The organism is Collimonas sp. GW821-FHT07E08, assembly GCF_059418905.1.
The window spans coordinates 56,682-279,572 of the sequence record NZ_JBWKQR010000005.1 but is presented as its reverse complement, the minus strand read 5'-3'; the positions used below and the strand labels follow the sequence as shown (position 1 = coordinate 279,572).

The 222,891-nt window shown below is 61.3% G+C and carries 222 protein-coding genes and 2 riboswitches (2 of these 224 running past the window's edge); of the genes, 124 read left to right on the top strand and 98 right to left on the bottom strand.

Annotation, left to right across the window (positions count from 1 at the left end; translation table 11 throughout):
- The 5 genes from AC07RZ_RS08970 to AC07RZ_RS08950 all read left to right on the top strand — a co-directional run.
- Positions 1-985: the end of an acetyl/propionyl/methylcrotonyl-CoA carboxylase subunit alpha gene (locus AC07RZ_RS08970; protein ID WP_494667693.1), read on the top strand. 1,034 nt of this gene lie to the left of the window's left edge; 985 of the gene's 2,019 nt are visible here — the last part of the coding sequence; its start codon lies off the left edge, out of view; its stop codon occupies positions 983-985.
- A gap of 147 nt (positions 986-1,132) precedes the next feature.
- Complete coding sequence (locus AC07RZ_RS08965) at positions 1,133-2,074, top strand: 2-hydroxyacid dehydrogenase (RefSeq protein WP_494667692.1); 942 nt, start codon at positions 1,133-1,135, stop codon at positions 2,072-2,074.
- An 11-nt stretch (positions 2,075-2,085) separates the two neighbouring features.
- Positions 2,086-2,994, top strand: coding sequence for a hydroxymethylglutaryl-CoA lyase (locus tag AC07RZ_RS08960; RefSeq protein ID WP_494667691.1), 909 nt, complete (start codon positions 2,086-2,088; stop codon positions 2,992-2,994).
- 38 nt (positions 2,995-3,032) lie between these two features.
- A complete protein-coding gene (locus tag AC07RZ_RS08955) occupies positions 3,033-3,830 on the top strand; it encodes a basic amino acid ABC transporter substrate-binding protein (RefSeq protein WP_144738183.1) in 798 nt (265 codons plus the stop codon).
- Between the two features lie 55 nt (positions 3,831-3,885).
- The gene (locus tag AC07RZ_RS08950) at positions 3,886-4,368 is read left to right on the top strand and encodes a YbaK/EbsC family protein (RefSeq protein WP_092395651.1); all 483 of its coding nucleotides are present in this window, start codon (positions 3,886-3,888) and stop codon (positions 4,366-4,368) included.
- 20 nt (positions 4,369-4,388) lie between these two features.
- Here AC07RZ_RS08950 and creD read toward each other — a convergent pair whose 3' ends face one another.
- The 3 genes from creD to creB form a co-directional block, all read right to left on the bottom strand.
- Entirely contained in the window at positions 4,389-5,720 is a 1,332-nt protein-coding gene (creD, locus tag AC07RZ_RS08945; protein ID WP_494667690.1) for a cell envelope integrity protein CreD, read from the bottom strand.
- 129 nt (positions 5,721-5,849) lie between these two features.
- On the bottom strand, positions 5,850-7,289 hold the full coding sequence (gene creC, locus AC07RZ_RS08940) for a two-component system sensor histidine kinase CreC (RefSeq protein WP_494667689.1): 1,440 nt from the start codon (positions 7,287-7,289) through the stop codon (positions 5,850-5,852).
- Positions 7,286-8,002 carry a two-component system response regulator CreB gene (gene creB, locus AC07RZ_RS08935; protein ID WP_494667688.1) on the bottom strand — a complete coding sequence of 239 codons (717 nt, stop codon included), beginning with the start codon at positions 8,000-8,002 and terminating at the stop codon, positions 7,286-7,288. The genes creC and creB overlap by 4 nt, the downstream gene beginning before the upstream one ends.
- Positions 8,003-8,084: 82 nt before the next feature.
- Here creB and AC07RZ_RS08930 point away from each other — a divergent pair, with 82 nt between their 5' ends.
- From AC07RZ_RS08930 to AC07RZ_RS08920, 3 genes are all read left to right on the top strand, one after another.
- The gene (locus AC07RZ_RS08930; protein ID WP_494667687.1) at positions 8,085-8,297 is read left to right on the top strand and encodes a DUF1289 domain-containing protein; all 213 of its coding nucleotides are present in this window, start codon (positions 8,085-8,087) and stop codon (positions 8,295-8,297) included.
- On the top strand, positions 8,294-9,211 hold the full coding sequence (locus tag AC07RZ_RS08925) for an MBL fold metallo-hydrolase (RefSeq protein WP_494667686.1): 918 nt from the start codon (positions 8,294-8,296) through the stop codon (positions 9,209-9,211). Before AC07RZ_RS08930 ends, AC07RZ_RS08925 begins: the two co-directional genes overlap by 4 nt.
- Before the next feature lie 132 nt (positions 9,212-9,343).
- Positions 9,344-10,303: an NAD(P)H-dependent flavin oxidoreductase gene (locus AC07RZ_RS08920; protein ID WP_494667685.1), complete on the top strand. Its 960-nt coding sequence runs from the start codon at positions 9,344-9,346 to the stop codon at positions 10,301-10,303.
- On the opposite strand, the gene AC07RZ_RS08915 is transcribed toward AC07RZ_RS08920, so the two are convergent.
- The 7 genes from AC07RZ_RS08915 to hisC all read right to left on the bottom strand — a co-directional run bounded on the left by AC07RZ_RS08915 (position 10,304) and on the right by hisC (position 17,803).
- Positions 10,304-10,681, bottom strand: a complete 378-nt coding sequence (locus AC07RZ_RS08915) for a DUF1850 domain-containing protein (RefSeq protein ID WP_494667684.1) — start codon at positions 10,679-10,681, stop codon at positions 10,304-10,306.
- A gap of 3 nt (positions 10,682-10,684) precedes the next feature.
- Positions 10,685-12,712: a TRAP transporter permease gene (locus AC07RZ_RS08910; protein ID WP_494667683.1), complete on the bottom strand. Its 2,028-nt coding sequence runs from the start codon at positions 12,710-12,712 to the stop codon at positions 10,685-10,687.
- Positions 12,713-12,829: 117 nt separating this feature from the next.
- Positions 12,830-13,780 carry a TAXI family TRAP transporter solute-binding subunit gene (locus AC07RZ_RS08905; RefSeq protein ID WP_494667682.1) on the bottom strand — a complete coding sequence of 317 codons (951 nt, stop codon included), beginning with the start codon at positions 13,778-13,780 and terminating at the stop codon, positions 12,830-12,832.
- 172 nt (positions 13,781-13,952) lie between these two features.
- Positions 13,953-14,681, bottom strand: a complete 729-nt coding sequence (locus tag AC07RZ_RS08900) for an alpha/beta fold hydrolase (protein WP_494667681.1) — start codon at positions 14,679-14,681, stop codon at positions 13,953-13,955.
- Positions 14,681-15,421: a DUF4377 domain-containing protein gene (locus tag AC07RZ_RS08895; RefSeq protein WP_494667680.1), complete on the bottom strand. Its 741-nt coding sequence runs from the start codon at positions 15,419-15,421 to the stop codon at positions 14,681-14,683. The genes AC07RZ_RS08900 and AC07RZ_RS08895 overlap by 1 nt, the downstream gene beginning before the upstream one ends.
- A 59-nt stretch (positions 15,422-15,480) precedes the next feature.
- Positions 15,481-16,629 carry an MFS transporter gene (locus tag AC07RZ_RS08890; RefSeq protein WP_494667679.1) on the bottom strand — a complete coding sequence of 383 codons (1,149 nt, stop codon included), beginning with the start codon at positions 16,627-16,629 and terminating at the stop codon, positions 15,481-15,483.
- Positions 16,630-16,714: 85 nt separating this feature from the next.
- The gene (gene hisC / locus AC07RZ_RS08885) at positions 16,715-17,803 is read right to left on the bottom strand and encodes a histidinol-phosphate transaminase (protein WP_494667678.1); all 1,089 of its coding nucleotides are present in this window, start codon (positions 17,801-17,803) and stop codon (positions 16,715-16,717) included.
- Between the two features lie 199 nt (positions 17,804-18,002).
- Here hisC and AC07RZ_RS08880 point away from each other — a divergent pair, with 199 nt between their 5' ends.
- From AC07RZ_RS08880 to AC07RZ_RS08850, 7 genes are all read left to right on the top strand, one after another.
- Entirely contained in the window at positions 18,003-18,854 is an 852-nt protein-coding gene (locus tag AC07RZ_RS08880; RefSeq protein ID WP_494667677.1) for a mechanosensitive ion channel family protein, read from the top strand.
- Between the two features lie 298 nt (positions 18,855-19,152).
- Positions 19,153-20,205 carry a type II asparaginase gene (locus tag AC07RZ_RS08875; RefSeq protein WP_144738392.1) on the top strand — a complete coding sequence of 351 codons (1,053 nt, stop codon included), beginning with the start codon at positions 19,153-19,155 and terminating at the stop codon, positions 20,203-20,205.
- Positions 20,206-20,416: 211 nt separating this feature from the next.
- Complete coding sequence (locus AC07RZ_RS08870; protein ID WP_494667712.1) at positions 20,417-21,388, top strand: glycosyltransferase family 2 protein; 972 nt, start codon at positions 20,417-20,419, stop codon at positions 21,386-21,388.
- A gap of 13 nt (positions 21,389-21,401) precedes the next feature.
- The gene (locus tag AC07RZ_RS08865) at positions 21,402-21,827 is read left to right on the top strand and encodes a GtrA family protein (protein ID WP_494667676.1); all 426 of its coding nucleotides are present in this window, start codon (positions 21,402-21,404) and stop codon (positions 21,825-21,827) included.
- Positions 21,817-23,976, top strand: coding sequence for a DUF6311 domain-containing protein (locus tag AC07RZ_RS08860; RefSeq protein WP_494667675.1), 2,160 nt, complete (start codon positions 21,817-21,819; stop codon positions 23,974-23,976). Before AC07RZ_RS08865 ends, AC07RZ_RS08860 begins: the two co-directional genes overlap by 11 nt.
- Before the next feature lie 66 nt (positions 23,977-24,042).
- Positions 24,043-24,621, top strand: a complete 579-nt coding sequence (locus AC07RZ_RS08855) for a DUF4337 domain-containing protein (RefSeq protein ID WP_092395701.1) — start codon at positions 24,043-24,045, stop codon at positions 24,619-24,621.
- Positions 24,622-24,648: 27 nt separating this feature from the next.
- Positions 24,649-24,867 carry a DUF6500 family protein gene (locus AC07RZ_RS08850; protein WP_092395613.1) on the top strand — a complete coding sequence of 73 codons (219 nt, stop codon included), beginning with the start codon at positions 24,649-24,651 and terminating at the stop codon, positions 24,865-24,867.
- A 61-nt stretch (positions 24,868-24,928) separates the two neighbouring features.
- On the opposite strand, the gene ettA is transcribed toward AC07RZ_RS08850, so the two are convergent.
- The 6 genes from ettA to AC07RZ_RS08820 form a co-directional block, all read right to left on the bottom strand.
- Entirely contained in the window at positions 24,929-26,596 is a 1,668-nt protein-coding gene (gene ettA / locus AC07RZ_RS08845) for an energy-dependent translational throttle protein EttA (protein WP_092395611.1), read from the bottom strand.
- 77 nt (positions 26,597-26,673) lie between these two features.
- The gene (rarD, locus tag AC07RZ_RS08840; RefSeq protein WP_144738198.1) at positions 26,674-27,564 is read right to left on the bottom strand and encodes an EamA family transporter RarD; all 891 of its coding nucleotides are present in this window, start codon (positions 27,562-27,564) and stop codon (positions 26,674-26,676) included.
- Positions 27,565-27,751: 187 nt separating this feature from the next.
- Positions 27,752-28,990 carry a Bcr/CflA family multidrug efflux MFS transporter gene (locus tag AC07RZ_RS08835; RefSeq protein ID WP_494667674.1) on the bottom strand — a complete coding sequence of 413 codons (1,239 nt, stop codon included), beginning with the start codon at positions 28,988-28,990 and terminating at the stop codon, positions 27,752-27,754.
- A gap of 184 nt (positions 28,991-29,174) precedes the next feature.
- Positions 29,175-30,413 (bottom strand): ArgE/DapE family deacylase, encoded by a 1,239-nt coding sequence (locus AC07RZ_RS08830; RefSeq protein WP_494667673.1) that lies wholly within the window; start codon positions 30,411-30,413, stop codon positions 29,175-29,177.
- A gap of 44 nt (positions 30,414-30,457) precedes the next feature.
- On the bottom strand, positions 30,458-31,564 hold the full coding sequence (gene alr, locus AC07RZ_RS08825) for an alanine racemase (protein WP_494667672.1): 1,107 nt from the start codon (positions 31,562-31,564) through the stop codon (positions 30,458-30,460).
- Positions 31,565-31,622: 58 nt separating this feature from the next.
- Entirely contained in the window at positions 31,623-32,909 is a 1,287-nt protein-coding gene (locus tag AC07RZ_RS08820; protein ID WP_494667671.1) for a D-amino acid dehydrogenase, read from the bottom strand.
- 137 nt (positions 32,910-33,046) lie between these two features.
- Between AC07RZ_RS08820 and AC07RZ_RS08815 the strand changes: the two genes are divergently transcribed.
- Both AC07RZ_RS08815 and AC07RZ_RS08810 read left to right on the top strand, forming a co-directional pair.
- Positions 33,047-33,538 (top strand): Lrp/AsnC ligand binding domain-containing protein, encoded by a 492-nt coding sequence (locus AC07RZ_RS08815; protein ID WP_092395599.1) that lies wholly within the window; start codon positions 33,047-33,049, stop codon positions 33,536-33,538.
- A 63-nt stretch (positions 33,539-33,601) separates the two neighbouring features.
- On the top strand, positions 33,602-34,987 hold the full coding sequence (locus AC07RZ_RS08810) for an amidohydrolase family protein (protein ID WP_494667670.1): 1,386 nt from the start codon (positions 33,602-33,604) through the stop codon (positions 34,985-34,987).
- Position 34,988: 1 nt separating this feature from the next.
- On the opposite strand, the gene AC07RZ_RS08805 is transcribed toward AC07RZ_RS08810, so the two are convergent.
- The 3 genes from AC07RZ_RS08805 to AC07RZ_RS08795 all read right to left on the bottom strand — a co-directional run bounded on the left by AC07RZ_RS08805 (position 34,989) and on the right by AC07RZ_RS08795 (position 36,982).
- Positions 34,989-35,639 (bottom strand): alanyl-tRNA editing protein, encoded by a 651-nt coding sequence (locus AC07RZ_RS08805; protein ID WP_494667669.1) that lies wholly within the window; start codon positions 35,637-35,639, stop codon positions 34,989-34,991.
- An 81-nt stretch (positions 35,640-35,720) separates the two neighbouring features.
- A complete protein-coding gene (locus AC07RZ_RS08800) occupies positions 35,721-36,575 on the bottom strand; it encodes a pirin family protein (RefSeq protein WP_144738204.1) in 855 nt (284 codons plus the stop codon).
- 23 nt (positions 36,576-36,598) lie between these two features.
- On the bottom strand, positions 36,599-36,982 hold the full coding sequence (locus AC07RZ_RS08795) for a DoxX family protein (protein WP_494667668.1): 384 nt from the start codon (positions 36,980-36,982) through the stop codon (positions 36,599-36,601).
- Positions 36,983-37,169: 187 nt separating this feature from the next.
- Here AC07RZ_RS08795 and AC07RZ_RS08790 point away from each other — a divergent pair, with 187 nt between their 5' ends.
- Together AC07RZ_RS08790 and AC07RZ_RS08785 are read left to right on the top strand one after the other, a co-directional pair.
- Positions 37,170-38,081 (top strand): LysR family transcriptional regulator, encoded by a 912-nt coding sequence (locus AC07RZ_RS08790; protein ID WP_494667667.1) that lies wholly within the window; start codon positions 37,170-37,172, stop codon positions 38,079-38,081.
- 39 nt (positions 38,082-38,120) lie between these two features.
- A riboswitch (Fluoride riboswitch) is annotated at positions 38,121-38,218 on the top strand.
- Between the two features lie 75 nt (positions 38,219-38,293).
- Positions 38,294-39,607 (top strand): voltage-gated chloride channel family protein, encoded by a 1,314-nt coding sequence (locus tag AC07RZ_RS08785; RefSeq protein ID WP_494667666.1) that lies wholly within the window; start codon positions 38,294-38,296, stop codon positions 39,605-39,607.
- A gap of 35 nt (positions 39,608-39,642) precedes the next feature.
- On the opposite strand, the gene AC07RZ_RS08780 is transcribed toward AC07RZ_RS08785, so the two are convergent.
- Both AC07RZ_RS08780 and AC07RZ_RS08775 read right to left on the bottom strand, forming a co-directional pair.
- The gene (locus AC07RZ_RS08780; protein ID WP_494667665.1) at positions 39,643-40,893 is read right to left on the bottom strand and encodes an Hsp70 family protein; all 1,251 of its coding nucleotides are present in this window, start codon (positions 40,891-40,893) and stop codon (positions 39,643-39,645) included.
- 118 nt (positions 40,894-41,011) lie between these two features.
- Positions 41,012-42,028 carry a DUF2804 domain-containing protein gene (locus tag AC07RZ_RS08775; RefSeq protein WP_494667664.1) on the bottom strand — a complete coding sequence of 339 codons (1,017 nt, stop codon included), beginning with the start codon at positions 42,026-42,028 and terminating at the stop codon, positions 41,012-41,014.
- 381 nt (positions 42,029-42,409) lie between these two features.
- Here AC07RZ_RS08775 and AC07RZ_RS08770 point away from each other — a divergent pair, with 381 nt between their 5' ends.
- The 5 genes from AC07RZ_RS08770 to AC07RZ_RS08750 all read left to right on the top strand — a co-directional run bounded on the left by AC07RZ_RS08770 (position 42,410) and on the right by AC07RZ_RS08750 (position 49,893).
- On the top strand, positions 42,410-43,855 hold the full coding sequence (locus AC07RZ_RS08770) for a Wadjet anti-phage system protein JetA family protein (protein ID WP_494667663.1): 1,446 nt from the start codon (positions 42,410-42,412) through the stop codon (positions 43,853-43,855).
- Positions 43,842-44,582, top strand: coding sequence for a DUF4194 domain-containing protein (locus tag AC07RZ_RS08765; RefSeq protein ID WP_494667662.1), 741 nt, complete (start codon positions 43,842-43,844; stop codon positions 44,580-44,582). The genes AC07RZ_RS08770 and AC07RZ_RS08765 overlap by 14 nt, the downstream gene beginning before the upstream one ends.
- Positions 44,579-48,199, top strand: coding sequence for an ATP-binding protein (locus AC07RZ_RS08760; RefSeq protein ID WP_494667661.1), 3,621 nt, complete (start codon positions 44,579-44,581; stop codon positions 48,197-48,199). The genes AC07RZ_RS08765 and AC07RZ_RS08760 overlap by 4 nt, the downstream gene beginning before the upstream one ends.
- A gap of 68 nt (positions 48,200-48,267) precedes the next feature.
- A complete protein-coding gene (locus AC07RZ_RS08755; protein ID WP_494667660.1) occupies positions 48,268-48,816 on the top strand; it encodes a CcdC protein domain-containing protein in 549 nt (182 codons plus the stop codon).
- Positions 48,817-48,852: 36 nt separating this feature from the next.
- A complete protein-coding gene (locus tag AC07RZ_RS08750) occupies positions 48,853-49,893 on the top strand; it encodes a 5'-methylthioadenosine/S-adenosylhomocysteine nucleosidase (RefSeq protein WP_494667659.1) in 1,041 nt (346 codons plus the stop codon).
- A 39-nt stretch (positions 49,894-49,932) separates the two neighbouring features.
- Here AC07RZ_RS08750 and AC07RZ_RS08745 read toward each other — a convergent pair whose 3' ends face one another.
- The 11 genes from AC07RZ_RS08745 to AC07RZ_RS08695 form a co-directional block, all read right to left on the bottom strand.
- Positions 49,933-50,646, bottom strand: a complete 714-nt coding sequence (locus AC07RZ_RS08745) for a DsbC family protein (RefSeq protein WP_494667658.1) — start codon at positions 50,644-50,646, stop codon at positions 49,933-49,935.
- 37 nt (positions 50,647-50,683) lie between these two features.
- Positions 50,684-51,211 carry a nuclear transport factor 2 family protein gene (locus AC07RZ_RS08740; RefSeq protein WP_494667657.1) on the bottom strand — a complete coding sequence of 176 codons (528 nt, stop codon included), beginning with the start codon at positions 51,209-51,211 and terminating at the stop codon, positions 50,684-50,686.
- 101 nt (positions 51,212-51,312) lie between these two features.
- On the bottom strand, positions 51,313-52,242 hold the full coding sequence (locus tag AC07RZ_RS08735; RefSeq protein ID WP_494667656.1) for a hypothetical protein: 930 nt from the start codon (positions 52,240-52,242) through the stop codon (positions 51,313-51,315).
- A 595-nt stretch (positions 52,243-52,837) separates the two neighbouring features.
- Positions 52,838-53,983 (bottom strand): D-alanyl-D-alanine carboxypeptidase family protein, encoded by a 1,146-nt coding sequence (locus AC07RZ_RS08730; RefSeq protein WP_494667655.1) that lies wholly within the window; start codon positions 53,981-53,983, stop codon positions 52,838-52,840.
- Between the two features lie 223 nt (positions 53,984-54,206).
- Complete coding sequence (locus tag AC07RZ_RS08725) at positions 54,207-54,842, bottom strand: alpha/beta fold hydrolase (RefSeq protein WP_144738217.1); 636 nt, start codon at positions 54,840-54,842, stop codon at positions 54,207-54,209.
- A gap of 42 nt (positions 54,843-54,884) precedes the next feature.
- Positions 54,885-55,205: a (2Fe-2S) ferredoxin domain-containing protein gene (locus tag AC07RZ_RS08720; RefSeq protein ID WP_041742684.1), complete on the bottom strand. Its 321-nt coding sequence runs from the start codon at positions 55,203-55,205 to the stop codon at positions 54,885-54,887.
- A gap of 62 nt (positions 55,206-55,267) precedes the next feature.
- Positions 55,268-56,437, bottom strand: coding sequence for a VanZ family protein (locus AC07RZ_RS08715; RefSeq protein ID WP_494667654.1), 1,170 nt, complete (start codon positions 56,435-56,437; stop codon positions 55,268-55,270).
- Positions 56,437-57,048 carry an ABC-type transport auxiliary lipoprotein family protein gene (locus tag AC07RZ_RS08710; protein WP_494667653.1) on the bottom strand — a complete coding sequence of 204 codons (612 nt, stop codon included), beginning with the start codon at positions 57,046-57,048 and terminating at the stop codon, positions 56,437-56,439. The genes AC07RZ_RS08715 and AC07RZ_RS08710 overlap by 1 nt, the downstream gene beginning before the upstream one ends.
- Before the next feature lie 52 nt (positions 57,049-57,100).
- Positions 57,101-58,048, bottom strand: coding sequence for an MlaD family protein (locus AC07RZ_RS08705; protein WP_494667652.1), 948 nt, complete (start codon positions 58,046-58,048; stop codon positions 57,101-57,103).
- Between the two features lie 27 nt (positions 58,049-58,075).
- Positions 58,076-58,846, bottom strand: a complete 771-nt coding sequence (locus AC07RZ_RS08700; protein ID WP_494667651.1) for an ABC transporter ATP-binding protein — start codon at positions 58,844-58,846, stop codon at positions 58,076-58,078.
- On the bottom strand, positions 58,846-59,970 hold the full coding sequence (locus tag AC07RZ_RS08695; RefSeq protein WP_092395555.1) for an MlaE family ABC transporter permease: 1,125 nt from the start codon (positions 59,968-59,970) through the stop codon (positions 58,846-58,848). Before AC07RZ_RS08695 ends, AC07RZ_RS08700 begins: the two co-directional genes overlap by 1 nt.
- 207 nt (positions 59,971-60,177) lie before the next feature.
- Between AC07RZ_RS08695 and AC07RZ_RS08690 the strand changes: the two genes are divergently transcribed.
- From AC07RZ_RS08690 to AC07RZ_RS08680, 3 genes are read left to right on the top strand one after another with little or no spacing between them, the layout of a single operon-like run.
- Entirely contained in the window at positions 60,178-61,020 is an 843-nt protein-coding gene (locus tag AC07RZ_RS08690; RefSeq protein WP_494667650.1) for a biotin--[acetyl-CoA-carboxylase] ligase, read from the top strand.
- Positions 61,021-61,023: 3 nt separating this feature from the next.
- The gene (locus AC07RZ_RS08685) at positions 61,024-61,791 is read left to right on the top strand and encodes a type III pantothenate kinase (RefSeq protein ID WP_494667649.1); all 768 of its coding nucleotides are present in this window, start codon (positions 61,024-61,026) and stop codon (positions 61,789-61,791) included.
- A gap of 3 nt (positions 61,792-61,794) precedes the next feature.
- Entirely contained in the window at positions 61,795-62,487 is a 693-nt protein-coding gene (locus AC07RZ_RS08680; protein ID WP_494667648.1) for an SPOR domain-containing protein, read from the top strand.
- A gap of 3 nt (positions 62,488-62,490) precedes the next feature.
- On the opposite strand, the gene AC07RZ_RS08675 is transcribed toward AC07RZ_RS08680, so the two are convergent.
- Positions 62,491-62,697, bottom strand: coding sequence for a cysteine-rich CWC family protein (locus tag AC07RZ_RS08675; RefSeq protein ID WP_494667647.1), 207 nt, complete (start codon positions 62,695-62,697; stop codon positions 62,491-62,493).
- 319 nt (positions 62,698-63,016) lie between these two features.
- Between AC07RZ_RS08675 and argB the strand changes: the two genes are divergently transcribed.
- On the top strand, positions 63,017-63,919 hold the full coding sequence (gene argB, locus AC07RZ_RS08670) for an acetylglutamate kinase (protein WP_014008176.1): 903 nt from the start codon (positions 63,017-63,019) through the stop codon (positions 63,917-63,919).
- A gap of 60 nt (positions 63,920-63,979) precedes the next feature.
- On the opposite strand, the gene AC07RZ_RS08665 is transcribed toward argB, so the two are convergent.
- Positions 63,980-64,696 carry a pseudouridine synthase gene (locus tag AC07RZ_RS08665; protein WP_092395695.1) on the bottom strand — a complete coding sequence of 239 codons (717 nt, stop codon included), beginning with the start codon at positions 64,694-64,696 and terminating at the stop codon, positions 63,980-63,982.
- A gap of 99 nt (positions 64,697-64,795) precedes the next feature.
- Between AC07RZ_RS08665 and AC07RZ_RS08660 the strand changes: the two genes are divergently transcribed.
- Positions 64,796-65,143 (top strand): low molecular weight phosphatase family protein, encoded by a 348-nt coding sequence (locus tag AC07RZ_RS08660; RefSeq protein ID WP_144738228.1) that lies wholly within the window; start codon positions 64,796-64,798, stop codon positions 65,141-65,143.
- A 51-nt stretch (positions 65,144-65,194) separates the two neighbouring features.
- Here the strand turns inward: AC07RZ_RS08660 and AC07RZ_RS08655 are convergent, their stop codons facing one another.
- Complete coding sequence (locus tag AC07RZ_RS08655; RefSeq protein ID WP_144738229.1) at positions 65,195-65,779, bottom strand: DNA-3-methyladenine glycosylase I; 585 nt, start codon at positions 65,777-65,779, stop codon at positions 65,195-65,197.
- A 203-nt stretch (positions 65,780-65,982) separates the two neighbouring features.
- On the opposite strand from AC07RZ_RS08655, the gene AC07RZ_RS08650 reads away from it, so the two are divergent.
- Complete coding sequence (locus AC07RZ_RS08650; RefSeq protein ID WP_342829394.1) at positions 65,983-66,834, top strand: D-amino acid aminotransferase; 852 nt, start codon at positions 65,983-65,985, stop codon at positions 66,832-66,834.
- A 315-nt stretch (positions 66,835-67,149) separates the two neighbouring features.
- Positions 67,150-67,437: a DUF493 family protein gene (locus AC07RZ_RS08645; protein WP_092395541.1), complete on the top strand. Its 288-nt coding sequence runs from the start codon at positions 67,150-67,152 to the stop codon at positions 67,435-67,437.
- A gap of 6 nt (positions 67,438-67,443) precedes the next feature.
- Here AC07RZ_RS08645 and gcvA read toward each other — a convergent pair whose 3' ends face one another.
- On the bottom strand, positions 67,444-68,370 hold the full coding sequence (gene gcvA / locus AC07RZ_RS08640; RefSeq protein WP_144738231.1) for a transcriptional regulator GcvA: 927 nt from the start codon (positions 68,368-68,370) through the stop codon (positions 67,444-67,446).
- Positions 68,371-68,529: 159 nt separating this feature from the next.
- Between gcvA and AC07RZ_RS08635 the strand changes: the two genes are divergently transcribed.
- The 8 genes from AC07RZ_RS08635 (at position 68,530) to AC07RZ_RS08600 (ending at position 73,942) form a co-directional block, all read left to right on the top strand.
- The gene (locus AC07RZ_RS08635; RefSeq protein WP_186450491.1) at positions 68,530-68,838 is read left to right on the top strand and encodes a DUF2917 domain-containing protein; all 309 of its coding nucleotides are present in this window, start codon (positions 68,530-68,532) and stop codon (positions 68,836-68,838) included.
- Positions 68,839-68,842: 4 nt separating this feature from the next.
- On the top strand, positions 68,843-69,481 hold the full coding sequence (locus AC07RZ_RS08630; RefSeq protein ID WP_494667646.1) for a glutathione S-transferase family protein: 639 nt from the start codon (positions 68,843-68,845) through the stop codon (positions 69,479-69,481).
- Between the two features lie 77 nt (positions 69,482-69,558).
- Positions 69,559-70,233 carry a lipoyl(octanoyl) transferase LipB gene (gene lipB / locus AC07RZ_RS08625; RefSeq protein WP_494667645.1) on the top strand — a complete coding sequence of 225 codons (675 nt, stop codon included), beginning with the start codon at positions 69,559-69,561 and terminating at the stop codon, positions 70,231-70,233.
- Positions 70,234-70,271: 38 nt separating this feature from the next.
- The gene (gene lipA / locus AC07RZ_RS08620) at positions 70,272-71,279 is read left to right on the top strand and encodes a lipoyl synthase (RefSeq protein ID WP_494667644.1); all 1,008 of its coding nucleotides are present in this window, start codon (positions 70,272-70,274) and stop codon (positions 71,277-71,279) included.
- 70 nt (positions 71,280-71,349) lie between these two features.
- A complete protein-coding gene (locus AC07RZ_RS08615) occupies positions 71,350-71,793 on the top strand; it encodes a hypothetical protein (RefSeq protein WP_494667643.1) in 444 nt (147 codons plus the stop codon).
- A 32-nt stretch (positions 71,794-71,825) separates the two neighbouring features.
- Positions 71,826-72,251, top strand: coding sequence for a MarR family winged helix-turn-helix transcriptional regulator (locus tag AC07RZ_RS08610; protein WP_494667642.1), 426 nt, complete (start codon positions 71,826-71,828; stop codon positions 72,249-72,251).
- Between the two features lie 93 nt (positions 72,252-72,344).
- Complete coding sequence (locus AC07RZ_RS08605) at positions 72,345-72,896, top strand: nuclear transport factor 2 family protein (RefSeq protein ID WP_494667641.1); 552 nt, start codon at positions 72,345-72,347, stop codon at positions 72,894-72,896.
- Entirely contained in the window at positions 72,896-73,942 is a 1,047-nt protein-coding gene (locus AC07RZ_RS08600) for an aldo/keto reductase (RefSeq protein WP_494667640.1), read from the top strand. The genes AC07RZ_RS08605 and AC07RZ_RS08600 overlap by 1 nt, the downstream gene beginning before the upstream one ends.
- A gap of 141 nt (positions 73,943-74,083) precedes the next feature.
- Here the strand turns inward: AC07RZ_RS08600 and AC07RZ_RS08595 are convergent, their stop codons facing one another.
- Entirely contained in the window at positions 74,084-74,653 is a 570-nt protein-coding gene (locus AC07RZ_RS08595) for a TetR/AcrR family transcriptional regulator (protein ID WP_494667639.1), read from the bottom strand.
- A gap of 93 nt (positions 74,654-74,746) precedes the next feature.
- Between AC07RZ_RS08595 and AC07RZ_RS08590 the strand changes: the two genes are divergently transcribed.
- From AC07RZ_RS08590 to AC07RZ_RS08570, 5 genes are all read left to right on the top strand, one after another.
- A complete protein-coding gene (locus AC07RZ_RS08590; RefSeq protein ID WP_494667638.1) occupies positions 74,747-75,433 on the top strand; it encodes a glutathione S-transferase family protein in 687 nt (228 codons plus the stop codon).
- A gap of 82 nt (positions 75,434-75,515) precedes the next feature.
- Positions 75,516-76,475 carry an alpha/beta fold hydrolase gene (locus AC07RZ_RS08585; protein ID WP_494667637.1) on the top strand — a complete coding sequence of 320 codons (960 nt, stop codon included), beginning with the start codon at positions 75,516-75,518 and terminating at the stop codon, positions 76,473-76,475.
- A 31-nt stretch (positions 76,476-76,506) separates the two neighbouring features.
- Complete coding sequence (locus tag AC07RZ_RS08580; protein WP_494667636.1) at positions 76,507-76,791, top strand: hypothetical protein; 285 nt, start codon at positions 76,507-76,509, stop codon at positions 76,789-76,791.
- Positions 76,792-76,934: 143 nt separating this feature from the next.
- Complete coding sequence (locus AC07RZ_RS08575) at positions 76,935-77,711, top strand: SDR family NAD(P)-dependent oxidoreductase (protein ID WP_494667635.1); 777 nt, start codon at positions 76,935-76,937, stop codon at positions 77,709-77,711.
- 61 nt (positions 77,712-77,772) lie between these two features.
- Positions 77,773-78,708 carry an alpha/beta fold hydrolase gene (locus AC07RZ_RS08570; RefSeq protein WP_494667634.1) on the top strand — a complete coding sequence of 312 codons (936 nt, stop codon included), beginning with the start codon at positions 77,773-77,775 and terminating at the stop codon, positions 78,706-78,708.
- Positions 78,709-79,312: 604 nt separating this feature from the next.
- On the opposite strand, the gene AC07RZ_RS08565 is transcribed toward AC07RZ_RS08570, so the two are convergent.
- Positions 79,313-80,311 (bottom strand): aldo/keto reductase, encoded by a 999-nt coding sequence (locus AC07RZ_RS08565; RefSeq protein ID WP_494667633.1) that lies wholly within the window; start codon positions 80,309-80,311, stop codon positions 79,313-79,315.
- Positions 80,312-80,411: 100 nt separating this feature from the next.
- Here AC07RZ_RS08565 and AC07RZ_RS08560 point away from each other — a divergent pair, with 100 nt between their 5' ends.
- Positions 80,412-81,308 (top strand): LysR family transcriptional regulator, encoded by an 897-nt coding sequence (locus tag AC07RZ_RS08560; RefSeq protein WP_494667632.1) that lies wholly within the window; start codon positions 80,412-80,414, stop codon positions 81,306-81,308.
- Between the two features lie 79 nt (positions 81,309-81,387).
- Positions 81,388-81,981 carry an SH3 domain-containing protein gene (locus tag AC07RZ_RS08555; protein ID WP_494667631.1) on the top strand — a complete coding sequence of 198 codons (594 nt, stop codon included), beginning with the start codon at positions 81,388-81,390 and terminating at the stop codon, positions 81,979-81,981.
- Between the two features lie 66 nt (positions 81,982-82,047).
- Here the strand turns inward: AC07RZ_RS08555 and AC07RZ_RS08550 are convergent, their stop codons facing one another.
- The 8 genes from AC07RZ_RS08550 to pxpB all read right to left on the bottom strand — a co-directional run bounded on the left by AC07RZ_RS08550 (position 82,048) and on the right by pxpB (position 88,466).
- Complete coding sequence (locus AC07RZ_RS08550; protein ID WP_092395525.1) at positions 82,048-82,464, bottom strand: F0F1 ATP synthase subunit epsilon; 417 nt, start codon at positions 82,462-82,464, stop codon at positions 82,048-82,050.
- Positions 82,465-82,560: 96 nt separating this feature from the next.
- Positions 82,561-83,214 (bottom strand): pyroglutamyl-peptidase I, encoded by a 654-nt coding sequence (gene pcp, locus AC07RZ_RS08545; protein WP_494667630.1) that lies wholly within the window; start codon positions 83,212-83,214, stop codon positions 82,561-82,563.
- A gap of 13 nt (positions 83,215-83,227) precedes the next feature.
- Positions 83,228-84,238, bottom strand: coding sequence for a DUF2891 domain-containing protein (locus AC07RZ_RS08540; RefSeq protein ID WP_494667629.1), 1,011 nt, complete (start codon positions 84,236-84,238; stop codon positions 83,228-83,230).
- Between the two features lie 9 nt (positions 84,239-84,247).
- The gene (locus tag AC07RZ_RS08535) at positions 84,248-85,234 is read right to left on the bottom strand and encodes a DUF979 domain-containing protein (protein WP_092395519.1); all 987 of its coding nucleotides are present in this window, start codon (positions 85,232-85,234) and stop codon (positions 84,248-84,250) included.
- Entirely contained in the window at positions 85,231-85,950 is a 720-nt protein-coding gene (locus tag AC07RZ_RS08530; RefSeq protein WP_144738241.1) for a DUF969 domain-containing protein, read from the bottom strand. The genes AC07RZ_RS08535 and AC07RZ_RS08530 overlap by 4 nt, the downstream gene beginning before the upstream one ends.
- Positions 85,951-86,031: 81 nt before the next feature.
- Positions 86,032-86,829: a 5-oxoprolinase subunit PxpA gene (gene pxpA / locus AC07RZ_RS08525; protein WP_494667628.1), complete on the bottom strand. Its 798-nt coding sequence runs from the start codon at positions 86,827-86,829 to the stop codon at positions 86,032-86,034.
- 9 nt (positions 86,830-86,838) lie between these two features.
- A complete protein-coding gene (locus AC07RZ_RS08520; RefSeq protein ID WP_494667627.1) occupies positions 86,839-87,816 on the bottom strand; it encodes a 5-oxoprolinase subunit C family protein in 978 nt (325 codons plus the stop codon).
- Positions 87,813-88,466, bottom strand: coding sequence for a 5-oxoprolinase subunit PxpB (gene pxpB / locus AC07RZ_RS08515; RefSeq protein ID WP_494667626.1), 654 nt, complete (start codon positions 88,464-88,466; stop codon positions 87,813-87,815). The genes AC07RZ_RS08520 and pxpB overlap by 4 nt, the downstream gene beginning before the upstream one ends.
- A gap of 353 nt (positions 88,467-88,819) precedes the next feature.
- Here pxpB and AC07RZ_RS08510 point away from each other — a divergent pair, with 353 nt between their 5' ends.
- Entirely contained in the window at positions 88,820-89,332 is a 513-nt protein-coding gene (locus tag AC07RZ_RS08510) for a winged helix DNA-binding protein (RefSeq protein ID WP_092395509.1), read from the top strand.
- 48 nt (positions 89,333-89,380) lie between these two features.
- Here AC07RZ_RS08510 and AC07RZ_RS08505 read toward each other — a convergent pair whose 3' ends face one another.
- From AC07RZ_RS08505 to AC07RZ_RS08475, 7 genes are all read right to left on the bottom strand, one after another.
- Entirely contained in the window at positions 89,381-89,911 is a 531-nt protein-coding gene (locus tag AC07RZ_RS08505; protein WP_494667625.1) for a TlpA disulfide reductase family protein, read from the bottom strand.
- A gap of 84 nt (positions 89,912-89,995) precedes the next feature.
- Positions 89,996-91,969 carry a M48 family metallopeptidase gene (locus tag AC07RZ_RS08500; protein ID WP_494667624.1) on the bottom strand — a complete coding sequence of 658 codons (1,974 nt, stop codon included), beginning with the start codon at positions 91,967-91,969 and terminating at the stop codon, positions 89,996-89,998.
- A gap of 33 nt (positions 91,970-92,002) precedes the next feature.
- Positions 92,003-92,593, bottom strand: coding sequence for a LemA family protein (locus AC07RZ_RS08495; protein WP_092395691.1), 591 nt, complete (start codon positions 92,591-92,593; stop codon positions 92,003-92,005).
- Between the two features lie 107 nt (positions 92,594-92,700).
- The gene (locus AC07RZ_RS08490; protein ID WP_144738248.1) at positions 92,701-93,366 is read right to left on the bottom strand and encodes a BON domain-containing protein; all 666 of its coding nucleotides are present in this window, start codon (positions 93,364-93,366) and stop codon (positions 92,701-92,703) included.
- A complete protein-coding gene (locus AC07RZ_RS08485) occupies positions 93,359-93,955 on the bottom strand; it encodes a phosphoheptose isomerase (protein ID WP_144738249.1) in 597 nt (198 codons plus the stop codon). Before AC07RZ_RS08485 ends, AC07RZ_RS08490 begins: the two co-directional genes overlap by 8 nt.
- A 136-nt stretch (positions 93,956-94,091) precedes the next feature.
- Positions 94,092-94,460, bottom strand: coding sequence for a YraN family protein (locus tag AC07RZ_RS08480; protein ID WP_494667623.1), 369 nt, complete (start codon positions 94,458-94,460; stop codon positions 94,092-94,094).
- Between the two features lie 16 nt (positions 94,461-94,476).
- On the bottom strand, positions 94,477-95,610 hold the full coding sequence (locus tag AC07RZ_RS08475; protein WP_494667622.1) for a penicillin-binding protein activator: 1,134 nt from the start codon (positions 95,608-95,610) through the stop codon (positions 94,477-94,479).
- Positions 95,611-95,622: 12 nt separating this feature from the next.
- Between AC07RZ_RS08475 and rsmI the strand changes: the two genes are divergently transcribed.
- Positions 95,623-96,528, top strand: a complete 906-nt coding sequence (rsmI, locus tag AC07RZ_RS08470) for a 16S rRNA (cytidine(1402)-2'-O)-methyltransferase (RefSeq protein WP_494667621.1) — start codon at positions 95,623-95,625, stop codon at positions 96,526-96,528.
- Between the two features lie 250 nt (positions 96,529-96,778).
- On the top strand, positions 96,779-98,680 hold the full coding sequence (locus AC07RZ_RS08465; protein WP_494667620.1) for a potassium transporter Kup: 1,902 nt from the start codon (positions 96,779-96,781) through the stop codon (positions 98,678-98,680).
- A gap of 41 nt (positions 98,681-98,721) precedes the next feature.
- Here the strand turns inward: AC07RZ_RS08465 and trmB are convergent, their stop codons facing one another.
- From trmB to AC07RZ_RS08445, 4 genes are all read right to left on the bottom strand, one after another.
- Positions 98,722-99,402, bottom strand: a complete 681-nt coding sequence (gene trmB / locus AC07RZ_RS08460; protein ID WP_494667619.1) for a tRNA (guanine(46)-N(7))-methyltransferase TrmB — start codon at positions 99,400-99,402, stop codon at positions 98,722-98,724.
- Between the two features lie 125 nt (positions 99,403-99,527).
- Entirely contained in the window at positions 99,528-99,785 is a 258-nt protein-coding gene (locus AC07RZ_RS08455; protein ID WP_014008142.1) for a BTH_I0359 family protein, read from the bottom strand.
- Between the two features lie 302 nt (positions 99,786-100,087).
- Positions 100,088-100,510, bottom strand: coding sequence for a carboxypeptidase-like regulatory domain-containing protein (locus AC07RZ_RS08450; protein WP_494667618.1), 423 nt, complete (start codon positions 100,508-100,510; stop codon positions 100,088-100,090).
- 157 nt (positions 100,511-100,667) lie between these two features.
- Positions 100,668-100,880 (bottom strand): DUF3460 family protein, encoded by a 213-nt coding sequence (locus AC07RZ_RS08445; RefSeq protein ID WP_494667617.1) that lies wholly within the window; start codon positions 100,878-100,880, stop codon positions 100,668-100,670.
- 337 nt (positions 100,881-101,217) lie between these two features.
- Between AC07RZ_RS08445 and AC07RZ_RS08440 the strand changes: the two genes are divergently transcribed.
- On the top strand, positions 101,218-101,796 hold the full coding sequence (locus tag AC07RZ_RS08440) for a TetR/AcrR family transcriptional regulator (protein ID WP_494667711.1): 579 nt from the start codon (positions 101,218-101,220) through the stop codon (positions 101,794-101,796).
- A 148-nt stretch (positions 101,797-101,944) separates the two neighbouring features.
- On the opposite strand, the gene AC07RZ_RS08435 is transcribed toward AC07RZ_RS08440, so the two are convergent.
- From AC07RZ_RS08435 to AC07RZ_RS08425, 3 genes are all read right to left on the bottom strand, one after another.
- Entirely contained in the window at positions 101,945-103,459 is a 1,515-nt protein-coding gene (locus AC07RZ_RS08435; RefSeq protein WP_494667616.1) for a YifB family Mg chelatase-like AAA ATPase, read from the bottom strand.
- Between the two features lie 10 nt (positions 103,460-103,469).
- A complete protein-coding gene (locus AC07RZ_RS08430; RefSeq protein WP_061542544.1) occupies positions 103,470-103,712 on the bottom strand; it encodes an accessory factor UbiK family protein in 243 nt (80 codons plus the stop codon).
- A gap of 111 nt (positions 103,713-103,823) precedes the next feature.
- Positions 103,824-104,285, bottom strand: a complete 462-nt coding sequence (locus AC07RZ_RS08425; RefSeq protein WP_494667615.1) for a GNAT family N-acetyltransferase — start codon at positions 104,283-104,285, stop codon at positions 103,824-103,826.
- 147 nt (positions 104,286-104,432) lie between these two features.
- On the opposite strand from AC07RZ_RS08425, the gene pdxR reads away from it, so the two are divergent.
- The 16 genes from pdxR to AC07RZ_RS08345 all read left to right on the top strand — a co-directional run bounded on the left by pdxR (position 104,433) and on the right by AC07RZ_RS08345 (position 123,313).
- On the top strand, positions 104,433-105,893 hold the full coding sequence (pdxR, locus tag AC07RZ_RS08420; RefSeq protein WP_494667614.1) for a MocR-like pyridoxine biosynthesis transcription factor PdxR: 1,461 nt from the start codon (positions 104,433-104,435) through the stop codon (positions 105,891-105,893).
- Between the two features lie 285 nt (positions 105,894-106,178).
- Complete coding sequence (locus tag AC07RZ_RS08415; RefSeq protein ID WP_144738260.1) at positions 106,179-106,952, top strand: TorF family putative porin; 774 nt, start codon at positions 106,179-106,181, stop codon at positions 106,950-106,952.
- A 146-nt stretch (positions 106,953-107,098) separates the two neighbouring features.
- Positions 107,099-107,437, top strand: coding sequence for a P-II family nitrogen regulator (locus tag AC07RZ_RS08410; RefSeq protein WP_014008135.1), 339 nt, complete (start codon positions 107,099-107,101; stop codon positions 107,435-107,437).
- A gap of 19 nt (positions 107,438-107,456) precedes the next feature.
- Entirely contained in the window at positions 107,457-109,004 is a 1,548-nt protein-coding gene (locus AC07RZ_RS08405) for an ammonium transporter (RefSeq protein WP_494667710.1), read from the top strand.
- A 119-nt stretch (positions 109,005-109,123) separates the two neighbouring features.
- The gene (locus AC07RZ_RS08400; protein ID WP_494667613.1) at positions 109,124-109,672 is read left to right on the top strand and encodes a GNAT family N-acetyltransferase; all 549 of its coding nucleotides are present in this window, start codon (positions 109,124-109,126) and stop codon (positions 109,670-109,672) included.
- Positions 109,673-109,976: 304 nt separating this feature from the next.
- On the top strand, positions 109,977-111,275 hold the full coding sequence (gene gshA / locus AC07RZ_RS08395; protein WP_494667612.1) for a glutamate--cysteine ligase: 1,299 nt from the start codon (positions 109,977-109,979) through the stop codon (positions 111,273-111,275).
- Between the two features lie 33 nt (positions 111,276-111,308).
- The gene (gene gshB, locus AC07RZ_RS08390; RefSeq protein WP_494667611.1) at positions 111,309-112,247 is read left to right on the top strand and encodes a glutathione synthase; all 939 of its coding nucleotides are present in this window, start codon (positions 111,309-111,311) and stop codon (positions 112,245-112,247) included.
- A gap of 112 nt (positions 112,248-112,359) precedes the next feature.
- Positions 112,360-112,764, top strand: coding sequence for a PTS sugar transporter subunit IIA domain-containing protein (locus AC07RZ_RS08385; RefSeq protein ID WP_144738264.1), 405 nt, complete (start codon positions 112,360-112,362; stop codon positions 112,762-112,764).
- Positions 112,765-112,813: 49 nt separating this feature from the next.
- Positions 112,814-113,083: an HPr family phosphocarrier protein gene (locus AC07RZ_RS08380; protein WP_092395471.1), complete on the top strand. Its 270-nt coding sequence runs from the start codon at positions 112,814-112,816 to the stop codon at positions 113,081-113,083.
- Between the two features lie 183 nt (positions 113,084-113,266).
- A complete protein-coding gene (ptsP, locus tag AC07RZ_RS08375; RefSeq protein WP_144738265.1) occupies positions 113,267-115,021 on the top strand; it encodes a phosphoenolpyruvate--protein phosphotransferase in 1,755 nt (584 codons plus the stop codon).
- Between the two features lie 253 nt (positions 115,022-115,274).
- Entirely contained in the window at positions 115,275-116,453 is a 1,179-nt protein-coding gene (metX, locus tag AC07RZ_RS08370; protein ID WP_494667610.1) for a homoserine O-succinyltransferase MetX, read from the top strand.
- On the top strand, positions 116,443-117,045 hold the full coding sequence (gene metW / locus AC07RZ_RS08365; RefSeq protein WP_092395467.1) for a methionine biosynthesis protein MetW: 603 nt from the start codon (positions 116,443-116,445) through the stop codon (positions 117,043-117,045). Before metX ends, metW begins: the two co-directional genes overlap by 11 nt.
- 88 nt (positions 117,046-117,133) lie before the next feature.
- Positions 117,134-118,390 carry an AmpG family muropeptide MFS transporter gene (locus tag AC07RZ_RS08360; RefSeq protein ID WP_494667609.1) on the top strand — a complete coding sequence of 419 codons (1,257 nt, stop codon included), beginning with the start codon at positions 117,134-117,136 and terminating at the stop codon, positions 118,388-118,390.
- Between the two features lie 151 nt (positions 118,391-118,541).
- A complete protein-coding gene (locus tag AC07RZ_RS08355) occupies positions 118,542-120,464 on the top strand; it encodes a PrkA family serine protein kinase (protein ID WP_494667608.1) in 1,923 nt (640 codons plus the stop codon).
- 57 nt (positions 120,465-120,521) lie between these two features.
- Positions 120,522-121,787: a YeaH/YhbH family protein gene (locus AC07RZ_RS08350; RefSeq protein ID WP_494667607.1), complete on the top strand. Its 1,266-nt coding sequence runs from the start codon at positions 120,522-120,524 to the stop codon at positions 121,785-121,787.
- Complete coding sequence (locus AC07RZ_RS08345) at positions 121,784-123,313, top strand: SpoVR family protein (protein ID WP_494667606.1); 1,530 nt, start codon at positions 121,784-121,786, stop codon at positions 123,311-123,313. The genes AC07RZ_RS08350 and AC07RZ_RS08345 overlap by 4 nt, the downstream gene beginning before the upstream one ends.
- A 59-nt stretch (positions 123,314-123,372) precedes the next feature.
- Here AC07RZ_RS08345 and guaD read toward each other — a convergent pair whose 3' ends face one another.
- Genes guaD through xdhA form a run of 4 tightly spaced genes read right to left on the bottom strand, consistent with a single transcriptional unit; the run spans position 123,373 to position 129,790 of the window.
- Positions 123,373-124,725, bottom strand: coding sequence for a guanine deaminase (gene guaD, locus AC07RZ_RS08340; RefSeq protein ID WP_494667605.1), 1,353 nt, complete (start codon positions 124,723-124,725; stop codon positions 123,373-123,375).
- A 56-nt stretch (positions 124,726-124,781) separates the two neighbouring features.
- Positions 124,782-125,870, bottom strand: a complete 1,089-nt coding sequence (gene xdhC / locus AC07RZ_RS08335; protein ID WP_494667604.1) for a xanthine dehydrogenase accessory protein XdhC — start codon at positions 125,868-125,870, stop codon at positions 124,782-124,784.
- Between the two features lie 14 nt (positions 125,871-125,884).
- Positions 125,885-128,248 (bottom strand): xanthine dehydrogenase molybdopterin binding subunit, encoded by a 2,364-nt coding sequence (gene xdhB / locus AC07RZ_RS08330; protein ID WP_494667603.1) that lies wholly within the window; start codon positions 128,246-128,248, stop codon positions 125,885-125,887.
- A gap of 9 nt (positions 128,249-128,257) precedes the next feature.
- Positions 128,258-129,790 (bottom strand): xanthine dehydrogenase small subunit, encoded by a 1,533-nt coding sequence (xdhA, locus tag AC07RZ_RS08325; protein WP_494667602.1) that lies wholly within the window; start codon positions 129,788-129,790, stop codon positions 128,258-128,260.
- Positions 129,791-130,287: 497 nt separating this feature from the next.
- Between xdhA and AC07RZ_RS08320 the strand changes: the two genes are divergently transcribed.
- Positions 130,288-131,589, top strand: a complete 1,302-nt coding sequence (locus AC07RZ_RS08320; protein WP_494667601.1) for an NCS2 family permease — start codon at positions 130,288-130,290, stop codon at positions 131,587-131,589.
- A gap of 81 nt (positions 131,590-131,670) precedes the next feature.
- On the opposite strand, the gene metH is transcribed toward AC07RZ_RS08320, so the two are convergent.
- The 3 genes from metH to rocD form a co-directional block, all read right to left on the bottom strand.
- Positions 131,671-135,432 carry a methionine synthase gene (metH, locus tag AC07RZ_RS08315; protein WP_494667600.1) on the bottom strand — a complete coding sequence of 1,254 codons (3,762 nt, stop codon included), beginning with the start codon at positions 135,430-135,432 and terminating at the stop codon, positions 131,671-131,673.
- Between the two features lie 119 nt (positions 135,433-135,551).
- Complete coding sequence (locus tag AC07RZ_RS08310; RefSeq protein ID WP_144738277.1) at positions 135,552-136,430, bottom strand: arginine deiminase-related protein; 879 nt, start codon at positions 136,428-136,430, stop codon at positions 135,552-135,554.
- Positions 136,427-137,665, bottom strand: coding sequence for an ornithine--oxo-acid transaminase (rocD, locus tag AC07RZ_RS08305; protein WP_494667599.1), 1,239 nt, complete (start codon positions 137,663-137,665; stop codon positions 136,427-136,429). The genes AC07RZ_RS08310 and rocD overlap by 4 nt, the downstream gene beginning before the upstream one ends.
- Before the next feature lie 238 nt (positions 137,666-137,903).
- Between rocD and AC07RZ_RS08300 the strand changes: the two genes are divergently transcribed.
- Positions 137,904-138,371, top strand: coding sequence for an Lrp/AsnC family transcriptional regulator (locus tag AC07RZ_RS08300; RefSeq protein WP_014008110.1), 468 nt, complete (start codon positions 137,904-137,906; stop codon positions 138,369-138,371).
- A 6-nt stretch (positions 138,372-138,377) separates the two neighbouring features.
- Here AC07RZ_RS08300 and AC07RZ_RS08295 read toward each other — a convergent pair whose 3' ends face one another.
- Together AC07RZ_RS08295 and AC07RZ_RS08290 are read right to left on the bottom strand one after the other, a co-directional pair.
- Complete coding sequence (locus tag AC07RZ_RS08295; protein ID WP_494667598.1) at positions 138,378-138,704, bottom strand: type II toxin-antitoxin system RelE/ParE family toxin; 327 nt, start codon at positions 138,702-138,704, stop codon at positions 138,378-138,380.
- Complete coding sequence (locus AC07RZ_RS08290; protein WP_144738280.1) at positions 138,701-138,973, bottom strand: type II toxin-antitoxin system Phd/YefM family antitoxin; 273 nt, start codon at positions 138,971-138,973, stop codon at positions 138,701-138,703. Before AC07RZ_RS08290 ends, AC07RZ_RS08295 begins: the two co-directional genes overlap by 4 nt.
- Positions 138,974-139,183: 210 nt before the next feature.
- Here AC07RZ_RS08290 and AC07RZ_RS08285 point away from each other — a divergent pair, with 210 nt between their 5' ends.
- Entirely contained in the window at positions 139,184-139,816 is a 633-nt protein-coding gene (locus AC07RZ_RS08285; protein WP_494667597.1) for a cysteine hydrolase family protein, read from the top strand.
- 42 nt (positions 139,817-139,858) lie between these two features.
- The gene (locus tag AC07RZ_RS08280; protein ID WP_144738282.1) at positions 139,859-140,260 is read left to right on the top strand and encodes a tautomerase family protein; all 402 of its coding nucleotides are present in this window, start codon (positions 139,859-139,861) and stop codon (positions 140,258-140,260) included.
- Here AC07RZ_RS08280 and AC07RZ_RS08275 read toward each other — a convergent pair.
- Positions 140,252-140,560: a 2Fe-2S iron-sulfur cluster-binding protein gene (locus AC07RZ_RS08275; protein ID WP_494667709.1), complete on the bottom strand. Its 309-nt coding sequence runs from the start codon at positions 140,558-140,560 to the stop codon at positions 140,252-140,254. The genes AC07RZ_RS08280 and AC07RZ_RS08275 overlap by 9 nt on opposite strands.
- A 104-nt stretch (positions 140,561-140,664) precedes the next feature.
- Here AC07RZ_RS08275 and AC07RZ_RS08270 point away from each other — a divergent pair, with 104 nt between their 5' ends.
- Positions 140,665-140,823 (top strand): DUF3096 domain-containing protein, encoded by a 159-nt coding sequence (locus AC07RZ_RS08270; RefSeq protein WP_092395435.1) that lies wholly within the window; start codon positions 140,665-140,667, stop codon positions 140,821-140,823.
- Between the two features lie 9 nt (positions 140,824-140,832).
- Here AC07RZ_RS08270 and AC07RZ_RS08265 read toward each other — a convergent pair whose 3' ends face one another.
- Together AC07RZ_RS08265 and AC07RZ_RS08260 are read right to left on the bottom strand one after the other, a co-directional pair.
- Positions 140,833-141,735, bottom strand: a complete 903-nt coding sequence (locus AC07RZ_RS08265) for a LysR family transcriptional regulator (RefSeq protein ID WP_494667596.1) — start codon at positions 141,733-141,735, stop codon at positions 140,833-140,835.
- 56 nt (positions 141,736-141,791) lie between these two features.
- Entirely contained in the window at positions 141,792-142,871 is a 1,080-nt protein-coding gene (locus AC07RZ_RS08260) for a BMP family ABC transporter substrate-binding protein (protein ID WP_494667595.1), read from the bottom strand.
- Positions 142,872-143,095: 224 nt separating this feature from the next.
- Between AC07RZ_RS08260 and AC07RZ_RS08255 the strand changes: the two genes are divergently transcribed.
- Positions 143,096-143,866 (top strand): class II glutamine amidotransferase, encoded by a 771-nt coding sequence (locus tag AC07RZ_RS08255; RefSeq protein ID WP_494667594.1) that lies wholly within the window; start codon positions 143,096-143,098, stop codon positions 143,864-143,866.
- A gap of 1 nt (position 143,867) precedes the next feature.
- Here the strand turns inward: AC07RZ_RS08255 and AC07RZ_RS08250 are convergent, their stop codons facing one another.
- Positions 143,868-144,635 (bottom strand): exodeoxyribonuclease III, encoded by a 768-nt coding sequence (locus AC07RZ_RS08250; RefSeq protein ID WP_494667593.1) that lies wholly within the window; start codon positions 144,633-144,635, stop codon positions 143,868-143,870.
- 221 nt (positions 144,636-144,856) lie between these two features.
- On the opposite strand from AC07RZ_RS08250, the gene pyrE reads away from it, so the two are divergent.
- Positions 144,857-145,522, top strand: coding sequence for an orotate phosphoribosyltransferase (pyrE, locus tag AC07RZ_RS08245; RefSeq protein WP_092395425.1), 666 nt, complete (start codon positions 144,857-144,859; stop codon positions 145,520-145,522).
- A gap of 94 nt (positions 145,523-145,616) precedes the next feature.
- Positions 145,617-146,228: a DUF4124 domain-containing protein gene (locus tag AC07RZ_RS08240; RefSeq protein ID WP_494667592.1), complete on the top strand. Its 612-nt coding sequence runs from the start codon at positions 145,617-145,619 to the stop codon at positions 146,226-146,228.
- A gap of 60 nt (positions 146,229-146,288) precedes the next feature.
- Here the strand turns inward: AC07RZ_RS08240 and gatB are convergent, their stop codons facing one another.
- From gatB to gatC, 4 genes are all read right to left on the bottom strand, one after another.
- Positions 146,289-147,749 carry an Asp-tRNA(Asn)/Glu-tRNA(Gln) amidotransferase subunit GatB gene (gene gatB / locus AC07RZ_RS08235; RefSeq protein ID WP_494667591.1) on the bottom strand — a complete coding sequence of 487 codons (1,461 nt, stop codon included), beginning with the start codon at positions 147,747-147,749 and terminating at the stop codon, positions 146,289-146,291.
- A gap of 10 nt (positions 147,750-147,759) precedes the next feature.
- Positions 147,760-148,293 (bottom strand): hypothetical protein, encoded by a 534-nt coding sequence (locus AC07RZ_RS08230; protein ID WP_144738289.1) that lies wholly within the window; start codon positions 148,291-148,293, stop codon positions 147,760-147,762.
- Positions 148,294-148,310: 17 nt separating this feature from the next.
- Positions 148,311-149,777 carry an Asp-tRNA(Asn)/Glu-tRNA(Gln) amidotransferase subunit GatA gene (gene gatA / locus AC07RZ_RS08225; RefSeq protein ID WP_494667590.1) on the bottom strand — a complete coding sequence of 489 codons (1,467 nt, stop codon included), beginning with the start codon at positions 149,775-149,777 and terminating at the stop codon, positions 148,311-148,313.
- 62 nt (positions 149,778-149,839) lie between these two features.
- Entirely contained in the window at positions 149,840-150,142 is a 303-nt protein-coding gene (gene gatC / locus AC07RZ_RS08220) for an Asp-tRNA(Asn)/Glu-tRNA(Gln) amidotransferase subunit GatC (RefSeq protein ID WP_061541870.1), read from the bottom strand.
- Between the two features lie 246 nt (positions 150,143-150,388).
- Between gatC and AC07RZ_RS08215 the strand changes: the two genes are divergently transcribed.
- The 11 genes from AC07RZ_RS08215 to AC07RZ_RS08165 all read left to right on the top strand — a co-directional run bounded on the left by AC07RZ_RS08215 (position 150,389) and on the right by AC07RZ_RS08165 (position 161,810).
- Positions 150,389-151,432: a rod shape-determining protein gene (locus tag AC07RZ_RS08215; RefSeq protein ID WP_041742639.1), complete on the top strand. Its 1,044-nt coding sequence runs from the start codon at positions 150,389-150,391 to the stop codon at positions 151,430-151,432.
- A gap of 173 nt (positions 151,433-151,605) precedes the next feature.
- Positions 151,606-152,604 carry a rod shape-determining protein MreC gene (mreC, locus tag AC07RZ_RS08210; protein ID WP_494667589.1) on the top strand — a complete coding sequence of 333 codons (999 nt, stop codon included), beginning with the start codon at positions 151,606-151,608 and terminating at the stop codon, positions 152,602-152,604.
- Positions 152,601-153,113, top strand: a complete 513-nt coding sequence (gene mreD, locus AC07RZ_RS08205; protein ID WP_014008092.1) for a rod shape-determining protein MreD — start codon at positions 152,601-152,603, stop codon at positions 153,111-153,113. Before mreC ends, mreD begins: the two co-directional genes overlap by 4 nt.
- Before the next feature lie 8 nt (positions 153,114-153,121).
- A complete protein-coding gene (mrdA, locus tag AC07RZ_RS08200) occupies positions 153,122-155,098 on the top strand; it encodes a penicillin-binding protein 2 (RefSeq protein ID WP_494667588.1) in 1,977 nt (658 codons plus the stop codon).
- A gap of 23 nt (positions 155,099-155,121) precedes the next feature.
- Positions 155,122-156,234, top strand: coding sequence for a rod shape-determining protein RodA (gene rodA, locus AC07RZ_RS08195; protein ID WP_092395411.1), 1,113 nt, complete (start codon positions 155,122-155,124; stop codon positions 156,232-156,234).
- A 78-nt stretch (positions 156,235-156,312) separates the two neighbouring features.
- Positions 156,313-157,398 carry a septal ring lytic transglycosylase RlpA family protein gene (locus tag AC07RZ_RS08190; protein WP_494667587.1) on the top strand — a complete coding sequence of 362 codons (1,086 nt, stop codon included), beginning with the start codon at positions 156,313-156,315 and terminating at the stop codon, positions 157,396-157,398.
- A 206-nt stretch (positions 157,399-157,604) separates the two neighbouring features.
- Positions 157,605-158,450: a phosphonate ABC transporter ATP-binding protein gene (phnC, locus tag AC07RZ_RS08185; RefSeq protein WP_144738295.1), complete on the top strand. Its 846-nt coding sequence runs from the start codon at positions 157,605-157,607 to the stop codon at positions 158,448-158,450.
- Positions 158,451-158,501: 51 nt separating this feature from the next.
- Positions 158,502-159,476, top strand: coding sequence for a phosphonate ABC transporter substrate-binding protein (phnD, locus tag AC07RZ_RS08180; protein WP_494667586.1), 975 nt, complete (start codon positions 158,502-158,504; stop codon positions 159,474-159,476).
- 27 nt (positions 159,477-159,503) lie between these two features.
- Positions 159,504-160,283 carry a phosphonate ABC transporter, permease protein PhnE gene (gene phnE / locus AC07RZ_RS08175; protein WP_371326566.1) on the top strand — a complete coding sequence of 260 codons (780 nt, stop codon included), beginning with the start codon at positions 159,504-159,506 and terminating at the stop codon, positions 160,281-160,283.
- 140 nt (positions 160,284-160,423) lie between these two features.
- Positions 160,424-160,930: a GNAT family N-acetyltransferase gene (locus tag AC07RZ_RS08170; protein ID WP_494667585.1), complete on the top strand. Its 507-nt coding sequence runs from the start codon at positions 160,424-160,426 to the stop codon at positions 160,928-160,930.
- 28 nt (positions 160,931-160,958) lie between these two features.
- Positions 160,959-161,810 (top strand): D-hexose-6-phosphate mutarotase, encoded by an 852-nt coding sequence (locus AC07RZ_RS08165; protein ID WP_494667584.1) that lies wholly within the window; start codon positions 160,959-160,961, stop codon positions 161,808-161,810.
- Here the strand turns inward: AC07RZ_RS08165 and fmt are convergent.
- Positions 161,807-162,760 (bottom strand): methionyl-tRNA formyltransferase, encoded by a 954-nt coding sequence (fmt, locus tag AC07RZ_RS08160; protein WP_494667583.1) that lies wholly within the window; start codon positions 162,758-162,760, stop codon positions 161,807-161,809. The genes AC07RZ_RS08165 and fmt overlap by 4 nt on opposite strands.
- Positions 162,761-162,853: 93 nt before the next feature.
- Entirely contained in the window at positions 162,854-163,384 is a 531-nt protein-coding gene (gene def, locus AC07RZ_RS08155; protein WP_144738301.1) for a peptide deformylase, read from the bottom strand.
- Positions 163,385-163,556: 172 nt separating this feature from the next.
- Between def and AC07RZ_RS08150 the strand changes: the two genes are divergently transcribed.
- The 12 genes from AC07RZ_RS08150 (at position 163,557) to AC07RZ_RS08095 (ending at position 177,241) form a co-directional block, all read left to right on the top strand.
- Positions 163,557-164,621, top strand: coding sequence for a LysM peptidoglycan-binding domain-containing protein (locus AC07RZ_RS08150; protein ID WP_494667582.1), 1,065 nt, complete (start codon positions 163,557-163,559; stop codon positions 164,619-164,621).
- A 108-nt stretch (positions 164,622-164,729) separates the two neighbouring features.
- Entirely contained in the window at positions 164,730-165,842 is a 1,113-nt protein-coding gene (dprA, locus tag AC07RZ_RS08145; RefSeq protein WP_494667708.1) for a DNA-processing protein DprA, read from the top strand.
- Between the two features lie 171 nt (positions 165,843-166,013).
- Positions 166,014-166,493 (top strand): Smg family protein, encoded by a 480-nt coding sequence (locus tag AC07RZ_RS08140; RefSeq protein ID WP_014008079.1) that lies wholly within the window; start codon positions 166,014-166,016, stop codon positions 166,491-166,493.
- A gap of 258 nt (positions 166,494-166,751) precedes the next feature.
- Positions 166,752-169,379 carry a DNA topoisomerase III gene (locus AC07RZ_RS08135; RefSeq protein ID WP_144738303.1) on the top strand — a complete coding sequence of 876 codons (2,628 nt, stop codon included), beginning with the start codon at positions 166,752-166,754 and terminating at the stop codon, positions 169,377-169,379.
- A 151-nt stretch (positions 169,380-169,530) separates the two neighbouring features.
- The gene (locus AC07RZ_RS08130) at positions 169,531-170,709 is read left to right on the top strand and encodes a pyridoxal phosphate-dependent aminotransferase (RefSeq protein WP_494667581.1); all 1,179 of its coding nucleotides are present in this window, start codon (positions 169,531-169,533) and stop codon (positions 170,707-170,709) included.
- Positions 170,710-170,905: 196 nt separating this feature from the next.
- Positions 170,906-171,862 carry a sugar ABC transporter substrate-binding protein gene (locus AC07RZ_RS08125; RefSeq protein ID WP_144738305.1) on the top strand — a complete coding sequence of 319 codons (957 nt, stop codon included), beginning with the start codon at positions 170,906-170,908 and terminating at the stop codon, positions 171,860-171,862.
- 93 nt (positions 171,863-171,955) lie between these two features.
- Entirely contained in the window at positions 171,956-173,551 is a 1,596-nt protein-coding gene (locus AC07RZ_RS08120) for a sugar ABC transporter ATP-binding protein (protein WP_494667580.1), read from the top strand.
- Positions 173,552-173,574: 23 nt separating this feature from the next.
- Positions 173,575-174,540, top strand: coding sequence for an ABC transporter permease (locus AC07RZ_RS08115; RefSeq protein WP_494667579.1), 966 nt, complete (start codon positions 173,575-173,577; stop codon positions 174,538-174,540).
- A 34-nt stretch (positions 174,541-174,574) separates the two neighbouring features.
- Entirely contained in the window at positions 174,575-175,582 is a 1,008-nt protein-coding gene (locus AC07RZ_RS08110) for a LacI family DNA-binding transcriptional regulator (protein WP_494667578.1), read from the top strand.
- Between the two features lie 51 nt (positions 175,583-175,633).
- Positions 175,634-176,548, top strand: coding sequence for a ribokinase (gene rbsK / locus AC07RZ_RS08105; RefSeq protein ID WP_494667577.1), 915 nt, complete (start codon positions 175,634-175,636; stop codon positions 176,546-176,548).
- A 1-nt stretch (position 176,549) separates the two neighbouring features.
- Positions 176,550-176,942, top strand: coding sequence for a D-ribose pyranase (rbsD, locus tag AC07RZ_RS08100; RefSeq protein WP_494667576.1), 393 nt, complete (start codon positions 176,550-176,552; stop codon positions 176,940-176,942).
- Positions 176,943-176,995: 53 nt separating this feature from the next.
- A complete protein-coding gene (locus AC07RZ_RS08095) occupies positions 176,996-177,241 on the top strand; it encodes a DUF3717 domain-containing protein (protein ID WP_092395366.1) in 246 nt (81 codons plus the stop codon).
- On the opposite strand, the gene AC07RZ_RS08090 is transcribed toward AC07RZ_RS08095, so the two are convergent.
- On the bottom strand, positions 177,230-178,741 hold the full coding sequence (locus AC07RZ_RS08090; RefSeq protein WP_494667575.1) for a B12-binding domain-containing radical SAM protein: 1,512 nt from the start codon (positions 178,739-178,741) through the stop codon (positions 177,230-177,232). The genes AC07RZ_RS08095 and AC07RZ_RS08090 overlap by 12 nt on opposite strands.
- A 211-nt stretch (positions 178,742-178,952) precedes the next feature.
- On the opposite strand from AC07RZ_RS08090, the gene AC07RZ_RS08085 reads away from it, so the two are divergent.
- Together AC07RZ_RS08085 and AC07RZ_RS08080 are read left to right on the top strand one after the other, a co-directional pair.
- Complete coding sequence (locus AC07RZ_RS08085) at positions 178,953-179,243, top strand: type II toxin-antitoxin system HicA family toxin (protein WP_494667574.1); 291 nt, start codon at positions 178,953-178,955, stop codon at positions 179,241-179,243.
- Positions 179,218-179,637 carry a type II toxin-antitoxin system HicB family antitoxin gene (locus AC07RZ_RS08080; protein WP_494667573.1) on the top strand — a complete coding sequence of 140 codons (420 nt, stop codon included), beginning with the start codon at positions 179,218-179,220 and terminating at the stop codon, positions 179,635-179,637. Before AC07RZ_RS08085 ends, AC07RZ_RS08080 begins: the two co-directional genes overlap by 26 nt.
- A 9-nt stretch (positions 179,638-179,646) precedes the next feature.
- Here AC07RZ_RS08080 and AC07RZ_RS08075 read toward each other — a convergent pair whose 3' ends face one another.
- The gene (locus tag AC07RZ_RS08075) at positions 179,647-181,275 is read right to left on the bottom strand and encodes an ABC transporter permease (RefSeq protein ID WP_494667572.1); all 1,629 of its coding nucleotides are present in this window, start codon (positions 181,273-181,275) and stop codon (positions 179,647-179,649) included.
- 135 nt (positions 181,276-181,410) lie between these two features.
- On the opposite strand from AC07RZ_RS08075, the gene AC07RZ_RS08070 reads away from it, so the two are divergent.
- On the top strand, positions 181,411-182,487 hold the full coding sequence (locus AC07RZ_RS08070) for an ABC transporter ATP-binding protein (RefSeq protein ID WP_494667571.1): 1,077 nt from the start codon (positions 181,411-181,413) through the stop codon (positions 182,485-182,487).
- Between the two features lie 170 nt (positions 182,488-182,657).
- Here the strand turns inward: AC07RZ_RS08070 and AC07RZ_RS08065 are convergent, their stop codons facing one another.
- Positions 182,658-183,692, bottom strand: coding sequence for an extracellular solute-binding protein (locus AC07RZ_RS08065; protein WP_494667570.1), 1,035 nt, complete (start codon positions 183,690-183,692; stop codon positions 182,658-182,660).
- A gap of 193 nt (positions 183,693-183,885) precedes the next feature.
- Between AC07RZ_RS08065 and AC07RZ_RS08060 the strand changes: the two genes are divergently transcribed.
- The 3 genes from AC07RZ_RS08060 (at position 183,886) to phaP (ending at position 186,522) form a co-directional block, all read left to right on the top strand.
- Complete coding sequence (locus AC07RZ_RS08060; RefSeq protein WP_494667569.1) at positions 183,886-185,070, top strand: patatin-like phospholipase family protein; 1,185 nt, start codon at positions 183,886-183,888, stop codon at positions 185,068-185,070.
- Positions 185,070-185,864, top strand: coding sequence for a M15 family metallopeptidase (locus AC07RZ_RS08055; RefSeq protein ID WP_494667568.1), 795 nt, complete (start codon positions 185,070-185,072; stop codon positions 185,862-185,864). Before AC07RZ_RS08060 ends, AC07RZ_RS08055 begins: the two co-directional genes overlap by 1 nt.
- Positions 185,865-185,967: 103 nt before the next feature.
- Positions 185,968-186,522 (top strand): TIGR01841 family phasin, encoded by a 555-nt coding sequence (gene phaP / locus AC07RZ_RS08050; RefSeq protein WP_494667567.1) that lies wholly within the window; start codon positions 185,968-185,970, stop codon positions 186,520-186,522.
- A gap of 47 nt (positions 186,523-186,569) precedes the next feature.
- Here phaP and AC07RZ_RS08045 read toward each other — a convergent pair whose 3' ends face one another.
- The gene (locus AC07RZ_RS08045) at positions 186,570-187,484 is read right to left on the bottom strand and encodes a LysR family transcriptional regulator (protein WP_494667566.1); all 915 of its coding nucleotides are present in this window, start codon (positions 187,482-187,484) and stop codon (positions 186,570-186,572) included.
- A gap of 137 nt (positions 187,485-187,621) precedes the next feature.
- Between AC07RZ_RS08045 and AC07RZ_RS08040 the strand changes: the two genes are divergently transcribed.
- On the top strand, positions 187,622-188,020 hold the full coding sequence (locus AC07RZ_RS08040; protein WP_144738319.1) for a DoxX family protein: 399 nt from the start codon (positions 187,622-187,624) through the stop codon (positions 188,018-188,020).
- A gap of 17 nt (positions 188,021-188,037) precedes the next feature.
- Positions 188,038-188,838 carry a 4,5-DOPA-extradiol-dioxygenase gene (ygiD, locus tag AC07RZ_RS08035; protein ID WP_494667565.1) on the top strand — a complete coding sequence of 267 codons (801 nt, stop codon included), beginning with the start codon at positions 188,038-188,040 and terminating at the stop codon, positions 188,836-188,838.
- Between the two features lie 21 nt (positions 188,839-188,859).
- On the opposite strand, the gene AC07RZ_RS08030 is transcribed toward ygiD, so the two are convergent.
- From AC07RZ_RS08030 to AC07RZ_RS08000, 7 genes are all read right to left on the bottom strand, one after another.
- Positions 188,860-190,077, bottom strand: a complete 1,218-nt coding sequence (locus AC07RZ_RS08030; RefSeq protein WP_494667564.1) for a phospholipase D-like domain-containing protein — start codon at positions 190,075-190,077, stop codon at positions 188,860-188,862.
- Between the two features lie 28 nt (positions 190,078-190,105).
- On the bottom strand, positions 190,106-191,827 hold the full coding sequence (locus AC07RZ_RS08025; protein WP_494667563.1) for a bifunctional metallophosphatase/5'-nucleotidase: 1,722 nt from the start codon (positions 191,825-191,827) through the stop codon (positions 190,106-190,108).
- A 31-nt stretch (positions 191,828-191,858) separates the two neighbouring features.
- Positions 191,859-192,509 carry a MotA/TolQ/ExbB proton channel family protein gene (locus AC07RZ_RS08020; protein ID WP_092395671.1) on the bottom strand — a complete coding sequence of 217 codons (651 nt, stop codon included), beginning with the start codon at positions 192,507-192,509 and terminating at the stop codon, positions 191,859-191,861.
- A gap of 99 nt (positions 192,510-192,608) precedes the next feature.
- Positions 192,609-195,002, bottom strand: coding sequence for a TonB-dependent receptor (locus AC07RZ_RS08015; RefSeq protein ID WP_494667562.1), 2,394 nt, complete (start codon positions 195,000-195,002; stop codon positions 192,609-192,611).
- An 88-nt stretch (positions 195,003-195,090) separates the two neighbouring features.
- Positions 195,091-195,819 (bottom strand): TonB family protein, encoded by a 729-nt coding sequence (locus AC07RZ_RS08010; protein ID WP_494667561.1) that lies wholly within the window; start codon positions 195,817-195,819, stop codon positions 195,091-195,093.
- The gene (locus AC07RZ_RS08005) at positions 195,819-196,226 is read right to left on the bottom strand and encodes an ExbD/TolR family protein (protein ID WP_092395328.1); all 408 of its coding nucleotides are present in this window, start codon (positions 196,224-196,226) and stop codon (positions 195,819-195,821) included. Before AC07RZ_RS08005 ends, AC07RZ_RS08010 begins: the two co-directional genes overlap by 1 nt.
- A 140-nt stretch (positions 196,227-196,366) precedes the next feature.
- The gene (locus AC07RZ_RS08000) at positions 196,367-196,936 is read right to left on the bottom strand and encodes a hypothetical protein (RefSeq protein WP_092395325.1); all 570 of its coding nucleotides are present in this window, start codon (positions 196,934-196,936) and stop codon (positions 196,367-196,369) included.
- Between the two features lie 135 nt (positions 196,937-197,071).
- Between AC07RZ_RS08000 and AC07RZ_RS07995 the strand changes: the two genes are divergently transcribed.
- From AC07RZ_RS07995 to AC07RZ_RS07975, 5 genes are all read left to right on the top strand, one after another.
- Positions 197,072-197,434, top strand: coding sequence for a hypothetical protein (locus AC07RZ_RS07995; protein ID WP_061542535.1), 363 nt, complete (start codon positions 197,072-197,074; stop codon positions 197,432-197,434).
- Positions 197,435-197,647: 213 nt separating this feature from the next.
- Complete coding sequence (locus AC07RZ_RS07990; RefSeq protein ID WP_494667560.1) at positions 197,648-199,021, top strand: metallophosphoesterase; 1,374 nt, start codon at positions 197,648-197,650, stop codon at positions 199,019-199,021.
- Positions 199,021-200,253, top strand: a complete 1,233-nt coding sequence (locus AC07RZ_RS07985; protein WP_494667559.1) for a cytochrome-c peroxidase — start codon at positions 199,021-199,023, stop codon at positions 200,251-200,253. Before AC07RZ_RS07990 ends, AC07RZ_RS07985 begins: the two co-directional genes overlap by 1 nt.
- Positions 200,254-200,446: 193 nt before the next feature.
- On the top strand, positions 200,447-200,695 hold the full coding sequence (locus tag AC07RZ_RS07980) for a type II toxin-antitoxin system Phd/YefM family antitoxin (protein ID WP_494667707.1): 249 nt from the start codon (positions 200,447-200,449) through the stop codon (positions 200,693-200,695).
- A complete protein-coding gene (locus AC07RZ_RS07975; RefSeq protein ID WP_494667558.1) occupies positions 200,685-200,966 on the top strand; it encodes a type II toxin-antitoxin system RelE family toxin in 282 nt (93 codons plus the stop codon). Before AC07RZ_RS07980 ends, AC07RZ_RS07975 begins: the two co-directional genes overlap by 11 nt.
- A 23-nt stretch (positions 200,967-200,989) precedes the next feature.
- Here AC07RZ_RS07975 and AC07RZ_RS07970 read toward each other — a convergent pair whose 3' ends face one another.
- Entirely contained in the window at positions 200,990-202,621 is a 1,632-nt protein-coding gene (locus tag AC07RZ_RS07970; RefSeq protein WP_494667557.1) for an NAD(P)/FAD-dependent oxidoreductase, read from the bottom strand.
- Positions 202,622-202,886: 265 nt separating this feature from the next.
- Between AC07RZ_RS07970 and AC07RZ_RS07965 the strand changes: the two genes are divergently transcribed.
- Positions 202,887-203,204 carry a YXWGXW repeat-containing protein gene (locus AC07RZ_RS07965; RefSeq protein WP_144738326.1) on the top strand — a complete coding sequence of 106 codons (318 nt, stop codon included), beginning with the start codon at positions 202,887-202,889 and terminating at the stop codon, positions 203,202-203,204.
- A gap of 34 nt (positions 203,205-203,238) precedes the next feature.
- Here the strand turns inward: AC07RZ_RS07965 and mnmC1 are convergent, their stop codons facing one another.
- Both mnmC1 and AC07RZ_RS07955 read right to left on the bottom strand, forming a co-directional pair.
- Positions 203,239-205,038 carry an FAD-dependent 5-carboxymethylaminomethyl-2-thiouridine(34) oxidoreductase MnmC1 gene (gene mnmC1 / locus AC07RZ_RS07960; RefSeq protein WP_494667556.1) on the bottom strand — a complete coding sequence of 600 codons (1,800 nt, stop codon included), beginning with the start codon at positions 205,036-205,038 and terminating at the stop codon, positions 203,239-203,241.
- A 9-nt stretch (positions 205,039-205,047) separates the two neighbouring features.
- On the bottom strand, positions 205,048-205,974 hold the full coding sequence (locus tag AC07RZ_RS07955) for a TraB/GumN family protein (RefSeq protein WP_186450495.1): 927 nt from the start codon (positions 205,972-205,974) through the stop codon (positions 205,048-205,050).
- Positions 205,975-206,007: 33 nt separating this feature from the next.
- Between AC07RZ_RS07955 and AC07RZ_RS07950 the strand changes: the two genes are divergently transcribed.
- The 7 genes from AC07RZ_RS07950 to AC07RZ_RS07920 all read left to right on the top strand — a co-directional run bounded on the left by AC07RZ_RS07950 (position 206,008) and on the right by AC07RZ_RS07920 (position 213,130).
- Positions 206,008-206,706, top strand: coding sequence for an HAD-IA family hydrolase (locus AC07RZ_RS07950; RefSeq protein WP_494667555.1), 699 nt, complete (start codon positions 206,008-206,010; stop codon positions 206,704-206,706).
- A gap of 73 nt (positions 206,707-206,779) precedes the next feature.
- Positions 206,780-207,355 (top strand): nucleoid occlusion factor SlmA, encoded by a 576-nt coding sequence (gene slmA, locus AC07RZ_RS07945; protein WP_144738330.1) that lies wholly within the window; start codon positions 206,780-206,782, stop codon positions 207,353-207,355.
- 82 nt (positions 207,356-207,437) lie between these two features.
- Positions 207,438-208,610, top strand: coding sequence for an ABC transporter substrate-binding protein (locus AC07RZ_RS07940; protein ID WP_144738331.1), 1,173 nt, complete (start codon positions 207,438-207,440; stop codon positions 208,608-208,610).
- Position 208,611: 1 nt separating this feature from the next.
- A complete protein-coding gene (locus AC07RZ_RS07935; protein ID WP_494667554.1) occupies positions 208,612-209,667 on the top strand; it encodes a branched-chain amino acid ABC transporter permease in 1,056 nt (351 codons plus the stop codon).
- Complete coding sequence (locus AC07RZ_RS07930; protein WP_494667553.1) at positions 209,667-211,469, top strand: branched-chain amino acid ABC transporter ATP-binding protein/permease; 1,803 nt, start codon at positions 209,667-209,669, stop codon at positions 211,467-211,469. Before AC07RZ_RS07935 ends, AC07RZ_RS07930 begins: the two co-directional genes overlap by 1 nt.
- Positions 211,462-212,220 carry an ABC transporter ATP-binding protein gene (locus AC07RZ_RS07925; protein WP_494667552.1) on the top strand — a complete coding sequence of 253 codons (759 nt, stop codon included), beginning with the start codon at positions 211,462-211,464 and terminating at the stop codon, positions 212,218-212,220. The genes AC07RZ_RS07930 and AC07RZ_RS07925 overlap by 8 nt, the downstream gene beginning before the upstream one ends.
- Before the next feature lie 74 nt (positions 212,221-212,294).
- Positions 212,295-212,448: riboswitch (FMN riboswitch) on the top strand.
- 154 nt (positions 212,449-212,602) lie between these two features.
- Positions 212,603-213,130 carry a 6,7-dimethyl-8-ribityllumazine synthase gene (locus tag AC07RZ_RS07920; RefSeq protein WP_144738335.1) on the top strand — a complete coding sequence of 176 codons (528 nt, stop codon included), beginning with the start codon at positions 212,603-212,605 and terminating at the stop codon, positions 213,128-213,130.
- 65 nt (positions 213,131-213,195) lie between these two features.
- Here AC07RZ_RS07920 and AC07RZ_RS07915 read toward each other — a convergent pair whose 3' ends face one another.
- From AC07RZ_RS07915 to AC07RZ_RS07900, 4 genes are all read right to left on the bottom strand, one after another.
- Positions 213,196-214,998, bottom strand: coding sequence for an alkaline phosphatase D family protein (locus tag AC07RZ_RS07915; protein WP_494667551.1), 1,803 nt, complete (start codon positions 214,996-214,998; stop codon positions 213,196-213,198).
- Between the two features lie 149 nt (positions 214,999-215,147).
- On the bottom strand, positions 215,148-215,906 hold the full coding sequence (locus AC07RZ_RS07910; protein WP_144738337.1) for a molybdopterin-synthase adenylyltransferase MoeB: 759 nt from the start codon (positions 215,904-215,906) through the stop codon (positions 215,148-215,150).
- A gap of 97 nt (positions 215,907-216,003) precedes the next feature.
- The gene (locus tag AC07RZ_RS07905) at positions 216,004-217,515 is read right to left on the bottom strand and encodes a S41 family peptidase (RefSeq protein ID WP_494667550.1); all 1,512 of its coding nucleotides are present in this window, start codon (positions 217,513-217,515) and stop codon (positions 216,004-216,006) included.
- A gap of 3 nt (positions 217,516-217,518) precedes the next feature.
- The gene (locus AC07RZ_RS07900; protein WP_494667549.1) at positions 217,519-218,739 is read right to left on the bottom strand and encodes a murein hydrolase activator EnvC family protein; all 1,221 of its coding nucleotides are present in this window, start codon (positions 218,737-218,739) and stop codon (positions 217,519-217,521) included.
- On the opposite strand from AC07RZ_RS07900, the gene AC07RZ_RS07895 reads away from it, so the two are divergent.
- Positions 218,674-219,117: a hypothetical protein gene (locus tag AC07RZ_RS07895; RefSeq protein ID WP_494667548.1), complete on the top strand. Its 444-nt coding sequence runs from the start codon at positions 218,674-218,676 to the stop codon at positions 219,115-219,117. The genes AC07RZ_RS07900 and AC07RZ_RS07895 overlap by 66 nt on opposite strands.
- Here the strand turns inward: AC07RZ_RS07895 and gpmA are convergent.
- Positions 219,048-219,794, bottom strand: a complete 747-nt coding sequence (gene gpmA / locus AC07RZ_RS07890; protein WP_092395273.1) for a 2,3-diphosphoglycerate-dependent phosphoglycerate mutase — start codon at positions 219,792-219,794, stop codon at positions 219,048-219,050. The genes AC07RZ_RS07895 and gpmA overlap by 70 nt on opposite strands.
- Positions 219,795-219,983: 189 nt before the next feature.
- On the opposite strand from gpmA, the gene AC07RZ_RS07885 reads away from it, so the two are divergent.
- The 5 genes from AC07RZ_RS07885 to AC07RZ_RS07865 form a co-directional block, all read left to right on the top strand.
- On the top strand, positions 219,984-220,385 hold the full coding sequence (locus AC07RZ_RS07885; protein WP_494667547.1) for a rhodanese-like domain-containing protein: 402 nt from the start codon (positions 219,984-219,986) through the stop codon (positions 220,383-220,385).
- 48 nt (positions 220,386-220,433) lie between these two features.
- Entirely contained in the window at positions 220,434-220,697 is a 264-nt protein-coding gene (grxC, locus tag AC07RZ_RS07880) for a glutaredoxin 3 (protein ID WP_494667546.1), read from the top strand.
- A gap of 123 nt (positions 220,698-220,820) precedes the next feature.
- A complete protein-coding gene (secB, locus tag AC07RZ_RS07875) occupies positions 220,821-221,324 on the top strand; it encodes a protein-export chaperone SecB (protein ID WP_092395263.1) in 504 nt (167 codons plus the stop codon).
- Positions 221,325-221,441: 117 nt separating this feature from the next.
- A complete protein-coding gene (locus tag AC07RZ_RS07870) occupies positions 221,442-221,900 on the top strand; it encodes an SH3 domain-containing protein (protein ID WP_494667545.1) in 459 nt (152 codons plus the stop codon).
- Between the two features lie 71 nt (positions 221,901-221,971).
- Positions 221,972-222,891, top strand: partial view of an NAD(P)H-dependent glycerol-3-phosphate dehydrogenase gene (locus AC07RZ_RS07865; RefSeq protein WP_494667544.1) — the 5' portion only. It continues 97 nt past the right edge of the window; 920 of the gene's 1,017 nt are visible here — the first part of the coding sequence; it begins with the start codon at positions 221,972-221,974; its stop codon lies off the right edge, out of view.

The window sequence follows — 222,891 nt, the reverse complement described above, 5'->3', positions numbered from 1 at the left end:
CAAGGGTTTCCTGCCGTCGATAGGCACTTTGCGCCACCTGCGCACGCCTGCGGCGACCGAATTTGAAGTCAGCCAATCCAGCGCCAGCATCGTGCGCATCGATTCCGGCGTGCGCCAGGGCGACGCCATTTCGCCGTTCTACGATCCGATGATCGCCAAGCTGATTGTCTGGGGCCAGGACCGCCGGCAGGCATTGGCCGCGATGTCGGCGGCGCTGGCGCAATACCAGATCGTCGGCCTCGCCAGCAACGTCAAGTTCCTGCAGCGCCTGGTCGCCGGCCAGGCGTTCTCGGAAGCGGACCTGGATACCGGCCTGATCGAACGCCATCACGCTACCTTGTTTCCCGCCGCCGTCCCGGCGGCAATCGAGGTCCTGGCGCTGGCGACGGCATCGCTGCTGCTGTCGGAGCGCAACGCCGCCAACAATGCCGGCAGCGATCCGTGGACCAGCACCGACGGCTGGCGCCTGAACGGCAGCCTGCAGCGCCGGCTCGCCTTCGTCGACGACGGCCAGCCCAGCCCGCTCGATGTTACCTACGAAACAGGACGCTGGCTGCTGCGCCATGAGCAGTTCGAGGCGCAGACCTTCAAGCAGATGAAGGTGCTGCAGGAGGACGGCAACGCGATTGAAATCAGCCTGGGCGACAGGACCGTAGCCGGCACCGTGGTGCGCGAAGGCGAACAGTTCCACGTGTTTTACGCAGGCAGCCAATACACGCTGGCTTACGTCGATCCGCTGCTGCACGCCGGCGACAGCGAAGCCGAAGGCGGCCGCCTGACCGCGCCGATGCCGGGCAAGATCGTGGCTCTGCTGGTGACGCAAGGCGAACAGGTAAAAAAAGGCGCACCATTGCTGATCATGGAAGCCATGAAAATGGAACACACCATCGCCGCCCCGGCCGACGGCCTGGTGGAAGAATTGCTGTACGCGGTAGGCGACCAGGTAAGCGAATCCGCCCAGCTGCTGGTCTTTAAGGCAGCTTAAATATTCGCAAGCAGAGTTAAATGGGGTCAGAGTTTTTTTACGACAGCCTCATCGTCGTAAATTACTCTGACCCCAATTAACGGCCTGCGGAGCACAAACCGTCGCATTCGTTTTGCACAAGCATCAAGATAGTTTGAGGACCACATAGTGAAACTCCTGTTCTACGTCCCCCCCGGCAGCGGCCTGGAAAGCTGGATGGCCGACTTCAGCACAGCCCTGCCGCAAGCCGAAATCCGTTTCTGGAAGGAAGGCGACGCCGCCCCGGCCGACTACGCCCTGGTCTGGCGCCCGCCGGCAGCCATGCTGCGCGGCCGCGACGACCTGAAAGCCATCTTCAACCTCGGCGCCGGCGTGGACGCCATCCTGCAGCTAGGCGACGCCATCCCGGCCAGCGTGCCGCTGATCCGTATCGACGACGGCGGCATGGCGATCCAGATGGCCGAATACGTGACGCACGCAGTCCTGGGTTATTTCCGCCGCTTCGACCGATACCGGGAACAAGCCGCACGCGGCGAATGGAAGCAGCTGCCGGCTCCCGACAAGCGCGATTTCAGCGTCGGCATCCTCGGCCTGGGCGTGCTCGGCTCGCGCATTGCAGAATCGCTGGCGCATTTCGGTTTTCCGCTGAACGGCTGGAGCCGCAGTCCAAAAGATTTGCCGGGAATTTCTTGCTACGCCGGCGATGACGGCCTTGATGCTTTCCTGCGTGCATCGCGGGTGCTGGTATGCATCTTGCCTCTGACGGAATCAACGCGCGGCATCGTCAATCGCCAGAATCTGCAGAAACTGCAAAAGGGCAACGACGGCGCTTACCTGGTCAACGTCGCCCGCGGCGGCCACGTGGTCGAAGCCGACCTGCTGGCGGCGGTACGGGAAGGGCAGGTCGCGGCAGCAACGCTGGATGTGTTCGACCATGAGCCGCTGGCGCCGGACCATCCGTTCTGGCAAGAACCGCGCATCAGCATCACGCCGCATATCTCGGCATTGTCGCTGCACCAGGACACCATCCTGCAGGTCCGCGACAAGATCCATGCACTGGAACAGGGCAAAAGCGTGAACGGCGTGGTTGACCGCAGCAAAGGTTATTGAGAGGTGATGACATGACATTCCCCAGCAAGGTAAAGATCGTTGAAGTCGGCCCGCGCGACGGCCTGCAGAACGAAAAAGAAACCATCCCGGCCGACGTCAAGATCGCGCTGGTCGACCGGCTCACCAAGGCCGGTTTCGTCAACATCGAAGCCGCGTCCTTCGTCTCGCCGAAATGGGTGCCGCAAATGGCGACATCGAGCGAAGTGATGGCCGCCATCCAGCGCAAGCCAGGCGTCATCTATTCGGCCCTGGTGCCGAACATGAAGGGCCTGGAAGCCGCACTGGCGGCCGGCGCCGACGAGATGGTGATCTTCGGCGCGGCTTCGGAAGCGTTCTCGCAAAAGAACATCAATTGCTCCATCGCCGAATCGATAGAGCGCTTCCGCGAAGTGGCGCAAGTCGCCAAGCAGGAAGGCAAGCGCCTGCGCGGCAGCATCAGTTGCGCTTTCGGCTGTCCGTACCAGGGAGAAGTCGGCATCGATTCGGTGGTCGACGTGCTGCATCGCCTGCGCGACCTCGGTTGCGACGAGATAGATATTGCCGACACCATCGGCGTCGCGACCCCGAACAAGGTCCATGCGGTGATGCAAAGGCTGGTGCAGGAATTTCCGATCGAACGCCTGTCCGGCCATTTCCACGATACCTACGGCCAGGCGCTGGCGAATATCTACGCCGGCCTGGAAGTCGGCATTTCGATTTACCACTCGTCGGTCGCCGGCCTGGGCGGCTGCCCGTATGCCAAGGGTGCGACCGGCAACGTGTCGTCGGAAGACGTGCTGTACATGATGCAGGGACTCGGCATCGAGACCGGCATCGATCTCGATGCGGTAGTCGACGCCGGCCAGTTCATTTCGGCGCACCTGGGCCGCAAGGCGGTCAGCCGCGCCGGCAACGCCATCGCTGCCAAGCGCATTGCTTAAAAAATATCGTCGACTCATCAACAGGAAATGGAAATTTTATGAAACGCACCGTAATCAAGACAGCCTCCCTCATGCTCGCCGTACTGGCCCTGAGCGGACTAAGCGCATGCGGCAAGCATGAAGACAAGCCGGCGGCCGGCGCGGCGGTGAGGGAATATGTGGTCGGCACCGGCGCTACTTACGCGCCTTTCGAATACGAGAACGAAAACAAGGAGCTGGTCGGTTTCGATATCGACGTCATGAAGGCGCTGGCGGCAAAAGAAGGCATGAAGGTCAAGTTCGTCAATACACCGTTCGACGGCATTTTCACCGCGCTGGCGCAGGGCGACCGCGACATCATCATGTCCGGCCTGACGATTACCGAGAAGCGCAAGCTGACGGTCGATTTTTCAGATCCGTATTTTGAAGCGGGCCAGGTCATCGTCGTGCCGCTCGATTCGAAAATCCAGAAGATCACCGATCTCAAGCCGCTGACGGTCGGCGTCCTGCAAGGTTCGACCGGCGACGAAATGATGCAGAAGCTGTCGGGCGACAACAATGCCAATATCAAGCGTTTTGAATCGAGCCCGCTGGCCTTGAAAGAACTTGAAACCGGCGGCGTCAGCGCCGTCATCGCCGACAAGGGCGCGGTGGTGCATTACCTGGCCAACAACCAGGTAAAGGGTATCCGCATGGTGATGGATGATAATTTCCCGAAAGAGTTTTTCGGCATCGCGGTGAAAAAGGGCGACGCAGCGTTGCTGGCGAAAATCAACCAGGGCCTGGCCGCAATCAAGGCTGACGGCACCTACGACAAGCTGCACGCGCAATATTTCGACACCGCCAAATCCAAATAAGCTGGCCGCGGCGGCGATTTATCAGCCTGAAAATTTTCAATGAAATGAAAAGCGAATGACTACACTTCCCGACAGCGCGCAACGCGTAGCCGACCTGCTGGCGGCAATCGGACATGACAAGCAAGTCGTGATGCTGCCGGAAACCGGCAAGACTTCAGCCGAGGCCGCCGCGGGATTGGGCTGCAGCGTCGCCGAAATCGCCAAGTCGATCGTGTTCCGCCGTTTGACCGACGACGCTGCCGTGATGGTGGTGGCCAGCGGCAGCAACCGCGTCGATGAAGCCAAGGTGGCGGCGCTGGTCGGCCCGCTGGGAAAGGCCGATGCGCGTTTCGTCAAGGAGCGTATCGGCTACGCCATCGGCGGCGTCTGTCCTATCGGCCATGTCGGCAAGACGGTGATGCTGATCGATCAGGACTTGCTGGAATTGAATAGCGTCTGGGCGGCGGCGGGGCATCCGCACGCGGTGTTCAACCTGACGCCGCAGCAGCTGGTGACGATGACTGCGGCGCCGGTGGCGGATGTGGCGTTGCGGGCCTGATCGGACAGGCCCGGGCGTACTTAGCTGCCTTGCGCGATTTTCAGCGCGGATGTCTGATACCAGTCGATCTTGCGCGTCACGATCATGATGATCGCCAGGATTGCGAACAGCATCAGGCTGCCCAGCAACAGCGCATTGTCTTCCGAGATCAGCAGGCCATACAGCGTGCCGTATAGCAGCGTCAGCATGGCGCCGAAACCGAGGCCGCGGCGGAAGCTGCGCAGGACCTGGGCCAGATAAAATCCCAGCAGGCCGATACAGGCGGCGCTGGCGACCAGGTAAGCGATCCAAAAGGCAATGTGCTCGGACAGGCTGACCAGCAGCAGGAAGAATATCGCCAGTCCCAAGCCGACCAGCAGGTACTGGATCGGATGGATCGGCAGTTGCTTTATCGTTTCAAAAATGTAGAAACCGACAAAGGTCAGCAGCACGAACAGCAGCCCGTATTTGGTCGCCCGATCCGCCTGGGAATAGATGTTCACCGGTTCGGCCAGCTGGATCTGCAGGCTTTCTATCGCGGTTTTGCCGTCGCGGCCGGTACGCAGCTCACGTTGTGCGTTGGAGGCTAGCGATGAGACTTCCCAGATAGCATGAAATCCCTTTTCAGAGATATTGCGGGCACGTGGCAAAAAGCTGCCGCCGAATTGTGGATGCGGCCAGCTGGATGTCAGTTCGATGCGGTTGTTATCGCCAATTGGCGTGACCGCCAGGCTTTCGGTGCCGGCCAGGGTCAGGTCGAGTGAAAAATCCAGGCCGTCGCTCCCGGCAAGGCTGGTTGGCGACAAAGCCGCATGCATGCCCTTGCCGAAGCTGCCGGCCCCCTGTTCCAGCGCCAGCTGCTGCGTTCCCATTTTTATTGACGGCGAACCGATCAGCCCGCGCACATCGCTGATGCCGATTGCCAGGTAGGGCTGCAACAGGGTTATCTTGTCGGAAACCAGCTGTTCGGCGGACGGCAACTGGTAGTCGATGCGGCCGCCGAAATGGCCTTGCAATTCGTACACAAGCACCTTGTGCAAGCCGCGATAGCGTTCGGTCGGCAGCAGCTTGCCTTGCATCTGCAGATCTTTCGGGAAAAACAGATATTCCCGATCCTCGATACGACTGCTATAGGTTTTTTTCCCATTGCCATCCTGGCCGGTCAGTTCGTCGATCTTGATTTTGTATGGCACCACCAGGACCGGTCCGGTGACCGTCTGGTTGCCGGCATAGCTGGCGGCAATTGACGCCACCGCTTCCTGGCGATAGCGCAGCCGGTCCTGCACGGTATCGTGGATCAGGCCGAGCGGGATCAGGATCAGCAAGGTCAGGAAAGCAATGGCCAGCAGTTTGAATGTCAGGGGTCGGTTCATGGTCTCTCTCGGTCTGGGCAAAGTGACAGGGTGTCACGGTAAATCCGAGTGTAAGCAGAGCGTGTGAATCGATGACGGCGGCTGTGCGGCGTCAATCGGAGGGTATTGTGAAGCGAGCGTGAAGTTGGTCTAGGCTGCCTGGAGCGGCAACGTCAGCCGCGCCTCGGCACCGCCCGTAGCGCGGTTGCACAAGGTGATCCGGCCGTGATGCAGCTGCGCCACCTGCTGCACGAAGCAGAGCCCGAGGCCGGTGCTTTTTTCATTGCTGGCGGGGCGTGGCAGAGAATAAAAACGTTCGAATACGCGCTCTAGCGCATAGTCCGGGATGCCGGGACCGCTGTCCATTACGGCCAGCGTGACCATGCCGGCAACGCCGGTGTCGGCTTGTACGGTGATGACGCTGCCTGGCGGTGAAAAATCGATGGCGTTCTCAAGCAGATTGAGCAGAGCCTGGCGCAGCAGGAATAGTTCGCCGCGGATTTGCGGAAGTCCGGCTGCATTGGCGACCTGCACCGTCACTTTGGCCTGCTGCAGGCGCGGCTCCAGCAGCGCAATGACATCTGCCAGCAATTGCCCGAGATTGACGGCGACGATGTTTTCCAGCGCCTGCCGGTGTTCGATCGCTGCCAATGCCAGCATCTTTTCGATCAGCTCCGACAGCCGTTGCGACTGGCCGCGGATGTTGTGGGCAAAGCGCCGCTGTTCAGCAGCGGGCAGGTCTTCATCCAGCAGTTCCGCCGCGCCGCGGATCGCCGCCAGCGGGCTTTTCATTTCATGCGTCAGGCTGTGGATATAGTGTTCGACGTATTGCTTGCCTTCCAGCCTTTGCCGCATCGACTCCAGCGCCCGTCCCAGTTCGACGATTTCGCTGGCGCCCCTGGCCGGCGGCTGCGCCCGTTCGCCGGCAGTGACGGCGCGGGCGTAGCGCTGCAAGGCGCCCAGCGAGCGGCTGATCCACAAGGTGACCGCCAATCCCACCGCCAGCGACAGCACCAGCAGCAGGGCGCCCCAGCGCAGGATGGTCCGTTCGCTTTGCGAGATCGCCGGCTGCAAGGTGTTGTTCGGCTTGGCGACGGTGAGCACGCCGATCATCTTGCCCTGGTCGATGATGGGCGCGGCCACGTGCATGACGGTGCTGCTGTCGTCGTTGTCGACATCGCGCGTGGAGCGCACGCCGTAATTGCCGCGCAGGGTCAGGTAGACGTCGTTGCGGCGCGAGTAGTCCTGGCCGAGGGCGCGTCCGGTCGAATCGAACTGCACGATCCCTTTCAGGTCGGTGACGTAGATGCGGTAATCCAGCGTGGTTTTGCGGAAGCTCCAGATCTTGGCGTTGATGTCGCGATGGGCGTATTCGCGCACCCGGCTGGCGAAGTTGCCGTCGGCGATGCGGTTCTGTTTCATGTCGTCGGCGGCCAGCTCGGCCAGGATGTTGGCAGTGTCGACCAGCGTGTCTTCCATCGCCTGCCGCACCGCCGGCTTGACTTCGGCCAGGAACACGCGCTGGATGAAAACGCCGGCCAGCCCGACGATCAGGAAATAGCCGAGCAGGATGCGGATGCCGAGTTTCACGTGCTGGCCTGCTTGCCGTTCGGCGCCAGTTCTATCGAATAACCGAGGCCGCGATGGGTGTGGATAGGATCTGCGGCCGGCGCCACGGCTTTCAGTTTGATGCGCAAGGTCTTGACGTGGGTGTCGACGGTGCGGTCGGTGCTGTCGGGGGCATCGCGCCAGATCGAGTCCATCAGCTGCTGGCGGGTAAAGATGCCGCCCGGCCGGCTCAGCAGCATGTTCAGCAGCAGGTATTCATAGCGCGTCAGCTGCAAGGCGTGGCCGGCGTAGCGGATGCGCATGCCGGCCTGGTCAAGCTCGAATTCGCCCAGCACGGCTGGCGGCGATGCGTTTGCATCCGCGGCCGGCGCGGGATTCAGGCGGCGCAGCACGACCCGGATGCGGGCCGCCAGTTCGCGCGGCGAGAATGGCTTGACCATGTAATCGTCGGCGCCGATTTCGAGGCCGATCAGGCGGTCGATTTCGCTGCCGCGCGCGGTCAGGAAAATCACCGGCAGCGAAGAAAACTTGCGCAGCTCGCGGCAGACGTCGAAGCCGCTCATGTCGGGCAGGCCGACGTCCAGCACCGCCAGGTCGAAGCGGCCGCTGCGCGCCTGTTGCAGGGCGGCGCTGCCGAGCAGGCAGTGCTGCACCTGGAAGCCTTCGCTGCTGAGGGCATAGATCACCGTATCGGCAATCGCGCTTTCGTCTTCAGCCAGTAGAATATTGAGCATGCAGGTGGTCGCCATGGAGAGCTGTGGTGTCGCGTATTATAGGAATAAGCAACGGACAACCATCAGGATATTTCGAGACAGCGTGGAAAACAAGCAAATCAAGCCGGCCGGCAGCGAACTCAGCCCGGATTACAATGCATCGCCCTGCATCAACGTGTGCGTGATGAACGCAGCCAGCGGCCTGTGCGACGGCTGCCTGCGCACCCTGGATGAAATTGCCGCGTGGAGTTGCGCCAGCGACGAACAGAAACGCGACATCTGGCTGCAGATCAGCCAGCGGCGGGCGGCGGCATGACGGCGCTACAATTGCCGCCGACCATGCGCGTGCTGGAGCGCGGCTGGCTGTCCTCCAACAATATCCTGTTCCTGGGATACGAACAGACGGCGCTGGTCGACAGCGGTTACCTGAGCCATGCAGCGCAAACCGTGGCGCTGGTGGCGCACGGCTTGCAGGGGCGGCCGCTGGACCGGTTGCTGAACACCCATCTGCATTCCGACCATTGCGGCGGCAATGCCGCCTTGCAACAGGCCTACGGCTGCCACACCGCGATTCCGGCCGCGCAAGCCGAGCAGGTGCGCAGCTGGGACCAGGATGCGCTGAGCTACAGCGGCACCGGCCAGCAATGCGCGCGTTTCGGTTTCGACGCCACCCTGCAAGCGGGCGACCTGCTGACGCTGGGCGATTTGCAATGGCAGGTGCTGGCGGCAGCCGGGCATGATCCGCATTCGCTGATTTTTTATTGCCAGGAGCATGGCATCCTGATTTCCGCCGACGCCTTGTGGGAAAACGGTTTCGGCGTGATCTTTCCGGAACTGGATGGTGAGTCGGGTTTTGCCGAAGAGCGGGCGACGCTGGAATTGATCGCCACCCTGGATGTGAAGCTGGTGATTCCCGGCCATGGCGGCCCGTTCAGCGGCGTTGCCGCCGCCCTCGATACGGCGTTTTCGCGCCTGGACTACCTGGCCGCCGATCCGCAGCGCAATGCGCAGAACGCCATCAAGGTCTTGCTGAAATTCCTGCTGCTGGAGCGGCAGCAGATCAAATTGGCCGACATCCAGCCGATGCTGGCGGGCTTGCCGCTGGTGGCGGCCGCCAACCGGCGTTACCTGCAGCTCAGTGCAGCCGACCTGGGCGCCTGGACCGTGGCGCAGCTGGTGCGCGCCGGCGCGGCTGAAATACGCGACGGTTTTTTGTGCAATCGACATTGACCGTTTTGCAGCGGTAACCGGGAGGGCAGGCCGGGCCTGGGTTTTAGAGGACAAAATCTAGCACGATCGTACTTTTTCCCCGCGTTTTCTCCCTATAATCAAAACTCTTGATATCTACTACCCGAGGTCGTCATGGCACTGCCAGTTGCGTTGCAAAACCTGAGCTTACCCGTCATCGGCTCACCGATGTTCATCGCCAGCGGCCCGGCCCTGGTGGCCGCGCAGTGCAAGGCGGGCATCGTCGGCTCGTTCCCGGCGCTGAACGCCCGGCCGGCGGAGCTGCTCGATACCTGGCTGACCGACCTGCAGGCTGAACTGGCGGCCTACCAGGCTGAGCATCCGAATGCAAAAGTGGGGCCGATCGCGGTCAACCAGATCGTCCATCAATCGAACGACCGCCTGGCGCATGACGTCGCCGTCTGCGTCAAGCACCGGGTGCCGATCATCATCTCCAGCCTGCGCGCGCCGCCGCCGGAAATGATGGATGCGATCCACGGCTACGGCGGCATCGTGCTGCATGACGTGATTTCGATCCGCCATGCGCAAAAGGCGCTGGAAGCCGGCGTCGACGGCCTGATCCTGGTGGCGGCCGGCGCCGGCGGCCATGCCGGGCCGTTGTCGCCGTTTGCGCTGGTGGGCGAAGTGCGTAAATTCTTCAAGGGACCGATCGCCTTGTCGGGCGCCATCGCTACCGGCGATGCAATACTGGCAGCGCAGGCGATGGGCGCCGATTTCGCCTATATCGGCTCGCGCTGGCTGGCGACCAAGGAAGCCCATGTCGACGACGCCTATCGCCAGGCGATCGTGGAATCGACAGCAGCCGACGTGGTGTACACCAACCTGTTCACCGGCGTCCACGGCAACTACCTGAAAAAGTCGATCGTCAACGCCGGCCTCGATCCTGACAACCTGCCGGAAGCGGATAAATCGAAGATGAATTTCGGCTCGGGCGGCACCGGCGCCAAAGCCTGGCGCGATATCTGGGGCGCCGGCCAGGGCGTGGGCCTGATGGACGATGTGCCCAGCGTGGCGCAGATGGTGGATCGTTTGCAGACCGAATACCAGGCTGCGCGCCAGCGCTTGGCGCTGTAATCAGTTCGCCTGCATGTTTTTATCGCAGGCCCATAATCTCGTAACTGCCGCCGCCGGCGGCACGATCCCAGCCAACGGCTGGCAGCGGTCCTGGATGCAGAATTGATAGTCAGGCGTGAATTCTGAGCGCGTCAGCAGCAATTCCGGCATGGCTTGCCGGGGTTGCCAGCGCCAGAACCCGTCTTTCAATATGCTCGCAAGCGGCGGCTCCATGCCTGCACCGCTGCCTTGCACACGGGCTTCGTCTAACACCAGTGTGCCGGCTTCCACGCGATAACTCTCTTCCCAGCGGATTTTTTCCACCGAGTGCTGCCAAGCCAGCGTAAAGCCGGCAATGGCGAGCACGGCTTTAGCGCTGCCGCTGGCCAGGCAGAGCATGATTCATGACCGGCTTTGCGCAGGCATGGGGACAGCGGCAGCATTGCGCCAACGCCACCAATGCTGCACCAATAAAACCAGGGCGACGGCAAAACCCGATTCATCGCTAAACGGCAGCTTCACCACCAGCACGCAGGCGGCGGCAATCATTGCGATGCGTTCCCACCAGGCCAGGCGGCCGCGCCAAAAACCAATCGTTCCCATGCCCCATAAAGTCACTGCCAGCAAGGCCTTGACGCTGATGTAAGCAATCGCGCCCCAGGTCGGATCGCCTTGCAGCATCAACGCCGGGTCGTATACGGCCATGAAAGGCACGAGGAACCCGGCAATCGCAATTTGCAACGCCTTCATGCCGATCGCCATGCCGGAAGCGCGTGCGATGGGCGATGCGGCAAAAGCGGCGAGCGCGACCGGCGGCGTCAGGTCCGCCATGATGCCGAAGTAAAAGACAAACATGTGGGACACGATCAAAGGCACACCCAAATCCAGCAATGCAGGTGCGGCAATGGAGCTGGTGATGATGTAGTTGGGAATGGTGGGGATCCCCATGCCCAGCACCAGGCATGTCAGCATCGTCAGCAGCAGCGACAGCATCAAGCTATGCTCGCCGAGGTCGATGATGTGGCCGGCAACCGTGGTGGCGACGCCGGTCAGGGAAATGACGCCGATGATCACGCCGACCAGGGCGCAAGCGATGCCGACAGGCAAAGCATGCAAAGCGCCGTGATACAAGGCATCTACCGCGGTTTTGAGGACGCCGCGGTCGCGTCCCAGGAAAATCAGCACGGCCAGCACGGTCACCACGGCAAAAATCGCTGTAACCCCGTATTGGTTGAACGTCGCGCAAGCCACGCCCAAAGCGAGCCAGAACATCACGCGCCACAGCGTTGCGCTGATCCGCGACGCCAGGCCGCTGCCGAGGATCAGCACCACTGTCAAAGCCAGGCCCACCATGCCGGAAAACAGCGGCGTGAAGCCTGAGAACAGGAGCGCGACCAAGACTGCAAGCGGCAGCAATAAATACCAGCGTGCGCGCAATGCGGCCAGGGGATTGGGGCAATCATCTTTTGCCAGTCCCTTCAAGCCTGCGCGGCCGGCTTCCAGGTGCACCATCCAGAATACAGTGAAGAAATACAGCAAGGCAGGGATCAGGGCTGCCTTGGTGATATCCAGGTAGGGGACATTGATCGTTTCCGCCATGATGAAAGCCACCGCTCCCATGACTGGCGGCATGATCTGCCCGCCCATCGAACTGGTGGCTTCCACTGCGCCGGCAAACTCGCTGCGATAGCCGAAGCGTTTCATCAGCGGAATCGTGAACTGGCCGGTGCTGACCACGTTTGCAACGCCGGAGCCGTTGATGGTGCCCATCAAGCCGGAGGAAATCACCGACACTTTTCCCGGCCCGCCGCGCGAGCTGCCGACCAGGCCAAGCGCCAGATCGTTGAACAATTTCAGCATGCCTGCCTGTTCCAGGAAAGCGCCGAATAAAATGAACAAGAAGATATAGCCTGACGACACATAGGTCGGCGTGCCATACAAACCTTCTGTACCAAAGGCCAGCTGCGAAATCACTTGTTCCAGGCTGTAGCCGCGATGCTGGAAGCTGCCGGGCAGATATTCGCCAAACAAGGCATAGGCTAGAAATGCCAGGCAGATGCCCGGCAATGCCCAGCCCATCATGCGGCGCGAAGCATCGAATACCAGTATCAGCGTGGCGATGCCGATGATCCAGTCCCATTGATTGAGCTCGCCGGCCCGCAAAATCAACTCGCCTTCGTATATCCAGTGGTAAAACGCCAGGCCCAGGCCGCACAGGCCAAGCGCGATGCCCAGCCAGCCGGGGCGTTCCTGTTTCACGCCGCGCAAATCGTATTGGCAGTAAATCAGCAGAAATAAAAAGCCGACATGCAGTGCGCGCACCACGGTTGTGGAAACGGGGCTGAACGCTGCCGTGACAAGCTGAAATGCGGAAAACGCCAAAGCGCCGTAAAACAGCAGCCAGAATAGGCGTGACGGGGATTGTTCCATGCGAGACTCCTGAATTGTTTTCGCGCCGGGCGTAAGGGAAAAGCAGATCGCATGCGCCCGGCAGGCTCCGCTCTGGCAGCCTTGGCTTGCGGCTTTGTCGTGCAGCCGCGAATTGTTTTAATCGATCAAGCCTTTTTCACGGAAATAGCGTTCCGCGCCAGGATGAAAAGGAATCGGCAAGCCGCTCGCTGCATTGGCCAAGGCGATTGCTTTCGCTGCGTTATGCGCATTGCCCAACTGATCGATATTGTCGTAAAGCTGCCTGGTCATTTCATACGCCGTAGCTGCCGTCACCTTGTCATGCGTTACCAGAATATTGTTGATCGCCACGGTTGGCACGGCCGCATCCTGGCCGGTGTAGGTTTTTGCCGGCAGGCTGGATGCCTGGTAGGCCGGATTGCCGATCTTGGCGACGACATCTGCCGGCACGGGGATGAAGACCACGGGAATTGTGGTCGACAGGTCGCGGAAAGCAGCCATGCCCAGGCCGGATGATTGCAGCGTGGCGTCCAGTTGGCGATTCTTCATCAGCTCGACCGATTCGGAATACGGCAGGAATTCAGTCTTTGCAAAATCTGCGTATTTCAGGCCGGCAGCGGCGAACACCGCGCGGGCATTGAGTTCGGTGCCCGATTTCGGCGCTCCGACGGAAATGCGTTTGCCTTTCAAGTCGGCCAAGGTGCGGATGCCGCTGTCGGCGCGGGCAACGATGTGGATGTAGTTGGGATAAATTGCGCCAATCGCGCGGATTTTCTTCAATGGCTTGGGAAAGCCGGCTTCGGCCACGCCGGTCCAGGCATCGTTGACGCTGTCGGCCAAGGCAAAGCCGATTTCACCGCGGCCGCGTTCGAGCAAATTCAGATTTTCCACCGATGCCTTGGTGGCTTGCACCTGGATTTTGGCCTCGGGCAGGGCTTTGCCATATAGCTGCGACATGGCGACGCCGAGCGGGTAATAGACACCGCTGGAACCGCCGGTCAAAACATTGACGAATTGCTGCTGCGCATGGGCTGCCGTGGCAGGAACGCCGAGGCATGCGGCAAAAATGAGAGTGTGGGCCAACTTCATGACGGTCTCCTTGGTTATTAAAAAAACAAGGTTGATACCCTACCATCAAAAAGTGGTCTTTTTACTATATTAGGACATTTATATTATCGAAAGATCATCTTTTTTAAAATCCAATATTGTGTCATGGCAACTTATGGCGACAGCATGATCTGACCGGTCCTGTAGCGGGATATCAGCGATTGACTGACTGCGATAGCCAGCCGGACAGGATCTGCAGCAATTCCCCGGGTTTCTCCAGCGGCGTCATATGGCCGCAGTCCTCGATCACTACCATGCTGGCGGCGGGAATCCGGGCCGCCATCAGCTCTGCTTCGGCGATGCTGCTGAGCTGGTCGTTGCTGCTGGCGACAACCAGCGTCGGGCAGCGGATGTTCTCCAGTTCGGCGTAACCATCGCTGCGCAGCGCCGACAACTGGCGGATGAAGACTTCCTTGCCGTTGCGCAGGGCCATCGCCTGCAGGCGGTCCAGCAATACCCGGTCATGCGCCCGCTCCGGGTGCAGCGACGACGCCAGCGCGCGGCTGGTCAAGCCCTTGAACGGCACTTGCCTGGCCAGTTCCAGCTGCATCCGGTTGCCGGCGATTTCACGCGGATCCTGCTGGCGCGCCGAAGTATTCAGCAAGGCCAGCGCGATCACCCGTTGCGGCGCCTGCTGCATGATGGCCTGCGCCACGTAGCCGCCCATCGAAAAACCGACCAGCACGAAACGCGGCGGCGCATTTTGCAAGACGCGCGCCGCCATGGCGCTGATCGAATCATCCTGGCCGAGATCGCCGAAATGCAGCCGGCCCAGCTGCGCCAGGCCGTCGCGCATATCGTCCCACAGGGTCTGGTCCAGCATGAAGCCGGGCAGCAGCAACAGCTGCGGCAGGCCGTGGTCGTGGTTGACAGGCTGCGTCATTATTTCTTGACCACTTCCTGTTCGACCACCATGTCGAGGGTCCATTTGACGGAGCTGGCGTCGGCCGGCGGATTGGCGACCTGTTCTTCCAGGACGCGCAGGCGGTAAGCGATGCCGGGTTCAAAATTGAAGCCCTGGATATTGCCGTACCAGAGCTGCCAAGGGTCTTCCTTGCGTTCGCGGATCTGCAGGCAGGTGGTGCGCATGACGCCGGCGCTGCAAGGGACCTTCTGCGATGCGACGTAAACGAACTTGATCTTGGCCGCGGCGCCCGGTTTTTCGCGCGCATGGAAACGCATGACCTGGCCATCCAGGGTTTTCATTTCCATCTGCTGGCCGGTTATCGCGTATTGATTGACTGCCTGCAGCTTGTCGAGGAAATCGGCCTCGAACTGCATCGCCGGTTCAGGGCAAGCCATGCGGGTGGTGACTGCCTCGACGATCGTCAGCTGGCCTGGGCCGCGCACCGAGTAGGGCGCTGAGAACTGGTTGCAGCCGGCGCGGCCGCTGACGCGTCCCTTGCCGTTTTCCTGGCTGAAATTCAGGATCACCGGCTCGCCGTTGTCGCCGTGCGGCACGGCATGCCCGGTCCAGTTGGTCAGTTCCCAGCGCGACGCTGCCAGCGCTGCATCGCTGGCGGCCGTGGACTGGGTGCTGGCGCAGGCCGCCAGGGCAAGGCCGGCAGCGGCGCCAAGCGCCAGGCAGCGGACCAGGGAACGGGGAAACGAGGCAAGCGTCATGTGGACTCCATGCAGTAGGTTGGCGTACAAACGCGAGCGGATATTTTAGCGTAACGACATCATTCGAGCCATCTGGCGCGGCCGGCCGCCAGCGCCACCGCAATGCAGAGCACGCCTACCAGCGACAAGGCCGCGGGCAGGCCGAAGCCATGCGCCAGGAAGCCGATGATCGGCGGCCCGATCAGGCCGCCGGTATAGCCCATGGTGGTGACGCCGGCCAGCGCGGTCGGGCCGTGGCGGCCGGCGGCGCTGAAGATGAAAGGGAAGATGGTGGCAACGCCGGCGCCGGTCAGGGCAAAACCGGCGATGGCGAGCGGCGCCTGGCTGGCGAGCAGGGCGACCAGCATGCCGAGGCCCGCGGTCAAGGCGCCGCCGGCGACCACGCGGCGGGCGCCGAACGATTCCTTCAGCTTGTCGCCGACCATGCGCGTCAGCAGCATCATGGCGGCGAAGCAGGCAAACGCCAGCGGCGCCACGCCGTCGCTGGCAGACAGGCGGTCTTTCATGTAGACCCCGCTCCAGTCGGCCACCGAACCTTCGACGATCGCGCCGCCGAAGGCGACCACGCCGAGCGCAATCAGCGGGCCGTGCGGCAGGGCGAAGTGTTTTTTGCCGGCGATGAACTGCGGCCGGTCATTCGGCAAGGCGCGATAGCACAGGCGCAGAGGAACCAGCACACACAGGGCGACCAGGCCGAAGTGCAGCAGGGGCCCGATTTCCATGCCGGCGATGGCGCTGCCGAGCAGGGCGCCGGACAGCGTGCCGACGCAAAACCAGGCATGCAGCTGCGACATGATCGAGCGTCCGGCAAGCCTTTCCGCTTCGGCGCCGAGCGCATTGATCGCCACATTGAAGCAGCTGGAACAGACGCCCAGGCACAGCATCGCCAGCATCAGCAATGGCAGCGACGGCGCCAGCGCCAGGCAAGGGATGGCCGCCAGCAGCGCCAGGCCGGCGTACCAGCAGGCGCGGCGCGCGCCGTAATGGCCTACCAGCCAGGCCGCCAGCGGAAAAGAGCCGACTGCGCCGATGCCGCCGCCCAGCAGGAACAGGCTGAGGCTGGCGGGATCGAGCTGCAGGTTGTCGCGCAGCGCCGGGATGCGCGACACCCAGCTGGCGTAGATCACGCCCAGCAACAGGAACAGCAGCGGCAAGGCGGCCTGGCGCATGCGGGTGTCGACGGCGGGCGGCGCTATTGGGATGGACATTGCGGAAGAGTTGGAAGCCGGTGGAAACAGCGAAATAACAGCGAAATGGCGATGGATGGCGGCGTACCGCCACCCATGGCGAGGATCAGAAATCGGCCGGCATGTCTTTCAGGTGCGCCTGCAAGGCGTCCAGCAACGCCTGGCAGGCTTCATCCGTGCCCACGGTGATGCGCAGGAACTGCGCGATGCGGGCGCTGCCGAAATGACGCACGATGATGCCGTCGGCGCGCAGGCGGGCGGCAAGCTTGGCGCCGTCGTGGCGCGGATGGCGGGCGAACACGAAGTTGGCGGCCGACGGCAGCACGTCGAAGCCGAGCGCGGCCAGGCCGCCGACCAGCTGCTCGCGGCTGGCGATGACGGCCTGCCGGGTTTTGTCGAAATGCGCCTGGTCCTTGATCGCCGCCGTGGCGCCGACGATCGCCATGCGGTCCAGCGGATAGGAGTTGAAACTGTTCTTGACCCGTTCCAGCGCCGTGATCAGGTCCGGGTGGCCGATTGCAAAGCCGACCCGCAAGCCGGCCAGCGAACGCGACTTGGACAAGGTCTGGACCACCAGCAGGTTGGGATAGCGCGCCACCAGCGGGATAGCGCTGTCGCCGCCGAAATCGACATAGGCTTCATCCACGATCACCACGCAGTCGGGCTGGCCGGCGACCAGCCTTTCCACTTCGGCCAGCGGCAGCAGGCAGCCGGTAGGGGCGTTCGGATTCGGGAAAATGATACCGCCGGCGGGCGTGTTCAGATAATCGTCGACCCGCAACGTAAAGTCCTCGGCTAGCGGCACCATCCGATGGGCGATCTGGTACAAGCCACAATAGGTCGGATAAAAACTGTAGCTGATGTCCGGGAACAGGATCGCCTGTTCATGCTGCAGCAAGGCCTGGAAGGCATGCGCCAGCACTTCGTCGGAACCGTTGCCGACGAATACATGGGCCGGCGTGATGCCGTGCGCGGCGTTCTGCTCGGCCAGCGCCAGCTTGAGCGGCTCGGCGTCCGGGTTCGGATACAGCCGCAGGTTGTCGCCCAGTTCGGCGCGCATGGCTTCCAGCGCCAGCGGCGACGGGCCATACGGGTTTTCATTGGTGTTGAGCTTGACCAGCTTGCTCAGCTTCGGTTGTTCGCCGGGGGTGTAAGGCGTCAGGCGGCTGACGATGGGACTCCAGAATTTGCTCATTGTGTCGCTAAAGAAGGTGAGGGCTGCTGCTGCGCGGGTTGGCGAATCAGCCATATGGTAGCAAACCCGGCGCGGTCTGGCTGGGATTCGCGGGTTGTGCCGGGAGCAACTGGTAACATACAGGGCTCGATACGCGGATCTAGTGGGCTGCAACAGCCCACTGGCCTGCGCTATTTCATACAAGCAATAGGAGCTGCCCTTGAACATATTAGCCGTCAACCAACTCTCTTCGATCTGGAATTTCCTGCTCGAATCGTCCTTGCACTACGGCCTCAATGCGGTGCTGGCAATCTTCACGCTGGCAGTCGGCTGGTGGCTGTCGTCGCGTTTCGCCAATGCGCTCGACCGGGTCATGCTGCGCGCCAGCCTGGACGCGACCCTGCGTCCGGTGCTGCGCAGCGTGCTGCTGTGGCTGGTGCGCCTGGTCACGCTGGTTGCCGTGCTCGGCCAGTTCGGCGTGCAGACGGCCAGCATCGTCGCCGTCCTGGGCGCCGCCAGCTTGGCGATCGGCCTGGCCTTGCAGGGGACTTTGCAAAACATCGCGGCCGGCATGATGCTGCTGTTGCTGCGGCCGTTCCAGGTCGGCGAATACATCTCCAACGGCAGCATCGAAGGCACCGTCGATGAAATCGGCCTGTTTGCCACCAAGCTGACCAAGGCCGACGGCATCTGCCTGTTCGCGCCGAACAACCAGCTGTGGAACAGCGCGCTGACCAACTTCAGCCGCAACAACACGCGCCGCATCGACATGCCGGTCGGCATCAGCTACAAGGACAATCCGGCGGTCGCGATCCAGGCCCTGAAGGAACTGCTGCTGGCGGACGAACGCATCCTGGCGGCGCCGGCGCCGTTCGTGGTGGTCACCGACCACGCCGACAGCGCGGTCATGCTCAATCTGCGCGCCTGGACCACGACTTCCCAATACTGGGATGTGCGCTGGTCGATCGCCCAAAAAGTCCAGGCCGCGCTGGCGGCGGTGAACTGCACGATCCCGTTCCCGATGCGTGAACTGCATATCACGCGTGAAGCGGAAGCCAAGCTTGCCGCGTGACGGGCGTGCTTCTTGCTAGTTGATTGCTAGTTGATTTTTTGGCAGGAAATCGATCCGGTTAAGCCTTTTCTTATTGAAGTGATTGCATATAATAATTATGCATAATCCTATGCATAAATGGCATTAGATCGCTTTGCCGACTTTAGCTACAGTTCCGCGGCGCGGCAGCGCGTTGCAGAACGCTGAAATGCCGCGTGACCGCCTTCCGGCTCAGCCGGCGGTCCACAACAATCAACAGATCAGGAGATTTATGTCTACCCGCAAACTTACACTGCGTACTCTCAATTCCTACGCATTGATGATGTTCGGCGCCTTGTTGCTGTCCACTTCCGTGGCGCACGCGCAGGACAGCCAGGCCAAACTGCCTAACGTGATGATCCTGGCCACCGGCGGCACCATTGCCGGCACCGGCGCGGACAGCACCACCACGGTCGGCTATACCTCGGCCACCGTCGGCGTCGAAAAACTGATCGCAGCGGTTCCCGAGCTGAAGAAAGTCGCCAATGTCAAAGGCGAACAGGTATTCCAGATCGCCAGCGAAAGCATGACCAACGACCACTGGCTGAAACTGGCCAAGCGCGTCAACGCCTTGCTGGCGCAACCGGACGTGGACGGCATCGTCATCACCCACGGCACTGACACGATCGAAGAAACCGCTTATTTCCTCGACCTGACCGTCAAGAGCCGCAAGCCGGTAGTGGTGGTGGGCGCCATGCGTCCATCGACCGCGATTTCCGCCGACGGCCCGATCAACCTGTACAACGCCGTGCTGCTGGCCGGCAGCAAGGATGCGATCGGCAAGGGCGTGCTGGTTTCGCTCAACGACCAGATCAACTCCGCGCGCGAAGTGAGCAAGACCAACACTTCGACCACCGACACGTTCAAGTCGACCGAACTCGGCATGCTGGGTTATATCCAAGGCAACAAGGCGTATTTCTACCGGCAATCGACCCGCAAGAACACGGTCGACACCGAGTTCGACGTCAGCAAGCTGGACGTGCTGCCGCAAGTTGACATCATCTACGGCTACGCCAACATGACCCGCGCCGCGCTCGACGCCCAGGTCGCCTCCGGCGCCAAGGGCATCATCCAGGCCGGCGTCGGCGACGGCAGCATTGCCGCGCAAATGAAAACGCCGCTGGTTGAAGCACGCAAGAAGGGTGTGATCATTGTCCGCGCCAGCCGCGTCGGCCAGGGCATCGTGGCGCGCAACGGCGAAGCCAACGATGATGAACTCGATTTTGTGGTGGCTGACACGCTGAATGCGCAAAAAGCACGCATCCTGCTGATGCTGGCGCTGACCAAGACCAGCAACACCAAAGAAATCCAGCGCATGTTCTACACTTACTGATTGTCGTGTTGCAAGCCGGGACGGCGCTGGCCGCCCCGGCTGCAGGCGCAGGCAGGCAAAAGCCGGTTGAATCGCATCGACGATTTGGCCGGCTTTTGCGTTTACCGCGCCACTCGCCTGCAACAGCGCTTGCAGCAAGGGTTTTGCGCTGTTTCCGGGCAGAATGATGCTAATATGAGCAGACGTACAAGTGATAATCCCAGACCAGGCAATGCACGTTAACTCCCCAGATCAAGCGCCACACAAGCCACTGCTATCGCTGGTGGTCCCCTTTTACAACGAGAGCGCTGCCGTTGCCTGTTTCTTCCAGCGGATAACGCCCATACTGGCCGCTCTCGACACGCTCGATTACGAGATCGTCTGCATCAACGACGGCAGCGCCGACGACACCCTGGCGCAGCTGATCGCCATCGCCGGCCGCGACCGCCGGGTAAGGGTGATCGACCTGTCGCGCAATTTCGGCAAGGAAGCGGCCCTGACCGCGGGCTTGAACGAAGCATTGGGCGACGCCGTGATTCCCATCGATGCCGACCTGCAGGATCCGCCCGAGGTGATTCCGCTGCTGGTCGAACAATGGCGCAACGGCTACGAAGTGGTGCTGGCCAAACGCGCCAACCGCGATAGCGATTCCTACATGAAGCGCAAGACTGCCGGCATGTTTTACCGTTTGTACAATGCGGTCTCGGACATCAAGCTGCCGGAGAACGTGGGCGATTTCCGCCTGGTCGACCGGCAAGTGCTGGATGCGCTCAAGCAGCTGCCGGAAAACCGGCGCTTCATGAAAGGGCTGTTTGCCTGGGTCGGCTTCAAGACCGTCACGGTGGAATACGCGCGCGAAGCGCGCAGCGCGGGAGAGTCGAAATTTTCCGGCTGGCGCCTGTGGAATTTTGCGCTGGAAGGCATCACCAGTTTCAGTACCGTGCCTTTGCGCTGGTGGACTTATTTCGGTTCGGCGATTTCACTGTTTGCCTTTATCTACGGCCTGGTGATCATTTTCAAGACGCTGATCCACGGCATCGACATGCCGGGTTATGCATCCATCCTGACGGTGGTGCTGTTCCTCGGCGGGATCCAGCTGATCGGCATCGGCGTCCTCGGTGAATATATGGGCAGGACCTACCTGGAATCAAAAGGCCGCCCGATTTACCTGATTCGCCGCCGCTACCAGAAAACCGAAGACTAGCAGCAGGATGGTTATGCATCGCTTCAGGCGGTTCCTGATCTATGCCGCCGCCGGCGGCGTGGGCACGGCATGCCAGTACGCCGTCCTGATCCTGCTGGTGCAGGGCGGCCTGTCGGGGCCGGTGCCGGCTTCGGCGGCGGGTGCCCTGGCCGGCGCGATCGTCAACTACGGACTCAATTACTGGATCACCTTCAAGAGCCAGGCCGGCCATCTGCAGACAGCCAGCCGCTTCGGCCTGATCGCCGCCGCCGGCATCGCCCTGAATACCGGCCTGATGCACCTGCTGACCGTGCAGCTGGCGCTCAATTACCTGCTGGCGCAGATATTCTCTTCAGCGGCGGTGCTGGTGCTGACTTATTCCGCCAATACGCTTTGGACCTTCGGATCGAAACGTCCGCGCGACAAGGACGTCTCCCATCGTTCCCGACATGATGACTAGAAAATTTCCTCCCGTACTGCTTGCGGCGCTGATCGGCCTTGCCGCTTTTGTGTTCTATACCGGCGGCGCCATCGTCTGGCCGACTTCCACCGAGTGGCTGATGCGCGGCGATTTCGGCCAGCATTTCCTCGGCTGGAATTTCTTCCGCAACACGCCGATGCTGCAATTTCCCCTTGGCGCCAACCTGGCCTACGGCGAACTGCTCGGCAGTTCGATCGTGTTTACGGATTCGACGCCGTTGTTCGCATTCCTTTTCAAGCCCTTCGCGGCGCTCCTGCCGCAACCGTTCCAATATATCGGCATCTGGCTTGCCCTGACCGTCGTGCTGCAAGCGGTGTTTGCCTACAAGCTGCTGTCCCTGTTTTCCGCCGAGCGCCTGACGCTGTTTCTGGCGACTGCGTTTTTCGTCATCGCACCGCCATTGTGGTGGCGCATTTACCTCGAAGCGGAATCCTTGTCGGCGCACTGGCTTATCCTGGCCGGCCTGTACCTGTATTTCGGCGAAAGATTTCGCTGGCGCGGCTGGCTGCTCCTGCTCTGCGCGGCATCGCTGGCGCACGCCTACCTGCTGGCCATGGTGCTGGCGATCTGGATCGCCGACCTCCTGCAGCGCTGGCTGAAAAAGCAGGTTTCGCCATGGACGCTGGCAGGCCTTGGCCTGTCGACCGCCGTTTGCCTGGGATTGCTCATGTGGAGCACCGGCTACTTCATGCTGCGCGATGGCCTGAGCCAGCCGGTCGGCTTGAGTTATTACCGCATGAGCTTGCTGGGGCTGATCGACCCCATCGCCTGGTGGTCGACAGTGTTGCCGGACCAGCCTCGCGGCGGCGGCGAGTTCGACGGCTTCAGTTTCCTGGGAGTGGGGATGCTGGCCTTGCTGGCCGTTGTGGTCGTTTTATCGGTGTCGCGGTCGGTGTGCAGCAATGCCGCCCAGCGTCCGGCGCCGGCCTGGCGCTGGGCGACATTGCTGCCGTTGCTCATCGTCGCCTCGGGGTTGACCTTGCAGGCGCTGAGTTCTTATATCGGCTGGGCCAACCATGATGTGCTGGTATACCCGCTGCCGGCTTTCCTGCAAAAGATCCTGGGCATATTCAGGGCGTCGGGACGCATGTTCTGGCCGGTGTTTTACATGATCTACGCTGGCGTGTTTTACGCCGCCTTCAAGCTGGTCGACAAACGCTGGCTGCCATACCTGCTGGGCGCGCTGCTGGTGCTGCAGCTGGCCGACAGCAATGACGCCGCGTTGAATATCCGCAAAAGCATGCGCGAATACCGATGGACTTCCCCTCTGCAGTCCGCTTTCTGGAAACAGCTTCCGCCAGGCTATCGCCGGATCGCAATCACCATGCCGGCGGTGTATTCACCGGATTATTTTCCGATCGCCCTGTTTGCTTCGGAGCAGCGCCTGACCATCAACCACGGCTATTTCGCCCGGATCGACCAGAGCCGGCTGGTGACAGAGCAGCGCAAGGCTACCGAGGCCGTATTTACCGGCCGCTACGATCCGCAAACCTTGTATGTGTTCCTCGGCGATGCGCTTTCTCTCTCGCTCTGGGAGCAGGCGAAAATCACCGCCGGCCCGGATGACCTGGTTGCCGAACTTGACGGCTACCGGATACTGGCGCCAGGCTGGAAACACTGCAGCGAGTGCCAGCGTTCGAATCCGGCCTATGCCGCGGCGGCGCCAGCGCCGCCGGCTGACTACACGCTCGGTACGGCCATCGATTTCCGTACCGGCGGCAATGCCGGCCCCTATCTCACCGGCGGCTGGTCGGCAGCGGAAACCTGGGGCACCTGGACCAACAGCAATGCGGCAGCGGTGTGGCTGAACGTACCTGGCGTGCCAGGGCAAGCGATTGCCGCCGACCTGACGCTGGAAGTGCTCGGCCAAGCCTACGTCATGGCCAAACACCCGCAGCAGACCATCCAGGTTTCCGCCAACGGCCAGGCCCTGGGCGAGCTGCATTACACTACAAAAATCAACCGCGGCAAGCAAAGCCTGCGGATTCCGGCGGGGCTGCTTGAGAAAAACCATGGCAGGCTGCTGCTCTTGTTCACCGTGGCGGAAACGGTTTCGCCGTTGCAGGTGATGGAAAACAAGGACATGCGGGGCCTCGGCCTGGGCGCCATATCGATGGTGGTCCGCTGATTTCGGCTCCGGCCACGATCATTGCATTTACAATTGCCGTTTAACCTGTTTGCCGAGACCACAGCCATGTCCGAAGAATTCGAAGTTCCCAGTCCGCATGAACACCATATCGAGCACGTCACCGAGCACGCCCACGGCAGCGGCGACAATTTCGCCGGCAAGATCGCGGTGATGACGGCAATCATGGCGACCGTCGGCGCCTTGTTCAGCTACCAGGCCGGTTCCACCGAGAGTGCGGCGGCGATGAACAAGAACAACGCCGCCATCAAGAAAACCGAAGCGGCCAACCAGTGGAATTACTACCAGGCCAAGTCCAGCCGCCAGAACCTGGCTGAGCTGGCGACCCATATTCCGGGCGTCGACGCCGCGCACTACAGCGCTGAAGCAGCGCGCTACAAGAGCGAAAAAGAAGTCGTGCAGAAAAAAGCGGAAGCGCTCGAAGCCGAGGCCAGCGAGTGGGATGAAAAATCGGAGCTGGCGCTGCACCAGCATCACCGCTGGGCGCAGGCGATGACGGCGATCCAGATTGCGATTTCACTGGCGGCGATTACTTTGCTGACGCGCAAGGAGTGGCTGAAAAAGATGGCGTACGGCGCCGGAGCGCTCAGCGTGGTGCTGGGCACGCTGGCCTGGCTGCATATTTAACTGCGGTTGGGTAAAGAAGGAAATCCGATGAGGGCAAGCTTAAAAGAGAAAATAATTGATATATGCAACAAGAAAATCAATGACAAGGGCTTGGATGTAGGATTGTCGTTTTATGCATTCTTCGCGAACAAGAATGATAATCCAGCGTTACTCATGGAAGCTGCCGAATGGTGGATCATGACACATCAGCTGGACCATTTTGAAAAAGCGGTAAAGATCAAAAAAATGGTCGAGGAAATGGCTTAAGCCATCCACGTCAGAAAAACAGAAAGCGCAGTGCGCCTTCTGTCCCGCCACATCAAGTCAATCAGCGCGTCACCGGCTTGTAGCGGATCCGCTTAGGCTTGGCGCCTTCTTCGCCCAGGCGCTTGCGCTTGTCGGCTTCGTATTCCTGGTAATTGCCGTCGAAGAACGATACCTGCGACTCGCCTTCGAAGGCCAGGATGTGGGTGGCGATGCGGTCCAGGAACCAGCGGTCATGGCTGATCACCATCACGCTGCCGGCGAATTCCAGCAAGGCGTCTTCCAGCGCGCGCAAGGTTTCGACGTCGAGGTCGTTGGACGGTTCATCCAGCAGCAGCACGTTGCCGCCTTGCAGCAGGGTCTTGGCCAGGTGCAGGCGGCCGCGTTCGCCGCCGGACAGGTTGCCGACGATCTTTTGCTGGTCGCCGCCCTTGAAGTTGAAGCGGCCCAGGTAAGCGCGCGAAGGCATTTCAAAACGGCCGACGGTGAGGATGTCGGCGCCGCCCGAGACGTCTTCAAATACGGTCTTCTGGTCCGACAGGGAATCGCGCGACTGGTCGACGATCGATACCCGGGCGGTAGTGCCGATCACCACTTCGCCGCTGTCCGGCTGTTCCTTGCCGGTGATCATCTTGAACAGGGTCGACTTACCGGCGCCGTTGGGGCCGATGATGCCGACGATGGCGCCAGCCGGGATACGGAAGCTGAGATTGTCGATCAGCATGCGGTCGCCGAACGATTTCGACACGTTCTTGAATTCGATCACTTCATTGCCCAGGCGCTCGGCTACCGGGATGAAGATTTCCTGGGTCTCGTTGCGCTTCTGGTATTCGTGTTCGCTCAGTTCATTGAAGCGCGCCAGGCGGGCCTTGCTCTTGGCCTGGCGGCCTTTCGGGTTTTGCCGGACCCATTCCAGTTCCTTGGCGATGGTTTTCTGGCGCGACGATTCGGTCGCTTCTTCCTGCTTCAGGCGGTTGCCCTTCTGCTCCAGCCACGAACTGTAGTTGCCCTTCCACGGGATGCCGTGGCCGCGGTCCAGCTCCAGGATCCATTCGGCGGCGTTGTCGAGGAAGTAGCGGTCATGGGTGATGCCGACCACGGTGCCGGGGAAGCGCTGCAGGAACTGCTCCAGCCAGTCCACCGATTCGGCGTCCAGATGGTTGGTCGGTTCGTCCAGCAGCAGCATGTCGGGTTTCGACAGCAGCAGGCGGCACAGCGCCACGCGGCGCTTTTCACCGCCGGACAGGACGCCGATCTTGGCGTCCCAGGGCGGCAGGCGCAAGGCGTCGGCGGCCATTTCCAGCTGCAGGTCGAGGTTGCCGTCGCCGGCGGTGGCCAGGATATCTTCCAGCCGCGCCTGTTCCGCCGCCAGCGCGTCGAAATCGGCGCCTTCTTCGGCATAGGCGGCGTACACCGCATCCAGCTTGGCTTGCGCTTCAAACGCTTCGCCCAGCCCGCCTTCGACGGCCTGGCGTACGGTCTGTTCCGGGTCGAGCTGCGGTTCCTGCGGCAGGTAGCCGATGTTCAAGCCCGGCATGGGCACCGCTTCGCCCTGGATATCCTTGTCGATGCCGGCCATGATTTTCAGCAGGGTCGACTTGCCGGAACCGTTCAGGCCGAGCACGCCGATCTTGGCGCCGGGGAAAAACGACAGCGAGATATCTTTCAGGATTTGACGTTTGGGCGGCACGATCTTGCCGACCTTGTTCATTGTGTAGACGTATTGGGCCATGGGGAGCAATGATGATTAAGTGAATAGACAAGCAGTAAAGAGCTACCTGGACTGCCAAGAATAACCGATGTGGATGCTTAAGTCGAAGCGGCGGGGCGCGCTGCAAATGTCCGCCACAGGCCTTCGACCGAATACAGGGCCAAAGCCACCCAGATGACGATGAACCCTGTCAGCCTGGCGCCGTCCAGTTCCTCGTTATACAGCCACACGCCCAGCAGCAGCTGCAGCGACGGCGTGATGTATTGCAGCACGCCGACCAGCGACAGCGGGATGCGGCGGGCGCCGGCGGCGAACATCAGCAGCGGGATCGAGGTGATCGGGCCGGCGGCGACCAGCAGCCACTTGGTCGATGCCGAGGCGCTGGCGAAGGTATTGTGGTCCTGCACCGTAGTATACGCCAGGTAGGCCAGCGCCAGAGGCAGCGCCAGCGCCGTCTCCAGCGCCAGGCCGGGCAGCGCGCCGAGGCTGGCGGTCTTGCGCAGCAGGCCGTAGCTGCCGAACGTCACGGCCAGGGTCAGCGCGATCCATGGCGGATGGCCGGCCTGCCAGGTCAGCCACAGCACGGCGGCGGCGGCCAGGGCGATCGCCAGCCACTGCAGCAGGCGCGGCCGTTCGCGCAGGAAGATGAAACCGAGCGCCACGCTGACCATCGGGTTGATGAAATAGCCGAGGCTGGCTTCGACGATGTGGTTGTTGTTGACGGCCCAGATGTAGGTGGTCCAGTTGGCGGTCAGCAGCAGCGCGCTGGCGACGAAGCCGCCGATGACGCGCGGCTGGCGCAGCACCGGGCCGACCCAGGCCCACTGCTTGCGCACGGTCAGCACGATCGCCAGGAACAGGAACGACCACAGCATCCGGTGCATGACGATGTCGACCGGCGGAATCTCGGCTTCCAGCGCCTTGAAGTAAATCGGAAACAAGCCCCACAGGATGTAGGAGGCGATCGCATAGAACATTCCTGCTTGCATGGTGTGGGTCTGTAAAAAGGTGAGGGAGCGGCGCCGGGTTTCAGTTATGTTTCTGCCACTTGTTCCAGGCGCATTTAAACAACATCCAGCATTTTACGCATAAGCGGCGCGCCTGACGTTGAAGATGCGCATATGGCCGCCTGGCCAGACAGCCTTAACTCCTGGAAAGCGCCCGCCGTCTGCGCGCTCACGGCCGCGCTGCGGCCTGCAGCAGGCGGCGGTGTTCAGGCCGCGCCGCCAAACGATGCAGCAGCAGGCCGCCGACGCCGCAGCTCGCCATCACCACCATCAGCGGCAATGCCGTGCCGTCATGCCACAAGCTCATGCTGACGCCGGAGGTGATGCCGAGCGTGAACTGCAGGGTGCCCATCAGCGCCGACGCGGTGCCGGCCTGCTTGCCTTGCTGCGACAAGGCGATCGCCGATGCGTTCGGGCTGATGAAACCGTAGCAGGCCAGGTAGCCGAAGAAACCGGCCAGCAGCACCGGCAGGCTGTTGACGCCGCAAGCCACCAGCAATGCTATCGACAGGCTCAGCAGGGCCGGCAGCCACAGGGCGCGGCCGAGGATGGTGTCGAGCGAATATCTGCCGACCAGCCGGGCGTTGACCTGCGAGGCGGCGATCAGGCCGAAGGCATTGGCGCCGAACACGAAGCCGAAATGCTCAGGCTTGATGCCATGCAGTTCGATCAGCACAAAGGAGGAGCCGGTAATGTAGGCAAACATGCCGCCCTGGAGCAGGCCGCCGACCAGGCTGTAGGCGACGAACTGGCGGTCCAGCAGCAGCCGGCCGTATTGTTTCAGGGTGCGGCCCAGGTGCAACGGCGCGGCCTGGCGGCGGTCCAGCGTTTCCTGCATGGTGTAGTGGATCGCCACCAGGCAAAACAGGCCGAAGGCGGCCAGGCCGCCGAAAATCACGCGCCAGCCCCAGAACTTGAGCACGCTGCCGCCGATCAGCGGCGCCAGGATAGGCGCCAGGCCCATCACCAGCATCATCAGCGAAAACGCCCTGGCGGCGCCGGTGGTGCCGAGCCGGTCGCGGACCACGGCGCGCGCGATCACCATGCCGGCGCAGCCGCCCAGGCCTTGCAGGAAGCGGAACACGATCAGCGCAATGACGTCTTGCGACACCATGCAGGCCAGCGAACCCAGCAGGTACAGCGCCATGCCGACATACAGCGGCGGCTTGCGGCCGAAACGGTCGCTCAGCGGCCCGTAGAACATCTGGCCGACCGCGAGCCCGACCAGGAAGCTGGCCAGGGTCAGCTGCACCAGGTTGCTGCCGACCCCGAACTGCTGCGCGATGGTCGGGAAGCTCGGCAGGTACATGTCGATCGACAGCGAGCCGATGGCGGTCAGCGCGCCAAGTAAAAGAAGCCAGCCCGGGAGCAGTTTCTCCGGGGCTGAAGTTGCAGTAGTGTTTGTCATGGGATGCTTGGAGTAGCGCCAGTTGCTGGCGCTGGGTTAAATATGTACAGCAGGCGGAAAGCGCTGGCAGGAACTGCCGGGATGCGGCACAGATATACGATCCGTGCGCTCAAGCGATGGCTAATGTTACACCAACATCGGCATGTCTGCCGGGAGGCGCTTGGGCCCGCCCGGCAATCGCGGTTTATTGTGCGAGGAAATCGAGCAAAGTCAGCGCCACCACTTTGGTGGCTTTGCGCAGGTCGTCCAGCGCGAGATTTTCATCGGCCTGCTTGGCGTTCGATTCCATCAGCGTGCGCGGACCGGCGCCGTACAGCACCACTGGAATGCCGTGTTCGCCGTACAAGCGGGCATCGGTGTAGAGCGCCGAGCCGTTGGCCGGAATCGCTTCGCCTAAAACGGCTTGCGCATTCTTCTGCACGCTGGCCAGCAGTTTTTCGTGGCCCGGCAAGGGCCGCAGCGCGCGCGCCAGCAGCAGGCGCTTGATGTCGACGCGGATGCCCGGCAGGTCGGCGACAGCGGCAGCGATCATGGCCCGCACGTCGGCTTCGACAGCCGCCGGGTCTTCTTCCGGAATCATGCGGCGGTCCATCTTCAGCACCACCTTGCCCGGCACGACATTGGTGTTGGTGCCGCCGTCGATGCGGCCGACGATCATGGTCGGATGGGTGATGCCGGGAATGGCCGAACTGATTTTTTTCAGGTCGGGCAGCTTGGCGTAGATCGCCTGCAGGACCTTGGCCGCGGCCTGCAATGCATCGTGGCCGGTTTCCGGCATCGAGCCGTGGGTCGCCTTGCCGTGCACCGTCACTTCGAACTGCAGGCAGGCGTTGTGCGCGGTGAGGACGTTGTAGCTGAAGCCGGGGCCGATCACCAGGTCCGGTTTGGTCAGCTGGTTTTCCAGCAGCCAGGCCGGCCCCAGCAAGCCGCCGAATTCTTCGTCATAAGTGAAGTGCAGTTCGAGCGTACCCTTGAGCGGCACGCCGAGCGCTTCCAGCGCGCGCACGGCAAAAATGTAGGTGGCGAAATCGCCTTTGGACACCGTGGTGGCGCGGCCGTAGATGCGGCCGTTTTCGATCTCGCCGCCATACGGCTGTTTGGTCCAGCCTTCGCCTGGCGGCACCACGTCGCCGTGGGCGTTCAGCGCCAGCACCGGGCCGGCGCCGGCATACTGGCGGCGGATGATCAGGTTGGTGATGCTCTCCATGCCGTAGTCTTTGACGGCGGCGGCCGGCACCGGGTGCTTCTCGGCTTGCCAGCCCCAGGCGGCGACCAGCTCGGCCACGGCGTCGGCGTGCGGCGCGTTGTTGCCGGGCGGGGTGTCGGTGGGAATGCGGACGATCTTTTGCAGGAATCCGACTTCTTCGTCAAAGTGGCCGTCGATCCAGGTGAGCAGCTGGTCGGATAAGGTTGTATTGGACATGGCGTGAAATTAAATGATTGCAGGACCGGGTTCGAGAGCTGGCATCACTGCCCGACATACTCCCGATAGTAGCGCATTCCCAAGCCGGTCAGGATTTCATAGCCGATGGTCCCGGCCAGCCGCGCGACGTCGTCGACCGGGCGGCTGGGACCGATCAGTTCGACCAGCGCGCCCGCCTGCAGCCGTTCGGCGGCGATGCCGGTGACATCGATAGTGATCGAATCCATGGAGACGGTGCCGACCATCGGCGCGGCCTTGCCGTCGATGAACGCGACGCCGCGGTTGCTCATGGCGCGCAGCCAGCCGTCGGCATAACCGACGCCGACGGTAGCGATCTGCCGCTGTTCTGTGGCGCTATAACTGATGCCGTAGCCGACATGGTCGCCGCGCTCGATGGTGCGGGTTTGCAGGATGCGGCCATGCAGGGCGGCTACCGGCTGCAGCGGATTGGCGGCGCCGGCCACCGGCGCGATGCCGTACAGCGCGGCGCCGGGGCGGACCAGGTCGAACTGGTAGCCGGTCCCCAGGAAAATCCCGGAAGAATTGGCCAGGCTGGCCGGCACCTGCGGCAGGCGCTGCCGCAGTGCCTTGAAACGCGCCAGCTGGCTGGCGTTCATCGGATGGTCCTGGTGTTCGGCGCAAGCCAGGTGGCTCATCAGGAACAGCGGCGGGATGGTTTGCCGGTACAGGGGGTGCGCCAGCCAGGCTTCGGCTTCGGCCGCCGGCAAGCCCATCCGCGACATGCCGCTGTCGACCTGGACGATGGCCGGCAGCGGCCGCTGCAGCGCTTGCGCCAGCGCATGCCAGTCCTGGATCTGCTGCAGGCTGTTGAGCACCGGCGTCAGGCCGTGCCTGATGAATTCCTGCCCGGTGCCGGGCGGCGGCCCATGCAGCACGAACACTTGCGCGGTTGCCGGCAAATGCGGGCGCAGCGCAATGCCCTCGTCGAGGTGGGCGACAAAGAAGTGGCGGCAGCCTTCCGCCGCCAGCGCCGGCCCGACCCGTTCCGCGCCCAGGCCATAGGCATCGGCCTTGACGGCGGCGCCGCAGGCAGCCGATCCGGCTTGCTTGCGGAGCAGGCGATAGTTACTGCGCAGGGCGTCGAGATCGACGGTCAGGATTGCGCCTGCATGTGCCGCTTGTGGATGCATGATGTGTATCGTTCAGAAAACGGTGATGACGATGATATCTGCCGCGGCAGGAGCCGCGTCAGGCGTAAGCGGGGTGCTCGCTTTGCGCGCCATGCCTGCTGTAGCGGCCGACCGCCAGGTCGTCCGCGGCAATCGCCGGCCGCTTGCCGGAGATCAGGTCCGACAGCAGCTGCGCCGAACCGCAAGACATGGTCCAGCCGAGCGTGCCGTGGCCGGTGTTGAGGAACAGGTTGCGGATATGGGTGGCGCCGACGATCGGCGTGCCGTCCGGCGTCATCGGCCGTAAGCCGGTCCAGAAACTGGCGGCGGCGGTGTTGCCGGCGCCCGGGAACAGGTCGTTGACCACCATCTCCAGGGTGGCGCGCCGTTTCGGCTTGAGGGTCTTGTTGAAGCCGACGATCTCGGCCATGCCGCCGACCCGGATGCGGTTGTCGAAACGGGTGATGGCGATCTTGTAGGTTTCGTCGAGGATGGTCGAGACCGGCGCCGCTTCGGCGTCGACGATCGGCACCGTGATCGAATAACCTTTCAGCGGATACACCGGGATATCCAGCAGCGAGCCGAGGAAGCCGGTCGAATAGGCGCCCAGCGCCACCACGTAGCTGTCTGCCTGCAGGTGTTCGGGGCCGCACTGGACGCCGGCGATCTCGCCGTTGGCCAGGGTCAGCGCATCGATCTGCAGGTTGTAGCGGAAGCGCACGCCCAGTTCTTCGGCCATCCTGGCCAGCCGGGTGGTGAACATCTGGCAGTCGCCGGTTTCATCGTTCGGCAGGCGCAGGGCGCCGCTCAGCTTGTGCTTGACCGCTTCCAGCGCCGGTTCCGCCAGCGCCAGCTGGTCCGGCGTGAGCAACTCGAACGGCACGCCGGTGTCTTGCAGGACCTGGATATCCTTGGCGGCGTCGTCCAGCTGCTGCTGGCTGCGGAATACCTGCATGGTGCCGAGCTGGCGGCCTTCGTAAGCGATGCCGGTATCGGCGCGCAACACCTTGAAGCAGTCGCGGCTGTATTCAGCCAGGCGCACCATGCGTTCCTTGTTGACGGCGTAGCGGGCCGCGCTGCAGTTGCGCAGCATCTGCCACATCCAGCGCAGCTGGAACAGGGTGCCGTCGGGGGTGATCGAGAGCGGTGCGTGCTCTTGCAGCATCCACTTCAATGCTTTCAGCGGGATGCCGGGCGCAGCCCAGGGCGAGGCGTAGCCGGGGGATATCTGGCCGGCGTTGGCAAAACTGGTGTCTTGCGCCGGACCCGGCAGGCGGTCGATGACCGTCACTTCGTGGCCGGCACGGGCCAGGTAATAGGCGCTGGTGACGCCGACCACACCGCTGCCAAGAATGAGCACCCGCATCTTGATTCTCCCTAACGCCTGAATTGGTTTTTATTTGCAGTAATAAGCGCTATGCTAATAGCTAATTTACAGCATTTGTTACTGTATAAATCGATATATTCAGGATTTAACACTAAAAATACCAGCAAATTCGAGACATGAGAATCTACAAGGAATCAAGCCGCACCCTGGACAAGCTGGACCGCCATATCTTGCGTTTGCTGCAGCAGGACGGCCGCATGTCGATGAAGGACCTGGGCGAGCAGGTCGGCTTGTCGATCACGCCATGCATCGAGCGCGTCAAGCGGATGGAACGCGACGGCGTCATCGACGGTTATTACGCCCGCGTCAACCCGGCCGCGGTCGGCGCCAAGCTGCTGGTTTTTGTCGAGATTACGCTGAATCAGAAATCGGCGCATGCCTTCGAACAGTTCCGGCGCGAAGTGCTGCGCATCCCGGAGGTGCTGGAATGCCACCTGGTGTCCGGCGATTTCGATTACTTGATCAAGGCCCGCATCCGCGAAATGGCGGAGTACCGCAAACTGCTGGGCGACATGCTGCTGCAGTTGCCGGGCGCGGCGCAGTCCAAGAGCTATGTTGTAATGGAGGAAATCAAGGAAACGCTGGCATTGTCGATGGAAAGCAAGTAGCGGCGTCTTCCTCGGTTTCATCTCGTGGACTCATTCAAATAACAACGCCAACGGAGACCGTAATTGAAACTATTCGCCTTGATCGCGGCGGCTGCGCCGTTCCTTTTCCCGCCTGCCCTCGCGCAAACGCCGCAACCGCAACCCCCTGCAATTACCGCATTCGTCGCGGTCAACCTGCTGCCTATGGATACCGACCGTATCGTGCGCAACCAGACCGTGCTGGTCGAGAACGGCAAGATTGCCGCGATCGGGCCGGCGGTTCCGATTCCAAAGGGCGCGCGCATCGTCGACGGCCACGGCAGCGCGTTCCTCTCGCCCGGGCTGGCCGACATGCACGTCCATTCGGACACTGCCGACGACATGCTGGTCTACCTTGCCAATGGCGTCACCACAGTGCTGAACATGGGCGAGGCGTCTAACGGTTTCATGGCGGAAGTGCGGCCTGAGATCAATCGCGGCAAGCTCGCCGGACCGCATGTCTATGCCGGTTTCCTGGTTGACGGGACGCCGCAGTACGGCCACTTCGTGGTGGCGACGCCGGAGCAGGCGCACGCCATCGTCGGCCTCGCCAAAACCAATGGCTACGAATTCATCAAGGTCTACAACAACCTGTCGCCGGCCGTGTTCCAGGCGCTCATCGAGGAAGGCAAGGACCAGCACATTGCGCTCATCGGCCACGGCGTCACCCGGGTCGGCCTGGAACGCCAGCTCGACGCGGGACAGGTCCTGGTGGCCCATGCCGAAGAGTTTTTCTATACGACGTTTTCCCATCCTGAGAAAAAAAACGCGGGCCCATCGGGGCAAATGAACAGCGCGCCTGATCCTGCCGAGATTCCGGCGGCGATCGCTTTCATCAAGCGCAACAAGGCTTTTGTCACGGCCGACCTCATCACCTACGCAACGATCGCGCAGCAGTGGGGCAAGCCGGAAGTCGTCGAGGGTTATCTGCGCGCGCCCGAAACCCGGTATGTGTCGCCGGCCCGGCGGATTCGCTGGCGGGAGGACGATTATGCGGAACGCCAAGGCAGTCTTGACGCCCGGGTCGCATTCCTGAAACGTTTCATCAAAGAGATGGCGCAGGCCGGCGTGCCTCTGGTGACAGGCACCGATGCGCCGGCCATTCCCGGCCTGGCGCCCGGTTTTTCCTTGCACGATGACCTGCGCGCCCTGGAGCAGGCCGGCCTCAGCCGGTACCAGGTCCTTTCCGCCGCTACCCGCACGCCGGGTGAACTGATCCGCCGTTCCGTGCCCAACGCCGAGTCGTTTGGCACGATCGCAGTGGGCAACCGCGCCGACTTGATGCTTTCCGCGAAAAATCCGCTGGACGATCTCTCGACCTTGCGGGCTCCGCTCGGCGTCATGGCCAACGGCAACTGGCATCCCGAACCCGAACTGCGCGCGCTGCTGGAGCAGGTCGCGGGCAAGTACGAGCGCGCCTTCAAGCCCTGATTCAGGCGGCGCTCTCCAGCAAGCTGATTTCGATGCGCTCCTTGCCCTTGCCGATATTCTTGCGTTTCAGCCTGAGCGCGCCGACCTCGGCGGTCGAGCGTGGATGGGTGCCGCCGCAAGCCATCCTGGCGAATCCGGCGACTTCCCAGTAGCGCCGCTGCGCCGCTTCATCGGTGAAGGCGGTGACGATAGGCAGGTCGGCCTGGAGCAGGGCGGCCACCTCGCTTTCGATCTGCGGTAGCAGCACGGCAATGCTGCCTTCGTGGGCAAAATCGATGCGCCCTTTGTCGGCTGAGATATGGGCGCCGATGCGTTCGATGCCGGGCCGCAGCTTGTACACCAGCTGCAGCACCATTTCGGCGGCGAAGTGCAGCCGCATCAGGCGATAGCGGCGGTCCCAGTCGATCGCCACTTCGACCGCGCTGCCTGCCTGCAGGCCATGCCCCGGGGCCAGCGTGTAGAGAATGTCCAGGCCGTCTTTTTCCGCGGACAGCACGGGATGGCCGGCCACGGTGCCGTGGTCGCTTTCCTGGCCGCCGGAAAAGGCGAAGAAAATGGTTTCCGCGAGGCGGATGCGGTCGTTGTCGACGGCCACGACCTGGGTGTCAAGCGTGGTGCGGTAGGGATCTTGCCAGAAGAGCTTGCGTGTCATGGCCGGCTGGAATGATGAGATGTCCGTCAAGCATACCAAAAGGGGCGAGCTGGTTGCTCGCCCCTTTCTCTTTTTCCGCTCTCAGATCTTGCCGTCGCGGAAATCCTGGATCGCCTGCTCTACCTGTTCGCGGGTGTTCATCACGAACGGTCCCCACTGCGCAATCGGCTCGTTGAGCGGCTTGCCGGCAATCAGCAGGAAGCGGCTGTTGCCTTGGGCCTGCAGGCTGACGCCGGCGGCATCGGCGCTGTTGCTCAGGATCGCCATGCGGCCGGCTGGTGCGCTGCGGCCGTCTTCGCCGATGCGCAGCGCGCCCTCGAACACGTACAGGAAGGCGTTGTGCCTGGCCGGGATCGGCAATTCCAGCTGCTGGCCGCCCTCCAGCTGCACGTCCAGGTACAGCGGCTCGGTGTGCGGCCTTTGCACCGCGCCGGCGGTGCCGAAAGCGGAGCCGGCAATCACCTTCACCTTGACGCCGGGCTGCGGCGAAACTTGCGGAATCTGGTCGGCCTGCAGGTCGCGGTAGCTGGGGGCGACCATCTTGTCGCCGGATGCCAGGTTGAGCCATAGCTGGAATCCGCTCATCAGGCCGTCTTCCTGTTCCGGCAGTTCCGAGTGCACCAGCCCGCTGCCGGCCGTCATCCACTGCACGCCGCCCGCCTGCAGCAAACCTTCGTTGCCGGCATTGTCGCGATGGCGCATGCGGCCGGCCAGCATGTAGGTGACGGTTTCAAAGCCGCGGTGCGGATGGTCGGGGAAACCGGCAAGATAGTCTTCCGGTTTGTCCGAATGGAAATTGTCGAGCATCAGGAACGGGTCGAGCCGGCGCTGCAGGTCGTTGGTGAGGACCCGCACCAGGCTGACGCCGGCGCCGTCCTGGGTGTTGATGCCGGTGACCAGGCGTTCGAGCTGGCGGTTGAAAAGGGGTTTGTTCATAAAATCCTCCGGGCAGGTCGCGTTTATTTTTTTGCATCCGTATCGACCGCCGCCAGCATGAGCAGGGCGCCGATGATCGAGATGTTTTTCAGGAAATGATTCAGCTGGTTTTGCACGCTGGCGGGATCTGCCTGCCAGAAACGATGCGCCGCCAGGGTGGCGCCGACCGTGAACAGCGCTACCACGAGTGCTGCGGGGCGCGCGTTCCAGCCGGTCATGATCGCCAGGCCGCCGCCGACCTCGACCAGGATGGTGACAAGCACGGCGAAAGTCGCGAATGGGATGCCGAGGCTGCTCATGTAGCCGACCACGCCGGAAAACGCGGTGATTTTCAAGAGGCCCGAAATGACGAACAGGGAGGCCAGCAGGACCCGGCCGATACGATACAGTGTTGGTGAAGTTTGCATGATGGTTCCAGTCTATAAAAGAGTTTTAAAGGGTTTCGATGTAAGTAAGCGTTTGCAAGCCGCTGTATCGATGGATGATTGCGTATCTGGTGCAGCGGACGAAACCATCTTATGCTTCCCGCTCCTCGCCGGATATTGATAATCTTGAGATAATCAGTATCTAATTATTGGATATTGTTGGATCGCCATGAATATCGAACGGTTATCGCTGGATCAATTGCGGGTGTTCGCCCAGGTGGCCGACAGCGGCAGTTTCCTGGCCGCGGCGAAGGCGCTGCAGCGCGCCCAGTCAGCGGTCAGCTATGCCATCGGCACGCTGGAAAACCAGCTTGGATTGCCATTGTTCGACCGCAGCAGCTACCGGCCGCAGCTGACGGCTGCCGGCATCGAGCTGCTGCGCGATGCGCGCCAGGTGCTGGACCAGGTCGATGCCCTGCAGGCGCGTGCGGCCGCTTATGCGCATGGCCAGGAACTGGAAATCACGCTGGCGCTGGACGTGTTTTTCCCGACTGCGGCGCTGGTGGCGTTGCTGGGCGACTTCCGGCAGGCGTTTCCCGGCGTTACGGTGCGGCTGGAGATCGAAGCGCTGGGTTCGGTTGCCGAGCGCGTGCTGGACGGCGTGGCGATGCTGGGCGTGCTGGGCACCTTGCCTATCGTTCCCCCCAATTTGCTGCGCATCAGCTTGCCGACGGTGCTGCTGGCCGGCGTCGTGGCGCCGATTCATGCGCTGGCGCAGTTCCGCGGCCGCATCCCCGGCCATGTGCTGGAACAGCAGGTGCAGCTGGTGCTGAGCGACCGCAGCGCGCTCACCGCCAACCAGGATTTTTCGGTGCATTCCTCGCTGTCCTGGCGCATGAGCGATCTTGGCACCAAGCACGCCTTGCTGCGGGCCGGCATGGGCTGGGGCTATATGCCGCAGCATGTGGTGGCGGACGACCTGGCGAGCGGCCGGCTGGTGCGTATCCAGACCGCCGGCCATCCGCCGGAGGGAGCGGCGCTACCGATGCAGTGCGTGTACCGGCCCGACCGCGAAGTCGGGCCTGCGCTTGCCTGGTGGCTGGACGCGCTGGCGAAGCTGACCAGTTTCGATCAGGGCTGAGGCTTGCGCCGGACATCGGTGTCCGGCACAATGCTGGCGTAGTGTTTCGGAGATGGCATTCCTCCCTGAACCGCCGCTTTTGACTTGAGCCTTCGCAATCTCTCCAGCCAAACGCAGCTGATGATGCCTGCAAGTTCCTGGACGGGATCTGCAGGCGTGCGCGCTTTCCTTGCCATCCAGGTTTGAGTCCTTCAAATCTCGCACCTTTATCCATGAAAAACACACATTACCCTGAACAGCTGCTGATGCTGGCGTATCTCGCGCGCTGGCTGATACTGGCGTCGGTGGTCGGCGCGCTGGTCGGCCTGGCGTCGGCAGCGCTGCTGCTGTCGCTGGAGTGGGCCACGGATACCCGCAACGCTCATCGCTGGCTGCTGTGGCTGTTGCCGCTGGCGGGGTTTGCGGTCGGCCTGGCGTATCACTTGCTGGGCAAGTCGGTGGAAGGCGGCAACAACCTGCTGATCGACGAAATCCACGATCCCCGGCGCATCGTGCCGAAACGCATGGCGCCGCTGATCTTGCTGGGCACCGTGGCCACCCACCTGTTCGGCGGCTCGGCCGGCCGCGAGGGAACGGCGGTGCAGATGGGCGGCGCCCTGGCCGACATGGTGACCCGCATCGGCCGGCTAGGGCCGGACGAGCGCCGCATCCTGCTGATGGCCGGCATCAGCGCCGGTTTCGCTTCGGTGTTCGGCACGCCGCTGGCGGGCGCGGTGTTCGGGCTGGAAGTGCTGGCCATCGGCCGCTTGCGCTACGACGCCATCCTGCCTTGTTTCATCGCCGCCATCGTCAGCGACCAGGTGCCGGCATTGCTCGGGGTGCACCACACCCACTATGCGATTCCCTTCGTGCCGCATTTCAGCATCGCGATCTTCGCCGCCACGCTGGCCGCCGGCATCGTGTTCGGCCTGGTCGGCATGGTGTTCGCGCAAGCCACCCACGGCTTGTCGCGCCTGGTCAAGCGCCTCATCAAGTTCCCGCCGCTGCGGCCGTTCGCCGGCGGCGTGGCCGTGCTGCTGCTGGCTTTGCTGCCGGGCACCGACAAATACCTGGGGCTGGGGATTCCGACCATCGTCGAGGCATTCGAGAAACCGCTGCCGCTGTACGACTTCGCCGGCAAGATCGTGTTTACGGTGACGACCCTGGCGTCAGGCTTCAAAGGCGGCGAGGTGACGCCGCTGTTCTATATCGGCGCGACGCTGGGCAACGCCCTGGCCCAGCTGCTGTCCATGCCGGTTCCGGTGCTGGCCGGTCTGGGATTCGTGGCGGTCTTCGCCGGCGCCGCCAATACGCCGATTGCGTCGACCATCATGGCGATCGAATTGTTCGGACCGGAGATCGGCGTGCTGGCCGGCATTGCCTGCGTCGTCAGCTATCTGTTTTCCGGCCATACCGGGATTTACCACGCGCAGCGGATCGGCCACGGCAAACGCCTGGCGATCCCGGAAGGCATGCGCCTGTCGGAGCTTGCCGGCTTGCGCAAGCGCGGCGGCAAGGCGGATAAAACCGACGACAGCGCCGGCTAGCAGCCGATCATCCTAAGTCCGACAGGCTGCCAGGTTCAGCCGAACTTGCGCACCGCATCCAGCGCCAGGCCGGCGCCGATGCTGCCGAACAGGTCGCCTTCGACCGCTTTTGCCGCCGGCGCCAGGGCCGCGATCTTGTGGCGCAGCAGCTGTACGCCGCTGGAGCCGCCGGTAAAAAATACCGTATCGACTTGCGCCGGCGTCACGCCGGCGTCGCGCAGCAGGTTGCCCACGGTGTCTTCCACCGTGCCCACCAGGTGCGCGATGCTGTCGTTGAACTGCTGGCGCGTCAGGCTCAGGGCCTGGCCGGGAGCGATGCGGTCCAGGCTGAGCTGCACCGTTTCGGCGTCGGACAAGCCGATCTTGCCTTGCTCCACTTGCAGCGCCAGCCAGTGCCCGGCGCGTTGTTCCACCAGGTCCAGCAGCCGGCTGAATTTCTCGCGTTCGACCGTTTCGCGCTGCACGTCCTTCAGCTGCAGCCACGCCTTGCGGGTATAGATCTGGTTGATGGTGTGCCAGGTCGCCAGGTTGAAGTAATAGCTGGACGGCACTTCACTGTTGTTCACCAGGCGGCTGCCCAGTCCCAGCATCGGCATCACGCTGGACAGGCTTAGGTATTTATCGAAATCGGTGCCGCCGATGTGCACGCCGCCGGTGGCCAGGATGTCGTCGCGCCGTTCGCTGTTGCCGGCGCGCTGCGGCGACAGGCGCACCAGCGAAAAGTCGGAGGTGCCGCCGCCGATGTCGGCGATCAGCACCAGCTCCTCGCGCTCTATGCTGGATTCATAGTCGAAGGCGGCGGCGATAGGTTCGTACTGGAAGGCGATGTGCCGGAAACCGACGGCGCGGGCGATTTCCGCCAGCGTATCTTCGGCGCGCTGGTCGGCGGCCGGGTTGTCGTCGACAAAAAACACCGGGCGGCCCAGCACCACGCTCTGGAAATCCTTGCCGGCAGCCTGTTCGGCGCGGGTTTTCAGTTCCGCGATGAAATGGCTCAGCAGGGCGCGGAACGGCAGCGCGCGGCCGCCGACCTCGGTCTGGGCGTCGATCAGGCTGGAGCCGAGCAGGCTCTTCAGGGAACGCATCAAACGCCCCTCGTAGCCGGCCAGGTAAGCGCTCAGCGCGGCGCGGCCGAAACTGAAGGCGTCATCTTCGGCGTTGAAGAAAACCACCGAAGGCAAGGTGACCTTGCCGTCTTCCAGCGGCAGCAAGGCGCTTTGTCCGGGCCTGCTCCAGCCGACGGTGGAATTAGACGTGCCGAAATCCACGCCGCAAGCATTTGACATCGCCATGCCTCACAAATGAAAAATTGGCCGGCAATGGTATACCAAACATATTGGCGGTGCAGGGGAAATGCGGCAGGTGTTGGAAAATTGCGAATCGCTATGTTGGTGCACAGCAACGTCACCAGCGCGAGAAGTGTTCCTCGGTCACGCCCACCAGGTGCTCCACCGGACGCGGCGCGGCGTTGCGCTCCGGCTTGACCCAGCCGCTGAAACTCCCTATCGGCTGGATATAGCGGGTGGCGGCGACCAGCAGGTTCTTGTTTTCGTGGCGCGCGCCTTCCGGCATGAACTGCAGGTCGAGCAGGCCGTCGTCGGTATAGATATGCCACGGCGCCAGCGGCGCCGCCAGGTCGTACTCGAACCGCACGTGGCCGAGCGCATGCAGCTGGCCGTCCAGCCACAGCACGTTCTCCTGCTTGCCGAAATAGCCTGCCTGCAGGTTGAAGCCGATATCCAGGCCGTGGGCGGAGGCCCAGCGCCACTCTGTATTGCGCGCCAGCAAGCCGTTCGAATAATCGAAGCTGGCGACGCCGCCGTCCAGTGCATAGCGCTCGTCGCCAGCGCGCACTTCGCCGGTCAGCGGCATGCCCGGCGATTTCTGGGTGGCGTGCACCGAGCCGTGCACGATCGGGCCCACTGCCAGGAACAGGGGAGCGGCCCGGCTGGCGTCGAATTCGGCCTCGAGCTCGAACTGCTCGCATTGCACGCTGAGCTGGTATTTGCCGCCAACCTCGGCGCCGGCGAGCGGCGGCCGGTAATCGATGCGGTTGCCGAAACAGTGGAAACGGCTGGGGCCGTCCGGCCGGTCGCTGACTCTGGCGCTCAGGCCGGGTATGCCGTCCTGCGAGAAACCGGCGATCTGCTTGCCCAGCTGGCGGTCGAAGACATAGGCGAAAGCGGTATTGGTCCAGCCGACGTCGACAATCGCGATCCCGCACAGCAGCCGCGGCGTCGACAGCGCCACGTATTGCCAGCGTTTGTGATGGAAGCGCCGCCACAGCTTGCCGCGCGCATACGGCGGAGCCAGGGCCGACCAGTCGATGGTCCCGGTCTGGCCGGCATAGCGCCCCATGCATGGCTGGCCGTCGGCAGCGATGACATTGGCCGGAGCCGCGGGCAGGGACAAGGGGGTCATGGGAAGCGGCGGCGCATCAGTGCGCGCCAAGCGGTGTTGCCAAGGCTGCCAGGCCGCTGGCGCCCGGTTTGCGCTGGATCGTCATGCTGGGATGGCTGGTGGGGCGGCTCGATGGCACGGTGTCTCCTGGCGGATAGGCGGGGAATGTCTGGCGGCATTCTAGCAATGGATGTTACGGATGGCCCGGCTTTCTGTCCACTGTATAAAATACCGGCTCGATATAGCCGGTGCGCGCCGGCGCGACCCTTTACAATGGCGGGTTAGGCTTTAATTTACACAATTACGCCGCCGGCAATATCGCCAGGCGCCAATACCCGATATATTTTCGTTTTTGCAACGTATTTTTGTAACGCATTTCCGTAGCTAAGGCAGGCAACCCGATTGTTTTTTGAACCAGACCGACTCAATTTTTTCAGGCCGCTGGCCGGCAAGCACCGCGGCGTAGTGGTGGCTTGCGTGCGTGCGCTGTATGAGCGGCTGCACGGCCCCAGCGCCGACTATGGCCAGAACCTGACGCGCGACGGCTTGCGCGACCTGCTGCTGCCGGTGGTGCAGGAGTCGCGCCAGGTCATGCTGGCGCAGGAAGAGGCAGCGGCGGACGCAGGGCTGGCCGACGACGACCTGATTCCCGCCGGCGCCGACGACCAGCAAAGCAGCAGTGCATTGCTGAGCACCCTGCTCAGGGACGGCTGGCTGGAGACCTTCGGCGACCGCGCCGGCCTGGTCACCGCCTACCGCTTCACGCGCGCCGGCAAGCTGTTTGCCGAAGCGTTCTGGGCCATAGACCGGCGCAGCGCGCGCACCCGCCAGCGCAACGTGCGCAGCTGCCGCAATGCGCTCAACGCCGCGCTGCGCAATGTCGACGCCTACGACCTGATCGACGCCTACGACTACGCCGAAAAAGTGATCAGCGATTTGTCGGAAGGCGTCGATTATTTCCAGGAGCTGGTGCGGCGCCTGATGCTGGAAGCGTCGCAAACGCCGTGGGACGGTTTCATGGAATTCCTCGACCGCTTCGAAAAGGAATTCAAGAAGCAGCTCACGGCCGACAGCATCGAACGCCACCGGCAGGCGATCCGCGACGTGATTGCCCGTTTGCACAGCCTGGAGCATGACAAGTCGCAGGCGCTGGAAGACCAGCTCAACGATATCGCCCGCTGGGCCAGCCAGGAACGGCAAGGGCCGTCAACGCTGGAGTGGATGCTGGACCGCATCGAAGAAATGGTGGAAGCGGCTTGCACCACCAAACATCCTGAACTGATCAAGGCCATGAGCGTCTACATGCAGCGCGCCGCCAGCATCGTGCAGCAGGCGCTGATGCTGCGCGGCGGCCAGACCCGGCAAGCCTACAGCGTGGCGATCAGCAAGACCGCCAAGCTCAGCGGCGCGGCGCAGGACGCCTTGCTGGAACGGATCGGCGCCGCCATCGCGCCGGCCGAAATCCGCCTGCTCGATCCGGCCGGCTTCAAGCTGCGCAGCGCTTCGCAGCGGCGCAAGGCGCTGACCGTGACGGCACAGCCGAAAGTGACGCGCGACGCCCGGCTGGCGGCCGCCATGTACCGCGCCGAGGCCGACGCCTTCGCCCTGTCCAACGACGACATCGTGCACCGCATCCGCGCCGAGCTGCGCTTGCGCGACCGGCCGATCCGGCTGTCGACCTTGCCGGTGGCGACCACCACCGACGTCCTCAACAACATGCAGGTGGTGGAAGCCGTGCGCGGCGCGCGCGACGACCGGCTCACCGTGCAGAAACTGCCGGGCAAGCTCTGGAACGAGTTCTATGCCGGCGACGATTACCAGATCGAGATGAAACATGACCCTGAATGAAACACTGAACCAGCAGCTGGCGCTGCACAACCTGCCGCTGGAGCGTTTCCGCGAAATCGTCGGACGCCTGTTCGCCGCCGGCATCGTGCTGCGCGAGGAAGACGGCGTCGAGCAGCGCCTGTACGACGATGCGCGCCGCATCGAAACCTGCCTGGGCGATTATTTCCAGCTCGGCGGCTTCCGCCTTGAGCACAACCTGAAAGGCGAATTCTTTCGCCTGTATGCGCCCGGCGCCGAAGTGCCGGGTTTGCCGGAAGACGGGCTGGAACCGGTGCCGGGTTTGCGCGCCAGGCTGTCGCCCGATTTTGTCGCGGCGGCGCTGGCGCTGCGCTTCCAGTACCAGCAGGGCTTGTCGGAAGGCGGCAACCGCTTGACGGATTCCGGCGAGGTGCTGACGCGCTTCGAGGAGTTGTCGGCGACCCTGCAGACGCAGTTGAAGCGCGCACTGCCGCCCACCAGCATCGAGCGCCAACGCCTGCTCAACGATCTCAAGCGCCATCGGCTGATCCGGCTGGCGCCGAATTTTTCGATGGACGATGAGGACGCCCTGCTGGCGATCCGGCCGACCATCCTCGGCATCATCAGCGACGACATGCTGGAAGCCGCGCTGGAATCGGAGCCGCTGCCGGCCGGCGCCGGCAGCGAGCCAGAACCTGCCAGCCGGCAAGCCGGCGTCGAAGCGGAAGACGAATTTACAGCGCAAGGCATTGAAGGAAACGTGGAATGAAGCTGGATAAACTGATCCTGGTTAACTGGGGCGCCCTGCGCTCGCAGGAATACCCGATGGGCAACATGACTTTGCTGACCGGCCCTACCGGCTCCGGCAAATCGACCATGCTGGACGCCTTGCAAACCGTGATGACGGCTGTCTACCAGAATATTTTCAGCTACAACCCGGGCCAGGACGAGACCACCCAGGGCGCGCGCAACGGCAAGACCAAACGCACCCTGTGGTCTTACATCGTCGGCGCCGAAGATAACCTGTTCGCCCGTCCCAACGGCGCGCACGGCTACATCGCCGCGGTGTTCAAGCCGAGCGAGGGCGAGGAGGGACGCGAATTCACCGCGCTGGTGGCGGCTTCCGCCCGCGTCGACGGCGCCGGCGAGCGTCGCCAGGCGGTGTCGGAACGGCTGGCGCTGCTGATCATCGACGGCGTCGCGCTGCAGCTGGGCGACCTGACGTCGACCGAGATCGACGGCGGCATGGCGGTGGTGGCGGTGGAAAAGATCGAGCATCACCTGGCCGGGAAATACCGCGGCATCACCAATTTCCGCGACAGCAAACGCGAGTACCTGTGCCAGCTGTACGGCCGTTTCCGCGGCCAGAAAACCGTTTCCTTCGCCGAAGCGGAAAGCGCGGCGCGGGCCTGGAGCCAGTCGATTGCGCACAAGCCGATCGGCAGCGTCGACGACCTGGTCAAGCACCAGATCCTGGAACTCGACACCAGCCAGCTGTCGCAGCGCATCGGCCAGATCAGCAAGCTGATGCGCCAGGTCAACGAGCTGCGCAAGGAAGGTGAACGCCTGAGCGACAACGTCAAGCGCCTGGAGCTGCTCGGCAAGGCTGTCGGCGACACGGCGCGCGCGCATCAATCCGCCAGCCAGTCGCAGCTGCTGGTGTCGTCGCTGACCCTGCGCGAAGACCAGCGCCAGCTGGAAGCCGCTGCCTCGGCCATCGAGGGATTGCAGGCGCTGATAGCCGACGAAACCGAGAACGCCGACAAGCTGGAGCAGGACCGCGGCGCCAAGAACCGCAGCCTGACGCAGGTCCATGCGCAGATGATGGGCATTCCTGCGGCCGAACAGAAGAGCCGGATCCAGAATCTGATCGAGCAGAACGACGGCAAGATCAAGGCGGTGTTCAGCGCGTTGCAGCACAACGCCCTGGCCGCCCAGCAGCTGGAAACCGCGGCGCGCAGCGTGGCCGGCATGCAGATCCCGCCGGAACAGAAGGAAATCGCCAACGCCGCGCGCCAGGTAGTGCTGGCGCTGTCGGCAGCCGGCACGCTGGACCTCGCGGCGCACCTGCGCAGCATCGCCGAGCTGGCCAAGGCGGACGAAGTGGATGTGCTGAAATCGCTGATGCTGGTCAGCGGCTTTGAAGGCGTCGATGCCGCCTTGGGGAAACTGCACGCTGCGCTGGCCGGCACGGAGCATAGTTTCGTTTCAGCCTTGCACACGCAGATTGCCCAATTGCGGACGGCCGAGCACGACGCCTTGCGCCACGAAAAAGACGCCGCCTCGCGCAAAGCCAACCTGGCCGAAGGCGGCGCCGACTACCCGCAGCATATCCGCCATGCGCTCAAGGAATTCCGCTCCGAGCTGGGCGCGGCGCGGGCGCAGGTATTGTGCGACCTGGTGGAGCCTCTGTCGACAGAGTGGCAGGCAGCGATCGAAGGGTATCTCGGCGGCGCCCGTTTCAACCTGGTGGTGGACCAGGCGTGGGAGAGCAAGGCGATCGATTTCGTGCGGCAGAAGAAACTGCGCGCCAATGTGATCCAGGGCAGCTTCTGCCTGAAAAACCTGAAAATCGAAAGAACCCCGAGCGACTCGATCGTGCACGAACTGAGCACTGAGCATCCGATTGCCCATGCCTATCTGCACGACCAGTTCGGCCAGGTGGTCAAGGTGGCCGATACCGAAGCCCTGCGCCATACTTCGCGCGGCCTGACCCGGGACGGCAAGGGCAGCGGCTCGCGCACCATGTTCACCGCCGATACCGACCTGCTGGTGTTCGGCCAGGAAGCCAAGCGCCTTGCCAAGCAGCGCGCCGAACAAGAGCATGCGCACGCAGAGCAGGAGCTGATCCGGATACGCGCCCAGCTACGCGAGCTGCAGGGCGCGCTGGCCTTGATGGGGCAGCTCCAATGCCCGTCGTTTGCCGCGATCGACGAACTGGAAAACCTGGTGCGCGAGCTCGACGCCGCACGCCAGGACCTGGGCCGGCTTGACCTGACCCAGGTCAGCAAGCTGGAAGACGAAGCGGAAGCCCTGGGCATTGAAATCGCCGCCCTGGAAGCGCGCAAGACCGCTTGCAGCAAGAATATCGGCGGCCATGAAAAGGCCATACAGGGCCACCAGGCCGCGCTGACGCGCCTGCATTTCGGCCTCGGGGCCAAGCAGGCGCGGGTCGACAGCGATGCCGAAAAACTGCGCGACCTGTGCATCGTCAACGGCAGCCTGTCTTTCACCGCGCTGACGGACGAAGTGGCGGCGTGGGTAAACGAAGGCAGCCATTCGCAATCGCAGGCCGCCGCCAGCGTCGCCAAACAGACCGCCCTCAGCTGGCAGCTGTACGGCGACGCCCGCAACGCCCTGGGCGAATACCACGCCCATGCGCGCATCGACGAACGGTTTGAAACGGCCCAGGGCGACGATCTGCGCGATGGCGATTTCACGCCGCTGTACGCGCTGATGGTGACCTTGCAGGAACGCACCCGGGCCCAGCTGACGCGGCAGAAAGATATCGGCCTGATCAAGAACCTGGAGCAGCTGCGCACGGCCGAAGCGTCGTTCAACGATGTATTCACCAAGCAGTTCTGCTACGAAATCCGCAACGCGGTCGATACCGGCGTGCGCACCTTGAAGACGCTCAACACCGAACTCGACAAGCTCAAGTTCGGCACCGATAAGTTCCGCATCGACTGGTCGGAATGGATCCCGGAATTCAAGGCTTACTACGATTTCTTTTGCGCCACCTCGGAAATGTCGGATACGCAGGAAGCCGGCAACCTGTTTGCCGATCCCGTCCTGAGCCCGGAAAACTGCCAGGTGCGCGATCGCCTGGTGCAATTGCTGCTGTCGGACGACGAAGACAAGGCGGTCAAGGAACTGCAGCGGGTTGCCGACTATCGCAACTACCGGCGCTATGAAATCTACAAGGAATCCGATACCGGTTCGCATGTGCGTTTGTCGGAGTGGGGCACCGGTTCCGGCGGCCAGCTGGAAACGCCGGCTTACATCATCCATGCGGCCGTCGTCACCAACCGTTTGAAGCGTTTCGAGAAGGGCGCCAGCCTGCATCTGCTGGTCAATGACGAATCGTTCGCCAAGATGGATGAAGGGCGCGCGCGCGACGTCTTGAAATTCCTGCGCGATAACCTTGGCATGCAACTGATCTGCGCCATGCCGACCAAACACGCCGGCGCGATCAAGCCGGAGTTCTCGCGCGAATGGAGCTTCAGCCGCACCGTGGCGGACGGCAACGGCGAAGTCGGGTTTGTCTCGGAGTCGGACGAACGCGAACTGCGCTCGGACAAGCTGCGCGAACTGTGGGAACTGCGGCGGGCCCAGGTGCGGGAGCAGGCGCAGATCAATTTCGAGGCAGCCGAGCAGGCTGCGTAAACAGGGGTAATTACCCTGGCATTAAACTGGGTTAGACTGGCGCGATCGGCCGCATTGGGGAGAAATCCATGGCAATTCCCGTTCATCCATCCTTGTATGTATCGCTCGGCATCGCCACGCTGGTGGTCTGGCGTTTGTATTCGCGGATCCGGCGCATGGTCGGCAGGCAGAAACTGTCGGCCGTGAGGCCGTGGATCACCATTTGCCTGTTTACCTGGCTGATGGGCATGCTGTCGCTGGCCTCCCTGGCGCATCCAGGCCATCTGGCGGCGGTCGCCGGCGGCATTGCCCTGGGCATCGGACTAGGCGTTTATGGCCACCGCCTCACCAAATTCGAACAAACGCCGGCCGGCTTGTTCTATACGCCCAGCGCCCACCTGGGCATTGCGCTGTCGCTGCTGTTCGCCGGCCGCATCGTCTATCGCCTGGCCCAGTTCTACCTGGCGCCGGGACCGCAGGTCTGGACCCCGAGCCAGTTTTCCGGCAGTCCGCTGACCTTGCTGATTTTCGGCATCCTGGCGGCTTACTATGTCACCTATGCGATCGGCCTGCTGCTCTGGCGCCATGGCCTCAAGCCGGGCGCTGGCGCGCCGCTTTCTGGGCCGGAAAATACCTGAACCACCAACCCTTTTTACCCTATGAAAGGAAAGCCCTTGCCTGCCCATGTCCCCGTATTGAAAATGCTGCGCCAGGCAGCTTGCGCCTTGCTGGCCGGCGCAGCCTTGACGGCCGCCGCCGGCGCGGCGCCGCCGGCAAAGAGCCATTGCCTGAGCGAATGCAAGCCGCGCATCGGTATCGTTTCGGCGTTCGGCGCCGAAGCCGATATCCTGCTGGAACAGACGCAGAAGAAGCGTGACTGGAAGATCAACGGCAACCGCTTCACCACCGGCGAACTGCGCGGCAACCAGGTGGTGATCGTGCTGAGCGGCGTCAGCGTGGTGAACGCTACCATGGTGACGCAGCTGATGATGGATCATTTCCATATCGAGCGCTTGCTGATGAGCGGCATTGCCGGCGGCGTCAACCCGGCCAGCCACGTCGGCGACGTTACCGTGCCGGAGAGCTGGGCGATGCCGATGGAAGTTTACTGGAACGGCGACGGCAGCTTGCCTTCGCCTTGCGGCGCGGCGGGCGATGTCAGCTGCCTGGGCGTCAAGCTGGCGGCCGACAACGGCAAGCCGCGCCCGGATTTCAAGTTCGATACGCCGAATGGACCGGTCAGCAGCGGCCTGTTCATGCGCGACAATTTCGTCATGAATGCAAGCAATGCGCCGCAAGGAGAATTCCGCTTCGAGTTCCAGGCCGATCCCGAGATGCTGGCGCTGGCCCGTACCTTGAAGCCAGGGCTGGCGAAATGCGGGCCGAAGAATCCATCCCTGTGCGTCAGCGTCCAGCCTGAGTTGCGGGTTGGCGGGCGCGGTGTTTCCGGCAGCGCTTTCCTGGCCAATCCCGGCTACCGGGCCTATCTGTTCGATAACCTGCAGGCGCAGGTGGTGGATATGGAAACCGGCGCTTTTGCCCAGGTGGCGTATGCCAACCGTGTGCCATTCATTGCGTTCCGCAGCTTGTCGGACCTGGCGGGCGGCAATGATTTCAAGGATGTCGGCGCCTTCTTCGGCAGCGGCCTGGCGGAGACCAACGAGGCTAATGTCACGCTGGCCTTCCTGGAAGCCTGGAGCCGCCGCCGGCGCTGACCGGCGCCAGCCGGCGGCGTTTGCGGCAGGCTGTCCGGGCTACTTCATGGAAGCCAGTTTCTGTTCCAGGGCCTTGGCGTCAAGCGCGCTGCCGGTGCGGCTGCCATCCGAAAAATACACCGTGGGCGTGCCGACGATACGCAGCTTCTTGCCCAGCGCCAGCACTTTGTCGTTTGGCGTCGGGCAGGCGGCCGCTGCTGCGGCTTTGCCGTTTGCCATCCAGTCGTTCCACGCCTTGCTGCGGTCTGCCGAGCACCAGATATCGCGCGACTTCACCACCGAATCGTCGGACAGGATATTGAGCAGGAAAGTATAGATCGTCACATTGTCGATTCCCTGCAGGGTCTTGTGCAGGTTCTTGCAGTAAGGGCAGTTCGGATCCTCGAATATCGCCAGCACCCGTTTGCCGTTGCCTTTGACAGTCTTGACCGCGGCGTCGAGCGGCAGGTCGGCGAAATTGATCGCTGCGAGCTGGTCCACCCTTTCTTTGGTCAGGTCCTTGTAGGTGCGGGTATCGATGACTTTGCCGACCACGATGTAGTCGGCGTTTTCATCGGTGTAGAAGATATCGCCGTTGGTGCGCACTTCATACAAGCCGGCATAAGGCGTCTTTGTGATCGAATCGACCTTGATGCCGACGCCCATGCGCGGCTCGATCAGTTGTTTGATGCGGGCTTCCTGCGCGGTTTCGGCGGCGGCGCCGGCGGCCGCCAGGGCGAGCAGCAAGGGCAAGGTATTCTTGAAGCAGGTCATGGCGTTTCCATTGCTAAGAAAGAGACAGGGTTCAGCGTCAGATTTTTTTCTTGGCGTCGATGGCGGACGGGTCTGCCCCCGGCACTTTCTTGTGCTGCGCGTCGGCCGGCGCCGCGTAGCGGGCTGCCAGTTTCCAGTCGCCGTCGACCTGTTTCCAGGTATCGACGACAAATATGTTCTTTGCCAGCGGGCTGGCGGCGGGAACATCCAGCGACCACAAGAAGCTGACGACCATCAGATTGCCGTATTCATGGACTGCCATCTGTTGCACCTGCGATGCAAACGGCGCCTGCTTCAAGGCGCTGGCGATCCATTCCGCGCGCGGCGTCGGCCGGGCGGGAGCGGCGGCGGTGCGCAGTTCATAATCGTCGGCAAGGCGTTTATCGATGACACCGCTGTTGCGCTGCTGGACAGCGTCATTCAATTCGTTTTCCAGCGTGCTGAAAATCTGCACCGTGCGGGTGACGGTCGGTATGGTTCTCTGGAGCGGAGCGGCGGCTTGCTGTGCGAAGCCGGATAGCGGATTTGCCAGCAGCAGCGCCAGCAGGAGAGGAAATTTTTTCATGGCATGGACTCGGGCGGTTGAATCGGAAAGAGCATCAGCTGAAGCTCCGCCGCAGAGCGCTCCGCGGCGGAATTCCATGTTACATCACGGCCGTCTTGCCATCACGGATAGTGCTGGGCGCAAGCCTGGCTTGGCAGCAGCGTCCAGTTCTGCTGGATCAGATACTTCATGGTGCCGAAGGTCTGGTTGTAGGCAGAACCGTTGGCAGCGGTCGACGTGGCGCCGAAATTCCATGCGCATTTGTCGCCGTTTTCCATGCCGTTGGATAACGCGTACCAGGCATTGCCGTCCGGATCGGTAGTCGTTTCTTCAAGTTCATGCGCAATGATGCTGGCCATCGCATCCGCGCCCGGCGTGTTGTTCGGGCTTGGCGTATTGGCGCCGCACGAGCTTGCGCACTGGGTTTCAGGATTGCCGATGAAGGCGTACTTGATATCCTGGCCGTTGATCGTGGCGTTGGTATGCCAGCCGCAATACTGGGTGCAGAAACCCGAGGTGGCGGTGGTGTTCTTGTCGGTCAGCACGAAGTAGACGCCGTTCACATCCAGCGGCAGCGCGCCGGAATTGATCTTGTTGGCGACGATGGTTTCGATGTTGGCGTCGGACAGCTTGGTGCCGAGCGAGCCGCTGTCGGTAGTGGTGCCGGCATAGTTGACGACGTTTTGCACATGCGTGCCGGCCTTATTGGTGTACGTGGTGTTGATGTTGAAGTATGGAGAACCGCCGATGTGGTTGCCGAGGTTGGTCAATACATTCTGCGAGGCGCTATCCCAGGTGCCGTACCAGATGTAGTAAACGTTCTTTGGCCCGGTCATCACCGGACCGCCCTGGTTGGTCAGGTTGGCGGTGCGCTGAGCCCTCAGGGTCGCCATCTTTTGCGCATGGGTCTGCACGTCCAGGTCGAGTTCGCCCCAGCCCTTGCCGGTCGGCTTGTAGACCGAGTCGCCGGATCCCTTGACTGCGCCTGCAAGTGCGACGCTGGCGTAAGCACAAGACAAAGCCAGCACGACTAATTTGCGATTCAATTTCATTGCATCTCTCCATAGTTGATGTGAATTGACATAGCCGGACGTCCGATCGGGAGCGTCCGGTTACCGCATCTGCAGCGAGATTGCGTCCCGCTGCAGCTCGACGCACAGGCGTGCCGCCACCTGCCATGGCGGAACGACGGCTGCGTCTAAGACAACCCGGGCGTGCAGAGCGCCAGGATTGAAATTCGGTATAGCGAAAAATTGGAAGCTAGAAGCTAGAAGCTAGAAGCTAGAAGCGAAGAGGCGGAGCGAGCGGCCTTGACGTGGCGTGATAGGCGTACGGCTGGAAACCAATGAAGCTGAGCATCATGTCATTCCTCCTGTTGTACAGCCATGTGCTGGCGCCGCATTGTGGTGGGCGCCGCATCATTTTGTCGTGGCCAGGGTTGGTCACGGGACTGCAGTGTATCCCCACATTTTGCTCTCGGACAATCTATTTAATTGTTACGCGGAAACAAAATTGTAACCAGATGATACAGAGTGATACAGTTGTCCAGCCATTGCATGCGAATGATTATTGGTAAAAAAAATGACAGCCGCGGCTGTCATTTTTTTGATGGGACCGGCAGGGCGGCAAGCCCTGGGTGCGCTGCCTTTATTTGAACAGCAGACGGATCGAATCCCAGGCGCGGCCGAAGATGGTGGCCTGGGCCACGTCTTCCAGCGCCACCACCGGAAACTCGGCAATGGTCTTGCCGTCGGCGTTTATCTTGACCGTGCCGACCTTGGCGTTCTGCTGGATCGGCGCGATCAGCGGATCGGTGCGTTCCAGCACTGGCTTGATCTTCTCTGCGACGCCTTTCGGCACGGTGACGTAGACGTCATGCGTGAAGCCGATCTTGATCTGGTTCTTGGCGCCTTTCCAGACTTGCGGCGTATCGATTGCCTGGCCCTTGGCGTACAGCTTGACGGCATCGAAGTTCTGGAAACCCCAGTTCAGCATTTTTTGCGCTTCCTGGGTACGGGTACCGTCGGAATTGGTGCCGATCACGACCGCCAGCAGGCGGCGGTCGCCGCCGGCGTTCGGACGCTTGGCGCTGGCGATGATGGAATAGCCGGCGCTGCTGGTGTGGCCGGTCTTCATGCCGTCGACGGTCGGGTCCAGCCACAGCAGGCGGTTGCGGTTAGGCTGGGTGATCTTGTTGTAGGTGTATTTCTTGGTCGAATCGATCTTGTAGAACTCGGGGAAATCGACGATCACGTGGGCCGCCAATGTCGCCAGGTCGCGCGCGGTGGAGTAGGTGTCGGCGCTCGGCAAGCCGTGCGGATTGCCGAAATGCGTGTTCTTCATGCCCATGCGTTCGGCTTCGTGGTTCATCAGCGCGACGAAGGAATCTTCAGTGCCCGCGACCGCTTCCGCCAACGCCACCGCGGCGTCGTTGCCCGACACCACCATCAAGCCGTACAGCAGGTCGTTGATCGACACCGGCGTCGCCGGATCGATGAACATTTTCGAGCTGCTCGGATCGACCTTCCAGGCGCGCACCGAAACATTGACCATCTGGTCGAGGCTGATTTTCTTGGCCTTGAGCGCATCGAAAACCACATAGGCGGTCATGATCTTGGCCAGCGAGGCCGGTTCGATGCGCATGTCGGGATCTTGCGATGCCACTACCTGGTTGCTGGTGGTATCGAGCAGCAGCCACGATTTGGCGGCTACTGTCGGCGGCGGCAATGTCTGGGCAAAGGCAACGGATATGGAAAGGACAGTGGCAGCGAGCGCCGCGAGTATTTTTTTCATGGAGTATCGAGTAATGAAATCAGTAGCGATAGAGCCGCATCATGTGAACAACGGGTGTGGACGATGAGCAACTTTATCTGCTTAAGGGGTTGAAAAATGCGTAAGCGGAGGCGGCAAGCAAACAACCGCATACAACCATGCCGACAGAATTATAGCCCCACTGCCTCCCCGGACGGCTTAAACACAATGCCGGCATGCTTGCATCGTCCTTAAGCCGCGTCTTTTAGCGACGCCACATTTCGACCATGAGATTCTTGATATGTTGCAGCCGGCGATGAAAAAAATGATCGGCGCCGGGAATCACGATTACCGGGATGTCTTGCGGACGCGCCCATTCGAATACAGCCGTGAGCGGAATCGTATCGTCCAGCTCGCCGTGGATCAGGATGCTGTCGGCCGGCACGGTCGGCATCGGCCATTTGCCGGCGGCGGTGCCGACCAGCACCAGCCGCTCGGCCGGCGTCCCGGCCTGGTTCAGGCGCTGCTGCAATTGCGCCTGGACGAAAGTGCCGAACGAGAATCCGCCGAGCACCAGCGGCAGGTCGGGATACTGCTGGCGCATGTGGGCCAGCAGCAGCGCCATGTCGTCGGTTTCGCCGCGGCCTTCGTCATGCACGCCTTCGGATTTGCCGACGCCGCGGAAGTTCATGCGCACCGTGGCATAACCCAGCGCCAGGAAACCGCGCGCCAGCGTATGCACCACCTTGTTGTCCATGGTGCCGCCGAACAGCGGATGGGGATGCGCCACCAGCGCCAGGCCGCGTGGGACGGCGAAGGTTGCGGGGTCGGGCAGGTCTAGTGCGCATTCGAGCCGGCCGGCTGCGCCGGCGATGAAAAAGGGAAGCGTTTGGGCGTTCATTGCGTTGATGATTCTGAGTGATGGTGACGGAATGCGTGCTGCCTAGATTTTCAAGCGTTCGACAATCTTGCCGCCGACGATATGGACATCGATGATTTCGTCGATGTCTTCATTGTCGACGTAGGTGTACCAGACGCCTTCCGGATAAATCACCAGCGCCGGCCCTTCTTCGCAGCGTTCGAGGCAGCCGGCCTTGTTGATCCGCACCTTGCCTTCGCCGGCCAGGCCGAGCTGCTTGACGCGGCGCTTGGCATGTTCCTGCGCGGCCTGGGCGCCGGCGTTGGCGCAGCAGACGCGCTCGCCGGGTTCGCGCTGGTTCAGGCAAAAAAATACGTGGTGTTCGTAAAACGGCTTATCGCTCATGGCAGGATTCTGGAATAGTTGACCAATACAGACGGGAATCATACACCGCCGCCATTTTGATTTCAGGAGCGGGGCTGCCGCGAGTCGTGCTGCGCCAGCTCGCGGCGCCGCTTGTGCATCGGATGGAACAGGAACCACAGCGTGCAGAACGGCCACAGCAAGGCCAGGAACTGGGCGACGCCGTTGAAGTTCAGGAATTTCCCCTGCGACCAGGTTTGCACGGTTTCGGTGTAATACGGATTGTCCGGCATGATATTGACCAGCAGCAGCGATATGGCCAGGGTCAGCCCGGCCAGGCGCCGCTGCGCCAGCTGCGGCGCATAGGCCAGGCCGCTCAGCATGAGGCCGCCGATCAGCAGGCCGCCGAATGAGCCGGGGGTCAGCCAGACGAAGGCGTTGTCGGGCGCGAACAGCAGCGCCGTCGCCAGGATCTTGGCCATCAGCGTGAGAAACACCAGCAGCAAGGTCAGCGGCAGTTTCGGCGCCTGCTGGCGCAGCAGGATCAGGAAGGTCAGGGCGGCCCCGGTCAGGCCGCAGGCGGTGATGATGGTCTCGGTCAGCCAGTACTGGTCGGCGCTGAACTGGATATCGTTGGTCAGCCAGGCTTGCAGGTCGATCGGCTGTTCCAGCAGGTCGGACAGCCAGGTCGACAGCATGGAGGTGAACTGGCCGAAGCCGAACAGGTGGCTGAGCGGATAAATCTGCGCCAGCGGCCACAGCGCGACCACCACCATGCCCTGGCTGGCTTCCCGGTTGAACCAGTGCTCGCGCAGCTGCAGCAAGCGGCTGTCGGGGCCGAAGCGCGGCCGCAGGATGACGCCCAGCACGGCGCCGAGCAGGGCGCCGGCGCTGTTGGTCATCAGGTCCAGGTTGGAGGCGACGCGGGTCGGCAGGAAGGTCTGCACGGCCTCCATGGCGCCCGAGACCAGGATGCCGGCCAAGGTCGCCAGCAATACCGACCAATACGGCGACCAGCGGCGCGAGCGCGGCAGCGACAGCACCATCAGCATGCCCAGCGGCAGGTAGCCGGCGATATTGGTCCAGACATCGAACACGGTCCAGTAATGCGGCAGCGGCGCGCCCAGGTAGGCGAAGGCGGTCAGGCCGAGGTCGCGCCAGCCGGCAAACGGATACCAGCTGGCGTAGATGATCAGCAGCAGGTAGATCAGCAGGCTGACGCGGGCAAACGACGGCGCGGCTGAAGAATTTGAGGCGGTTGCTTGTTGCGTCATTATTTTTTCGGCGCCACTGTCGCCAGCCAGCTCATCAGGTCATCGATCACGCCGTCATTGGCCGCCACGAAAGCGCTGGCGGCGCCGGCAGCGTCGGCGCTGGGAGTCGCGGCCTGGCGGCTGAAGCTCTTTTGCGCCAGCAGCGTGCGGCCGTTGAACAGCGAAGCCCGGACCTGCAGCGTCGCCAGGCTGTGCGAGGGAGTATCGAAGGTTTGCGTGAAATCATCCATGTCGATGCGCAGCAAAGGAATATTCAGCGCGGCGTCCGACATCGCCAGCACCGTGCCGCCAGCCTGGGCCAGGCGCGATTTCAGGCGCTGCTGGAACAGCTGCGCCGGCGGCATGGTCCAGCGGCTGGCGGCGTACGGCCGGGGCTGCAGCTGGTTGGCGTAGGCCAGGCGGAAATACATCATGTTGTTGTCCAGCCAGGCCGGCGCATTGACGTCGGCCACGCTGACGGCGGGCAAGGCTGGCGCGGCTGGCGCGGCGGTCGCGGCTGCGGGGGGCAGCAGGCCGAGGTCGTATTGGGTCGGCGCGTCGGCCTTGCTGGCGCAGCCCGCGACCAGGGCAAGCGCAAGGAACGACGACAGGGTTTTCAGGATAGCGGTCATGGCATGCCTTTAATCGGTTGGCGGCAGGGTGCGATCCCTGCCGCGCGTATGTTTATTTGCCTGGAGCGACAAAACCCGCTTCGCCGGGTCCGGGAGGCAGCGGCTTGCTGCCGAACAGGATGCTTTGCGGCTGCTGGTTGAGATGGTCCAGGGTCTGGTTCAGGCTGCGCATCGACGAGCGCGCTTCCGTGGTCAGCACATTGAAACGCGGCAGCGTATCGTATTCGACGCCATTGGCGACCGAGCCGATATTCTGCACCGCCCCGGCCAGGTTGGCGACAGCGCCGTCCGGTCCCTGCAGGCTGGCGGTCAAGGTGTTGAGGTTCTTGCTGAGCACCATCATGTTGTTGGACAGCGCCGTGACCGAGGCCAGCGCCTGGTTCAGCTGGCCGGTCAGGGCCGGCAGCTGGTTCAGGGTCGGCTGCAGCTGCTGCGGGATGCCCTGGTATTCATTGACGGTCTTGCTGACGTCGCTGAACGCTTTCACCATGGTTTTCTGGTTCTCGGGATCGAGCAGGCTGTTCAGTCTTTCCACCGTATCGTTGGCGCGCGACAGAATCACCGCGCCCTTGCTCTGCAGGTTGTCGAACAGGCTCGGCCGCAGTTCTATGCGTGCCAGGTGCTGCTTGCTGCTGTCGAGCTTGAGCGGCTTGCTGCCGTCGTCGTCCAGCTGGATATAGGCGATCCCCGTCACGCCCTGGTAGCCCAGGGTGGCGAAGGTGGATTGCGTCATCGGCGTATCCGGATTGACCTTGATCTTGATCAGGATCTGCCCCGGCGATTTCGGATCGAAGGTGATGGTGTCGACCTTGCCGGCATCCAGGCCGCGGTAACGCACGTCGGCTTGCGGATTGAGGCCCGGCACCGACAGCTTGGTGGCGATTTGGTAAGGGATCCGTTCCACCCGGTCGCTGTTGAACCACATGACGCCAAACAGCGCCGCGATCAGCAAGGCCACCGTGAACAGTCCGGCGATCAGGGCATGCGCTTTATTTTCCATAAGACTTCCTATTTACGCTTTCTGCATTTATCCGCACGTTTCGTGCTCAAAACGGTTAGCAGTAAGAAAAAATGTTTCGATGAACGGATGCCGCACTTTCATCACGCGCTCCGGCGTGTCGTAGGCGATCACATGCTTGTCCGCCAGCACCGCGATCTTGGTCGACAACGCCAGCAGCGGCTCCAGGTCGTGGGTGATCATCACTACCGTCAGGCGCATGTCCTTGTGCAGCGAACGGATCAGCTCGATAAAAGCGGCCGACGATGCCGGATCGAGCCCGGCTGTCGGTTCGTCGAGAAACAGCAGTTCCGGTTCCAGCGCCAGCGCACGCGCCAGGGCCACCCGCTTGACCATGCCGCCGGACAGGTCGGACGGCATTTTCAGCGCATGTTCAGGGCCGATGCCGGCCATCTGCAGCTTGAGCAGGGCGGCGTCCCGGATCAGCCGGTCCGGCAAGGCGCGCAACTCGCGCATCGGCAACGCCACGTTGTCGAGCACGGTCAGCGCCGAAAACAGGGCGCCCTGCTGGAACAGCATGCCCCAGCGGTTTTGCAGCGCGTACATCTGGTCGACATCGGCCTGGCTGATATCGGTGCCGAACACCATCACCTTGCCCTTGGTCGGCCGGTTCAGCCCGAGTATCTGGCGCACCAGCGTGGTCTTGCCGGAACCGGAACCGCCCACCAGGCCGACGATTTCGCCGGCTTCTATGCGCAGGTCCAGGTCCTGGTGGATCACCGCCTGGCCGAACTGGGTCCAGAGCTTGTCGATCTCGATGATGGTTACATGTTCGGCCATCAGAATCCCACGCCGCTGAAAATGATCGCAAATACCGCGTCGGCCACGATCACGATGGTGATGGCGGTCACCACCGAGGTGGTGGTGCCGTGCCCCAGGCTCTCCGTATTCGGCTCGATGCGCAGGCCGAAATAACAGGCCACCATCGCAATCAGGCCGCCGAACACCGCGCCTTTGCCGAGGCCGATCAGGTAGTTGGGCAGCGGCACCGCGTTCGGCAGCTGCTGCAGGAAATAAGTCGGCGACAAACCCAGCTGCAACTGCGCGGCGACCATCCCGCCCAGCAGCGCGATGGCGTCGGTCCAGATTACCAGCAAGGGCATCGCCACCAGCAAGGCCAGCACGCGCGGCAAGATCAGCCGGAAGCCGTGCGGCAAGCCCATCACCAGCATCGCGTCGAGTTCTTCGGTCACGCGCATCACGCCCAGCTGCGCGGTGATCGCCGAACCGGAGCGGCCGGCCACCAGGATCGCCGCCAGCAACGGCCCCAGTTCGCGGATGATGCTCATGCCGAGGATGTTCACCAGGTAGATATCGCCGCCAAAGGTGTGCAATTGCTGCGCCGACAGGAACGACAGCACCACGCCGATCAGGAAGCCGACCAGCGCCGTAATGCCCAGCGCCTGGTAGCCGACGTGGTAGACGTTGGCGGAAATCTCTTTCCACGGCGCCCGCTGCGGCGCGCGCACCATGCGCAGGAAATCCAGCACCAGTTGTCCCAGCAGGGTGATAAAGCCGGACACATGTTCCAGCATCTCGGCGCCGATGTCGTAGATCACGTTGAACAGGCGGCGGCGCGGCGGCTTGGGCGGCAATGCCAGGGTGCCGGCGCTGGCCAGGCGCTGGAAAAAATCGCGGTGCTGCGGCGCCAGGGTCAGTTGCCTGGGCCGGGTTTTGCCCCATGCGTTCCACAAGAATTGCGCGCCGATATGGTCCAGCGTGCCGATCCCCGACAAATCCCAGCGCAATGCGTCGTTTTTCCCGCCCAGTTTTCTCAGCTTGGCCTGCAATTCCCAGATCACTCCCGGCTGCGTCAAGGCATGCACCTGCCAGTTGCCGCGGGCGGCTACCAGGCTGCCATCTTTAAGATCGAGAACAGGAGTAGTGGAATCTGGGTTCGGCATCGTGTCAGTTTAAGGGAGAATTGCTTTCCAGACTATTACAGCAGTGATAAAACCGGGCCGGCAACGCCGTTCGGACAAGCGATTTAACGATTCCCAGAGAAATATGCCATACGGATTAGCGGCGCCGTTGTTTTTTATTGTGTTTTCATGGGGAATCCCGCGCATGGCGAGCCGCATTCCGGCATAACTCCCGCTACAATGCGCGGCATGACTGTCCAATTTATTGCACCAATTTCGCCCGCGAGCCATTTGTCGGCCGCCCGCATCACCGCATTTGCCGGCTACCACGCTGAACAGTGCCAGATCGAGGTAGTGGCCGAGACCGGCTCCACCAATGCCGACCTACTGGCGCGCGTCGCCAGCGGCCACCGCTCCAGCGCGCTCGGCGCGCCGACCTTGCTGGCGGCGCAGACGCAGACCACCGGCCGCGGCCGCGCCGGCCGCGCGTGGCTGACGGCGCCGTCGTCGGCGCTGACGTTTTCGCTGGCCTGGCCGTTTGCCGCGCCGCTGCAAACGCTGGTCGGCCTGCCGCTGGCGGTGGGCGTGGCGATTGCCGAGACCCTGGCCGATTTCGGCGTCGAGGTCCAGCTGAAATGGCCGAACGATGTCTTGCAAGGCGGCCGCAAGCTGGCCGGCATCCTGATCGAAACCGCGACCGCGCCGGACCAGCAGCTTTGGGCGGTGGTCGGCATCGGCATCAATCTCGCCATGCCGGAACAGTTGCAGGAACAGATCGGGCACCGCACCGCCAGCCTGCCGGCGACGGCGGCGCAGGACCGCGACCTGCTGCTCGGATCGCTGCTGAGTGCGCTGGCGCAGACCATGCGGCAATTCGAAAACGCCGGCCTGGCGGCTTTCGTCGAGCGCTGGAACCGGCTGCATGCGTTTGCCGGCCAGCAGGTGCTGATCCTGGACCAGGGCAAGACGCTGCACGAAGGCCGCGCGCTGGGCATCGACCAGATCGGACGCCTGTTGCTGCAAACCGATGGCGGCAGCAGTCCGATTGCGATCATGGCCGGCGACATTTCATTGCGGCCGAAGGAAGACTGAACCATGGGCATGCTGTTGATCGATGTCGGCAATACCCGCATCAAATGGGCGCTTACGGCCATGCCGCAGCCAGGCGACCTGGCAGGCGCGTGGCTCGACAGCGGTTCGGCGGCGCTGGGCGAACTGGTGGCGCTGAGCGAACGCTGGCGCAAGCTGGCGGTGACGCGCATACTGGTTTCGAACGTTGCCGGCGAGCATGTGCAAGAGCGCCTGCAGACGCTGCTGGAGACGGTTTTCGGCGCCGCCGTGCGGCCCCACTGGTTTGTTTCGCTGCCGCAGCTGGCCGGCCTGCGCAACGCTTACCGCGATCCGGCGCAGCTCGGATGCGACCGCTTTGCCGCGGCGCTCGGCGCGCAACGCCTGTTTCCGCAGCAGACCCTGCTGGTCGCCACCTGCGGCACGGCGACCACCATCGATGCGGTCAGCGCCGACGGCGTGTTCAGCGGCGGCATGATACTGCCGGGGCTGGGCTTGATGGCGACCTCGCTGGCGCGCAGCACCGCGCGATTGCCGCATGTGACGGACCATGTGCAAGTCAACACGCTGTTTGCCGACAACACCGACGACGCCATCATCAGCGGCTGCATCAACGCCCAGGTCGGCGCCATCGAACGGGCCTTTGCGTTGCTCGGCCGGCAATCTGGCGCGCATATACTTTGTGTCGTGGCCGGCGGTTCGGCGGCGCTGGTGGCGCCCTACCTGTCCATCGCCCACGAAACAGTTGATAATCTGGTATTGATCGGTTTACAAACTGCCGCGGCAACTCTTTAAGCTATGTTGAAAATAATTTTCTGGCTGTTGTTATTGGCGAATGCCGCCTTGTTTGCCATGCAAAAAGGCTATCTCGGCGCGCTCTACAGCGACGGCAGGGAGCCGGCGCGCATCGGCAGGCAGCTGCAGCCGGACAAGATCAGGATGACCGCAGCCGAGAACGTTATGGCCCCGGCTGCGGTTGCCTCGCTCGCCAGCGCCGCGCTGGCGCCGGCGCCCACGGCCGCCGACCTGGCGCCGGTGGCCTGCACCGAAGTCGGCAATTTCACCGCGGCCGAAGCGCGGCGTTTTTCGAGCCAGCTGGCGGAGCGCGTGCCGGCCGTCAAATTTGTCCGCCGTGAAACCCAGGAAGTGGCCAGCCACATGGTCTACCTGCCGTCGCTGGGCAGCAAGGAAGCGGCCGACGCCAAGGCCGACGAGGTGCGCCGGCTAGGGATCAGCGACTTTTTCGTGATCCAGGATTCGAGTCCGCTGCGCTATGGCATTTCGCTAGGCATTTTCAAGACCGACGAAGCGGCGCAAAAGCAGGTCGCCAGCCTGGCCAAGCGCGGCTTGAGCGGCGCCAAGGTCGGCACGCGCAGCGTCAGCTCCAGCAAGGTGGCGTTCCAGCTGCGCGACCTGGGCGGCGACGCCAAGCTTGCCTTCGACAAGATCAAGCTGGATTTCCCTGCCCAGGAAGTGCGCAGCTGCCCTTAACCCTTAGGGCGAGGTTTTTCCGGCGGCCGGTTCGTGCTCCCGTTTTTGTTCGTGCCGCAGCAGGCGCTGCAGGCAATCCGGGCAATAACATCCTGCCACCGTGAGGCTGGCGCCGGCCAGCGGCGGCAGGCGGCTGCACCAGCAGGGCTGGCTCGCATGCTGGCTGGCGCCGCAGGAGAACTGTTGCCGGCAGGCGGGGCATTGCGCCATTCCGTTTATCCTTTGAAGGCTTGTGGGCGTAGTGAGGGAAACCGCTGTCAGGATAACCATCTTCCCGGCATTGATATATCTACGCAACATCGCATGATTATTGGCGTGTCAGCCGTACCTAAGCAAGCGCATTTCCATGTAAAATCGCGCTGATCCATCGCGCAGCGATTTTTAACTCCCCCAGAGTTGCAGTCTTTGCACCCTTTTACTTTCTTCTGACAAACTGTTTCAGGTCGACGGGTCGTTAGCCACCGGTATTGAACCGCGCCGCGACCACGCAGCACCCCCAGCTTTTCGGAACTCTCTCGTAGGACTGTTCATGGCCGATTTGACCAACGATCTTGCCAACGTTGCACCAGGAATCAAAGCGGAAATTCTGGCCGAGGCGTTACCTTACATCCGTCAATTCCACGGTAAAACCATTGTCGTCAAATACGGCGGCAACGCCATGACCGAAGAACGCCTGAAGCACGGCTTCGCGCGCGACGTGATCCTGCTGAAGCTGGTCGGCATGAACCCGGTGGTGGTGCACGGCGGCGGCCCGCAGATCGACAATGCGCTGAAGAAAATCGGCAAGCAGGGCACTTTCGTGCAAGGCATGCGCATCACCGACGAAGAAACCATGGAAGTGGTGGAGTGGGTGCTGGGCGGCGAAGTGCAGCAGGATATCGTGATGCTGATCAACCACTACGGCGGCCAGGCGGTTGGCCTGACCGGCAAGGACGGCGGCCTGATCCGCGCCCGCAAATATCGCATGCCGGACCGGGAAAAGCCGGGCGAATTCCTCGACATCGGGTTTGTCGGCGAAATCGAAGCCATCAATCCGGCCGTGGTCAAAGCCTTGCAGGACGACGCCTTCATCCCGATCATTTCGCCGATCGGCTTTGGCGCCGACGGCCAGGCTTACAACATCAACGCCGACGTCGTGGCCGGCAAGATCGCCGAGATCCTGCATGCGGAAAAGCTGATCATGATGACCAATATTGCTGGCGTGCAAGACAAGCAAGGCAACCTGGTGACTGACCTGTCGGCCCGCGAAATCGATGAAATGTTCAAGGACGGCACCATCTCCGGCGGCATGCTGCCGAAGATTTCATCGGCGCTGGATGCGGCCAAGTCGGGCGTCAATACGGTGCACATCATCGATGGCCGGATCGAGCATTCGCTGTTGCTGGAAGTGCTGACCGAGCAGGCGTTCGGCACCATGATCCGTTCACACTGATTTCCAGGGATTCCCGGAAGCAAAAAGCGCAGGACTCAGGTCCCGCGCTTTTTTTTTGCGCTATGCAGGCACCAGCAGGGCCAGGTGCTCCGGCTCCAGGTAGCACCATTCTCCCAATTCCAGTTCCAGCGCTTCCAGCGTCAGGCCGCCGATGGCGGTGCGGCGCAAGGCCGAGCAATGGTTGCCGGCGGCGACCAGCATGCGCTTGACCTGATGGTATTTGCCCTGTTCCAGCACGATTTCGATTTCATGCGTGCCCAGCACACGGCAGCTGACGGCCGCCAGCGTTTGCGGCTCGTCATGCAGCTTGACGCCGGCCAGCAGGCTTTGCACCAGCTCTTCGGTGACAGGATCGTGGGTGGTGGCGACGTATAGCTTCGGCACATGCCGCTTGGGCGACGACTGGGCATGGATGAAACTGCCGTCGTCCGACATCAGCAGCAGGCCGGTGGTGTCGTGGTCGAGCCGGCCGACCGGCTGCACGTCGCGCCAGCTGAATTGTTCCGGCAGGATGCTCAGCACCCCGGGATGGTGGCTGGGCTTGCGCGAGCATTCGATATCGGCCGGCTTGTTGAGCACGATATAGACGTGTTCGCGGTAAGTCCATTCTTCCTCGAACAGGGTGAACACCAGGCCGTCGGTGTCGGGCGTGGACTTGTAGTCGGTGACGGCGGCGCCGTTGATGACGACTTCGCCGTCTTCAATCAGCTCGCGGCAATATTTTCGGCTGCCGAAACCCTGCGATTGCAGGATCCGGTCTAAGGTCAGTTTAGGCATGGCGGCAATGTAGCAGAACGCTGTAAAGACGGAAAGGGGCAGCGCGCGATGTACCATGTTGCCAGAATAAATAAATCGCCGTCACCGGCAAACCGGTACATGACCAAATTACTCTTTGTCTGCAGCCGCAACCAATGGCGCAGCCCCACAGGCGAACAGGTATGGCGGCGCCAGCCCGGGATGCAGGCGCGCTCGGCCGGAACCAGCCCGAATGCGCGCAGGAAAATCAGCGCTGCCGATATCAGCTGGGCCGACGTGATCTTTGTAATGGAGAAAAAGCACAAGAACCGCATCGTCGCCGAGTTCGGGCGCCTGCTGGAGCACAAGACCATCCACGTGCTGGATATTCCGGACGAATACCAGTACATGGATCCGGAACTGGTCGAGCAGCTGACCGAGGTTGTCGCCCACCTGCTGGCGGCTGCAGACGACCGGCAGGCGGACTAAGCCGCTTTAAGCCGGCTGAGCCAGTTTCGCGGCGTTCAATGACTCTCGGTATTACTCTGCCACCGCCTGGTGCCGGAAGCATTCGACGCAATGGTCGTTGACCATGCCGATCGCCTGCATGTAGGCGTAGATGATGGTGGAGCCGACGAATTTGAAGCCGCGCTTGGCCAGGTCCTTGGAAATGCGGTCGGACAAGGGCGTCGTGGCTGGATTGCCGCCCAGCAGCGTCCATTCGTTCTGGATCGGCTTGCCGTCCACATAGGCCCACAGGAAAGGCGCCAGGCCGCCGGCTTCGGTGCGCAGCTTGAGATAAGCCTGGGCGTTGCTGATGGCGGCGGCAATCTTCAGGCGGTTGCGGACGATGCCGGCGTCGGCCAGCAGGGCGGCGACCTTGTCCTGGTCGTAGCGGGCGATTTTCCTGGCGTCCCAGTTGTCGAAGGCGCGCCGGTAGTTGTCGCGCTTGTTGAGGATGGTTTCCCAGCTGAGGCCGGCTTGCGCGCCTTCCAGGTTCAGCATTTCGAACAGCCGCACCTCATCGTGGCAGGGCTTGCCCCATTCTTCGTCGTGGTAGGCCAGGTAGCGCGGATTGGCGGGATTGGCCCAGGCGCAGCGGGTGAGGACGGGGGTGGTGGTCATGGTCGGGGTAAGAGAAGAAGGCGGGAGGAGCGCTTCCTCGAAGTTGAAGTATGCACATGCTACCGCATCGCACCGGAATCATCCTGCCGTGCCGGAAAAGGGGGAGGCGGCGCATCCGCCCGTCTTCCACATACTTTTTTTGCATACCCTGCAGGCTGGCGCTGTGCCAGAATTGAATCCTCTACTTTTTCAGGAATCCGATCATGCAAGACCCGCTGGTCTATCTTAATGGCAGCATGACGCCGCTGTCCGAAGCGCGCATCCCGGTACTCGACCGCGGCTTCATTTTTGGCGACGGCGTGTATGAGGTGATTCCTATCTACGGCCGCAGGCTGTTCCGTTCCGAGCACCACCTGGCGCGCCTGTTCCGCAGCCTGGCGAAAATCAGTATTACAAATCCGCATGACAGGGAGCAGTGGCTGGCGCTGATCCAGGGCGTGATCGACGCCCATCCGGCGCATGACCAGATGGTCTACATCCACGTCACGCGCGGCGTCGCCAAGCGCGGCCACGCGTTTCCGAAAGAAGCGCTGGCGCCGACCGTGTTCATCATGACCAATCCGCTGGTATTGCCGAGCGACGCGCTGCGCGCCAGCGGCGTGCCTTGCGTTTCGATGGAAGACCAGCGCTGGCTGCATTGCGAAATCAAGTCGATCTCCCTGCTGGGCAATGTGCTGGCGGCGCAAAATGCCGCCGAGCACGGCGTGGTGGAAGCGATCCAGTTCCGCGACGGCTGGCTGACCGAAGCGTCGTCGTCGAATGTCTGGATCGTCAAGCACGGCAAGCTGATGGCGCCGCCCAAGGACAACCTGATCCTGGAAGGCATCCGCTACCGCCTGATCGAGGAGTTGTGCGCCGCCGGCGGCATTCCGTTCGAAGCGCGCCGGATTGCGCGCGAAGAGGTGTTCGCTGCCGATGAAGTGCTGCTGTCGTCGGCCACCAAGGAAGTGCTGCCGGTGGTGTCGATTGACGGCAAGGCTATTGGAAACGGCGCTCCCGGCCCCATATACAAGCAGTTATACGAGGCTTATCAGCAAGCCAAGGCTGCTGCCTGAAACGAACCGGTTTCTTTCGGATAGCCGGACGGATGGTTGCAGGGTGGAAATTTCCACCCTGTTTTCATTTGAACAAGCCGTTCCTGCAGAATTGCATGCCGCCGATGAGCTGGTGCAGCGTTTCGTATGTAATGAAACTTCATAAACGGTGTTTTTTCGCGCCATGCGTCGTTGCAAATCCTCGCGATAGCACCACTATCGCTCCGGTTTGCGCCTAGCCTGGCACGAAAATCCACCATTTCTGGAGCTCCATTACATACGAAACGCTACACGGAGTAAACTACCTGCCAGTAACATCACTAAAGAGTAAAGACCATGACCGACCTGACCAAGCCAATCGATCCAGCCGACAGCCTGATCGAATATCCAAGCGTGTTCCCCATCAAGATCATGGGGCCGACGCACGATGCTTTCGCAGAGACCATCATCGGCGTGGTGGTGCAGCACGATCCTACTTTTCATATCGACAAGCTGGAAGTGCGGCCGTCGTCCAAGGGCAATTACACCGGCCTGACGGCCAATGTGTATGCCGTCAACCGCGAGCAGCTGGATAACCTGTACCGGGCGCTGTCGTCGCATCCGATGGTGAAGATGGTCCTGTAAAGCGAATCATGGCTCGGGCGCCCCGGGCCATTCGCTTTGCGCCTTGAAAGCCCTCACCTCGTCCAGCAGCCAGCGATGGAAAGCCTGCACCTGCGGTTTGCTCATCGCTTCCTTGGTGCAGGCGAAATAATAGGATAGCGGGCAGCGCGCGACGACGTCGAACAAGCGCACCAGCTCTCCCGAAGCAATCTCCTGCAGCGCAATCGCGTGCCGCGTCAATGCAATCCCCAGGCCGTCCGAAGCCGAACGCAGCAGCATCGAGGCGTCCTCGATCAGCAAGCCGCCGGTCGGCTCCACCAGGTCGATGCCGGCCGCCTCGAACCACGGCAGCCAGGACGATTCGGTATCCATCCGCAACAGGCTGCACTGTTCCAGTTCCTGCGGCGTTTTCGGCAACTTGCCGCCGCGGTAGTTCGGGCTGGCCACCGGATAGTAAAAATCATCCATCAGTTTTTCCACCACCAGCCCCGGGTAATGCCCCAGGCCGTAGCGCAGGCCGACGTCGATAGGTTCACGTTCCAAGTCGTTGAGGTGGTTGCTCGACTGCAGCACCACCTCGGTATCGGGATGCAGGTCGATGAATTTCCACAGCCGCGGCGCCAGCCAGCGCGCGGCAAACGAGGGCAGGGCGGAAATCGTCAGGCGCTTCTGCTTGGCGTCCATCTTCAAGGCTTCGGCGGCAAATGCGATTTCATTCAGGGATTTGCGGATGACGGCGGCAAAACGCTGCCCCTGCTCGGTGATCGTGATCCGCTTGCCGTGGCGGCTGAACAGCATGATGCCCAGCTCCTGCTCCAGGGCCCGGATCTGATGGCTGATCGCACCTGGCGTCACATAGATTTCCTCGGCCGCGCGCGAAAAGCTGTCGTTGCGGGCGGCGGCCTCGAAGGCGCGCAGGGCGGAGAGGTTCGGCAGTTTTCTGAGATCAGCCATGTTATGTGAGGAAAATTAATAAGGGGAAGGAAAATTACTCGTTTTGCAAGCGCCTACCGCACGGCTAGAATGACTCTGTAGAAACAAGGAATGTCTATATCAAGCGGTTCAGCGGCTGATGTGGCATCCAATATACCAGCAGTTTCAAGGAGTGACATCATGAGAAAATTATTAGCTAACGAATCGTTGTCCATAGGCGCCGGCCAAGCCATGTCGGTCACCGCTCCGGTGGCCCAGACCCTGCAGATCATGCAAGGCCGCGTTTGGGTGACGGTGGCAGGACAAGGCGACGACTACTGGCTGCATGCCGGGCAGTTCCTCAACGTTGCCGCCGACAGCCATATCGTCATCGAAGCCGTCAAGGGCAACAGCGTGGTGCAGATCCAGCGGCAATCGACCCGCCTGCCGGCTTCCAGCGCACGCGCCGGCCTCGGCAAGCCGTTGGGCGCCCGTCCTGTAGCCTGCTGACCTGATGTCCGGCATGCAAGACGAGATCACGCTCTACGGCAACGCAAATTCGGGACACGCCTACAAGGTCGCCTTGATGCTGGCGGTCAGCGGCGTGGTCCACGATTACCAGGCAATCGATATCGACCAGCCGCACGGCCAGCGGCCGGAGCCGTTCCGCAGCCTGGCCAGGTTCGGCCAGGTACCGTTGCTGGTGCACAACGGCGAGCCGTATGCGCAATCCGACGCCATCCTTTGCCACCTGGCGCAGCACACGGGCGGTTTCGGCGCCGAATCGGCGCGCCGCATGGCGCGCGTGCAGGAATGGCTGTTCTGGGAAGCCAACCGGCTCGGCATGTGTTTGCCGCAGCTGCGCTGGGCGCGCAGCTTTGCGCCGCAGGAATACCCTGCCGGCGCCGTCGACTGGCTGCAGGGCCGGTATGACGTGGATATCGCCAGGCTGGAAGCGGAGCTGGCCGATGGCCGCGCGTTCATCATCGATGAGCTGCCGACCGCCGCCGATTTTTCCCTGTGCGGCTACCTGTTCTGGGCCGACGCCGCCAAAGTCGCGCTGCCGCCGCATGTGGCCGCCTGGCTGCAACGCATCCGCGCATTGCCGAACTGGCAATCTCCCGAGAGTTTACTTGGCCCCCTGAGGACCTGACCGCGCGCCGGCGTGCCAGCCGCGGTGTATCAGCCGTTTCTGCACGCCGGCCGCTTTTTTTCGTTACACTTGCGCTTATGTCCAGCGTGCAGCAGCTCCGTTCCCCCGATCATCCGCCCAGCCCCCAGATCATCCAGCGCGGCGTCGAGCCTTACGCCGTCAGTTTTGACGCGATGCGCGCGTTCACCGATTCCCGTTCCGCAGATATCCCGGACCAGCTCTGGATCGTCGAGCACCCGCCGGTGTTTACGCTGGGTTTGGGCGCCGATCCGGGCCATGTGCTGGCGCCGCACGATATCCCGGTGATACAGACCGACCGCGGCGGCGAAGTGACCTACCACGGACCAGGCCAAGTAGTGATCTACCTGCTGCTGGACTTGCGCCGCCGGCGTCCCGCCGCCCGCCTGTTCGTGCGGGAATTCGTGCAGGGCATCGAGCAGGCGGTGATCGACACGCTGGCAGCGTATAATCTGGCCGGTGAACGCAAGGCCGGCGCGCCCGGGATTTATATTGCCGACGGCGCCTGGCAAGGTGCGAAGATCGCCGCCCTCGGCTTGAAAGTCAGGGGCAGCGGCTGCACTTACCACGGTGTGTCGCTCAATGTCAGCATGGACCTGGAGCCTTTTTCCTGGATCAACCCGTGCGGCTACGAAGGCCTCGCCACCGTCGATATGAAAACACTGGGCGTTGATATAGCTCTCTCTGAGATGCAGTTAGCGCTTGCTCACAAACTGATTGACCGTTTTAACTGAGTCCCTTCCCGGGACTCCCGCAAGGAAACGCCTAGACCATGACCACAGAAACCACGCCGTCGCTGCCTGCCGAAGCCAGCGTTGCCGCCGCCAGCTACAATCCATCCGAAAAGCAGAAGGGCGCCAGCAAGACTGCACGCATCCCGATCAAGATCATCCCGATCGAGCGTTTGCAAAAGCCGGACTGGATCCGCGTCAAGGCGGCCTCGCCATCGTCGCGTTTCTACGAAATCAAGGACATCCTGCGCGCCAACAGCCTGGTCACGGTATGCGAAGAAGCCAGCTGCCCGAACATCGGCGAATGTTTCGGCAAGGGCACCGCCACTTTCATGATCATGGGCGACAAGTGCACCCGCCGCTGCCCGTTCTGCGACGTCGGCCACGGCCGTCCCGATCCGCTTGACGTCAATGAGCCGGAAAACCTGGCCAAGACCATCGCTGCGCTGAAACTGAATTACGTCGTGATCACCAGCGTCGACCGCGACGACCTGCGCGACGGCGGCGCCGGCCACTTTGCCGAGTGCATCCGCCACGTGCGCGCGCTGTCGCCGAACACCCGCATCGAAATCCTGGTGCCGGACTTCCGCGGCCGCATGGACCGCGCGCTGGAAATCCTCAACCTGGCGCCGCCCGACGTCATGAACCACAACCTGGAAACCGCGCCGCGCCTGTACAAGGAAGCGCGGCCAGGTTCCGACTACGAATATTCGCTGAACCTGCTGAAACGCTTCAAGGCCCTGCATCCGAACACGCCGACCAAATCCGGCATCATGGTCGGCCTCGGCGAAACCGATGAAGAAGTCTTGCAAGTCATGCGCGACATGCGCGCCCACGATGTCGACATGCTGACCATCGGCCAGTACCTGATGCCGAGCGGGAATCACTTGCCGGTGCGGCGCTATGTGCATCCTGACGTATTCAAGATGTATGAAGAGGAAGCTTACAAGATGGGCTTCGCGCACGCCGCGGTGGGCGCCATGGTGCGCAGTTCCTACCATGCCGACCAGCAGGCGCATGATGCCGGCATGGCGGTGAAAAATCAGTAGTTAATGAGACAAATTAGAAGTTAGCGAGACAAATTCAGATGTTGTGAGACAATTTTGAAACAATAAATCGTTGAATAACAATGACTTACCTCCAATTTATGCTTTTCCCAAGGGTGAAAGCTCTTGGCGGATTGATTGGTTCGGCGATTTAGCATTCCCAAACCGATTAATTCGCCGAAAGCAGCCCTCCCTGCTTCTGCACCTGTCGCGCGTTCTTGATAGCAATTACCGCGACAATCCCTCTGTATTGCTGTCACCAGCTTCAACTACGCCAGCGAAATTTCAGCGCAAGATATGGGTTTCGATAGGCACATTGCCCCGTCTACGTATCGGCGATAACGGAATCTATACACTGCGCCCATGGGGCAGCGCGCGTTTCAGCTTGAGCCGTTCTCATGTCTTGCTGCTCAACCGACTTTACCGGTACAAATTGCATGGTCGGCCCACTGGTATTGGTGCGTATCGCAACTTGGTGAAAGGCTCGGAGATTTCATTTTTTTGGAAATTTAATTGACATGATGTGCAGTTGCACAGCATAATTGCTGGATGAAACACTTGAGTGGGCCGGATTTGTGCCATTGCCTTGCTGCGCGCCGCAGTGCACGGTATCTGACGCGTCTTTACGATCGTCACCTATCGGCATCTGGCTTGTCCATTTCGCAATTTTCCGTGCTTGCGCTTGTCGATCAGCATCCGGCAATTTCTATCGCAACGCTTGCTGAATTCATGGTGATGGAGCGCACAACCTTGTTGCGAGCCCTAAAGCCGCTGCGCGATGGAGGCTTATTGCTCTGCGAGGCACATGGCCCCAAGTCGACGCTGGAATTCTCCTTGTCTGCCGAAGGTAGGAGCAAGCATTTTGAAGCTGAGCCGTATTGGCGCGCCGCGCAAAAGGAATTTGAAGAATACGCTGGGAAAGAACGTGCGGCAGATTTGCGCGGCACTATCCTCGATGTTGTTTTTTCGGAGTAGCAAGTCAATTTTTTTTGATGCTTGATGTGTAATTACACATCAAATTCCATCACTGTTTGTTTTTATCTGATGTAATGAAAAGGAGTTCTGACAATGACAGCGTTTCCCCGTATTGCTCGCACAAGCGAGCTTGATCCCGCTGATCGCGCAAGCGCAGTGGATTTTGTAAACAGAGTCAACTGGTTCTTTGAAACCTGGGATGTGGAGGCGATGATCGATTCTTTCTTTCCCGACGCCGTGGCGTATCACTTCCACGGTACGATCAGCGGCCACGCCGGAATCAGGCATTTCTTCGAGCATGACTATCCGTACCTGATTCCGGGAGTGAGCAGGCATGCGACCAATCACATCGTCGACCCGGATGAGGACGGCGTGGTCGTGCGTTACCAGAATCTGCTGGTTCGCCACGCCAGCCCTGAAGACGCTGCTGTCTTAGGCGCAGGCCAGGTGATGCACAGTGACAGTGGCTTGCCGGCGATCTGGCTGTACTCGCCCATGCGCGACCGTCTGCGCCGCAGCGGCAACAACTGGAAAATCATCGAACGTTACATCGGCGGCTCCACAACGAATAACGCCTTGACTCCGAAGGACACGGCGGCGAGCGCTTTTGCTGCGTTCATGCCGATATTGAAGGAGGAAAAATAATGCGACTTCGCTTATTTGGAACACATACCGGCCTACGGGTCTCCGAGCAGGTGCTCGGCACCGCAAATTTCGGACAACGCTGGGGGCATGGCGCCGATCTGGCAACGTCGACGAAGATTCTCAACAAGTATGCCGAGGCGGGTGGCAACTTCCTCGATTGCGCTGATGTGTATCAATTCGGAGAGTCGGAAGAATTCCTCGGACAGATATTGGCAGGGCGACGGGACCAGTTTGTGATTGCCACCAAATACACGCAGGCGTCGTCGCCCAATGCCGGCGTCCTAGCGACAGGCAACAGCCGGCTTACGATGCGGTTGTCGGTGGAGGGCAGCCTCAAGCGTTTGCGCACCGATCGTATCGATCTGTACTGGGTGCACTTTGCCGACGGTATGACGCCGATTGAAGAAATCATGATCGGTCTTGAAGATCTCGTGCGCAGCGGGAAGATTCTTTACGCGGGCCTGTCGAATTTCCCAGCCTGGCGCGCAGCGCGCGGCGCAACGATTGCGGAAGTGCGTGGCTGGTCCCGGCTGGCCGGCTTGCAGTTCGAGCATAGCCTAGTGCAGCGCTCCAGCGAACATGAACTGCTGCTAGCAGGCCAGGCGCTGGGACTGGGGATGGCGAGCTGGTCGCCGCTGGGCGGCGGGCTGTTGTCGGGAAAATATCGTCGAGGCGAAAAGGGGCGCCTGGAAGCACTGGGCGGCGCGGTATTCCAGAAGGAAGACTCCGCCCAACGCACGGCCATTGTGGACGCAACGCTGGCAATTGCGGCCGAGCTTGGCGTGTCGCCCGCCGAAGTCGCTGTTGCCTGGGTGGTGTCGAAGGATACCTTGCCGATCATCGGACCGCGTACTGTAGACCAGCTGGATTCTTATCTGGCGGCTTCCAGGGTGGTGCTGTCGGCGGATCATCTCAAGCGTCTCGATGCGGTAAGCGCGATTGCACCCGTCTTTCCGTACTCGATGATCGATACGCAGGAGATGCAGCAAGTCGCCGCAGGCGGCCAGTTGTCGCGCGTGGTGCTTCCGGCAAAGGTGATTGCCTAGGCAGGGACGCCGTTCAGGCGCGCTGTGAGGTGCGAAGGAAAAAAACAAGTTAAAGGGGGAGGCACGCTGCTCTGGGCAAAAGATATTGTCCGGAGCAGCATTTTTCATACGAGAAGCTCTGGCGGACGGCGCAGTCCGGCGTTACGGAATGAGCCCGGCCGCACGGTAGCTCTCGATGACATCGTCATACACCGTGACATCGTTTTGTCCGCGCGCAATCAGCTGGGCTCCCCCCACCGCCGCAAAGATGCCGAGTGCTCGGCGCCGGACGGCCTTTTTCTGTTTCGGATCAGACACCTCCAAGGAGAGCAGTTCAGTGAGCCAGTCGATATTGACTTCATTGAAGCGATTTACTTCGGCGCGCACTTCCGGCGGCAGGTCGTCGTGCTCCGCCGTCATGATGCCACACAGACACATGCGGTTGTCGTCGATCAACGCCGAGCGAAAGATGTCGGTGTATTTTTTCATGTAGGAACGCAGATCGTTATTGCCGGATATCACATCGCTCAGGTAGGCGCGGCCGTCTTCCGTATAGCGGCGCGCCAGTTCGGCGCCCAGATCTCCCTTGGTCGGGAAATGGTAGTGAACGCTCGCGCTCTTGATGCCGACTTCCGCCGCCAGGTCTCTGAAACTGAGTGCGTTGTAGCCATGCGCCTGCACCGTTCTGCGGGCGACGCTCATGATCTTCTCTCTGGTATCTGTTGCATTCATGCGAAAAACCTCTCTATCGATAGATAGTTGTTGACGAGCGCATTATACCCCTTTATTGTTTACCTACCGATAGATATATAAGGAGTTTTAAAAATGAAAATTTATGACCGCCCAGGCTTTCCCAATCCGGCTCGCATACGCATCGTCCTGGCCCAGAAGGGGCTCGACGCGCAGGTGACTTTCGAATCCGTTGATCTGATCGGCGCAGAGCACAAGCAGGCGCCGTTTCTGGCGAAAAACCCTTCAGGCGTCCTGCCGCTTCTGGAGCTGGACGACGGCACGCTGATTGCGGAAAGCACGGCCATCACCGAGTACCTCGACAATCTGGATGGAAATCCGGTATTGACAGGCCGCACGCCGAAGGAAAAAGCGCTGATCCACATGATGCAGCGCCGTGCGGAAAGCGGCTTGTTGGACGCCGTGGGCATCTATTTCCACTATGCCACCCAAGGACTGGGCAGCGACCTGCAAAAATACAAGAGTCCGGAATGGGCGCACCGCAAGGAATGGGGTGAGCGCGAACGCGACAAGGCGTTACAAGCCATGGCCTATTTCGATAAGGTGCTGCGCGACAGCAGCTTCATCGCTGGTCAGCAATTCTCGATGGCTGACATTACTGTCTTCGCCGGTCTTGCATTCGCTGATGCCGCAGGCATTCCGATTGCGCCGGAACTGACCGCGCTGTTGGCATGGCGCATGAAGGTGTCCGAGCTTCCGGCAGTCAAGAATCGCAGTGGACAAATGTTCGTTGCGGAAGATTTGCGCCGCCTGGGTTTCTGAGCCAGCTGTTGCAGTTTTTTTAAATACTGCTTCCGCGCGTCGGAAGCAGCGTTTCACAATCGCTTCCTTTTTACTTACTGACATGCATACTTCTTTCAGCAAAAAAGCGCTGCTTAGCGCCTCAGTGTTCGCCGCCGCATTCGCGCTTTCCTCTTTTGTTTTCACTCCAGTTGCCGTTGCGGCGGATACATCGGCAAAAACAGCATATACGCATCAAACTGCGCCGACGCAATTCATAGACGCCAACGGTACCAAACTCGCCTACCGGCGTTTTGGAAAAGCCAAGGGTGTGCCTCTGATCATGCTGCAGCATTTTGTCGGCAACATGGACAGCTGGGATCCCAAGGTCGTCGACGGCCTCGCTCGTGATCGCCAGGTTGTCCTATTCGACAACGCCGGCGTAGCAAGCTCGGACGGAGAAGTACCGAAAACCATCGAAGGCATGGCAGCGCACGCCATCAATCTCATGACTGCGTTGGGCATTAAAAAGGCCGACTTACTCGGTTTCTCGTTGGGTAGCTTGGTTGCGCAGGAAGTAGCACTGGAACGCCCGGAACTGGTTCGTCGTCTTATCATCGTTGGCAGCGGTCCGCGCGGCGGCGTCGGCATGGCGACGCTGACACCTGAATTCCAGGCGGCCCTCGCCAAAAAGCACGAGGTGCCTGACGAGCTGTTGCTAGATGTGTTCTTCACACCAACGCCAAAAAGCCAAGCCGCCGGCCGCGAATTCTTGAAGCGTTTGCGCGCGCGCACCGTCAATCGCGATGGTGATATCAACGACAAGGTCGCGCCGGCGCAGGTCGCCGCATTTGCTGCTTGGGGCGCTCCGTCCGCCAATGCGGGCGACTATCTGAAGAAAATCTCGCAACCGACGCTGGTGATCAGCGGCAGCAACGACATCGTTCACTACACCATCAATTCATTCAACCTCCAGCAATCATTGCCGAACGCCCAGTTGATTGTCTATCCAGACACGAATCACGGGTCGTTGTATCAGTATCCCGACTTGTTCCTTACTCATGTCCGCACCTTTCTTGACTAAGAAATAGACGGCTCCTTCTGCAAGGGCCCGCATGTCTCCCGATTTCCCGGGAGGCATGCTGGAACAATTGGACGAGCCGGTTTTGCCATGCGTCCGAGCGGCGCAAATGACCGAGAAATGCTGTTCTGGAGTTGCCAATTGTGCCTGCAATGGCAAACGCGTCGTTGAATTTCCCGGACGTGCTCACCAATGCATTACTGATCTAGTAAGAAAAATGAATGCTGCCGTGGAAGTGCACAGAGATCTTTGGCTGCTCAGCCATCGCGATACCAGTTCTGTGGCGCGCTCCAAGATGTTTGCTTTGTGGATTTCCTGATGCTACGAGAATGATAGAGAAAAATTCTGCTGCTGAACGGTAAAAACGGTAGGCGATTGGCAGTGTAGGGGGATTTCCAATTTTAAATTGCAGTATGGTGTGTAATTGCACATATATTTTTAAATCATTAAAGGAGTATTGCAGTGAATATTGACCTTTCCGGAAAGATCGCCCTTGTGACCGGCTCCACTGAAGGCATAGGATTTGCTATTGCCCGCGGGTTGCAGGAGGCGGGTGCGCAAGTGATCGTGAATAGCCGCAGCGTGCACAAAGTGGAAGCTGCGGTAGCCCGCTTGGGAGGCAGGGCGCGCGGCCATGCGATTGATCTCGGCGACGCGAACGGTTGCGCCGCGCTTATCGCGGCCGAGCCGAAAGCCGATATTGTGGTGAGCAATCTCGGTATCTTCCAGCCGGCGGATTTCTTTGAGGCCGACGATGCCGCTTGGGACAGCCATTGGCAAGTCAACGTGATGGCTGGCGTGCGTCTCGCGCGCGCCTATCTGCCACGAATGGCGGCCGCAGCCTGGGGGCGGTTCGTTTTCATCAGTTCGGAGTCAGCTTTCAACATACCGGTCGAAATGATCCACTATGGTGTCAGCAAGACCGCCGACGTCGCGCTTGCGCGTGGACTTGCCAAGCGCATGGCTGGAACCGGCGTGACGGTCAATTCGGTCCTGCCCGGCCCGACTTTTTCGGAAGGAGCTGCGCAGATGCTCAAGCAGCAAGTCGATGCAGGCGGGTCCTTTGAAGAGGCCGGTATCGCATTCGTCAGAACACATCGTCCTACTTCCATTATTGAGCGTCCGGCGACAGTCGAGGAGGTCGCCAACATGGTTGTCTACATTGCCTCGCCCCAGGCTTCCGCCACGACCGGAGCTGCATTGCGGGTGGACGGCGGAGTTGTCGACTCACTCGTCTGATCCGCCTGAGGGCGGAGACGGACGGCTATTAATTTGCAGGAAACCCATTGGAGATCAATGAATGAGAATCAACGCAAAACTGGCAGCTCTGATGCTAGTGACGACCGCTGCTATGCCGGTTGCCGGTGAGGCTGCTGACGCACCAACGGTTCATTATCGCCATGCCACTGTCGACAATATCGACATTTTTTATCGGGAAGCTGGCAATCCGAACGCGCCGACCTTGCTCTTGCTGCATGGATTTCCCTCGTCGTCGTCGATGTTCCGGGACCTGATACCGCTGCTGGCGGACCGTTTCCATCTGGTGGCGCCGGACTATCCAGGCATGGGTGCCAGCGAAGCACCTTCAGTGGAAAAATTCAAACCGACCTTCGATAACCTTGCTGCCGTGATGACGGATTTTGCCGCCAAGCTCAATCTTTCCCATAACATTCTTTACATGCAGGATTTCGGCGGCCCTGTCGGAATGCGCATGGCGGTCAGGAATCCGGAACGCGTGAGCGGACTGATCGTCCAGAATACGCCTGTCTCGCTCGACGGCTGGGATACCAAGCGGCTTGCCGCAATCCAGGCCAATGCAGCCGGTCCGGTGACGCCCGAGAAGCGCGCGGCGATAGAGGCACGCGTCGTACAGGCAACCTCGAATCTGCTGCATCAGTACGGCGCCGCCCATCCTGAGCAACTCAACCCCGATTCCTGGGCGGTTGACGCCTATGCATTGAACGATCCGGAAAAGCGCCGCATTATGACCGATCTGCAAATCGATATACCGTCGAGCCTGGCGCTGTATCCGGTCTGGCAGGCCTATCTGAAGGCCCGGCAGCCGCGCACGCTGGTCGTATGGGGACGCAACGATCCTATTTTTTCGCCCAATGGCGGCGACATCGTCAAGACCTTGATTCCTGCAGCCGATGTCCGCTACTACAGCACCGGACATTTTGCGCTGGAAGAGAACGGCGCCGATATCGCGAGTGAGATCCGGAGCCACTTCCCTTGACGGTGCAACAGCGCCGCCAATTAATATTGAAATGTTTTTCTTGATAGTCTCCGATTAGGGTGGTCTTCGCGCCACTCCTTTTTTGCGATCAGGCAGCGACGATTACGTCGATTGCGCCTGTTCGCTCCTACCACGACACCTCCAGCGAAGGAGTTGACGTCTACGCCGCCGTGGCTGCCTTTGCGGCCAATCCAAGCGCCCTGAGTGCATTGACCAGTACGACTTGTGGGCCTTGATGCATGAATCTCTCCTTTAGTTACTAGTGCGAATGAGTACCTTGCCGCGTGCGTGGCCGGTCGACAGCTTTTTGCCGCTGGTGCTGTGATGGACCGTGTGATCCGTTGCTCGTATAAGTTGGCCTTTACTGGGGAATCAGTGAGGACGATTCGGCGCTTGACTTTTTTTACTCAAAATCGCTGATTGCCTAGGAAAAGAGCCGCGTTGATGCGAAATTGTCTCGTTAATTATTGAATTTGTCTCGCTAATTAATGAATAAAAATGCGTCGAATAGGTAGATTTGTCTCATTAACTACTGATCGTTCACAATGGCGGTGAACGGCCAGCAGTAAACAAACGGCTTGCCCAGCTGGGCAAGCCTGCCCGGTCAAAGATTGATCATCTCCAGCTCCTTTGCGCCGTAGCGCTGGCCGACGATTTTTTCGTCCGGCAGCGCGGCGCGGATGGCAGCCAGTTCGTCGGTCCGCAGCACGATATCAGCCGCCGCTACATTCTCTTCCAGATGCTTGATTTGCCTGACCCCGGGGATAGGCATGATCTGCTCGCCTTGCGCCAGCAGCCAGGCCAGCGCCAGCTGCGCCGGCGTGCAGCCGCGGCGGCCGGCCAGCGTCACCAGCGCTTCAAGCAGGACGCGGTTGCTTTGCATCGCCTGGTCCTGGAAACGCGGCAGCGTACGACGGTAGTCGTCGGCCGCCAGTCCTTGCGTGGTGTTCAATTTGCCGGTCAGGAAACCGCGGCCGAGCGGGCTGTATGGCACAAAACCCACGCCCAGTTCTACGCAAGCCGGCAGCACTTCATTTTCCTGGTCGCGGCTCCACAAGGAATATTCGGACTGCACGGCAGCGATCGGATGCACCGCATGGGCGCGCCGCAGGGTGGTGGCGGAGACTTCCGACAGGCCCAGGTGGCGTACTTTGCCGGCACGCACCAGCTCGGCCATCGCGCCTACCGTATCCTCGATGGCGACTTGCGGATCGACCCGGTGCTGGTACAGCAGGTCGATGGTTTCCAGCCCCAGGCGCTTGAGCGAACCTTCGACGGCGGTCCGTACATGTTCCGGCCGGCTGTCGACGCCGGCCATGCGCGCCACGCCTTCGCCATGCGGCGAAATCCTGAAGCCGAACTTGGTGGCGATGGTGACCTGTCCGCGGACTGCCTTGAGCGCGCGTCCAACCAGTTCTTCATTGATATAGGGACCGTAGACTTCGGCAGTATCGAAATGGGTTACGCCCAGTTCGACCGCATGCTGCAGGGTGCGGACAGACTGCGCGTCATCGGCGCCGCCGTAGCCGAAACTCATGCCCATGCAGCCGAGGCCGAGTGCGGAGACTTGCAGGCCGTTGCGGCCTAATGTGCGGGTTTTCATGGAAGATTCCTTTCGTAATGGGATTGAAGCCAGTATCCTCCCCATCATTGCAAGTGATAAGCCATGCTATATTCAGTGAAATACTGAAAATAATTCATGAATGAATAAACCCGATCTCAGCGAACTGGATGCGTTTGCGTGTGTCGCCCGCCATCGCAGTTTCAGCAAGGCCGCCCTCGAGTGCGGCGTTTCCGCGTCGGCCCTGAGCCATGCCATACGGACGCTGGAAACGCGCCTGGCGGTGCGCCTGCTCAACCGCACCACGCGCAGCGTGACGCCGACCGAAGCCGGGCAGCAGCTACTGCTGCGGCTGGAGCCGGCGTTGCGCGAGATCGGCGAAGCGCTCGACCAGCTCAACGATTTCCGCGACACACCGCGCGGCACCCTGCGCCTGAACGTGCCACGGCCGGCGGCGCGGTTGCTGCTGGCGCCGTTGTTTGCGCGTTTCCTGGCGGCTTATCCGCAGATTCGGCTGGAAGTGGTGACCGATGACGGCCTGGTCGATATCGTCGCCGGCGGCTTCGATGCCGGCATCCGTTTCGGCGAGAGCCTGGCGCAGGACATGGTCGCCTTGCCGTTGGGGCCGCCGGTGCGCCTGATCGTGGTGGCTTCGCCCATGTATGCGGCGCGCCGGGGTTTGCCGCGGCAGCCGCAGGAACTGAAACAGCATGCTTGCGTCGGCCGCCGCTTCCCCAGCGGCGCGGTGTATGCCTGGGAGTTCAGCAAAGACGGCGAGCCGCTGGCGATTGCGGTCGACGGCCCTTTGCTGCTGGACGACGATGAACTGATACTGCGCGCCGCGCTCGACGGCATCGGCCTGGCGTATGTGTATGAAGCGCAGGCGCAGGAATCGATAGAGCAAGGCCGCCTGCTGCGCGTGCTGGATGCGTGGTGCCCGCCGATGTCGGGATTCTTCCTTTATTACCCGAGCCGGCGCCAGATGCCGGCCACCTTGCGGCTATTCATTGCCATGCTGCGCGATAGCGGGTATCAGTGAATCGCATATTTCCATGAGGTAATTTTCGCGGTATTCTTGGCTGCGCCCGGCATCGATTGTCAATCCATTGGAGGTGGTCATGTTTCGCATCCGTCTGTTACCGCTGATTGCAGTTGCCTGCCTCGGCCTGCCTGTTGCGGCAATCGCCCAGCAGCAGGCATTCACCAGCAAGAACGTCAACCTGCGCGCCGGGCCGGCGCGCGATTATCCGCTGGTGGCCCAGCTGCGGCCCGGCACTCCGGTAACGGTGGCCGGCTGTATCAACGGCTATAGCTGGTGCGATGTGTCGCTCCCCGACGGCAACCGCGGCTGGGTGTATGCGCAGAACCTGAACTATCCCTACCAGGGCAGCCAGGTGCCGCTGATCACTTACGGCAGCGCCATCGGATTGCCGATCATCGCTTTCAGCATCGGCGCTTACTGGGGGCAGAATTATCGCGGACGTCCGTGGTACCGGCAGCAGTCGCACTGGGCGCATCGTCCGCACCATCGTCCGCGTCCGCCGGTAGTGGTGCGGCCGCCGCCGAGGCCGTTCCCGAAACCGCCTGGCGCAGCGCCCGGCAGGCCACGGCCGCCGGGCTTCGGCGGTGGACATCGCCCGCCGCAAGGGGCGAGGCCGCCTGGCGGCAACAGGCCAGGCCGGCCGGGCCAAGACAGGCCACAGCCGCGATAGGCCTGGCCTGGCCGCCTGGGCCGCGATCACGGCGACCTGCGACAAGGCGCCCGGCGCCTAACCAGCTTATTTACCGCGCCGCATCTGCGCCAGCGTCGCCAGTTGCGCCGTGGCTTCCGCCAGTTCGGCTTGCGCGATGGCGTAGTCGATATTCGATGCCTGGTTTTGCAAACGTTCCTCGGCCTGCTGCCTGGCCGCGGTGGCTTTGGCTTCGTCGAGGTCTTTGCCGCGGATCGCAGTGTCGGCCAGGATGGTGACGGAGTGCGGCTGGATTTCGGCGTAGCCGCCGGCGACATAAATGTAATCGTCTTCGCCGCTCACGCGCTTGATATGGACCGCGCCCGGCCTCAGGCGGGTCAGCAGCGGCGTGTGGCCGGGCAAGATGCCGAGCGAGCCGGCGATGCCCGGCAGAGTGACCAACCCGGCGCTCCCGGCATATAACTCGCCTTCGGGACTGACGACCACGACTTGAGTTTCCGACATACGGTTTCCTGTAGCTAGGGCCTGTCCCCGTTAAGCCAATGATACAAGATCGCCTGCGCGGCATCAGGAAATTAACGCAATCCGCACCTGCTGCAATCAGTGCAGCTGGCCGCCGCCTTCCGCCACATCCTGCTGCAAGGTCATGGCGCTTTGCAGTGCGATGCGCAAACCTTCGATCAGCGTTTCCAGCGCCAGGCTGGGCTGGCCGGGATGGCGCGCTGCCTGCGATGGAATGTAGGGGATGTGGATGAAGCCGCCGCGCACTGCGGGTGCATGCGCCGCCAGCCGGTCCATCAAGCCGTAGAACACATGGTTGCAAACGAAAGTGCCGGCGGTCTGCGACACTTCCGCGGGGATGCCGGCAGCGCGCATCGCCTTGGCCATGCCCTTGATCGGCAGCGTTGAAAAATACGCTGCCGGGCCGTCGCTGCGGATCGGCTGGTCGATCGGCTGGCGGCCGGCGTTGTCGGCGATCCGCGCATCGTCGACATTGATCGCTACCCGTTCCAGCGACATCTGGCTGCGGCCGCCGGCCTGGCCGACGCAGATCACCAGGGCCGGCTTGAGTTCTTCCATCAGTTGCTCCAGCACTTGCAATGCCTGGCCGAACACGCAGGGCAGCTGGCGCGCCGCAACGTGGGCGCCGGCGCATGGCCAGCCGTCCAGCGCGCGCACCGCCTCCCACGACGGATTGAGCGGCTCCTGTTCGAACGGCTCGAAACCGGTGAGCAAAATTGTGTGCCGGGTCATGTGCTGTTCCGTCTTAGTTGACTGTTTCCATCGCCAGCATGGCAAATGTCGCCAGCCAGTGCTCGCCGGCGTATTCGCCGCTGACGACATGCGGCAGGCCGGCTTCTATATGGCGCCGCGCCGCCGCGGCCAGCGTGGCGGCAGCCGGGTCGTTTTCCGGCAGGCGCCGGGCGATCCGCTTCATGCACCAGGCGCGGCTCAGGTTCAAGCCGTTCAGATGGGCAATCTTGGGATCGCTGTGGTCGCTGACGTCGGCCGGATTCATCAGGCGGTCGATATCGGCCAGCGTCGGCAAATACTGGGCGAACCAGTCGACGAACACATCAGCCTCGAGCACGTCCGCCATCAGCAAGGCTTCGGTCAGCGCCGCCGACAGGAATTCGTCGCCGCCCGGTTCGTAGTGCGCCGGGTAATTGCTGTCGCCCATGAAGTAACGGCAAGCGGCATTGACGACGGCGCTTTCCAGTTCCGTATCGTTGCGGTGGCGCGCGAAATCGAGTATCAGCTTCAAGGAGAACGCGCTGTTGTAGTGGGTGCCGACCCGGATCGCATAACTGAGCTTGGCGAAATAGCTGAACACGCGGCTGCGTATTTCGGCCGTCAGCGGCTCCATCGCCGCCAGCCAGGCCTTGGCCTTGGGGTGCTGCCAGGTTTCCAGTTCCTGCGCCAGCGCCATGATCCAGGCCCAGCCGTAGGGACGTTCGAAGGAGACCCGTCCCGGCGCCTGGAAATACGCCAGTTCCTGCTGCATGTTGGCGGCGGTGAAGTGGTCGTCGAACAGCACCGCGATCTCTTCCTGCTGCGGCAGAGCCGGATACAGCCGAGCGCAGCGCGCCAGCAGCCAGTAGCCGTGCACCGCCGAGTGCCAGTCGTAGCAGCCGTAGAACACCGGGTGCAGGGCGCGCGGCGACAACGCATCCTGCGGGCCGTTCAAGACATGCATGATGTGGTTAGGGTACTCGTGGCGCAGCGAACGCAAGGGCAAGCGCGCGAAGGCGGAAACCTGGTCAAGGGTCAGGTGCATGGTATCTCCTTAGCGGAATGCGATGAAGTACATCAACAGTACGTTGGCGGCCAGCAGCGTCAACGCCGTAGGGATCTGTATCTTGATTACCTTGTATTTGTCGGTCAGTTCCAGCAGCGCCGCCGGCACAATGTTGTAGTTGGCGGCCATCGGCGTCATCAGCGTACCGCAATAACCTGCCAGCATGCCGATGGTGACCAGCGGCGCCGGATCGGCGTGCTGGCCTGTGATCAGGAACGGCAGCGCGATGCCGGCGGTCATCACCGGGAAGGCGGCAAAAGCGTTGCCCATGATCATGGTGAACAAGGCCATGCCGACGCAGTAAATCACGACCAGCATGAAACGGTTGTCGGGATTGACGAACAGGGTGACTACTTCCTGCACCGATTTGCCGGTCTGGGCGGCGACGAACACGCCGCCCAGCATGGCCAGCATCTGCGGCAGGATCGCGGCCCAGCCGATGGCGTCGACCAGCCGGCGCGATTCGCGCACGGCCTGCAGCGGCGTGCCGCCGGTCAGTTTCCAGCCGGCCAGGATGGCGCAGACGCTGGCAACGCATAGCGCCGCCAGCGTCAACTGCTTCTGGTCGAGCAGGTAGACGCCGCCGACCGAGACATTCTTCAGCAGCACGGTGCACAGGACCGTGATCAGCGGGATCAGCAGCGCCGGCAGGAAGATCCAGTTGCCGAAACGGTTGGCCGATGCCTGGCGTTCTTCGGCGCTGCGTTGTTTGTAAGAACCGGCCGACAGCAGGCCGCAACCGGCGATCAGGGAAATCACCACGACCACGCTGCCGATGACGCGGTAGGCCAGCGGCTTGCCGAGCCCGGCTACCAGCATGTCGCCAAACAGGAACACCGCGCCGAACAGGAACCAGAACAAGGCCGTGGTCAGGCGTTTCGGATTGCCTTTGTCGCGCAATGTCATGCCGACCAGCAGCATGACGATGATGCCGACCAGGTAATAAATCTCGTTGATGGTGAGAAGGGTCTTCATGCTGCCACCTCCTGGCCTGCGGATTTTTGCCAGGCTTCGACGTCGCGCCGGATGCTGGCGTCGAGCCGGGTCAGGCGCGTCATGTGGATGATCAGCGCGGCGATGGCGGTCGGGATGGCCCACAGGCCGAGATGCAGCGGTTCGATATTGGTGATGCCGTTTTCCTTGAGGAAGGCGTCCATCAGCAGCACCGCGCCGAAGGCGATGAAAATGTCTTCGCCGAAGAACACGGCAATATTGTCGCAGGCGGCGGCATGGGCGCGGATCTTGTCGCGGATCGGGACCGGCAGTTCGCCGTATTTAGCGACTGCGGCGCCTTCCACCATGGGCGCCAGCAAGGGCCGTACGGTTTGCGCCTGGCCGCCGATGTAGGTGAGGCCGAGCGCGCCGAGGAACTGGCGCAATACGAAATACAGCATCAGGATGCGTGCCGAGGTAGCATTGGCCAGGCTGGCGATCCAGTCCTGCGCCCGCTCTTTCAGGCCATAGCTTTCAAGCAGCCCGATGACCGGCAGGATCAACAGGAAGGTCGCCAGCGAACGGCTGTTGACGAATTTTTCACCGAAGGTCTCCAGCAATGTGCCGAGATCCATGCCGACCGACAAGCCGGTCGCCAGGCCCGCCACGGTCACCACCAGCAAGGGGTTGAATTTGAAGGCGAAGCCGGCTACTACGATCGGTATGCCGATCAGCGGCAATAATTCTGTTACGGTCATTGCTATCTCCTCATGTTGAGACGGTCGTTGCTGCGCCGTCGATTCTGTTGATTTTCTGGTGTTGCTCGGTGCTGCTGTTTCTTAACCCAGCAGCGGAAACAGGGTGTCGGCAGCTACCGTCCGCGGCGCGCGGATGGCGATGCCTTGCCGTGTCAGCTCGTCGCGGATGCGGTGCGCAAAGGCCAGCGCGTGTGCACCGTCGCCGTGCAGGCACACCGTATCGGCCTTGACCGGCGCCCAGCTGCCGTCGATCGCATGGACCTTGCCTTCGCGGATCATATGCATGGTTTGTGCCAGTGCCTGTTCCTCGTCTTCGATCAGGGCGCCGGGCGTGCCGCGCTTGACCAGGCTGCCGTCGGCCATGTAGCCGCGGTCGGCAAACACTTCTTCCACGGCGTGCAGGCCGGCGCGGCGGGCGGCGGCGGCCAGTTCGCTGCCGGCCAGGCCGAACAGGGCCAGGCCTGGATCGACATCGCGGATGGCGGCGGCGATGGTGTCCGCCAGTTTGGCGTCGCGCGCCGCCATGTTGTACAGCGCGCCGTGCGGCTTGACGTGCGCCAGCTGGGCGCCGTGCGCAGCGGCGATCGCCGCCAGCGCACCGATCTGGTACTGCACGCCGCTATAGATTTCATTGGCCGGCAGCTGCATTTCGGTGCGGCCGAAATTGTCGCGGTCGGGAAAGCTGGGATGGGCGCCGATGGCGACGCCTTGCGCCACCGCCCAGGCCACGCATTGCTGCATCATCAGGGCGCTGCCGGCATGCCAGCCGCAAGCGATATTGGCCGAGCTGACCAGCGCCAGCAGCGCTTCGTCACTGCCGTCGTTTTGTTCGCCGAGGTCGGCGTTGAGGTCCACCTGCTGTGATTTTTTCTTGGGCATTGCCTGCTCCTATCTGGCCGGACGCAGCCAGTGCATCGCGGCTTCGATCTGCTGCAGATACAAGGCGTCCCGGCGTAATTCTTCGCGCGCCTGGGCGGCGTCGCATTCGACAAACTGTATGGTGCGGTTAAAGCGCAGCTGGGCCAGCCTGGCCAGGTCGGCGCTGATCACCACGCCGATTTTAGGATAACCGCCGGTGGTTTGCGCGTCCGCCATCAGCACGATTGGCTGGCCGGCGGGCGGCACCTGGATCACGCCCGGCAGTACGCCGTGGGACAGCAGGTCGCTGCCTTTTCTGATCTTCAGTTCCGGCCCGCTCAGGCGGAAGCCCATGCGGTTGCTTTGCGGCGTCAAGGTCCAGTCGCTGTTCCAGAAAGTTTTTTGCGCGGCTTGCGTGAACAATTCATATTCGGGGCCGGGGACCACGCGGATCGCCAGCGTTTCTGTATCGTCGGCTTCGTACCAGGAGGGCGGACGGACGCCGAAAGACGGCGCGCTATGCAGTGCTGCTCCAGGGTTGTCCGGCGCGCCGGTTGGCAGACTGTCGCCTTCGGCCAGCGCACAGCCGCCGTGGCCGCCGAACCCGGCTTGCAGGTCGGTGGCGCGCGAGCCCAGCTGGATGGCGCAGTCGATGCCGCCGGAGACTGCCAGGTAGGCGCGCATACCGTGCCGCGCTGCGTTCAGCTTCAGGGTCTGGCCGGCGCGCGCGCGCAAGCTCCACCACGACGGCAGCGGCTTGTCATCCAGCGTCGCCGCAAAATCCGCGCCGCCCAGGGCGATGCGGCAATCCGCCGTGAACGCCAGTTCGCAGGGGCCAAGCGTGAATTCGATGGCGGCGGCGCCGTGCGGATTGCCGACCAGCAGGTTGGCGATGGCCAGCGCGGTGCGGTCCAGCGCCCCCGACTGGCAGATGCCGAGATGGCGGAAGCCGCTGCGGCCCATGTCCTGGACCGAGTTGATGCGGCCGGCGCGAATGATCTTGATCATGCGATCACCTCGCTGGCGACGAAGCGTACGCGGTCGCCCGGTTGCAGCAAGGTAGGGGGATTGGCGGCGGGATCGAACAGGCGCAGCGCGCTGTGGCCGATCAGTTGCCAGCCGCCGGGCGAGGCTGCCGGATAGATCCCGGTCTGGCTGCCGCCGATGCCGACCGACCCCGCCGGCACCACTAGCCGAGGCTCGCTGCGGCGTGGCGTGGCCAGCAGGGGATCGAGGCCGCCCAGGTAAGGGAAGCCGGGCTGGAAGCCGATGAAATAGACGATGTATTCAGCCGCCGTATGGCGCTTGACGATTTCTGCCGGCGACAGGCCGGTGTGGCGCGCGACTTCTTCCAGGTCGGGCCCGCAGGCGCCGCCGTAGGTAACCGGGATGTCGATCTTCCGTCCGGCTTTCTGGCTGATGGAAGCGGCGTCCCATGCGTTCTGCAGCTTGTCCGCCAGCTCCCCGGCGTCGGCCGCCAGCGGGTCGAACAGCACAGTCAGGTTATTCATGCCCGGCACCACATCGCGCACGTGCGGCCAATGCGCGGCCTTGGCGGCGATGGCCCACAAGCGCTGCTGGCAATCCAGGGTGGCGCTGGCTCCTGTGTGCAATATCAGGGCGCTTTCGCCAAGAGCTTGTATGACGGCTTGGGTCATTGCGGCTGGTTTCCTTCGGCAGAATAGTCGGCAATCGCGGCACCGGGCCCGGCTGCCGCAAGGCGGCGCATGGCTCTGTTCCCCGATTGCTGGGACAACACGTTGAATTGCAAAGAAAAATGGCGGGACAAGTTGGCAGCCGTCGCAGCCTGCCGAATCAGTCTACCCCCAACAAGCTTACTCTTTGTAAATCAGAGTTTAAGCAAAGGGCAATATCCTTCATCAAAAATAAAATGTCAATAATTTGTATGTAAATAGTGTGCAATGTTGCTGGAATGTCGATTTGAATTCACTCTGGTTTTTGGTACAACTGGTTGTATGATTGATTTTTCTTGTCGTTTTGTGAGAAATGTATGAACGTCGCCGCACCTAAAATCCTGTCTTCCGCCCACCTGGCTTCGGAAAGCAGCGTTGAGCTGTCGGAACTGGAATATGCGTTGATTATTGCCGGCAATGCATTCAACCGCTGGATGGCGCGCTGCATGTCGGCGGCCGGCGTCAAGGACATGACGCCGGTTGAAGTATCCTTGCTGCACCACGTTTGCCATCGCGAACGCAAAAAGAGCCTGGCCGACATCTGCTTTGTGCTGAATATCGAGGACACGCACATCGCCAGCTACGCGCTGAAGAAACTGGTGAAAGCCGGTTACATAGAAAGCGGGAAAGTCGGCAAGGAAGCGTATTTCTCCGCCACGGCAAGCGGTTACGCGCTGTGCCTCAAATACCGTGAAATGCGCGAGGAATGCCTGGTCACCGTGCTGTCGGACACCGGTTTGTCGAACCAGGCGCTGGGCGACGCCGCCAAGTTGCTGCGCACCGCCTCGGGCCTGTATGACACGGCTTCGCGCGCGGCGACGTCGAGATAAGCCTGGCAAAAAGACGGATATGAAAAAAGGCGCTTGAAGCGCCTTTTTTTATGCTGCCGCGAGTGCCTTGTCGAGCAAGGCATGCAACTCTTCAAACTTGGGCGCGCCCACGTAGCGCTTGATGATGTTGCCTTGCTTGTCGATGACGAAGGTGGTCGGCGTCAGCTTGACGTCGCCGAAGGAGTCGGCCAGCTTGCTTTGCGTATCCAGGGCGACCTGGAACGGCAGGCTGCGGGTCTGCACGAAATTCATGACGTAGTTGGGCGGATCGTAGCTCATCGCCACGGCCACGTAATCGAGGCCCTTGTCCTTGTACATATTGTAGGTCTGCACCATTTGCGGCATTTCGGCGACGCAGGTGGTGCAGCTGGTGGCCCAGAAATTCACCATCACCACTTTGCCGCGCAAGCTCTTCAGCGATACCTGTTCGCCTTTGATATTGGTGAACGTGACATCGGGCGCCGCATGGGTGTTGGCCATCGACAGGTAGCCGGCCAGCGCCAGCGCTACCACCGCGGCGGCGCCTGCCACCTTGATCCAGAGCCGTTTGCCGGTGGTGTTTTCAACTTGAGCTTGCATGACAGAATCCAGTACGGGCGAAACCCGGAAAGGCCCATTATAACGATCTGGGAGCGGCTCTGCCGAAAGCCTGGAAATCAACGGTCAGTTGTCGAATTGCCACGGGTAGGCGTGATACGTGGCAGCCACCGCAGGCGGAATCGGCGCTTCGATGCCGGCGCAGATTGCACGCAGGATGTCGGCGCTGGTGATCTGCAGCGGAGCGCCATCGTCGGCCACGGCCAGCAGGGCTTTGACCAGCTGCGGTTTGGCCAGCGGCGCCAGCTGGTTGGCATGGTCCAGCGCCAGCCTTACCTGCGGGAAGCCGAGGCTGGCGCCGTTGCAATAATGCTGGGCGGCGAGATTGAGTTCCGGGCAAAGCCGGGCGCCGCGCAGGAACGCCGCCAGCCGCGCGCCGACAGCATCGGCATGGTCGGCCGGCACCGCCACATGCGCTACCAGCGACAGCAGCACGGCGATGTCGCCGCTCAGTTCGGACAGGCGATTGAACTTGACCGGCACCAGGCGCCCGGAGCGCAGCGCCAGGCGGCGCGCCAGGATGGTTTGCAGCACGAACTCGGCCAGCGTGATGCGGCTGTCGGCGGCGATCAGCTGGTCCACCAGCGCCAGCATCTTGTCGCGCTCGGCTTGCGCCAGCTGACGCAATGCCGGTGTCGCCAGGTCGACCAAGGGCAGCCTGGCGCTGAGCGGCAGCTGCGCAATCGATTCTTCCAGGAAAGTAGTCAGCGCTGCCTGCTGCGGCGCCTCCTGCTTGAGCAGCGCGAGCTGCGTTGCGCGCTCAGCGCCTTCGCCCAGCAGCAGGGCATAGACCACCGCACGCGCCGAGAACGGATCGCGCACCGCGCCGTTGAGCTGGGATGACAGCGCGGCTTTGCCGCTGCTGTTGCCGAATTCGAGCGACGGCGTCGGCAATCCGCCGGCCACCGGCGTGGCTGCCGGTACCGCGGCTGCGCCCACCAGGCCGGCAGCCGCCGCGGCAAACGGAAGGTCAGGCAGGCGTTCCTCGCTGGCGGCATACGGCACCGCCAGTTCCGGCGCTTCCAGCGGCGACATGCTGCGGCCGTAGATGCGCTTCAAGCGCTCCGCCAGCGGCGGATGGGTGGCGAACCAGCCGTCCAGCAGGTTGGGGCGGGCGCTGCCAAGGAACATGTGCGACAGCTGTTCGGCGTTCGGATGATCGATCTGCGAGCCGATTCGCTTGCCGTCGGTGAGACCGCCGATCTTGCGCAAGGCGCCGCCTATGCCCTCGGGATTGCGGGTGAACTGGACGGCGCTGGCGTCGGCCAGGAATTCGCGCTGGCGCGACACCGCGGATTTGATCAGGCGGCCAAAGAAGATGCCGATATAGCCGACCAGGAACAACGCCAGCCCGGCCAGGAACAGCACCAGCTGCCAAGGCGGACCCTTGTCGTCGCTGCGGCTGCCGGAGAAGCGGCCGAAGTTCATCAGCTGCTGGCCGAAGCCGGCGATCATCTGGATGCCGAACAAGACGCCGATCAGGTGGATGTTCATGCGCATGTCGCCGTTCAGGATATGGCTGAACTCGTGGCCGACCACGCCTTGCAGTTCATCGCGCGTGAGCCGGTTCAAGGTGCCGCGCGTGACCGCGACTACCGCCTCGTTCTGGTTGTAGCCGGCGGCGAAGGCGTTGATCGCATCTTCCCGCTCCAGCAGATAGACCTTGGGACAGGCAATGCCGGACGCCAGCGCCATTTCTTCCACCACGTTCAACAGCCGCCGTTCTTGCAGGTCGCCGCTGGCGGGCGAGACGATGCGGCCGCCGGCCATTTGCGCCACGGCGTCGCCGCCATCGCGCAGATTGAAGGTCTGGATCAGGGTGCCGCCGCCGATCAGCAGCAGCGTGACCAGGGTATTGACTTCGAAGAAGCCCTTCGGATATTGGCGCAGCACGCCATGGTGGCTGCCGAACTTGAACGTCCATAACAGCGCCATGGCAAGGTTGACCGCCAGCACGATGGCGATCACCGCCAGCGCGAACAGGAACACCAGTTTCCTGGTTTCCTGGCGCGCCTGGTGCTGCTGCTCGAAGAAAGTCATGCGCGCTGCTTCAGCTGCGTTTGCGTGCCGGGCTTAGAACGTCACCTTGACCGCTTTGCGTTCTTCAGGCGCTTCGGTTGCCTGCAGCAGTTCCGCCGGCTTGAAAGCAAACATGTTGGCGAAGATCGAGCCGGGGAATTGTTCGATGGCGGTGTTGTATTCCATCACGCTATCGTTATATGCCTGGCGCGAAAAGCCGATCTTGTTTTCAGTGCCGGTCAGCTCTTCCGTCAGCTGCATCATGTTCTGGTTGGCTTTCAGGTCCGGATAGGCTTCCGACAACGCAAACAGCTTGCCCAGGCTGGCGCTGAGCGCGCCTTCGCTGGCCGCCATCTGCTGTACCGCCGCCGCGTCGGTGGCGTTGCCGCCGACCTTGGCATTGGCGCTGACTGCCTGGTTGCGCGCCGCGATCACCGCTTCCAGCGTCTCGCGCTCATGCTTCATGTAGCCCTTGGCGGTTTCCACCAGGTTCGGGATCAGGTCGTAGCGGCGCTTGAGCTGCACGTCGATTTGGGCGAACGAGTTCTTGAACCGGTTGCGGAAGCTCACCAGGCGGTTGTAGATACCGACCGCCCAAAACACGATGGCGAGCACGATTGCCAGAAAAATGATGAAGCCGATCATGGTTTTCCCCAAAAAAAAGCCGCCGGACAATTTGTCCAGCGGCAACGTTATATGACAAGAAGCGGAAAAGCAAGCCTGATTCTATCCGGGCTCCCAAGGCAGGCGGGTTACTTGGCGTTTTCCTTGCTGCTTTCCCTTGGCGCCGACGACATCTGCGTCAATTCGTCCTCGGTGATGTACTCAAACACCTTGACCACTTTTTGCACGCCGCTGACGCCGGCCGCGATTTCGGCTGCACGCTTGCCTTCGCGTTCAGTGACACGGCCCATCAGGTAGACATTGCCGCGTTCGGTCACTACCTTGATCGAGTTGCCGAATACATCCTTGGCGTCGACCAGGGAGGCGATCACCTTGCTGGTGATGAAGGTATCGTTGGAGCGCGCGGAGAAAGTCGACGGTGCGCCGATCGCCAGTTCATTGGCTACCGCATGCACGTTTTCGATGGATTGGGCCTCGCGCTCAGCCGCTGCCTTGGCGGCATCGTCGCGCACTTCGCCTGTCAGCAGCACCTTACGGTTGTAGCTGGTGGCGTTGACGTGGCCGTCCTGGCCGACCACGCCGGGAATCCGCGTTTCAGCCTTGACCATGATAGCCTTGTCTTCGGTCTGCGCGCCCAGTGTGCGGCGATCCGTCGCAGCGAAGCCGCCGGCGACGGCGCCGCCCAGCGCCAGCGCCACGCAACCTTGCAAAGCCATCACCACTGTGCCGCACAATGCCACGGCAGCCAACGGACGCTGCCAGTTGCTCCAACCCGGGTTTTGCCGATCAATCATTCGCATCTCCTCCAAATAAAGCGACATCGATGCCGTCGCATAAGCAGTGAATCGTTAACAGATGGACTTCCTGGATGCGCGCGGTGCGGTCGTGCGGCACACAGATGTGGACATCTGCTTCAGTCAGTTTCTTGCCGATGGCGCCGCCGCCTTTGCCGGTCATGGCGACGACGCGCATGTCGCGTTCCAGCGCGACATCGATGGCGGCCAGCACGTTGGCGGAGTTGCCCGATGTCGAGAACGCCAGCAGTACGTCGCCGGCTTGTCCAAACGCTTGCACCTGCTTGGAAAAGATTTCGTTATAGCTGTAATCGTTGCCGACCGCCGTGATGATCGAAGTATCGGTAGTCAGCGCCAGCGCCGGCAACGGCAGCCGCTCCCGTTCAAAGCGTCCCACCAGTTCCGCCGCAAAATGCTGGCAGTCGGCAGCAGAGCCGCCGTTGCCGCAGGCAAGAATCTTGTTGCCATTGGACAGCGCAGAGAACATAAGTTCAACCGCGCTGGCAATCGGGCCCGCCAGGACTTCCGCTGCACGGGCTTTCAGTTCGGCGCTTTCGTTGAAGTGCGCCAGGATGCGTTGATTTATCATGATGTCGGTATTCTGTGTGGAATGCTGGGGTTTGTGGTCCGTGTCGCCGGCAGGATGGTTTTCTGCTTAGTTTCCTGCTTGATATGCTTGCCATGGTTATCGTGGCCTGATTATAGCGGTCAAGCCGGCAGCTTAATCATGTTTCGAACGCCTGCCTGATCCATTCGATCGCGTCGTCGTCGATGGCGACCACATCGAAGCGGCAGGCCGGCGGCTGGGCGTAGCGCTGCAGGAACACTTCGGCGGCGATGATCAGCTTGGCTTGTTTGCTGCGCGTGACGCTGGCTGCGGCGCCGCCGTAGCGCCGGCTGTTGCGCTGCCTGACTTCGACAAAAACCAGCAGGCCGGAAACCGGCTCGGCCAGGATCAGGTCGATTTCACCGCCCTTGCAGCGAAAATTCCTTTCGACCAGTTTCAATCCGCGTTGCTGCAGGTAGGCCAGCGCGCGGTCTTCCGCCATCCGGCCGCTGGCCTGGCGCGGCGTCGGCGCTTTCAACGGTTGCATCAGGCGCGGGGCCGGATCAGGGCGCGCCCAGCGGCGTGACGACGCCGTTCTGATAGGCCGCGGCCGGTTCTATGCGCTCAAAGCTGGGCATGCCGACGCCGAAGCTGATGTTCAGCTGGCCGGTCACGCCGTCGATCTGGAATACCGTATTGCGCGCGGCGATTTCATGCGCGATGCGGAAGGCGTCGATGCCCAATGCATATAGCCGTTCCAGGTCGGCATTGCGGCGCTGGTCGGCGGCTACCGGCTGGTGCGGATACACCATCACGGCAGGATGGTCGGCTTCCACCTGCCAGGGAATGTCGAGCAGCCGTACGCCGTTCAGTTCAGGAATCTGGTGCTCTGGATTGTTGTCGTTGAGGGTCAGCGGATTGAGCTGGGAAATGCCGAAGATCGGCGTTTCCTGGCCGACTGCGCTGCGAATCTGCCGGGCCTGGTCGGCGTTGAGGGCGGCGAACAGCAGGCGCGGTTTTTCGCTTTCGATCCGCTGCTGCAGCTGCGCCAGCGCGCCGGCGTTGAACGTGCCGTCTTCAAGGTTCAAGGTCATCAGGTCGGCATGCAGTCCGCTGCCCTGGATCTGCTGTATGAAGGCATTGGCGACGCGTTTTTGCCAGGTGGTGCTGGTGCTCAGCACGAACACCTTGCCGGGCGCATAGTCGGCGCCGACCCAGCTCGCCACCTGCCGCGCTTCAGCTTCGATCGACAAGCCGACCGGCAGCAGCTGCGCCGGCAAGGCGATTTCCTTGCCGCCGGAAAAATCCGGCTGGGTCAGGGCGATGGTCGGTTTGTCTATCTTGCCGTTCTGGATGATGGCGGTGAGGCCGGTGCGCGACAAGGGGCCGACCACGATATCGTATTTCTTGCTGGCGGTCAGGTAGGCCGCCAGCATGTCGCCAGGCGTGTCGGCCGCTTCGATCACGGTCACGGCCAGGCCATCCTTGTCGCGTTCATAGGCGTTCAGGAAGCCGCCGCGCACGGCGTCGGCCGCCGCGCCCAGAGGACCTGAGCGCAGGGGCAGCAGCAAGGCGATGCTGGCCAGCGGAATGGTGTCGGCGCCGCCATCGGTGGTTGTGTTTGCCAGCGCAGGCGGGCACAATCCGTTGAACAGGATACACGTCGCCAAAGCCAGCCTGGCCCATTTATATAACATTCATAACTCCCCATGACTCATCAATCTGCCAGCAACCTCATCAACCCAGCAATTTTGGATGAGGTGGCGCAGCAAGCGTATCCCGCGTCGACATTATATGTGCTGGCCACACCGATCGGAAATGTCTGCGATATCAGCCTGCGCGCCTTGCACGTATTGTCCATGGTCGACGCGGTGGCGTGCGAGGACACGCGCAATACCGCCCATTTGCTGGGCCGCTACGGCTTATCCAAGACCTTGCTGGCGGCGCACGAGCATAACGAACGGGAAGTTGCGGAAAAAATCGTGGCCCGGCTGCAGGCCGGCGAGCGCATCGCGCTGGTGTCGGACGCCGGCACGCCGGCAGTCTCCGATCCCGGCGCGCGCATCGTCGACGCTGTGCTGCGCGCCGGCTTGCGCGCCTTGCCGCTGCCGGGGCCGTCGGCGGCGGTCACCGCGCTGTCGGTCAGCGGCCTGGTCAACGACCAGTTCCAGTTCGTCGGATTCCTGCCGAGCAAGGCCCGGCAGCGCGAACTAGTGCTGGCCGGCCTGGCCGGCGCGGCGGCGACCCTGGTGTTGTACGAGGCGCCGCACCGGATCATAGAAACCGTCGATGCCTTGCTGCAGGCTTTCGGCCCGGACCGTCAAATCGTGCTGGCGCGCGAGTTGACCAAGCTGTTCGAGAGCGTGCACCGCTGCCCCCTGGGTGAAGCGCCGGCCTGGCTGGCAGCCGACGGCAACCGGCAGAAGGGCGAATTCGTGCTGCTGGTCGAAGCGGCGCCGGCCGTGCTCGACGATAGCGCCGAAGGCGAGCGGGTTTTGCAGATCCTGCTGGCGGAATTGTCGATCAAGCAAGCTTCCGCCCTGGCGGCGCAAATTACCGGGCAAAAGAAAAACGCCTTGTATGAACGGGCGCTGGCGTTGAAAAATGCCGGTTAATGTAAAGGTGATAGCTTTTTGTTATCAATAAATACCGCTCTGATTCGTTAAACTTGACCGTAAATATGCACAAATTGATGGGCGCGGGGATGTATTTTAGCAACGGCGGCAGCATTCCAAATTAGTGCCAGCCCCGGGTTCGAGAGTAAAATCCGCCTCCTTGTGCAATGCCGCAAAAAGTTTCAAGCAAATATCAAATTGAAGTAAGCGGGCCATAGCCAGACTTGCCCTTACCAATAAGAGAGAGAACATGAGCAATACGCAAAACAGCAATAGCGCCGGATTCAAGTCATCCCGTTTCCACATCATTACGCTGGCTGCTTTGGGCATCGTGTTTGGCGATATCGGCACCAGTCCGCTGTATGCGCTGAAAGAGTGCTTCAGCACGGAGCATGGCATCCCGTTCACGCCGGCCGGAGTGCTGGGGATTATCTCGATGCTGTTCTGGGCCATCACGATCGTGGTTTCGCTGAAATATGTCTTGTTCGTGATGCGCGCCGACAATAACGGCGAAGGCGGGGTGCTGGCGTTGATGGCGCTGTCGCTGCGCACCGCAAAAAACGGTTCCGGCCGCGCCAAGCTGCTGATGATGCTGGGTGTGTTCGGGGCCTGCATGTTTTACGGCGACGTCGTGATCACGCCTGCCATCTCGGTGCTGTCGGCGGTGGAAGGGCTGGAAATCGCCACGCCGGGGCTAAGCCGCTATGTGGTGCCGCTGTCGCTGGTGATCCTGATCGCGTTGTTCCTGATCCAGAAACACGGCACCACGGTGGTCGGCAAACTGTTCGGGCCGGTGATGTTCGTCTGGTTCCTGTCGCTCGGCCTGCTGGGTATCTACAACGTCATCAAGGCGCCTGAAATCCTGGCCGCGATCAATCCTTATTATGCTTTTGCCTTCATGCAGCAGCATGCGCTGCAAGCGTTCATCGTGCTGGGTTCGGTGGTGCTGGTGCTGACCGGCGCCGAAGCCCTGTACGCCGACATGGGACACTTCGGCATCCGGCCGATCCGCTTTGCCTGGCTGTTTACCGTGATGCCTTGCCTGATGCTGAATTATTTTGGCCAGGGCGCAAACCTGTTGACCAATCCGAGCGCGATCCAGAATCCGTTTTACCTCATGGTGCCCGACGCCTTGCTGCTGCCGATGGTGATCCTGGCCACCGCTGCCACCGTGATTGCATCGCAAGCCGTGATTTCCGGCGCGTTCTCGCTGACCAGCCAGGCCATCTTGCTGGGCTTCGTGCCGCGCATGCGCATCCTGCACACCTCCGAAGACGAACGCGGCCAGATCTATGTGCCGGTAATTAACTGGATGCTGTTGATACTGGTGGTGGCGGTGGTGCTGGCGTTCAAGAAATCCGACAACCTGGCCGCCGCCTACGGCGTTGCGGTGACCACTACCATGCTGATCACCACGGTGCTGGCGGCAGTCGTCATGCGCACGGTCTGGAAATGGAATCCGTTCCTGGTGGCGCTGGTCATCAGCGCCTTCTTCATCGTCGATTTCGCTTTCTTTGCAGCCAACCTGCTGAAGATCGTCGACGGCGGCTGGTTCCCTCTGCTGCTGGGCGGTTTTGCCTTCTTCCTGCTGATGACCTGGTACTCCGGCCGCATGCTGCTGCGCGAGCGCACCAAGGACGAAGGCATTCCGCTGGAACCTTTCGTCGAAGGCTTGCTGGCCCATCCGCCGCACCGGGTGGAAGGCACGGCGGTATTCATGACCGGCAATGTGGCCACGGTGCCGGTGGCGCTGCTGCACAACCTGAAGCACAACCGCATCTTGCACAAGCGCGTGTTTTTCTTGAAGATCAGTATCTGGGACGTGCCTTTCGTCGAAGACGACAAGCGCCTCACCTTGAAGGAACTGGGCAACGATGTGTACATCCTGCGCACCGCTTTCGGTTTTAAGGAAGCGCCTGATGTCCACACCGTGATGGCCCTGGCCAGCAGCCAGTTCGGCCTGGAGTTCGATGTCATGGACACGTCGTTCTTCCTGGCGCGCGATACCGTGATCCCGAGCAAGATTCCTGGCATGCAGCTATGGCGCGAAAAACTGTTCGCCTGGATGTACCAGAACGCCGCCAAGCCGTCTGACTTTTTCCATATCCCGGTAAACCGGGTGGTTGAACTGGGCACCAAAGTCGAAATCTGAGCTGCCCGGAGTACCCCGCCAGCCGCTCCGGCCGGCGGGATTCAATGCTTGCCGAGGTTAACTTGGCAACGCCACAAAGGATGGCCGGACGCCAGGTACTTGCTCTCGAACGGAGTGATCGGCTGTTGCGGCAGATATGCTTCGCAGCCAACCTCCTTGCCGCTGAGCTGGCTCAGGGCGCTGGCGCATTCCTCCACATAAATCTGCCAGTTGCTGCGGCATTCCAGGATGCCGCCGAGCGCGACGATATCGGGAAACACCGGATGGCCGTGCCAGCGGCGGCTTAGCTGGCCGATCTTCGGCCATGGATTCGGATACAGCAAATAATGCCGCGCCGGGAAAACGCGTGCGGCCAGCAGCAGGCGCCAGTAATCCACCAGGTCGGCACGAATCCGCATGAAATTGCCGGGCAGCGGCGCCGTGCCCGGCCACAGGGTATTGCGGCCGACCCGGTCTGCCGACTGGTCGACGCCGATCACGAAATGATCGGGATATTGCGCCGCCAGGTGCATGGTCGACAGGCCGACGCCGCAACCCGCATCGAGGATCAGCGGCAAGCTGCCGGCAGCGCGCCAGGCCGCCATGCTCTCATCGAAAGCGCGCTGGTTGTAGATGCTGACCGGTTTTTGAAAAACATGCGCCGCGTGTTTGGCGACGGTGGCCGCAAGCTGGTCATGGACGCCGCTCTGGGCACTGTGGATCGGACTGGAATTGGCGTACATGAAGGGATGAAGGAAGCGGACTGCGATGAAACCGCGGAGACGCCAAGGCCGCTCCAGTCTTCCCGGTGAAGCCGGCGGCGCCGGCAACCGCAGGTCGACTGAAGCGAAGTGGATCGGAAAAGGAATTACTGCAAGGTTACGGGCTGACTCATCATCGAGTCATAATTGCCTAAGAAGGCATCGATATCTTCGATGCTCGGCTCGGTCGCGATCAGATCTTCGACACCTTTACGGAAAAATTCGGCCAAGGCACCAGCAATGAAAATCTCACGCTTGAATGATTTATCGACGATTTCATAGCCGCCGAAGCGCAAGGCTTCGCGTTGTTCATCGGCACCAAATTCGACGACGCTGTATTGGTCACTGTTATAAATCAGGTTCATATGCGCTCCCGGTAGTTAAGACAGAAGGTAATGATCGAGTAAGCAGTTTTCAAGCCAGCCAATGAAAATATTATTGTTAACTCCTTTTCCGAGAGACATGTTTCCGATGAGACATATTTATCTGGTGAAGAACTTAAGCATTCATTTCATTTATATACTACGCCAGCACTCCTGTTTGTCACGAACTAAATGTTGATCAAGGCTATGCATTTTTCCTAACAGCCATCCAAAATCGCCAGATCCCATTGCACCGCAGTCTGGAATTGCCGTTGCCGGGCTTTGCCGGCGATGTTGCAGATCCGCTACTCGGCCCATTCGAACATGATGTGTTGATGCGATCCCTGTTTGATTGTCACATCCTGAGCCTTGCTCTTGCCGTCCTTGGTGGCTTCGAGGCGGTAACGGCCTGCCGGCAGCTGCGCCAGCAGGAAAGGCCCTTTTGATACGGTTTCCAGGACTGCGTTGTGGCTGGCGTCGCTGATCTTCACCTGCACGTCAGAAGTAAATTCGGCGCGGGGCGAGGCGTTGATGACAAACTCGAGCTCCAGCGAATAATTTTTGGCCATCTGCTGCATGGCGGTCGATTCGTCTTGTCCGATACCGCCGGACAAGTAAGTGACTGCGCCGCTGGTGACCGGTTGCAGCCGGCCCGGCACGGCATCGGCCGCAAAGGCCAGATTGGCCGCCAGCAATACTGATACGGCAAAAAGAGAGCGCTTGTTCATGATGCTTCCTCCAAAAATGCATCTCCCGGCATGGGCGATGGCGGAATGAGGAAAAGAAGTCGGCGCGACGGTGAAGAGATGGATCTGGCGCGCCTACGGAAACCATCTTAGCGGCCGCAAATTAAAATCAGCTTAAACCGGACTGTTATCTGCGCATTCAGCTGTAGTAATAAGATTTGGCCGGCACGCTGTCCTTGCCGGCCCTTTTCTGTTCGTCCAGGTCGACGTCGCGATCCCAGAATATGTGCCAGCCCCGGCTTTGCTCATCAATCACTTCAGGGTGCTCTTCCAGAAACTTGTCCAGGAACTGCGTGATTTCCGAAACGTAACCATCATGTCCGGCCTTGTAGGTTTTCGGTTTGCTAAACATAGGGCCTCCAATCCTGATGATTTTTGGACTTCCAGCCGCGTCTTGAGTTTCCTGCTCCTGTATTTAATGGCGCAAGCATGCAGCGTGCAACACTGCGGGAAATTGCCTGGAAGCATATAAAATATTTCAAATGAGAACTAAAAGATATAGGCCGTTCTACGTGTATGTAGCAGTACTCCTTCATATCCACCTAGCAATCTTGAACATTGTTAGGGCTGCCCAATGATAGGCTGCACCCGTTACCGTCGGAAAACGTCATTTGTCAAAATGTCATTCAGATGATTGATGGAATGTGGAGACGTTGTGGCATTTTCATTGGAGACAGTTAGTGGGCAACATGACAAGAGGAGCTGGCAAGCGCCAGCAATTAGTGGATAAGGCCACTGAGCTGTTTTCTGCGCATGGCTTCCATCCTGTCGGCGTGGATCGGATCATTGATGAATCAAACGTGGCGAGAATGACCATGTATCGTCATTTCGCCGGAAAAAACGACCTGATCGGGGAGGTCCTGGGGCAGCGCTTCACCTTCATCGTCGACAGCATCGCTCAGCAGCTGGCGCCGATGGAAGACGCGGATGCCCGGATCAAAGGCATTTTTGACTGGTACGGAGCCTGGTTTCGCAGTCCTGAATTCGCGGGGTGCTTATTCGAGCGGGCGCTTGCCGAATTCGGCACTGCCTATCCTGGCGTGTCGGAAGTGGCAATCGGCTACAGGGTGAAATTGTTCGGGTGGTTTGAAGAATTATTGCTGGAGATAGTGCCAGGCAAGGCCGCAAAACAGCTGGCCGGCGTGTTTGTGATGCTGCTCGATGGCGCCACGATCGACGCTCGTGCGTTCAACGATCCGTCGGCCGCGGAGCGAGCCTGGCAGGCGGCGGAACTGCTGCTGAACCAGGCGAAGAACGCAGCGCGATGAAAGCCGGGGGATGGTTTTGGAAATTGGCTCTTGAGGTCCTGGAAAAAGGAAAAGATCTCGGAAGTTTTTTTTTCAGGAAGAAAACGGCAAAGCGTTCCTCCTGCCAGCAAATTACTCGGCGCCGCGTCTTTTTGAGCAGGCATAAGATTCATTTATCCTGCAGCGCGCGCCGGTATTGGATCGCCTCCGCCACATGGGCTGCGCCGATGATATCGGCCGCGGCCAGGTCGGCGATGGTGCGCGCCACTTTCAATACCCGATGGTAAGCACGCGCCGACCAGTGCAGGTGGGCCATGGCGCCGCTCAGCAGTTTTTCGCCAGCCTGGTCGGGCTTGCAGAAGCGGTCGATTTCATTGGCTGACAAGCCATTGTTTTGCTTGCCCTGGCGGACCATCTGCAACCCATGCACTTGCGCCACCCGGGCCGCGATCGCGGTGGAAGATTCGCCATCGGCTTGTTTGAGCAGCTGATCGTGCGGCACGGCCGCCACCTGGATCTGCATGTCGATGCGATCCAGCAGCGGTCCCGAAATCCTGTTTTGGTAACGCAGGATATTGTCGGGCGTGCAGCGGCATGGCTTGGCCGCGTGGCCGAGGTAGCCGCAAGGGCAGGGGTTCATCGCCGCCAGCAGCTGGAACTGTGCGGGAAAGTCGGCCTGGCGCGCGGCCCGCGAAATCGTGATGTGGCCGGATTCGAGCGGTTCGCGCAATACTTCCAGCACACGCCTGTCGAACTCGGGCAGTTCGTCGAGGAACAAGACGCCGCGATGGGCCAGGGAAATTTCTCCTGGACGCGGCGGGCTGCCGCCGCCCACCAGCGCCACGCCGGATGCGGTGTGGTGCGGCGCCCTGTATGGGCGCACCTTCCAGCGCGCGCCGGAAAAACCGCTGGTGAGCGATTGCACCGCGGCCGATTCCAGCGCTTCACGGTCGCTCATGGGCGGCAGGATTCCCGGGAAACGCGCCGCCAGCATGGATTTTCCGGTGCCCGGAGGGCCAACCAGCAGCACGCTATGGTTGCCGGCCGCCGCCACTTCCAGCGCACGCTTGGCCTGCGCCTGTCCTTTGACGTCGCTGAAATCAAGGTAGGGAGGCGGCCGCCGTTGTGGTTCCGCTGTATGGCGCGACAGTCTTGTTTCCTGTTGCAGAGAGGAAAAGTGAGCGCATACCTGCAACAAACCGTCAGCCGGGAAAATGCAAGCATCGCCAACCAGCGCCGCTTCATCGGCATTGCCGCGCGGCAGGATGAAAGCGCGGCGTTCTCCGCTATCCGCGGTCATGGCGAAAGTCATCGCCAGCGCGCCGCGTATCGGCCTCAATTCGCCGGACAGCGACAATTCTCCGGCAAATTCATATTGGTCGAGCTGGTCGGACGGCATTTGTCCCGATGCCGCCAGGATGCCGAGCGCAATCGGCAAATCGAAACGGCCCGATTCTTTCGGCAGATCGGCCGGCGCCAGGTTGACCGTGATGCGGCGCGAGGGAAATTCGAAACGCGCATTTTGCAGCGCCGCGCGGACCCGGTCTTTGGATTCCTTGACCTCGGTTTCGGGCAGGCCGACGATGGTGAAAGATGGCAGGCCGTTGGCCAGGTGGACTTCGACCGTGACCGCGGGCGCCTGCATGCCTGCCAGCGCCCGGCTTCTCAGTACCGCCAGCGTCACTGGCTCGGCATCAAGGGCGTTTCAATTGCGCTTCCAGCTCGGTCACGCGAGCCTCAAGCGCCTCGAGCTTGGCGCGGGTGCTTGCCAGCACCTGGGCTTGCACGTCGAATTCTTCACGCGTGACCAGGTCCAGCTTGGAGAATCCCTGGCCCAGCATGGCCTTGACGTTTTTCTCGATATCCTTGGCGGGAGAGTTTTCGATGGCCTGGTTGATCTTGGCCTGGATGTCGTCAAAAAAGTTGGGTTTGTTCATGATCGGCCCTTCAAGGCAAATAAGAAAAATGATAACCGATACAGGCAAGCCCGACATCGGAATTCTGGCCCGGCGGGGCAGTTTAAGCCATAACCACCCATCCTTCCGCCGCTAGAGCTGCTTGCGGTATTGCACGAAACCGGAACGTTGCGCGATGCGGTCGTACAGCTGCATCGCGGTGCGGTTGGTTTCGTGCGTCAGCCAGTGCACGCGGGTGCTGCCGGCCGCCTTGGCCTGCGCATAGACATGCTCGATCAGCCGGCGGCCGACGCCGGCGCCGCGCTGTTGCGGCGAGACGTACAAATCTTGCAGGTAGCAGGAATCTTCCACGGTCCAGCAGGAGCGATGGAAAATCCAGTGGACCAGGCCGACCGCCTCGCCGCCTGCCATCGCCAGCGCGCCGAACGCCGGTTCCTCCGGATCCAGCAGGCGCTGCCAGGTGGCCAGGCGCGTGGCTTGCGGAATATCGACTTCATAAAAATCCTGGTAGCCCTGCCATTGCGGCTGCCAGATGGCGAAATCCTGCTCGCTGAGCGGCTTGATCTGAATCGATGAACGTGGTGCGGATGCCAAGATAACCTCCTGTGGGAATACGATGACGATAAATGCCTGCGGGTGCACGACAGCGTTTATCGTAGCGCCGCAAGTTGGTATCATCAAAGATCCAAGATTGATTATATTTATAGGTCCAATGTGAAGATTGCGCCTCCGCTCCTGTTGATGAACCTCGATCCAGCCGGCATTACGCTGGACGGCGGCAGCGGCCTGGCCAAGCAGCTCTACCTGGCGCTGCGCCGGCGGATACTGGCCACGCCGGGCACTTACCGCATCAAGCTGCCCACTTCGCGCAACCTGGCGCTGGCTTTGCAGGTGTCGCGCAATACCGTGGTGCGAGCGTACGAGCAGCTGTACGCCGAGGGTTACATCAGCAGCAGGGTAGGCGACGGCACCTATGCCGATGGCTTGGCGGCGGCAGTTGTTGCCGAGCCGGATGCGCAGGTGGGTGCAGCGCCCGCCATGCGGCAATCGGCCATGCAGCTGCGCTTGAGCGGATACGAGGCGCGGCGCCGCATGTCGGCCGGGCCGGCGCGCGCATTCCGGCTCGGGATTCCCGCCTATGACTTGTTTCCGAACCAGATCTGGGGCCGTCTGCAAAGCCAGTTCTGGCGTCGTGCGCCGCTGGCGGAAATGGGTTACGGCGACGCCGCCGGCAACCTGCGGCTGCGCGAACTGATTGCGGCCTACCTGCGGCAGGCGCGCGGGCTGGCTTGCGAGCCGTCGCAAATCATCATCACCGCCGGAGCGCAGCACGGGATTGCGCTGTGCGCGCAATTGCTGCTCGATGCCGGTGACAAGGTCGCTATCGAAAATCCTTGTTATCCCGCTGCAGCCGCAGCGCTGACAGTGGTTGGCGCGCAGCTGGTGGGGATTGCGCTGGACCAGGACGGGATGGATACGTCGCAGCTGGCGCAGCACGCTGACTGCCGGATGGCGTATGTGACGCCGTCGCACCAGTATCCGCTCGGGGTCACGCTGTCGCTGGCGCGCCGGCTCGAACTGCTGGCCTGGGCCGAGCGTTGCAACACCTGGGTCGTCGAAGACGATTACGACGGCGAATATCGTTACGACGGCACGCCGTTGGCGCCGCTGGCGGCGCTCGATCGCAGCGGGCGCGTGCTGTATGTCGGCACCTTTTCAAAAATCGCCTTTCCCGGTTTGCGGCTGGGTTACCTGGTGCTGCCGCCCAAGCTGGCGCCGGCGCTGATTGCGCTGCACGCCATGGGCGACCGCCATCCGCCGGCCGCGGACCAGGCGGTGATGGCCGAATTCATCGCGGCCGGTCATTTCCAGCGCCACATCAGGCGCATGCGGCGCGCCAGCCGCGCGCGCCGTGACGCCTTGCTGGAAGGCTGGGCGCCATTGTTCGGACAGCAGCTGCCTTTGCCCAAGGTCGCCGCCGGTTTGCACCTGAGCCTGCCATTGGCGAGCGCAGGACAGGAAGCTGACCTGTTGGCCAAGGCCATCGCCGCCGGCGTTGAACTCAATCCCATGAGCCGGTTCTGCCTGCCTGGGCAAGCTGTCAATCCGCAGCATCGGGCCGGCCTGGCGCTGGGTTTTGCCGGTGTCGACGCCGCGGCCATCGGGCGCGCACTGTTATCCCTGCAGCAAGCCTGGACTTGATTTGTAGCCGACTACAGGATGTCATGTAGTCACCCCTTCATATTTTTGCACCAAAACAATGCTCAATTAAATGCATGCATTATTGTGGTGCATTTCCTTGCCGTCTTTTTCTGTGCAAGAACATCCCGCAGTTAACAATCGGCAAAAGCTGTGAGCAAAACGCCCCACAAGGGGCGGCAGCCGTGGAAAAGGAGAGATCGGCGCAGTTGGCATGGGTTCTGCTATGGAAAGTCCGAGGAGTACTGATTTAGCGGTTTTTCATTCAACATACCAACAGGGACATCCATGAAAAAGCTGATTTTAGCCGCAGCAATAGCAGCAAGTTTCTCCGCAGGTCTCGCTCATGCCGAAGACGCCAAGCCGGATAACGAGATCAGTTACAACATTGGCGCGGTCAACGACTACCGCTACCGCGGCATTTCGCAAACGCGTTTTGACCCGGCGATACAGGGCGGCGCGGACTACACCAACAACCCTACCGGCCTGTATGCGGGCACCTGGCTGTCGAATATCAAGTGGATCAAGGATGCGGTCGACAGCGCCCATACCGGCACCGGCGGCAAGGGCCCGGTTGAATGGGACATCTACGGCGGCAAGCGCGGCGAACTGCCTGGCGGCTTCACCTATGACGTCGGCGGCCTGTACTACTACTACCCGACCAACAACTACAGCCAGATCGGCCGCAACGCCAACACTTTCGAGCTGTATGGCCAGATCGGCTACGGCCCGGCCTATTTCAAGTACTCGCATGCACTGACCAACCTGTTCGGCACGGTCGACAGCAAGAACAGCGCTTATTACGATGCCGGCGCCAATTTCGATGTCGGCGCGGGCGTCACGCTTGGGCTGCACCTCGGCCACCAGACAGTGGAGCATTTCAGCTTCGGCAGCTACACCGACTGGAAAATCGGCGCCACCAAGACCTTTGAGCAGCTGGCCGGCGTGACGCTGGGACTGGCCTATGTCGGCACCGACGCCAAGGATGGCGCGTACGTCAGCCCGAGCGGCAAGAACCTGGGCCGCAACGGGGTAGTGTTTTCGGTAGCGAAGACCTTCTGACGTATTGGGGCCAGAGTTTAAGAGGCGCCGCAGGGCGACGAATTACTCTGTCCTCAACTGACCGGGAAGTGAGCCTAAAGCAAAGCCGGATTACGCAAAACCTGAGTGAGCTGAATTCCTAAATTCGATAAAACAACGAGGCCGACATGAAACTGATTACAGCAATCATCAAACCATTTAAGCTCGACGAGGTGCGCGAAGCGCTCTCGGCGATTGGCGTGCAAGGCATTACCGTGACCGAAGTCAAGGGTTTCGGCCGCCAGAAAGGGCATACTGAGCTGTACCGCGGCGCCGAATACGTGGTCGACTTCCTGCCGAAGACAAAAATCGAAGCAGCGGTGGACGACAGCATCCTGGAACAGGCGGTAGAAGCGATTGAAAACGCGGCGCGCACCGGCAAGATCGGCGACGGCAAGATTTTTGTATTTGATCTGCAGGAAGTTATTCGTATTCGTACCGGTGAAACCGGCAAAGATGCAATCTAAGGGGATAAAAAATATGAACATCAAAAGTACGTTTGCTACGATTTTGGCGGCTTGCTCGCTGATCGCGGCTACTTCCATGTTGCCGGCCCGTGCCGCCGACGAGGCATCGGCAAGCGCTAGCGCAAGCGTGGCGGCTGCCAGTGCGGATGCTTCCACCGCAGCTCCGGCTGCCGCGCCTGCGGCATCGGTTGCTGCGGCGCCGGCAGCAGCCGCTCCGGCCGCCAGCGCTCCAGCTGCCGCCGCGCCTGCGGCACCGGTGCCGAACAAGGGCGATACCGCCTGGCTGCTGGTATCCACCGCGTTCGTGATCCTGATGACTTTGCCGGGCCTGGGCCTGTTCTACGGCGGCCTGGTGCGCAGCAAGAACATGCTGTCGGTGCTGATGCAGTGCTTCACGGTGTTCTCGCTGATCATCGTACTGTGGATACTTTACGGTTACAGCATTGCGTTCACCGAGGGCAACGCGTTCTTCGGCGGATTCAGCCGCCTGTTCTTGCATGGCATGACGCCGGATTCGGTGGCCGCCACTTTCAGCAAAGGCGTGGTGGTGCCTGAGTTTGCCTACGTGGTGTTCCAGGGCGCGTTCGCCGCGATCACCTGTGCGCTGATCATCGGCGCCTTCGCCGAGCGCGCAAAGTTCTCCGCGATCCTGGTGTTCACTGTCCTGTGGTTCACATTCGCCTACCTGCCGATGGCGCACATGGTCTGGTTCTGGCCTGGTCCTGACGGCTTTACCGACGCGGCTGCCGCGGAAAAACTGACCGCTACCGGCGGCTGGCTGTTCCAGAAGGGTGCGCTCGATTTCGCCGGCGGCACTGTGGTGCATATCAATGCCGCTATCGCCGGCCTGGTTGGTTCGTACGTGATCGGCAAGCGCGTCGGCTTCGGCAAGGAAGCATTCAAGCCGCATAGCCTGACCCTGACCATGGTCGGCGCTTCGCTGCTGTGGTTCGGCTGGTTCGGCTTCAATGCCGGCTCCGCGCTGGAAGCCAACGGCAGCGCCGCGCTGGCTTTCATCAATACCTTGCTGGCGACTGCTGCTGCGGTGTTGAGCTGGAGCGCCGGTGAATGGATCGGCAAGGGCAAGCCTTCGATGCTGGGCGGCGCTTCGGGTGCGGTCGCCGGCCTGGTGGCGATTACCCCTGCCGCCGGTTTCGTCGGCCCGATGGGCGCCCTGATCATGGGCTTGCTGGCTGGCTTCATCTGCCTGTGGGGCGTCACCGGCCTGAAACGCCTGCTGGGTGCGGACGATGCGCTGGACGTGTTCGGCGTGCATGGCGTCGGCGGTATCCTGGGCGCATTGCTGACCGGCGTATTTGCGGCGCCTAGCCTGGGCGGCGTCGGCATCTATGACTATGTCACCAATGCAGTGCTGCCGGACTATTCGATCCCTGGCCAGCTGTGGATCCAGTTTGAAGGCGTGCTGACGACCCTGGTCTGGTCGGGCGTGGTTTCGCTGATCGCATTCAAGCTGGTCGACATCGTCATGGGCTTGCGCGTGACCGAAGAAGAAGAACGCGAAGGCCTGGACATCTCCAGCCATGGCGAATCTGCTTATCACGACTAAGTCTTGCCTGATCGCGCCGGATAGCTGCAGCATTGGCTATCCGGTGCGATGTTCGATGCAATCCCGGGCCCGTCCTGGGATTTTGTTTTTTTGACGTATCCGTTTCAGGAGATTCCAGCTTGGACCCGACCATCACCCCGCAACGCCTGACCGCATGCACGGTTGAAGACGTCAAGGCGAACCAGTTCGACCAGGTGGTGGGGCCGCTCACCGATATCCTGATGGCGTGCGTGGAGCAGGGCGCCAGCATCGGATTCCTGGACACGCCGAATGCCGAAGATGCTTTTTCATTCTGGTACGGCGTCAGCGGCTCGCTGGTGAGCGGCGGCCGGCGCTTGCTGGTGGCGCGCTTTGCCGGCCAGATCGTCGGCACCGTGCAGCTGGTGCTGGCGGCGCCGGCCAACGGCCGTCACCGCGCCGAGATTTCCAAGCTGCTGGTGCATCCCGACGTGCGGCGCAAAGGCGTCGCGCGCGTGCTGATGCAAAAGACCGAGACCATTGCGCGCGCCGACGGCCGCTCGCTGCTGTTCCTGGAGACGCGCACCGGCGACGCGGCGGAGTCCCTGTACAGCTCGCTCGGATTTGAGCTGGCCGGCATCGTTCCCGCCTATGCCCGCTCGACCACCGGCAAGCTGAGCGACAGCAGCTTCATGTATAAACGGATCTGATCCTGAAGGGCCAGCGGCGATTGCGCCCGAATCCAATCATAATGTGACACGATTTACAAGGCGCCTGACGGCGCTTTTTTGTTTTTCCGGGACTTTAAAAATCCGCGACCGGCCCGATGTAAACTTGGCTCATGGACGCACCTGCCGGAGCGTCGCCGTGGATGGCATCCCGGCGGTAGACCGGCGAAATAATGCATTTCCCGTTAGAATCTGCGTCTCTTGCCTGTCATGGGAGTCCTGAAAGACATTCCTGTCATGGGCAGTTGCGCAAGTTCGCTGCATAGTTCCCAAAAGAAAGTTTTATATGGTTCCGCACCTTGTCACCGCCCTCAACGGCCCTTTGCTCGATCTGGAAAAGAAAATCCTCGCAGCCACCCCGGCTATCGAGCGCTGGTTCCGGATGGAATGGCAAGAGCACACGCCGCCGTTCTACTGCTCGGTCGACCTGCGCAACTCGGGCTACAAGCTGGCCCCGGTGGATACCAACCTGTTCCCGGGCGGATTCAGCAACCTTTCGCCCGAAATGTTGCCATTGGCGATACAGGCGGCCATGGCGGCCATCGAAAAATATTGTCCGGACGCCAAGAACCTGCTGCTGCTGCCGGAACTGAACACGCGCAATACCTTTTATCTGCAGAACGTGGCGCGGCTGATGCAGATTTTCCGCCAGACCGGCTTGCATGTGCGGCTGGGCACGCTCGATGAAAGCGTGAAAGAAGCGCAAACGATCGAATTACCGGACGGCAGCACCATCACGCTGGAGCCGTTGGAGCGCTCCGCCAACGGCCGCCGGCTGGGTTTGAAGAATTTCGACCCATGCACCATTTTACTGAATAACGACCTGTCTTCCGGTACGCCGTCGATACTGGAGAACCTGAACGAACAAAATGTGCTGCCGCCGCTGCACGCCGGCTGGACCGTGCGCCGCAAGAGCAACCATTTCATGGCCTACGACGAAGTGGTGAAGAAGTTTTCGAAGCTGGTGGATGTCGATCCGTGGATGCTGAATCCGTTCTTCGCCAAGGTCGACCAGGTCGATTTCGATGCGGCGGACGGCGACGACAAGCTGGCCGCCGCCGTCAGCTCGCTGCTGGCCAAGATCCGCAAGAAATACAAGGAATACGGCATCACAGAAAAACCGTTCGTGATCGTCAAGGCCGACGCCGGCACCGACGGCATGGGCGTGATGAGCGTGACCGACGTCAGCCAGATCAAGGAGCTGAGCCGCAAGCAGCGCGAGAAGCTGTCGCTGGGCAAGGCCGGCGGCGAAATCCACGACCTGATCATCCAGGAAGGCGTGCACACTTTCGAGCATATCAACGATGCGGTGGCGGAGCCGGTGGTGTACATGATCGACCGTTACGTGGTCGGCGGTTTTTACCGCGTGCACGCCGAACGCGGCATCAATGAAAACCTGAATGCGCCGGGCGCCCATTTCGTGCCGCTGGCATTCGCCCAGCAGCATGCGCTGCCGGACATGCTGGCCAAGCCGGGCACCACCGCGCCGAACCGCTTCTATATGTATGGCGTGGTGGCGCGCCTCGGTTTGCTGGCGGCGTCGCTCGAAATGGAAAAGACCGATCCGAATCCGGAAGAATATTAATCGCGCTGTCCTGACAACCCTAGGGCCTGAAAAATGAAAATAGCTTTCCTCGCCGATCCGCTGGATACCTTCAAGACATACAAGGATTCGACTTACGCCATGATGGTCGAAGCCGTCAAGCGCGGCCATGCCATCTATGCGTTCGAGCAAAAGGACATGGCGCTGGAAAGCGGGGTTGTCACAGCCAACGTGGTGCGCGTCAGCCTGACCGGCGACGGCAAGGACTGGTACCGGGCCAGCGCGCCCGCCGCCATGTTCCTGTCGGAATTCGATGCGATCCTGCTGCGCAAGGACCCGCCTTTCGACATGGAGTACATCTACACCACCTACCTGCTGGAATTGGCGGAAACACAAGGCGCCCGGGTATTCAACAAACCGCAGGCGATCCGCGACCACAATGAAAAGCTGGCGATTGCCCAATTCTCCAAATACACCTCGCCGACCCTGGTGACGCGCGATGCGGCACGCTTGCGCGCCTTCCACGCAGAACACCAGGATGTGATCCTGAAGCCGCTCGACGGCATGGGCGGCACCGGCATTTTCCGGGTGCGGCAAGACGGCCTGAACCTGGGCTCGATCATCGAAACACTGACCGACAACGGCCATCGCACCATCATGATCCAGCGCTTCATCCCGGAAATAGTCGCCGGCGACAAGCGCGTGCTGGTAATTGGCGGTAAAGTCGTGCCCTATTCGCTGGCGCGGATTCCGCAAGGCAGCGAGGTGCGCGGCAACCTGGCGGCCGGCGGCGTCGGCGTAGCGCAGCCGCTGACGGCGCGCGACCGTGAAATCGGCGAAGCACTTGGGCCGGTGTTATCACAGCGCGGCCTGTTACTGGTAGGATTAGATGTGATTGGCGATTATCTGACTGAAGTCAACGTCACCAGCCCGACTTGCTTTCAGGAAATTAAGCAGCAGGCCGGTTTTGATGTGGCCGAGATGTTTATCGATGCGCTGGAAGCGGCGCTGTAATGTATTTTGTTGTCCTGGTTGTTAACAGCCAAAGCTGTGGGCCAGGATGGTCGTTGCTGTAAAACCGTTGTAAACCGGGACGAATCCGCAAGCCGGATTTGAAATTGAAACTATGATCGGCATTCTCCTTTTAACCCACGCCCCCCTGGGCCAGGCATTCATCGCGGCTGCCTCTCATGTGTTTCGCCAGACGCCGGAGCGGCTTGAAGCGATCGATGTGGTCGCCGACCAGAATCCCGTCGAAGTGCAAAAACTGGCCAAGCAGGCCGCTGCACGCCTGGACGATGGTTCGGGGGTGCTGGTGATTACCGACGTCATGGGCGGTACGCCATCCAATTGCACGCTGCCGTTTTGCACCGGCAACCAGACCCAGGTGATTGCCGGCATCAGCTTGCCGATGCTGCTGCGCGCCTTGACCTATCGCAACGACACGCTGGACGTGGTGGCCGAAATGGCGCTGGCCGGCGGCCAGGGCGGGGCGGTCAGGGTCGATAACCGGGTGCGGGTGGCGCACTGATTTGCCAGGGCCGGGTCTTTCAATAAATCCAATATTAGATAAAAGACAAATGATTCAACAAGAAATCGAAATCATCAACAAACTCGGCTTGCACGCTCGCGCGTCAGCCAAATTTACGCAACTGGCAAGCAAATTCAAAAGTGAAGTCTGGATGACCCGCAACAAGCGCCGCGTCAACGCCAAGTCGATCATGGGCGTGATGATGCTGGCGGCCGGCAAGGGCAGCACGATATTGCTGGAAGCCGATGGCGAGGATGAGAAGACCTGCTTTGATGCCTTATACCAGCTGATTCAAGACAAGTTCGGCGAGGGGGAATGAACCTGATTTGTGAACGGACGCGCCGAGACGCGTATCCGGGCACTGCCCAATTATTTTCTTTGCAATTTAAACGTTTTATCTAGTCAGTTGAGGACAGGGCCGCACCGGGAGCGCAATGCGCCGCAAGCTTGATCCAGGCCTCTCCCGGGCTCTGCTCCACAATGTATAAAATTGGGCGACCAGATGGCATCTTTCACCTTACACGGCATTCCGGTTTCGCGCGGCATCGCGATCGGCCGCGCCCATCTGCTGGCGCCGGCGGCGATGGACGTCAAACACTACCTGATCGGCGAAACCGAGGTCGAAGCCGAAGTCCAGCGCTTGCAGAACGCCGTCACCAGGGTGCGTACCGAGCTGCAGACCATACGCGCCGACCTGCCGAAAGAATCGCCGCCCGAGCTGGGCGCCTTTGTCGACGTCCACCTGCTGATCCTGTCGGACCCGATGCTGGCCGAGATGTCGCTCGATATCATCCGCAACCGCCAATACAACGCCGAGTGGGCGCTGGTAACCCAGATCGACGAATTGTCGGCGCAGTTCGATGAAATCGAAGACACCTACCTGCGCGAGCGCAAGATGGACGTGCTGCAGGTGGGCGAACGCCTGCTCAAAGTGCTGACCGGCACCTCCACCCGGCTGCCGGAAGTCGACAGCGACGGCGCTTCGTTCGCCAATATCGTGGTGGTCGCCTATGACATCTCCCCGGCCGACATGCTGCAGTTCCGCGACCGCGCATTCGCCGGTTTCGTCACCGACCTCGGCGGCCAGAATTCGCATACCGCGATCGTCGCGCGCAGCCTGGATATCCCGGCCGCGGTCGGCATGAACAACGCTTCGCGCCTGATCAAGCAGGACGACTGGATCATCATCGACGGCGACGCTGGTGTGGTCATTGTCGACCCGGCAACAGTGATACTCAAACAATACCGCGAACGGCAGGTGCACCTGCTGCGTTCGCGCAGGAAACTCGGCAAGATCAAGAAGACCCGCGCGGTGACCCTGGACGGCACGGAAATCAGCCTGCTGGCCAACATTGAACTGCCCAGCGATTGCGCGGCGGCGATGGATGCCGGCGCCAGCGGGGTTGGCCTGTTCCGTTCGGAATTCCTGTTCATGGGCCGCATCGGCCCCCAGCACGAGCTGCCGACCGAAGATGAGCAGTTCGAATCCTACCGGCAGGCAGTGACAGCGATGAAGGGCCGGCCGGTGACGATCCGCACGCTGGATGTCGGCGCCGACAAGCCTATCAACACCGAAGAACAGACCGCGCTCAACCCGGCGCTGGGCCTGCGCGCGATCCGCTATTGCCTGGCCGAGCCGCAGCTGTTCCTGACGCAGCTGCGGGCCATTTTGCGCGCTTCGGCCTTTGGCAAGGTCAAGCTGCTGATCCCGATGCTGGCGCATGCTTTCGAGATCGACCAGACCCTGGCCATGATCGCGCAAGCCAAGCAGCAGCTGCGCGATGAAGGCGTCGCCTTCGACGAGGCGATCCAGACCGGCGCCATGATCGAAATCCCGGCAGCGGCGCTGGCCTTGCCGATGTTCATCAAGCGCATGGATTTCCTGTCGATCGGCACCAACGACCTGATCCAGTACACGCTGGCGATCGACCGCGTCGACCACGAAGTGGCGCATTTGTATAATCCGCTGCACCCGGCGGTCCTGTTCCTGCTGTCGACCGTGATCGCGCTGGGACGCAAGGCCGGCATCCCGGTTTCGGTCTGCGGCGAAATGGCGGGCGACGTCAAGTTCACCCGACTGCTGCTCGGCATGGGCTTGCTGGAGTTTTCGATGCATCCGGCGCAGCTGCTGGCGGTGAAGCAGGAGGTATTGAACAGCGACCTGGACGAACTGACGCTGCAAACCCGGAAAATCCTGCGCAACACCGAGCCGAGCGCGATTGCGGCGGCAGTCAACCAGATGCGCCTGACCGCATAATAATTACCTGTTCCATGCGTTCAGGTTTGACGCCAGGCCCCGACTTGGTTATTCTTGAGCTTATCGCGCCGATTTGAATGGTTTCACCACCTCAGCTTGCGGGCGCGCGGCATCACCCGGTCCAAGGACCAGACGATGCCAAATAAATACGGCTAAAGCGAGCTTGATGTACAAGCCCAGAATTTAGCCCGATTAGCGAAAGCTCTCGGGCTTTTTTTATTTCCATACAACTCTAATGACTCGCGTACCAGCCATGTCCCAAGGAATAGTTGCCCCGCAGTCCATGCATTTCGCGACGCCGCTGCAGTTGCAAAGCGGCGCGCTGCTGGCGGATTACACGCTGGTGTATGAAACCTACGGCAGCCTCAACGCCGACAAGTCGAATGCGGTGCTGGTCTGCCACGCCCTGAACGCCTCGCACCACGTCGCCGGCGTGTACCAGGACGATGAAAAGAATGTCGGCTGGTGGGACAACATGGTGGGGCCGGGCAAGGCGCTCGACACCAACAAGTTCTTCGTCATCGGCGTCAACAACCTGGGTTCCTGTTTCGGTTCGACCGGGCCGATGCACATCAACGCCGCCACCGGCAAGCCATACGGCGCGGAATTCCCGGTGGTGACCGTGGAAGACTGGGTGCAGGCGCAAGCACGCCTGGCCGATGCGCTTGGCATCAGGCAGTTCGCCGCCGTCATGGGCGGTTCGCTGGGCGGCATGCAGGCGCTGGCCTGGAGCCTGGCGTATCCAACCCGCCTGCGCCATTGCGTGGTGATTGCCTCGACCCCCAAGCTGTCGGCGCAGAATATTGCTTTCAACGACGTCGCGCGCCAGGCTATCCTGACCGATCCCGGTTTCCACGGCGGCGATTATTACGCCCATGGCGTGGTGCCCAAGAACGGTTTGCGGGTGGCGCGCATGGTGGGCCACATCACCTATCTGTCGGATGACGACATGGCCGAGAAATTCGGCCGCGACCTGCGTTCCGGCGCCTACCAGTTCGGCTTCGGCATCGATTTCGAAATCGAATCCTACCTGCGCTACCAGGGCGACAAATTCTCCGAGTACTTTGACGCCAACACCTATCTGCTGATCACCAAGGCCCTCGATTATTTCGACCCGGCCAAGGAATACGATGGCGACCTGACCCGCGCCCTGAGCAAGACCCAGGCGCAGTTCCTGCTGGTCTCGTTCATGACCGACTGGCGTTTTTCGCCGGAACGCAGCCGCGAAATAGTGCAAGCCCTGGTCAACAACAAGCGCCGCGTCAGCTACGCCGAAATCGACGCTCCGCACGGCCACGATGCATTTTTACTGGACGATCCGCGCTACATGAGCGTGGTGGGCGAATATTACAACCGGATCTGGCAGGAGCTGGAACAGCCGGCGGCGCCGGGCGCAGTGACTGAAGCAGCAGGAGCAGTGCATGAATTTTGATCAATTGAGCAGCTTGCGGCCCGACCTGGCCTTTATCGCGCACTGGGTGCGCGGCGAGTCGCAGGTGCTGGACCTGGGGTGCGGCGATGGCGTCATGCTCGACTACCTGCAGTCCGACAAGCAATGCGCCGGCTATGGCGTCGAAATCGACGACGCCAAGATTCCGGTCTGCGTGGCGCGCGGCGTTTCGGTGATCCAGCAAGACATGGAGGCCGGATTGACGCTGTTCGCCGACAACGCCTTCGACACGGTGCTGTGCCTGTCGGCGCTGCAGATGATGAAAAATGTTGAAGGAGTATTACGCGACATCGCCCGCGTCGGCCGCGAAGCAATTGTCTCCTTCCCCAATTTTGCCTACTGGCCGCACCGGGTAGCGCTGCTGCGCGGCCGCATGCCGGTGTCCAAGTCCTTGCCTTACGAATGGTATGACACGCCCAACCTGCGCTGCGCCACCATCAAGGATTTTGAAGAGCTGGCCAATGAAGTCGGCCTGGAAGTGCTCGAATGCGTCGCCCTGCACGATGGCCGGCCGATCTCGGTGCTGCCAAATTGGCGTGGTAGTCTTGCGGTATTCCGATTTCGTAAGAAATAACCTAAAAAATAAAGGATATGCCGCCGGGCTGCCGCGCAAGCCGCAGCCTGGCGGTTTATCCTGAACTCCCGCCGCCGCGGGCGCATCCATGACATCAGATTCAAATCCCTGGCATCACTATCTCAACCGGCGCATGCTGATCTGCGCCTTCCTCGGCTTCAGTTCTGGCCTGCCGCTGTTTATCCTGCTCAGCCTTCTGCAAGCCTGGCTGAGTAAATCCGGCCTTGATGTGAAATCGCTCGGCCTGTTCGCGCTGGTGATGTTTCCCTACACCTGGAAATTCCTGTGGTCGCCGCTGATGGACCGCTTTCATTTCGGCAAGCTGGGCCGCCGGCGCAGCTGGATGATGCTGACCCAGGCCAGCCTGTTCGTCGCCATCGGCAGCATGGGCATGCTCGATCCGCACGCCCAGGTGGCGGCGATCGCCTTCATGGCGTCGCTGGTGGCGTTCCTGTCGGCCAGCCAGGATATCGTGATCGACGCCTACCGGCGCGAGATCCTGCCCGACAGCGAGCAGGGCCTGGGTGCGGCGATCAACGTCAACGCCTACAAGGTAGCGGGCATGGTACCGGGCGCCTTGTCGCTGTTCCTGGCCGACCACATGAGCTGGCAGGCGGTATTCTGGATCACGGCGGGGTTCATGCTGCCAGGCCTGGCCTGTACCCTGATGATCAAGGAACCGACGGTATACGGCGCGCCGCCCAAGAACCTGCGGCAGGCCGTGGTATTGCCGTTCCAGGAATTCATCGCCCGCGACGGCTGGCGCAGCGCGCTGTGGGTGCTGGCTTTCATCTTCCTGTACAAGCTCGGCGACAGCATGGCGACCGCGCTTGCTACCAGGTTTTATATCGATCTCGGTTTTTCGCTGACCCAGATCGGCGTCATTTCCAAGACCACCAGCCTGTGGGCCAGCCTGGTCGGCGGCCTGGTCGGCGGCATCTGGATGGTGCAGATCGGGATTAACCGCGCCTTGTGGATCTTCGGCGTGGTGCAGGCGGTGACCATCCTCGGTTTTGCCTGGCTGGCCCAGGCCGGCCCGGATCCGCTGGTGCTGGCCATCGTGATCGGCGGCGAGGCGTTCGGCGTCGGCCTTGGCACCGCCGCTTTCGTGGCCTATATCGCGCGCACCACCGATCCGCGCTACACGGCGACCCAATACGCCCTGTTTACCAGCCTTGCTGCGGTGCCGCGCACCTTTATCAATTCCTCGGTCGGTTACATTGTTGCTGAAACCGGCTGGTTTCATTTTTTCATTTTATGTTTTGTGCTGGCGCTGCCGGGGATGTTGATTTTATTCAAGGTCGCGCCGTGGAGCGAAAAAACAGAAAACCCTGTTGCATCTTAGAAAAAGGTTTAGAATCAAATCGTGTAATCCTCTTCTGGGCCGCATCGAAAACGAAGCTGGCTGACCAAGGAACTGTGCGTATCTGAAGAGGTCGAATTCGGTAGAAATAATCTTCAATTTGTTTTCGCAACATCGTTGATGCGGGGGTGATATGGATATCTACAGCAGCTTTGCGAGTCGGTTCGACAAAACCAGAGAAGAAGAATTTTCCTTAGAAGAATATCTTGCGCTTTGTAAGACTGATCCCAGCTGTTATGCAACAGCCGGGGAACGCATGCTGATGGCGATAGGCGAACCGCATCAGGTCGATACGCGGCACGACCCTTCCTTGTCGCGGATCTTTGCCAACAAGGTGCTCAAGGTCTATCCGGCGTTCAAGGAATTCTACGGCGCTGAAGAAGTGATCGAACAAGTGGTCGCTTATTTCCGGCACGCGGCGCAAGGCCTGGAAGAACGCAAGCAGATCCTCTATCTGCTCGGTCCGGTGGGCGGCGGCAAATCGTCGATCGCCGAACGCCTCAAACAATTGATGGAGCATGTGCCGTTCTATTCCCTCAAGGGATCGCCGGTCAACGAGTCGCCGCTGGGCTTGTTCGATTACGAAGAAGACGGCGCCATCCTGGAAGAACAGTACGGCATCCCGCGCCGCTATCTCAAATCGATACTGAGCCCGTGGGCGGTCAAGCGGCTGCATGAATTCAACGGCGACATCCGCAAGTTCCGCGTGGTCAAGCGCTATCCGTCGATCCTGCGGCAAGTCGCGATTTCCAAGACCGAGCCGGGCGATGAAAACAACCAGGACATTTCCACCCTGGTCGGCAAGGTCGATATCCGCAAGCTGGAACAATATTCGCAAGACGACGCCGACGCCTACAGCTACTCCGGCGGGCTGTGCCTGTCGAACCAGGGTTTGCTGGAATTCGTCGAAATGTTCAAGGCGCCGATCAAGGTGCTGCATCCGTTGCTGACTGCAACCCAGGAAGGCAATTTCAAGGGCACCGAAGGTTTCGGCGCGATCCCGTTCGACGGCATCATCCTGGCCCACTCCAACGAGTCGGAATGGAAGGCGTTCCGCAACAACAAGAACAACGAAGCCTTGCTGGATCGCATCTACATCGTCAAGGTGCCGTATTGCCTGCGGGTGTCGGAAGAAATCAAGATCTACGAAAAGCTGATCCGCACGTCATCGCTGGGCAAGGCGATCTGCGCGCCGGGCACGCTGAAGATGATGGCGCAGTTTTCCATCCTGACGCGGCTGGGCGAACCGGAAAACTCCAGCATCTTCTCGAAGATGCAGGTGTATGACGGCGAGAACCTGAAGGACAGCGATCCGAAAGCCAAGTCGTTCCAGGAATACCGCGATTATGCCGGCGTCGACGAGGGCATGACCGGGGTCTCGACCCGCTTCGCTTTCAAGATACTGTCGCGCGTATTCAATTTCGATTCGACCGAAGTGGCCGCCAATCCGGTGCACCTGATGTATGTGCTGGAACAGCAGATCGAACGCGAGCAGTTCCCGCAAGAGCTCGAGCAGAAATACCTGTCGTACGTGAAGGATACGCTGGCCACGCGTTATGCCGAGTTCATCGGCAAGGAAATCCAGACCGCCTACCTGGAATCGTATTCGGAATACGGCCAGAACGTCTTCGACCGCTACGTCACTTATGCCGATTTCTGGATACAGGACCAGGAATTCCGCGACCATGACACCGGCGAAAGTTTTGACCGCGCGGCCTTGAACGCCGAGCTGGAAAAAATCGAAAAACCGGCGGGCATCAGCAATCCCAAGGATTTCCGTAACGAAATCGTTAATTTCGTGTTGCGCGCGCGCGTCTCGAACGCCGGCAAGAATCCGCTCTGGACCAGCTACGAAAAACTGCGCGTGGTGATCGAGAAGAAAATGTTCTCGAATACCGAAGACTTGTTACCGGTCATTTCATTCAACGCCAAAGGTTCGAACGAAGAATTGCGCAAGCATGAAGATTTCGTCAATCGCATGGTCAGCAAAGGTTACACGCCGAAACAGGTGCGCTTGCTGTGCGAATGGTATCTGCGCGTGCGCAAATCGTCGTAAGGTGGGCATTGGGTACGCATTGGATAAGTGCAGCGACTCACCCTAGGAGAGCCGACCGTGTTGCATCAGATAATCGACCGTAGACTGTCTGGCAAGAACAAAAGCATTGCCAACCGGGAGCGTTTCTTGCGGCGCTTCCGGGCGGCCATCCATCGCTCGGTGACGGAAGCCGTGCGCGACCGCGGCATCAAGGAAATCGAGAACGCCAAGAGCATCAGCATCCCGCGCAAGGGCATCAGCGAACCGGTATTCGGCCACGGCCCCGGAGGCAAGCGCGAGATGGTCCATCCCGGCAACCAGGATTACCTGCAAGGCGACCGCATCGCCCGCCCGGAAGGCGGCCAGGGCGGCGGCGGCAGTTCGGCCAGCGACCACGGCGAAGGCGAAGACGAATTCGTGTTCCAGCTGTCGCGCGAAGAATTCATGCAGTATTTCTTCGAAGACCTGGAGTTGCCGCGCCTGATCAAGACCAACCTGCTGGCGGTGCCGAGCTGGAAAAACATGCGCGCCGGTTATTCGACAGACGGCACGCCCAACAACATCGACATCGTGCGTTCCCTGCGCAGCTCGCTGGGACGCCGGATTGCGCTTGGTTCGCCGCTGGTGGTCAGGCTGCGCGAGCTGGAGCAGCTGATGGAGACGCTCAAGGCCGATCCGCAAGACCGGCGTGATGAAATCAAGCGCCTGGAGGACGATATCCATCACCTGAAGGGGCGCATCTGGCGCATCCCGTTCATCGATCCTTTCGACCTGCGCTACGTCAACCGGGTCAAGGTGCCGCAGCCGTCGAGCCGGGCCGTGATGTTTTGCGTGATGGATGTATCGGGTTCGATGGATGAGCAGCGCAAAGACCTGTCGAAGCGTTTCTTTATCCTGCTTTACCTGTTCCTGACCCGTAACTACGAACATATCGAAGTGGTTTTCATCCGCCATCACACGCGCGCCGACGAGGTCGATGAAGAAACCTTCTTTCATTCCCAGGAAAGCGGCGGCACGGTAGTGTCGAGCGCGCTGGAGCTGATGAAGCAGATCATCGACGACCGTTATCCGCCGGGCGACTGGAATATCTACGGCGCGCAAGCCTCCGACGGCGACAACTGGAATGACGATTCGCCCAAATGCCGGCAGCTGCTGGAGCTCGAAATACTGCCGCGCTCGCGCTATTTCGCCTACATCCAGGTTACCGTCGAAGAACAGAACCTATGGACAGAATATCAGCAGATCGCTGCGGTCAATCCCCAGTTTGCCATGAAAAAAGTGCAGGCTGCCAGCGAGATCTATCCGGTGTTCCGCGAACTGTTTGAAAAGCAGGTGCAGTCATGAACGACCGTCTGATCCGCCAGCCCTTGCCTTGCCCGTCCGACTGGACTTTCGACCTGATCGAGCTGTACAACGATGAGATCGCCCGCGTCGCGGCCAATTACAAGCTGGATATCTATCCCATCCAGCTCGAAATCATCACCGCCGAACAGATGATGGATGCCTACGCCTCCGCCGGCATGCCGGTGAATTACCGGCACTGGTCGTTCGGCAAGCATTTCCTGATGACCGAGCGCGACTACAAGCGCGGGCAGATGGGGCTGGCCTACGAAATCGTCATCAATTCGAATCCCTGCATCGCCTACCTGATGGAAGAAAACACCATGACCATGCAGGCGCTGGTGGTGGCGCATGCGGCGTATGGGCATAATTCTTTTTTCAAGGGTAACTATCTGTTCCAGCTGTGGACCGATGCCCACGCCATTATCGATTACCTGGTTTATGCCAAGGCTTACATCGCCGAATGCGAAGAGCGCTACGGTTTTTCCAAGGTCGAGGAACTGCTGGATTCCTGCCATGCCTTGATGCATTACGGCGTCGACCGCTACAAGCGGCCGCAGAAACTGTCGCTGGAAAAAGAGCAGGCGCAACGGCGCGAGCGGGCCGAATACATGCAGTCGCAGGTCAATGAATTGTGGCGTACCTTGCCGGAGAAAAAATCGGAAGCGGCCGAGCAGGTGGAAGGACGTTTCCCGCCCGAGACGCAAGAGAACCTGCTGTACTTCGCCGAGAAAAATTCGCCGCTGCTGGAGTCGTGGGAACGCGAAGTGATCCGCATCGTGCGCAAGATCGCGCAGTATTTCTATCCGCAGCGCCAGACCCAGGTAATGAACGAAGGCTGGGCCACGTTCTGGCACTACACCATCCTCAACACGCTGTACGACGAGGGCAAGCTGACCGACGGCTTCATGATGGAGTTCCTGCACTCGCACAGCAATGTGGTGTACCAGCCGCCGGTGACCAAATCGTATTACAGCGGCATGAATCCGTATGCGCTGGGCTTCGGCATGATGAGCGACATCCGCCGCATCTGCGAAAAGCCTACCGACGAAGACCGGCAATGGTTCCCCGAACTGGCGGGAACGCCTTGGCTGGACACCTTGCATTACGCGATGCGCAATTTCAAGGATGAGAGTTTTGTCGCCCAGTACCTGTCGCCGAAGCTGATACGCGACATGCGCCTGTTCGCGGTGCTGGACGACGAGAACCGCAGCGAACTGGAAGTCTCGGCGATCCATAACGACGCCGGTTACCAGTATGTGCGGCAAGCCCTGTCACGGCAGTACGACATCAACCACCGCGAGCCGAACATCCAGGTCTGGTCGGTCAATACGCGCGGCGACCGCAGCCTGACGCTGCGCCATTTCCGCAGCGACGGCCGGCCGCTGGCGGACGGCACCGATGAAATCCTGCGGCATATGGCGCGCCTGTGGCAGTTCGATGTGTACCTGGAGAGCGTCGACGACAGCGGCAATGTCTTGCAGCGCTACGAATGCGTCAGCGAAAACAAGTACGCGCTGCGGCCATGAAACACGATTGGCAACGACGCTGATGCAAGCAGCCAGCCCGGTCAAACCGGGCTGTTTTTTTACAGGCCGGCCGCAGCCCGCCTATGCACCAGCTTGCCGGCGGCATAGGTCGCGGCAATCGCCCGGTCATCGCCCAGCAGGGCCAGCGCAAACAGCAGTTCTTCCAGGCTCTCGGTGCGTTCGCTGCGGCGCGCCAGCAGCGGCGTGGCTTGCGGGTCGAGCACGATGAAATCGGCTTCGGCGCCGGCCGCGAAATTGCCGATCGTGCCTTCCAGCTGCATGCTGCGCGCGCCGCCCAGCGTCGCCAGGTAGAACATCCGCATTGCCGGCAGGTAGGTGGTCGCCATGCGCGCCACCTTGTAGGCTTCGTTCATGGTTTGCAGCATGGAGAAACTGGTGCCGCCGCCGACGTCGGTCGCCAGCGACAACGGCACGGCCGCCGCATCGGCGCCTTTGAAATCGAACAGGCCGCTGCCGAGGAACAGGTTGGAAGTCGGGCAGATCGCGATAGCCGATTGCGTCTCCGCCATGCGCTGGCGATCATGGTTGTCGAGCCAGACGCAATGGCCGTACATGGAGCGTGGGCGCAGCATGCCGTATTTGTCGTAAACATCCATGTAGCTGCGCGATTCGGGGAACAGCGATTTGACCCAGGCAACCTCATCGATATTTTCCGCAGCGTGGGTTTGCAGGTAGACATCCGGATGCGCCTGCGCCAGCTCGCCGGCCAGTTGCAGCTGGGCGTTGCTGGAGGTCGGCGCAAAACGCGGCGTGATCGCATACAGCTGGCGGCCGCGCTTGTGCCATTTCTTCAGCAGCTCTTCACTGTCGCGGATGCCGCCTTCGGCGGTGTCTTGCAGGAACTCAGGACAATTCCTGTCCATCAGCACCTTGCCGGTCACCATGCGCAGGTTGCGTGCTTCGCTGGCGCTGAAGAAGGCGTCCACCGAGACCGGATTGACGGTGCAGTACACCATCGCGGTGGTGGTGCCGCAGCGTAGCAGCTCATCGATGAAGAAGGTGGCGACATCCTTGGCATGGGCCGGATCGCTGAACTTGCGCTCGGTCGGGAACGTATATTTTTCCAGCCATGGCAGCAAACCCGGCGCAGGCGAGGCGATCATGTCGGTTTGCGGGTAGTGCAGGTGGGTATCGATGAAGCCGGGCATGATGATTTTGCCGCGGTAGTCCTGGATCTTCAGTTCGCCTTTCAGCTCAGCCCGCAATTGCGCCGACAGCTGCTGGTAGTCGCCGGCCGCCGCCACCTTGCCGTCGGCCACCAGCAGCAAGCCGTCTTCATGCCATGCATAAGCGTCGGCATGGTGCGCCGGATCGGCATGGAAATGGAGAACGCTGGCGCGGTACGCCTGCAAGGCGGATTGATCGATATTGCTGAAGCTGATGACTGCCATGAAACTATCCTTGAATGAAAACGCGTGCAAGCGCTGCTATGAATAACTGATGCGAACTATATCGGGCTGACCAGCTGCGAGTGCAACTGCGGCGCCGCAGTCTGCTGTTGCCTGGCGATCTGTTCCCAGACCTGCAGCAGCTGGGCGGCGACCGAGGCGGCGATGACGGCCGGCTCCTTGCCGACAATGCCCGGGATGCCGATCGGACAGACCATGTCGGCCAGCCGTTCAAGAGCAATGCCGCGCTCGTGCAGGCGATGTTCGAACTGCATGCGCTTGCTTTTCGAACCGATCAGGCCGAACCAGGCCACGCCGTCGCGCTGCAGGATCTGCGCCGACAAGCGCTGGTCCAGCGCATGGTTGTGCGTCATGACCAGGAAACTGGAGCCGGCCGGGGCGCCATCCACGATAGCTTCCGGCGTATCGGTCGCTTCCACGCGGACGTTGGCCGGCAATTCGTCCGGGAACATTTCTTCCCGCTCGTCGATCCAGACTACCCGGCACGGCAGGTCGCCCAGCGCCCTGACAATGGCCGCGCCGACATGGCCGGCGCCGAACAGGAACAGCAATGGCCGGGTCGCCAGGCAGGCATCGAGCAGCCAGCGCTTGCCGTTATCGTCGCGCAAGACCAGGCAGGCGCCGAGGGCGTTGACGGACGGCGTCGACAAAGACGGCAGGGTCGGCAACCGTCCCGGTCCGTGCAGGCGTTCGCCGTCGCCGTCGCACAAGGCCGGCGGCGTAGCGTCGTCCAGCGCTACCAGGCGCCAGCTGTCTTCCGCTTCGCGCAGGCGGCGCTGCAGGAAACTGAAATAGTCGGCCGCGGCCGGTGTCACCCGTTCAAACGCCAGGTGTACGACGCCGCCGCAGCATTGGCCCAGCGATGGTCCGAGAGAAAAGCGCTGCAAGCGGCGCTCGCGGCTCAGCGACAAGCCTTCGTCCAGCATCTCGCGGGCGATCCTGACCGCCTGCAATTCGAGATGGCCGCCGCCAATGGTGTCGAACTGCCCGACTGCGGTCACCACCATCTTGGCGCCCGGCTCGCGCGGACCGGAACCCTCGACCTGGGCCACGGTGACCAGGATCGCCGTGGTGGTTTGCGCGGGTTGCGTAATCAGCGTGGTGAGCGCGTCCAGCCAGTTGCTCATGATGTGCCTCCTGGTCAGGCCGCGCGCGCCATGGCGCGCACGGCGTCAACCGATTTCAGGATCGCTTCGCTGGTCGCCGGTGCGTTCAGCGGCGGATTGAAGCGCTTGCCGCCGACGCTGGCGATCGCATCGCGGATCGCGAAAAAGACCGAGAACGGCAGCAGCAAAGGCGGTTCGCCGACGGCTTTGGAGCGATGGATGCTGTCTTCGACGTTGCGGTTATTGAACAGCTTGACGCGGAAATCCTGGGGACAGTCGGAAACGCCCGGGATCTTGTAAGTCGACGGTGCGTGCGTCATCAGCTTGCCGTCCTTGTTCCACCACAGTTCTTCGGTGGTGAGCCAGCCCATGCCCTGGATGAAAGCGCCTTCAACCTGGCCGATGTCCAGCGCCGGATTGAGCGACTGGCCGGCATCGTACAAGGCATCGGCGCGCAGCAGCTTCCATTCGCCGGTGAAGGTGTCGACCACCACTTCCGACACCGAGGCGCCGTAAGCGAAGTAGGAGAACGGGCGGCCGGTCATGGTTTTCGGATCCCAGTGCAAGCCGGGCGTGGCGTAGAAACCGTCCGACCACAGCTGGACCCGCGACAGATACGCTTTCTGCGCCAGGTCGCCGAACGCCATGCTGTGTTCGCCGAGATGGACTGCGCCTGCGGCGAACACCACCGCCTTGGCGTCGCCGCCATGCAATTTGGCGAAGAATTCAGCCAGGCGCCGGCGAATCGTGTGGGCGGCATCCTGCGCAGCCTTGCCGTTCAGGTCGGCGCCGGTAGACGCCGCAGTGGCCGAGGTGTTGGCGACCTTGCTGGTGTCGGTGGCGCTGACGCGCACCAGTTCCAGCGGGATCCCGAGTTCATGCGCCACGACCTGCGCCACCTTGGTGTTGATGCCCTGGCCCATTTCGGTGCCGCCGTGATTGACCAGCACCGAGCCGTCGGTGTACACGTGGACCAGCGCGCCGGCCTGGTTGAAGTGGGTGACGTTGAAGGCGATGCCGAATTTGACCGGCGTCAGCGCCAGGCCTTTTTTCAGCACCGGGCTGCCGGCGTTGAAGGCTTCGACGGCGGCGCGCCGTTGCCGGTATTCGCTGCTGGCTTCGAGTTCGGCCACCAGTTCATGGATCACGTTGTCGACGATTTTCTGGCCGTACTGGGTGACGTTGCGGCCTTCTCCATCGTTGCGGCCGTAGAAATTCAGCTTGCGGATATCGAGCGGATCGCGGCCCAGGTTGCGGGCGATTTCATCGACGATGTATTCGATCGCAATCGCGCCCTGCGGGCCGCCGAAACCGCGGAAGGCCGTGTTCGACTGGGTATTGGTCTTGCCGCAGCTCGCCTTGATGTCGACATCGGACAGGTAGTAGGTATTGTCGAAATGGCAGACTGCGCGGGTAGCTACCGGCGCCGACAGGTCGGCCGAAAAGCCGGCGCGGCTCACCATGTCGACTTTTGCAGCGACGATCCGGCCGGCGTCGTCGTAACCCACTTCGTAATCGTAATAGAAGCAATGGCGCTTGCCGGTCACCATCATGTCGTCGTCGCGGTCGGCGCGCAGCTTGACCGGACGTTTCAGCTTGGCCGCGGCGATCGACGCCACTGCCGCCCACAAGGCAGATTGCGATTCCTTGCCGCCGAAACCGCCGCCCATGCGCCGGCATTCCACCACGATGTTATGCGAATGCACCCCCAGCGCATGCGCCACCACGTGCTGCATCTCGGTGGGGTGCTGGGTCGAGCACAGCACCAGCATGCCGTTCTGTTCTTTGGGGATGGCGTAGGAAATCTGGCCTTCCAGGTAAAACTGCTCCTGGCCGCCGACATACAGCTGGCCGCTGACGCGGTGCGCCGCGGTTGCGAAAGCTTGCTGCGGATTGCCGCGCGCCAGGTGCATCGGCGGCAACACATAGGATTTCGCCGCATGCGCCGCTTGCGGCGTCAGGATGGCCGGCAGTTCTTCATAATCGATGACTACCTTGCGCACCGCGCGGCGCGCATTGTCGTGGCTGTCCGCGACCACCGCGAAGATCGGCTGCCCCACGTATTCGACCAGGCCCTTGGCCAGGATCGGATCGTCATGGAGGATCGGACCGCAATCGTTGGTGCCGGGGATGTCGGCCTCGGTGAAGACTGCCACTACGCCAGGCGCGCTGCGCACCGCATCGAAATTGATCGAGCGGATCCGGGCGTGGGCTTTTTGCGACATGCCGAGCGCGGCGTGCAAAGTGCCTTGCGCTTCCGGGATGTCGTCGGTGTAGGTGGCTTCGCCCAGCACATGCAATATCGCCGATTCGTGCGGATGCGACTGGCCGACTTCGGCCCAGGCTGAGATGTTGCCTTGCGGCATTGGCTTCATAAAAACTTCAGTTTGCTTATTCATGATGTCGACTCAGGCACACACAAAAGGATTCACCTGATCGCTGCGCAACGGCGCATCGATGCGGGTTTCCAGCCAGAAGCGGCGCAACAGGTTTTGCGACGTCTTCATCCGGTATTCGCTGGAGGCGCGCATGTCGGATAACGGTTTGTAGTCGTCCGTCATCAGCGCTACCGCGCTTTCCAGCACGCTTTCGCTCCAGGCCTGGCCGCGCAGGGCGGCCTCGGTCAGCGTGGCGCGCTTCGGCGTTGCCGCCATGCCGCCGTAGGCAATCCGGATATCGCTGACCGTGTCGCCGTCCAGCGTGATCGAAAACGCTGCGCAGACGGCTGAAATATCCTGGTCGAAGCGTTTGGCCAGCTTGTAGGTGCGGAAGCGCTGCCCGGCATGCGGCAGCGGGATGCGCACGGCTTCGACGAATTCATCGGCCTGCATGTCTTTCTTCATGTAGTCGAGGTACAGCGCTTCCAGCGGCATAACACGCTGCCCCGCCGGACCGCGCAGCACCACTTGCGCGCCGAGTGCGATCAGCCATGGCGGCGAGTCGCCGATCGGCGAGCCGTTGGCGACGTTGCCGCCCAGGGTGCCGGCGTTGCGGATCGGCAGCGAGGCGAAACGCTGCCACATTTCCGACAGTTCGGGATAGTGCTTGCAGATCTCGGCATAGGCGTCATTCAGCGTTACGCCGGCGCCGATTTCCAGTTGTCCGTCGCGGCTGGCCATGGCGTTCAGTTCGCTCACCTGGCCGAGGTAGATGATGTCGCCCAGGTCGCGCATCTGCTTGGTCACCCACAAGCCGACATCGGTCGATCCGGCCAGTATCCGCGCGGCGGGATTGGCGGCGCGTACCGCCACCAGCTGCGCCAGGGTGCGCGGCGCGTAGAAAGCCTGGCCTTCGTGGCGGTAGACGAACATGTCGTTGCGTTGCAAGGGCTGCAGCGCCTGCTGCAGCGCCTGGCGGTCGAAACCGACTGCCGGCAATTCACCCATCCGGTGCGCAGCGTCGATGATAGGGCGGTAGCCGGTGCAGCGGCACAGGTTGCCGGACAGCGCGATGTCGATATCCTTGCGTTGCAGCGGCTGGCAGGCGCCGCTTGCGCCCGTGGCGCTGCAGGCAGGCGCCTGGCTGCCGTCGTTTTTCAGGTACAAATCCCACAGCGACATCACAAAACCGGGCGTGCAGAAACCGCATTGCGAGCCGTGGCATTCGACCATGGCTTGCTGCACCGGATGCAAGGCGCCGTCGTCCTGTTTCAGGTCTTCGACGGTATATAAGGCTTTGCCGTCCAGCGTCGGCAAGAACTGGATGCAGGAATTGACCGATTTGAGCGTGACGCCGTCGGCAGTCTGTTCGCCGATGACGACAGTGCAGGCGCCGCAATCGCCTTCGGCGCAGCCTTCCTTGCTGCCGGTGCAGTGCAGGTCTTCCCGCAGGTGCTGCAAGATGGTGCGGGTGGGCGCGGCCTGGTCTACCGCGTGGATTTCGCCACGGTAGTAGAAACGGATGACGCTGTCGGCCGTGGAATGAGGGGCTGGCGTAGGCAAGGCAATCTCCAATCTGGTTTAGCTGCTGCTGCAAAAACCATGCCTTTGGACCGTATTGCCGCTATCGCCTGGGTGCGGGTTAGGTAGGACTAGGCTGGCTTTGCAACGGCCTATTAATTATGAGCCCAGATTAGCATTTGCGCCGCCGCGCCATATAGCGAAACGGTGAATGTCAGGTATCTGGAAAATGGAATAGGGAATGAATAAGTGATTCATAAAGGCAAATACTGGTATCACAAACAGGGCATCGGCATTTTGTGATGTATTTGATAATTGTTGAGGTTTTCGAGAATGAGGAAATCCTCGGCGGCCGCAAATCCAGGGCTATCAATGCGGCGGCGGGAGCGGTTATCATCTCGCTGGAATAATTGATATTTAGCCCGGAGCATACTTGTGACCCCATTCTGTAACACATTACTTTGCCGGAACCCCGCACCAAGCGGGGCCGCGCGGCAGCCAGAAAACCAAAAACAACAATAATCAAGGAGACACACGTAATGCAATTGCTAGAAAATTTCTTCAAGCTCAAGGAAAACGGCACCGACATCCGCACCGAGCTGATCGCCGGCCTGACCACTTTCCTGACGATGGCCTACATCATCTTCGTCAACCCCGCCATCCTGGGCGACGCCGGCATGCCGAAAGGCGCCGTTTTCGTTGCCACCTGCGTGGCCGCCGCCATCGGCACCCTGATCATGGCGCTCTACGCCAACTACCCGATCGCACTGGCGCCCGGCATGGGCCTCAACGCCTACTTTGCCTACGCCGTGGTGAAGGGCATGGGCGTGTCGTGGGAAGTGGCGCTGGGCGCGGTCTTCATTTCCGGCTGCCTGTTCATCATTGTCAGCCTGGTCGGCATCCGCGGCATGATCGTCAATGGCATCCCGCCCACGATACGGATTGCGATTACTTCCGGCATCGGCCTGTTCCTCGGTTTCATCGCGCTCAAGAGCTCGGGCCTGGTGGTTGCCAATCCGGCGACCTTCGTGCAGATCGGCGACCTGCACCAGATCCCGGTGATCCTGTCGATTGTCGGTTTCCTGCTGATCGTGGTGCTGGACCACCTGAAGGTCAAGGGCGCGATCCTGATCGGCATCCTGGCCGTGACCGTGCTGAGCTTCCTGGTGGGCGGCAATACCTTCACCGGCGTGGTTGCGATGCCGCCGTCGATCGAGCCGACCCTGTTCAAGCTCGACATCATGGGCGCCTTGTCGATGGGCATCCTCAACATCGTGCTGGTGTTTTTCCTGGTCGAGATGTTCGACGCCACCGGCACCATGATGGGCGTGGCGAACCGCGCCGGCTTGCTGGTCAACGGCAAGATGGCGCGTCTTAACAAGGCTTTGCTGGCGGACAGCACGGCAATTGTGGCCGGCACCCTGCTGGGCACCTCCAGCACCACCGCTTATGTCGAAAGCGCGGCCGGGGTCCAGGCTGGCGGCCGCACCGGCCTGACTTCGCTGGCGGTCGGCATCCTGTTCCTGGCCTGCCTGTTCATTTCGCCGCTGGCCGGCGCGGTGCCGGCCTATGCCACCGCGCCGGCATTGTTTTATGTCGCCGGCCTGATGCTGCGCGAACTGGTGCACCTGGATTGGGAAGACAGCACCGAAAGCGTACCCGCCGTGATCACGGTGCTGATGATCCCGTTCACCTATTCGATCGCCAACGGGATTGCCTTCGGCTTCATCTCGTACGCCGCGCTGAAACTGTTCACCGGCCGCGCCAGGCAGGTACCGGTGATGGTCTGGGTGATTGCCGCGATCTTCCTGTTCAAGTTCATCCACCTGGGCGGCGACTGACGACCTGATTGCTTACTGGTTGAAATGATGGCTGAAAAAAAGGGAGCGTTTCAAAACGTTCCCTTTTTTTATAAGTGCGATTTATAAATTCGGCGCCAGCCAGCGTTCGACATCGTCTTTACTGACATCGCGCCTCGCCGCCATGTCGCTGACCTGGTCGTCGCCGATCTTGCCGACCACAAAATACTTCGATTCAGGGTGGGCAAAATAAAAGCCCGACACCGCTGCGCCAGGGAACATGGCGAACGATTCGGTGACCTGCATGCCGATCTCGTCGCACTGCAAGAGCTGGAACATGTCGGCCTTGACCGTGTGTTCCGGGCAGGCGGGATAACCGGGAGCAGGGCGGATGCCGCTGTAGCTTTCCTTGATCAGGGCTTCGTTGGACAGGCTTTCGTCAGGCACGTAACCCCACAAGTCCTTGCGCACCCGTTCGTGCATGTATTCGGCAAAGGCTTCCGCCAGGCGGTCGGCCAGCGATTTCAGCATGATCGAGGAATAGTCGTCGTGGGCGTCCTCGAAGCGTTTTTCGTATTTCTCGATGCCGATGCCGCTGGTGACGGCGAACAGGCCGATATAGTCGGCAATCCCGGACGACTTCGGCGCAATGAAGTCGGACAGGCACTGGTTGGGCCGGGGAACGCCGTCGATCACCGGCTTCACGGTTTGCTGGCGCAGGCCGTAGTAGGTAAACGCGACCTTGCTGCGCGTCTCATCGGTATAGATTTCGATGTCGTCGTCGTTCACCGTATTGGCCGGCATCAGCGCGACGACGCCGTTGGCGGTCAGCCAGCGGCCGTCGATCAGCTTCTTCAGCAGCGCCTGGCCTTCTTCGAACACCTTGCTGGCGGCTTCGCCCACCACTTCATCCTTGAGGATGGCCGGATACGGGCCGGCCAGGTCCCAGGTCTGGAAGAACGGCCCCCAGTCGATATAACGCGCCAGCGTGCCGAGGTCGACGTTCTTGAATACGCGGCGGCCGATGAACTTTGGCTTGACCGGCGCAAACTGAAGCCGTGCGCGATTCTCGCGAGCCGCCGCCAGGGTCAGCAACGGCACCGCTTTCTTGTTGGCGTGCTGTTCGCGTATGCGTTCGTAATCGACCGCGATTTCATCGATGTACTGGTCGCGCTGCTCCGGCGTGAGCAGCGACTGCGCCACCGAAACCGAGCGCGATGCATCAGGCACGTAGACCACCGGTCCTTCGTAGTTCGGCGCAATCTTCACCGCGGTATGGGCGCGGCTGGTGGTGGCGCCGCCGATCAGCAGAGGCATCTTGACGCTGCGGAAATACGGATCGCGCTGCATTTCCTTGGCGACGTGTGCCATTTCTTCCAGCGACGGCGTGATCAGGCCGCTCAGGCCGATGATGTCGGCGTTCTCGGCTTTCGCCATGGCCAGGATTTCCGAACACGGCACCATCACGCCCATGTTCACCACTTCAAAGTTGTTGCATTGCAGGACCACGGACACGATGTTCTTGCCGATGTCGTGCACGTCGCCCTTGACCGTGGCGATCACGATCTTGCCCTTGGGCTTGGCGGCGATGCCGGTCAGTTCTTCATGCAGGCGCTTTTCTTCTTCGATGTAGGGAATCAGGTGAGCCACCGCCTGCTTCATCACGCGCGCCGACTTGACCACCTGCGGCAGGAACATCTTGCCCTGGCCGAACAGGTCGCCGACGATATTCATGCCGTCCATCAGCGGGCCTTCGATCACATGGATAGGCCGGCCGCCGTTGCCCAGCAGTTCCTGGCGCGCTTCTTCCGTGTCTTCGACGATCCACTGCGTGATGCCTTGCACCAGCGCATGCGCCAGCCGCTGCTGCACGGTGCCGCTGCGCCATTCCAGCGTTGCTTCTTCCTTCTTGTCGCCGGCTTTCAGGGTCGAGGCGATCTCGATCATGCGCTCGGTCGCGTCTTCGCGTCGGTTCAGCACCACGTCCTCGACCCGCTCGCGCAGTTCGGCCGGCAGGTTGTCGTAGACGCCCATCATGCCGGCGTTGACGATGCCCATGGTCATGCCGGCCTTGATCGCGTGATACAGGAACACGGTATGGATCGCTTCGCGCGCCGGATCGTTGCCGCGGAAACTGAAGCTGACATTGGAGACGCCGCCGCTGATCTTGGCGTGCGGCAGGTTCTCGCGTATCCAGCGGGTGGCGTTGATGAAATCGACGGCGTAGTTGTTGTGTTCTTCGATACCGGTCGCGATGGCGAAAATGTTCGGGTCGAAAATGATGTCTTCCGGCGGGAAACCGATCTGGTCCACCAGCAACCGGTAAGCGCGCTCGCAGATTTCGATCTTGCGCTCGAAGGTGTCGGCCTGGCCCTTTTCATCGAAAGCCATGACGATCACGGCGGCGCCATAGCGGCGGCACAGCTTGGCCTGGCGCAGGAATTCCGGCTCGCCTTCCTTCATCGAGATCGAGTTGACGATCGCCTTGCCTTGCACGCATTTCAGGCCGGCTTCGATCACTGTCCATTTGGACGAATCGATCATGATCGGCACCCGCGCGATGTCCGGTTCGGAGGCGATCAGGTTGAGGAAGCGCTGCATCGCCGCCATCGAATCGAGCATCGCCTCGTCCATGTTGATATCGATGACCTGGGCGCCGTTCTCGACCTGCTGGCGCGCTACCGCCAGCGCTTCGTCGTACTGTTCGTTGAGGATCAGGCGCGCGAACGCCTTGGAGCCGGTGACGTTGGTGCGTTCGCCGACGTTGACGAACAGCGAGTTGTCGTCGATGGTGAACGGTTCCAGTCCTGACAAGCGCATTTCATGCGTGGTCTCCGGCACGGCGCGCGGCGGGATCTTGGCAACGGTGTCGGCAATCGCCTTGATATGCGGCGGCGTAGTGCCGCAGCAGCCGCCGGCGATGTTGACGAAACCGCTTTCGGCGAAATCCTTGAGCAGCGACGAGGTGACGTCCGGGGTTTCATCGAAGCCGGTGTCGCTCATCGGGTTGGGCAAGCCGGCGTTCGGATAAATGCAGACGAAGGTATCGGCGATTTTCGACAGCTCTTCAGCGTAAGGCCGCATCAAGGCCGCGCCCAGCGCGCAGTTGAGGCCGACCGTCAGCGGCTTGGCGTGGCGGATCGAATTCCAGAACGCCGGCACGGTTTGTCCCGACAGGATGCGGCCGGAGGCGTCGGTGACGGTGCCGGAAATCATGATCGGCAGGCGCAGGCCGGATTCTTCAAAGAAGGTGTCGATCGCGAACAGCGCTGCCTTGCAGTTGAGCGTGTCGAAAATGGTTTCGACCAGCAGCACGTCGGCGCCGCCTTCGACCAGGCCGCGCGTCTGTTCCAGGTAGGCAGCGACCAGCTGGTCGAACGTGACGTTGCGCGCGGCTGGATCGTTGACGTCGGGCGAAATCGACGCTGTCTTTGGCGTCGGTCCCAGTGCGCCGGCGACGAAGCGCGGCTTGTCCGGCGTCGAGTACTTGTCGCAGGCGGCGCGCGCCAGCTTTGCCGAAACCACGTTCATCTCATAGGCCAGCTGCGCCATATGGTAATCGTCCTGGGCCACCGTGGTGGCGCCGAAGGTGTTGGTTTCGATCAGGTCGGCGCCGGCCGCCAGGTACTGCTCATGCACTTCGCTGATGATGTGCGGCTGGGTCAGCGACAGCAGTTCGTTATTGCCTTTGACGAACAGCTCGCGGCCGGGGCCGGTAAAGTCGATGAAACGGCCCTTGGGACCGCCGCGATAATCTTCTTCCGTCAGCTTGTACTGCTGGATCATGGTGCCCATCGCGCCATCCAGGATCAAGATGCGCTGCGCGAGCAGCTGGCGCAGGCGGGTTTCGGTGGATACGGTCGAAGTTGCAGCGGTTGGTGTCATTAACGTACTCTGGTCAGTGGGGACGCAAAAAACCCGGTCGCCGATAGCGCCGGGTTTTTTGCAATGGCAATGCCAGAAATTATACGTTAAATCAAGGGCTTGCGTACGGCCCTTGGCTGCTACGCCGCTTGCTGGCTGACTTGCGGCGAGATGGTTTGCTGCGGTTCGTTGAGCTTCAGGGTGAGGCACTTCGCTGCGCCGCCGGCCTTGAGGAACTCGGTCAATGCTGTCTGATGAACAACAAAACCGTGCGCTTGCAACTGCGTCACCAAGGCGTCGGAGGCCTGGTTCAGAAAGATGTGGCGGCCGGAATTGACGGTATTGCAAGCAAAATGCAAGGCGTCTTCGCTGCCGACGATGATCCGCTTGTCAGCCGGAACGCGCGCCGCAATGTGCGCTTGCGAGGCAGCGTCGAAGGCTTCCGGGAAATACATGACATAACCGCCGGCCAACGGGCAGAAGCAGGTGTCGAGGTGATAGAAGCGGGCATCGACCAGCTTCAGCGGCTGCACTTCGATCTCCAGCAGCTCGGACAGCCTGGTTGCGCAGGCGACGTCGGAACGGTGGCCATGGCCGAACCACAGCAGGTTTTCGCTGCGGTCCATCAAGGCGTCGCCGGCGCCTTCGAAAGGCAGTTCCGGCGGCAGGGTCAGGACTTCGAAGCCATGGGCGGTAAACGCCGCCTCGAAATACACTTCCTCGGCTTGCCGCTCGACGTGGCGGAAACGCGACAGCACCACCTTGTTGCCCAGCACCACGCCGGCATTGGCGGTAAACACCAGGTCAGGCACACCCGGCATGGCCGGCATCATCTTGATCTTTGCTACCTGTCCGATGGCTTCCACCAGCGCCAGCCATTGCTGCATGGCGAGACTCCGGTTGCCATGCGCGATATTGCCAGCCATCCACGGATTAATGACGTAGGACACTTCAAAATGGTCCGGAGCACACATGAGGAATGTGTCGTCCGCGGTATGGTCCAGCAGGTGGTTGGTCATGCGTAGCTCCTTTCGGTCAGGTGAGCCGGGGGTGTGAGTAAAGATGAAAACGTGTGCTGGATTGCTTCCAGCGCAGCGTCGATATCGTTGGCGGTAATGATCAGCGGCGGCGCAAAGCGGACCACCGTGTCGTGCGTGTCTTTCGACAGGATCCCCTGCTGCATCAGGCGTTCGCAGAATTGGCGCGCGGAAATGAAGCCGGGGTCGAGATCCATGCCGATCAGCAGGCCCTTGCCGCGGACCTGGCGGATGGCCGGGTGCTGTATCGCCTGCAGCCCGGTGAGCAAGCGCTCACCCATGCGCTGCGCGTTGTCTGCCAGCTTTTCTTCGCGCAACAGGCGCAAGGCGGCATGGCCGACCGCGGCCGACAGCGGGTTGCCGCCGAAGGTGCTGCCATGGTCGCCGGGTGTAAATACCGCCATCAGGTCTTCCCTGGCCAGGAAGGCCGAGACCGGCAGCAGGCCGCCGCCCAGCGCCTTGCCGAGGATCAGGCCGTCCGGCTTGATGCCGTCGTGGTCGCTGGCCAGCAGGCGGCCGGTGCGGCCTAGCCCGGTCTGCACTTCGTCGCAGATCAGGAGCACATTGTGGCGGTCGCAGATTTCGCGGCACTTCGCCAGGTAGCCTTCGGGCGGCACGATGATGCCGGCTTCGCCCTGGATCGGCTCCACCAGGAAAGCGGCGGTGCGCGGCGTGATGGCGGCTTCCAGCGCCGCGGCGTCGCCGAACGGCACCGTGGCGAAGCCGCCGGAGAACGGGCCGAAACCGTCGCGGTACTGGGCTTCCGACGAGAAACCGACGATGGTCGTGGTGCGGCCGGCGAAATTGCCGCGGCAGACGATGATTTCAGCTGTCTGGTCGGCAATGCCTTTTACCTTGTGGCCCCATTTGCGGGCCGCCTTGATGGCGGTTTCGACCGCTTCGGCGCCGCTGTTCATCGGCAGCGCCTTGGGCATGCCGGTCATTTCGCACAGCAATTGCAGGAAAGGCCCCAGCTGGTCGCTGTAAAACGCCCGCGAGACCACTGCCAGCTGGCCGGCCTGCTTGCTCAATGCCGCCACCAGGGTCGGATGGCTGTGGCCGAAACTGACTGCGGAATAGGCCGACATCATGTCCATGTAGCGCTTGCCGTCCTGGTCCCACAGCCAGATGCCTTTGCCGCTGCTGAGCACCACCGGCAGCGGTTCATAGTTGTGCGCACAGTATCGGTCTTCGAGAGTTATTGCATGGTTCTTCATGGTCGGCTCCTGGTGAGGCCACTTCTAAAAACCTAGCGCAAGGACCGGCGCAAACGCCAATCGCATCTGGTCCCGGCTGGCGGGCGCCGGCTGCGGTGCTTAGAGGTAGCTGCAAAATGCTGTTTTATAGGTGTGCTGTATCTGGTTACATGATAATCACAAGCACTGGAAATATTTGTGCATAATTGCTCATGAATTCACTGTAATGTGCACGAATCATGCATAAAAGGAGACCGCGATGGAAAAGCTCGACCGCTACGACCGTATTTTGCTGCGAACCCTGCAGGCTAACGGCCGTGCTTCGAATGTAGAGCTGTCGGAACAAGTCAACCTGTCGCCGCCGCAGTGCTACCGGCGCGTGCAGCGGCTGGAGAAAGACGGCATCATCCGCGGTTATGCGGCGCAGGTGGAGCCGGCCGCGATCGGACTCGGGGTGGTGGCCTTCGTCAACCTGAACATCGCGCGCGAACAGTTCAAGCAGGTGCGCAAGCTGGAAAAGGCGATCCGGCTATTCCCGGAAATCCTGGAGTGCTACACGATCTCGGGCGATTTCGATTATTTGCTGAAGGTGGCGGCCAGCGACCTGAAGTCGCTGTCGGCGTTCCTGACCGATCGCCTGATGCAGGTGCCGGGGGTGGCGGGGGTGCGCTCCATGGTTTGCCTGGAGGAGATCAAGCCGTCCAGCCCGTTGCCGCTGGCAGACTAAGCTGAGCTAGATTCTCAACAATCGTTTAGTCAGCAGCGATCTCATGTCCTTGCGGGTATCGCAGACGATGTGGATAAAGACGGTCTGCTGGCGGATTTCATAGATGATCCGGTTCATGCCAGAGATAACCTGCCGGTATTGCGTGAGATTCAGGCTTTGAATTTCTTCGGGCACTTTCCCTTTGAGGGAAAAATCCTCAAGGCCATGCACGGCTTCTTTCAGTTTGCCGTAACTGGCTTGCCATGCCTGCAGGCCAGAATTCTTTGTGATGCAGGTTTTCAGCTCCTGTAAATCCAGCTTTGCCGAATTAAGGAAAACGACTTGAAACCTCATTGCGCGTCTTCTTTGTCCAGTTCCGCAAATACGTCAGCCGCGGAATGAAGTTGCCCCTGCTCAATTTCGCGGTTGCCTAGCGCCAGAATTTTCAGCAAGGACAGGGTTTCTTCGTGTTCCTCATATGAGCGCACATCCATCACGACAAGTTTGGCTTCGCCATTCTGGGTGATCAACATCGGCTCGCGGCTTTCAGTGATGTCCTTGACGATCTCGGCCGCATGGCTCTTGAGATAACTGATTGGTTTGACTTGAGTCGAGAATTTCATTGCCGGTCTCCTTCCGCTGGAAGCTGCTGTTACGACTGATGGACTGATTATAGTCCGAATTTGGTCTTCCTGGCGTCTCGAAGCAAAGCGGGAGATTCAAGTGTCCAGGCATTTGTGCTGTTCCAGCACAAATAATGTGCCGCCGGCCTGCTGTTCTCAACCGGGCCGCTGGCTTAACCTGTGTACTCCAGATCACCAACAGGAGTTCACATGACTGCCTCGACTGCAAAACCAAGCGGCAACCCGACCATCCGCGCCATCGTTGGCGCCGCTCCCAGCACCAGCCTTGACCCGCAGTCGACGGCCTTGCTGGTGATCGATATCCAGAACGAATATTTCACCGGAAAACTGCCGATTCCTGACGGGCTGGCGGTGGTGCGCAACGCTAATCGCCTGATTGCGCTGGCGGACAGGCGTGGCATGCCGGTATTCCATATCCAGCAGTGGGGTTCCGCCGAGCGGCCGCTGTTTACACAAGACACAGCAATGGCGGAAATCCATCCGGAGGTGCAGCGCGCTGCACATCATTCCGTAGTCCGCAAGACTTTTCCGAGTTCTTTTGCCGGCACCGACCTGCAGCAGCAATTGCAGGCGCGCGGTGTCAAGAAACTGATCATCAGCGGCCTGATGACCAACAATTGCGTGGCGGCCTCCGCTTTCGACGGCGGCGCACACGGCTATCAGGTCATCATCGCCAGCGACGCCAGCGCCACCCGCGACATCGAAAGCTGGGACGGCAGCGTGGTCAGCCACAAGGACTTGCACAAGGCGGTGCTGACCGGCTTGTCCGATGCAGTCGCAGAAATCCGTACCACCAGCGAGATCCTCGAACTGGCTATTTGAGTTTTGCTTTCTAACCAATTAACTAAACATGGAGCTGAGATCATGCCTATCCTTACCGTACTGCTATCCACCACGCCCGACACCGTCGTTTCCGCCAAGGTCGCCAGCACGCTGTCGCGCCTGACCGCGGCAATCCTGCACAAGAAACCGGAGCTGACTTCGATTGCCATTTCGCACGTCGATCCGGCCCACTGGTTTGTCGGCGGCCCGTCCCTGGCGGCACAGCGAAAAACCAGTTTCTTCCTCGATATCCGGATTACCGACGAAACCAATACCGCCGACGAGAAGGCGGCATATATCGACGCCGTCTTCAAGGAAATCGGTGCATTGCTGGGCGAGCTGCATCACGAAAGTTATGTCCATGTCCACGATGTACGCGCCGCAGCTTACGGTTTTGGCGGGCTGACGCAGCAGCATCGCGCCGTCGCGGCGCGCCTAGTTTGATGTCGGCAGGGCTGTGGCGCGGGGTTCTTCGATGACCAGGTCGGATTGCGGATAGGCGATGCAGGGCAAGATGTAGCCGTCCTTCTTTTCATCGCTGCTCAGGCCCGGCCATTCGATCTGGTAGCGTATTTGCCCGCTCAGCAGACGGCACATGCAGGTACGGCATGTGCCGTTCCTGCATGAACTCGGCAAATTGACAGCGGCGCGGCGCGCCGCTTCCAGCAGGGAGACAGCCTCGGATGTCTTGAAGGTCCATCCCTTCGGTTCGATGCGGACAGTGAATTCGGTGTGGAAAATCATCGTATGATGGCGCTCGTCTTGTAAAATCGACGGCCCGGCAGCAATCTCGGTTTCCGTCGTGAAGCGGGGCGTGTTTGCCATTTTCCATCATAAAAAGAATGCCTATGAATCTTCATCTGTCGCTCGTACCCGTGGTTTCCCTGCTCGCCGGCGTCCTGATCCTGGTCATGCCGAAACTCTTGAACTATATCGTCGCTTTCTACCTGATCGCCATCGGCCTGATTGGCTTGTTCGGCGGCGGCCATTTTCACCTGCATTTATAAGCAGGCCCATTACCCCCAGCGCGGGCTGCGATACCAGTCAGCGGCAAAATCGACAAACGCCCTGACCTTGGGCGACAGGTGCCGGTTTTGCGGATAGATTGCATACAGGTCGCGCGGTTTCAGCGTGAACCCGGGCAAGACCTGCAGCAGGTCGCCGCGCCGCAAGTCTTCATGCACGATGAATGAACTGGTGGCGGCAATGCCCAGGCCGGCCAAGGCTGCCGAGCGTAATGCAATGCCGGTGTTGGCCTGCAGGTTGCCGCGCACGCTGACTGCATGTTCGCTGCCATCGGCGGCATGGAACAGGAATTCGTTCGGTTTTTGCGCCAGCGTGTAAGTCAGGCAATTGTGCTGCGCCAGGTCGGCCGGCTGCCGCGGCACGCCGTGCCGTTTCAGGTAATCCGGCGCCGCCGCCAGCAGGATTGCGCAGGTCGCCAGGCGCTTGGCGACCAGGGTCGAGTCGGGCAGGGCGCGTGTCAGGCGCAGCGCGACGTCGAAGCCTTCCTCGATGACGTCGACCAGGCGGTCGTTGCAGACCAGGTCAACCTTGAGCTGCGGGTTGGCGAGGATGAATTGCGGCAGCCATTGCGCCAGTTCCAGGGTGCCGAACGCCATTGGCGCGTTGATCCGCAAGGTGCCGGCCGGGCGCGCCTGGTGCGCCGACACCGCCTGCGCGGCGTCATCCAGCTGGTCGAGTATCTGGCGGCTGCGCTCATAATATTCCTGGCCGGCCTCGGTCAAGGCGAAGCGGCGCGTGGTGCGGTTCAGCAGCTGCGCGCCCAGCTCCAGCTCCAGCTGGCGCACCTGGCGCGAGACGATGGTGTGCGACTGGTTGAGTTCCGCCGCGGCAGCGGTGAAGCTGCCGGTTTCGACTACGCGCCGGAATGCACGCATCGCTGCCAGTTGATCCATGCCGCTCCACCCGGAATAAAACCACAACGCTATCAGAATCGGGGCGTGCCTGCCATTTAATCCACCTTGAGCTTGCCGCTGGCGATGGCGCTGCCGGTTTCGCGCAGCTTCAGCAGCAAGGGCCGTTGGCGCAGGATTTCGCATTCAGAATAAGCAGCATCAAGGCCCAGCGCGGTCAGCGCCACTGCGCCTTCCTTCAGGCCGAAATCAAAACGCGGCGCGGCCGAACCGTTCGCCAGCAGGCCCACCGCCAGGATAATCGCGGTATCGGCATGGACTTCGACGTTGTCGAGCACCCGTCCCGGCGCCTGCATGCATTGGTTGACGCCGCTGCCGATGGCCTTGGCGCGCGATTGCGGCGTCAGCGCCTTGAAGATGCCGGGATTGCTGCCGGCGGCGGCAGCCCAGATGACATCGACGCCGTCGCCCAGCATGGTTTTGGTCAGCGCCTCGGCGCGCGGCGGATCGTTGAAGGGTTGCGCGCCTTCCACCCATAGCGGTTCATGCACCGAAATTGCCGGCCTGGCGGCCCGCGCACCGTTGGCGAAAGCCGCGCTGTTCTTTTGGCGCAATGCGGTATTGCTGGCGCCGATCAGTCCGATCTTGCCGCTGCTTGACGCCAGTGCAGCCTGCATGCCGGCCAGGTAGCTGGCTTCGGATTCCCGGAAAGTGATGCAAGTGATGTTGCTGGCGGCATTATCGATGCAATGCTCCAGGATCAGGAAGCGGGTTTGCGGCGCCTGGCGCGCGACCTTGTCCAGTATTTCCTTGAATTCGATGCCCATCACCACCACGATCCCGGCGCCTTGCTGGACCGCGTTGTCCAGCTGCTGCTGGCGGCCGGCGCGGGTCGGCTGGCTTTCCAGGGTGCTGGCTTGCAGCCGATACAGCTTGGCGGCGTTGTTGACGCCGCTGGTCCCTTGCTGCAGCAGCACGTCGTCATTGTTGGGCACCGGCCGCACATAGATGATCTTGGGCAGTTCGGCGGCGCCGCCGATAACGCTGACGCTGGCCAGCAGCAGCGCCAATGGCAGCAATAGCAGCCACCAGCGGGTGCGCGGGGATTCTGGCCCGGGAACAGGGGGGCGTGCGGCGGAGCGTGCTTCGGCACGCGGCGTTTGGCGGATCGGCGGCATTGTCTCTTCCTCTTTGTCAGGCGCCGGATCTGATGCCGGCGCTCATTTTCCAGACATATTGCTGGCAAAGCGGCCGCGGGCCATTTGAGGCAGGGCATACAAGGTATAGCGCCGAACTGATATCGCCACCATATTTAACTTTTGCTTACGGCTGCTGCGTGATACCGTTATCAGGCGACAGACAGGATCTGTCATTAGCGGCTTATCTCACTTGGTTCAGGAATATGTGTCAGTTACTTGGAATGAACTGCAATGTGCCGACCGACATTGTGTTCAGTTTTACCGGGTTCGCCACCCGCGGCGGCCAGACCGGCCATCATAGCGACGGCTGGGGCATCGCCTTCTTCGAAGGCAGCGGCGTGCGCCATTTTGTCGATTACCAGGCAGCAATTGCATCGCCGGTAGCGGAGCTGATCCGGCGCTGCCCGATCAAGTCGAAAAATGTCATCGCCCATATCCGCAAAGCTACGCAAGGCCAGGTCGCCTTGCAAAACTGCCATCCGTTTGTGCGCGAGTTATGGGGCCGCTATTGGGTGTTTGCCCACAATGGCGATCTCAAGGAATTTGCGCCGCAGCTGGACGGGCCATACCGGCCGGTCGGCAATACCGACAGCGAACTGGCTTTCTGCTACCTGCTGCAGCAGCTGCGGCGCCGTTTCGGCGATGCGCCGCCGGCGCAGGCCGAACTGACGCTCGCTGTGCGCGAACTGACGCACGAGATTGCCGCCCACGGTACTTTCAACGTGATGTTGTCGGACGGCTCAGCCCTGTACACGCATTGCTCCACCAATCTGTATTACATCGTGCGCCAGTTTCCGTTTGCCGAAGCCCACCTGTCGGACGAAGACGTCAGCGTCGACTTTTCGCAAGTGACGACGCCGCAAGACCGGGTGGCGGTGATCGTCACCGAACCGCTCACCACCAACGAAGTGTGGACCAAGTTCGGCGAGGGCGAGCTGATCGTGTTTGTCGACGGCCAGCCGGTCCAGGCTTAGGTCAGGTGTAGTCGATCGTCAGCGGCGCGTGGTCCGAGAAGCGCTCGTCCTTGTAGATGGCGACGGCATGCGCATTGGCGGCGATGCCAGGAGTGGAGATGTGGTAATCGATGCGCCAGCCGACGTTCTTGGCCCAGGCTTGGCCGCGGTTGCTCCACCAGGTGTATTGCTCGTCGCGCTGGTCGACCTGGCGAAACACGTCGACCAGGCCCACTTGCTCAAACAGGTGGGTGAGCCAGGCGCGTTCTTCCGGCAGGAAGCCGGAATTCTTCTTGTTGCCCTTCCAGTTTTTCAGGTCGCGTTCCTGGTGCGCGATATTCCAGTCGCCGCAGATGACGACTTCGCGGCCGCTTTCCCTGAGTTGCTGCAGGTGCGGCAGGAAGGCTTCCATGAAGCGGAACTTGGCGATCTGCCGTTCTTCGCTGGAGGAGCCGGACGGGCAGTACAGCGAAATCACCGTCAGGTCGCCAAAATCGCACTCCACATAACGCCCTTCGGCGTCGAATTCAGGATTGCCGAAGCCTATCCGCACAGCGTTCGGCTTGCGCTTGCTATACAGGCCGACGCCCGAATAACCCTTCTTTTCCGCGTAGTGGAAGTGGCCGACGTAGCCTTCCGGCGTCAGGAATTCCGGCGTCATGTCGGCGGCTTGCGCCTTCAGTTCCTGGACACAGATGAAATCGGCTGACTGTTTGGCCATCCATTCAAAAAAGCCTTTTCTGGCCGCTGAGCGGATGCCGTTGAGATTGGCGGAAATGATTCTTGGCATGTTTGGTCGATAAAAAGGTAATAAGAAGATGCCTAAGGATAACCGAAGGCCCGCTCTCGTGCGCGAGGCAGGTTGCAGGTTAAAAACGGTCTGCGGGCAGGCATGGTGTTTGCACTTACTGCTGTGGAAGGGATGAACTCCATTTAAAATGGCGGTCTGGTGTCGCTAATGTGCTGTAAACAGCGACAAAATTTGTCAGCCTCAACCGTCTGGAGTGCATTTTGAACAATTTACGTCAACAATTTATAGAATTTGCGGTCAAGGCTGGAGTACTGAAATTCGGCGAGTTCGTGACCAAGGCAGGGCGCACCTCACCGTATTTCTTCAATGCGGGCATGTTCAACGAGGGCGCCGCGCTGGGGCAGCTGGCGCAGTTTTATGCGCGTACCCTGATTGATTCAGGTTTGCAATTTGACATGTTGTTCGGGCCGGCCTATAAAGGGATCACGCTGGCGTCGGCGACCGCGGTGGCGCTGGCGGCGCAAGGACGCAATGTGCAGTTTGCCTATAACCGAAAGGAAGCCAAGGATCACGGCGAGGGCGGCAATATCGTCGGCGGGCCGTTGAAAGGGCGTGTGCTGATCATCGACGACGTGATTTCGGCCGGCACTTCGGTGCGTGAATCGGTAGAGATGATCCGCGCGGCCGGCGCCACGCCATGTGCGGTGGTGATCGCGCTGGACCGGATGGAGAAATCCGGCAAGGACGACGCCCTGTCGGCCAACTCCGCAGTAGAAGAAGTAACGCAAGCGTATGGCATGCCGGTGATTTCGATCGGCAACCTGAACGACTTGCTGGAATATATTTCCGGCGCTGGCGCCGACGCTGAACTGAACCGCTACCAGGCGGCAGTGGCGGCTTACCGCGAGCGTTACGGCGTAGCCTGACGACAGGCCCGTCGTCTGCGCCGGAAGGCAAATCAATGTGTAGCTGTCGTGGATGATGGGAATGAATCGGATTGCTCTAACTTTTTTGCGGAGTTTGTTTTTCAGCGCGGCAGGGCTGCTGCCGCTGCTTGCGCACGGCCAGATTTATACCTGCAAGGATGCGGCGGGCCGCACCATCACCGGCGACCATCCGATGCCGGAATGCTCCAACAGCAAGGTGCTGGAGCTGAGCAAGGCCGGCGTGGTCAAGCGCGAAATCCCGGCGCCGCTGACAGCCGAGCAAAAGCGCCAGCAGCAGGCGCTGGACGACAAGCGCCGCATTGAGCAAGCGGCGGAAGAACAGCGGCGCCAGCAGGACCGCGCGCTGCTGTCGCGTTATCGCAGCGAAGCCGACATCGAAGCTTCGCGCCGCTACTACCTGTCGCTGTCGCAAGACCTGATCAAACGCGACCAGGTAGCCATCGACGACGCCCAGAACCAGCTGAAAGCCGCCAATACCGAAGCCGAGTTCTACAAGCACCGGAAAACCTTGCCAGCCTCGTTGCGCAGCAAGATCGACGACGCCAACCGCGACATCGCCTACAACCAGAAAAACATGGCGGACCACCAGGCTGAGCTGGGCCGCATCAACGGCAAGTTCGACGAAACGCTGAAACACTACAGGGAATTGATTGGTGCGATGCCGGAGGCGCAGGTGTCGCGCTAGGCAAGACGGAAGATGGTCAAGCCATAGCGGCTGGCGATAAGAGCGCCAGCCGCTATTTTTTTAAGCAGTCAGTTTCTGCTTCAGCAGCTCGGTCAGCTGCGCAGGATTGGCTTTGCCCTTGGTGGCTTTCATGGCTTGGCCGATCAGGGCGTTGAATGCTTTTTCCTTGCCGGCGCGGAATTCCTCGACCGACTTGGCGTTCGCCGCCAAAACTTCATCGATGATTTTTTCCAGCGCGCCGCTATCGGAAATCTGTTTCAGTCCCTTGCTTTCGATAATCTCGTCGGCCAGGTTCTCCTGCGCGGACCGGGCGTCCCACATGGCGCTGAACACTTCCTTGGCGATCTTGTTGGAGATCGTGCCGTCGGCGATGCGCTGCAGCAGCACTGCCAGCTGGACCGCACTGACAGGCGCGTCGGCAACCTCGACGTTTTCCCGGTTCAGTGCCGAAGACAGGTCGCCCATCAGCCAGTTGGCAGCGGGTTTGGCTTGTTCCTTGCCGGCTTTCACGGTAACCGCTTCGAAGTAGCCGGCCATCGCTTTCGATTGGGTCAGCACCGCGGCGTCGTATTCCGACAGGCCGAAATCGCGCACGAAACGCTCGCGCATCGCGCCCGGCAGTTCCGGCATGGTGGCGCGCACGCGCTCAACCCATTCCGCGCCGATCACCAGCGGCGGCAGGTCGGGATCCGGGAAGTAGCGGTAATCCTGGGAATCTTCCTTGCTGCGCATCGAGCGCGTTTCCTTCTTGTCCGGATCGTAGAGGCGGGTTTCCTGCACCACCTTGCCGCCGTCTTCGATCACTTCGATCTGGCGCCGCACTTCGTAGTTGATGGCCTCTTCCAGGAAGCGGAAGGAGTTCAGGTTCTTGATTTCGCTGCGGGTGCCGTAGGCAGCCTGGCCGACCGGGCGCACCGAGACGTTGGCGTCGCAGCGGAACGAGCCCTCCTGCATGTTGCCGTCGCAAATCCCCAGCCACATCACCAGCGAGTGCAAAGCCTTGGCGTAGGCCACCGCTTCGGCGGCGCTGCGCATGTCCGGTTCGGTGACGATTTCCAGCAGCGGGGTGCCGGCGCGGTTGAGGTCGATGCCGCTCATGCCCTGGTAATCTTCATGCAGCGATTTGCCGGCGTCTTCTTCCAGGTGGGCGCGTGTCAGCTGCACGGTCCTGAGTTCGCTTTTGCCGTCTTTTTCCAGCACGAAGGAAACCTTGCCGCCCTGGACCACCGGGATTTCAAACTGGCTTATCTGGTAGCCCTTCGGCAGGTCGGGATAGAAATAGTTTTTGCGCGCAAAGATCGACTGCGGCGCAATCGTCGCGTTTACCGCCAGTCCGAACTGGATCGCGCGCTCCACCGCGCCGCGGTTGAGCACCGGCAGCACGCCGGGCAGCGCCAGGTCGACCGGGCTGGCCTGGGTGTTGGGAGCTGCGCCGAACTGGGTCGACGAGCCGCTGAAGATTTTTGATTTGGTCGAGAGCTGCGTATGCGTTTCCAGACCGATCACGACTTCCCACTGCATAATGATTTCCTTATTTATCTTGGTAACTGCATTCGCCGGTTTTCAAGTCCACCGACAGTTCCGTAAAATTTGCTCTTGAGCCGCACAGCGCCGGGCAGCTTGGTATCACGTGCAGCCGGTCGCCGTCGCGCTGCAGGCGGATGCTGCAATTCATGCCGTGATCGTAAAAATCGTAGCCGCGCTGGCGGCGTGCGGCGGCCGCATCTTTCAAGGTGATGCGCCAGTTGTCCTTGCCGCCATCCTGCCGGACTTCGGCCTGCGGCTCGTCGCCGGTGTCGATGCTGCATTCGAAACCGTGGGTCGGCCGGTACAGCGCGGATTCCCAGCGCAATGCTTCGATGCGGTCGCCGTCCAGCTTGAATTCACCGGTGTCGCCGTAGATCACTTTTTCACCATCCGTTTCGCGCGTCAGGTTGCAGCCGAATTTGGTCTGCAATTGCTGCGCCTGGATTACCGGAGCCAACAACGCGGCGCCCAAGGCGAACAATGCCGATGCCGCCAGCCTGGCGCGGCGATTCCGGGAAAAAAGCAAGATCGATGGCATCACTGGGAAATTGCTCTTTACTCAGGGCTGCGCACATGCCAGTCGGTCACGCGCTGGTACTGGTGCGCGACGTTGAGCAGCCTGGCTTCCTCGTAATAATTGCCGATGATCTGCAGCCCGACCGGGCGCCGCGCATTTTTCTCGCCCTGGCCGAAACCGCAAGGTATCGACATGCCGGGCAGGCCGGCCAGGCTGGTCGACAGCGTATAGATGTCGGCCAGGTAATTGGCGACCGGATCGTCCGCCTTGGCGCCCAGGTCCCAGGCCACGGTCGGCGAGACCGGCCCCATGATGACGTCGCACTGGCGGTTCGGGCCGGTCAGCGCGTTCTGGAAATCCTGGGCGATCAGGCGCCGGATCTTTTGCGCCTGCAGGTAGTAGGCGTCGTAATAACCGTGCGACAGCACATAGGCGCCGACCAGGATGCGGCGCTTCACTTCTTCGCCGAAACCTTCTGCGCGCGACTTCTTGTACATGTCGGCCAGGTCCTTGTAATCGGCGGCGCGGTGGCCGTAGCGGACGCCGTCGAAGCGGCTCAGGTTGGACGATGCTTCGGCCGGTGCGATCACGTAGTAGACCGGGATCGACAGCTCGGTTTTCGGCAGCGATATGTCGACCAGCGTGGCGCCCAGCTTTTCATATTCCTGCAGCGCCGCGCGCACCGCCTGTTCGACATCGGCCGACAGGCCGCTGCTGAAATATTCGCGCGGAATACCGATGCGCAAGCCCTTCAGGTCTTGCTCCAGGCCGGCGCTGAAGTCTTCCTTCTTGCGTTCCAGGCTGGTCGAATCGCGCGCATCGAAACCGGTCATGGCGTTCAGCAGCAAGGCGCAGTCTTCCGCGGTTTGCGCTATCGGGCCGGCCTGGTCCAGCGACGACGCGAAGGCGATCATGCCGAAGCGCGAGACGCTGCCGTAAGTCGGCTTGATGCCGGTGACGCCGCACAGCGAGGCCGGCTGGCGGATCGAACCGCCGGTATCGGTGGCGGTGGCGGCGGGCGTCAGGCGCGCCGCAACGGCCGCGGCCGAGCCGCCGGATGAGCCGCCAGGGATCGCGGTCTTGTCCCAAGGATTCTTGACCGGGCCGAAGTGCGAATTTTCATTGGACGACCCCATGGCGAATTCATCGCAGTTCAGTTTGCCCAGGGTCACCATGCCGGCGTTGCTGAAATGTTCCACCACGGTGGCGTCGAACGGGCTGATGTAGTTTTCCAGCATTTTCGAACCGGCGGTGGCGCGCCAGCCGCGCGTCACGAAAATATCCTTGTGGGCGATCGGCACGCCGGTCAGCGGCGTGCTGTCGTTTTGCGCCAGGCGCGAGTCGGCGGCGCGCGCCTGTTGCAGCGTCAGCTCCTGGTCGACGTGCAGGAACGCATTCAGGTCGCTGTGCTGGATCCTGGCCAGGTACAGCTGCGCCAGTTCCTCGGCCGAGATCTTCTTTTCGTGCAGCAGCACCGACAGTTGCTTGAGTGTTTTGGTATGCATGAGTACTTTTAAATATGAGCTTTGCGGGATATCCAAGGCTTGCACATGGCGCAAGCTTCGATTTATTCGATGACCTTCGGCACCAGGTACAGGCCGTCTTCGGTTGCCGGCGCCACTTTCTGGTAATCCTCGCGATGGTTCGATTCGGTCACCACGTCGTCGCGCAAGCGCAGCGACAAATCCTGCTGCAGCGCTGCAATCGGGTGGCTCAGCGGCTCGATGCCGGTGGTGTCTACCGCGCGCATCTGCTCGACCAGCGAGAAAATGCCGTTCAGTTTGTCGAGTGTGGAAGCGGCCTGGTCTTCGGTGAGTTCGAGGCGTGCCAGGTTGGCAATGCGCTTAACGTCGGAAAGGGCTAATGACATGATTTTCGTTTTTCGAGCGCGCACTTAGGCGCATATGATTAAAATGGAAATACTTTGCTTGCCGATAACTTCTCAGATTTTTGTAAATAGCAAGCATTTTGAGCGCTATACGCCCTAATTTGAGTCAAATTATAAGGTAGAATGTTGCGTCCATGCGGCAGGTAATCGATCTTTACCATGCGCCGGATACTAGACACCCCCCTAAAAAACGTTTGAGCGCATCATTGTTGCGCATTGGAACAATTCATGTTTGGATTTTTACGCAGTTACTTTTCGAATGACCTGGCGATTGATCTGGGTACCGCGAATACGCTGATTTATGTACGCGACCAAGGTATTGTCCTCGATGAACCGTCGGTTGTTGCAATTCGCCAGCAGGGCGGGCCAAACGGCAAGAAAACAATCCAGGCCGTCGGGCGGGAAGCAAAACAGATGCTGGGCAAGGTTCCCGGCAATATCGAAGCAATCCGGCCGATGAAAGACGGCGTGATCGCCGACTTTACCGTCACCGAGCAGATGCTCAAGCAATTCATCCGCATGGTGCATGACACCAAGCTGTTCAAACCGTCGCCGCGCATCATCATCTGCGTGCCTTGCGGCTCGACCCAGGTCGAGCGCCGCGCGATCCGCGAATCGGCGCTGGGCGCCGGCGCATCCCAGGTGTTCCTGATCGAAGAGCCGATGGCGGCGGCAATCGGCGCCGGCCTGCCGGTATCGGACGCTACCGGTTCGATGGTAGTCGACATCGGCGGCGGCACTACCGAAGTCGGCATCATCTCGCTGGGCGGCATGGTCTACAAGGGCTCGGTCCGCGTCGGCGGCGACAAGTTCGACGAAGCCATCGTCAATTACATCCGCCGCAACTACGGCATGCTGATCGGCGAACAGACCGCCGAAGCGATCAAGAAGGAAATCGGCTCCGCCTTCCCGGGTTCGGAAGTGCGCGAAATGGAAGTCAAGGGACGCAACCTGTCGGAAGGCATCCCGCGTTCGTTCACCATCTCCAGCAATGAAATCCTGGAAGCCCTGACCGACCCGCTCAACAACATCGTTTCCGCCGTCAAGAACGCGCTGGAACAGACCCCGCCGGAACTGGGCGCGGACATCGCCGAGAAGGGCATGATGCTGACCGGCGGCGGCGCCTTGCTGCGCGACCTGGACCGCCTGCTGATGGAAGAAACGGGTTTGCCGGTAATCGTGGCCGAAGACCCGCTGACCTGCGTGGTGCGCGGCTCTGGCATGGCGCTGGAGCGGATGGACAAGCTGGGCTCGATCTTTTCCTACGAGTAATCCAGGCTGATGCGACGCTTGTCCAGCCTCTCCAGCGTGCTCTTGAGGTCGGGCAGCGGCAACCGGGTCGGTGCATTGATGCATGCGACCCGCTTTCGTATCTACGGCATGAACATGCGCATGAACGTGTTTGTACCGCCAGCCATTGACCAAACCGAACCTGTCCATTACTGATGGAATACAGTCCACCACCCCTCTTCAAGCAAGGCGCTTCGGCCCGCGCCAAGGCGGTGATATGCACGCTGCTGGCGCTGGCCCTGCTGATTGCCGATTCGCGTATCCACGCCTTGCTGCTGCTGCGCCAGGCAGTCGGCACCGCGCTTTATCCCTTGCAGATGGTGGCCCTGATGCCGCGCGACGCGGCCAACCGGGTGGTCGATTATTTTTCTTCGCTGTCGACGGTGGAAAAAGAAAACCAGGCCTTGCGCAGCCAGCAAGGCGAACGCGCCCAGCAATTGCAGCAGGCGCAGCAGCTGGCCGCTGAAAATGCCCAGCTGCGCAAACTGCTCGGGGTCGAACAGCGGCTGTCCGTGAAATCGGTGATGAGCGAAATCCTGTACGACGCGCGCGACCAGTTTGCCCGCAAGGTGATCATGGACCGCGGCTCCCAGCATGGCGTCGCTACCGGCCAGCCGGTGATCGACGACGCCGGCATCGTCGGCCAGGTGACGCGCGTATTTCCGTTTACTTCCGAAGTAACGCTGCTGACCGACAAGGACCAGGCGATCCCGGTGCAGGTGTTGCGCAACGGCTTGCGCAGCGTGGCTTACGGGCGCGGCCAGTCGGGTTACCTGGATTTGCGTTTCATGTCTTCCAACGCCGATATCCAGAAGGGCGACCTGCTGGTGACTTCCGGCATCGACGGCGTCTATCCGGCCGGCCTGTCGGTAGCCAAGGTGGTGCAGGTCGAAACCAAGTCGGCCGACGCCTTTGCGCATATCGTCTGCGAACCGGTGGCCGGCATCGACCGCCATACCCAGCTGCTGATCCTGCTGGTTGATCCCAATCCCGTAGCGCGCCCGGATGATGAAGCTGCGATCCCTAACAGCAAGGCCGACATACTGAGCAAGCGCCGGCTGACCGAAAGCACGCGCGACAAGACCAGGGAAGCGGCGAAAGAAAGCAATGCCGAAGCCGCGCGTAAGAATCCGCAAGGAGCCGGCGTCCGATGATGCGTCCACATTACATCCTGTTGCCGGCCAATCCGCTGTTCATCGCGATGACGCTGCTGCTGGCATTCCTGCTTAACCTGCTGCCCTGGGGCCAGTGGCCCGGCGTGCCGGATTTCGTGGCGCTGGTGCTGGTGTTCTGGAGCATCCACCAGCCGCGCAAGATCGGCATCGGCATCGCCTTTTGCATGGGCTTGCTGATGGATGTGCACGAAGCTACCCTGCTCGGCCAGAATGCGCTGGCGTACACGCTGCTGTCTTACTTTGCCATCATGATCCATCGCCGCGTGCTGTGGTTCTCGGTCAGCGTGCAGGCGCTGCATGTTCTGCCCCTGATGCTGCTGACGCAGCTGATACAGCTGGTGATACGGATGTCCGTCAGCGGCAAGTTTCCGGGCTGGCTGTATTTTGCCGAGAGTTTCGTCTGCGTGGCGCTATGGCCTGTCGTGGTGTGGCTGCTGCTGGCGCCGCAACGGCGTGCGGTCGACCGCGACGATAACCGTCCAATCTAGCCGCATTCATGACCGAATTCAAAAACACCGAACACGAATTGCGCAAGTTCCGCCTGCGGATTACCGCGGCCGTGGCTTTTGTGCTGATCTGCTTCGGCTTGCTCGGCGCGCGTTTTATCTGGCTGCAGGTGGTGCGCCACGATGCCTACGCAGCGCAAGCCGAGGACAACCGGATTTCGCTGGTGCCGGTGGTGCCGAACCGCGGCCTGATCATGGACCGCAACGGCGTCATCCTGGCGCGCAATTATTCCGCCTACACGCTGGAAATCACCCGCTCCAAAATCCGCGGCGACCTGGAAGGCGTGATCGACGAGCTGGCGCAGGTAGTCAGCATCACGCCGAAAGACCGGCGCCGTTTCAAGAAGCTGCTGGAAGATTCCAAGAGTTTCGCCAGCCTGCCGATCCGCACCCGCCTGACCGACGAAGAAGTGGCGCGCTTCACCGCGCAGCGCTACCGCTTCCCGGGGATTGACGTGCAGGCGCGCCTGTTCCGCCAGTATCCGCTGGGCGAAGTGGCGGCGCACGTGATCGGCTACATCGGCCGCATCAACCAGAAAGACGCCGACCGCATCGACGACAGCGAGGACGCCGCCAACTACAAAGGCACCAGCTACATCGGCAAGGACGGCCTGGAAAAGAGCTACGAACAGCAGCTGCACGGCAACACCGGCTACGAAGAAATCGAAATCGCCGCCAGCGGCCGCGCCGTGCGCAGCATGTCGCATGTCTCGGCGACGCCGGGCAACAACCTGATCCTGTCGATCGACATCGAATTGCAGAAGGTGGTGGAGGAAGCATTCGGCGACCGCCGCGGCGCGCTGGTGGCGATCGAACCGTCCACCGGCGACGTGCTGGCATATGTCTCGCAGCCATCGTTCGATCCCAACCTGTTTGTCGAAGGCATCGACCAGCAAAGCTGGGACGAGCTGAACAACTCGCCCGACCATCCCCTGATCAACCGCCCCATGAGCGGCAGCTATGCTCCGGGCTCGACCTACAAGCCGTTCATGGCGCTGGCGGCGCTGGAGCTGGGCAAGCGCACACCGGCTTTCGCGATCAACGATATCGGCTATTTCATGCTGGGCGGCCACCGTTTCCGCGACGACAAGGTGGGCGGCCACGGCCGGGTCGACATGTACAAATCGATCGTGGTTTCCTGCGACACTTATTACTACATGCTGGCCAACGACCTCGGTCCTGACACTATCCACGATTTCATGAAACCCTTCGGTTTCGGCCAGCTGACCGGCATCGACCTGGAACATGAACAGCGCGGCATCCTGCCGTCGACCGACTGGAAGCGCAAATACTACAAACGCGTGGCGGCCCAGAAATGGGTAGGCGGCGACACCATTTCGCTTGGCATCGGCCAGGGTTTCAATGCTTTCACGCCGTTGCAGATGGCGCACGCAGTGGCGACCCTGGTCAACGACGGCGTGGTGATGAAGCCGCACCTGGTCAAGATCATCGAAGACGGCGTCACGCGCCAGCACACCCAGACGGTGCCGAAGGAAAGCTACCGCATCCCGCTGAAGCAGGAAAACATCGATTTCATCAAACGCGCCATGGTCGGCGTCACGCATGAAGGCACCGGCGCCAGGGTGTTTGCCGGCGCCGGCTACGAGTCGGGCGGCAAGACCGGTACGGCGCAGGTGGTCGGCATCAAGCAGGGGGAAAAATACGATGCCAAGAAACTCAATGCGCGCATGCACGATCACGCCTGGTACACCGCGTTCGCTCCGGCCGACAAGCCGCGCATCGCGATCGCCGTGATTGTCGAGAACGGCGGCTTCGGCGCGGCGGCGGCGGCGCCGATAGTGCGCAAGGCGCTGGATTATTATTTGCTGGGCAAGCGTCCCGGCGATGGCAACAAGGCTGCGGTGCTGGAAGAAGAGCCGGCGCCGGTCGAGGAAGACGCGAAGCCGGCGGACGGCGCCGACAACAGCTACAAGCCGGGCGAAGAAACGCCAGGCAACAGGGAATAAGCGGGAATGAGCGAGAGCAAGCGATGAGCCTGAGCGATAAACACCACTGGCTGCGCAGCATCAAATCGCATATTGCGGTATTTGACGGCGCGCTGTCGCTGATCATTTTCCTGATCCTGGCGGTCGGCATTGTCACCTTGTATTCGGCCGGCATCGATTTCCCGGGCCGGGTCGAGGACCAGCTGCGCAATATCCTGGTGGCGTTTGTCATCATGTGGGTTGCCGCCAACGTGCCGCCGCAGACCCTGATGCGGTTTGCCGTGCCGATTTATACGATAGGGGTGGCGCTGCTGATTGCGGTGGCCGTGTTCGGCATCGTCAAGAAAGGTTCGCGCCGCTGGATCAATGTCGGCGTCGTGATCCAGCCCTCCGAGATCATGAAAATCGCCATGCCGCTGATGCTGGCCTGGTATTTCCAGAAACGCGAAGGCATGATCAGCTGGCGCGATTACCTGGTGGCGGCGGTGATGCTGGCGCTGCCGGTCGGCCTGATCATTCGCCAGCCGGACCTGGGCACCGGCACCCTGGTGCTGGCCGCGGGCTTCTACGTGATCTTCCTGGCGGGCTTGTCATGGCGCGTGCTGATCGGCCTGGCGGTCGCCGCCGGCGCCAGCCTGCCGGTGCTGTGGTCGGTGCTGCACGATTACCAGCGGCAGCGGGTGATGATGCTGATCGACCCTACTTCGGATCCGCTCGGCAAAGGTTTCCATATCATCCAGTCAACCATCGCGGTCGGATCCGGCGGCGTGTTTGGCAAGGGCTGGCTGAAAGGCACGCAAGCGCACCTGGAGTTCATCCCGGAACGCACCACGGACTTCATTTTTGCGGTATTTTCTGAAGAATTCGGTCTGATCGGCAACTGCGTCCTGCTGTTCCTCTACATTTTGCTGATCGGGCGCGGCATGATGATCGCCGCCAATGCGCCAACCATGTTTACGCGCTTGCTGGCCGGGTCCATCACCTTGATTTTCTTTACTTATGCATTCGTTAACATGGGCATGGTCAGCGGCATCTTGCCGGTGGTCGGCGTACCGTTGCCGTTCATGAGCTACGGCGGCACCGCGCTGGTGACGCTGGGGCTGGGCGCCGGCATACTGATGAGCATCCAGCGCCATCGCAAGCTGATACAGACTTGAGTACGTTGAACTTGTGCGGCCGGAACCGGGTCCATTGATGCAATTATCTGTTTTGAATCGCCATCTCCAGGAGAGTGCATGCTAGGGCGCCGCCACAACGTTGCTACATATTCCAGCGCCTTGCTGCTGTCGCTGATCCTGGCCGGCTGCGGCACCTCGCCGAAAACCTCTTCAGTCCCGGCCGCCCCGGCCAAATCGGGCGCAGGCGGCATCGCCGGCCGCAACGTGCCGGCGCTGCCGCCTGCCGGCTCCGGCCGCGGCGGCTACTACAAGGATGACGGCCCGGGCGATTCCGCCCCTGAAGGGCTGCTGGACACCCCGGACGCCGTGCCCGTGGTTGAACCCTACTCGCGTACCGGCAACAAGCCTTATGTCGTATTTGGCAAGACCTACACGCCGATGACCGACGACCAGCCGTTCAAGCAACGCGGCATCGGCAGCTGGTACGGCAAGAAATTCCATAAGCAAAAGACATCCTCCGGCGAGCTGTACGACATGTACAAGATGACCGCCGCCCATCCGACCTTGCCGATTCCTTCCTATGCGCGGGTAACCAACCTGAAGACCGGCGCCCAGGTGATCGTGCGGGTCAACGACCGCGGTCCGTTCCACTCTAGCCGCATCATCGACCTGTCCTACACCGCGGCGCTGAAGCTCGGTTACCTGGGCAGCGGCAGCAGCCAGCTGGAAGTGGAGCGCTTGCTGCCGGCCGACATCATCGCGCTGAACAAACAGCGCGGCAGCGCGCCGGCGCCGCAGGCCGCGGCATTGCCGGCAACTGCGGCCACCGAGCCGTCCAGGGATAACACGGCGCCTGCCGTGGTCACGACCGAATCGGTCGACATGCCGGTGCTGACGGCGCAACCGCTGCTGATCAGCCAGACGTCGCCAACGCCGGCAGCAGCCCCTGCCGCCAGCAATAGCTCGCTGGCGGCAGGTTTCTACCTGCAGTTCGGCGCCTATGCACAGCAAGCCAATGCGGACGGCGCGCGTTCCCGCCTGATGCTGGAGCTGTCCGGCGTCGTGACATCGCTCGACAGCGTTGCGGTGAACGGCATGTATCGTCTATATGCCGGACCGTATTCCAGCCGCGCTGACGCCGACAGCATCCTGCAGCAGATCCGGCAACGTTCCGGCGCCACGGCGATTGTCGTGCAGCGTTAGCAGATTTACTACCTTCCCCCTTGTTCTTCCTTGCCATCGTTGCATGGCAACGTACTCTGCTGCGTTCGCTTCCTTGAGCCTGGATAGGCCCTGACCGTGGCGCCAGGCCTGGTTTTCGGTAACCGAATGGTCACACAAATTTCATACGCCTGACATATTTGACCGCAATACTTCCGCCATTCAAAAGCGTAACGGCGGTACATATCATGGTTGAAATCAAAGGTTTGTCAAAGACGTTCCGCGGCGGTTTCCGCGCTCTCGACAATGTCAGCCTGCGCTTCGCGCAAGGCGAAATGGTGGCCTTGATCGGTGCATCCGGTTCTGGAAAATCGACTCTTTTGCGCCATATTTCCGGATTGATGGCTGCAGATAACAGCGGCGGCACAATCTCCATCGATGGCCGGTCAGTCCAGAAGGACGGCGTGGTCGACCGTAACATCCGCGCGGTGCGCGCCAACGTCGGTTTCGTCTTCCAGCAATTCAACCTGGTGGGCCGGCTGCCGGTGCTGACCAATGTCCTGACCGGCGGCCTGTCGCGCATGCCGCTCTGGCGCAGCTGCTTCAAACTGTTTACCGCCGAAGAAAAGGCATTGGGCCTGGAAGCGCTGGCGCGGGTCGGCATTTCCGACCATGCGTACAAACGCGCGTCCGCGCTCTCGGGCGGCCAGCAGCAACGTGCCGCGATTGCCCGCACTATCGTGCAGAAGGCGCGCGTGGTGCTGGCTGACGAACCGATCGCCTCGCTCGACCCGGAGTCGGCGCGGCGCGTGATGCAGACGCTGGCCGACGTCAACCAGCGCGACGGCAGTACGGTCCTGGTGTCGCTGCACCAGGTCGATGTCGCCTTGCGCTTCTGCCCGCGCACGGTGGCTTTGCATAAAGGCCGCGTGGTATACGACGGCCCTTCCAGCGCCCTGACCGAGCCGATGCTGCGTGAACTGTACGGCAGCGAAGCGGAAGACATCCTGGGCGGCTCCAACACCTTGACCCGGCCCGCTGTAGCCGTACCAACGCCTTTCGACAGCGTGCCGGCGCTGGCGGTGGCAGCCTGAAATACATCTCGTCATTGAATATCACCTCTTTCCACTCAGGAGTTCCACATCATGTTTGCAAAATTATTTTCCGGCGCCGCGATCATCATGGCGATGCTGGCAGCGTCGGCTGCGCACGCCGATGACGTCAAGGTGCTGAACTTCGGCATCATTTCAACCGAATCGTCGAAAAACCTGAAGCAGGACTGGCAGCCGGTGCTCGATGAGCTGAGCAAGCGCACCGGCATCAAGGTCAACGGCTTCTTTGCTTCCGACTACGCCGGCATCATCGAAGGCATGCGCTTCGGCAAGGTGCAGATGGGCTGGTTCGGCAACAAGTCGGCGATGGAAGCTGTCGACCGTGCGAGCGGCGAAGTGTTCGCGCATGTGGTCAATCCGGACGGCAGCGCCGGCTACTACAGCCTGGTGGGCGTGCAGAAGGACAGCCCGAACAAGAGCATCGAAGACATCTTGAAAAACGCCAAGAGCCTGACCTTCGGCATCGGCGATCCGAATTCGACGTCTGGTTTCCTGGTTCCTAGCTACTACATTTTTGCGAAGAACAATGTCGATTCGAAGACAGCGTTCAAGGTGATCCGCACTTCGAATCATGAAGCCAACATCCTGGCGGTCGCCAACAAGCAGATCGACGCCGCCGTGTTTGCTTCCGACACCATGGCCCGCATCGAAGAGCGCCAGCCGGCTGTCGCCAAGGAAGTCCGGATCGTCTGGAAATCGCCGCTGATCGCCGCCGATCCGCTGGTATGGCGCAAGGACTTGCCGGCCGACCTCAAGGCCAAGATCAAGGAATTTTTCGTCACCTACGGCAAGACCGGTCCTAACGCTGCGCAGGAAAAAGCGCAGCTGGCCAAGCTGGAATACAGCGGCTTTGAAGAATCCAGCGATGCGCAGCTGAACCCGATCCGCCAGCTCGAACTGTTCAAGCAAAAGGGCAAGCTGGAAGCGGACGCCAACCTCAGCGCCGACGACAAGAAAGCCAAGCTGGACGATATCAACCGCAAATTGTCCGACCTGGCCAAATCCTAAGCAATGACAAGTCCTGCATCCCTGAAAATGGAAACCGCGTTTCCCGCGCCGCCCAAGCAATCGATAGGCCGCACCCTGTTCTGGGGCGTGCTGCTGGCAGTCCTGATCGCTTCCTGGCGCGGGGCCGACATGCGGCCGCTGGAACTGCTGCGCGACGGCGGCAACATGGGCACCTACGCCGCCAGTTTTTTCCCGCCCGATTTCCATGACTGGCGCACCTACCTGCAGGAATTGATCGTGACCATACAGATCGCGGTCTGGGGTACGGCGCTGGCAGTGGTGTGCGCAGTGCCCTGCGGGTTGCTGGCTTCGTCGAATATCGCGCCGGCCTGGGTCAACCAGCCGGTGCGGCGTTTGATGGATGCGGCGCGCGCCATCAATGAAATGGTGTTTGCGATGCTGTTCGTGGTGGCGGTCGGGCTGGGGCCGTTTGCCGGCGTGTTGGCCTTGTTTGTGGCGACCACAGGCACCTTGTCCAAGCTGTTTTCGGAAGCGGTCGAAGCCATCGATCCGCAGCCGGTCGAGGGAATACGCGCCACCGGCGCCAATGCCCTGGAAGAGATTGTCTACGGCGTGCTGCCGCAAGTGATGCCGTTGTGGATTTCCTACGTGCTGTATCGCTTCGAAGCCAATGTCCGTTCGGCAACGGTAGTCGGCATGGTCGGCGCCGGCGGCATCGGCGTGATTTTATGGGAAGTGATCCGCAGCTTCGAATATGGCCAGACTTGCGCCGTGCTGATCATGATCGTGCTGGCGGTCAGCATGATCGACCTGGTTTCGTCGCGTTTGCGCAAATTGTTTATTTAAATATTTCGTTTCAGTTTTCATATCAGGAACCGGCGCGCCGCCTGCGATTTCCCGCAAGGCGGCCGCGCCGTTTTTCTACGTGCTGGATTTTCGGTATAGTCTTTACTCTCTCGAATAATTTCGACACGGAGTAAAGAGCAATGACTTCCGCCGTTTCCGACCATTCCTTGCCGCACGTGACAGTGCGCCAGGCCACGCCTGGCGACGCCGAGGTCCTGGTGGCGCTGCTGGCCGAAATGGATGATGAGCCGGTCCGCGCCACGCTGGATGCCGAAGGCGCACGCCAGATCATGGCCAGGATGGCCGCCTATCCATACTTCCGGGCGTTCCTGGTGTTTGCCGACGGGGTAGCGGTCGGCACTTTCAGCCTGCTGGTTTTCTGCAGCCTGACCCATGAAGGCAGCGAACAGGCCGTGATGGACGCCGTCGTCATCAGCCGCACTTGCCGCGGCCAGGGCATCGGCAGCGTGATGCTGGACCACGCGGTGCGCATCGCCGGCGAGGCCGGCTGCTACAAGATTGCGCTGTCGTCCAACCTGAAGCGCATGGACGCGCATCGCTTCTATGAACATTTCGGCTTCACGCAGCACGGGATCAGTTTGGCGGTCCCGCTTCCGCAATCGGTAAACGGACGAACTGCTGCATGATGTGCTGCCAGCGACGGGAGAAATGATTATGCTAAATCCAGAAAACCTGCAAGAAACCAACGATTTCATCATTGCCATCGCGGCCGATGGCGCGCGGGTGGAGGTGGCGCTGCACGGCGCCCACGTCTGTTCCTGGCGCGGGCCGGACGGCGTCGAGCGCCTGTTCATGAGTCCGCTGAATTCATGGCGCAGCGATGCGGCTATCCGCGGCGGCATCCCGGTGATTTTCCCGCAGTTCGCCAGCGAAGGACCGTTGCCGAAACATGGCTTTGCCCGCCTTAGCGCGTGGGCCTTGCTGGAGTCTTCGCGGCAGCTGGACGGCAGCGGGCTGGTCCGTCTCGGGCTGGCCGATTCAGAGCAGACCAGGCAGGTCTTTCCATACGCCTTCGCGCTTGAACTGCGCATCACATTTTCCGGCCAGAACCTGAATACCGAGCTGGTCGTGACAAATACCGGCAAGCAGCCCTTCGCATTCACCTGCGCCTTGCATACCTATCTGGATGCGCATGTCGCGGAGGCTGCCCTGTACGGGCTGCAAGGCTATCGTTATCGCGATTCGGTCGACAATCGCCGCATCAAGATTGCGGAGGAGGAGACCTTGCATATCGCCGAGGAGGTTGACCGGGTGTATTTCGCGGTCGACAAACCGATTACCCTAAGCGGCCGCAAGCAAAGCATGATTGCGACCCAGGCCGGGTTTGCCGATGCGGTGGTGTGGAATCCCTGGGAAAACGGCTGTGCAAAAATTGCCGACCTGAAGCTGGATTCTTACCGGCATTTTGTCTGCATCGAGGCCGCCGCGGTTGAGCATCCGGTCCTGCTGGCGCCGGACGCGAGCTGGAGCGGCGCCCAAAACCTGGAGTGCGTGCTGGTCGCCTAGTTGAATTTGCCGCCTTGCATCGGGAAGGCTTTCAGGAACTCGGCCGCTGGCAGGCGCTTGCCGCCCGGTTTCTGCAGTTCGGTGATGCGCAATGCTCCGCTGCCGCACGCCGCGATCACGCCATCTTGCGGATCGGCGCTGATGATCGTTCCCGCCGCATGCTTGCCGTCGCCGGCCAAGGCTTGCGCCTGCCACAGCTTCAGGGTGACCCCGGCGAACACGGCGCAGGCGGCCGGGAACGGGTTGAATGCGCGTATTTTTCGCTCCAGGATTTCGGCCGGCAGCGAGAAATCGAGGACGGCTTCTTCCTTGCTGATCTTGGCGGCGTAGGTTACGCCTTGCTCCGGCTGCGGTGTTGTCGGCAGGGCGTCCTGCTCCAGGCGGCGCAGCGCTTCGACAATCATGTCGCCGCCGAGTTTTGCCATCTTGTCATGCAGCGTGCCGGTGGTATCGCTGGCGCCGATCGCCATTTTTTCGATCAGCAGCATCGCTCCCGTATCCAGCCCCTGGTCCATTTGCATGATGGTGATGCCGGTCTCGCTGTCGCCGGCTTCGATCGCCCGGTGGATAGGCGCCGCGCCGCGCCAGCGCGGCAGCAGCGAACCGTGGATGTTGAGGCAGCCGCGCGGCGGGATGTCCAGCACGCTGAGCGGCAGGATCAGGCCGTAGGCAGCCACCACCATGATGTCGTGCGGCGTGTTGCGGAGCAGTTCATGCGCTTCCCTGGCGACGTCCGGGTACTTACCGTCTAGCCGCAGCGATACCGGCTGCGCCACCGGCATCTGGTGCTCCAGCGCGAATTGCTTGACCGGCGATGCATGCAGCTGCATGCCGCGGCCGGCCGGGCGGTCGGGCTGGGTCAGCACCAGCGGGATCTGATGGCCGGCGTCGTGCAAGGCCTTGAGCGCCACGGCGGCGAATTCGGGAGTTCCGGCGAAGATGATTTTCATGAGGGCGATGGTACAGGAGGCCGAAATAGTTGCGGGACAAAGTGCAGGAACCGGGTTCCTTGCATTTTGTCCCGCAATATATAAAAAGATTGCTTATCTTGTAGCGTATTGCTTGTCGCGTTTCTGTTCGCGCTCTTCCTTGAGCATCTTGGCCTTGATCCGGTTGCGTTTCAGCGGTGACAGGTATTCGACGAAAACCTTGCCCTTCAGGTGATCCATTTCATGCTGGATGCATACCGCCAGCAAGCCGTCGGCATCGACTTCAAACGGATTGCCGTCGGCATCCAGGGCGCGCACCTTGACGCGCGCAGGGCGTTCGACGCCGTCGTAGACGCCGGGCACCGACAGGCAGCCTTCGTCGTAAACCTGCTTTTCTTCGCTGGCCCAGAGGATTTCGGGATTGATGAAAACCCGCAGGTCGGTGCCGGTATCGGAAGTGTCGATCACCACCAGCTGTTCGTGGACGTCGACTTGCGAAGCAGCCAGCCCGACGCCCGGCGCTTCGTACATGGTTTCGGCCATGTCGGCGATCAATTTTTTGAGCCGTGTGTCAAAAACTGTCACTGGCTTGGCAATTTTGTGCAAACGGACGTCAGGATAACGCAGGATATTTAATAAGGACATACAAGATTGCGTGACAATTTAGGCGGTTTGGAAGGGGTTTTCTCTTGCTAGTTCAATCGATTATGGGCAAAATTTGATTCACTATGGCAAGTTTTTTGCTTTGCCGATCAAAGCCGTGGCGACGAAACGAGGGTGTAGGCGCCAATTTAACGCAGTATCCACCGGAAACAATATGAAAAAGTTTAGCACAGCTGCACTCCTTCTTGCTTTAAGTGCCGGATTTGGCGGCATGGCCCATGCCCAAGCGGTCAAGACCATGCGTTGTGAATTCTTGCCCAATGCCCCGGATCAGCACGTTGTAGTGCGTGGCGATACGCTGTGGGGAATCTCCGGGCAGTTCCTGCAACATCCATGGTGCTGGCCGCAGGTGTGGGGCCTGAACCAGGACCAGATCCGCAATCCGCACTGGATCTATCCAGGCCAGATCGTCTATTTCGACCGCGTCAACGGCCGCCTGCGCCTCGGCAAGTCGGCCGGCGAGCCCGGCGTCGTGAAGTTGTCGCCGCAAACGCGCGTACAAGGCATCGGCCGCGATGCGATCAGCGCCATTTCCACCGATGCCATCGGACCGTTCTTGTCGCAGCCGCTGATCGTTGAAGACGACGCGCTGGACAGTTCGCCGCATATCGTGGCGGTCCAGGATGGCCATCTGAACCTCGGCAAGGGCGACAAGGCCTATGTCCGCGGCGACCTGGCGGACGCCAGCGCGTTCCAGGTATTCCGTCCAGGCAATCCGCTCAAGGATCCTGACACCGGCAAGGTGATCGCTAATGAAGCGCTGTACCTCGGCACCTTGAAGCTGGAGCGCAGAGGCAAGACTCCTGACGAAGCGGCTACATTCAGCGTGGTCGACACCAAGGAAGAAATGCAGGTCGGCGACCGCATCATTCCGCGCCCGGTCGAACCGATCCTGAATTATGTGCCGCATGCGCCTGCCGGCGAAGTCAACGCCCGCGTGGTCTCGGTCTACGGCGGCGTGGCGGCTGCAGCGCAGAACCAGATCCTCAGCATCAACCGCGGCAAGGCTGACAATATCGATATCGGCACCGTGCTGCAGCTGTACCGTTTCGGCAAGACCATCAAGGATCCTGCCGATCACAACAACAAGGTCAAGCTGCCGGACGAACAATACGGTACCCTGTTCATTTTCCGTGTCTTCAACCATATTTCCTATGGCCTGATCATGGAAGTCCAGAATACGGTCGACATCGGCGATATCGCCAGGTCGCCGGAATAAAGGTGTTTGCTGCTGTTGGCCACGATAAACAACGATACTCTTGATGACGATGGCGGCGGTGTAAGCGGCCGCCCGCCAGCCGCTTACACCGCAACCGACGCCGATGAGCTGGCAGCCTGGTTGCGCCTTGAGCAGACTGCCGGCGTCGGTGCGGAAACCGCGCGCCGGCTGCTGGCGGCCTTCGGCCTTCCGGCCAATATCTTCTCCTCTTCCTTTTCTGCCTTGCACAAGGTGGTGCCCGAGCGCATTGCCTATGCTTTGCTGGCGGCGCCGTCGGATGCTGTCCAGGCGCTGACAGAGCGCACCCGGGAATGGCTGCTGCAGCCTGGCAACCGGCTGCTCACGCTGGCTGACAGCAGCTACCCGCAAGCCTTGCTGGATATTTCCGATCCGCCGCTGATGCTGTACGTGAAGGGGCGCACCGAACTGCTGGAGCGGCCGGCCATGGCTGTGGTTGGCAGCCGCAACGCTACGGTCCAGGGCGTCGCCAATGCCGACCGGTTTGCTGAAATCCTCAGCCAGCGCGGCCTCACCATCATCTCCGGCATGGCTCTGGGAATAGACGCCGCCGCCCACCAGGGCGCTTTGCGCGGCGCTGCCGGCAGGCCCGAGGGCGGCAGTACGGTGGCAGTGATCGGTACCGGCGCCGACATCGTCTACCCGGCCCGCAATCGCGGCCTGGCGCACCAGATTGCCGAGGCCGGCTGCATTGTCAGCGAGTATCCGCTGGGCATGCCCGGTGTCGCCGCCAACTTCCCGCGCCGCAACCGCATCATTTCAGGCTTGGCACGCGGCGTGCTGGTAGTCGAAGCAGCGGCGCAATCCGGTTCGTTGATCACTGCCAGGATGGCGGCCGAGCAGGGACGAGACGTATTTGCGATCCCCGGTTCGATCCATTCACCGCTGTCGAAAGGCTGCCACCAGCTGATCAAGCAGGGCGCCAAGCTGGTGGAGTCGGCCCAGGATATCCTGGAGGAACTGGGCAGCTTGCAGGCGGCCGCGGCGATCCCCGCAGAACCGGCAGTCGCGCCTGGCGCTGCGCCGGCTGACAGCGGCGGCCAGGAACTGCTTGCGATACTCGGGTATGATCCGGTCGGTTTTGACGAGCTGGCGGCGCGCAGCGGCAGCGATGCGGCTAGCTTGAGCGGACAGCTGCTGGAACTGGAACTGGCAGGTTTGGTAGAGGTTTTACCCGGCGCAATTTACCGCCGCGCCGGCTGATGCCGGCAAGGCAAAAGAATGATGCTATTTTGCCATTTCGGGCAGTCTGGCATAAATCTGCGATACTAGTATACGTATACCGTTGGCTGAAACGGCTTTATTGCCCGGTGTTTTTAAGCTTACCCTTGTACTTTGCTTGTCTTACCCTTACCTTAGCGATACAGTAGAACCATGTTTGAAGTCCTTGTTTATCTGTATGAAACTTATTATCGGCCCGACGCCTGCCCTGAACCGGAGGCCTTGGTCAAGAAGCTGTCGGCGATCGGCTTTGAAGAAGAAGAGATAGCCAAGGCGCTCGGCTGGCTGACGGACCTGGCGGAAACCAACCACGAGTTCGCCGACAAATACCCGCAGCAAACCGCTTTTTCTTTTGGCATCCGCATCTACGCCCAGCAAGAGATCGACGTGCTGGGCATTCCTGCGATTGGCTTCATCCAGTTCCTGGAGTCGGCCAAGATGCTCAACCCGGTGCAACGCGAGATTGTCATTGAGCGCGCGTTGACCGTCAGCGAGACTCCGGTCCCGCTCGACAAACTCAAGGTGATCGTATTGATGGTGCTATGGAGCCAAGGCAAGGAGCCGGACGGCCTGATGTTCGACGAGCTGTTTCTCGACGAAGACGACGACCCTGAGCCGCGCCAGCTGCATTAAACGCGACTTTCACCTGCTGCATGCTGGCTAGATTTCGGTCTTGCTGCTTGCGACTTTTCCAACAACCCGCTTATCATTGGCCGCATTATGCGGCGCCGGCCGTGAAACCTGCCGCGAATTACTGCTACGAGTTTGCTGCGGGAGTTTACTGATATATTACGGGTGATTTCCTGTTGGCAACTAAATTTCCGGACTGCCGCGGCGAGCCAAAGCAAAAACATGCGCTGAAATGATGCGCGCAACTTTCGAGACAACACTATGAGCAAGACCCTCATCATTGCTGAGAAACCTTCTGTCGCGAACGATATCGCGAAGACGCTCGGCGGCTTCACCAAGCACGATGAGTACTTTGAATCCGACGAATACGTCCTGTCCTCGGCGGTCGGCCACCTGCTGGAAATCGCCGTTCCCGAAGAATACGACGTCAAGCGCGGCAAATGGACTTTCACCCACCTGCCGATGATCCCGCCGCATTTTGCGCTGAACCCGATCGCCAAGACCGAGTCGCGCCTCAAGGTGCTCAACAAGCTGATCAAGCGCAAGGATGTCACCTCCCTGATCAATGCCTGCGACGCCGGGCGCGAAGGCGAGCTGATTTTCCGCCTGATCGCGCAATATACGAAAGCCAAGCAGCCGGTCAAGCGGCTCTGGCTGCAATCGATGACGCCGGGCGCGATACGCGACGGCTTCACCCACCTGCGCGAAGACAAGGACATGCTGCCGCTGGCCGACGCTGCCCGCTGTCGCAGCGAAGCGGACTGGCTGATCGGCATCAACGGCACGCGCGCAATGACCGCCTTCAATTCGAAAGAAGGCGGTTTCTATTTGACCACCGTGGGCCGGGTGCAGACGCCGACCCTGTCGATCGTGGTCGAGCGCGAAGAGAAGATCAAGAAGTTCGTGCCGCGCGATTTCTGGGAAGTGCGCGCCGAGTTTGTCTGCGCCGCCGGCATCTACGAGGGCCGCTGGCTAGATACCGCGCACAAGAAGGATGAAACCGATCCGGAAAAACGCGCCGAGCGCCTGTGGAGCAAGGCTGCCGCCGAATCCATCGTGGCTGCCTGCCGCGGCAAGCTGGGCACGGTGCGCGAAGAGTCGAAGCCGACCACCTCGATGGCGCCGGCGCTGTTCGACCTGACCAGCCTGCAGCGCGAAGCCAACTCGCGTTTCGGTTTTTCCGCCAAAAACACCCTGGGCCTGGCCCAGGCGCTGTACGAAAAGCACAAGGTGCTGACTTACCCGCGTACCGATTCGCGCCACCTGCCGGAAGATTACCTGAGCACCGTCAAGCAGACGCTGGAGACGGTATCGGAGAACAACAACTACCAGCAGTTCGCCGCGCAGATCCTGAACAAGGGCTGGGTCAAGCCGAACAAGCGCATCTTCGACAACACCAAGATCAGCGATCACTTTGCGATCATCCCGACCACGCAGGCGCCGAAGAACCTGTCGGAGCCGGAACAAAAGCTGTACGACCTGGTGACACGCCGTTTCATGGCCGTATTTTTCCCTGCCGCGGAGTTCCAGGTCACCACCCGCTTTACCGAAGTTTCCGGCCATCAGTTCAAGACTGAAGGCAAGGTCATGACGAATCCGGGCTGGCTGGCGATCTACGGCAAGGAAGCCGCGGATGAAAAGGATCCGGAAAACAGCGGCACGCTGGTTGCGGTAGCCAAGGACGAGAAGGTCAAGACCGACAAGATCACCGCCAACGGCCTGGTCACCAAACCGCCGGCGCGCTACACCGAAGCGACCTTGCTGTCGGCGATGGAAGGCGCGGGAAAACTGCTGGACGACGGCGACCTGCGCGAAGCGATGGCCGGCAAGGGCCTCGGCACGCCGGCGACGCGAGCCGCGATCATCGAAGGTCTGCTGAACGAAAAATACCTGCTGCGCGAAGGCCGGGAAATGATGCCGACCGCCAAGGCGTTCCAGCTGATGACCTTGCTGCACGGCCTCGGCGTCGACGAACTGACTGAGCCTGAGCTGACCGGCGAGTGGGAGTACAAGCTGTCGCAGATCGAACGCGGCACCATCAGCCGTGAAGAATTCATGCGCGAGATCGCGCAGCTGACCCAGATCATCGTCAAGCGCGCCAAGGAATACGATAACGACACCATCCCCGGCGACTATGCGACCTTGCTGGCGCCATGCCCGAACTGCGGCAGCGTGGTCAAGGAAAACTATCGCCGTTTCGCCTGCACCAAATGCGAATTCTCGATGAGCAAGACGCCGGGCAGCCGCCAGTTCGAAATCCCTGAAGTCGAAGAATTGCTGACCAAGCGCACCATCGGCCCGTTGCAAGGATTCCGTTCGAAGATGGGCCGTCCGTTTGCCGCGATCCTGAAGATCAGCCGCGACGAAGAGATCAAGAACTACAAGCTGGAATTCGACTTCGGCCAGAACGACGGCGAAGGCGAAGACGGCGAGGGTGTCGATTTCACCGGCCAGACCGCGCTGGGGCCTTGCCCGAAATGCGGCAACGGCGTCTACGAGATGGGCCTGGCTTACGTCTGCGAGAAATCGGTAGCGAAACCGAAGGCTTGCGATTTCCGCAGCGGCCGCATCATCCTGCAGCAGGAAATCCTGCCGGAGCAAATGGTCAAGCTGCTGAACGACGGCAAGACTGACTTGTTGCCAGGCTTCATTTCGCAGCGTACGCGCCGTCCGTTCAAGGCTTTCCTGGTCAAGGGCAAGGACGGCAAGGTCAGCTTCGAGTTTGAAGAACGCAAAGCCAAGGCGCCGCCGAAGGGTAAGGCGAAAGCCGCAGCTGTCGAAGGCGAAGAGGGCGAAGCGGCAGCGGTAGCGAAGAAGCCGGCTGTCAAGAAACCGGCGGCGAAAAAGGCCGCGCCAAAACGGGTGGTCGCCAAACGCAAAGCTGCATAAAGCTTTGCCGGCACCTGAAGAAGCCGCTCGTTGAGCGGCTTTTTTATTGCTGCGAACAGGGCGCCGGGCACTGGCTCGGTGATTTTGCCGTGCCACCGCCGGCCATGCTTCGGCTACACTTGCTTATCGCTTTCGCCCACCGGATATTGCCATGCCCCTGGATCATCCTGCCGTTGCCCGCGCCGTGGTGCGCCAACTGGAAGCTTCGCGCATCCGCGAAGTGGCCAACGTCGGCATGGGCCGCAGCGATGTCTTGCCGTTCTGGTTCGGCGAACCGGACCAGGTGACTCCAAGCTTCATCCGCGATGCGGCCAAGGCTGGGCTGGATGACGGCGATACCTTCTATACCCATAACTATGGCATCCCGCCTTTACGGGCGGCGATCGCGGCTTATTTGTCCGCTTTGCACCAGCCCATCGGCGCCGACCGGATCGCCGTCACTTCGTCCGGTGTATCGGCGCTGATGGTGCTGTCGCAGCTGATCATCAGTCCCGGCGACCGCGTGGTGGCGGTGACGCCGCTGTGGCCGAATGTCGCCGAGATTCCGAAGATCCTCGGCGCCGAGGTGACGCGGGTGGCGCTGCAGTTCGGCCAGACCTGGGAGCTCGACCTGCAGCGGCTGCTGGACGCCTTGACGCCGGATACCCGCGCGGTCCTGCTGAACTCGCCCAACAATCCGACCGGCTGGGTCATGCCGCGTGAACAGCAGGAGATCGTCCTGGCGCACTGCCGCCGGCACGGCATCTGGATCGTGGCCGACGACGTCTATGAGCGGCTGGTGTACACCGGCCAGCCCGATGCGCCGCAATGCGCGCCATCCTTCCTGGATATCGCCGCTGCCGACGACCGCCTGATTTCCTCCAACAGCTTTTCCAAATCGTGGCTGATGACCGGCTGGCGGCTAGGATGGCTGGTAGCGCCGCCGACCTTGATGACGGACATCGGCAAGCTGATCGAGTACAACACTTCCTGCGCGCCCGGCTTCGTGCAGCGCGCCGGCGTAGTCGCCATCGAGCGCGGCGATGAAATCATCGGCGCCACGGTGGCCCGTTATCGCGCGGCGCGCGATTTCCTGTACCAGCGCCTGAATGCTTTGCCGGGAATTACGGCGCCGCGGCCCAAGGGTGCGATGTATCTGTTTTTCCGCGTCGACGGCGCCAGCGACAGCCTGGCGCTGTGCAAGCAGCTGGTGCGCGAGGCCGGCCTTGGCCTGGCGCCTGGCAATGCCTTCGGTCCCGAAGGCGAAGGTTATGTGCGCTGGTGTTTTGCCAGTTCGCTCGAGCGCCTGGAAGACGGCGTGCAGCGGCTGGAGCGCTTTCTTTCTGCCTGATCCGGCATCTGTTTAATCAGCCGGGTTTCCCTGGCTAGCCGCCGCCCGGGCGGTTCATTGTGGTTTTGGCAAGCAATGCAACGGCCTTGAGTTTTGGCTGGATCTGGTGCTATCATCGAAACGCGCAAACGTTTGCGCGTTCCAAATGATGGCACGACAAACATGCCGCTCAACAACAAATTTCAGGAGACTTTCGATGAATACCCGTATCCGCCTCAAGCTGATTGCCGCCACCGTCCTGGTCTGCGCATTGCCGTCCCTGCCAGCCATGGCGCAGACCGCTGCCAAACCGAAGGTCGCGCTAGTCATGAAATCGCTCGCCAATGAATTTTTCCTGACCATGGAAAACGGCGCCAAGGAACACCAGAAGGCGCATGCCGCCCAGTATGACTTGCTTGCCAACGGCATCAAGGATGAACAAGACACTGCCAACCAGATCAAGATCGTCGAACAGATGATCGTTTCCAAGGTCAACGGCCTGGTGATCGCTCCGGCCGACTCCAAGGCGCTGGTGCCTGTCATCAAGAAAGCCATCGACGCCGGCATCATCGTGGTCAATATCGACAACAAGCTGGATGACGCCGCCCTCAAGGAAAAAGGCATCAGCGTGCCGTTCGTCGGCCCGGATAACCGCAAGGGCGCCAAGCTGGTCGGCGACTACCTGGCCAAGCAGATCAAGAGCGGCGACAAGGTCGGCATCATCGAAGGCGTGTCGACCACCATCAATGCGCAGCAGCGCACCCTGGGCTTCCAGGATGCAATGAGCGCGGCCGGCGCCAAGGTCGTCGGCGTGCAATCGGGCCAGTGGGAAATGGCGCCGGGCAACCAGATCGCTGCCGCCATGCTGAATGCGCATCCTGACATCAAGGCATTGTTGGCCGGCAACGACAACATGGCCCTGGGCGCAGTCGCCGCGGTCAAGGCCGCAGGCAAGACCGGCAAGGTGCTGGTGGTCGGCTACGACAACATCAACGCCATCAAGCCGATGCTGAAAGACGGCCGCGTCCTGGCGACAGCCGACCAGTTCGCTTCGCAGCAAGCAGTGTTCGGCATCGAGACGGTATTGAAAGCGATTACCGACAAGAAGGCCCAGAACACGCTCGGCGGCACCGTCGAGACCAAGGTCGCGCTGGTGACGAAAGACAGCAAGTAATCTAATTAATTGCGCAACCGCGCGGGGCAAGGCAGAAAGTACCTTGCCTTGCTCCGCCAAGCATAACTACAGCTGTCGCTGCTGGAGTACAGAATGTCCAATGAATCCATGGCGACGGCGCGCTCCGACGGGCGCGCCGCTGCATCCGCAGTTCCCATGTTGAGTTTGAGCGGTATCGGCAAGACCTATGTCGAGCCGGTCTTGAGCGATGTCTCGATCAGCATCAGCCCGGGCCAGATCCTGGCCCTGACCGGTGAAAACGGCGCCGGCAAAAGCACGCTGTCGAAAATCGTCTGCGGCCTGGTCGATCCCACCACGGGCAGCATGCTGCTCGACGGCCAGCGCTACCAGCCAGGTTCGCGCAAGGAAGCCGAGCATCTCGGCATCCGCATGGTGATGCAGGAACTGAACCTGATCCCGACCCTGAGCATTGCTGAAAACCTGTATTTCAACCAGCTGCCGCATCGCTTCGGCTGGATCGACAAGGCCAGGCTGGCAGAGGATACGCGGATCCAGATGGCGGCGGTAGGATTGACCGACCTCGACCCCTGGACGCCGGTCGGCGAACTGGGCGTGGGCCACCAGCAAATGGTGGAAATCGCGCGCAACCTGATCGGCAGCTGCCGCTTGCTGGTGCTCGACGAGCCGACCGCCATGCTGACCAGCCGCGAAGTCGAACTGCTGTTTACGCAGATTGCCCGGCTGCAGTCGGAGGGCGTTGCCATCATCTATATTTCGCATCGGCTGGAAGAGCTGAAGCAGGTGGCCGACCGCATTGCTGTTTTGCGCGACGGCCAGCTAGTGTGCGACGACGCCATCGGCGGCTACAGCACCGATGCGCTGGTGCAGTTGATGGTCGGCCGCGCCGCCGAAGCCGAGCTGGATCTTGGCCATCGCACCATCGGGGCGCCGTTGCTGCGCGTGCGCAATATCGGACGCGGCAAGGCGGTTGCGCCGACTTCATTCGATTTGCGCGCCGGCGAAATCCTCGGCGTTGCCGGCCTGATCGGCTCCGGCCGCACCGAATTGCTGCGCCTTGTTTTCGGGGCCGACCGGGCCGACCAGGGCGAGGTATTCATCGGCGATCAAGCGCAGCCGGCAAAAATCTCATCGCCGAAAGACGCTATTGCAGCCGGCATCGCCATGATCACCGAAGACCGCAAGAGCCAGGGTTTGCTGCTGCCGCAATCGATCGGCTTGAACACGACGCTGGCCAAGCTCGCGGCGGTCAGCAAATTCGGCGTGCTTGACCAGCAAGCTGAAGCCGGGGTTGCCGGCGATTACATCAAGCGCCTGCGGATCCGCTCGCGCAACGGCATGCAGGCGGCAGGAGAACTGTCCGGCGGCAACCAGCAGAAGGTGGTGATTGCGCGCTGGCTGTACCGCGATTGCCCGATCATGCTGTTCGACGAACCGACCCGCGGCATCGACATCGGCGCCAAGTTCGATATCTACAAGCTGCTGGCCGAACTGTCGCGCCAAGGCAAGGGACTGCTGATCGTATCGAGCGACCTGCGCGAACTGATGCTGATCTGCGACCGCATCGCGGTGATGAGCGCCGGCAAGCTGGTCGACACGTTCGAGCGCGGCCGGTGGAGCCAGGAGACGATCCTGGCGGCGGCCTTCAGCGGCTACATGAACGGCAACGGCAACGCTCCTGCAGACACTGCAGCCGCGCAAGCTGCCTGAAGTCCTTAACCTATCCGAAAATCATGACAACACTTTCTTTTACCCGAAGCATGTCCGGCCTGAAGAATTACCTGGGCCTGATCGGCGCGCTGCTGGCCATGTGCGTGCTGTTCTCCATCCTGAGCGAAAATTTCCTGACCGCCGCGACCTTCACTACCTTGTCCAACGATATCCCGACGCTGGTGGTGATGGCGGTCGGCATGACGTTTGTGCTGATCATCGGCGGCATCGACCTGTCGGTGGGTTCGGTCATGGCGCTGGCGGCTTCGGTGCTGTCGATGGCGATGGTGCGCTGGGGCTGGCCCCTGTTCGCGGCCGCCACGCTGGGCGTGCTGGTGGCCAGTTTGTGCGGCATGCTGACCGGCCTGATTTCGGTCGGCTGGCGCATTCCTTCGTTTATCGTTTCACTGGGCGTGCTGGAAATGGCGCGCGGCCTGGCTTACCAGGTCACCAACTCGCGTACCGAATATATCGGCAGCGCGGTGGACGGCATCAGTTCGCCTATCCTGTTCGGCATGTCGCCGGCTTTCCTGTCCGCCATCCTGGTCGTCGTCATCGGCCACCTGGTATTGACCAAGACCGTGCTGGGACGCCACTGGATCGGCATCGGCACCAATGAAGAAGCGGTGCGCCTGTCCGGCATCAATCCGCGCCCCAGCAAGGTGCTGGTGTTCGCCCTGATGGGTTTGCTGGCCGGCGTCGGCGCCTTGTTCCAGGTGTCGCGGCTGGAAGCAGCCGACCCGAATGGCGGCGTCGGCATGGAGCTGCAAGTGATTGCGGCGGTGGTGATCGGCGGCACCAGCCTGATGGGCGGGCGCGGCTCGGTGATCAGCACCTTCATCGGCGTGCTGATCATCTCGGTGCTGGAAGCGGGCCTGGCGCAGGTCGGCGTCAGCGAACCGATGAAACGCATCATTACCGGCCTGGTGATTGTCGCTGCCGTGGTGCTCGATACTTACCGCCGCCGCGGCGAACGTTCCACGCATTAAACTACCGCCCGCAACCAGGCATTGAGTAAATAACATGGCAACCATCAAGGATGTAGCGCGCACGGCCGGGGTTTCATACACCACGGTTTCGCACGTCCTGAACCAGACCCGGCCGGTCAGCGCCGACGCCCGGGCGCGGGTGCTGGCGGCGGTGGAGTCGATGGCTTATGTGCCGAGCGCGCTGGCGCGTTCCTTGAAAAGCAAGGCTACCGGCAGTATCGGCCTGATCATCCCGAACAACACCAATCCGTATTTTTCGGAAGTGGCGCGCGGCATCGAAGACAGTTGTTACGCCGCCGGCTACAGCGTCATCCTGTGCAACTCCGACGACGATCCGGCCAAGCAGCGCGATTACCTGAACGTATTGCTGACCAAGCGCTGCGATGGCCTGATCGTGGCCACGCTGGCGCAGACCGATGGCGAACTGCTGCGCAAGATGAAGGTGCCGACGGTGCTGCTGGACCGTGCGCCGAAGGACATGGCGATCGACCTGGTGGCGGTCGACAACGCCGCCGGCGGCGTGCTGGCGGCCCGGCACCTGCTTAGCCTGGGCCGGCGCCGCATCGCCTGCATCGGCGGCCCGCAGGACATCGCCATTTCGCGCGAGCGGATCGGCGGCCTGCGCCAGACTTTGCTGGCTGCCGGCGTCGAATTGCCGGAGGCGCTGCTGGCCTATGCCGACTTCACCAGCGCCGGCGGCTACCTGGCGGCGCGCAGCCTGCTGGCGCGCTTTGCATCACTGCCTTCGCAGGCGCCGGACGCGATTTTTTGCTGTAATGACCTGATGGCGTTCGGCGCGTTGCGTGCCGCCGCTGAGCTCGGCATCGCGGTGCCGGAAGCGCTGGCGGTGGTGGGCTTCGACGATATCGACCTGGCCCAGTTTGTCCATCCGACCCTGACCAGCGTTGCCCAGAATACCCGCAGACTGGGCCAGCTTACGGCTGAATGCCTGCTGCAGCGGATCGCAACACCCGACCGCCCTTTGCAACGGTTGTCGATTGCGCCCGAATTGCATGTCCGCGGTTCGACCGTGGCGTCGTGACGGCTTGAATTTCAGTTTCCTTTTTTAGTAATCCTTATTTAAAGAACGCACATGATCGTCATCATCGGCAGTATCAATATGGACCTGGTGCTCAACGTGCCGCGCATGCCGCATCCCGGTGAAACCCTTTCCGGCGGGCGTTTCCAGACCATCTCGGGCGGCAAGGGCGCCAACCAGGCAGTCGCTTGCGCGCGCCTCAGCGCCGACGATGTCAAAGTGGCGATGGTGGCTTGCCTCGGCGACGATGCGTTCGGGACGGAACTGCGCGCCGCCTTGCGCAACGACGGCATCGACGACAGCCATGTCAGCACGATCGGCGGCGAAGCGTCGGGCGTGGCGTCGATCCTGGTCGACGCCAGCGGCCAGAACAGCATCGTGCTGGCGGCGGGCGCCAACGACGCCTTGAGCCCGGCCCATATCGATGCTGCGCGCGGCCTGATCGAACAGGCGCGTATCGTCGTGTTGCAGCTGGAGACGCCGCTGGCCACCGTGCGCCATGCGATAGAGCTGGCGCATGCATTGGGCAAGACCGTGGTGCTCAATCCGGCGCCGGCGCAAGCCTTGCCTGCCGATTTGCTGGCGCAGGTGGAATACCTGATTCCGAATGAAATCGAAGCGGCCATGCTGGCCGGCCTGAATGCCGCCAGCCTGGATAACGACGCCGCCATCGAAGCTGCGGTCGCAAAGTTGCGCGCCGATGGCAGCAGCAATGTGCTGGTCACCTTGGGCGAGAAAGGCGTTTATGCTGCGCTGTCGTCAGGCTCGGTCCATTTTGCGGCGCAGCTGACCAAGGCGGTGGACACCACCGCTGCCGGCGATACCTTCATTGGCGGTTTTGTCGCCGCGCTGGCGGAAGGCCGCAGCGAAGCCGACGCTATCGCCTTCGGCCAACGCGCAGCGGCCTTGAGCGTGGCCCGCGTCGGTGCGCAAACCTCGATTCCTTATCGCCGCGAACTGGAGGCTTGAGATGAAGAAGAGTCCATTGCTGAATATCGCGTTGTCGCAACTGATCGCATCGCTCGGCCATGGCGAAAGCGTGGTGATTGGCGACGCCGGCCTGCCGGTGCCGCCCGGCGTACCGTTGATCGACCTGGCGCTGACGCGCGGCGTGCCCGGTTTCATGGTTACGCTGGAAACCGTATTGACTGAAATGCAGGTCGAACATCATGTGCTGGCCGATGAACTGCCACTGCACAGCCCGCAGCTGGCGCAGCAGATCGAGGCGCTCGGCCTGCCCGACAAGCGGACTTTGTCGCACGCCGATTTCAAGCGCATGACGCACAGCGCAAAGGCGGTCGTCCGCACTGGCGAATTCACGCCGTATGCCAATATCATCCTGGTTGCAGGTGTAGTTTTTTGACAATATTTGTACCGCATGGCTGACAAGCCGGCATCGGCAGGTACAATAAAGCCATGAATATCTCATTGCCCGAACTGGAACAAGCCATCAATTACTGGCGTCTGCAACGGCCTGCGGTAGGAGAAGAATGTGCATTGTCCCCAGAGGTCAATGCGCTAGCCGATGTATATGCCCTGATGATCATCAACCATAGCAGCAGCGTGGCGCTGGCCTCCATGGACAGCGTGGCGCAGCAGCTGATCGGCGCCTGGCGCCAGCACATGCTGGATATCAGCGCCGCCGCCAGGTCAGTGGGTTAAGTGGCGGGCCTGCCGTTTGGGGGCAGCTGCCGCATCCGGTTTGGCCATGGGCGGCAAGTCCGCCGGCCTGGCCGGCTTGCCTGCGTAGTCCGTGCTGAGCACGGCGTTGACCGCACTCTCGCTCATCCCTTGTAATCGCAACCACTGGCCGACCAGGCCCGCCAGCCTGTCCAGCGCAATCCTGTGGGTGGCGTCGGTCTTGCCATAGAGCCAGTCGGAAAACGCCATGAAGTTGGCGAACGGCGAATCGCCCAGCAGGATCGGCAGCGTGTGGGCGAAGCGGCCTGAATTGGCGACCAGGTCCCAGTAGCGCGAAAACCGCTGCAGGCGCTGCATGGTGGGAAAGTCGATCTTGCTGGTGGCGAGGATGGTGTACGGCGGATGCGGGTCGAAGACCAGGCCGTAAGGCTCGGTGTGGCGGATGATCGGGGTGCCGCGCAGGCGCTTGAGGATGCCGAACTGGATTTCGTGCGGCTGCAGCGCCACCAGGCGGTCGAAGCCGCTGGCGAAACTGGCGACATCTTCGCTCGGCAGGCCGGCGATCAGGTCGACATGCAGGTGGGCCTGCGATTGCTGCATCAGCCAGCGGATGTTTTCCGCTGCTTTTTCATTGTTTTGCCTGCGGCTCACCAGCGCCTGCACTTCGGGATTGAAGCTCTGGATGCCGATTTCGAATTGCAAGGCGCCGGGCGGGAATTGCGAAATCGATTCCTTCAATGCATCCGGCAGATGATCCGGCACCAGTTCGAAATGGGCAAACACCGGATCGTCCGGATTGGCTGCCAGCTTGTCGAGGAAGAACTGCAAGATCTTCAGGCTGGTCTTGACGTTCAGGTTGAAGGTGCGGTCGACGAACTTGAACAGCCGGGCGCCGCGCGCGTGCAGCGACTCCATCTCGGCCAGGAATGCATCGAGCGCAAACGGCCAGGCTGTCTTGTCCAGCGCCGACAGGCAGAATTCGCATTTGAACGGACAGCCGCGCGAAGCTTCCACGTACAAGGTGCGATGGGCGATGTCATGGTCGCTGTACAAGCTGTACGGCAGCACGATATCGGCCATCGGCGGCTGCACCCCGGCATGGACTTTCATCAGCGGTTTCGGACCGTGCAGGATCTGCCGGCATAGCTGCGGCAAGGTGACGTCGCCCCAGCCTGTCACCAGGTAATCGGCGAGCTGGACGATCTGCTGTTCGGCCGATTCGTAAGACACTTCCGGGCCGCCCAGGACAATCACCATGTCCGGCGCGACTCGCTTCAGCATCGCCACCACCTTGGTGGTTTCCTCGATATTCCAGATATACACGCCGAAGCCGACGATGGTGACGCCTGCGTCGGCCTTGTGCGCCAGCAGCTTCTCGACGATGTCGGCGGTCTTGGCGCCGATGACGAATTCGTGCAGCTGCGTGGCCTCGCGCAGGTCGCCCATGTTGGCCTGCAGATAGCGCAGCCCGAGTGAGGCGTGGGAATAACGCGCATTGAGCGTGGACAGCAGGATGGTCATAGGTGGCTAGCGAAAAGATTGGCGGCAGAAACTGCGGGATGCTGCATTTTACGCCTGCCGACCTGGATGTCCCCTTAAGCTTTTAGGGGAATTGCCAAATTGACACAATCAATCTTGTTCACGAATATTGAAATAAATCGTTGCGAGCGGAGAAACACGGTTTTGCAACTAATTTCCAGTTGCAATTTTCAGAGAGGGGCAGGATAATCAAATGACTAAAGCCGATAAATTGCGCAGCCGGGCTGCATCCGTTCCAGCAGACTTTACATGGCATGAGCTGGTCAGCCTGCTCAGCACATACGGGTTTATCGAGTTTTCGGACAAGGGCGGTTCTTATCGCTGTTTCAGAACGGCTGCGGGCCTCAAGATTTTTGTGCATAAGCCCCATCCAGGCGATATCGTGAAAAAATATTTATTGTTAAAGGTCAACGGCAAGCTGAAAGAGTACGGTTTGACGAACGCCAGCGAGGAATGCAATGAGCGACAAAATACTCAGCTATAAAAATTATTCGGGCTCGATCGAGGTCAGCATCGAGGATGGCTGCCTGCATGGCGAGATATTGTTTATCAATGATCTTGTCAGCTACGAAGCGGAAAATGTCAGGGAGCTGCAAGCTGCATTTGCAGAAGCGGTGGATTCTTATCTGGACAAATGCCGGCGCGAGGGCCTGGAACCGGACAAGCCCTGCAGCGGCACGTTTAACGTTCGCCTCACGCCTGAACTGCATCGCAACGCCAGTGTGGCGGCGGCAGGGAAGGGGCAGTCCCTGAATGACTTCGTGAAAGACTGCGTCAGCGATGGCGTATCGGCGGCGGTCAACAAGGATCCCGGCTCTACGCCGGACCGCAGTCACTTGCGCCCGGTGCCTGCCAAGGCCCGGCGCAACGCCGGATAAGAAAAATTCTTAACGCCGGTTCAGAGCTTTGGTTACCAGCAGCACCGGAATCAAGCCTACGGCCACAATCGTCAATGCCGGCAGCGCCGCTTCGCCGAGCCGCTCGTCGCGCGCCAGGTTGTGTGCGATTACCGCCAGCGTATCTGTATTGAACGGCCGCAGCAGCAGGGTGGCGGGCAATTCCTTGACCACATCCACGAACACCATCAGGAACGCGGTCGCCATCGAGCGCCACAGCAGCGGAGCGTGCAGGACGCGGGCGATGCGCCAGCCGCTGCTGCCAAGGGTGCGCGCCGCCTCGTCAAGGGTGGCGGGAATGCGCGCATAACCGGCTTCTATCGATTGCACGGCAACCGCGCTGAAGCGCACCAGGTAGGCATACAGGATGCCGAACGAAGTCGCGGTGACTAGGATCCCGACCTGGTTTTGCGGCGCCAGCGCCTGCAGCCAGGCCAGCGGCAGCAAGATGCCGACTGCGATCACCGAGCCGGGCACGGCATACCCCATCGCCGCCATGCGAGTGAGCAGGCGCAGCAGCCATAGCTTGAAGGGTGGCAGGCTGCGGCTGCGCTGAACATAGCTGAGCGCGAGCGCCACCGCCACCGCCAGCACCGCTGCGATGGCGCCGAAGCGGAAGCTGTTCCAGGCCCAGCCGGCGTAACGCATCAGGTCGACGCCGCTGCTCAGGTAGGGATCGCTTTCCTGATGCAGGAATTCGCGCCACATCAAACGCAGCAAGATCAGCACCGGCAACACGAACCCGAGCACAATCGGCAAACCGCATACCAGCCACGCCAGCAAACCTCGCCAGCCAGGCAAGGGAGCAAGCCGGGTTTCGGGTGCGCCGCCGCGTTGCCCTCGCACGCTGGAAAAGCGCATGCGCTGCTGGCCCTTGCGCTCGATCCACAGCAACAGCGCGACGATAGCCAGCAATGCCGAGGCCAATTGCGCCGCCGCCATCTGGCTGTCCATGACCAGCCATGCTTTGTAGATGCCGGTGGTAAACGTGCTCAAGCCAAAATAGGCGCCGACGCCATAGTCGGCCAGGGTTTCCATCAGTGCCAGCGCGGCGCCGGCCATCAGCGCCGGCCGCGCCAGCGGCAAAGCCACGCGCCGGATGCGCGCGGCCAGGGGCGTGCCCAGCAAGCGCGCGGCTTCCATGAGATGGACTCCGCGTTCGTTCAAGGCGCTGCGCGCCAGCAGGTAGGTATAGGGATAGAGCGTAAAGATGAACAGGAAGATCGCGCCCGGCAGGCTGCGTATTTCCGGCAGGCGCAGGCCCGGGATAAGCTGGCGCAAGCTGCCCTGCAGCACGCCGCTGTACTGGAGGAAGTCAGTGTAGGCATAGGCCGACACATAGGCCGGCATCGCCATCGGCAGCAGCAGCGCCCACTGGAAAAAACGGCGGCCGCGGAATTCGAACAGGCTGACCGCGACTGCCGTGGCGGCGCCGACCACGACTACGCCGGCAGTCACCGCCAGCGCCAGCCAGGCCGAGGTAGCCAGGTAAGCCGGCAATACCGTCTGCATCTGTTGCGACAGCAGGGCGATAGCCTGGGCATCCAGCCGAAGCCAGGCGCCGCCGATGCCGAGCAGGGGAAGTGCGATCAACAGCGCGATGAGAGCGATCAGTGGCATGTATATGGAAGCAGGAAATTACGGGATGCAAACGGGAGTACGGTAAACTAAGGTTTTCCGCCGCTGGCTTTGCACGGCAAGCGCGGCTTCATCCTGAGCAACCGAATTGTAACCAGCTTCACTTATCCGCTTCCCATGTTTCTCACCCTCGATCAAGTCAGTGTCAGTTATCCAGGCGCGCCGGCGCCGGCGGTGCAAGCCGTGTCGCTGCAGCTCGCCGCCGGCCAGCTCGGCGTGCTGATCGGCCCTTCGGGCAGCGGCAAGACCAGTTTGCTGCGCGCGATCGCCGGCCTGGAGCAGGCGCAGGGCGGGAGAATTTCCTTGGGCCAGGTGTTGCTGGATGGGCCCCAGACCAGGATTGCCGCCGAGCAGCGCCGTATCGGCATGGTGTTCCAGGATTTTGCCTTGTTCCCGCATCTGGACATTGCCGCGAATATCGGCTTTGGCTTGCATAACGCGTCGCGCCAGCAGCGCTTGCGGCGGGTCGATGAGATGCTGGCCCTGGTGGGGCTGGACGGTTCGCAGGCAAAATATCCGCATCAGCTGTCGGGCGGCCAGCAGCAGCGGGTGGCGCTGGCGCGCGCCCTGGCGCCGGAGCCGCGCCTGCTGTTGCTGGACGAGCCGTTTTCCAGCCTCGACATCGAATTGCGCGAGCGCCTGGCGCAAGACGTGCGCCAGATCCTGAAGCAGGCCGGCATCACGGCGCTGATGGTGACGCACGACCAGCTGGAAGCATTCGCGATAGGCGACGTGGTGGGCGCGATGCAGCATGGCCACCTGGAACAATGGGCTGCGCCCTATGATTTGTATCATCGTCCGGCGACGCGTTTTGTCGCCGATTTCATCGGCCATGGCGTGTTGCTGGCCGGCCGCCTGATCCAGCACGATGGGCGGCCGGCGGTAGCGACCGCCTTGGGCGATTTGCATGACGTCAGCGCCGCAGCCCTGCAGAACATCCAGGCGCACGGGTCCGCTCCGTTCGACGTGCTGCTGCGCGCGGACGATATCGTGCATGACGACGCTTCGCCGTTCAAGGCGCGCATAAAGCGCAAGTCTTTCCGCGGCGCCGAATTCCTGTACACGCTGCAGCTGGCGAGCGGCCAGGAGCTGCTGGCATTGGTGCCGTCGCATCACGACCATGCCGTCGACGAATGGATAGGCATCAAACTGGATGTGAGCCACGTGGTGACCTTCCCTTTATCAATTGCATGACTTTTCGGATAAACAATCATCATGGCGCAATATATTGTGGTCGGCCTGGAGTTTGGCGTGGTGCTGCTGGTAGGGCTGGCGATTTACATGATCAGGAAAAAATAGATCGCGCACCGGCATGAAAAAGGGCTGGCGTATTGCGCGCCAGCCCTTGCTTCAAGCCAGGTTTCTTATTTATAGCTGGCGCGGTCCAGCAGCTGCTGGACTTTCTGCTGGTTGCGGCCTACCGCGGAAACGTCGATTACCTCCGCCTTGTACGGACCAAGCGCATCGAGCGCCGGATTGCCGCTCTTCACGCTTTTGACTGCCGGCGATTCGTTATTGCCTTCGGCGAAATAACGCTGGGCGTCATCGCTGGACAGGTACTCCAGGAATTTGACCGCAGCCTCGCGGTGCGGCGCGTGCCTGGCGACGCCGGCGCCGGCGATGTTGACATGGGCGCCGGTGGTTTTCTGGTTAGGCCAGATCACCGCCACTTTTTTCATGACTTCGATATCTTCCGGCTTGCTCGATTTCATCAGCCGCGCCACGTAGTAGGAATTCGAAATCGCCACGCCGCATTCGCCGGAGGCGACCGCCTTGATCTGGTCGGTGTCGCCGCCCACCGGCGAGCGCGCCTGGTTGGCGACATAACCCTTGAGCAGCGCTTCCGTCCTGGCTTCGCCATGGTGTTCCAGCAAGGAGCCGAACAGCGACACATTGTAGGGATGCGAACCGGAGCGGGTGCACAGCTTGCCCTTGTTCTTCGGATCGGCCAGCGCTTCGTAGGTGTCGACGTCTTGCGGCTGGACGTTTTGCCGGTTGTAGACGATCACGCGGGCGCGGGTCGAAAAGCCGAACCACTGCGGCCCCTTGCCCTCGTCCTTGCCGCGCAGGTTGACGGGAATGCGCTCATCGAGGATGGCCGATTTCACCGGCTGGAACAGGCCGTCTTGTTCCGCCCGCCACAGGCGCGCCGCATCCACCAGCAAGATCACGTCGGCCGGACTGGCCGCGCCTTCGCTCTTCAGGCGTGCAACGGTGCCGGCGTCGTCGCCATCGACGCGGTTGATCTTGATGCCGGTAGCCTTGGTGAAATTGCCATACAGCGCTTCGTCGGTTTGATAGTGGCGCGCCGAATACAGGTTCAGCACCTGCTCCTGAGCGATGACGGTAGCTGAACTGGCGGCCAGCACGGCGCTGGCGATGAGAGAGCGCAACAACATGGAGACTCCTGTTTTGATGATCGAATGATAATTTATTGCCTGTAACAAATGGTTACATTTGAGGCGTGGCTAATATATCACAAATGAGAATCGTTACTGTTTATGATGGTTTGATGACATATCGGCCGTGGCCGCTGCCGCTCGCCGCGATCGGTTAATATGATTGTTCTTCCCTACACAAGACGGGCGCCAAATGAGCAATGCAACCACTTCCAAAGCACGAATCCGTACTAAAACCAAAGCCGAGTCCGTCACCCCGCGGGTGGCGCTGGTATTGCAGGGCGGGGGTGCGCTGGGGGCTTATCAGGCCGGGGTTTATCATGCGATGCACGAAAACGGCCTGACGCCGGACTGGGTGGTGGGAACCTCGATCGGCGCCATCAATGCCGCGATCATCGCCGGCAATGAGCGCGATATGCGCTTGTCGCGGCTGAAGGAATTCTGGGAGCAGGTCGGCCATGGCGACCTGATGGACCTGGGCAAGGTCACCGACAGCGCGCGCCAGTTCAATACCTGGTGGACCACTACCGACGTCACCGCGCGCGGCGTGCCGGGATTTTTCTCGCCGCGTTCGCCGAATCCCTTCGTGCTGGGCTGGCCGGTGCCGGCCGAGAAAGCCAGTTTTTACGATACCAGCCCACTGGCGGAAACGCTGTCGCGCCTGGTCGATTTCAAGCACCTGAACGATCCGGGCGGCATGCGCCTGACCGTCAGCGCGATGAAGGTCGCTTGCGGCAGCCTGGTCAACTTCGATTCGCAGGAACGGACCATCGGCGTCGAGCACATCATGGCCAGCGGCGCCTTGCCGCCCGGCTTTGCGCCGGTGCGGATAGACGGCGACCTGTACTGGGACGGCGGCCTGTATTCGAATACGCCGCTGGAAGTGGTGCTGGACGACGAATCCAAGACGGACATCGATGGCAACACCTTGTGCGTCATGGTGGATCTGTGGAGCGCCAACGGTCCCGAGCCGGTGACCCTGGACCAGATCACGAACCGCCAGAAAGACGTGACCTTTGCCTCCCGTTCGGAGCGCCACATCGAAAACTACTTGCGCATGTATCAACTGCGGCGCGCCGCGCAAGCGCTGTACGACAAGCTGCCGCCTGAGCTGCGCAGCAAATCGGACCTCAAGGAATTCAAGGGCCTGCATGACAACAGCACGATCCATATCGTGCGCCTGCGCTACAGCGGCCATGACTGGAACATGCCGTCCAAGGACATCAATTTTTCGCGCGGGTCGATCGAATGGCGCTGGGAGCAAGGCTACTCCGACGCCATGCAAGCCGCCGAGCGCGTCAAGGCCAACGGCGACACTTTCGGCAATTCCGACGCCGGCCTGGTGGTGCATGAACTGGTCATGCCGCCGGTGAGCTGATGGCGGCTGCTTCCGCGCTGCGCAGGCCGATGCTGGCGCTGCTGCTGGCCGGCGTGGCTTTGCAGGCCAGCGCCCAGGCGGGCGGCGCCCCTGGACTGGACAGCCGGCAATGCGCGCTGCTCAAGCAGCACGTGCTGCAGCCTGGCGCGCCGGTTGACTGCCCGCAGCTGCAAGTGGTCCGTTTCTCGTATCTCGACTTTGACCAGGTGCGCCACGACGACGGCGAGATCATGGTCATGGCGGCGGTCGCGCCACAGGTAAAAGCGCTGTTCGACGAGCTGCTCAAGCGCCGTTTCCCGCTTGCGCAGGCCCGCCTGATGGAGCATTATCAAGGCAACGACGACGCCTCGATGGCGGACAACAACACTTCTGCCTTCAATGACAGGCCGATCACCGGCGGCGGAGCGGTGTCCTTGCATGCCTACGGTTTGGCGATCGACATCAATCCTTTGCAAAACCCGTATGTGCGGCGCGATGCGCAAGGCCGGCTGGCCTACAGTCCGCCGGCCGGGCAAGCTTTCGGCGAACGCATCGCCGGCCGGGCGGGGAGCAGCGAGCAAGTTGTGGAACTATTCGCACAGCATGGTTTTCTGACCTGGGGCGGAGATTGGAAAAAGCCCATCGATTACCAGCATTTCCAGGTCAGCCGCAAGCTGGCGGAACGGCTGGCGAAACTGCCGCCGCCGCAGGCGCGCCAGCTGTTTGAAAGCACGGTGGTTGCCTACCGCGCTTGCCGTACCGGCCATGGCGGCAAACCGAAAGACAGGAAGGTTTGCGCTGCCGCGGCGGGTTAGGGACTGTTAAATTTGGCAGGAGGCAGATTCACATTTTGCTTATAGAATGTGCAATGTTGCCATATTGATAGCAAGAGTTGATTTGTCCACACAGGAGAAGGCCATGTTTTCGTTTCATGAACAGTTTGCCGCAGCAACCAAAGCGCATTTCGAAGCCCAGTTGGCATTGCTCAATACCCTGACTACAAAAACCTTCGAGGGCGTTGAAAAAGTCATCGAACTCAACATCAATGCGGCCAAGGCTTCGCTGGAAGAATCCGGCGGCGCCGCCAAGCAGCTGCTGAGCGCCAAGGATCCGCAGGAGTTCCTCAACATCTCGGCGGCCCAGGCCAAGCCAGGCGCCGAAAAGGCTGCCGCCTACGGCCGTCACCTGGCCAGCATCGCTTCCGGCACCCAGGCTGAATACACGCGCGCCGCAGAAGCGCAATTGGCCGAAACCACCCGCCGCATCAATGCCTTGATTGAAGAAGTCAGCAAGAACGCGCCGGCCGGTTCGGAAAACGCGATCGCGATCCTGAAATCGGTGATCAGCAACGCCAATGCCGGTTATGAACAGCTGACCAAGAATGCCAAGCAGGCGGTGGAAACGCTGGAAGCCAACCTGAACAACGCCGGCGCGCAGCTGACCAAGGCGGCGACGCCGCGCAGCAAGAAGTAAGTCCTCGCTTGCCGATCCAGGATAAAGGCCGCCGATGCGGCCTTTTTTCATATTGGCAGGCCGCGGTCCCAGGCCGGCACTTCGCCGAACTGCTGCGCCAGGAAATCGACAAAGGTGCGCACTTTGGCCGACAGGTGCTGGCGGCTCGGATACACCGCGTGGACTGCCAGGGCGTCGCCGTGGTAATCGGTGAGGATCGGCCGCAGGCGGCCGTCGCGGATGGCATCGCCGATGATGAACGTCGGCTGCCGGATGACGCCCATGCCGGCCACCGCCGCCGCCATCAGCAGATCGCCGTTGTTGCAATGCAGGCCGCCGCCGACGCGCACCGTATGGACCTTGCCGTCGCGCTGCAGGCGCCACTCATTATCCGGCAGCGTATAGGCGTAGGTCAGGCAGGCATGCCGGGCCAGGTCGTCAGGATGCTGCGGCACACCGTGCTGCTCCAGGTAGGACGGGGCAGCGCAGGTCAGCACATGCGCCTTGGCCAGCTTGCGCATCACCAGGCTGGAGTTTTGCAGGCGGCCGATGCGGATCGCCAGGTCGAAACCTTCTTCGACCAGGTCGACAATGCGGTCGGACAAGGTCACATCCAGTTCCACGTTCGGATATCGCTGCGCATACAGCGGCAGCAGCCGGCCCAGGTGATTGACGGAGAAAGATACCGGCGCGTTGACGCGCAACACGCCGCTCGGGTTGGCGGCATGCATGCCGGCCGCCAGCGTGGCTTGTTCAAGATCGGCCAGCACCTGCTTGCAGCGCTCCAGGTAAGCGCTGCCAGTATCGGTCAGGCTGAGGCGGCGCGTGCTGCGGTTCAGCAGGCGTGCGCCCAGGTATTGCTCGAGGTCGGCGATGTGCCGCGTCACCGAGGGATTGGACAGGTTCAGGATCCGCGCCGCGCCCGACAAGCTGCCGGTTTCGGTCACTTTGACAAATACTTTCATCGCCTCGAACAGATTCATCGGAGTGCCTTATTATTTTGGAATTCGGAAATGGTATTTCAATAAAACATGATTTTTCTTTTGATTGCAAGAATATATAGTCGAACACGATCCATCGCTTCCCTTGGTTTTTAACCATTTTTTGTGAAAGTAATATCATGAACAATCCAAGCGCCTATGCCGCTACCCTGCTCAGGCTGACCCTGGGCATCGCGCTGCTGGCCCATGCATACCTGAAAGTGTTTGTCTTCACTCTGCCGGGCGCTGCCGCTTTTTTCGCCAGCCAGGGTTTCCCGGCATGGTCGGTATATCCTGTGGTGGCGGTCGAAGTGCTGACCGGGATCGCCATGGTGCTCGGCCTCCAGGCGCGGATTGCCGCGGTGATTTCGCTGCCGGTGCTGTTGGGCGCATTATCGGTGCATGCCGGCAACGGCTGGGTGTTCACCAGTCCTAACGGCGGCTGGGAATATCCGGCCTTCATGGTGGCAGCCGCCATTTCGGTAGCCTTGCTGGGCAACGGCGCATTTGCGCTGGACAGCGGCAAGGCCGGTAAATAATTTTTTTGGAAGAGATCATGATGAGCACCATTGCCACCCGCATGCCGGCGATTTTCTTCGGCCACGGCAGCCCGATGAATGCGCTTGAAGACAACCGTTACACCGCTGCATGGGCCGAGCTCGGCGCCCGCGCCGCCAAGCTGCAGCCGAAGGCGATCCTGTCGGTGTCGGCGCACTGGTACACCCGCGGCACCGGCGTCACGGCAATGGCGCAGCCGAAGACCATCCATGATTTCGGCGGTTTTCCGCAAGCGCTGTTTGACGTGCGTTATCCGGCCCCCGGCGATCCGCAGCTGGCGGCGCAGGTGCGCGATCTGCTGGCGCCGGTGGCGGTTGCCATGGACCACTCTTGGGGGCTCGACCACGGCACCTGGTCGGTGCTGGCCAAGGCTTTTCCCAAGGCCGACGTGCCGGTGATACAGCTGAGCATCGACGCTACCCAGCCGGCGCAGTTCCACTTCGACCTGGGCCGCAAGCTTGCCGTCTTGCGTGAACAAGGCGTGCTGATTATCGGCAGCGGCGACGTGGTGCACAACCTGCGCCTGATGAACCGCAGCCAGGCTGCGCCGGTGCACGGCTGGGCCCAGCGCTTCAACGACCATATCCGGGAAAGCCTGGTGAACGGCGACATGCAGGCGCTGATCGATTACGCCGACCAGGGCCAGGATGCGCAACTGTCGGTGCCGACGCCGGAGCACTACCTGCCATTGCTGTACATCGCCGGCGCCAAGCAGGACGACGAGAAGATGACGATTGCCGTGGATGGCATCGACATCGGCTCCATCAGCATGCTGACCGCCGTGGCTGGCGCTGCCTGAGCCGTAGTAGCCCTGGCAGGATTATTCCTTGCCCTTCACCGGCTTGGGATAATCCTTCATCACGTCGATAGGCTGGGCGTAGGCCGAATCCCATGTCTGCTGATGCAAATCGGCGATCCGTTTTGCCATCTTCTCATTGCGCAGCACGATTTCCAGGTTGCGCGACAGGTCCAGGTAGCCGCCGCTCCAGTTGCTGGTGCCGATCCACGCCACCTGGCCGTCGATCGCCATGGTCTTGCTGTGGATCACCCGGGCGAAGGGAATGAAGCCGCTGCTGGCTGGCGGCAGCGTGACGATCCTGATTTCCATGCCGGGCAGCAGCGCCAGGCTTTTCAGGTAGGCGATCGCCGGCTTTTCGGTATTCCAGTTCGACACCATCAGCTTCACCTTGACGCCACGCGCCAGCGCAGCGCGGACCGCATTGTCGATAACCGCGTAATAAGGCCGGGTGTGATTCGGTCCGTAGCTCAGCGGCGCATAGTCGAGCAACTGTATCCTGACTTCGGATCTGGCGGCCGCCAGCAGCTTCGGCAATTCTGTTTCGGAGTCGCCGACGCCGGGCGGATTGAAAGCGTTCGGGCTGGCGACCAGGAACGTCGCCTGCTGGTCGTTGGCGCTCACCACGGCCTGGTTCAGCCTGGGCACTTCTTTTCCTTGCGCGATCAGCTCCTGCGCATGCCAGTCATGCTCGAAGATTTTCTGCAGCTGGCCGACCACCGCGGCATCGGTAATGCGCAAGCCGGTTTCGTGGATGTGCGCGAACGAGCGCCAGTCGAAATTCTGGCTGCCGACATAGGCGCTGCTGCCATCGACCACCATGTATTTGGCGTGGATGATGCCGTTGCCGGTCAGCCTGGAATAATCGAGATAGCGAAATTCCAGGTTGGGAATCTGCTTGAGCCGTTCGATGGTCGCCATGTCGGAGGCGAACTTGCCTTTTTCCTCCATCAGGAAGCGGATCTTGACGCCGCGCGCCCCGGCCGCGGCGAGCCGCGCGATCACCTGCTCGAACGCGGCGCCAGGCTGGCTGGCGACATAGAATTGACCGAGCACGATCTGTTGTTTGGCGCCATCGAACATCTCGCTCCAGACCTGCAGCGGTTCCCGCAGGTCAGGCGTGGCCAGCGTGGTTTCAACCGGCGCCGTATGCACCAGTTCGTAGCCGGGGATGCCGAATTCGGCATGGGCGCTGCCGGCGCAGCCGAGCAGCATTGCAATCGTGGCGATCAATTTACGCATGGGCGGTTCCGGGAAGTTTTCTGGTGAGTTAATGCACACGCACAATGCGGCCGTCAGCCTGCGCACTGCCGGCCGGATGGCCGTCGCGTTCGCTGGCGATCAGGTAATGGCTTAGCGCATCGAGGTCGTTGATGCCGGTATCGACCCGGTCGGCGCCCTGCGTCAGCAGGCTGAAGCCATCGCCGCCCTGGGAAATGAAACTGTTGACGCTGAGCCGGTACTGTCCCTGCGGCTGCAAGGCAACGCCGTTCAGTTTTACGCTGCCAGGCACAACCCGCTGTCCGAGCGGCCGCCTGGCGTCCCAGCGATAGCTCAGGCCGCGCGAGACTTGCAGCATGATGCGCCCGCCCGCGCGGTCCTGCTCCAGCCAGCTCTGCTGTTCCAGCAAGGCCAGCAGCTGGCTGCCGGTAAGCGACAGCAGAATCAGCGTATTGCCGTAGGGCGTGGTCGCGGCGACCTGGGCGTAATTGCTGCCGCCGGCGCCGCTGTCCAGGCTTTCGCGGATGCTCTTGTGGTTGGTCATGGCGATCTGTGCGCCGAATTTGCGCGTCGCCGCCAGCTGCGAATCTGCGACCACGTCGCCCAGGGGCGATTCGCCGGCGTCGTTGATCTTGTTGTCGATGTGCGCTACTGCAATCCGTGCAATCGGCTGCGCCAGCACCAGGTCGCTGCGCGCTTTCAGCGTTTGCAGGAACACCGACAGTGCGGGATCGGGCGCGAAGCGCTGCTGGTCCATCAGCACGTTCCTGGCCTCGATGGCAGTGACCTTGCCTTGCAGGTCGGCGACGCGCGGATCGATGGTGAGCTTGATCCGCGTCAGCATGTGGCCGAAGGATTCGCCTTGCGTCACCGTGCGGCCGTCGACCTGGCAGGTATAGCCGTTGTGGGTATGGGCGCTGATGACCAGCCGGATTGCCGGGTCAAGGTGCTTGACGATATCGACAATGGGCCCGCGCAGATGGGCGCATCCCGCCATGTCGAACGGTTCCGGGGTTTCGCCGCCTTGATGGATCAGGACCACGATGGCGCTCACGCCTTGCGCCTTGATCTCGGGGACCCAGCGGTTGATGGCGTCGGCCTCGTCGATGAACTCGACGTTGGCTATGCCGTCGGCAGACACCATTTTTTCCGTGTCGCGCACTACGGCGCCGACGAATGCGATCTTGACGCCGCGCACCTGTTCAATCCGGTAGGGCGCCAGCAGCGGGCGGTTGGTGGCCTTGTCGATGACATTGGCCGCCAGGTAAGAAAATCCGGCGCCTGGGAAATGGTTGTCGAACTGGCATGCCTTGTCAGGCCGGTTCGACTTGCAGCCGCCATGCTGGTAGCGCAGCAATTCGGCGCTGCCCTGGTCGAATTCATGGTTGCCCGCCGAGCTGACGCGCAGGCCGAGCTGGTTGAGTGCGCTGATGGTCGGTTCGTCGGCCCAGATCGAGGACAGGGCGGGGCTGGCGCCGATCAGGTCGCCGGCGCCGACCAGCAGCAGCTGCGGGTCCTCGGCGCGCCATGCGTTGAGCGCGCCGCCGATGGTGTCCAGGCCGCCGACCTTGAACTTGCGCGGCGCCGCATCGGCCGTGCCGGCGTAACTCCTGGTTTCTGCTTCCAGGTGGCCGTGCAAGTCATTGATGGCGACCAGGTTGATTTCCAGCGGAGCATTTTGCGCCGCCGGCTGCAGGCCGCTGCATGCAGCCAGGAAAACGGCTGCCGCGCAGCACGACAGGATGGTCTGGACTACCGGTTTTGCACCCATATGTTTCAAGCAGTCCTCGATTCCATCCAGGTCAGGCGAGATGCAATTTTCCGGCTTCAGCCAGCGCCGCCGCTTTGCTCTCGTGGCCGGCAACGCGGCCGACGCAGGCGCGCAGCATCAATACTTTCAAATGATCGTTGATGCGCTCGATCCGTTCCTGGAACATATTAAAGAAAAACATGCCGACTACCGCAATGCCGATGCCCAGCGCCGTCGCATACAAGGCGGTGCCTATGCCTTGCGACACCTGGCCAGGGTCGGATACGCCGGATACCGCCAGCGCCTTGAAAGTATCGATGATACCCAAAATCGTGCCGAGCAGTCCGAGCAGGGGAGCGGCGGTGACGATGGTGTCGAGGATCCACAGCCGATGCTGGACTTCGCCGCGGTTGGCGATGTAGACCGACTCGCTGAAATCTTCCAGGTCTTTTTCACTGGTCAGCTGGTGTTTTTCAGCCAGGATGTCGGACACCAGCGTCAGCGGCAGGCTGGCGCGCGACGTCAATGCGCTCGGCAGTTCCTCTACATGCTGCACGGCGTGGGTCATGGCTTTTTCCAGGCCGATCGCCTGGCGCAGCGTGTAGTTGAAAAACAGCCCGCGTTCGACAATCACGAATATCGCCAAGGCAGCACAGGCGTACATCAGGTAGAAAGCGAGCTCGTGGAATAATTGCATGTTCATGTTGACCTCTCTGCGCACGAATGCACTTTTGTTGCAGCGGCGGCCCTTGGTTCAAAGGCCGCCGCCATGGTTTGCTGCACTTGGCTTGCTACAGCTCGATTAAAAATCCGCAACCAGCGTCACGCTGAAAGTGCGTGGGGCGCTGACGTAGAACGACGGCGCCGATGCCGGTGCATTCGGACCGATCGCAACGGCATTGGTGGTGAACTGGCTGCCGCTGCCGGAGTTGAGGTTCAGGTACTGCTTGTCAAAGATATTGCTGAGGTTGAAACGCACGGTCGGTTTCTTCAGCCATGTCGACGAAGGGAAGGTATAGCCGGCGCCGGCGTTGAATACCGTATAGCCGCCCAGGCTGTCGTCGTTGACCAGCGTGGTGTAGCGCTTGCCGGTGTACTTTGCTTGTCCGAACACGTACCAGCTGTCCTGTGCGTATTGCAGGCTCATGCCGCTCAGCCAGTTCGGGGTGTCGGGGAATTCCTTGCCGCCGGTGGGCAGCGCGAAATTGGCGGCAAACGGCATGTCGCTCTTCATCTTGCTCTTGATATAGGACAGCGAACCGTACAAGCTCAGGTTCTTGGTGAGCGAGTAACCCGATTCCAGTTCGAAGCCCTTGGAGGTGGAGTCGCCGACGTTGAAGTCGGTGCGGTTGCCGGTATCGGGGTTGTAGGAAGTGGCTATGCGGTCTTTGTAATCGACATAAAACACGGAACTGGAGAATGTCCATTTGTCGCTGGCGTAACGATAGCCGAGGTCATAGTTCCATGACGTTTCCTTGTCTACCAGCGGGTTGCGCACGGTGCCGCCGGTATAGACGCCGTTGACGAACTTGCCGCCCGAGATCAGGCCGAAATAAGAAAAGTTGCCTGGCGCCTTGAAGTTCTTGGCCGCATTGAAGAATACCGATTGCGCCTGGTCGAGCTGATAACGGACGCCGAGGCTTGGCAGCAGGTCGGAATACGATTTCTGCAGAGTATAGAAGCCGGGTGCGCTCTGGCTCGGGTTGTTGGTGAAGTTGCGGTCGATGCTCGAGTAGCGGGCGCCGAGCTGCAGGTTCAGCTTGTCCTGCATCAGGCTGATGCTGTCTTGCGCAAAAACCGATTTGCCGGTGCTGATGGTGAGCGTGTCGCGGTATTGCACGAAAGAGCCGTCCTGGTTGCGCAGCCAGGCGGAAGGATTGTTTTGCCAGACGTCGGCGGAATTGCCGTTGTTGTCGATAGGCGCAAACGGACCGGTTTGCTGGTGGCGGGCGCGCTCGTACCAGTAGCCGACCATCAGCTTGTGGTTGTCGATCTGCTGGTTGTACTTGAGCGTGACGCCGGGACGGTAAGTGCGGGTGCGGCTGCCTTCGTAGACGAATACGGTGTCCTTGGTGTCGCCGTCGCCGTTGGCGTCGCGCACGCCGCCGCCCAGCAAGGTGCCGGAGTTGCCTTCGCTGAGCGTCTGCAGCTGGTTGCCGCCGGTGCCGAAGCCGTACCACATGTACGGGCTGATATCGACGCTGGATTGCGGCGCCAGCTGGAAGTGGGCGTTCATGGTGGCCAGCCAGTTCTTGAACGGATTCAGGTTGTAGCCGTAATACAGGTCCTTGTTGCCGGTGTTGATGCCGGCGTTCGGGCCGTAGGTCGAATCGTTTTGCGCGCCGGCGCCGCCCGGCTGGTGGATCGGCGCCACGGTGCCGAAATCCAGGTTGCGTCCGTACTGGGCGATCTGCGCCTTGGTCAGGGAACGGTAGTTGTTGTTCAGGGCCGAGTTGTACATGAAGCCGGTATCGACAAAGCTGCCGCCACCGAGGTCCAGCTTGCTGTTGAAGTCGACGTGTTCCTTGTCGGCGCGGCCGGTGCCCTTGAACTTGTCGGCCTGGGTCTTGGAATAGGAGACGAAGAACTTGAAGCGGTCGTTGAACAGCTTGCCGGAATCGAGGCGCACGTAGCCTTTCCACAGGCTGTTGGAGCCGAAGGTGTATTCGGTGCGGAAGCGGCGCTGGTCTTCGGGGGTACACATGGTCATGCCGATATTGCCGCCGGTGGCGCCGACGTGCGGCGCTTCGGTGTCGGTGGAGCCTTGGGTGACGAAGATGTCGCACAGGTTTTCCGCGTCGGTGTATTCCTGCGGATAGACGGCGAAGCTGCCGGAATCGTTGACCGGCGCGCCGTTGATGGTGAAGCCGAGCTGGTCGCTGTTGAAGCCGCGCACCCGGATGTTGCCGCCGAACAGGCCGGTGCCGTCGGTATCGTAGCTGTTCACGCCTGGCAGCAGGTTGATCATCTGGAACGGATTGCTGGTGGTGCTTTGCTTGTCCATGTAATCGCGATTGACCGAGCTGCGCGCTTTCGCCGATTCTTCCTGCTGGATCAGGCCGGTGCTCTGGCCGCCGTTGTCGCCCTGTACCGTGACCTTGCCGACGTCAGACGTTTCGGCAGCGTAGGCCAGCGGACTGGCGGCGATGAACAAGCCGGATATCAGCAGTGACAGCCGGGTGACTTTGAATTGCATGGCATTACTCCCTGTATGTGTTTTTGGTATGTGTAAACTGGATGTTCAAGCTGCTGTTCGTTGTTGCTCGTTGTTGCTCGCTGTTGTTCTATCCCGCTCCCGGGACAAATTCCAGCTCCGCGCTGAACCGGTGTGTCGCTTCCCCGGCCCAGCTGGTTTCGGGAAACGCAGGAAAAGCGGCGCGGTTGATGGTCTTGCGGGCGGCTTCGTCGAGCAGCATGGAGTTCGACGATTCTTCTATGCCTTGCTCCACCAGGCTGCCATCGCGGTTCAGCACGAACCACACTTTCACCTTGCCTTGCGGCCGCTGCTGGCTGGCTTCGCGGCCGGTCGGATAACGCTTGATGCTGTTCAGGTGCGCACGCACCTTGGAGACGTAACCGGCTTCAATGCTGGCGTTGTTCGGCTTGGCCACGGGTGGCGCCGGTTCCGGCGCCGGCGGCGTTACCGGGGCTGGGGCAGCCGGCGCGGCGACTGCCTTGGGCTGAGCCGCCGCTTCTGCGCTGGGACTGTTGCTGACCGGCGCCTGGCTGACGGCCTGCGGCGGCGTCGGCTGCCGGACTGGTTGCGCTACCGGGACTGGCTTGGCCGCTTGCGGCGGCGTCGGGACCTGCGGCGGCGGCGTGACCACGGGCGGCGCCGGCGGCTCCGGTTCGGTCAAGGCGATCTGCACCAGGGAATCGTCAGGATGCGGCTCGATCTTCGCCACTTTCTGGATGCCGGCAAAGACCAGGATCGCCAGCATGAGCATGGCTGGCAGCGTCGCCAGCGCATCGCGAAAGCGAAACAGGAACGGCATGGTCATCATTGCCTGCATCACGGTTTGCGAGTCGCAATGGAGATCGACTCGAAGCCGTTGTGCTTCAGCGTGTCCATCACTTCCACCAGCCGCTGCACTTCGACTCCGCGGTCGCTGTTGACGATGACGTTGAGCTTTTCACCGTTCTTGCGGGCCAGGTTGAGGCGCGCCGGCAGCTCGCCGATCTTGGTGTCGACGCCGTCGACCTGCAGCGCGTCGTTGAGGCCGATCGTGATGACCGCCTTGTTTTGCGGCTTCAGGTCCTGCGAGCTGCTGGCCGTCGGCAGATGTGTTTTCAAGCCGAGCGCGGGAATCACGTTGAGACTGATCAGCACAAAAAACACCAGCAGGAACATCATCACGTCGATCATGGGAATGATTTCGACGCGGGCTTTCCGCTTTTTTGGTTCGTCCCAACTACGCATTGCTGTACCCCGATGGAAGATGTGCGGCGATAGCGCGAAGTCGCTAACCGCTATAATTTCTATAACTGTCGGCAGAATAGCGAGGAATTATTTCGGCAGTATTACAATCGGCGGCGATGTGGCCGCAGCACCACGTACGGTCAGCGCCTTGGCAAGGGAAGGAAGGACAGCAGCATCTTGATCGCATAGACCACGATCAGCGAGCCGGTCAGGTCGCCGATCGACATCACGATCAGGCCCGACCAGAAATGGTAGGAGACGCCGCGCAAGACGAACCACAGCAGCTGCAGCAGCGGATTGGCCAGGCCGTACAGCAGGATGCAGGCGAGCAGGCGGGTGGTGGTCAGGTTGCTCAGCGAAGGCTGCAGGCGCATTTCCTGCAAGGTGAAGCGATAGGCAAGGTAAGGCGCCAGCGCCGAGATGATGCTGTAGCCGACGGTGGTGACCGGATCGCCGGGGAACAGGGCGTAGATGCTGGACGTCAGCAATGAAGCGATGAAGATGCCGAACACGCCCGCTTCGGCAAACAGCAGGGTGCAGATAAGCCGTATTCCTGCGGGCAGGTAAATCCAGGCAATCCCCTGGGCGAATTCGATGTGCTTGAACAGCCAGTCGTTGGCCATGTACACCAGCATGTAGACGACCGCCGTACTGCCGATTGTCAGCAGGTTGAGGCGCAATCTGGCGGCAGGGGATGGGGGAGTGGACATGACGCGCGTATCTTACCGAAGTATCCGCGCAGGCGCAGGAAGATACTTGCGACGCGACTGAAATGACGAGTATGATCGATATGAATTTAACAGCGTTGGCAAACCGTTTAGGCGACAGCAGCTTACAATATGGCCATGGAAAAAAATAACCGACCGGCAGATATCTACGTGCGCTTCTTGCAGCTGGCGAATGCCTTGCGCGGCTTGCCTTCGCTGCCTTCGCTGGATCCCCTGGAAGATCGCATCCTGGCCTTCGTTGCGCGCGCCGGGCAAGCCCGGGAACGCCTGTCGGTGCGCGACATGATGGCGCAAAGCGAACTCGGTTCGCCGGCCATGCTGCACGCGCGGCTGAAATCGATGCGGGAAAAGGGCTGGATCGTCCTCAGCGATACCGACGATACGCGCCGCAAGCAGGTGGAGCTGAGCCAGGCGGCCTGGCTGCATTTCGACAAGCTGTCGAAATGCCTGCTGCAGGCGACGCGGGATGCCAGCAAATAGCTGATTCAATTGCTAGCCTGGGGCAACCGCCCGTCATCAAGAATACGCCTGCGGGCGTATTTTTTTTTGCCTGCCTGATGTAACAAGCGCGTCATATTTTCTTTTTATAATTTTGTCTATTCGACAGCATGACCCTTGGCCTTGGTGGACTATATGGATGCGATAAAGCCGCAGCGCAGTTTTTTTTCGCCGAATGCCAGGCTGGTTTCGGCAATGGGCGCAAGTCTTGCTGTCGCTGCCTGCGGCGGCAGCGACAGTAATGTCGATGCCGGCCTGAAGGCGGCCTGGGTCGTGGTCGGCAGCAACAACCAGGCGATCGTCAGGGTGATTACCACCGACGCCAGCTGTCCTGAAATCCGCGACGGCGCCAGCTATGCAGCGATGGTTTTGCGCGCCGCGCAGGCGACGCCGGCACAGCGCCCGACCGCCAGTGCAGTCGCCGACTCCAAGCCTTCGGCCTTTCCCGTCACCACCTGTGAATACAATGCATCCGCCGACAGCAGCAGTGTCACGGTCGGTTCCCGTTCTTTGCCGCTGCCAAAGAAAACGCCACAGCGCGTGGTGGTGCTAGCCGATACCGGTTGCCGCCTGAAAAAGGCCGATAACGCCTGGCAAGCCTGCAGCGATAACGACGCCTGGCCATTCCCGGAAATCGCCGCCAGCGCCGCCGCCATGAAGCCCGACCTGGTATTGCATGTAGGCGATTACCACTACCGCGAGAACGCCTGCCCTGCAGATATCGCCGGCTGCAAAGACAGTCCATGGGGATACGGCTGGGATGCATGGCAAGCCGATCTGTTCAAGCCGGCTGCGCCGCTGATGGCTGCCGCGCCGTGGATCATGGTGCGCGGCAATCATGAAGAATGCGCCCGTGCCGGGCAGGGCTGGTTTCGCTTCCTGGATACGCAGCCGTTTGACGCCAAGCGCTCCTGCGACGATCCGGCCAATGACGGCCTGGGCAATTTTTCCGATCCGTATGCGGTGGCGGTCGGCGCTGATACGCAAGTGATTGTGTTCGACTCGTCGAAAGCGGGGAGGGCAGCATTGCCCGCCAGCGATCCGCAATTCGTCACGTACCTGCAGCAATTCCAGGCGGTCAACCGGCTGGCGGCGAAAGTCGGCGTCAACAGCATTTTCACCAACCATCATCCCATCCTCGCTTTCGCTCCGCTGGCCGGCGCTGCGCCGGCGGCAGGCAACGCCGCTTTGCAATCGGTAATGAAAAGCCTCAATCCGACCGCTTATTATCCAGCCGGCGTGAAGACGGCGATCCACGGCCACGTCCACGATTTCCAGGCGATCAATTTTTCATCCGGCCATCCGGCCACTTTCGTCTCCGGCAACGGCGGCGACAACCTGGATGTGAATTTCGCCGATCCGTTCCCGGTCGGCATCAGTCCCGCCCCCGGCGCCATCATCGACAAGATCGCCCATACCAGCAGCTTCGGCTTCATGGTGATGGATCGCCAGAGCAACGGCACATGGGCATACAAAGCCTATACGCGCAAAGGGCTGCTGCTTACGACTTGCCTGCAAAACGGAAACAGCATCAATTGCGACAAGACCGGCTATCTGGCGCCCAACTGATGCGTCGTTTGTGGCCGGCATTGCTGTTGGCCTGCCTGCTGCCGCTCAAGTTGCATGCGGCGCCGGCGAACACGCCGCTGTATCCGGAAATGCCGGTGCCGGCGGCAGCGCCTGCCGATCCGCCGCAACTGGTGGCACTCGGCCGCCAACTGTTTTTCGATAGCCGGCTGTCGGAACCGCGCGGCACCAGTTGCGCCAGTTGCCACAATCCGGCGCAGGCGTTTTCCGGCAACCACGGCTCACGGATCGGCGTCGCCCTCGGCAGCCGGCCGTCCAGCCTGGGTACGCGCAACACGCCGTCGGTCTTGTATCTGCGTTACACGCCGCCGCGTTTTTTCTACCAGGATGACGATGCGTTGGCGCCGATTCCGTTCGGCGGTTTCTTTTGGGATGGCCGCGCCAATACATTGGCGGAGCAGGCGCAAGGTCCTCTGTTCAATCCGCTGGAGATGAACAATCGGAATCCCGCCCAGTTCGCGCGCAAGCTGCAGCAAGCGTATGCGCTCGACATGCGGGCTCAGTTCGGCGCTGCCATATTCCAGCGGCCGGCGCAGGCGGCCCGGGCTGCCGGGCGCGCGCTGGAAGCGTTTTTGCGCAGCGACGAAATGACGCCGTTCAGTTCCAGGTACGATGACTACATCCGCGGCCGGGCCAAGCTGGACGCGGCGGAAATGCGCGGCTTGCGCTTGTTTAAAGACCCGGACAAGGGCAATTGCATGTCCTGCCACAAGTTCAACGACAATTCCAGCAACCCGGCGCGCTCGATGTTTACCGATTTTGGCTACGACGCAGTGGCGGCGCCGCGCAACCGACTGATCGACGAGAACCGCAATTCCAGCTTCTACGATGCCGGCCTGTGCAAGACTGCCGCCCAGTTGCAATGGCCGGACAGCAGCCAGTGGTGCGGCTATTTCAAGACACCCAGTTTGCGCAATGTCGCGGTACGCGAAAGTTACATGCACAACGGTGTCTTCACCTCGCTGCGCGACGCTGTCGCCTTCTATGCGACGCGCGCCACCAAGCCGGGCGACTGGTACAAGACCGGCGTCAAGTTCGACGATGTGCCGCCCGCTTACCGGGGCAATGTGAACATCAACTCGGTACCTTACAACCGGCGCGAAGGCAGCAAGCCTGCATTAAGCGACAGCGATGTGGATGACCTGGTGGCTTTCCTGCAGACGCTGACCGAGGCCGCGTATGTCAAGAAGCAGGCTGAATCCGGTAAAAAATAAGGGTTTTTGCGTCGAAGCCGGCAGGGCTGTTTAGTCGCTGCCAAGAGAGTGAAATTCAGCCAAGACTTACGGCATTCACGCAAACTAGCTGCAGAAGCTGGACCATACTACGATCTTCGTCAATCAGATGATCAAGAGTGCTATGAAAGATGCTATTATTGGTGCTATTAATAATGCTTTTAAAAGTATTTCCATGGCACACCTGATTCTTGCTGAAACAACCGCCAGCGTTTCCGAGTTGAAAAAAGACCCTATGGGGACTGTTGCTGCCGGTGAAGGATTTCCTGTGGCGATATTAAACCGGAACCAGCCGGCTTTTTATTGTGTCCCGGCAAAAGCCTATGAAGCGCTGATGAACAAGCTGGAAGACATGGAGCTGAATGCCGTTGCAGACGCTCGCAAAGGGCAAGCTATTGTCAGGGTCAGGCTGGATGAGCTTTGAACTGGCTTTCCTTGAGGATGCATTGAAGGAATGGCGCAAGCTGGATCAAGACATGCGCGAGCAGTTCAAAAAGAAACTGGCGGAACGATTGCTTGCTCCGCATGTTCCGTCCGCGCAGTTATCCGGCTCCAGGAGCCGATATAAAGTCAAGCTGCGCCAGGCTGGCTACCGGCTAGTCTACGAGGTGCGCGACCAGGAGTTGATAGTACTGGTCGTCGCCGTAGGCAAACGCGAGCGTAACGCGGTGTACAAGGCTGCGGAAAGACGATAGGCCGGTGGCCTTCTTGAACCAGCTTAGTTTTTGCTCATCATGCTCAAGGCGACCGCCTCAGCCACCCGGATCCCGTCAATCGCCGCCGACATGATGCCGCCGGCATAACCGGCGCCTTCGCCGGCCGGAAACAATCCCGTCGTATTCAGGCTTTGCAGGCTGTCGTCGTGGCGCTTGATGCGCACCGGCGACGAAGTGCGGGTCTCGACGCCGGTCAGTACTGCGTCGGCCATGGCGAAGCCGCGGATCTGCTTGTCGAATACCGGCAACGCTTCGCGGATAGCTGCAATCGCATAGTCCGGCAAGGCCGTGCCGAGGTCGCCCAGGTGGACGCCGGGTTTGTAGGATGGAATCACCGAACCGAGCGCGGTCGACGGCCGGCCGGCGAGGAAGTCGCCGACCAGCTGGCCGGGCGCATCGTAGGTGCCGCCGCCCAGCTCGAAGGCGCGCGATTCCCATTGCCGCTGGAAGCCAATCCCGGCCAGCGGGTGGCCGGGATAATCGGCCGGCGTGATGCCGACCACGATGCCGCTGTTGGCGTTGCGTTCGTTGCGCGAGTACTGGCTCATGCCGTTGGTCACCACCCGTCCCGGTTCCGAGGTTGCGGCCACCACGGTGCCGCCCGGGCACATGCAGAAACTGTAGACCGCGCGCCCGCGGGCTTGTGCCGATTCACAGTGATGGACCAGCTTGTAGTCGGCGGCGCCAAGGATCGGATGGCCGGCGCTGGGGCCGAAGCGGCATTTGTCGATCAGGGATTGCGGATGTTCGATGCGGAAGCCGAGCGAGAACGGCTTGGCTTCGATATACACGCCGCGGTCGTACAGCATCTGGAAGGTATCGCGGGCGCTGTGGCCGATCGCCAGCACCACGTGGTCGGTGACGATGGTTTCGCCGCTGGCCAGCACGACGGCTTGCACTTGTCCCTGGCCATTGTCCGACTTGATGGCGATGTCTTCCACCTTTTGCTGGAAACGGAATTCGCCGCCCAGCGCCTCGATGGTGGCGCGCATCTGCTCCACCATCTTTACCAGCCGGAAAGTGCCGATGTGCGGCTTGCTGACGTACATGATTTCATCCGGCGCATCGGCCTTGACGAATTCGGTCAGCACCTTGCGGCCATAGTGTTTGGGGTCCTTGATCTGGGTCCACAGCTTGCCGTCGGAAAACGTGCCGGCGCCGCCTTCGCCGAACTGGACGTTGGATTCCGGCTGCAGCTCGCGCTTGCGCCACAGTCCCCAGGTATCCTTGGTGCGCTCGCGCACCGCCTTGCCGCGCTCCAGGATAATCGGATTGAACCCCATCTGCGCCAGGATCAGGCCGGCAAACAGGCCGCAAGGCCCGGTGCCGATCACTACCGGCCGCGATTTCAGCCGGCCCGGCGCCTGCGCTACAAAGCGGTAATTGGTGTCGGGCGTCGGCGCCACGGTGCGATCGCCGGCCAGGCGCTTGAGGACCGCGCCTTCATCCTTGAGCTCGACATCCACGCTGTACGTCAGGATCACCGCGGATTTCTTGCGGGCGTCGTAGCTGCGGCGGAAAATTGTGTAACCGAGCATTTCTTCAGCGGCGATTCCCAGCCGTCCCAGGATAGCCGCGTGCAAGGCGTCGTCAGGGTGGTCCAGGGGGAGTTGTACTTCATTCAATCGCAACATGGGTATTCCGGGAAGTCAGGTGGAGACAGGCCGCCTTGGCGTTCTACGCCGGCGGCGGCTGCCCCGCAATTATTTTTATAAAACGACAATGCCGTACGGCAGGCCGCCATTTTACCTTAGGGAGGGCGCAATGGCAGCCGGCAAGCCATCCGGGCGCTTGCCCGGCCTGTATCTTTTGGAAACACAAAATAACAAGCCGCTACATGGTTATCGCCTATATTTTAATCGTCGTCCGATGGTTTTAAACGAATGGAGGAGGTATCCGATGAAGATCAAATCGATTGTGTGCATCAGCATGCTGGCGCTGGGCGCCGGCCTGATGACGCCGCTGGCGCAGGTCCAGGCCGCAACCTATGTCGGAGTCCAGATCGGACAGCCGCCGCCGCCGCGCTATGAAGTAGTGCCGCCATCGCGTGCCGGTTATGTCTGGGCGCCGGGATACTGGCGCTGGAACGGCCGCCGCCATGTGTGGGTAGGCGGCAGCTGGATGAGAGCGCGGCCGGGCTACCGTTACGTACCGCCACGCTGGGAAAGAGGCCCGCGCGGCGACTGGCGGATGCGGCCGTACCGCTGGGATCGTTAAGCAATATGTAAAGGGCGCCTTGCGGCGCCCTTTTTTATTGGCGCGGGGGAATGCTGCGCCGTTGCCGTTTCAATAGGAAACGCGCCGGATCGAGTGCTGCCGCCAGGTCGGCCTCGATCGGCAGCGGTTCCCCATTCAGCTGCGATGCCAGCAATTCTGCCGCCAGCGGCGCCCATATCAGGCCGCGCGAGGCATAACCCAGCAGGCTGTACAAGCCGGGAAAGCGGGGCAGGTCTTTCAGTTTTGCTTCGCGCACGGTGCTTGCCCCGTTTTTATCCGGCAAGGCGCCGACCAGCGGCAGGCGGTCGCTGGCCACGCAACGAAAGCCGACGCGTCCGGCCAGCGGCGGCTGCCCAGGCCGCCAGCCAGGCAGCAGCTTGGCCAGGCGCGCCAGGTTGTCGTCCTGGCTGTCCTGGCGCAGCGCCGTTTCGCCATCCTCGTCATAAGATGCTCCTATGCTGTAGGTCCCGGCATGAGCCGGTGTCAGGTAGGCCTCACCGCATAGCACCGGCTTGATGACAGGAACCTGTCCGGCGCCGAGGTAGGTAATCTGGCCGCGGATGGCGCTCAAGGGCAAATCTCCGGCTTGCGGAAATTGCAAGGCGTCGCAGGCGTTTGCCAGGACCACTACCGGCGCACCGGCTATTTTTGCACCTTGCCGGTCGCGCACGGTCCAGCCGTCCTGGCTGCGTTCGAGGATGGCGGCATGCTGTCCGAAATGGGTTTGCAGCTGCTTGCCGCAACTGTCCAGCATGGCCTGGCAAAGACTGCGCGGCTGCACCCAGCCGGCGGCCGGGAAAAACCAGGCGCCGCTGCTGACCTGGCAGCCGGCAAGGCGGCTGGCGGCAGCTTGATCCAGCCACTGCGCATAGTCCGCCGGATAGCGCCAGTAGTCCGCCAATTGCTGCTGGTTTTCGGCATGCGCGGCGTCGCGGGCGATCTGCAGGACACCGCAGGCCGCGCCGTCGAATGTGTTGCCGATGCCGCCCAGCTGGCGCCATGCCTGCAAGGCGAACAGATAGGCGCTGCGGCTGAGGCGTGAACCGGGATTGTCGTCGCGCGAGAGCAGCGGCATGAAAATGCCGGCGCTATTGCCTGAAGCTTGTTGCGCCGGCGCCGCGCGGCCCTCGATCAGCGCGACGTTCCAGCCGCGCTGCGCCAGGCGCTGGCAAGCCGCGCTGCCGGCCAGGCCGGCGCCGATGACAATTGCGCGGCGGTCGGCATGGGCCGGCGCTGGCGCGGAACGTGCGGTGAAGCGCGGCGCAAAACGAGCGCGCAGGGCGGGTGTTTCAAGTCCGCTGCCGTTTTCAAACACGAATCCGGCTTGCTGCAGCTGCTTGCGGGCTGCGGGTTCGGCGCCCGGGATGTCCAGGCTGGCGTGTTCGGCAGCTAGCCGGCCCAGCGTGTTCAACGCGGACAGGGGCCACTGCTGCCAGCTGCGTCCGTGCAAGCGGAAGGCATCCACGCTTGCCGTCACTTGGCGCAGGCAGGCGGCGCCGTCGCCGATCATCAGTGTCAGGACCAGTTGTCCATGCTGCAGGAAAATGCGATGGAATCCTGGCACCGCCGGCGGCCATTCAGCGCACAGTTCGGCGTGCAGGGCCTGCCATTCAGGAAATTTTGCCGCGGCTTGCCGCAACTGACCGGGCGTAGCAAGTTGCGGCAGCAGCGCCAGGTAATGCAATTGCCGCGGACGCTGCGGATCGTTGCGCCACGCCTGCCAGGTGGCGAAAAAATGTTCGCCGCCGCCGAATTCGCTGTCCAGCAGCACGAAGCTTTCCCGTTCGCGCCAGTGAAGCGAATGGCCTGCCAGCGGAGTGGCCGGGACCGTCATGGCATTGCGCTAGTAAACCCGGCTTACCGTATAACCGCGTTGCCGCAGTATCGCCAGCACGCTGTTCTTGCCGACCAGGTGCAGCATGCCGATGCCGATGAATGCATGCGGCGTTGCGTTCGCCAGCCTGGTTATGCCGTCGGCCAGGCCGGGGTTGCGTTCGTCCAGCAAAGCGCGCTGCACGAATTTGCCGGTGAAGGTGTCGTCGCTGGTCAGTTCCGCCAGCATGGCGGCCATGCCGTCGACGTCGCCGTCGCGCCAGCGTGTGATCAATTGCGTCGAACGCTGCGCCTTGGCCGGGTCCTGGATTTCGTCGACGCTGTCTTGCAGGAACTGGACCTGCTCGGCCGACGTCAGCTTGCCCAGCAAGGACAGCTGCTGTTCCGCGGTTTCCAGCTCGACCAGGCGTTTTTCCTGTTTTCTTGCATAAGCGGCCAGGGTGACGTCGACGCCGTACTGGGGCAGGTAACCCTGGTGGGTGTATTCGCTGATGCCGAGCATGGTCGCCAGCAGCCATGGTTTCATGCTGGCTACCTGATCCAGCGTCAGGCCGTATTTTTCCAGCAGCGGGCTGAGCTGCTGCAGCAGCCGCGGCGGCAGCTCTTGCGTCAGCGATTTGCCGTTGGCGTAGATGCCGTATTTGGTCATCAGGCCGGCCAGCCCATGGGCATTGCCGGGGTCGATTTCCAGCGCGATGGCCGACGACTGTTGCAACGCTTGCAAGACTACGTCGTCGAAAGGATAAAAATCGGCGCGGCCGACGTGGATGGTGCCGAATACATAAGCGCTGTGGCCGGCGCGCTGTATCTTGAACAAGGCGCCGCCCTGGCGGACGGGCGCCGCCGCTGCTGCCGCGTCCGTAGCGTCGGCCTGGGCGGACAACGCCAGCAGGCTTAGCGGCAACCAGCACAATGTCACTATAATCTTACGAAGCACACCTTCTCCTTGATAAAACGAATGCACGGCACAATGGCAAAGAATACTACAGCGCTCTGGCTGTTTGACCTGGACAATACCCTGCACGACGCCTCGCATGCCATTTTCCCCGCGATCCACGACAACATGAACGCCTTCATGGCGCGCACCCTGGGCAGCGGCGGCGTCGACGCCGATGCCGCCACCGTCAACGCCGCCCGGGAGACATACTGGCGGCGTTATGGCGCGACCTTGCTGGGTTTGGTCAAGCACCATCAGGTACGGCCCGAGGATTTCCTGCGTGAAGCGCACCGTTTTGACGACCTGCTGGGCATGATCCGCGCCGAGCGCGGCCTGATCAGCCTGCTCAAGCGCCTGCCGGGGCGCAAGATCCTGCTGACCAACGCGCCGCTGCGCTATTCGGGCGACGTCTTGCGCCACTTGCGCTTGCAGCGCCATTTCGGCAAGCACATTTCGATCGAATCCATGCATGTGCACCGGCAGCTGCGGCCGAAACCGTCGCGCCACCTGCTGCGTCAGCTGCTGGCGCGGGAAAAGGTCGCGGCGCGCCGCTGCGTTCTGGTGGAAGACACAGTCGGCACGCTGAAAGCCGCCAAATGGGTCGGCATGCGCACGGCCTGGGTCACCCAATACCTGGCGGACCAGTCAAATGTGATAAAGCGCCCCAAATACGTCGATGTCAAAGTAAAATCGGTGCGACAGCTGGCCAGGAATCTGCACCGCTTGCGTTGAAGCGGCTGGCCCTGTGCCGGGCAGGGAGCAGGCACAGTTTTCCTTTACCCCATCACTATTAAAATAAAAAACCATGGCAACTACCAAACCCGGCGAGCGCAAACTCCAGATCCTCCAGACCCTGGCGACCATGCTGGAGCAGCCAAAAGGCGAAAAGATCACCACCGCCGCACTGGCGGCCAAGATAGATGTGTCGGAGGCGGCGCTGTACCGGCACTTCGCCAGCAAGGCGCAGATGTTCGAAGGCCTGATCGACTTCATCGAGACCAGCGTGTTCGGCCTGGTCAACCAGATTACCGAGCAGCAGGAAAAAGGCTTGCACCAGGCGCAGGCGATTGCCTTGATGCTGCTCAATTTCGCCGAGCGCAATCCGGGCATGACCCGGGTCATGATCGGCGATGCGCTGGTCAACGAAGACGAACGCCTGCAGCTGCGCATGAACCAGTTTGTCGACCGCATCGAGCTGGCGCTGAAACAGGCGCTGCGGATCGCCGCTTCGCAAGGGGAATCGAACGAAGCGGAGGCCGCCTTGCGCGCCAATATCCTGACCAGCTTCGTGCTGGGCCGCTGGCAGCGCTTCGCCAAAAGCCGTTTCCAGCACAAGCCCGGAGACGATGCCGCACAGCAGATCGCGCTGATGCTGGTTTAAATTCTTTGCTAACATCTCTCGGCAGAACGATATCAGCGTTGCCGGGAGACGTCGGCGCTAAAACTACAATGGAGCAGTTCAGATGAAAAAAGCATGGTTGGGGACTTCCGTTTCCGCAGCATTGGCAATCACCCTGGCCGCCGGCAGCAGCAGTGCATACGCCCAGATAAAGGTCGGCGTGAGCGTTTCCGCGACCGGCCCGGCCGCCTCGCTGGGCATCCCGGAAAAGAATACTTTCGCCCTGTTGCCGAAGGAAATCGCCGGCCAGAAGGTGCAATACATCGTGCTCGATGACGCCACCGACAGCACCACGGCCGTCAAGAATGCGCGCAAGCTGGTCAGCGAAGAAAAGGTCGACCTGCTGATCGGCTCGACCGCGGTTCCCGGTTCGCTGGCGATGAGCGATGTGGCCGCGGAATCGGGCACGCCGATGATTTCGATGGCGGCTTCGGCTTCCCTGGTCGAGCCGGTCGACGCCAAGCGCCGCTGGATTTTCAAGACGCCGCAAAACGATTCGCACATGGCGACCGCGATCATCGCCCACATGGCCGATGCCGGCGTCAAGAGCGTGGCCTTCATCGGTTTCTCCGATGCCTACGGCGAGGGCTGGTACCGCGAATTCTCCAAGCTGGCCGAACTGCGCAAGATCAGGATTGTGGCCAATGAGCGCTTCGCCCGCAACGACACTTCGGTCACCGGGCAAGTGCTGAAGATGGTCAGCGCCAATCCCGACGCGGTCCTGATCGCCGGCGCCGGCACGCCTGCCGCCTTGCCGCAAAAGACATTGAAGGAGCGCGGTTACAAAGGCAAGATCTACCAGACCCATGGCGTCGCCAACAACGATTTCCTGCGTGTCTGCGGCAAGGATTGCGAAGGCACTTTCCTGCCGGCCGGACCGTTGCTGGTGGCTGAGCAGCTGCCGGACAGCAATCCTGTCAAGAAGTCGGCAATGGCTTACCGTACCGCTTACGAGAAAGCCTACGGCGCCGGCAGCATTTCGACCTTCGGCGGCCACGCTTGGGATGCCGGCATGCTGCTGGGCGCGGCCGCGCCGCAAGCCTTGAAAAAAGGCCAGCCGGGAAGCAAGGAATTCCGCGCCGCGCTGCGCGACGCGATCGAAGACACCAAGAACCTGCCGGTATCGCAAGGCATCGTCAACATGAGCGCTACCGACCACGTCGGCTTCGACCAGCGTTCGCGCGTGATGGTTGAAATCGTTAACGGCAAGTGGAAACTGATAGGCGCCGCGCAGTAAGATGGATTTCTCAATTGCCGCCATCCTGGCCCAGGATGGCATCACCAGCGGCGCCGTATATGCGCTGCTGGCATTGGCGCTGGTGCTGGTGTTTTCGGTCACGCGCGTCATCTTTATCCCGCAGGGTGAATTCGTCGCCTTCGGCGCCTTGACGCTGGCGGCTATCCAGTCTGACAAATTTCCGCTGTCTGCAACCTTGCTGGTGGCGCTCGGCGTCTTGAGTTTTATCCAGGAAGCAGCGACTGTAGCGTTGGGCCGCAGCGGCGAAACCCGCAAGGCCCGGAAAATCGGCGTGGCCTTGCTGAAGTTCGTGCTGCTGCCGCTGGCGGTCTATGCCGTCACCCGCTGGTATGGCCACGCCACGCTGGCGATGCCGTTGCAGGTGTTGCTGGCCCTGCTGATCGTAGTGCCGATGGGGCCGATGATCTACCGGCTGGCCTTCCAGCCGCTGGCCGAAGCCAGCACGCTGGTCTTGCTGATCGTGTCGGTGGCGGTGCATTACGCCTTGATCGGCATCGGCTTGCTGATGTTCGGGGCCGAAGGTTCGCGCACCGCGCCGTTTTCCGATGCCCGTTTCGACATCGGCGGCCTGGCCGTTTCCGGCCAGAGCTGCGTGATCATCGTGGTGTCGCTGCTGCTGATCGCCGCACTCTACATCTATTTTGAACGCACCTTGTCCGGCAAGGCTTTGCGCGCCACCGCGGTCAACCGGCTCGGCGCGCGCCTGGTCGGCATCGGCACCGGCCAGGCCGGGCGCCTGGCGTTCACGCTGGCAGCGGCGCTGGGCGCCTTGTGCGGCATCCTGATCGCTCCGTTGACTACCGTGTATTACGACAGCGGCTTCCTGATCGGCTTGAAGGGATTTGTCGGCGCCATCATCGGCGGCCTCGGCAGTTATCCGATTGCTGCTGCGGGCGCTTTGCTGGTGGGTTTGCTGGAATCGTATTCTTCGTTCTGGGCCAGCGCTTTCAAGGAAGTGATCGTGTTTACGCTGATCATCCCGGTGCTGCTGTGGCGTTCGCTGACCAGCAGGCAGGTCGACGAGGGTGACCAGTGATGCTTAAATTTTTCCCTGGCAAATTGCCTTTGTTTGGTTTCCTGGCGATCCTGCTTTTGCTGCCCATCTTGCCGACGCCGGAATTCTGGATCACCCTGGCCAACTACATCGGCTTGTATGCGCTGGTCGCGCTGGGACTGGTGCTGCTGACCGGAGTGGGCGGCCTGACTTCTTTCGGCCAGGCTGCTTTTGTCGGGCTGGGCGCTTATTCCACTGCTTACCTGAGCACCCAGTTCGGCCTGTCGCCCTGGATCGGCTTGCTGGCCGGCCTGGGCGTGACGACGCTGGCGGCGCTGGCGATCGGCGCCATCACCATGCGCCTGTCGGGCCACTACCTGCCGCTCGGCACCATCGCCTGGGCGCTGTCGCTGTATTTTTTGTTCGGCAACCTGGAATTCCTCGGCAAATACGACGGCTTGAACGGCATCCCTGCGGTCAACCTGTTCGGCATCGAGCTCGATAGCGGCCGCAAGATGTTTTACCTGATCTGGGCGATCCTGCTGGTGGCGCTGGCCGGTTTGCAAAACCTGCTGAACTCGCGCTCGGGCCGTGCAATCCGCGCGCTCAACGGCGGCGCCGTGATGGCCGAAGCGATGGGCGTCAACACGGCCTGGATCAAAGTGCTGGTGTTTGTGCTGGCAGCCCTGCTGGCCAGCGTTTCCGGCTGGCTGTATGCGCATTTGCAGCGTTCGGTAAGCCCGACTCCGTTCGGTCTCAACGCCGGCATCGAATACCTGTTCATGGCGGTGGTCGGCGGCGCCGGTTACGTATGGGGCGCGATTCTCGGATCGGCGTTGCTGACCTTGCTGAAGGATCAGCTGCAATCGATATTGCCGAAGCTGCTGGGCGCCAACGGCAATTTCGAAACCATTGTGTTCGGCATCCTGATGCTGCTGTTGCTGCAGCGCGCGCGCGACGGCCTGTGGCCGTATTTGCGCAAATGGATGCCAGGCAAGCCGGCGGCACAGGCGCCGTCGTCCGCGGCGGCGTTAGCCACCCGCAGCAGGCATGCGGATGCCGAGATAGTGCTGGAGATAGAACGGGCGCGCAAGGAGTTCGGCGGCCTGGTGGCGGTCAACGACATGAGTTTCAGCGTCAGGGCCGGACAGATCGTGGGCTTGATCGGCCCCAACGGCGCCGGCAAATCGACCATGTTCAACCTGGTTACCGGAGTGTTGCCCCTGACTAGCGGTTCGGTCAGATTTCGCGCGCGGGACGGCTTGCAGCAGATATCGGGCCTGGCGTCGCGCCAGATCGTCGCCCGCGGCATCGCCCGCACCTTCCAGCACGTGCGGTTGATGGCTGGCATGACGGTGCTTGAGAATGTCGCCATCGGCGCCCACCTGCGCGCTCGCCGCAACGACATCGGCGGCATCGTGCGCGGCCTGTTGCGGCTTGAGCGCGGCGAAGAACAGAGCTTGCTGTTCGAGGCGAAAAAACAGCTGGAACGAGTCGGCCTCGGACATTTGCTGTATCAAGAGGCCGGCAGCCTGGCGCTGGGCCAGCAGCGGATCCTGGAGATTGCGCGTGCGCTGTGCTGCGATCCGACCTTGCTGCTGCTGGATGAGCCGGCTGCAGGCTTGCGCTACCAGGAGAAGCAGGCGCTGGCGGATTTGCTGCGCAAGCTGAAGACAGAAGGAATGAGCATTTTGCTGGTAGAGCACGATATGGATTTTGTCATGAACCTGACCGACCAGCTGGTAGTGATGGAATTCGGCAGCAAGATTGCGCAGGGTTTGCCGGCCGAGATACAGCAAGACCCGGCGGTGCTGGAAGCTTACCTGGGAGGCATCGATGAGTAATCCCGCCGGCTCCCCGGTGCTCGAAGTGGTCGACCTGCACGTTGCCTACGGCAAGGTTGAAGCCTTGCATGGCGCCAGCCTGCGGGTCGGCGCCGGCCAGATCGTGACCGTGATCGGTCCCAACGGCGCCGGTAAATCGACCATGCTGAATGCGATCGCCGGCGCCATGCCGAACAACGGCAGCATGCGCGGCAAGGTCAGCCTGCTGGGGCAGGATCTCGATGGCGTGGCGATCGAAACACGGGTTGCGCGCGGCATGTGCCTGGTGCCGGAAACACGTGAGCTGTTCGCCAGCATGACGGTGCAAGACAACCTGCTGCTGGGCAGCTACCGCCGCTACAAGGCCGGCGAGCGCGCGTACGCCGACCAGATGGCGCTGGTGTACGACCTGTTTCCGCGCCTGCAGGAACGGCGCAGGCAGCAGGCCGGCAGCCTGTCCGGCGGCGAGCGGCAAATGCTGGCGCTGGGACGGGCCCTGATGGCGAAGCCGCAGCTGCTGATGCTGGACGAACCCAGCCTCGGCCTGGCGCCGCTGATCGTGAAAGAGATTTTCCACATCATCGTACGTTTGAAACAGACTGGCGTGGCCATCTTGCTGGTCGAGCAAAACGCCCGCGCCGCCTTGCAGGCAGCCGACCATGCGTATGTGCTGGAAACCGGCGACATGGTGCTGCAGGGACCGGCTGCCGAGCTGGCGCACGATCCGAAAGTGATAGACACCTATCTCGGGCTGGCGAAGAAAACAAACTGACCCGGGATCCGGGCGGGCTTCTGCAGGCCGATTGCTTCTGTGATAAATTCTCGTTTCGCTCAAGGCATCGAGCGAAACGTTCTCAGGGCGGGGTGCGATTCCCCACCGGCGGTAATTGCGTGCAATGCGCATAGCCCGCGAGCGCTTGTTGCGGTATCCGCGGCAAGGTCAGCAGACCCGGTGCGATCCCGGGGCCGACGGTATAGTCCGGATAAAGAGAGAACAGGTTGCGCGGCGTTTACCGGAATTGATCAGTGTCTTGCTGCATGGGCGGCGGCTATGCCGTTGCCGATGGCGGCCGGCGCTGATGGGGCCGGTATGTGTTCGTGCTTCCTTTCGATCCAACACGCCCTGTTTTATTCATTTAAACAGGAGTAGTCAAATGCAGCAGCAACACAATCCCGCAGTCGATATCAAATCAAAAACCTCCGGCGCCGCAGGCGGCGAACGCATCGCGTTCATCCAGGCCGGCTGGCATCGCGACATCGTGGACCAATGCCGGATCGCTTTTATCGCCGAAATCGCCAAGGCCGGCTACGGCGAGCAAGACATCGATTTCTTCGAAGTCGCCGGCGCTTTCGAAATTCCCCTGCATGCCAAACTGCTGGCCAACAGCGGCCGTTATGCCGCCGTGGTGGCGACCGGCCTGGTGGTGGACGGCGGCATCTACCGCCATGAATTCGTGGCGCAGGCGGTCATCAGCGGCCTGATGCAAGTGCAGCTGGAAACCGCGGTGCCGGTGTTGTCGGCGGTATTGACGCCGCATCACTTCCACGCCGGCGAAGAGCATCATAAATATTTCTTCGAGCATTTCCTGGTGAAGGGCGCGGAAGCGGCCCGTGCCTGTGCCGACACCATCCAGAAGCTGCGGCTCCTGAAAGCCGTTCAGCCGGCTGCGCGCGCCGCCTGATTGCGCTAGCCGCCATCGCCCGCGGCGGACTGCGGGCGATGGCGTTTTCCTTCCTGACGAACGCTCTAGACGTTATCTTCGACCTGCGGCGTGGCCGATCCTTTGGCCAGCGTGATGCGGGTGCGTTTCAGCAATGGCTGCTGCGGCGCGCTGTTGTCGGCGGCGAGCGGCTTCACCTTGTTGAATACGACGACGATGCTGTCGCTGGTCACGGTGGCCGATGCGTAACCCTGGGCGTCGTGGTCGACGTAGGCGAAGTCGGGATTGAAGCCTTTCAGCAGGCCGTCGAAAACCTGCGGCGTCTGTGTCAGCGCGCCGAGCAAGGGATTGACCGTCGCCGCGCCGGACTTGATGTAGTTGTAAAACGACTGGCTGCTGACGCCGGCCGCCAGGAAATCCGCCAGCACCGGAGCGCTGGCCGGATCGGCGGGATTGGCGCGCACCACGCCGCACTGGAAGGCGTGCAGGTCGCCGGTGATCGCCACCACGTTCTTGATGTTCTGGGTATTCAGGTAAGACAGCAGTTCCGCCTTGTGGCTCGGATAGCCGTCCCATGAATCGCAATTGATCACATACAGCTGGTTGTAGGGCGCGGGAATCCCCAGCGCCGGCGGCGACAGGTCGGCCCACATGCGGTTCAGCATGATTTCGTTGCCCCACACTTTCCAGGTCGCATCCGAATTCTTCAAGGTGTCTTTCCACCACTGCGTCTGCGTGACGCCGAGTATCGACGGCGGCCGGCCCAGCCTGGCGGTTTCCTGCGCTTCCATTTGCAGCAGGGTCGATTGCGGCACGAAGTAGCGCGCGCCTATCGAATCGTCGCCGTTGACCGGATCGTGTCCGGCCTGCTGCGCTACCGACTGTTCGCTGACGACGTGGTCGTCGCGGTACAGGCGTTCGTCGGTCATCACCAGGTGCACCAGCTGGCCGAAGCGGAAATCGCGATAGATGCGGATGTTCTGGTAGCTGCTGTTGTTGAGGTCGAACGACAGGTCGCCGAAATCGATAGGCGTGTACTCGGCCCAGGCCTGGGTGGCGCTGCGCCGGCGTGCCGTTTCCTGCTTGTTCTGGTTGGTGTAGACCTGGTGATCCTGCCAGCAGTCGTCAGAGAATTCATGGTCGTCCCAGATCGCAATCACCGGGAATTTGTGATGGATGCTCTGCAGGCGCGCATCGGTCTTGTAGGTGCGGTACAGGGTGCGGTAGTCGCTGACTGTATTGGCGTACACGCCGCCGCCCGGATGGGGCAGGCCGTTTGGCAGGGTAATCGGCTTGTGCGCCGGTTCGGCACCGCCGGTCTGGAATGAAGCGCCGACGGTTTCATAGACGTAGTCGCCGACGTGCACGACGAAATCCAGGTCTTCCTGCGCCAGCAGGGACATGGCTTGCCAATGGTTGACCGACCAGTCCTGGCAGGTAAACCAGGCGAAGCGCACCTGGCTGTTGCTGGCGCTGGCGAGCGGAGCGGTTTTGGTCTGGGCCACCGGGCTGACGTCGCTGCCGGCGGTAAAACGGTAGTAATAAACAGTATTCGGCTTGAGTTGCGTTACCTTGGCGCGTACCGTGAAGTCGTAATCGGGACTGGCGCTCAGGTCGGCTTGGGCCGCCAGGGAGGAAAAATCCCGCATGGAGGAGACTTCCAGCCGCACCGCGATCGCAGCCGTGGCGACGGCGCCGTTGTTGCGCACGACTCGCGCCCAGAACACGGCGCTGCTGTCTTTCGGGTCGCCGGAAGCAATCCCCTGGGGAAAAGCGAACTCCCCTGTGCCGCCGTCGCCGCTGCTGCCGCCGCATGCGTTCAGCAACCCTGTGCTTGCCGCAACCACTGTGAAAAATGCCGAGCCTTTCAGAAACTGTCTGCGCTTCATTTCTTTTTCTCTCGCTTAGAGTTGGTCAATAGCCATCGCGACAGGGCACGACAGCTGACCGTAATCTAAGGTACGGGCGGCCGTTGGGGAAAGAAAAATATGACGATGCGAAGAAAGCTACTAATTGCCGGAAGCTGCTTGCATCCGGCTCAAGAATGATCCTGTTTGCCGCATACCGGGCAGCCGGCATCGCGGGCGACGCCGATGCGGGTCCATTCCATGCTGCGCGCGTCCAGCATCAGCAGCGAGCCCGACAGCGAGGTGCCGATGGCGGCGATCAGCTTGAGCGCTTCGGCCGCCTGCATGCTGCCGATGATGCCGACCAGCGGCGCGAATACGCCCATGGTGGAGCAGGCGACTTCTTCAAATTCCCGGTCCGGCGGGAACAGGCAGGCATAGCAAGGCGAGCCGGGATCGCGCGCGTCGAATACGCTGACCTGGCCGTCGAACTGGATCGCCGCGCCGGAAACCAGCGGCACCTGGTGCGCGACGCAGGCGCGGTTGATGGCTTGCCGGGTGGCGAAGTTGTCGCTGCAGTCGATCACCACATCGGCATCGCCGATCAGCTGGCCGAGACGCGCCTGGTCGGCGCGTTCCGCCAGCGCCACTACCTGGACATCGGGATTGATTTGCGTCATCGCGGTTTTGCCGGAGATGACCTTGGCCTGGCCGACGCGTTCGCTGGTGTGCAGGATTTGCCGCTGCAGGTTGGTCAGGTCGACGCTGTCGTTATCCACCAGCGTGATGCGGCCGACGCCGGCCGAGGCCAGGTACATGGCCACCGGCGAGCCGAGGCCGCCGGCGCCGATGATCAGGGCGTGCGCCGCCAGGAATTTCTCCTGGCCGGCTATGTCGATGTCATCCAGCAGGATGTGGCGCGAATAGCGGAGTAATTGCTGGTCGTTCATGGAAAGCTGCCAAATAGATAAAACTGCGGAATTTGCCGTATCTCTGCCAAAAAAAAAAGGCCGCATCGCTGCGGCCTTAGTGTAGCGTGAAAAACGATTATTTTTTCTCGTCCTTCGGTTCATCCTTCTTGATGATGGCGCCATCGGCCGGAGCCGGCTTGTCGTCTTTGGACGGCTTGGCGTCCTTCTCGGCTTCCGAGCGGTTTTCCGGTTTCACCTTGGACACTTGCACCGGCAGGCCCTTGAGCTGGTTCAGCGCTTGCGCCAGCTGGAAATCGTCCTTGCTGCCGAACTCCAGCGGCTTGCGTTTCTTTTCGGCTGCGGCGATGTTCTGCGCTTCTTCCAGTTCGTCGACCTTGGACGCCTTGACTTCCGGACCCTTGTCGGTATCGTTGCTCAGGTGCTTGGTCAGGTCGGCCTCGCGCAGGCGCAGGCCGTTCAGGCCGTCGCCGTCGGCATATTCATCCACCATCACATCCGGCACGATGCCCTTGGCCTGGATCGAGCGGCCGTTCGGCGTGTAGTAGCGGGCGGTGGTCAGCTTGACCGCGGTGTTGCGGTCCGGCGGCAAGGCGATCACCGATTGCACCGAACCCTTGCCGAAGGTTTGCGTGCCCATGATGGTGGCGCGCTTGTAGTCTTGCAAGGCGCCGGCCACGATTTCCGAGGCGGAAGCGGAACCGGTATTGACCAGCACCACCATCGGCACTTTCTTCAGCGCTTCCGGCAGGCGCGCCAGCGGATCATTGCCCGGATTGGCGTAATACTCGCGCTTGGCGTAGAACGAAGCCTTGGAGCTCGGCAACTGGCCGTTGGTGGTGACCACCACCGCATCCTTGGGCAGGAAGGCCGCGGACACGCCGATCGCGCCCGGCAAAACGCCGCCCGGGTCGTTGCGCAAGTCCAGCACCAGGCCCTTCAGGTTCGGCTCCTGGGCATAGATGGCGGCGATCTTCTTGGCCATGTCATCCACTGTCGGTTCCTGGAACTGGGTCACGCGCAGCCACGCATAACCCGGTTCGACGACTTTGCCTTTCACGCTTTGCACACGGATTTCCTGGCGCGTGATGTTGAAGATCAGCGGCTTGTCTTCTTCCTTGCGCGAGATGGTCAGGGTGATCTTGGTGTTAGGCTCGCCGCGCATGCGCTTGACCGCCTGCTCCAGGGTCAGGCCCTTGACCGGGGTGGCGTCGAGGCGGGTGATCAGGTCGCCCGCCTTGATCCCGGCGCGGTAGGCCGGGGAATCCTCGATCGGCGACACCACCTTGATGTAGCCGTCTTCCATGCCGACTTCGATGCCGAGGCCGACAAACTTGCCTTGGGTGCTCTCGCGCAGTTCCTTGTAAGCCTTCTTGTCCAGGTAGGCGGAATGCGGGTCGAGCGAGGCTACCATGCCGGAAATGGCTTCGGTCAGCAGTTTCTTGTCGTCGGCCGGTTCCACGTAATCGGACTTGATCAGGCCGAAAATATCGGCCAGCTGCCGCAACTCCTCCAGCGGCAATGGCGCCGCGGCGCTTTTCTGCGCAATGGCGTCGAACTGGATGGAGGCGCCTATCCCTGCAATGACGCCTAAGCTGATCAGACCGATATTCTTGAGTTTACTGCCCATGTTTCACCTAGTAGTTACCCATCCGAGTGGGTCAAACGCACGGCCCTGATGCCGAATTTCAAAGTATAAACCCGATTGTTCATTGCCGCCGCTGTTGCCGGCGCTGGCAATGACGTCGCCGGCTTTCACGGCATCTCCGGGACGCTTCAATAATGCCTGATTATTACCGTAAATCGTCATGTACTGGTTGCCGTGGTCGACAATGATCAGATTGCCGAAGCCGCGCAGCCAGTCGGAAAACACCACCCGGCCGGCAGCCACCGCCTTCACTTCGCTGCCTTCCGGGGTGCGGATGAACAAGCCTTTCCAGCTCGGACCGTCGCCGCGCTTGCTGCCGAAGCGCGCCATGACGTCGCCGCGCACCGGCAGCCGGAGCTGCCCGCGCAGGGATTCGAACGGCTTGCCGTAGGCGTTGTCGGCTTCCGGCGTCAGTTCATTGCGCGCCAGCGGCGCCGGGGCGGGCGTTGGCGCCGCGGCTACTGCCGGCGGCGGCTGGTCGTCGTCGATCGCGTCCGGATTGGGGACTTTCGGTCCCGCCGGGGTAGGTCCCGCCGGGCTTGGCCCCGCAACCGGCGGTTTGCCGGCCTGGGCCGCGCGCTGCTGTTCAAGCAGGCGCTGGCGTTCGCGTTCGCGCGCGGCTTTCGCTTGGGCCTGGGCTTGCGCTTGTGCGAGTTGCTGCTGGCGCAATTTCTCGCGAGCCGCGGCCTCGGCTTTCTTTTGCGCTTCGATCAGTTCCGCCAGCTTGTCGACCAGGCCCGACAGGCGCTGGTCGTCGCGCTGGATATTGCCGGCTTCCTTGCGCTGGCTCGCCAGTTTGCTGGACAGCTGGGTCAGCAAGGTGGCGCGCTTGGACTTTTCCTTTTCCAGCAGGTTCTTCTGGTCGCGCTGTTCCTGGGCGATTTCGTCGAGGTCGTCCTTGGCGTTCTGGGCTTCGGTCTGGTTGGCTTCCACTGCGGCAAGGTTGGCGCGCAGCGATTCCAGCAGCCGCGCTTGCGCCTGCGAAACATACCCCATGTACTGCAGGTCGCGATTGATGCGGTTCGGGTTGTCGCCGGACAGCAGCAGCTTGATGCGGTCTTCGTTGCCGGCGACGTACTGCTGGCGCAGCAGGTTGGCCAGCTGGGCCTGCTGCGAAGCCACGGTCTTGCTCAGCTCGTCATGCTGTTTCGCCAGCTTGGCCAGTTTGGCTTCGGTCTGCTTTTGTTCCGCGCCCAGATCGCGCAAAGAGCGGGTGGCCTTGGAAACCGCGGCTTCGGAATCGGCCAGGGCGTCGCTGGCGTTGTCTTTCTCGGTCTCGGTCTGGCTGATGTCGCGCTTGAGGTTGTCCAGTTTTTGCCGCAGGTCGGCGCGCTGCGCTTCTGCCGCCTGTTTTTGCTTGCTGCGCTCGGTGATCTTGACGGCGGCGCCGGCGGCCGAGGGCAGGGCTGCCGCCAGCGTCGCCGCCAGCAGCAGCGCCAGCGGCCACGCCGCCGGGGGACGGCCGATGGCGCGACTGAGCTTGCTGCTGCCGAAGAGCTTGTCCAGCGAGATATTTATTTCGCTTTCCCCTGGCTGGCGACGGCGTTCATCGCCGCTGCTATCGCCGCCTGGTCGCCAAGGTAATAACTCTTGATCGGCTTCAGGTCGGCGTCCAGTTCATAGACCAGCGGCTGGCCGTTGGGAATGTTGAGGCCGACGATATCCTGGTCGCTGATGCCGTCCAGCATCTTGATCAGGGCGCGCAAGCTGTTGCCGTGGGCTGAAATGATGATGCGCTTGCCGCTGCGGATGGATGGCGCGATTTCATCATTCCAGAATGGCAATACGCGCGCGACCGTGTCTTTCAGGCATTCGGTCAGCGGGATCTCTTCGCGCTTCAGGCCGGCGTAGCGCGGGTCGTTGTAGGAAGTGCGCGGGTCGTCCGCTTCCAGCGGCATCGGCGGCGTGTCATAGCTGCGGCGCCACACCATGACTTGCTCATCGCCGTACTTGGCAGCGGTTTCCGCCTTGTTCAAGCCTTGCAAGGCGCCATAGTGGCGTTCGTTCAGGCGCCAGTGGTGCCTGACCGGCAGCCACATCAGGTCCATCTCGTCGAGCGTGCCCCACAGGGTGCGGATTGCGCGTTTCAATACCGAGGTGTAAGCCAGGTCGAATGTGAACCCGGCTTCGCGCAGCAGCTGGCCTGCCTGCCTGGCTTCCGCCACGCCTTTTTCGGTAAGGTCGACGTCGACCCAGCCGGTGAAACGGTTGGCCAGGTTCCAGGTGGATTCGCCGTGGCGCATCAATACGATCTTGTACATAGTGGTAAGTTTGCTAACTAAAAGTAAGAAATCTATTGTCCGCCATTGGAATTCAGCCAAGGACTCCGCATTTACATGGTGGCAGGGTAAATGGGGCGCAAAGGTTTTTTCGCGGGACCTGATACGAATTGAATGGCGCCTCGGCTTCTATTTTATAATGGCGGGATTAACTAATACCATTGGATCAACGTGAAATTCTTGATTGATAACATTTTTCTGTTCGCAGTAGCAATTTTATCGGGTGGCGCACTGTTGCTGCCCCTGTTGCAAAAACGCGGTAACCGGGTGTCGACCTTGCAGGCTACCCAGCTGATCAACCAGGGCAAGACACTGGTGCTGGATGTACGCGACAGCGCAGCTTTTGCCGCCGCCCACCTGATCGACGCCAAGAATATTCCCTTGAAAGACTTGCCGCAGCGCATGGTGGAACTGGAGAAGTTTAAAGCAAAGAACGTGCTGGTGGTATGCCAGACTGGCAACCAGGCGGCCAAAGCCGTCTCCCTGCTGGGCCAGGCCGGGTTTGCCCAGGCCTACAATCTGGAAGGCGGGATCGCTGCCTGGCAGACCCAGGGTTTGCCTACCATCAAATAACGCAGCCGGGGTCCCTCGGACCCGGCTCAGCCAGCACAAGGAACAACCATGACCGCCCATGTACTAATGTATAGCACCGCCGTGTGCCCGTATTGCATTCGCGCCGAACAGCTGCTGAAGGCAAAAGGCGTGGAAAGTATCGAGAAGATCCGGATTGACCTCGATCCGGCGCAGCGCGACACGATGATGCAAAAGACTGGCCGCCGCACCGTGCCGCAAATTTATATCGGCGCGACCCATGTCGGCGGTTTTGACGACTTGCATGCGCTTGATCGCGATGGCAAGCTGGAGCCCCTGCTGCAAGGCGCCTGATTTTCGGCAACTAATTTTCGTCAATTAGTCCTGCGATTCAGGTATTGTTGCGGATTGTACTGATAGCTGGCCGGATGGCTCGTCTGCCGTCTGGCTAATTTAAATGTTAACTGAAAGAGTGTCATGGCTGAAGAGAACCAACAAGTTGAACAACCGGTGTTCCAGATTCAACGCGTTTACCTGAAAGATTTGTCGCTTGAACAACCGAATTCGCCGGCCATTTTCCTCGAACAGGAAGCCCCGCAGATCGAAGTAGCGGTGGATGTCGGCGCCGAAGCGCTGGCCGAAGGCATTTTCGAGTCGACTGTCACGGTTACCGTCACCGCCAAGGTGAAAGACAAGGTAGCGTTCCTGGTCGAGGGCAAGCAAGCCGGCATTTTCGAATTGCGCAACATCCCTACCGAACAGCTGGACCCGCTGCTCGGCATCGGCTGCCCGAACATCGTCTACCCTTATCTGCGCGCCAACCTGGCAGACGCCATCACGCGCGCCGGTTTCCCGCCTATCCACCTGGCCGAAATCAATTTCGAAGTGTTCTATCAGCAACGCCTGCAAGCGCTGGCCGAGCAACAGCAAAAGGGCAGCGGCGACAGCATCGCGGTTGACGGCACGTCGGCGATCAACTGATTTTGCACGGCAAGCGGGGCAGGGCCGTATAGTTTCATCCTGCCTGGCGCCAGACGGCGGCAGGCACGGACGCCGTCGGCCCGCCCCGGAAGTATTCTCGCAACTGGAGAGCAACAGATGAATTTTGCACGCATAGCCGGTTCCATCGCTTTGTCGTCGGCCAGCTTGCTCGGCATTGCCGGTTCTGCCCACGCGCTCGATTTCAAGGCGGTCGGCGCGGCGCCGGTAGTGCTGTACGATGCGCCTTCCGAAAAAGGCCGGCGGGTAGCGGTTGCGCCGCGCGGCATGCCGGTCGAAGTGGTGCTGACCTACGGCGAATGGACCAAAGTGCGCGATGCCAGCGGCGATTTGTCGTGGCTGCAGTCGAAAGGGCTGATCGCCAAGCGCAACCTGCAGGTCAGCGTTGCCAACGCCAAGATCCGCGCCAATCCTGACGATGCCGCGGCTGTCGTGTTTACCGCCGACAAAGGCGTGTTGCTGGAACTGGTCGATCCGGTAGCCTCCGGCTGGGCCAAGGTGCGTCATCGCGACGGCCAGGCCGGTTATGTGAAGGCGATCGAGGTATGGGGCGATTGACCTTTGCCTCGCCCATTTTGGTTTTACACGTTTGATGGCCGCCCGTGTCTTCTGAACCCACCATCCCATCCATGAACATCACCATACTCGGCGCCGGCGCATGGGGCACCGCGCTGGCTATCGCATTGGCGCAGCGCCATGACGTGCTGTTGTGGGGACGCAATCAGGCCGCCATGGCCGCCGCCGCCGCGCAGCGCGAAAATACCGTTTACCTGCCCGGTTTCGGCTTGCCTGACACACTGGTTCTCAGCGCCGATTTTTCGCAGGCGCTGGGGCACGTAACCACCGCTGCACAGGCAAACCAGAGCGAGGCATTGCTGATCGTCGCTTCTTCCGTCGCCGGTTTGCGCGAATTGGCGCAGCAGCTGCAAGCTTTTCCCATTCCCAATATCGTCTGGCTATGCAAGGGCTTTGAAGAAAGCACGCGCCTGCTGCCGCACCAGATCGTGCGCCAGGTGCTGGGCGATACGGTTCCGGCTGCGGCGCTGTCGGGGCCGTCTTTTGCGCAAGAGGTCGCACGCGGCCTGCCTTGCGCCTTGTCGGTCGCCAGCGCCCACGCCGGATTGTGCGAGCAGGTGGTGGCGGCGGTCCACGGCGACAATATCCGCGTCTATTCGACCGACGACGTGGTCGGCGTCGAAGTCGGCGGCGCGGTAAAGAATATCCTGGCGATCGCCACCGGCGTGGCGGACGGCCTCGGGCTCGGCTTGAATGCGCGGGCCGCCTTGATCACCCGTGGCCTGGCGGAAATTACGCGGCTCGGCATCGCCCTCGGCGGCCGCAGCGAAACCTTCATGGGCTTGTCCGGGGTCGGCGACCTGATACTGACCTGCACCGGCGACTTGTCGCGCAACCGCCGGGTCGGGCTAGGCTTGGCGCAAGGCAAGCCGCTGGCTACCATCGTCACCGAACTCGGCCATGTCGCCGAGGGTGTGCGATGCGCCGCGGCAGTACGCGCCCTGGCCCGGGAATGCGGGGTCGACATGCCGAT

Coding starts and splice junctions, on each gene's coding strand:
- AC07RZ_RS08960 (WP_494667691.1), top strand. CDS start 2,086: ATGACATTCCCCAGCAAGGTAAAGATCGTTGAAGTCGGCCCGCGCGAC.
- AC07RZ_RS08955 (WP_144738183.1), top strand. CDS start 3,033: ATGAAACGCACCGTAATCAAGACAGCCTCCCTCATGCTCGCCGTACTG.
- AC07RZ_RS08950 (WP_092395651.1), top strand. CDS start 3,886: ATGACTACACTTCCCGACAGCGCGCAACGCGTAGCCGACCTGCTGGCG.
- creD (WP_494667690.1), bottom strand. CDS start 5,720: ATGAACCGACCCCTGACATTCAAACTGCTGGCCATTGCTTTCCTGACC.
- creB (WP_494667688.1), bottom strand. CDS start 8,002: ATGCTCAATATTCTACTGGCTGAAGACGAAAGCGCGATTGCCGATACG.
- AC07RZ_RS08925 (WP_494667686.1), top strand. CDS start 8,294: ATGACGGCGCTACAATTGCCGCCGACCATGCGCGTGCTGGAGCGCGGC.
- AC07RZ_RS08920 (WP_494667685.1), top strand. CDS start 9,344: ATGGCACTGCCAGTTGCGTTGCAAAACCTGAGCTTACCCGTCATCGGC.
- AC07RZ_RS08915 (WP_494667684.1), bottom strand. CDS start 10,681: ATGCTCTGCCTGGCCAGCGGCAGCGCTAAAGCCGTGCTCGCCATTGCC.
- AC07RZ_RS08910 (WP_494667683.1), bottom strand. CDS start 12,712: ATGGAACAATCCCCGTCACGCCTATTCTGGCTGCTGTTTTACGGCGCT.
- AC07RZ_RS08905 (WP_494667682.1), bottom strand. CDS start 13,780: ATGAAGTTGGCCCACACTCTCATTTTTGCCGCATGCCTCGGCGTTCCT.
- AC07RZ_RS08900 (WP_494667681.1), bottom strand. CDS start 14,681: ATGACGCAGCCTGTCAACCACGACCACGGCCTGCCGCAGCTGTTGCTG.
- AC07RZ_RS08895 (WP_494667680.1), bottom strand. CDS start 15,421: ATGACGCTTGCCTCGTTTCCCCGTTCCCTGGTCCGCTGCCTGGCGCTT.
- AC07RZ_RS08890 (WP_494667679.1), bottom strand. CDS start 16,629: ATGTCCATCCCAATAGCGCCGCCCGCCGTCGACACCCGCATGCGCCAG.
- hisC (WP_494667678.1), bottom strand. CDS start 17,803: ATGAGCAAATTCTGGAGTCCCATCGTCAGCCGCCTGACGCCTTACACC.
- AC07RZ_RS08875 (WP_144738392.1), top strand. CDS start 19,153: ATGATGTTCGGCGCCTTGTTGCTGTCCACTTCCGTGGCGCACGCGCAG.
- AC07RZ_RS08870 (WP_494667712.1), top strand. CDS start 20,417: ATGCACGTTAACTCCCCAGATCAAGCGCCACACAAGCCACTGCTATCG.
- AC07RZ_RS08865 (WP_494667676.1), top strand. CDS start 21,402: ATGCATCGCTTCAGGCGGTTCCTGATCTATGCCGCCGCCGGCGGCGTG.
- AC07RZ_RS08860 (WP_494667675.1), top strand. CDS start 21,817: ATGATGACTAGAAAATTTCCTCCCGTACTGCTTGCGGCGCTGATCGGC.
- AC07RZ_RS08855 (WP_092395701.1), top strand. CDS start 24,043: ATGTCCGAAGAATTCGAAGTTCCCAGTCCGCATGAACACCATATCGAG.
- AC07RZ_RS08850 (WP_092395613.1), top strand. CDS start 24,649: ATGAGGGCAAGCTTAAAAGAGAAAATAATTGATATATGCAACAAGAAA.
- ettA (WP_092395611.1), bottom strand. CDS start 26,596: ATGGCCCAATACGTCTACACAATGAACAAGGTCGGCAAGATCGTGCCG.
- rarD (WP_144738198.1), bottom strand. CDS start 27,564: ATGCAAGCAGGAATGTTCTATGCGATCGCCTCCTACATCCTGTGGGGC.
- AC07RZ_RS08835 (WP_494667674.1), bottom strand. CDS start 28,990: ATGACAAACACTACTGCAACTTCAGCCCCGGAGAAACTGCTCCCGGGC.
- AC07RZ_RS08830 (WP_494667673.1), bottom strand. CDS start 30,413: ATGTCCAATACAACCTTATCCGACCAGCTGCTCACCTGGATCGACGGC.
- alr (WP_494667672.1), bottom strand. CDS start 31,564: ATGCATCCACAAGCGGCACATGCAGGCGCAATCCTGACCGTCGATCTC.
- AC07RZ_RS08820 (WP_494667671.1), bottom strand. CDS start 32,909: ATGCGGGTGCTCATTCTTGGCAGCGGTGTGGTCGGCGTCACCAGCGCC.
- AC07RZ_RS08815 (WP_092395599.1), top strand. CDS start 33,047: ATGAGAATCTACAAGGAATCAAGCCGCACCCTGGACAAGCTGGACCGC.
- AC07RZ_RS08805 (WP_494667669.1), bottom strand. CDS start 35,639: ATGACACGCAAGCTCTTCTGGCAAGATCCCTACCGCACCACGCTTGAC.
- AC07RZ_RS08800 (WP_144738204.1), bottom strand. CDS start 36,575: ATGAACAAACCCCTTTTCAACCGCCAGCTCGAACGCCTGGTCACCGGC.
- AC07RZ_RS08795 (WP_494667668.1), bottom strand. CDS start 36,982: ATGCAAACTTCACCAACACTGTATCGTATCGGCCGGGTCCTGCTGGCC.
- AC07RZ_RS08790 (WP_494667667.1), top strand. CDS start 37,170: ATGAATATCGAACGGTTATCGCTGGATCAATTGCGGGTGTTCGCCCAG.
- AC07RZ_RS08785 (WP_494667666.1), top strand. CDS start 38,294: ATGAAAAACACACATTACCCTGAACAGCTGCTGATGCTGGCGTATCTC.
- AC07RZ_RS08780 (WP_494667665.1), bottom strand. CDS start 40,893: ATGTCAAATGCTTGCGGCGTGGATTTCGGCACGTCTAATTCCACCGTC.
- AC07RZ_RS08775 (WP_494667664.1), bottom strand. CDS start 42,028: ATGACCCCCTTGTCCCTGCCCGCGGCTCCGGCCAATGTCATCGCTGCC.
- AC07RZ_RS08765 (WP_494667662.1), top strand. CDS start 43,842: ATGACCCTGAATGAAACACTGAACCAGCAGCTGGCGCTGCACAACCTG.
- AC07RZ_RS08760 (WP_494667661.1), top strand. CDS start 44,579: ATGAAGCTGGATAAACTGATCCTGGTTAACTGGGGCGCCCTGCGCTCG.
- AC07RZ_RS08755 (WP_494667660.1), top strand. CDS start 48,268: ATGGCAATTCCCGTTCATCCATCCTTGTATGTATCGCTCGGCATCGCC.
- AC07RZ_RS08745 (WP_494667658.1), bottom strand. CDS start 50,646: ATGACCTGCTTCAAGAATACCTTGCCCTTGCTGCTCGCCCTGGCGGCC.
- AC07RZ_RS08740 (WP_494667657.1), bottom strand. CDS start 51,211: ATGAAAAAATTTCCTCTCCTGCTGGCGCTGCTGCTGGCAAATCCGCTA.
- AC07RZ_RS08735 (WP_494667656.1), bottom strand. CDS start 52,242: ATGAAATTGAATCGCAAATTAGTCGTGCTGGCTTTGTCTTGTGCTTAC.
- AC07RZ_RS08730 (WP_494667655.1), bottom strand. CDS start 53,983: ATGAAAAAAATACTCGCGGCGCTCGCTGCCACTGTCCTTTCCATATCC.
- AC07RZ_RS08725 (WP_144738217.1), bottom strand. CDS start 54,842: ATGAACGCCCAAACGCTTCCCTTTTTCATCGCCGGCGCAGCCGGCCGG.
- AC07RZ_RS08720 (WP_041742684.1), bottom strand. CDS start 55,205: ATGAGCGATAAGCCGTTTTACGAACACCACGTATTTTTTTGCCTGAAC.
- AC07RZ_RS08715 (WP_494667654.1), bottom strand. CDS start 56,437: ATGACGCAACAAGCAACCGCCTCAAATTCTTCAGCCGCGCCGTCGTTT.
- AC07RZ_RS08710 (WP_494667653.1), bottom strand. CDS start 57,048: ATGACCGCTATCCTGAAAACCCTGTCGTCGTTCCTTGCGCTTGCCCTG.
- AC07RZ_RS08705 (WP_494667652.1), bottom strand. CDS start 58,048: ATGGAAAATAAAGCGCATGCCCTGATCGCCGGACTGTTCACGGTGGCC.
- AC07RZ_RS08700 (WP_494667651.1), bottom strand. CDS start 58,846: ATGGCCGAACATGTAACCATCATCGAGATCGACAAGCTCTGGACCCAG.
- AC07RZ_RS08695 (WP_092395555.1), bottom strand. CDS start 59,970: ATGCCGAACCCAGATTCCACTACTCCTGTTCTCGATCTTAAAGATGGC.
- AC07RZ_RS08690 (WP_494667650.1), top strand. CDS start 60,178: ATGACTGTCCAATTTATTGCACCAATTTCGCCCGCGAGCCATTTGTCG.
- AC07RZ_RS08685 (WP_494667649.1), top strand. CDS start 61,024: ATGGGCATGCTGTTGATCGATGTCGGCAATACCCGCATCAAATGGGCG.
- AC07RZ_RS08680 (WP_494667648.1), top strand. CDS start 61,795: ATGTTGAAAATAATTTTCTGGCTGTTGTTATTGGCGAATGCCGCCTTG.
- AC07RZ_RS08675 (WP_494667647.1), bottom strand. CDS start 62,697: ATGGCGCAATGCCCCGCCTGCCGGCAACAGTTCTCCTGCGGCGCCAGC.
- argB (WP_014008176.1), top strand. CDS start 63,017: ATGGCCGATTTGACCAACGATCTTGCCAACGTTGCACCAGGAATCAAA.
- AC07RZ_RS08665 (WP_092395695.1), bottom strand. CDS start 64,696: ATGCCTAAACTGACCTTAGACCGGATCCTGCAATCGCAGGGTTTCGGC.
- AC07RZ_RS08660 (WP_144738228.1), top strand. CDS start 64,796: ATGACCAAATTACTCTTTGTCTGCAGCCGCAACCAATGGCGCAGCCCC.
- AC07RZ_RS08655 (WP_144738229.1), bottom strand. CDS start 65,779: ATGACCACCACCCCCGTCCTCACCCGCTGCGCCTGGGCCAATCCCGCC.
- AC07RZ_RS08650 (WP_342829394.1), top strand. CDS start 65,983: ATGCAAGACCCGCTGGTCTATCTTAATGGCAGCATGACGCCGCTGTCC.
- AC07RZ_RS08645 (WP_092395541.1), top strand. CDS start 67,150: ATGACCGACCTGACCAAGCCAATCGATCCAGCCGACAGCCTGATCGAA.
- gcvA (WP_144738231.1), bottom strand. CDS start 68,370: ATGGCTGATCTCAGAAAACTGCCGAACCTCTCCGCCCTGCGCGCCTTC.
- AC07RZ_RS08635 (WP_186450491.1), top strand. CDS start 68,530: ATGAGAAAATTATTAGCTAACGAATCGTTGTCCATAGGCGCCGGCCAA.
- AC07RZ_RS08630 (WP_494667646.1), top strand. CDS start 68,843: ATGTCCGGCATGCAAGACGAGATCACGCTCTACGGCAACGCAAATTCG.
- lipB (WP_494667645.1), top strand. CDS start 69,559: ATGTCCAGCGTGCAGCAGCTCCGTTCCCCCGATCATCCGCCCAGCCCC.
- lipA (WP_494667644.1), top strand. CDS start 70,272: ATGACCACAGAAACCACGCCGTCGCTGCCTGCCGAAGCCAGCGTTGCC.
- AC07RZ_RS08610 (WP_494667642.1), top strand. CDS start 71,826: ATGAAACACTTGAGTGGGCCGGATTTGTGCCATTGCCTTGCTGCGCGC.
- AC07RZ_RS08605 (WP_494667641.1), top strand. CDS start 72,345: ATGACAGCGTTTCCCCGTATTGCTCGCACAAGCGAGCTTGATCCCGCT.
- AC07RZ_RS08600 (WP_494667640.1), top strand. CDS start 72,896: ATGCGACTTCGCTTATTTGGAACACATACCGGCCTACGGGTCTCCGAG.
- AC07RZ_RS08595 (WP_494667639.1), bottom strand. CDS start 74,653: ATGAATGCAACAGATACCAGAGAGAAGATCATGAGCGTCGCCCGCAGA.
- AC07RZ_RS08590 (WP_494667638.1), top strand. CDS start 74,747: ATGAAAATTTATGACCGCCCAGGCTTTCCCAATCCGGCTCGCATACGC.
- AC07RZ_RS08585 (WP_494667637.1), top strand. CDS start 75,516: ATGCATACTTCTTTCAGCAAAAAAGCGCTGCTTAGCGCCTCAGTGTTC.
- AC07RZ_RS08580 (WP_494667636.1), top strand. CDS start 76,507: ATGTCTCCCGATTTCCCGGGAGGCATGCTGGAACAATTGGACGAGCCG.
- AC07RZ_RS08570 (WP_494667634.1), top strand. CDS start 77,773: ATGAGAATCAACGCAAAACTGGCAGCTCTGATGCTAGTGACGACCGCT.
- AC07RZ_RS08565 (WP_494667633.1), bottom strand. CDS start 80,311: ATGAAAACCCGCACATTAGGCCGCAACGGCCTGCAAGTCTCCGCACTC.
- AC07RZ_RS08560 (WP_494667632.1), top strand. CDS start 80,412: ATGAATAAACCCGATCTCAGCGAACTGGATGCGTTTGCGTGTGTCGCC.
- AC07RZ_RS08555 (WP_494667631.1), top strand. CDS start 81,388: ATGTTTCGCATCCGTCTGTTACCGCTGATTGCAGTTGCCTGCCTCGGC.
- AC07RZ_RS08550 (WP_092395525.1), bottom strand. CDS start 82,464: ATGTCGGAAACTCAAGTCGTGGTCGTCAGTCCCGAAGGCGAGTTATAT.
- pcp (WP_494667630.1), bottom strand. CDS start 83,214: ATGACCCGGCACACAATTTTGCTCACCGGTTTCGAGCCGTTCGAACAG.
- AC07RZ_RS08540 (WP_494667629.1), bottom strand. CDS start 84,238: ATGCACCTGACCCTTGACCAGGTTTCCGCCTTCGCGCGCTTGCCCTTG.
- AC07RZ_RS08535 (WP_092395519.1), bottom strand. CDS start 85,234: ATGAAGACCCTTCTCACCATCAACGAGATTTATTACCTGGTCGGCATC.
- AC07RZ_RS08530 (WP_144738241.1), bottom strand. CDS start 85,950: ATGACCGTAACAGAATTATTGCCGCTGATCGGCATACCGATCGTAGTA.
- pxpA (WP_494667628.1), bottom strand. CDS start 86,829: ATGCCCAAGAAAAAATCACAGCAGGTGGACCTCAACGCCGACCTCGGC.
- AC07RZ_RS08520 (WP_494667627.1), bottom strand. CDS start 87,816: ATGATCAAGATCATTCGCGCCGGCCGCATCAACTCGGTCCAGGACATG.
- pxpB (WP_494667626.1), bottom strand. CDS start 88,466: ATGACCCAAGCCGTCATACAAGCTCTTGGCGAAAGCGCCCTGATATTG.
- AC07RZ_RS08510 (WP_092395509.1), top strand. CDS start 88,820: ATGAACGTCGCCGCACCTAAAATCCTGTCTTCCGCCCACCTGGCTTCG.
- AC07RZ_RS08505 (WP_494667625.1), bottom strand. CDS start 89,911: ATGCAAGCTCAAGTTGAAAACACCACCGGCAAACGGCTCTGGATCAAG.
- AC07RZ_RS08500 (WP_494667624.1), bottom strand. CDS start 91,969: ATGACTTTCTTCGAGCAGCAGCACCAGGCGCGCCAGGAAACCAGGAAA.
- AC07RZ_RS08495 (WP_092395691.1), bottom strand. CDS start 92,593: ATGATCGGCTTCATCATTTTTCTGGCAATCGTGCTCGCCATCGTGTTT.
- AC07RZ_RS08490 (WP_144738248.1), bottom strand. CDS start 93,366: ATGATTGATCGGCAAAACCCGGGTTGGAGCAACTGGCAGCGTCCGTTG.
- AC07RZ_RS08485 (WP_144738249.1), bottom strand. CDS start 93,955: ATGATAAATCAACGCATCCTGGCGCACTTCAACGAAAGCGCCGAACTG.
- AC07RZ_RS08480 (WP_494667623.1), bottom strand. CDS start 94,460: ATGCAACCGTTGAAAGCGCCGACGCCGCGCCAGGCCAGCGGCCGGATG.
- AC07RZ_RS08475 (WP_494667622.1), bottom strand. CDS start 95,610: ATGTTATATAAATGGGCCAGGCTGGCTTTGGCGACGTGTATCCTGTTC.
- rsmI (WP_494667621.1), top strand. CDS start 95,623: ATGACTCATCAATCTGCCAGCAACCTCATCAACCCAGCAATTTTGGAT.
- AC07RZ_RS08465 (WP_494667620.1), top strand. CDS start 96,779: ATGAGCAATACGCAAAACAGCAATAGCGCCGGATTCAAGTCATCCCGT.
- trmB (WP_494667619.1), bottom strand. CDS start 99,402: ATGTACGCCAATTCCAGTCCGATCCACAGTGCCCAGAGCGGCGTCCAT.
- AC07RZ_RS08455 (WP_014008142.1), bottom strand. CDS start 99,785: ATGAACCTGATTTATAACAGTGACCAATACAGCGTCGTCGAATTTGGT.
- AC07RZ_RS08450 (WP_494667618.1), bottom strand. CDS start 100,510: ATGAACAAGCGCTCTCTTTTTGCCGTATCAGTATTGCTGGCGGCCAAT.
- AC07RZ_RS08445 (WP_494667617.1), bottom strand. CDS start 100,880: ATGTTTAGCAAACCGAAAACCTACAAGGCCGGACATGATGGTTACGTT.
- AC07RZ_RS08440 (WP_494667711.1), top strand. CDS start 101,218: ATGACAAGAGGAGCTGGCAAGCGCCAGCAATTAGTGGATAAGGCCACT.
- AC07RZ_RS08430 (WP_061542544.1), bottom strand. CDS start 103,712: ATGAACAAACCCAACTTTTTTGACGACATCCAGGCCAAGATCAACCAG.
- pdxR (WP_494667614.1), top strand. CDS start 104,433: ATGAACCTCGATCCAGCCGGCATTACGCTGGACGGCGGCAGCGGCCTG.
- AC07RZ_RS08415 (WP_144738260.1), top strand. CDS start 106,179: ATGAAAAAGCTGATTTTAGCCGCAGCAATAGCAGCAAGTTTCTCCGCA.
- AC07RZ_RS08410 (WP_014008135.1), top strand. CDS start 107,099: ATGAAACTGATTACAGCAATCATCAAACCATTTAAGCTCGACGAGGTG.
- gshA (WP_494667612.1), top strand. CDS start 109,977: ATGGTTCCGCACCTTGTCACCGCCCTCAACGGCCCTTTGCTCGATCTG.
- gshB (WP_494667611.1), top strand. CDS start 111,309: ATGAAAATAGCTTTCCTCGCCGATCCGCTGGATACCTTCAAGACATAC.
- AC07RZ_RS08385 (WP_144738264.1), top strand. CDS start 112,360: ATGATCGGCATTCTCCTTTTAACCCACGCCCCCCTGGGCCAGGCATTC.
- AC07RZ_RS08380 (WP_092395471.1), top strand. CDS start 112,814: ATGATTCAACAAGAAATCGAAATCATCAACAAACTCGGCTTGCACGCT.
- ptsP (WP_144738265.1), top strand. CDS start 113,267: ATGGCATCTTTCACCTTACACGGCATTCCGGTTTCGCGCGGCATCGCG.
- metX (WP_494667610.1), top strand. CDS start 115,275: ATGTCCCAAGGAATAGTTGCCCCGCAGTCCATGCATTTCGCGACGCCG.
- metW (WP_092395467.1), top strand. CDS start 116,443: ATGAATTTTGATCAATTGAGCAGCTTGCGGCCCGACCTGGCCTTTATC.
- AC07RZ_RS08360 (WP_494667609.1), top strand. CDS start 117,134: ATGACATCAGATTCAAATCCCTGGCATCACTATCTCAACCGGCGCATG.
- AC07RZ_RS08355 (WP_494667608.1), top strand. CDS start 118,542: ATGGATATCTACAGCAGCTTTGCGAGTCGGTTCGACAAAACCAGAGAA.
- AC07RZ_RS08345 (WP_494667606.1), top strand. CDS start 121,784: ATGAACGACCGTCTGATCCGCCAGCCCTTGCCTTGCCCGTCCGACTGG.
- guaD (WP_494667605.1), bottom strand. CDS start 124,725: ATGGCAGTCATCAGCTTCAGCAATATCGATCAATCCGCCTTGCAGGCG.
- xdhC (WP_494667604.1), bottom strand. CDS start 125,870: ATGAGCAACTGGCTGGACGCGCTCACCACGCTGATTACGCAACCCGCG.
- xdhB (WP_494667603.1), bottom strand. CDS start 128,248: ATGAATAAGCAAACTGAAGTTTTTATGAAGCCAATGCCGCAAGGCAAC.
- AC07RZ_RS08320 (WP_494667601.1), top strand. CDS start 130,288: ATGCAATTGCTAGAAAATTTCTTCAAGCTCAAGGAAAACGGCACCGAC.
- metH (WP_494667600.1), bottom strand. CDS start 135,432: ATGACACCAACCGCTGCAACTTCGACCGTATCCACCGAAACCCGCCTG.
- AC07RZ_RS08310 (WP_144738277.1), bottom strand. CDS start 136,430: ATGACCAACCACCTGCTGGACCATACCGCGGACGACACATTCCTCATG.
- rocD (WP_494667599.1), bottom strand. CDS start 137,665: ATGAAGAACCATGCAATAACTCTCGAAGACCGATACTGTGCGCACAAC.
- AC07RZ_RS08300 (WP_014008110.1), top strand. CDS start 137,904: ATGGAAAAGCTCGACCGCTACGACCGTATTTTGCTGCGAACCCTGCAG.
- AC07RZ_RS08295 (WP_494667598.1), bottom strand. CDS start 138,704: ATGAGGTTTCAAGTCGTTTTCCTTAATTCGGCAAAGCTGGATTTACAG.
- AC07RZ_RS08290 (WP_144738280.1), bottom strand. CDS start 138,973: ATGAAATTCTCGACTCAAGTCAAACCAATCAGTTATCTCAAGAGCCAT.
- AC07RZ_RS08285 (WP_494667597.1), top strand. CDS start 139,184: ATGACTGCCTCGACTGCAAAACCAAGCGGCAACCCGACCATCCGCGCC.
- AC07RZ_RS08280 (WP_144738282.1), top strand. CDS start 139,859: ATGCCTATCCTTACCGTACTGCTATCCACCACGCCCGACACCGTCGTT.
- AC07RZ_RS08275 (WP_494667709.1), bottom strand. CDS start 140,560: ATGATTTTCCACACCGAATTCACTGTCCGCATCGAACCGAAGGGATGG.
- AC07RZ_RS08270 (WP_092395435.1), top strand. CDS start 140,665: ATGAATCTTCATCTGTCGCTCGTACCCGTGGTTTCCCTGCTCGCCGGC.
- AC07RZ_RS08265 (WP_494667596.1), bottom strand. CDS start 141,735: ATGGATCAACTGGCAGCGATGCGTGCATTCCGGCGCGTAGTCGAAACC.
- AC07RZ_RS08260 (WP_494667595.1), bottom strand. CDS start 142,871: ATGCCGCCGATCCGCCAAACGCCGCGTGCCGAAGCACGCTCCGCCGCA.
- AC07RZ_RS08255 (WP_494667594.1), top strand. CDS start 143,096: ATGTGTCAGTTACTTGGAATGAACTGCAATGTGCCGACCGACATTGTG.
- AC07RZ_RS08250 (WP_494667593.1), bottom strand. CDS start 144,635: ATGCCAAGAATCATTTCCGCCAATCTCAACGGCATCCGCTCAGCGGCC.
- gatB (WP_494667591.1), bottom strand. CDS start 147,749: ATGCAGTGGGAAGTCGTGATCGGTCTGGAAACGCATACGCAGCTCTCG.
- AC07RZ_RS08230 (WP_144738289.1), bottom strand. CDS start 148,293: ATGCCATCGATCTTGCTTTTTTCCCGGAATCGCCGCGCCAGGCTGGCG.
- gatA (WP_494667590.1), bottom strand. CDS start 149,777: ATGCATACCAAAACACTCAAGCAACTGTCGGTGCTGCTGCACGAAAAG.
- gatC (WP_061541870.1), bottom strand. CDS start 150,142: ATGTCATTAGCCCTTTCCGACGTTAAGCGCATTGCCAACCTGGCACGC.
- AC07RZ_RS08215 (WP_041742639.1), top strand. CDS start 150,389: ATGTTTGGATTTTTACGCAGTTACTTTTCGAATGACCTGGCGATTGAT.
- mreC (WP_494667589.1), top strand. CDS start 151,606: ATGGAATACAGTCCACCACCCCTCTTCAAGCAAGGCGCTTCGGCCCGC.
- mreD (WP_014008092.1), top strand. CDS start 152,601: ATGATGCGTCCACATTACATCCTGTTGCCGGCCAATCCGCTGTTCATC.
- mrdA (WP_494667588.1), top strand. CDS start 153,122: ATGACCGAATTCAAAAACACCGAACACGAATTGCGCAAGTTCCGCCTG.
- rodA (WP_092395411.1), top strand. CDS start 155,122: ATGAGCCTGAGCGATAAACACCACTGGCTGCGCAGCATCAAATCGCAT.
- AC07RZ_RS08190 (WP_494667587.1), top strand. CDS start 156,313: ATGCTAGGGCGCCGCCACAACGTTGCTACATATTCCAGCGCCTTGCTG.
- phnC (WP_144738295.1), top strand. CDS start 157,605: ATGGTTGAAATCAAAGGTTTGTCAAAGACGTTCCGCGGCGGTTTCCGC.
- phnD (WP_494667586.1), top strand. CDS start 158,502: ATGTTTGCAAAATTATTTTCCGGCGCCGCGATCATCATGGCGATGCTG.
- phnE (WP_371326566.1), top strand. CDS start 159,504: ATGGAAACCGCGTTTCCCGCGCCGCCCAAGCAATCGATAGGCCGCACC.
- AC07RZ_RS08170 (WP_494667585.1), top strand. CDS start 160,424: ATGACTTCCGCCGTTTCCGACCATTCCTTGCCGCACGTGACAGTGCGC.
- AC07RZ_RS08165 (WP_494667584.1), top strand. CDS start 160,959: ATGCTAAATCCAGAAAACCTGCAAGAAACCAACGATTTCATCATTGCC.
- fmt (WP_494667583.1), bottom strand. CDS start 162,760: ATGAAAATCATCTTCGCCGGAACTCCCGAATTCGCCGCCGTGGCGCTC.
- def (WP_144738301.1), bottom strand. CDS start 163,384: ATGTCCTTATTAAATATCCTGCGTTATCCTGACGTCCGTTTGCACAAA.
- AC07RZ_RS08150 (WP_494667582.1), top strand. CDS start 163,557: ATGAAAAAGTTTAGCACAGCTGCACTCCTTCTTGCTTTAAGTGCCGGA.
- AC07RZ_RS08140 (WP_014008079.1), top strand. CDS start 166,014: ATGTTTGAAGTCCTTGTTTATCTGTATGAAACTTATTATCGGCCCGAC.
- AC07RZ_RS08135 (WP_144738303.1), top strand. CDS start 166,752: ATGAGCAAGACCCTCATCATTGCTGAGAAACCTTCTGTCGCGAACGAT.
- AC07RZ_RS08130 (WP_494667581.1), top strand. CDS start 169,531: ATGCCCCTGGATCATCCTGCCGTTGCCCGCGCCGTGGTGCGCCAACTG.
- AC07RZ_RS08125 (WP_144738305.1), top strand. CDS start 170,906: ATGAATACCCGTATCCGCCTCAAGCTGATTGCCGCCACCGTCCTGGTC.
- AC07RZ_RS08120 (WP_494667580.1), top strand. CDS start 171,956: ATGTCCAATGAATCCATGGCGACGGCGCGCTCCGACGGGCGCGCCGCT.
- AC07RZ_RS08115 (WP_494667579.1), top strand. CDS start 173,575: ATGACAACACTTTCTTTTACCCGAAGCATGTCCGGCCTGAAGAATTAC.
- AC07RZ_RS08110 (WP_494667578.1), top strand. CDS start 174,575: ATGGCAACCATCAAGGATGTAGCGCGCACGGCCGGGGTTTCATACACC.
- rbsK (WP_494667577.1), top strand. CDS start 175,634: ATGATCGTCATCATCGGCAGTATCAATATGGACCTGGTGCTCAACGTG.
- rbsD (WP_494667576.1), top strand. CDS start 176,550: ATGAAGAAGAGTCCATTGCTGAATATCGCGTTGTCGCAACTGATCGCA.
- AC07RZ_RS08095 (WP_092395366.1), top strand. CDS start 176,996: ATGAATATCTCATTGCCCGAACTGGAACAAGCCATCAATTACTGGCGT.
- AC07RZ_RS08090 (WP_494667575.1), bottom strand. CDS start 178,741: ATGACCATCCTGCTGTCCACGCTCAATGCGCGTTATTCCCACGCCTCA.
- AC07RZ_RS08085 (WP_494667574.1), top strand. CDS start 178,953: ATGACTAAAGCCGATAAATTGCGCAGCCGGGCTGCATCCGTTCCAGCA.
- AC07RZ_RS08080 (WP_494667573.1), top strand. CDS start 179,218: ATGAGCGACAAAATACTCAGCTATAAAAATTATTCGGGCTCGATCGAG.
- AC07RZ_RS08075 (WP_494667572.1), bottom strand. CDS start 181,275: ATGCCACTGATCGCTCTCATCGCGCTGTTGATCGCACTTCCCCTGCTC.
- AC07RZ_RS08070 (WP_494667571.1), top strand. CDS start 181,411: ATGTTTCTCACCCTCGATCAAGTCAGTGTCAGTTATCCAGGCGCGCCG.
- AC07RZ_RS08065 (WP_494667570.1), bottom strand. CDS start 183,692: ATGTTGTTGCGCTCTCTCATCGCCAGCGCCGTGCTGGCCGCCAGTTCA.
- AC07RZ_RS08060 (WP_494667569.1), top strand. CDS start 183,886: ATGAGCAATGCAACCACTTCCAAAGCACGAATCCGTACTAAAACCAAA.
- AC07RZ_RS08055 (WP_494667568.1), top strand. CDS start 185,070: ATGGCGGCTGCTTCCGCGCTGCGCAGGCCGATGCTGGCGCTGCTGCTG.
- phaP (WP_494667567.1), top strand. CDS start 185,968: ATGTTTTCGTTTCATGAACAGTTTGCCGCAGCAACCAAAGCGCATTTC.
- AC07RZ_RS08045 (WP_494667566.1), bottom strand. CDS start 187,484: ATGAATCTGTTCGAGGCGATGAAAGTATTTGTCAAAGTGACCGAAACC.
- AC07RZ_RS08040 (WP_144738319.1), top strand. CDS start 187,622: ATGAACAATCCAAGCGCCTATGCCGCTACCCTGCTCAGGCTGACCCTG.
- ygiD (WP_494667565.1), top strand. CDS start 188,038: ATGATGAGCACCATTGCCACCCGCATGCCGGCGATTTTCTTCGGCCAC.
- AC07RZ_RS08030 (WP_494667564.1), bottom strand. CDS start 190,077: ATGCGTAAATTGATCGCCACGATTGCAATGCTGCTCGGCTGCGCCGGC.
- AC07RZ_RS08025 (WP_494667563.1), bottom strand. CDS start 191,827: ATGGGTGCAAAACCGGTAGTCCAGACCATCCTGTCGTGCTGCGCGGCA.
- AC07RZ_RS08020 (WP_092395671.1), bottom strand. CDS start 192,509: ATGAACATGCAATTATTCCACGAGCTCGCTTTCTACCTGATGTACGCC.
- AC07RZ_RS08015 (WP_494667562.1), bottom strand. CDS start 195,002: ATGCAATTCAAAGTCACCCGGCTGTCACTGCTGATATCCGGCTTGTTC.
- AC07RZ_RS08010 (WP_494667561.1), bottom strand. CDS start 195,819: ATGCAGGCAATGATGACCATGCCGTTCCTGTTTCGCTTTCGCGATGCG.
- AC07RZ_RS08005 (WP_092395328.1), bottom strand. CDS start 196,226: ATGCGTAGTTGGGACGAACCAAAAAAGCGGAAAGCCCGCGTCGAAATC.
- AC07RZ_RS08000 (WP_092395325.1), bottom strand. CDS start 196,936: ATGTCCACTCCCCCATCCCCTGCCGCCAGATTGCGCCTCAACCTGCTG.
- AC07RZ_RS07995 (WP_061542535.1), top strand. CDS start 197,072: ATGGAAAAAAATAACCGACCGGCAGATATCTACGTGCGCTTCTTGCAG.
- AC07RZ_RS07990 (WP_494667560.1), top strand. CDS start 197,648: ATGGGCGCAAGTCTTGCTGTCGCTGCCTGCGGCGGCAGCGACAGTAAT.
- AC07RZ_RS07985 (WP_494667559.1), top strand. CDS start 199,021: ATGCGTCGTTTGTGGCCGGCATTGCTGTTGGCCTGCCTGCTGCCGCTC.
- AC07RZ_RS07980 (WP_494667707.1), top strand. CDS start 200,447: ATGGCACACCTGATTCTTGCTGAAACAACCGCCAGCGTTTCCGAGTTG.
- AC07RZ_RS07975 (WP_494667558.1), top strand. CDS start 200,685: ATGAGCTTTGAACTGGCTTTCCTTGAGGATGCATTGAAGGAATGGCGC.
- AC07RZ_RS07970 (WP_494667557.1), bottom strand. CDS start 202,621: ATGTTGCGATTGAATGAAGTACAACTCCCCCTGGACCACCCTGACGAC.
- AC07RZ_RS07965 (WP_144738326.1), top strand. CDS start 202,887: ATGAAGATCAAATCGATTGTGTGCATCAGCATGCTGGCGCTGGGCGCC.
- mnmC1 (WP_494667556.1), bottom strand. CDS start 205,038: ATGACGGTCCCGGCCACTCCGCTGGCAGGCCATTCGCTTCACTGGCGC.
- AC07RZ_RS07950 (WP_494667555.1), top strand. CDS start 206,008: ATGGCAAAGAATACTACAGCGCTCTGGCTGTTTGACCTGGACAATACC.
- slmA (WP_144738330.1), top strand. CDS start 206,780: ATGGCAACTACCAAACCCGGCGAGCGCAAACTCCAGATCCTCCAGACC.
- AC07RZ_RS07940 (WP_144738331.1), top strand. CDS start 207,438: ATGAAAAAAGCATGGTTGGGGACTTCCGTTTCCGCAGCATTGGCAATC.
- AC07RZ_RS07935 (WP_494667554.1), top strand. CDS start 208,612: ATGGATTTCTCAATTGCCGCCATCCTGGCCCAGGATGGCATCACCAGC.
- AC07RZ_RS07930 (WP_494667553.1), top strand. CDS start 209,667: ATGCTTAAATTTTTCCCTGGCAAATTGCCTTTGTTTGGTTTCCTGGCG.
- AC07RZ_RS07925 (WP_494667552.1), top strand. CDS start 211,462: ATGAGTAATCCCGCCGGCTCCCCGGTGCTCGAAGTGGTCGACCTGCAC.
- AC07RZ_RS07920 (WP_144738335.1), top strand. CDS start 212,603: ATGCAGCAGCAACACAATCCCGCAGTCGATATCAAATCAAAAACCTCC.
- AC07RZ_RS07915 (WP_494667551.1), bottom strand. CDS start 214,998: ATGAAGCGCAGACAGTTTCTGAAAGGCTCGGCATTTTTCACAGTGGTT.
- AC07RZ_RS07910 (WP_144738337.1), bottom strand. CDS start 215,906: ATGAACGACCAGCAATTACTCCGCTATTCGCGCCACATCCTGCTGGAT.
- AC07RZ_RS07905 (WP_494667550.1), bottom strand. CDS start 217,515: ATGGGCAGTAAACTCAAGAATATCGGTCTGATCAGCTTAGGCGTCATT.
- AC07RZ_RS07895 (WP_494667548.1), top strand. CDS start 218,674: ATGCTGTTTCGCCAGCTTGGCCAGTTTGGCTTCGGTCTGCTTTTGTTC.
- gpmA (WP_092395273.1), bottom strand. CDS start 219,794: ATGTACAAGATCGTATTGATGCGCCACGGCGAATCCACCTGGAACCTG.
- grxC (WP_494667546.1), top strand. CDS start 220,434: ATGACCGCCCATGTACTAATGTATAGCACCGCCGTGTGCCCGTATTGC.
- secB (WP_092395263.1), top strand. CDS start 220,821: ATGGCTGAAGAGAACCAACAAGTTGAACAACCGGTGTTCCAGATTCAA.
- AC07RZ_RS07870 (WP_494667545.1), top strand. CDS start 221,442: ATGAATTTTGCACGCATAGCCGGTTCCATCGCTTTGTCGTCGGCCAGC.